Origin of the sequence: Marinobacter piscis (genome assembly GCF_007671655.1) — a bacterium.
Lineage (GTDB): Bacteria > Pseudomonadota > Gammaproteobacteria > Pseudomonadales > Oleiphilaceae > Marinobacter > Marinobacter piscensis.
Genome location: NZ_VCGX01000002.1, coordinates 1 through 230,686, shown reverse-complemented (window position 1 = coordinate 230,686; position 230,686 = coordinate 1). Strand labels below are relative to the sequence as shown.

209 protein-coding genes, 8 tRNA genes, 1 rRNA gene and 2 pseudogenes (1 of these 220 cut by a window edge) are annotated in these 230,686 nt (G+C 54.6%); 87 read left to right on the top strand and 133 right to left on the bottom strand.

Annotated elements, in window-relative coordinates:
* The 3 genes in view from sdhA to sdhC are tightly spaced (at most 3 nt apart) and all read right to left on the bottom strand, a layout consistent with a single transcriptional unit that may run on beyond the window.
* On the bottom strand, positions 1-197 hold the start of the coding sequence (gene sdhA / locus FFI95_RS06785) for a succinate dehydrogenase flavoprotein subunit (RefSeq protein ID WP_144821676.1). It extends 1,576 nt beyond the left edge of the window; only the first 197 of its 1,773 coding nucleotides appear in the window; its start codon is at positions 195-197; its stop codon lies beyond the left edge, outside the window.
* 3 nt (positions 198-200) lie between these two features.
* Positions 201-548: a succinate dehydrogenase, hydrophobic membrane anchor protein gene (sdhD, locus tag FFI95_RS06780; protein ID WP_246069445.1), complete on the bottom strand. Its 348-nt coding sequence runs from the start codon at positions 546-548 to the stop codon at positions 201-203.
* Entirely contained in the window at positions 539-916 is a 378-nt protein-coding gene (gene sdhC / locus FFI95_RS06775) for a succinate dehydrogenase, cytochrome b556 subunit (protein ID WP_144821675.1), read from the bottom strand. The genes sdhD and sdhC overlap by 10 nt, the downstream gene beginning before the upstream one ends.
* 477 nt (positions 917-1,393) lie before the next feature.
* Between sdhC and gltA the strand changes: the two genes are divergently transcribed.
* The 3 genes from gltA (at position 1,394) to FFI95_RS06760 (ending at position 4,339) form a co-directional block, all read left to right on the top strand.
* Complete coding sequence (gltA, locus tag FFI95_RS06770) at positions 1,394-2,668, top strand: citrate synthase (RefSeq protein WP_144821674.1); 1,275 nt, start codon at positions 1,394-1,396, stop codon at positions 2,666-2,668.
* 159 nt (positions 2,669-2,827) lie between these two features.
* Positions 2,828-3,448: a trimeric intracellular cation channel family protein gene (locus FFI95_RS06765; protein ID WP_144821673.1), complete on the top strand. Its 621-nt coding sequence runs from the start codon at positions 2,828-2,830 to the stop codon at positions 3,446-3,448.
* Positions 3,449-3,475: 27 nt separating this feature from the next.
* Complete coding sequence (locus FFI95_RS06760) at positions 3,476-4,339, top strand: NAD(P)-dependent oxidoreductase (RefSeq protein WP_144821672.1); 864 nt, start codon at positions 3,476-3,478, stop codon at positions 4,337-4,339.
* 87 nt (positions 4,340-4,426) lie between these two features.
* On the opposite strand, the gene topA is transcribed toward FFI95_RS06760, so the two are convergent.
* The 3 genes from topA to fadB all read right to left on the bottom strand — a co-directional run bounded on the left by topA (position 4,427) and on the right by fadB (position 10,649).
* A complete protein-coding gene (gene topA / locus FFI95_RS06755; protein ID WP_144821671.1) occupies positions 4,427-7,066 on the bottom strand; it encodes a type I DNA topoisomerase in 2,640 nt (879 codons plus the stop codon).
* Between the two features lie 226 nt (positions 7,067-7,292).
* On the bottom strand, positions 7,293-8,468 hold the full coding sequence (fadA, locus tag FFI95_RS06750; protein ID WP_144821670.1) for an acetyl-CoA C-acyltransferase FadA: 1,176 nt from the start codon (positions 8,466-8,468) through the stop codon (positions 7,293-7,295).
* 33 nt (positions 8,469-8,501) lie between these two features.
* Complete coding sequence (fadB, locus tag FFI95_RS06745) at positions 8,502-10,649, bottom strand: fatty acid oxidation complex subunit alpha FadB (protein ID WP_144821669.1); 2,148 nt, start codon at positions 10,647-10,649, stop codon at positions 8,502-8,504.
* 364 nt (positions 10,650-11,013) lie between these two features.
* Between fadB and FFI95_RS06740 the strand changes: the two genes are divergently transcribed.
* Both FFI95_RS06740 and FFI95_RS06735 read left to right on the top strand, forming a co-directional pair.
* Positions 11,014-11,829: a hypothetical protein gene (locus tag FFI95_RS06740; RefSeq protein ID WP_144821668.1), complete on the top strand. Its 816-nt coding sequence runs from the start codon at positions 11,014-11,016 to the stop codon at positions 11,827-11,829.
* A gap of 63 nt (positions 11,830-11,892) precedes the next feature.
* A complete protein-coding gene (locus FFI95_RS06735; RefSeq protein WP_144821667.1) occupies positions 11,893-12,324 on the top strand; it encodes a universal stress protein in 432 nt (143 codons plus the stop codon).
* A 70-nt stretch (positions 12,325-12,394) separates the two neighbouring features.
* On the opposite strand, the gene FFI95_RS06730 is transcribed toward FFI95_RS06735, so the two are convergent.
* From FFI95_RS06730 to FFI95_RS06715, 4 genes are all read right to left on the bottom strand, one after another.
* Positions 12,395-14,320, bottom strand: coding sequence for an ATP-binding cassette domain-containing protein (locus FFI95_RS06730; RefSeq protein WP_144821666.1), 1,926 nt, complete (start codon positions 14,318-14,320; stop codon positions 12,395-12,397).
* A gap of 8 nt (positions 14,321-14,328) precedes the next feature.
* The gene (locus tag FFI95_RS06725; protein WP_144821665.1) at positions 14,329-15,123 is read right to left on the bottom strand and encodes an MOSC domain-containing protein; all 795 of its coding nucleotides are present in this window, start codon (positions 15,121-15,123) and stop codon (positions 14,329-14,331) included.
* 93 nt (positions 15,124-15,216) lie between these two features.
* A tRNA-Gly gene (locus FFI95_RS06720) sits at positions 15,217-15,292 on the bottom strand.
* Between the two features lie 79 nt (positions 15,293-15,371).
* Positions 15,372-15,974 (bottom strand): DUF924 family protein, encoded by a 603-nt coding sequence (locus tag FFI95_RS06715; RefSeq protein WP_144821664.1) that lies wholly within the window; start codon positions 15,972-15,974, stop codon positions 15,372-15,374.
* A 67-nt stretch (positions 15,975-16,041) separates the two neighbouring features.
* Here FFI95_RS06715 and FFI95_RS06710 point away from each other — a divergent pair, with 67 nt between their 5' ends.
* From FFI95_RS06710 to FFI95_RS06700, 3 genes are all read left to right on the top strand, one after another.
* On the top strand, positions 16,042-16,419 hold the full coding sequence (locus tag FFI95_RS06710; RefSeq protein ID WP_144821663.1) for a sirohydrochlorin chelatase: 378 nt from the start codon (positions 16,042-16,044) through the stop codon (positions 16,417-16,419).
* Positions 16,420-16,430: 11 nt separating this feature from the next.
* A complete protein-coding gene (locus FFI95_RS06705) occupies positions 16,431-17,333 on the top strand; it encodes a TIGR01777 family oxidoreductase (RefSeq protein WP_144821662.1) in 903 nt (300 codons plus the stop codon).
* An 89-nt stretch (positions 17,334-17,422) separates the two neighbouring features.
* Positions 17,423-17,498, top strand: a tRNA-Glu gene (locus tag FFI95_RS06700).
* 25 nt (positions 17,499-17,523) lie between these two features.
* Here the strand turns inward: FFI95_RS06700 and ccoM are convergent.
* Positions 17,524-17,679 (bottom strand): cytochrome c oxidase subunit CcoM, encoded by a 156-nt coding sequence (ccoM, locus tag FFI95_RS15370; protein ID WP_178974808.1) that lies wholly within the window; start codon positions 17,677-17,679, stop codon positions 17,524-17,526.
* Positions 17,680-17,908: 229 nt separating this feature from the next.
* Here ccoM and FFI95_RS06695 point away from each other — a divergent pair, with 229 nt between their 5' ends.
* From FFI95_RS06695 to pta, 3 genes are read left to right on the top strand one after another with little or no spacing between them, the layout of a single operon-like run.
* Positions 17,909-20,320, top strand: coding sequence for a bifunctional diguanylate cyclase/phosphodiesterase (locus FFI95_RS06695; RefSeq protein WP_144821661.1), 2,412 nt, complete (start codon positions 17,909-17,911; stop codon positions 20,318-20,320).
* Positions 20,321-20,346: 26 nt separating this feature from the next.
* On the top strand, positions 20,347-21,534 hold the full coding sequence (locus FFI95_RS06690) for an acetate kinase (protein ID WP_144821660.1): 1,188 nt from the start codon (positions 20,347-20,349) through the stop codon (positions 21,532-21,534).
* Between the two features lie 58 nt (positions 21,535-21,592).
* The gene (gene pta, locus FFI95_RS06685) at positions 21,593-23,749 is read left to right on the top strand and encodes a phosphate acetyltransferase (RefSeq protein WP_144821659.1); all 2,157 of its coding nucleotides are present in this window, start codon (positions 21,593-21,595) and stop codon (positions 23,747-23,749) included.
* Between the two features lie 27 nt (positions 23,750-23,776).
* Here the strand turns inward: pta and der are convergent, their stop codons facing one another.
* The 13 genes from der to trmJ form a co-directional block, all read right to left on the bottom strand.
* The gene (der, locus tag FFI95_RS06680) at positions 23,777-25,198 is read right to left on the bottom strand and encodes a ribosome biogenesis GTPase Der (RefSeq protein ID WP_144821658.1); all 1,422 of its coding nucleotides are present in this window, start codon (positions 25,196-25,198) and stop codon (positions 23,777-23,779) included.
* Positions 25,199-25,258: 60 nt separating this feature from the next.
* Positions 25,259-26,434, bottom strand: coding sequence for an outer membrane protein assembly factor BamB (bamB, locus tag FFI95_RS06675; RefSeq protein WP_144821657.1), 1,176 nt, complete (start codon positions 26,432-26,434; stop codon positions 25,259-25,261).
* A complete protein-coding gene (locus FFI95_RS06670) occupies positions 26,434-27,099 on the bottom strand; it encodes a YfgM family protein (RefSeq protein ID WP_144821656.1) in 666 nt (221 codons plus the stop codon). Before FFI95_RS06670 ends, bamB begins: the two co-directional genes overlap by 1 nt.
* 40 nt (positions 27,100-27,139) lie before the next feature.
* Positions 27,140-28,420, bottom strand: coding sequence for a histidine--tRNA ligase (gene hisS / locus FFI95_RS06665; protein WP_144821655.1), 1,281 nt, complete (start codon positions 28,418-28,420; stop codon positions 27,140-27,142).
* A 50-nt stretch (positions 28,421-28,470) separates the two neighbouring features.
* Positions 28,471-29,589: a flavodoxin-dependent (E)-4-hydroxy-3-methylbut-2-enyl-diphosphate synthase gene (gene ispG / locus FFI95_RS06660; protein ID WP_144821654.1), complete on the bottom strand. Its 1,119-nt coding sequence runs from the start codon at positions 29,587-29,589 to the stop codon at positions 28,471-28,473.
* 34 nt (positions 29,590-29,623) lie between these two features.
* Entirely contained in the window at positions 29,624-30,634 is a 1,011-nt protein-coding gene (locus tag FFI95_RS06655; protein ID WP_144821653.1) for a RodZ domain-containing protein, read from the bottom strand.
* Positions 30,627-31,424: a type IV pilus biogenesis/stability protein PilW gene (gene pilW / locus FFI95_RS06650; RefSeq protein ID WP_246069488.1), complete on the bottom strand. Its 798-nt coding sequence runs from the start codon at positions 31,422-31,424 to the stop codon at positions 30,627-30,629. Before pilW ends, FFI95_RS06655 begins: the two co-directional genes overlap by 8 nt.
* A gap of 46 nt (positions 31,425-31,470) precedes the next feature.
* Complete coding sequence (gene rlmN, locus FFI95_RS06645; protein WP_144821651.1) at positions 31,471-32,583, bottom strand: dual-specificity RNA methyltransferase RlmN; 1,113 nt, start codon at positions 32,581-32,583, stop codon at positions 31,471-31,473.
* Between the two features lie 64 nt (positions 32,584-32,647).
* A complete protein-coding gene (ndk, locus tag FFI95_RS06640) occupies positions 32,648-33,076 on the bottom strand; it encodes a nucleoside-diphosphate kinase (protein ID WP_144821650.1) in 429 nt (142 codons plus the stop codon).
* An 83-nt stretch (positions 33,077-33,159) separates the two neighbouring features.
* Positions 33,160-34,308 carry an IscS subfamily cysteine desulfurase gene (locus FFI95_RS06635; RefSeq protein ID WP_144821649.1) on the bottom strand — a complete coding sequence of 383 codons (1,149 nt, stop codon included), beginning with the start codon at positions 34,306-34,308 and terminating at the stop codon, positions 33,160-33,162.
* Positions 34,309-34,325: 17 nt separating this feature from the next.
* A complete protein-coding gene (iscR, locus tag FFI95_RS06630; RefSeq protein WP_144821648.1) occupies positions 34,326-34,823 on the bottom strand; it encodes a Fe-S cluster assembly transcriptional regulator IscR in 498 nt (165 codons plus the stop codon).
* Between the two features lie 77 nt (positions 34,824-34,900).
* Positions 34,901-35,674 carry a serine O-acetyltransferase gene (cysE, locus tag FFI95_RS06625; protein ID WP_144821647.1) on the bottom strand — a complete coding sequence of 258 codons (774 nt, stop codon included), beginning with the start codon at positions 35,672-35,674 and terminating at the stop codon, positions 34,901-34,903.
* Entirely contained in the window at positions 35,667-36,539 is an 873-nt protein-coding gene (gene trmJ, locus FFI95_RS06620) for a tRNA (cytosine(32)/uridine(32)-2'-O)-methyltransferase TrmJ (RefSeq protein WP_144821646.1), read from the bottom strand. The genes cysE and trmJ overlap by 8 nt, the downstream gene beginning before the upstream one ends.
* A 181-nt stretch (positions 36,540-36,720) precedes the next feature.
* Here trmJ and FFI95_RS06615 point away from each other — a divergent pair, with 181 nt between their 5' ends.
* Positions 36,721-37,521: an inositol monophosphatase family protein gene (locus FFI95_RS06615; protein WP_144821645.1), complete on the top strand. Its 801-nt coding sequence runs from the start codon at positions 36,721-36,723 to the stop codon at positions 37,519-37,521.
* Between the two features lie 86 nt (positions 37,522-37,607).
* On the opposite strand, the gene secF is transcribed toward FFI95_RS06615, so the two are convergent.
* The 18 genes from secF to FFI95_RS06525 all read right to left on the bottom strand — a co-directional run bounded on the left by secF (position 37,608) and on the right by FFI95_RS06525 (position 55,433).
* Positions 37,608-38,561, bottom strand: a complete 954-nt coding sequence (gene secF / locus FFI95_RS06610) for a protein translocase subunit SecF (RefSeq protein WP_144821644.1) — start codon at positions 38,559-38,561, stop codon at positions 37,608-37,610.
* Positions 38,554-40,428: a protein translocase subunit SecD gene (gene secD / locus FFI95_RS06605; protein WP_144821643.1), complete on the bottom strand. Its 1,875-nt coding sequence runs from the start codon at positions 40,426-40,428 to the stop codon at positions 38,554-38,556. The genes secF and secD overlap by 8 nt, the downstream gene beginning before the upstream one ends.
* Positions 40,429-40,523: 95 nt before the next feature.
* Positions 40,524-40,889: a preprotein translocase subunit YajC gene (yajC, locus tag FFI95_RS06600; protein ID WP_144821642.1), complete on the bottom strand. Its 366-nt coding sequence runs from the start codon at positions 40,887-40,889 to the stop codon at positions 40,524-40,526.
* Positions 40,890-40,918: 29 nt separating this feature from the next.
* A complete protein-coding gene (gene tgt, locus FFI95_RS06595; RefSeq protein WP_144822417.1) occupies positions 40,919-42,040 on the bottom strand; it encodes a tRNA guanosine(34) transglycosylase Tgt in 1,122 nt (373 codons plus the stop codon).
* A 14-nt stretch (positions 42,041-42,054) separates the two neighbouring features.
* The gene (gene queA / locus FFI95_RS06590) at positions 42,055-43,119 is read right to left on the bottom strand and encodes a tRNA preQ1(34) S-adenosylmethionine ribosyltransferase-isomerase QueA (protein WP_144821641.1); all 1,065 of its coding nucleotides are present in this window, start codon (positions 43,117-43,119) and stop codon (positions 42,055-42,057) included.
* 40 nt (positions 43,120-43,159) lie between these two features.
* Positions 43,160-43,246 (bottom strand) — tRNA-Leu (locus FFI95_RS06585).
* Positions 43,247-43,326: 80 nt separating this feature from the next.
* A complete protein-coding gene (gene flgL, locus FFI95_RS06580) occupies positions 43,327-44,547 on the bottom strand; it encodes a flagellar hook-associated protein FlgL (RefSeq protein ID WP_144821640.1) in 1,221 nt (406 codons plus the stop codon).
* Between the two features lie 19 nt (positions 44,548-44,566).
* Complete coding sequence (gene flgK, locus FFI95_RS06575; protein ID WP_144821639.1) at positions 44,567-46,606, bottom strand: flagellar hook-associated protein FlgK; 2,040 nt, start codon at positions 46,604-46,606, stop codon at positions 44,567-44,569.
* 2 nt (positions 46,607-46,608) lie between these two features.
* Positions 46,609-47,595 (bottom strand): flagellar assembly peptidoglycan hydrolase FlgJ, encoded by a 987-nt coding sequence (flgJ, locus tag FFI95_RS06570; protein ID WP_144821638.1) that lies wholly within the window; start codon positions 47,593-47,595, stop codon positions 46,609-46,611.
* Positions 47,596-47,603: 8 nt separating this feature from the next.
* Complete coding sequence (locus tag FFI95_RS06565; RefSeq protein WP_144821637.1) at positions 47,604-48,701, bottom strand: flagellar basal body P-ring protein FlgI; 1,098 nt, start codon at positions 48,699-48,701, stop codon at positions 47,604-47,606.
* The gene (flgH, locus tag FFI95_RS06560) at positions 48,698-49,399 is read right to left on the bottom strand and encodes a flagellar basal body L-ring protein FlgH (protein WP_144821636.1); all 702 of its coding nucleotides are present in this window, start codon (positions 49,397-49,399) and stop codon (positions 48,698-48,700) included. Before flgH ends, FFI95_RS06565 begins: the two co-directional genes overlap by 4 nt.
* A gap of 58 nt (positions 49,400-49,457) precedes the next feature.
* On the bottom strand, positions 49,458-50,246 hold the full coding sequence (flgG, locus tag FFI95_RS06555) for a flagellar basal-body rod protein FlgG (protein WP_144821635.1): 789 nt from the start codon (positions 50,244-50,246) through the stop codon (positions 49,458-49,460).
* Between the two features lie 79 nt (positions 50,247-50,325).
* Positions 50,326-51,078, bottom strand: coding sequence for a flagellar basal body rod protein FlgF (locus FFI95_RS06550; RefSeq protein ID WP_144821634.1), 753 nt, complete (start codon positions 51,076-51,078; stop codon positions 50,326-50,328).
* Positions 51,079-51,151: 73 nt separating this feature from the next.
* Positions 51,152-53,038, bottom strand: a complete 1,887-nt coding sequence (locus tag FFI95_RS06545; protein WP_144821633.1) for a flagellar hook protein FlgE — start codon at positions 53,036-53,038, stop codon at positions 51,152-51,154.
* Positions 53,039-53,063: 25 nt separating this feature from the next.
* The gene (locus tag FFI95_RS06540) at positions 53,064-53,741 is read right to left on the bottom strand and encodes a flagellar hook assembly protein FlgD (protein WP_144821632.1); all 678 of its coding nucleotides are present in this window, start codon (positions 53,739-53,741) and stop codon (positions 53,064-53,066) included.
* Between the two features lie 18 nt (positions 53,742-53,759).
* Positions 53,760-54,209, bottom strand: a complete 450-nt coding sequence (flgC, locus tag FFI95_RS06535) for a flagellar basal body rod protein FlgC (RefSeq protein ID WP_144821631.1) — start codon at positions 54,207-54,209, stop codon at positions 53,760-53,762.
* A 34-nt stretch (positions 54,210-54,243) separates the two neighbouring features.
* Positions 54,244-54,642: a flagellar basal body rod protein FlgB gene (gene flgB, locus FFI95_RS06530; protein ID WP_144821630.1), complete on the bottom strand. Its 399-nt coding sequence runs from the start codon at positions 54,640-54,642 to the stop codon at positions 54,244-54,246.
* Between the two features lie 236 nt (positions 54,643-54,878).
* Positions 54,879-55,433, bottom strand: coding sequence for a nitroreductase family protein (locus FFI95_RS06525; RefSeq protein ID WP_144821629.1), 555 nt, complete (start codon positions 55,431-55,433; stop codon positions 54,879-54,881).
* Between the two features lie 133 nt (positions 55,434-55,566).
* Between FFI95_RS06525 and FFI95_RS06520 the strand changes: the two genes are divergently transcribed.
* On the top strand, positions 55,567-57,009 hold the full coding sequence (locus FFI95_RS06520) for an adenylate/guanylate cyclase domain-containing protein (RefSeq protein WP_144821628.1): 1,443 nt from the start codon (positions 55,567-55,569) through the stop codon (positions 57,007-57,009).
* A gap of 1 nt (position 57,010) precedes the next feature.
* Here FFI95_RS06520 and queF read toward each other — a convergent pair whose 3' ends face one another.
* The 3 genes from queF to FFI95_RS06505 are packed head-to-tail and all read right to left on the bottom strand — an operon-like array spanning position 57,011 to position 59,591.
* Positions 57,011-57,829: an NADPH-dependent 7-cyano-7-deazaguanine reductase QueF gene (gene queF / locus FFI95_RS06515; protein WP_144821627.1), complete on the bottom strand. Its 819-nt coding sequence runs from the start codon at positions 57,827-57,829 to the stop codon at positions 57,011-57,013.
* A gap of 41 nt (positions 57,830-57,870) precedes the next feature.
* Positions 57,871-58,644 (bottom strand): ABC transporter permease, encoded by a 774-nt coding sequence (locus tag FFI95_RS06510; protein WP_144821626.1) that lies wholly within the window; start codon positions 58,642-58,644, stop codon positions 57,871-57,873.
* On the bottom strand, positions 58,641-59,591 hold the full coding sequence (locus tag FFI95_RS06505; protein WP_144821625.1) for an ABC transporter ATP-binding protein: 951 nt from the start codon (positions 59,589-59,591) through the stop codon (positions 58,641-58,643). Before FFI95_RS06505 ends, FFI95_RS06510 begins: the two co-directional genes overlap by 4 nt.
* A 185-nt stretch (positions 59,592-59,776) precedes the next feature.
* Between FFI95_RS06505 and FFI95_RS06500 the strand changes: the two genes are divergently transcribed.
* The gene (locus tag FFI95_RS06500) at positions 59,777-60,925 is read left to right on the top strand and encodes an organic solvent ABC transporter permease (RefSeq protein WP_144821624.1); all 1,149 of its coding nucleotides are present in this window, start codon (positions 59,777-59,779) and stop codon (positions 60,923-60,925) included.
* Between the two features lie 52 nt (positions 60,926-60,977).
* Here FFI95_RS06500 and FFI95_RS06495 read toward each other — a convergent pair whose 3' ends face one another.
* On the bottom strand, positions 60,978-61,256 hold the full coding sequence (locus FFI95_RS06495) for a PilZ domain-containing protein (RefSeq protein ID WP_144821623.1): 279 nt from the start codon (positions 61,254-61,256) through the stop codon (positions 60,978-60,980).
* Between the two features lie 230 nt (positions 61,257-61,486).
* On the opposite strand from FFI95_RS06495, the gene FFI95_RS06490 reads away from it, so the two are divergent.
* Both FFI95_RS06490 and FFI95_RS06485 read left to right on the top strand, forming a co-directional pair.
* Positions 61,487-62,500, top strand: a complete 1,014-nt coding sequence (locus tag FFI95_RS06490) for a Fe(3+) ABC transporter substrate-binding protein (protein ID WP_144821622.1) — start codon at positions 61,487-61,489, stop codon at positions 62,498-62,500.
* 149 nt (positions 62,501-62,649) lie between these two features.
* A complete protein-coding gene (locus FFI95_RS06485) occupies positions 62,650-64,338 on the top strand; it encodes an ABC transporter permease (protein ID WP_144821621.1) in 1,689 nt (562 codons plus the stop codon).
* Positions 64,339-64,349: 11 nt separating this feature from the next.
* Here the strand turns inward: FFI95_RS06485 and FFI95_RS06480 are convergent, their stop codons facing one another.
* Both FFI95_RS06480 and FFI95_RS06475 read right to left on the bottom strand, forming a co-directional pair.
* Positions 64,350-64,841 (bottom strand): thioesterase domain-containing protein, encoded by a 492-nt coding sequence (locus FFI95_RS06480; RefSeq protein WP_144821620.1) that lies wholly within the window; start codon positions 64,839-64,841, stop codon positions 64,350-64,352.
* Positions 64,842-64,903: 62 nt separating this feature from the next.
* Entirely contained in the window at positions 64,904-66,571 is a 1,668-nt protein-coding gene (locus tag FFI95_RS06475; RefSeq protein WP_144821619.1) for an AMP-binding protein, read from the bottom strand.
* Positions 66,572-66,767: 196 nt separating this feature from the next.
* Here FFI95_RS06475 and FFI95_RS06470 point away from each other — a divergent pair, with 196 nt between their 5' ends.
* The 9 genes from FFI95_RS06470 (at position 66,768) to FFI95_RS06430 (ending at position 76,175) form a co-directional block, all read left to right on the top strand.
* Positions 66,768-67,742 (top strand): ABC transporter substrate-binding protein, encoded by a 975-nt coding sequence (locus FFI95_RS06470; RefSeq protein ID WP_144821618.1) that lies wholly within the window; start codon positions 66,768-66,770, stop codon positions 67,740-67,742.
* A gap of 68 nt (positions 67,743-67,810) precedes the next feature.
* A complete protein-coding gene (locus FFI95_RS06465; RefSeq protein ID WP_144821617.1) occupies positions 67,811-68,713 on the top strand; it encodes an ABC transporter permease in 903 nt (300 codons plus the stop codon).
* Between the two features lie 9 nt (positions 68,714-68,722).
* A complete protein-coding gene (locus FFI95_RS06460) occupies positions 68,723-69,517 on the top strand; it encodes an ABC transporter ATP-binding protein (RefSeq protein ID WP_144821616.1) in 795 nt (264 codons plus the stop codon).
* A gap of 267 nt (positions 69,518-69,784) precedes the next feature.
* Positions 69,785-71,935, top strand: coding sequence for an adenosylcobalamin-dependent ribonucleoside-diphosphate reductase (locus FFI95_RS06455; protein ID WP_178974842.1), 2,151 nt, complete (start codon positions 69,785-69,787; stop codon positions 71,933-71,935).
* A 28-nt stretch (positions 71,936-71,963) separates the two neighbouring features.
* The gene (locus tag FFI95_RS06450) at positions 71,964-72,659 is read left to right on the top strand and encodes a TSCPD domain-containing protein (protein ID WP_144821615.1); all 696 of its coding nucleotides are present in this window, start codon (positions 71,964-71,966) and stop codon (positions 72,657-72,659) included.
* A gap of 293 nt (positions 72,660-72,952) precedes the next feature.
* Positions 72,953-73,558 carry a hypothetical protein gene (locus FFI95_RS06445; RefSeq protein ID WP_144821614.1) on the top strand — a complete coding sequence of 202 codons (606 nt, stop codon included), beginning with the start codon at positions 72,953-72,955 and terminating at the stop codon, positions 73,556-73,558.
* 100 nt (positions 73,559-73,658) lie between these two features.
* Entirely contained in the window at positions 73,659-74,690 is a 1,032-nt protein-coding gene (locus FFI95_RS06440) for a ParA family protein (RefSeq protein ID WP_144821613.1), read from the top strand.
* A 103-nt stretch (positions 74,691-74,793) separates the two neighbouring features.
* Positions 74,794-75,672, top strand: a complete 879-nt coding sequence (locus tag FFI95_RS06435) for a hypothetical protein (protein WP_144821612.1) — start codon at positions 74,794-74,796, stop codon at positions 75,670-75,672.
* Positions 75,672-76,175 carry a hypothetical protein gene (locus tag FFI95_RS06430; protein WP_144821611.1) on the top strand — a complete coding sequence of 168 codons (504 nt, stop codon included), beginning with the start codon at positions 75,672-75,674 and terminating at the stop codon, positions 76,173-76,175. Before FFI95_RS06435 ends, FFI95_RS06430 begins: the two co-directional genes overlap by 1 nt.
* Before the next feature lie 434 nt (positions 76,176-76,609).
* Here FFI95_RS06430 and FFI95_RS06425 read toward each other — a convergent pair.
* Positions 76,610-77,649, bottom strand: a pseudogene (locus tag FFI95_RS06425) (IS110 family RNA-guided transposase).
* A 166-nt stretch (positions 77,650-77,815) separates the two neighbouring features.
* On the opposite strand from FFI95_RS06425, the gene FFI95_RS06420 reads away from it, so the two are divergent.
* From FFI95_RS06420 to FFI95_RS06370, 11 genes and pseudogenes are all read left to right on the top strand, one after another.
* Positions 77,816-78,160 (top strand): hypothetical protein, encoded by a 345-nt coding sequence (locus FFI95_RS06420; protein ID WP_144821610.1) that lies wholly within the window; start codon positions 77,816-77,818, stop codon positions 78,158-78,160.
* A gap of 117 nt (positions 78,161-78,277) precedes the next feature.
* Positions 78,278-78,772 (top strand): hypothetical protein, encoded by a 495-nt coding sequence (locus FFI95_RS06415; RefSeq protein ID WP_144821609.1) that lies wholly within the window; start codon positions 78,278-78,280, stop codon positions 78,770-78,772.
* A 53-nt stretch (positions 78,773-78,825) separates the two neighbouring features.
* The gene (locus FFI95_RS06410) at positions 78,826-79,503 is read left to right on the top strand and encodes a transglycosylase domain-containing protein (protein WP_186311974.1); all 678 of its coding nucleotides are present in this window, start codon (positions 78,826-78,828) and stop codon (positions 79,501-79,503) included.
* Positions 79,457-80,606, top strand: a pseudogene (locus tag FFI95_RS06405) (IS3 family transposase). Before FFI95_RS06410 ends, FFI95_RS06405 begins: the two are co-directional and overlap by 47 nt.
* Positions 80,607-80,693: 87 nt before the next feature.
* The gene (locus tag FFI95_RS06400; RefSeq protein ID WP_246069444.1) at positions 80,694-81,500 is read left to right on the top strand and encodes an HNH endonuclease; all 807 of its coding nucleotides are present in this window, start codon (positions 80,694-80,696) and stop codon (positions 81,498-81,500) included.
* A gap of 77 nt (positions 81,501-81,577) precedes the next feature.
* On the top strand, positions 81,578-81,748 hold the full coding sequence (locus tag FFI95_RS06395; RefSeq protein ID WP_144821607.1) for a rhodanese-like domain-containing protein: 171 nt from the start codon (positions 81,578-81,580) through the stop codon (positions 81,746-81,748).
* A gap of 98 nt (positions 81,749-81,846) precedes the next feature.
* The gene (locus FFI95_RS06390; RefSeq protein WP_144821606.1) at positions 81,847-82,809 is read left to right on the top strand and encodes an IS30 family transposase; all 963 of its coding nucleotides are present in this window, start codon (positions 81,847-81,849) and stop codon (positions 82,807-82,809) included.
* A gap of 23 nt (positions 82,810-82,832) precedes the next feature.
* Positions 82,833-83,027, top strand: a complete 195-nt coding sequence (locus FFI95_RS15580; RefSeq protein WP_425463055.1) for a rhodanese-like domain-containing protein — start codon at positions 82,833-82,835, stop codon at positions 83,025-83,027.
* Between the two features lie 116 nt (positions 83,028-83,143).
* The gene (locus tag FFI95_RS06380) at positions 83,144-83,431 is read left to right on the top strand and encodes a hypothetical protein (protein WP_144821605.1); all 288 of its coding nucleotides are present in this window, start codon (positions 83,144-83,146) and stop codon (positions 83,429-83,431) included.
* A gap of 14 nt (positions 83,432-83,445) precedes the next feature.
* Positions 83,446-84,606 carry an acetylornithine deacetylase gene (gene argE, locus FFI95_RS06375; protein WP_144821604.1) on the top strand — a complete coding sequence of 387 codons (1,161 nt, stop codon included), beginning with the start codon at positions 83,446-83,448 and terminating at the stop codon, positions 84,604-84,606.
* A gap of 78 nt (positions 84,607-84,684) precedes the next feature.
* Complete coding sequence (locus tag FFI95_RS06370; protein ID WP_144821603.1) at positions 84,685-86,157, top strand: MFS transporter; 1,473 nt, start codon at positions 84,685-84,687, stop codon at positions 86,155-86,157.
* On the opposite strand, the gene FFI95_RS06365 is transcribed toward FFI95_RS06370, so the two are convergent.
* The 6 genes from FFI95_RS06365 to FFI95_RS06340 form a co-directional block, all read right to left on the bottom strand.
* Entirely contained in the window at positions 86,147-87,517 is a 1,371-nt protein-coding gene (locus tag FFI95_RS06365) for a diguanylate cyclase (RefSeq protein ID WP_246069487.1), read from the bottom strand. The genes FFI95_RS06370 and FFI95_RS06365 overlap by 11 nt on opposite strands.
* 63 nt (positions 87,518-87,580) lie before the next feature.
* Positions 87,581-88,198: a TPM domain-containing protein gene (locus tag FFI95_RS06360; protein WP_144821601.1), complete on the bottom strand. Its 618-nt coding sequence runs from the start codon at positions 88,196-88,198 to the stop codon at positions 87,581-87,583.
* A 39-nt stretch (positions 88,199-88,237) separates the two neighbouring features.
* Positions 88,238-88,990 carry a TPM domain-containing protein gene (locus tag FFI95_RS06355; protein ID WP_186311973.1) on the bottom strand — a complete coding sequence of 251 codons (753 nt, stop codon included), beginning with the start codon at positions 88,988-88,990 and terminating at the stop codon, positions 88,238-88,240.
* A complete protein-coding gene (locus tag FFI95_RS06350) occupies positions 88,991-89,560 on the bottom strand; it encodes a LemA family protein (RefSeq protein WP_373880403.1) in 570 nt (189 codons plus the stop codon).
* Between the two features lie 105 nt (positions 89,561-89,665).
* Positions 89,666-90,328, bottom strand: a complete 663-nt coding sequence (locus tag FFI95_RS06345) for a class I SAM-dependent methyltransferase (protein WP_144821599.1) — start codon at positions 90,326-90,328, stop codon at positions 89,666-89,668.
* A 97-nt stretch (positions 90,329-90,425) separates the two neighbouring features.
* Positions 90,426-91,184, bottom strand: coding sequence for a DUF1499 domain-containing protein (locus FFI95_RS06340; RefSeq protein ID WP_144821598.1), 759 nt, complete (start codon positions 91,182-91,184; stop codon positions 90,426-90,428).
* 110 nt (positions 91,185-91,294) lie between these two features.
* Here FFI95_RS06340 and FFI95_RS06335 point away from each other — a divergent pair, with 110 nt between their 5' ends.
* Complete coding sequence (locus tag FFI95_RS06335; protein WP_144821597.1) at positions 91,295-91,561, top strand: DksA/TraR family C4-type zinc finger protein; 267 nt, start codon at positions 91,295-91,297, stop codon at positions 91,559-91,561.
* Here FFI95_RS06335 and FFI95_RS06330 read toward each other — a convergent pair.
* The 5 genes from FFI95_RS06330 to FFI95_RS06310 all read right to left on the bottom strand — a co-directional run bounded on the left by FFI95_RS06330 (position 91,554) and on the right by FFI95_RS06310 (position 95,638).
* Entirely contained in the window at positions 91,554-92,507 is a 954-nt protein-coding gene (locus FFI95_RS06330; protein ID WP_144821596.1) for a tRNA dihydrouridine synthase, read from the bottom strand. The genes FFI95_RS06335 and FFI95_RS06330 overlap by 8 nt on opposite strands.
* 15 nt (positions 92,508-92,522) lie before the next feature.
* On the bottom strand, positions 92,523-92,741 hold the full coding sequence (locus tag FFI95_RS06325; protein ID WP_144821595.1) for a DUF2835 domain-containing protein: 219 nt from the start codon (positions 92,739-92,741) through the stop codon (positions 92,523-92,525).
* Positions 92,742-92,746: 5 nt separating this feature from the next.
* Entirely contained in the window at positions 92,747-94,639 is a 1,893-nt protein-coding gene (gene htpG / locus FFI95_RS06320; RefSeq protein ID WP_144821594.1) for a molecular chaperone HtpG, read from the bottom strand.
* A 97-nt stretch (positions 94,640-94,736) separates the two neighbouring features.
* The gene (locus FFI95_RS06315) at positions 94,737-95,171 is read right to left on the bottom strand and encodes a PaaI family thioesterase (RefSeq protein ID WP_144821593.1); all 435 of its coding nucleotides are present in this window, start codon (positions 95,169-95,171) and stop codon (positions 94,737-94,739) included.
* The gene (locus FFI95_RS06310) at positions 95,168-95,638 is read right to left on the bottom strand and encodes a PaaI family thioesterase (protein ID WP_144821592.1); all 471 of its coding nucleotides are present in this window, start codon (positions 95,636-95,638) and stop codon (positions 95,168-95,170) included. Before FFI95_RS06310 ends, FFI95_RS06315 begins: the two co-directional genes overlap by 4 nt.
* Positions 95,639-95,789: 151 nt before the next feature.
* Between FFI95_RS06310 and FFI95_RS06305 the strand changes: the two genes are divergently transcribed.
* The 4 genes from FFI95_RS06305 to FFI95_RS06290 all read left to right on the top strand — a co-directional run bounded on the left by FFI95_RS06305 (position 95,790) and on the right by FFI95_RS06290 (position 99,843).
* Entirely contained in the window at positions 95,790-97,022 is a 1,233-nt protein-coding gene (locus FFI95_RS06305) for a M48 family metalloprotease (protein ID WP_186312009.1), read from the top strand.
* Positions 97,023-97,193: 171 nt separating this feature from the next.
* A complete protein-coding gene (locus FFI95_RS06300) occupies positions 97,194-97,739 on the top strand; it encodes a hypothetical protein (RefSeq protein WP_144821590.1) in 546 nt (181 codons plus the stop codon).
* Positions 97,739-98,926 (top strand): iron-containing alcohol dehydrogenase, encoded by a 1,188-nt coding sequence (locus tag FFI95_RS06295; RefSeq protein ID WP_144821589.1) that lies wholly within the window; start codon positions 97,739-97,741, stop codon positions 98,924-98,926. The genes FFI95_RS06300 and FFI95_RS06295 overlap by 1 nt, the downstream gene beginning before the upstream one ends.
* A gap of 137 nt (positions 98,927-99,063) precedes the next feature.
* A complete protein-coding gene (locus FFI95_RS06290) occupies positions 99,064-99,843 on the top strand; it encodes a substrate-binding periplasmic protein (RefSeq protein WP_144821588.1) in 780 nt (259 codons plus the stop codon).
* Between the two features lie 32 nt (positions 99,844-99,875).
* On the opposite strand, the gene FFI95_RS06285 is transcribed toward FFI95_RS06290, so the two are convergent.
* A complete protein-coding gene (locus tag FFI95_RS06285) occupies positions 99,876-102,362 on the bottom strand; it encodes an ABC transporter permease (RefSeq protein WP_144821587.1) in 2,487 nt (828 codons plus the stop codon).
* On the bottom strand, positions 102,362-103,081 hold the full coding sequence (locus tag FFI95_RS06280) for an ABC transporter ATP-binding protein (protein WP_144821586.1): 720 nt from the start codon (positions 103,079-103,081) through the stop codon (positions 102,362-102,364). The genes FFI95_RS06285 and FFI95_RS06280 overlap by 1 nt, the downstream gene beginning before the upstream one ends.
* Positions 103,082-103,139: 58 nt before the next feature.
* Between FFI95_RS06280 and FFI95_RS06275 the strand changes: the two genes are divergently transcribed.
* Together FFI95_RS06275 and FFI95_RS06270 are read left to right on the top strand one after the other, a co-directional pair.
* A complete protein-coding gene (locus tag FFI95_RS06275; protein ID WP_144821585.1) occupies positions 103,140-103,772 on the top strand; it encodes an arylesterase in 633 nt (210 codons plus the stop codon).
* A 63-nt stretch (positions 103,773-103,835) separates the two neighbouring features.
* A tRNA-Asn gene (locus tag FFI95_RS06270) sits at positions 103,836-103,911 on the top strand.
* 56 nt (positions 103,912-103,967) lie between these two features.
* On the opposite strand, the gene FFI95_RS06265 is transcribed toward FFI95_RS06270, so the two are convergent.
* A complete protein-coding gene (locus tag FFI95_RS06265) occupies positions 103,968-105,257 on the bottom strand; it encodes a M18 family aminopeptidase (RefSeq protein ID WP_144821584.1) in 1,290 nt (429 codons plus the stop codon).
* A 101-nt stretch (positions 105,258-105,358) separates the two neighbouring features.
* Between FFI95_RS06265 and FFI95_RS06260 the strand changes: the two genes are divergently transcribed.
* Together FFI95_RS06260 and FFI95_RS06255 are read left to right on the top strand one after the other, a co-directional pair.
* Positions 105,359-105,844, top strand: a complete 486-nt coding sequence (locus FFI95_RS06260; protein WP_144821583.1) for a hypothetical protein — start codon at positions 105,359-105,361, stop codon at positions 105,842-105,844.
* Positions 105,845-105,926: 82 nt separating this feature from the next.
* Positions 105,927-106,535, top strand: coding sequence for an outer membrane beta-barrel protein (locus FFI95_RS06255; RefSeq protein ID WP_144821582.1), 609 nt, complete (start codon positions 105,927-105,929; stop codon positions 106,533-106,535).
* Between the two features lie 17 nt (positions 106,536-106,552).
* Here FFI95_RS06255 and rlmKL read toward each other — a convergent pair whose 3' ends face one another.
* Positions 106,553-108,727: a bifunctional 23S rRNA (guanine(2069)-N(7))-methyltransferase RlmK/23S rRNA (guanine(2445)-N(2))-methyltransferase RlmL gene (gene rlmKL / locus FFI95_RS06250; protein ID WP_144821581.1), complete on the bottom strand. Its 2,175-nt coding sequence runs from the start codon at positions 108,725-108,727 to the stop codon at positions 106,553-106,555.
* Positions 108,728-109,046: 319 nt separating this feature from the next.
* Here rlmKL and rmf point away from each other — a divergent pair, with 319 nt between their 5' ends.
* Positions 109,047-109,259, top strand: coding sequence for a ribosome modulation factor (gene rmf / locus FFI95_RS06245; RefSeq protein ID WP_144821580.1), 213 nt, complete (start codon positions 109,047-109,049; stop codon positions 109,257-109,259).
* 63 nt (positions 109,260-109,322) lie between these two features.
* Here rmf and FFI95_RS06240 read toward each other — a convergent pair whose 3' ends face one another.
* A complete protein-coding gene (locus FFI95_RS06240) occupies positions 109,323-110,342 on the bottom strand; it encodes a quinone-dependent dihydroorotate dehydrogenase (RefSeq protein ID WP_144821579.1) in 1,020 nt (339 codons plus the stop codon).
* A gap of 362 nt (positions 110,343-110,704) precedes the next feature.
* Here FFI95_RS06240 and FFI95_RS06235 point away from each other — a divergent pair, with 362 nt between their 5' ends.
* Positions 110,705-111,865, top strand: coding sequence for a cation diffusion facilitator family transporter (locus FFI95_RS06235; protein WP_144821578.1), 1,161 nt, complete (start codon positions 110,705-110,707; stop codon positions 111,863-111,865).
* Between the two features lie 15 nt (positions 111,866-111,880).
* Here FFI95_RS06235 and uvrB read toward each other — a convergent pair whose 3' ends face one another.
* Positions 111,881-113,941 carry an excinuclease ABC subunit UvrB gene (gene uvrB, locus FFI95_RS06230; protein WP_144821577.1) on the bottom strand — a complete coding sequence of 687 codons (2,061 nt, stop codon included), beginning with the start codon at positions 113,939-113,941 and terminating at the stop codon, positions 111,881-111,883.
* Between the two features lie 215 nt (positions 113,942-114,156).
* Between uvrB and FFI95_RS06225 the strand changes: the two genes are divergently transcribed.
* Together FFI95_RS06225 and FFI95_RS06220 are read left to right on the top strand one after the other, a co-directional pair.
* Entirely contained in the window at positions 114,157-115,341 is a 1,185-nt protein-coding gene (locus tag FFI95_RS06225) for a pyridoxal phosphate-dependent aminotransferase (protein ID WP_144821576.1), read from the top strand.
* A gap of 69 nt (positions 115,342-115,410) precedes the next feature.
* Positions 115,411-115,486: transfer RNA gene (locus FFI95_RS06220), tRNA-Asn, on the top strand.
* 53 nt (positions 115,487-115,539) lie between these two features.
* On the opposite strand, the gene pyrF is transcribed toward FFI95_RS06220, so the two are convergent.
* The 12 genes from pyrF to purU form a co-directional block, all read right to left on the bottom strand.
* Positions 115,540-116,244 (bottom strand): orotidine-5'-phosphate decarboxylase, encoded by a 705-nt coding sequence (gene pyrF / locus FFI95_RS06215; protein WP_144822413.1) that lies wholly within the window; start codon positions 116,242-116,244, stop codon positions 115,540-115,542.
* Between the two features lie 60 nt (positions 116,245-116,304).
* Entirely contained in the window at positions 116,305-117,474 is a 1,170-nt protein-coding gene (gene lapB / locus FFI95_RS06210) for a lipopolysaccharide assembly protein LapB (protein ID WP_144821575.1), read from the bottom strand.
* Positions 117,474-117,776, bottom strand: a complete 303-nt coding sequence (locus tag FFI95_RS06205) for a LapA family protein (RefSeq protein ID WP_144821574.1) — start codon at positions 117,774-117,776, stop codon at positions 117,474-117,476. Before FFI95_RS06205 ends, lapB begins: the two co-directional genes overlap by 1 nt.
* A gap of 65 nt (positions 117,777-117,841) precedes the next feature.
* Positions 117,842-118,138 carry an integration host factor subunit beta gene (locus FFI95_RS06200; protein WP_144821573.1) on the bottom strand — a complete coding sequence of 99 codons (297 nt, stop codon included), beginning with the start codon at positions 118,136-118,138 and terminating at the stop codon, positions 117,842-117,844.
* 132 nt (positions 118,139-118,270) lie between these two features.
* Entirely contained in the window at positions 118,271-119,965 is a 1,695-nt protein-coding gene (gene rpsA, locus FFI95_RS06195; protein ID WP_144821572.1) for a 30S ribosomal protein S1, read from the bottom strand.
* A gap of 131 nt (positions 119,966-120,096) precedes the next feature.
* Entirely contained in the window at positions 120,097-120,777 is a 681-nt protein-coding gene (gene cmk / locus FFI95_RS06190; RefSeq protein WP_144821571.1) for a (d)CMP kinase, read from the bottom strand.
* A 4-nt stretch (positions 120,778-120,781) separates the two neighbouring features.
* Positions 120,782-123,079 (bottom strand): bifunctional prephenate dehydrogenase/3-phosphoshikimate 1-carboxyvinyltransferase, encoded by a 2,298-nt coding sequence (locus FFI95_RS06185; protein ID WP_425463057.1) that lies wholly within the window; start codon positions 123,077-123,079, stop codon positions 120,782-120,784.
* Positions 123,036-124,160 (bottom strand): histidinol-phosphate transaminase, encoded by a 1,125-nt coding sequence (hisC, locus tag FFI95_RS06180; RefSeq protein WP_144821570.1) that lies wholly within the window; start codon positions 124,158-124,160, stop codon positions 123,036-123,038. Before hisC ends, FFI95_RS06185 begins: the two co-directional genes overlap by 44 nt.
* A gap of 55 nt (positions 124,161-124,215) precedes the next feature.
* On the bottom strand, positions 124,216-125,313 hold the full coding sequence (gene pheA, locus FFI95_RS06175; protein ID WP_144821569.1) for a prephenate dehydratase: 1,098 nt from the start codon (positions 125,311-125,313) through the stop codon (positions 124,216-124,218).
* 2 nt (positions 125,314-125,315) lie between these two features.
* Positions 125,316-126,398 (bottom strand): 3-phosphoserine/phosphohydroxythreonine transaminase, encoded by a 1,083-nt coding sequence (gene serC / locus FFI95_RS06170; protein ID WP_144821568.1) that lies wholly within the window; start codon positions 126,396-126,398, stop codon positions 125,316-125,318.
* 54 nt (positions 126,399-126,452) lie between these two features.
* Positions 126,453-129,092 (bottom strand): DNA gyrase subunit A, encoded by a 2,640-nt coding sequence (gyrA, locus tag FFI95_RS06165; RefSeq protein ID WP_144821567.1) that lies wholly within the window; start codon positions 129,090-129,092, stop codon positions 126,453-126,455.
* Between the two features lie 127 nt (positions 129,093-129,219).
* A complete protein-coding gene (gene purU / locus FFI95_RS06160; RefSeq protein ID WP_144821566.1) occupies positions 129,220-130,074 on the bottom strand; it encodes a formyltetrahydrofolate deformylase in 855 nt (284 codons plus the stop codon).
* Positions 130,075-130,229: 155 nt separating this feature from the next.
* Between purU and ggt the strand changes: the two genes are divergently transcribed.
* From ggt to ftsH, 3 genes are read left to right on the top strand one after another with little or no spacing between them, the layout of a single operon-like run.
* Positions 130,230-131,996 carry a gamma-glutamyltransferase gene (ggt, locus tag FFI95_RS06155; RefSeq protein ID WP_144821565.1) on the top strand — a complete coding sequence of 589 codons (1,767 nt, stop codon included), beginning with the start codon at positions 130,230-130,232 and terminating at the stop codon, positions 131,994-131,996.
* A 26-nt stretch (positions 131,997-132,022) separates the two neighbouring features.
* On the top strand, positions 132,023-132,271 hold the full coding sequence (locus tag FFI95_RS06150) for a hypothetical protein (RefSeq protein WP_144821564.1): 249 nt from the start codon (positions 132,023-132,025) through the stop codon (positions 132,269-132,271).
* A complete protein-coding gene (gene ftsH / locus FFI95_RS06145) occupies positions 132,268-134,175 on the top strand; it encodes an ATP-dependent zinc metalloprotease FtsH (RefSeq protein WP_144821563.1) in 1,908 nt (635 codons plus the stop codon). Before FFI95_RS06150 ends, ftsH begins: the two co-directional genes overlap by 4 nt.
* 23 nt (positions 134,176-134,198) lie before the next feature.
* Here the strand turns inward: ftsH and yghU are convergent, their stop codons facing one another.
* Both yghU and FFI95_RS06135 read right to left on the bottom strand, forming a co-directional pair.
* A complete protein-coding gene (gene yghU, locus FFI95_RS06140) occupies positions 134,199-135,083 on the bottom strand; it encodes a glutathione-dependent disulfide-bond oxidoreductase (RefSeq protein ID WP_144821562.1) in 885 nt (294 codons plus the stop codon).
* Between the two features lie 2 nt (positions 135,084-135,085).
* Positions 135,086-135,397 carry a monooxygenase gene (locus FFI95_RS06135; protein WP_178974872.1) on the bottom strand — a complete coding sequence of 104 codons (312 nt, stop codon included), beginning with the start codon at positions 135,395-135,397 and terminating at the stop codon, positions 135,086-135,088.
* Between the two features lie 124 nt (positions 135,398-135,521).
* Between FFI95_RS06135 and FFI95_RS06130 the strand changes: the two genes are divergently transcribed.
* Entirely contained in the window at positions 135,522-135,695 is a 174-nt protein-coding gene (locus FFI95_RS06130; protein ID WP_144821560.1) for a DUF2897 family protein, read from the top strand.
* Positions 135,696-135,704: 9 nt separating this feature from the next.
* Here the strand turns inward: FFI95_RS06130 and FFI95_RS06125 are convergent, their stop codons facing one another.
* Positions 135,705-136,052, bottom strand: coding sequence for a 4a-hydroxytetrahydrobiopterin dehydratase (locus FFI95_RS06125; RefSeq protein ID WP_144821559.1), 348 nt, complete (start codon positions 136,050-136,052; stop codon positions 135,705-135,707).
* Positions 136,053-136,195: 143 nt separating this feature from the next.
* On the opposite strand from FFI95_RS06125, the gene imuA reads away from it, so the two are divergent.
* From imuA to FFI95_RS06110, 3 genes are read left to right on the top strand one after another with little or no spacing between them, the layout of a single operon-like run.
* Positions 136,196-136,885, top strand: a complete 690-nt coding sequence (gene imuA / locus FFI95_RS06120) for a translesion DNA synthesis-associated protein ImuA (protein ID WP_144821558.1) — start codon at positions 136,196-136,198, stop codon at positions 136,883-136,885.
* Positions 136,886-136,892: 7 nt separating this feature from the next.
* Positions 136,893-138,314, top strand: a complete 1,422-nt coding sequence (locus FFI95_RS06115; protein ID WP_144821557.1) for a Y-family DNA polymerase — start codon at positions 136,893-136,895, stop codon at positions 138,312-138,314.
* Positions 138,314-141,439 (top strand): error-prone DNA polymerase, encoded by a 3,126-nt coding sequence (locus tag FFI95_RS06110; RefSeq protein ID WP_144821556.1) that lies wholly within the window; start codon positions 138,314-138,316, stop codon positions 141,437-141,439. The genes FFI95_RS06115 and FFI95_RS06110 overlap by 1 nt, the downstream gene beginning before the upstream one ends.
* 316 nt (positions 141,440-141,755) lie before the next feature.
* Here the strand turns inward: FFI95_RS06110 and FFI95_RS06105 are convergent, their stop codons facing one another.
* The 4 genes from FFI95_RS06105 to dbpA all read right to left on the bottom strand — a co-directional run bounded on the left by FFI95_RS06105 (position 141,756) and on the right by dbpA (position 146,735).
* The gene (locus tag FFI95_RS06105; RefSeq protein ID WP_246069442.1) at positions 141,756-143,078 is read right to left on the bottom strand and encodes a sodium ion-translocating decarboxylase subunit beta; all 1,323 of its coding nucleotides are present in this window, start codon (positions 143,076-143,078) and stop codon (positions 141,756-141,758) included.
* A 14-nt stretch (positions 143,079-143,092) separates the two neighbouring features.
* A complete protein-coding gene (gene oadA, locus FFI95_RS06100; protein ID WP_144821554.1) occupies positions 143,093-144,880 on the bottom strand; it encodes a sodium-extruding oxaloacetate decarboxylase subunit alpha in 1,788 nt (595 codons plus the stop codon).
* Between the two features lie 45 nt (positions 144,881-144,925).
* On the bottom strand, positions 144,926-145,177 hold the full coding sequence (locus FFI95_RS06095) for an OadG family protein (RefSeq protein WP_144821553.1): 252 nt from the start codon (positions 145,175-145,177) through the stop codon (positions 144,926-144,928).
* Between the two features lie 184 nt (positions 145,178-145,361).
* Positions 145,362-146,735, bottom strand: coding sequence for an ATP-dependent RNA helicase DbpA (dbpA, locus tag FFI95_RS06090; protein ID WP_144821552.1), 1,374 nt, complete (start codon positions 146,733-146,735; stop codon positions 145,362-145,364).
* 107 nt (positions 146,736-146,842) lie between these two features.
* Here dbpA and FFI95_RS06085 point away from each other — a divergent pair, with 107 nt between their 5' ends.
* Positions 146,843-147,379 carry a DUF2058 domain-containing protein gene (locus FFI95_RS06085; RefSeq protein WP_144821551.1) on the top strand — a complete coding sequence of 179 codons (537 nt, stop codon included), beginning with the start codon at positions 146,843-146,845 and terminating at the stop codon, positions 147,377-147,379.
* A 3-nt stretch (positions 147,380-147,382) separates the two neighbouring features.
* Here FFI95_RS06085 and FFI95_RS06080 read toward each other — a convergent pair whose 3' ends face one another.
* Positions 147,383-148,654: a histidine kinase dimerization/phospho-acceptor domain-containing protein gene (locus tag FFI95_RS06080; RefSeq protein ID WP_144821550.1), complete on the bottom strand. Its 1,272-nt coding sequence runs from the start codon at positions 148,652-148,654 to the stop codon at positions 147,383-147,385.
* The gene (locus tag FFI95_RS06075; RefSeq protein WP_144821549.1) at positions 148,651-149,313 is read right to left on the bottom strand and encodes a response regulator; all 663 of its coding nucleotides are present in this window, start codon (positions 149,311-149,313) and stop codon (positions 148,651-148,653) included. The genes FFI95_RS06080 and FFI95_RS06075 overlap by 4 nt, the downstream gene beginning before the upstream one ends.
* A gap of 120 nt (positions 149,314-149,433) precedes the next feature.
* Here FFI95_RS06075 and dsbD point away from each other — a divergent pair, with 120 nt between their 5' ends.
* Genes dsbD through dsbG form a run of 3 tightly spaced genes read left to right on the top strand, consistent with a single transcriptional unit; the run spans position 149,434 to position 152,886 of the window.
* Positions 149,434-151,251 carry a protein-disulfide reductase DsbD gene (dsbD, locus tag FFI95_RS06070; RefSeq protein ID WP_246069441.1) on the top strand — a complete coding sequence of 606 codons (1,818 nt, stop codon included), beginning with the start codon at positions 149,434-149,436 and terminating at the stop codon, positions 151,249-151,251.
* Positions 151,252-151,261: 10 nt separating this feature from the next.
* Positions 151,262-152,074: a TlpA disulfide reductase family protein gene (locus tag FFI95_RS06065; protein WP_144821548.1), complete on the top strand. Its 813-nt coding sequence runs from the start codon at positions 151,262-151,264 to the stop codon at positions 152,072-152,074.
* Between the two features lie 20 nt (positions 152,075-152,094).
* Positions 152,095-152,886 (top strand): thiol:disulfide interchange protein DsbG, encoded by a 792-nt coding sequence (dsbG, locus tag FFI95_RS06060; protein WP_144821547.1) that lies wholly within the window; start codon positions 152,095-152,097, stop codon positions 152,884-152,886.
* A 15-nt stretch (positions 152,887-152,901) separates the two neighbouring features.
* Here dsbG and FFI95_RS06055 read toward each other — a convergent pair whose 3' ends face one another.
* The 9 genes from FFI95_RS06055 to alaS all read right to left on the bottom strand — a co-directional run bounded on the left by FFI95_RS06055 (position 152,902) and on the right by alaS (position 163,020).
* Positions 152,902-156,000: a molybdopterin dinucleotide binding domain-containing protein gene (locus tag FFI95_RS06055; protein ID WP_144821546.1), complete on the bottom strand. Its 3,099-nt coding sequence runs from the start codon at positions 155,998-156,000 to the stop codon at positions 152,902-152,904.
* A 22-nt stretch (positions 156,001-156,022) separates the two neighbouring features.
* Entirely contained in the window at positions 156,023-157,132 is a 1,110-nt protein-coding gene (gene nrfD / locus FFI95_RS06050) for an NrfD/PsrC family molybdoenzyme membrane anchor subunit (RefSeq protein WP_144821545.1), read from the bottom strand.
* Positions 157,113-157,892, bottom strand: a complete 780-nt coding sequence (gene dsrO, locus FFI95_RS06045) for a sulfate reduction electron transfer complex DsrMKJOP subunit DsrO (protein ID WP_144821544.1) — start codon at positions 157,890-157,892, stop codon at positions 157,113-157,115. Before dsrO ends, nrfD begins: the two co-directional genes overlap by 20 nt.
* Positions 157,893-158,284: 392 nt before the next feature.
* Positions 158,285-158,361: transfer RNA gene (locus tag FFI95_RS06040), tRNA-Arg, on the bottom strand.
* Between the two features lie 55 nt (positions 158,362-158,416).
* A tRNA-Arg gene (locus FFI95_RS06035) sits at positions 158,417-158,493 on the bottom strand.
* Between the two features lie 66 nt (positions 158,494-158,559).
* Positions 158,560-158,649 (bottom strand) — tRNA-Ser (locus FFI95_RS06030).
* A 132-nt stretch (positions 158,650-158,781) separates the two neighbouring features.
* Complete coding sequence (gene csrA / locus FFI95_RS06025; protein WP_144821543.1) at positions 158,782-158,979, bottom strand: carbon storage regulator CsrA; 198 nt, start codon at positions 158,977-158,979, stop codon at positions 158,782-158,784.
* 64 nt (positions 158,980-159,043) lie between these two features.
* Positions 159,044-160,282 carry an aspartate kinase gene (locus tag FFI95_RS06020; RefSeq protein WP_144821542.1) on the bottom strand — a complete coding sequence of 413 codons (1,239 nt, stop codon included), beginning with the start codon at positions 160,280-160,282 and terminating at the stop codon, positions 159,044-159,046.
* Positions 160,283-160,389: 107 nt separating this feature from the next.
* Positions 160,390-163,020, bottom strand: coding sequence for an alanine--tRNA ligase (alaS, locus tag FFI95_RS06015; RefSeq protein WP_144821541.1), 2,631 nt, complete (start codon positions 163,018-163,020; stop codon positions 160,390-160,392).
* Positions 163,021-163,161: 141 nt separating this feature from the next.
* Here alaS and FFI95_RS06010 point away from each other — a divergent pair, with 141 nt between their 5' ends.
* Entirely contained in the window at positions 163,162-163,701 is a 540-nt protein-coding gene (locus FFI95_RS06010) for an RDD family protein (protein WP_144821540.1), read from the top strand.
* 20 nt (positions 163,702-163,721) lie between these two features.
* On the opposite strand, the gene lptG is transcribed toward FFI95_RS06010, so the two are convergent.
* Positions 163,722-164,783 carry an LPS export ABC transporter permease LptG gene (gene lptG, locus FFI95_RS06005; protein WP_144821539.1) on the bottom strand — a complete coding sequence of 354 codons (1,062 nt, stop codon included), beginning with the start codon at positions 164,781-164,783 and terminating at the stop codon, positions 163,722-163,724.
* Positions 164,776-165,879, bottom strand: a complete 1,104-nt coding sequence (lptF, locus tag FFI95_RS06000) for an LPS export ABC transporter permease LptF (RefSeq protein WP_144821538.1) — start codon at positions 165,877-165,879, stop codon at positions 164,776-164,778. The genes lptG and lptF overlap by 8 nt, the downstream gene beginning before the upstream one ends.
* A gap of 238 nt (positions 165,880-166,117) precedes the next feature.
* Here lptF and FFI95_RS05995 point away from each other — a divergent pair, with 238 nt between their 5' ends.
* The 5 genes from FFI95_RS05995 to FFI95_RS05975 all read left to right on the top strand — a co-directional run bounded on the left by FFI95_RS05995 (position 166,118) and on the right by FFI95_RS05975 (position 172,759).
* Positions 166,118-167,611 (top strand): leucyl aminopeptidase, encoded by a 1,494-nt coding sequence (locus tag FFI95_RS05995; protein ID WP_144821537.1) that lies wholly within the window; start codon positions 166,118-166,120, stop codon positions 167,609-167,611.
* Positions 167,598-168,116 (top strand): DNA polymerase III subunit chi, encoded by a 519-nt coding sequence (locus FFI95_RS05990; RefSeq protein ID WP_144821536.1) that lies wholly within the window; start codon positions 167,598-167,600, stop codon positions 168,114-168,116. The genes FFI95_RS05995 and FFI95_RS05990 overlap by 14 nt, the downstream gene beginning before the upstream one ends.
* A gap of 95 nt (positions 168,117-168,211) precedes the next feature.
* Positions 168,212-171,064: a valine--tRNA ligase gene (locus FFI95_RS05985; protein WP_144821535.1), complete on the top strand. Its 2,853-nt coding sequence runs from the start codon at positions 168,212-168,214 to the stop codon at positions 171,062-171,064.
* A 302-nt stretch (positions 171,065-171,366) separates the two neighbouring features.
* A complete protein-coding gene (locus tag FFI95_RS05980) occupies positions 171,367-172,170 on the top strand; it encodes a ketopantoate reductase family protein (protein WP_246069440.1) in 804 nt (267 codons plus the stop codon).
* A 31-nt stretch (positions 172,171-172,201) separates the two neighbouring features.
* Complete coding sequence (locus FFI95_RS05975; RefSeq protein ID WP_144821533.1) at positions 172,202-172,759, top strand: cob(I)yrinic acid a,c-diamide adenosyltransferase; 558 nt, start codon at positions 172,202-172,204, stop codon at positions 172,757-172,759.
* A gap of 19 nt (positions 172,760-172,778) precedes the next feature.
* On the opposite strand, the gene ampE is transcribed toward FFI95_RS05975, so the two are convergent.
* The 3 genes from ampE to FFI95_RS05960 all read right to left on the bottom strand — a co-directional run bounded on the left by ampE (position 172,779) and on the right by FFI95_RS05960 (position 176,526).
* Complete coding sequence (gene ampE / locus FFI95_RS05970; RefSeq protein ID WP_144821532.1) at positions 172,779-173,666, bottom strand: regulatory signaling modulator protein AmpE; 888 nt, start codon at positions 173,664-173,666, stop codon at positions 172,779-172,781.
* The gene (gene ampD / locus FFI95_RS05965; RefSeq protein ID WP_144821531.1) at positions 173,667-174,296 is read right to left on the bottom strand and encodes a 1,6-anhydro-N-acetylmuramyl-L-alanine amidase AmpD; all 630 of its coding nucleotides are present in this window, start codon (positions 174,294-174,296) and stop codon (positions 173,667-173,669) included.
* A 73-nt stretch (positions 174,297-174,369) separates the two neighbouring features.
* Entirely contained in the window at positions 174,370-176,526 is a 2,157-nt protein-coding gene (locus tag FFI95_RS05960; protein ID WP_144821530.1) for a DUF1631 domain-containing protein, read from the bottom strand.
* A 240-nt stretch (positions 176,527-176,766) separates the two neighbouring features.
* On the opposite strand from FFI95_RS05960, the gene nadC reads away from it, so the two are divergent.
* The gene (gene nadC, locus FFI95_RS05955; RefSeq protein WP_144821529.1) at positions 176,767-177,606 is read left to right on the top strand and encodes a carboxylating nicotinate-nucleotide diphosphorylase; all 840 of its coding nucleotides are present in this window, start codon (positions 176,767-176,769) and stop codon (positions 177,604-177,606) included.
* A 19-nt stretch (positions 177,607-177,625) separates the two neighbouring features.
* Here the strand turns inward: nadC and FFI95_RS05950 are convergent, their stop codons facing one another.
* The 4 genes from FFI95_RS05950 to FFI95_RS05935 are packed head-to-tail and all read right to left on the bottom strand — an operon-like array spanning position 177,626 to position 180,434.
* Positions 177,626-177,958, bottom strand: coding sequence for a YqcC family protein (locus FFI95_RS05950; RefSeq protein WP_144821528.1), 333 nt, complete (start codon positions 177,956-177,958; stop codon positions 177,626-177,628).
* A gap of 9 nt (positions 177,959-177,967) precedes the next feature.
* Positions 177,968-178,666 carry a DnaA regulatory inactivator Hda gene (hda, locus tag FFI95_RS05945; RefSeq protein ID WP_144821527.1) on the bottom strand — a complete coding sequence of 233 codons (699 nt, stop codon included), beginning with the start codon at positions 178,664-178,666 and terminating at the stop codon, positions 177,968-177,970.
* Positions 178,663-179,223 (bottom strand): CDP-alcohol phosphatidyltransferase family protein, encoded by a 561-nt coding sequence (locus tag FFI95_RS05940; protein WP_144821526.1) that lies wholly within the window; start codon positions 179,221-179,223, stop codon positions 178,663-178,665. Before FFI95_RS05940 ends, hda begins: the two co-directional genes overlap by 4 nt.
* 20 nt (positions 179,224-179,243) lie before the next feature.
* Positions 179,244-180,434: a DUF2066 domain-containing protein gene (locus tag FFI95_RS05935; protein ID WP_246069438.1), complete on the bottom strand. Its 1,191-nt coding sequence runs from the start codon at positions 180,432-180,434 to the stop codon at positions 179,244-179,246.
* Positions 180,435-180,610: 176 nt separating this feature from the next.
* Here FFI95_RS05935 and purM point away from each other — a divergent pair, with 176 nt between their 5' ends.
* The 3 genes from purM (at position 180,611) to FFI95_RS05920 (ending at position 183,173) form a co-directional block, all read left to right on the top strand.
* Positions 180,611-181,675 carry a phosphoribosylformylglycinamidine cyclo-ligase gene (gene purM / locus FFI95_RS05930; protein ID WP_144821525.1) on the top strand — a complete coding sequence of 355 codons (1,065 nt, stop codon included), beginning with the start codon at positions 180,611-180,613 and terminating at the stop codon, positions 181,673-181,675.
* Positions 181,672-182,334: a phosphoribosylglycinamide formyltransferase gene (purN, locus tag FFI95_RS05925; RefSeq protein WP_144821524.1), complete on the top strand. Its 663-nt coding sequence runs from the start codon at positions 181,672-181,674 to the stop codon at positions 182,332-182,334. The genes purM and purN overlap by 4 nt, the downstream gene beginning before the upstream one ends.
* Before the next feature lie 83 nt (positions 182,335-182,417).
* Positions 182,418-183,173: a DUF3108 domain-containing protein gene (locus tag FFI95_RS05920; RefSeq protein WP_144821523.1), complete on the top strand. Its 756-nt coding sequence runs from the start codon at positions 182,418-182,420 to the stop codon at positions 183,171-183,173.
* Here the strand turns inward: FFI95_RS05920 and FFI95_RS05915 are convergent.
* The 4 genes from FFI95_RS05915 to apbC form a co-directional block, all read right to left on the bottom strand.
* Entirely contained in the window at positions 183,170-184,447 is a 1,278-nt protein-coding gene (locus tag FFI95_RS05915; protein WP_144821522.1) for a valine--pyruvate transaminase, read from the bottom strand. The two genes, FFI95_RS05920 and FFI95_RS05915, sit on opposite strands and share 4 nt — an antisense overlap.
* A gap of 28 nt (positions 184,448-184,475) precedes the next feature.
* Entirely contained in the window at positions 184,476-185,069 is a 594-nt protein-coding gene (locus FFI95_RS05910; protein WP_144821521.1) for a YjaG family protein, read from the bottom strand.
* Positions 185,066-185,632, bottom strand: coding sequence for a dCTP deaminase (gene dcd, locus FFI95_RS05905; RefSeq protein WP_144821520.1), 567 nt, complete (start codon positions 185,630-185,632; stop codon positions 185,066-185,068). Before dcd ends, FFI95_RS05910 begins: the two co-directional genes overlap by 4 nt.
* A 249-nt stretch (positions 185,633-185,881) precedes the next feature.
* Complete coding sequence (apbC, locus tag FFI95_RS05900) at positions 185,882-186,982, bottom strand: iron-sulfur cluster carrier protein ApbC (RefSeq protein ID WP_144821519.1); 1,101 nt, start codon at positions 186,980-186,982, stop codon at positions 185,882-185,884.
* Positions 186,983-187,121: 139 nt separating this feature from the next.
* Here apbC and metG point away from each other — a divergent pair, with 139 nt between their 5' ends.
* Genes metG through nth form a run of 8 tightly spaced genes read left to right on the top strand, consistent with a single transcriptional unit; the run spans position 187,122 to position 195,347 of the window.
* Entirely contained in the window at positions 187,122-189,167 is a 2,046-nt protein-coding gene (gene metG, locus FFI95_RS05895; RefSeq protein WP_144821518.1) for a methionine--tRNA ligase, read from the top strand.
* 24 nt (positions 189,168-189,191) lie between these two features.
* Positions 189,192-189,773, top strand: a complete 582-nt coding sequence (gene rsxA, locus FFI95_RS05890) for an electron transport complex subunit RsxA (RefSeq protein WP_144821517.1) — start codon at positions 189,192-189,194, stop codon at positions 189,771-189,773.
* A 15-nt stretch (positions 189,774-189,788) separates the two neighbouring features.
* A complete protein-coding gene (gene rsxB / locus FFI95_RS05885) occupies positions 189,789-190,367 on the top strand; it encodes an electron transport complex subunit RsxB (protein ID WP_144821516.1) in 579 nt (192 codons plus the stop codon).
* Positions 190,367-192,184 (top strand): electron transport complex subunit RsxC, encoded by a 1,818-nt coding sequence (gene rsxC, locus FFI95_RS05880; protein ID WP_144821515.1) that lies wholly within the window; start codon positions 190,367-190,369, stop codon positions 192,182-192,184. The genes rsxB and rsxC overlap by 1 nt, the downstream gene beginning before the upstream one ends.
* A 22-nt stretch (positions 192,185-192,206) precedes the next feature.
* The gene (rsxD, locus tag FFI95_RS05875) at positions 192,207-193,259 is read left to right on the top strand and encodes an electron transport complex subunit RsxD (protein WP_144821514.1); all 1,053 of its coding nucleotides are present in this window, start codon (positions 192,207-192,209) and stop codon (positions 193,257-193,259) included.
* 3 nt (positions 193,260-193,262) lie between these two features.
* The gene (gene rsxG, locus FFI95_RS05870; protein WP_144821513.1) at positions 193,263-193,964 is read left to right on the top strand and encodes an electron transport complex subunit RsxG; all 702 of its coding nucleotides are present in this window, start codon (positions 193,263-193,265) and stop codon (positions 193,962-193,964) included.
* A gap of 2 nt (positions 193,965-193,966) precedes the next feature.
* Positions 193,967-194,680, top strand: coding sequence for an electron transport complex subunit E (locus FFI95_RS05865; RefSeq protein WP_144821512.1), 714 nt, complete (start codon positions 193,967-193,969; stop codon positions 194,678-194,680).
* Between the two features lie 28 nt (positions 194,681-194,708).
* Positions 194,709-195,347: an endonuclease III gene (gene nth / locus FFI95_RS05860; RefSeq protein WP_144821511.1), complete on the top strand. Its 639-nt coding sequence runs from the start codon at positions 194,709-194,711 to the stop codon at positions 195,345-195,347.
* Between the two features lie 86 nt (positions 195,348-195,433).
* Here nth and FFI95_RS05855 read toward each other — a convergent pair whose 3' ends face one another.
* The 17 genes from FFI95_RS05855 to FFI95_RS05775 all read right to left on the bottom strand — a co-directional run bounded on the left by FFI95_RS05855 (position 195,434) and on the right by FFI95_RS05775 (position 213,997).
* A complete protein-coding gene (locus tag FFI95_RS05855; RefSeq protein WP_144821510.1) occupies positions 195,434-196,006 on the bottom strand; it encodes a chalcone isomerase family protein in 573 nt (190 codons plus the stop codon).
* A 191-nt stretch (positions 196,007-196,197) separates the two neighbouring features.
* Positions 196,198-197,190 carry an RNA polymerase sigma factor RpoS gene (rpoS, locus tag FFI95_RS05850; RefSeq protein WP_144821509.1) on the bottom strand — a complete coding sequence of 331 codons (993 nt, stop codon included), beginning with the start codon at positions 197,188-197,190 and terminating at the stop codon, positions 196,198-196,200.
* Between the two features lie 155 nt (positions 197,191-197,345).
* Entirely contained in the window at positions 197,346-198,167 is an 822-nt protein-coding gene (locus FFI95_RS05845) for a peptidoglycan DD-metalloendopeptidase family protein (protein WP_144821508.1), read from the bottom strand.
* A gap of 146 nt (positions 198,168-198,313) precedes the next feature.
* The gene (locus FFI95_RS05840) at positions 198,314-199,201 is read right to left on the bottom strand and encodes a DUF368 domain-containing protein (RefSeq protein WP_144821507.1); all 888 of its coding nucleotides are present in this window, start codon (positions 199,199-199,201) and stop codon (positions 198,314-198,316) included.
* Positions 199,202-199,281: 80 nt separating this feature from the next.
* Positions 199,282-199,911 (bottom strand): protein-L-isoaspartate(D-aspartate) O-methyltransferase, encoded by a 630-nt coding sequence (locus FFI95_RS05835; RefSeq protein ID WP_425463054.1) that lies wholly within the window; start codon positions 199,909-199,911, stop codon positions 199,282-199,284.
* Between the two features lie 23 nt (positions 199,912-199,934).
* On the bottom strand, positions 199,935-200,705 hold the full coding sequence (gene surE, locus FFI95_RS05830) for a 5'/3'-nucleotidase SurE (RefSeq protein ID WP_144821505.1): 771 nt from the start codon (positions 200,703-200,705) through the stop codon (positions 199,935-199,937).
* A gap of 47 nt (positions 200,706-200,752) precedes the next feature.
* Positions 200,753-201,838: a tRNA pseudouridine(13) synthase TruD gene (truD, locus tag FFI95_RS05825; protein WP_144821504.1), complete on the bottom strand. Its 1,086-nt coding sequence runs from the start codon at positions 201,836-201,838 to the stop codon at positions 200,753-200,755.
* Complete coding sequence (ispF, locus tag FFI95_RS05820) at positions 201,835-202,314, bottom strand: 2-C-methyl-D-erythritol 2,4-cyclodiphosphate synthase (protein WP_144821503.1); 480 nt, start codon at positions 202,312-202,314, stop codon at positions 201,835-201,837. Before ispF ends, truD begins: the two co-directional genes overlap by 4 nt.
* Before the next feature lie 16 nt (positions 202,315-202,330).
* Positions 202,331-203,032: a 2-C-methyl-D-erythritol 4-phosphate cytidylyltransferase gene (gene ispD, locus FFI95_RS05815; protein ID WP_144821502.1), complete on the bottom strand. Its 702-nt coding sequence runs from the start codon at positions 203,030-203,032 to the stop codon at positions 202,331-202,333.
* A 152-nt stretch (positions 203,033-203,184) separates the two neighbouring features.
* Entirely contained in the window at positions 203,185-203,457 is a 273-nt protein-coding gene (locus tag FFI95_RS05810) for a septum formation initiator family protein (protein WP_144821501.1), read from the bottom strand.
* Positions 203,458-203,545: 88 nt separating this feature from the next.
* A complete protein-coding gene (gene eno, locus FFI95_RS05805; protein ID WP_144821500.1) occupies positions 203,546-204,841 on the bottom strand; it encodes a phosphopyruvate hydratase in 1,296 nt (431 codons plus the stop codon).
* 200 nt (positions 204,842-205,041) lie between these two features.
* On the bottom strand, positions 205,042-205,887 hold the full coding sequence (gene kdsA, locus FFI95_RS05800) for a 3-deoxy-8-phosphooctulonate synthase (RefSeq protein WP_144821499.1): 846 nt from the start codon (positions 205,885-205,887) through the stop codon (positions 205,042-205,044).
* Positions 205,888-205,889: 2 nt separating this feature from the next.
* Positions 205,890-207,518, bottom strand: a complete 1,629-nt coding sequence (locus FFI95_RS05795; RefSeq protein WP_144821498.1) for a CTP synthase — start codon at positions 207,516-207,518, stop codon at positions 205,890-205,892.
* An 88-nt stretch (positions 207,519-207,606) separates the two neighbouring features.
* Positions 207,607-208,947: a tRNA lysidine(34) synthetase TilS gene (tilS, locus tag FFI95_RS05790; RefSeq protein ID WP_144821497.1), complete on the bottom strand. Its 1,341-nt coding sequence runs from the start codon at positions 208,945-208,947 to the stop codon at positions 207,607-207,609.
* Positions 208,931-209,884: an acetyl-CoA carboxylase carboxyl transferase subunit alpha gene (accA, locus tag FFI95_RS05785; RefSeq protein WP_144821496.1), complete on the bottom strand. Its 954-nt coding sequence runs from the start codon at positions 209,882-209,884 to the stop codon at positions 208,931-208,933. Before accA ends, tilS begins: the two co-directional genes overlap by 17 nt.
* Positions 209,885-210,041: 157 nt before the next feature.
* Positions 210,042-213,524 (bottom strand): DNA polymerase III subunit alpha, encoded by a 3,483-nt coding sequence (dnaE, locus tag FFI95_RS05780; protein ID WP_144821495.1) that lies wholly within the window; start codon positions 213,522-213,524, stop codon positions 210,042-210,044.
* Between the two features lie 74 nt (positions 213,525-213,598).
* A complete protein-coding gene (locus FFI95_RS05775; protein ID WP_246069486.1) occupies positions 213,599-213,997 on the bottom strand; it encodes a TlpA family protein disulfide reductase in 399 nt (132 codons plus the stop codon).
* 137 nt (positions 213,998-214,134) lie between these two features.
* Between FFI95_RS05775 and arsC the strand changes: the two genes are divergently transcribed.
* Genes arsC through FFI95_RS05760 form a run of 3 tightly spaced genes read left to right on the top strand, consistent with a single transcriptional unit; the run spans position 214,135 to position 215,536 of the window.
* Entirely contained in the window at positions 214,135-214,488 is a 354-nt protein-coding gene (gene arsC, locus FFI95_RS05770; protein ID WP_144821493.1) for an arsenate reductase (glutaredoxin), read from the top strand.
* A gap of 30 nt (positions 214,489-214,518) precedes the next feature.
* Positions 214,519-215,124 carry an NAD(P)H:quinone oxidoreductase gene (wrbA, locus tag FFI95_RS05765; RefSeq protein WP_144821492.1) on the top strand — a complete coding sequence of 202 codons (606 nt, stop codon included), beginning with the start codon at positions 214,519-214,521 and terminating at the stop codon, positions 215,122-215,124.
* A 52-nt stretch (positions 215,125-215,176) separates the two neighbouring features.
* Positions 215,177-215,536: a DUF2069 domain-containing protein gene (locus FFI95_RS05760; RefSeq protein ID WP_144821491.1), complete on the top strand. Its 360-nt coding sequence runs from the start codon at positions 215,177-215,179 to the stop codon at positions 215,534-215,536.
* A gap of 7 nt (positions 215,537-215,543) precedes the next feature.
* Here the strand turns inward: FFI95_RS05760 and FFI95_RS05755 are convergent, their stop codons facing one another.
* The 6 genes from FFI95_RS05755 to smrA form a co-directional block, all read right to left on the bottom strand.
* The gene (locus tag FFI95_RS05755) at positions 215,544-216,599 is read right to left on the bottom strand and encodes a DUF3080 domain-containing protein (protein ID WP_144821490.1); all 1,056 of its coding nucleotides are present in this window, start codon (positions 216,597-216,599) and stop codon (positions 215,544-215,546) included.
* A gap of 57 nt (positions 216,600-216,656) precedes the next feature.
* On the bottom strand, positions 216,657-217,661 hold the full coding sequence (locus FFI95_RS05750) for an XdhC family protein (protein WP_144821489.1): 1,005 nt from the start codon (positions 217,659-217,661) through the stop codon (positions 216,657-216,659).
* Positions 217,654-219,858 (bottom strand): xanthine dehydrogenase family protein molybdopterin-binding subunit, encoded by a 2,205-nt coding sequence (locus FFI95_RS05745; protein WP_144821488.1) that lies wholly within the window; start codon positions 219,856-219,858, stop codon positions 217,654-217,656. The genes FFI95_RS05750 and FFI95_RS05745 overlap by 8 nt, the downstream gene beginning before the upstream one ends.
* A 1-nt stretch (position 219,859) precedes the next feature.
* Positions 219,860-220,345 carry a (2Fe-2S)-binding protein gene (locus tag FFI95_RS05740; RefSeq protein ID WP_144821487.1) on the bottom strand — a complete coding sequence of 162 codons (486 nt, stop codon included), beginning with the start codon at positions 220,343-220,345 and terminating at the stop codon, positions 219,860-219,862.
* 91 nt (positions 220,346-220,436) lie between these two features.
* Positions 220,437-220,628 carry a membrane lipoprotein lipid attachment site-containing protein gene (locus tag FFI95_RS05735; RefSeq protein WP_144821486.1) on the bottom strand — a complete coding sequence of 64 codons (192 nt, stop codon included), beginning with the start codon at positions 220,626-220,628 and terminating at the stop codon, positions 220,437-220,439.
* A gap of 43 nt (positions 220,629-220,671) precedes the next feature.
* Positions 220,672-221,253, bottom strand: coding sequence for a DNA endonuclease SmrA (gene smrA / locus FFI95_RS05730; protein ID WP_144821485.1), 582 nt, complete (start codon positions 221,251-221,253; stop codon positions 220,672-220,674).
* A gap of 154 nt (positions 221,254-221,407) precedes the next feature.
* On the opposite strand from smrA, the gene FFI95_RS05725 reads away from it, so the two are divergent.
* The 6 genes from FFI95_RS05725 (at position 221,408) to FFI95_RS05700 (ending at position 230,412) form a co-directional block, all read left to right on the top strand.
* Positions 221,408-223,324, top strand: a complete 1,917-nt coding sequence (locus FFI95_RS05725) for a putative nucleotidyltransferase substrate binding domain-containing protein (protein ID WP_144821484.1) — start codon at positions 221,408-221,410, stop codon at positions 223,322-223,324.
* 17 nt (positions 223,325-223,341) lie between these two features.
* Complete coding sequence (locus FFI95_RS05720; RefSeq protein WP_144821483.1) at positions 223,342-224,049, top strand: 3'-5' exonuclease; 708 nt, start codon at positions 223,342-223,344, stop codon at positions 224,047-224,049.
* A gap of 153 nt (positions 224,050-224,202) precedes the next feature.
* Positions 224,203-224,466, top strand: a complete 264-nt coding sequence (locus FFI95_RS05715; RefSeq protein WP_144821482.1) for a DUF4212 domain-containing protein — start codon at positions 224,203-224,205, stop codon at positions 224,464-224,466.
* Positions 224,467-224,470: 4 nt separating this feature from the next.
* The gene (locus tag FFI95_RS05710; RefSeq protein ID WP_144821481.1) at positions 224,471-226,237 is read left to right on the top strand and encodes a sodium:solute symporter family protein; all 1,767 of its coding nucleotides are present in this window, start codon (positions 224,471-224,473) and stop codon (positions 226,235-226,237) included.
* Between the two features lie 96 nt (positions 226,238-226,333).
* Positions 226,334-226,840, top strand: coding sequence for a hypothetical protein (locus tag FFI95_RS05705; protein ID WP_144821480.1), 507 nt, complete (start codon positions 226,334-226,336; stop codon positions 226,838-226,840).
* 53 nt (positions 226,841-226,893) lie between these two features.
* The gene (locus tag FFI95_RS05700) at positions 226,894-230,412 is read left to right on the top strand and encodes a hybrid sensor histidine kinase/response regulator (protein WP_144821479.1); all 3,519 of its coding nucleotides are present in this window, start codon (positions 226,894-226,896) and stop codon (positions 230,410-230,412) included.
* A gap of 155 nt (positions 230,413-230,567) precedes the next feature.
* Here the strand turns inward: FFI95_RS05700 and rrf are convergent.
* Positions 230,568-230,683: ribosomal RNA gene (rrf, locus tag FFI95_RS05695) — 5S ribosomal RNA — on the bottom strand.
* Between the last annotated feature and the right edge of the window lie 3 nt (positions 230,684-230,686).

The window sequence follows — 230,686 nt, the reverse complement described above, 5'->3', positions numbered from 1 at the left end:
TCGTCGTTGGGGTCGGCACTGGCGATGGCACAGGTAATACCGCCCTGGGCAGATACCGTGTGCGAACGGGTCGGAAATACTTTGGTAATACACGCTGTGTTAACGCCGGACTCAGTGAGCTGCAGGGCAGCTCGCATACCGGAACCGCCGCCGCCGATAACAATCGCGTCGTATGACACGGTTTTGATATTAGCCATCAGTTAAAGCCCCCAAATAATCTGAACACCCCAGACCACATACACGAAAATCACGAGAATGAATGCCGCCTGAAAAAGAAAACGCTGCATGGCTGACTGCATATAGTCAGTCGATACCGTCCAGAGCCCGACCCAAGCGTGAGCTGCTATTGAAAGTAACGCCAGCAACGAAAAGATTCTGAACCACCCCTGATCAAACAGAGCAGACCAGGACTGGTAATCAACATCGTTGGTCATGAAAAAACCAAGCATGAACAACGTATAGAAGGCTAATACGTAGGCAGAAACTCGCTGGAGTATCCAGTCCTGGATACCGTTCTGACCAAGATTGGTTACACTGTTCATGCCCATACCCAGACTCCTGCCGCAATAATTAGGATGACGGAAATTGCAATTGTGAGCTTGGCGGCCAGACGCCCGCTTTCAAGCTCTTCACCAATACCCATATCCATGAGCAGGTGTTTGATACCTGCAACCAGGTGGTACAGCAGAGCAGACAGTATGCCCCAGGTAATCAGCTTGGCCAGGAAGCTGTTCAGCAGTTCACTTACCTGACTGAAGCCCTCTTCCCCCGACAGGGAAAGCTGCAATCCATAAAGCATGAACGCAACACCAACAAAAATGATGATGCCGCTGATGCGATGAATTATGGATGTAATGGCTGGCAGCGGAAAATGAAACTTGCCGAGATCGAGATTTACTGGTCGTTTGCTATTCACAGCGCTCTCACACTCTCTATTGGTACCGCAGGACCGGCAAGCCGGCAGCGGATGGTTGGTATGTAAGGACCGGTGTTCGATTTATTATCGGCAACCGATTGGTTCAGGAGGGCGGACACCAACCAGGTAGCTTGCTATTCACAAGCGCCCATGAAGATGAATCCCCGATTCCGGGCTAGGGATTATAAGGAGCCTCCCGTATAATTACAAACGTGCAACGCAAGGCAGGACCGCGCAGAAGCCTCAACCGGGCAATCCATAAGGCTTATTGACACTCACTCGAACTCTCTGCAGGGCGCTGAATGCGTGATACCCCTGATTTACACAAAGGGTGTTTTTATGTCGGTTCTGCACTCTTTCATTGACAAAAAAAGCTGACGCCCTATATTTTGCGGCCAGTTTTGCGATAATAAGCGCCATCTCGCGCATCTATTAAAGACAGCCAGCGCTGTCAAAGCTGATTAACAGGAGAGCACTATGACCGACAGGAAAGCCACGCTCTCGGTGGGGGAACAGTCCATTGAGCTACCGGTTTATTCCGGCACCGTTGGCCCTGACGTTATTGACGTAAGAGGCCTGGTCCAGCAAGGCGTTTTCACATACGACCCGGGGTTTGTCTCGACAGCCGCCTGCGAGTCTGCGATTACTTATATTGATGGCGCAAACGGCGTTCTCCTGCACCGGGGTTACCCGATTGAGCAGCTTGCAGAGCACTCAGACTATCTGGAGCTGTGCTACCTGCTGCTGAATGGCGAGCTGCCCAGCGCAGAAGAAAACAAGAAGTTTCATGAGACCATTAAAAACCACACCATGTTGCACGACCAGATGCGCAATTTCTTCCACGGCTTCCGCCGGGACGCGCACCCAATGGCAATCATGTGTGGTGTGGTGGGCGCACTGTCTGCGTTTTATCACGACCAGATGGATCTGAAGAGCGAAGAGCAGCGCGAGATCACGGCACACCGCCTTATCGCCAAGATGCCGACCATTGCCGCCTGGTGCTACAAGTACAGCATTGGACAGCCGTTCGTTTATCCGCGGAACGATCTCTCCTACTCGGAAAACTTCCTGCAGATGATGTTTGGCGTTCCTTGCGAGGAGTACAAGCCAAACCCTGTCCTGGCCAAAGCCATGGACAAGATCTTTATTCTGCACGCAGACCATGAACAGAACGCTTCAACCTCAACTGTCCGCCTGGCCGGTTCCACCGGCGCCAGCCCGTATGCCTGTATTGCATCTGGCATCGCAGCTTTGTGGGGTCCGGCTCATGGTGGTGCGAACGAAGCCGTTCTCGACATGCTGAATGAAATCGGCGACGTCGATAATATCGAGACCTACATTGCCAAGGCTAAAGATAAAGACGACCCCTTCCGGTTGATGGGCTTTGGTCACCGCGTTTACAAGAACTTTGATCCGCGCGCCAAAGTAATGGCCGAAACAGCACACGAAGTCCTGTCCGAGCTGGGCATGGAAGACGACCCTCTGCTGAAAATCGCGCAGCGTCTTGAGAAGATTGCCCTTGAAGACGATTACTTCATTGAGCGCAAACTCTACCCGAACGTGGACTTTTACTCCGGGCTGATCCTGAAAGCGATCGGCATCCCCACGTCCATGTTCACGGTCATCTTCGCCATGTCCCGTACAATCGGCTGGTATTCCCACTGGAACGAGATGGTCAGCGGTGATTACCGCATTGGCCGCCCGCGCCAGCTGTATACCGGGTCACCCAAAAGGGATTATCCGACGAAATAATACCCTGCACCACACCTGAGACAAGAAGGCCGCTGATTCAGCGGCCTTCTTCATAATCCGCTCACATCGCGCAACCCAACGAAAGAACAAGCACCCGGGTGCCGCCCGGACGCCCAGTTATCCGGAACGGGAGAGGCGCTATACCAACCGAGGTTTCGCGTGCTCATTTACATCTACCTTATTGCCATAACCGCTGAAGCCATGTCCGGCGCCCTGGCGGCCGGGCGACGCAATATGGACTTATTTGGCGTTGCACTGATTGCGTTTCTGACGGCCCTTGGCGGGGGCACGGTTCGCGATGTACTCCTGGGTAACTTTCCGGTTACCTGGACCCAACACCCTCCGTATATTTACCTCACAGTATCCGCAGGGCTGCTTACCATGCTGCTTGCACGCTTTATGAAGCACCTGCACCAGCTGTTTCTGATTCTTGACGGAATGGGACTTATCGCCTTCACCATCATCGGCTGCAACGTCGCTCTGCGGCTGGACTATGAAACCCCGGTGGTTGTAATGGCGGGTATTACCACGGGGATTTTCGGCGGCATTCTGCGGGATATCATGTGCAACCGAACACCCCAGGTGCTGCGCCACGAGCTTTATGCGAGCATATCCCTGCTGGTTGCGCTGCTCTATCTGTTCCTGATGAATCAAGGCGTGGATCAGGACATCAACATGCTTGCCTCATTCAGTGTCGGGCTTCTCATCAGGATGACCGCCATTCGCTATCAGCTGTCACTGCCTGTCTTCTCTTACGCACCAAATAAATGGACCGATTGAGCCGCAAAAGGCTCGAAGGAGAAAACCATGTCCACTGTAACCTTTATTGGTCTCGGCGTTATGGGTTACCCCATGGCCGGACATCTGGCCAATGCTGGACTGACCGTACGTGTCTGGAACCGCTCCACTGAAAAATCCCGGAAGTGGGTTGCAGACTACCCGGGACGCGCCTTTGAAACCATCGCAGAAGCCGTAGAAGGCGCAGACTTTGTGGTGACCTGCGTTGGGGCCGACAAAGATCTTGCAGCGGTGTATGAGGGGGCTGACGGCGTTCTGGCGCATGCTCAGACCGGTGCCATCCTGATTGACCACACCACTGCCTCAGCCGGATTTGCAGAAAACCTGGCCGGGAAAGCCCGCCAGTCCGGCCTGGGCTTTATCGATGCCCCTGTCTCCGGAGGCGAGCAAGGCGCTCAGAACGGCCAGCTCACTATCATGTGCGGGGGAAGTGATCAGGATTACCAGCAGGCGCAACCACTGCTTCAGCACTACGCCAGAGCACTGAATCTGATGGGGCCTGCCGGCAGTGGCCAGAAAACCAAAATGGTCAATCAGATTGCCATTGCCGGGCTGATTCAGGGCCTGTCGGAAGCCCTGCATTTTGCCGGACAGGCGAATCTTGATATCAAAAAAGTGGTGGATGTTATTTCCCAGGGAGCCGCGCAGTCCTGGCAAATGGAAAACCGCTCCGAGACCATGATTAAAGGTGAATTTGACCACGGTTTTGCCGTTGACTGGATGCGCAAAGATCTGGGGATATGCCTTGAAGAAGCGCGTCGGGTTAATGCTTCATTGCCAGTCACAGCCCTGGTGGATCAGTTCTATGGGGACATTCAGAAGATGGGCGGAAATCGCTGGGATACGTCTTCACTGATTCAGAGACTGAAGTAGCAAGGCGTGAGCTGATACACGCTGAAAACAAAAAAGGGGCCAGAGTCGATGCTCTGCCCCCTTTTCGTTACTTAACAGTCACAACGGTTACTTCTGCCGTGGCTGCCACTTTCCGTCCACATACCAGGCAGACCACCCTGTCGCCTTACCGTCTTTTTCCGACATAACATACTGCTCTTTGGTTTTGCGACTGTAGCGGATGACGGTCGGGTTGCCTTCCGGATCTCTCTCCGGCGCATCCATCAGGTAATCATGCTTCGGGTCGATCTCCTTGCGATGCGGCTTTATTTCCATCACCAGAGGCGGCCGGGTTTCCCGGTTTTTCGGAAATTTGCTGGCTGCCAGAAACAGTCCGGACGCACCGTCACGCAGTACATAGGTGTCATCAACTTTGCGGCACTTCAGCTCCGGCATAGGCACCGGGTCCATTTTGGGCGGTGCGGGCTCACCACTTTTCAATAACTTACGAGTATTTTTGCAAGTATCACTTGTACACCCGAAATACTTACCGAAACGCCCGGTTTTCAGCTGCATCTCGGAGCCACACTTGTCACACTCCAGGGTCGGGCCATCATACCCCTTAATCCGGAAGGTGCCTTTCTCGACTTCATAACCTGAACAGTCCGGGTTATTACCGCAGACATGCAGCTTGCGGTTTTCGTCCACCAGATAACTGTCCATGGCAGTGCCACACTTGGGGCAGCGGCGCTTTTTACGCAGCAGACGGGACTCGCCCTCACCTTCCACGTCATCATCAACGCTGGCCACCTCATCACCGGACACCAGGTTAATGGTGGTTTTACACCGTTCCTTGGGCGGTAACGAGTAACCCGAGCAACCCAGGAAAACACCGGTACTGGCGACCCGGATCTGCATGTTCCTGCCACAACTGGGGCATGGAATGTCTGTTTCCGTGGGGATATTCGGGCGCATGCCGCCCTCGGGGTCTGTTGCTTCCGCAGATTCCAGTTGCTGCCTGAAGCCTGCGTAAAAGTCATTGAGGACTTTTTTCCAGTCCACATCCCCGTCGGCAATGTGGTCCAGGTTGCCTTCCATTTTCGCCGTAAAGTCATAGTCCATCAGATCGGAAAATGACTCGCACAGCCGCTCGGTGACTATCTCGCCCATTTTTTCGGCGTAAAAACGACGGTTCTGCAGGCGAACATAGCCCCGGTCCTGAATGGTCGAAATAATCGACGCATACGTCGAAGGCCGGCCGATGCCCTGCTTCTCCAGCTCCTTAACCAGGCTGGCTTCCGTGTAACGTGGCGCAGGCTTGGTGAAATGCTGACTCGGGTCCAGCTTTTCAAGGCTCAGCGCGTCGCCGACTTTAATGTCCGGCAAGGACACATCCTCGTCTTTTTTGGAGGACTGGGGGGCAACCTTCAGGAACCCTTCAAACTTGATGATACGACCACGGGTGCGCAGCTCATAATCGCCGCTGGCGACCACAATGGATGTGCTGAGGAACTCGGCCTCGGCCATCTGACAGGCAACAAACTGGCGCCAGATCAGGTCGTAGAGTTTTTCCGCATCCTTCTCCAGGCCGCTTATGCCAGCAGCCTTCCGGGTTACTTCCGTTGGCCGTACAGCTTCGTGAGCCTCCTGCGCGCCCTCTTTACTGCCGTACACTTTCGGCTTTTCCGGCAGGTAGCGTCCGCCAAACTGCTCCTGGATATAATCGCGGCAGCTGCTGATAGCGTCCTGACTCAGGTTGGTGGAATCCGTACGCATGTAGGTAATGTAGCCCGCCTCATACAGGCGCTGTGCCAGCATCATGGTTTTCTTGACACTGAATCCGAGACGGTTACTGGCAGCCTGCTGCAGCGTGGAGGTAATAAACGGCGCGCCCGGGCGCGACCGGGTTGGCTTGTCCTCTCTTTTAGCAACCTTGAAACTGCCGGCCTTGAGGCGCTCGACATGCTCGGTGCTCTGCTGCTCGCTAACCGGGCGGTAGGGCTTATCGTTGTAGCGGGTTACCTCAAAGCGCACCGGCTTCGCCTTTTCCCCGGCGCTGAGGCTGGCAAACAACTGCCAGTACTCTTCAGGTATAAAAGCGCGAATCTCACGCTCGCGCTCGACAATCAGACGCACGGCGACGGACTGTACCCGACCGGCTGAAAGGCCACGGGCCAGCTTGGCCCACAAGAGCGGGGATACCATATACCCCACAACCCGGTCGAGAAAACGCCGCGCCTGCTGCGCATTAACCTGATTCGTGTCCAGGGTGCCCGGGTTTTCAAAGGCATCCTGAATGGCACGCTTGGTTATTTCGTTAAAGACAACACGACGATACTTATCCGGCTCACCACCTATCGTCTGCTTCAGATGCCAGGCAATCGCTTCCCCTTCCCGGTCAAGGTCCGTTGCCAGGTAAATATGATCGGCACTTTTGGCGAGCCGCTTCAGTTCGCTGACCACCTTTTCCTTACCCGGAAGAACCTCGTAGCGGGCACTCCAGTTCTGGTCCGGATCCACACCCATGCGCGCAACCAATTGCTCCCGGGCTTTGCGCTTTTTGTGGGCAGCCTTATCTTCCGGGCTCAGTTTGCGGGTGATTGCGGCCTGCCTGGCGCGTTCCTTGGGATCTTTTTGCGATCCGCTGCCACTAACGGGAAGATCACGAATGTGCCCGACACTGGACTTTACGATAAAGTCAGAGCCCAGGTATTTATTGATGGTCTTCGCTTTCGCTGGTGACTCGACAATTACGAGACTTTTACCCATATCGGAAATCTGTATCCTTGGCGATAAATCGGTCAATACACAAGGAGACCGTAAACGCGCTGTAAAATCAATCGGCTGGAAAAAATATAAAAGCCGTCGTTATCTTAAGGCACACTGTTTTACAGGGTCAGGAATAGCAAGACAACCCTTAGTTTGCCCCGAAAGCAGGAAGGCCCGGCGCATTGCCGGGCCTTCCATGAAAGCGTTACTGCGATCTGTTAACAGATCACAGACGCTCCCAGACCGTTGCAATGCCCTGACCCAGGCCGATACACATGGTGGAGACACCAAGCTTTCCGCCTTTGTCCTGCATTACATTCAACAGGCTTGTTGAGATACGTGCACCAGAACAGCCCAGCGGATGCCCCAGAGCAATCGCACCACCGTTCAGGTTTACCTTCTCGTCCATTACATCCAGCAACTTGAGGTCTTTCAGAACCGGCAGAGACTGGCCAGCAAAGGCTTCGTTCAGCTCCCAGAAGTCGATATCTTCAACTTTCAGGCCTGCACGCTTGAGCGCCTTCTTGGTTGCCGGCACCGGACCGTAACCCATGATTGCGGGATCACAGCCTGCTACCGCCATGCTGCGGATCCTGGCAATTGGCGTCAGACCAAGCGCTTCTGCACGCTCTGCCGACATCAGTACCATGGCAGCAGCGCCGTCGGTCAGCTGTGAAGACGTACCTGCAGTCACGGTACCGTTCTTCGGATCAAAGGCCGGCTTCAACTGGCCCAGTGACTCCACAGTGGTATCCGGACGAATGGTTTCGTCTTCTTCAATCAGCTTCACAAAGCCATTTTCATCATGACCTTCGATAGGAACAATTTCGTTCTTGAAGCGCCCTTCCAGTGTGGCCTCGTGGGCCAGGCGGTGAGAGCGGGCACCGAATTCGTCCTGCTGCTCCCGGGTGATACCGTGCATCTTGGCCAGCATTTCTGCCGTGAGGCCCATCATGTTGGACGCTTTAGCAGAGTACTTGGATGCAGCCGGGTTGTGGTCAAAGCCTTCGGTCATGGGTACATGCCCCATGTGCTCCACACCACCAACCATGAACATATCACCGTTACCGGTCATGATAGCCTGGGCCGCCGTGTGAATAGCGCTCATGGCAGAGCCACACAGACGGTTAACAGTCTGGGCTGCAGACTCATGAGGGATACGGGTCAGCAGGGAAATCTGCCGGGCCACGTTAAAGCCCTGCTCTTTGGTCTGGTTTACACAGCCCCAGATTACATCTTCAACTTCTTTCGGGTCGAGCTTCGGGTTGCGCTCGAACAATGCTTCGATCAGCGCAGCCGACAGGGTCTCCGCACGCACGTTACGGAAACAACCATTCTTGGCACGACCCATCGGAGTCCGCACGCAATCGACGACGACAACGTCTCTCGGATTAAGGCTCATAGATCTTTCTCCGTTCGGAAATCTCGTTCAGGGTTAGCCAAAAAACTTTTCGCCAGTTTTGGCCATTTCACGCAGCTTCTCGGTTGGATGATACAAAGGACCAAGATCTGCAAACTTGTCTGCCAGTTCAACGAACTTGTCTGCACCCATATCGTCGATGTAACGCAGGGCACCTCCACGGAACGGCGGGAAGCCGATACCGAAGATCAGACCCATATCAGCATCCGCCGGGTCTTCAACAATTCCGTCTTCAAGGCAGCGAACGGTTTCAAGGCACAGCGGAATCATCATGCGAGCGATGATATCTTCGTCGCTGAACTCACCTTTACCCTGAACAACCGGCTCCAGCAGCTTGTAGGTCTCTTCATCGACCACTTTCTTCTGCTTGCCTTTACGATCCAGCTCGTACTTGTAGAAGCCTTTATCGTTTTTCTGACCGTAACGGTCATTCTCGAACATGACTTCTACAGCAGATTTGAAGTCGGCCTTCATGCGATCCGGGAAGCCGTCGGCCATTACCTCGTTCGCATGCTTGGCGGTGTCCATGCCAACCACGTCGAGCAGATAGGCAGGGCCCATAGGCCAGCCAAACTTCTCCATGACCTTGTCGATTTTCTGGAAGTCGGCACCGTCACGGACCAGGCCGGAGAACCCGCCAAAGTATGGGAAAAGTACACGGTTAACCAGGAAGCCCGGGCAATCGTTTACAACGATCGGTGTTTTCCCCATTGCCTTGGCATAGGCAACCGTCGTTGCAACAGCACGGTCAGAGGTTTTTTCACCGCGGATAACCTCAACCAGCGGCATCATGTGCACCGGGTTGAAAAAGTGCATACCGCAGAAGTTTTCCGGACGCTTCAGGTTCTTGGCCAGAAGGTCGATTGAGATCGTAGAGGTGTTAGACGTCAGAATGGCGTCATCACGCACCATCTCTTCGGTCTCACGCAGAACCGCATCTTTCACTTTCGGGTTCTCAACAACAGCTTCAACAACCAGGTCTACGTTCTTGAAATCACCGTAGTTCAGGGTTGGTGTAATGCTGTTAAGGACATCCGCCATTTTGCCGGCGTCCATCTTGCCCTTGTTAACACGCTTGGTCAGCAGGTTCTTGGCTTCTTTCAGGCCCAGGTCGATACCGTCCTGGTTAATATCCTTCATGATGATGGGCGTGCCTTTCAGTGCCGACTGATAAGCGACACCGCCACCCATGATGCCCGCGCCCAGTACGGCTGCCAGATTCACGTCGGAGGCTTCTTTGCCCCAGGCACTGGCTTTCTTCTTCAGCGCCTGATCGTTCAGGAACAGGCCTACCAGACATGCCGCCACGTTGGTCTTGGCCATTTTAGCGAAGCCTTTGGCTTCTACTTCAATTGCCTTGTCACGGGTCATGCCGGCGTGCTTCTGCATCACCTTGATAGCTTCAACCGGCGCCGGGTAGTTCTTGCCAGCCTTACCGCCGACGAATGCCTTGGAAATCTCGAACGCCATCATGCTTTCCATGGCGTTCAGCTTGATCTTGCCTTTCTTTTCTTCACGACGGGCTTCGTAATCAAGCTTGCCTTCGTTGCACTGATTGATGATTGCAACGGCAGACTCTACCAGCTTGGCTGGCTCAACAACTGCGTCTACTGCGCCGGTTTTCAGAGCTGCATCGGCACGGTTTTCCGTACCACCGCAGATCCACTCAACGGCGTTGTCTACACCAATCAGGCGGGAAAGACGAACCGTGCCGCCGAAGCCCGGGAAAATACCCAGCTTGACTTCAGGCAGGCCCACTTTCGCTTTAGGTGCCATAACCCGGTAATCGGTTGCCAGGCACATTTCAAAACCACCGCCCAGTGCCATGCCATTGATAGCGGTAACGGTGGGGAAAGGCAGATCCTCTACCGCGCTGAAAATCGTATTGGCTTTCAGGTTGTTCGCGATAAGGTCTTCTTCAGAGCCGGCAAACAGATCGGTAAACTCTGTTATGTCCGCGCCCACGATGAAACTGTCTTTAGAACTGGTTACCACCAGCCCCTTGAGTTCCTTTTGTGCGTTAAGTGCGTCAGTCGCGGCGTTGAGCTCTTCAATTGTAAGGCGGTCGAACTTGTTTACTGACTCGCCTTGCAAGTCGAAGTTCAACTGAGCGATCCCGCCTTCGATCTCTTTAACCGTGATGGCTTTACCTTCGTAAATCATCAACTGATCTCCAGTCTGTTTTTGGAACTGCTTCCAGTCCTGGATGCTCAGTTCTGGCTGAGCTTCCGGGACTGTTTGTGCAGCGAGATTTCGGTCACTGCCCGATTAATCGACCCAAAATTCATACAGTCGTTTGAATCGTGAGGGCACACGATGTGAAAAAATCACTCGTTTGTCAATTTGTTTCTTTCGGGCGAGGAAGTACTACACAGGTAAAAACCGGAACCCGGTCACGCAAATTCAACGAAGTTTGCATTTATCGAGTGCTGCTCCCGCGGAACACTTGCCTGCCCGGAGAACTTACTCTACCGTCAGTATCAGACTCAGGTACACAATAATAAACGTTTTACGGAGACTCAATCCGATGATCGCCAAGCACCTGCGTATGCGCTCGCTGGTTACCGCCCTGCTTTTTTTCGCCCTCATTCCTGCAAGCGTAAAGGCTCAGGATGCTGACGACTTCCTCGCTCAGCTCCATAGCTTCCGGGTCAGCAACTATATCGCCCTGGACGCCTATTACCGCTTCATCGGAAGCGGCAGCACAGACACCCTGAACGAGATCGTCGCCGGCATCAACGCGGCCAACACTGCCATGAAAAGCCTGGAAGCAAGCACCAGCGATGTGCTGACCAATGAACAGACCGGAAAACTGAACACAGAGTTTCGCAGCTTCAAAAACCTGATGCGGGACAATATTAACGATGTTCGCACCACCGGATTTCCCGACCTGCGGCTGGTTTCAGATATGGCAAACCAGGCGGTTGTCATGAATGATATGGCAACCGGTTTTTACGAGATGGCTCTGGAAGATTCCCTCACGAACACAGACCCCCGCATTGAAGCAGCCCGGATGGGCGCCGTTAAGATCGCCCGGATGATGGCCAAATACGCGGTTCGCACAAACTCCTCTGTCTCCCAGACATTTCAGGGGTCAGCCACCGACCTGCCACTGGACGAGCAGGCCCGGGAATTCGACCGGTTGCTGGAAACAATAGACAGCGGGGAGAGCGCGAACGAACTGACAAACCTGTTAGGGGATGTCAGTTCGAAGTGGCAATTCATCCGTGGATCCTACATCAACTATAATGAAAACAACGTGGGCTTTGTTATTGACAGGTATTCCAAGCACATCCTGGAAGGCCTTACTCAGGTGATTGATATGCTGGAGCACAGTGCATGACCCTTCCCCCGGTCGCGCTCCCGTATTATGCTGTAACAAAGTCGATCGATTAAGGAGTTAGGGATGTCTGCTTACAAAAAGATGCTGGTCTCCATTGACCTTACCGAGGAAGCCCCTCAGGTTCTGGAAAAAGCCAAGGCGATGAGCGAGGCGCACGGAGCGAGCCTGTTGTTGGTGCATGTTGTAGAGCCTGTCGGTTACGCCTACGGCGGTGATATCCCGATGGACCTTACCGAGCTGCAGGACCAGCTCGATAAAGCGGCCCGGGAACAGCTTGCAGCCTATGGCGACACCTACGGGGTTGATAAAGCCCACCAGGTTGTGGCGGTAGGCCGCCCGGAATCCGAAGTTCATCGCCTGGTAAAAGAACATGAGGCCGACCTGGTGATTGTGGGCACCCACGGGCGGAAAGGCTTTCAGCTACTTCTGGGCTCCACAGCCAATGGGATCCTGCACGGAACCCAGTGTGACGTTCTGGCAATCAGGATTCACTAAGGCCCGCTTCATCCAGCCACTGCAAGCCTGGCGCAAGGATTTGTCGCCGGGCTTGCAGTAGCTGCATAATTCATTCAGAACCTGCCTGCTCTTCCAGCTCCATCCATCGTTCGATGACTTTCTCAAGGCTGGCTTCTTTCTGCTCAAGCTCTTCCAGAGTGGCTGCAACCTCATCCGGTGCTCCAGCATAAAAGTCCGGCGCAGCAATACGCTCCTGAACCTCAGCCACCTCCTGCTCCAGCACTTCTATTCTCCCGGGCAACTGTTCAAGCTCGAGTTTCAGTTTATAGCTTAGCTTGGCTGGCTTCGGCTTGGGCGCACCGGCTGACTTTGTGCTGCGTTCGGGTTTATCAGGCTTTTCCGCCTTGTCATGCTGGTCAAGACGGGCACCACTTGCTTCGGCAGGAAAACGACCACCCTGGTCGCGCCAGTCGCTATAACCGCCCACATACTCACGAACACGGCCAGAGCCATCGAGAAAGATCACATCGGTGACAACATTATCGAGAAACTCACGATCGTGACTGATAACAATCACCGTGCCTGCGAATTCGGCCAACTGCTCTTCCAGCAGTTCAAGAGTTTCCACATCCAGATCGTTCGTGGGCTCATCGAGCACCAGAATGTTTGCTGGCTTGCTGAACAGCTTCGCCAGCAAGAGCCTTGCTCGCTCGCCGCCCGAGAACACCCGTACAGGTGAGCGGGCACGCTCAGGGGTAAACAGGAACTCCTGCAGGTACCCGAGCACATGTTTGCTCTTGCCGTTAATTTCAATAAACTCACGCCCTTCTGAAAGGTTATCCAGAGCGTTTCGGTCCAGGTCCAGCTCGCCCCTGAGCTGATCAAAATAGGCAACCTCAAGGTTGGTCCCCAACCGCACGGCCCCCTCGGTCGGCTGAAGGTCGCCCAACAATAAACGCACCAACGTGGTCTTGCCCGTTCCGTTCTCACCGACAAGCCCGATTTTGTCACCCCGAAGCACCGTAAGGTTCATATCGCGGATGATCGGCGTGCCATCCGGATAGGCGAAGCCGGCATTAACCGTTTCTGCTACCAGCTTGCCGGAACGCGCGGCATCCTCTACAGCGAACGTAGCAGTGTCACCCCGGACGCGGCGCTGCCGATGTTCTTCACGCATCGCCTTAAGGGCTCTTACCCGGCCCATGTTGCGAGTACGGCGAGCCTTGACGCCCTGGCGAATCCAGGCCTCTTCCTGCTTCAGCCGCTTATCAAACAAAGCATTCTCACGCTCTTCTTCCTCAAGAGCCTTTTCCTTGAGCTTAAGATAGCGATCATAGGTCGCCGCAAAACTGATCAGCTTGCCCCGGTCCAGCTCGACCACCCGGGTGGCCATGCGCCTGATAAAGGCACGGTCGTGGCTGACAAACAGCATGGCGCCCCGAAACGCCCCAAGCGTTTCCTCAAGCCAGGCAATAGCTGGCACATCCAGATGGTTAGTAGGTTCATCCAGCAGTAAAATGTCGGGCTCAACGACCAGGGCCCGGGCCAACAGTACCCGACGCTGCCATCCGCCGGAGAGTCGGTTCAGCCTCTGATCCGGGTCTATTCCATACTGCGCCAGTATGGCTGTTACCCGTTGATCAAGCCGCCAGCCGTCAAGCGCCTCTATCCGCTCCTGAACCTTCATCATTCGGTTAAGGCTGGCTTCATCTGCCTGTTGCGCAAGTGTGTGAAACTCAGCCAGCAGCTGTCCGGTTTCCGGAAACGCGCCGGACACAATCTCGTAAGCCGTTCTGTCGTCATCCGAAGGCAGATTTTGCGGTAACACAGCCAGCACGGCGCCATCCTCAAGGCGAACCGTGCCACTATCAGGCACAACCACACCGCTGACAATTTTAAGCAAGGTTGACTTACCCTCGCCGTTCCTGCCCAGCAGGCACACTCGCTCCCCTGCATTAATGGTTAGTGACGCCTGATCAAGCAGCGGGTGCATCCCGTAGGCCAGGGAAATCGAATCCAGCGTTAACAGTGGCACGTTGCTTTCTACTCCGATTCAATAACAGTGACGGCGTCACCCACGTGGACGACACCGCATGATTCGTGAATTGCATTCTGGCCGAACACCACACCTTCTTCGGTTCTGCGATAGCCAGAGAGCGTTCTTAGTGGTTGCTGGCCAGGGTGCTTTACCCCGGTATCCGGATCAACGGTGGTCAGAATGCAGCGGAAACAGGGCTTAACAATATCAAAAGAGGTCTCACCTATCTTAAGCCTCCGCCAACTGTCCTCCTGCCACGGATCCTCGCCATCGACAACAATGTTAGGGCGGAATCTGCGCATATCGGCTGCAACCTCAAGGCGGTCATTCAGCTCTTCCAGAGACGCCTGATTGGTGATCAGGAACGGGAAGCCGTCCGCAAAGCCAACACGACGATATTCACTCACGCGACCGGCATCAACCCGTCGAAACGTTGAGTCTGGCATATAGACCAGCCGCAGATTCTGGCTACAGAAACGACTTAGCGCTTCACTTGCAGCCAACTGCGCTTCATAAGCTTTGACCCAGTCGCGCCAGACCAATACTCGCGACTCGCGCTCAGTGCTCTGTAATAGAAAGTCGCCCTCACCAGGAATATGAATACTTACAGACGTTCGAGACAGAGACGTCGTTATCCGCGCGAGTTCAGGAAGCTTTCGCTGGGTAACAAAACGACGATCTTCGTCGATAATCATCCAGCGTCGGTCGCCTTTCGGGCCGAAGTCGTCCATCTCAAAAGAGCCAACCTGGATGCCAGCGAGGGACTTGACCGGATATACATAGAGTGAACGAACTTTCAAAGCGCGACTCCGGTGCGAGAAATATATGGACGAAGCGGCCAGTATACCCAAAAACAAAAAGCCCGGCCTCTTTCGAGGCCGGGCTTTGGAATCTGGAGCGGGAAACGAGATTCGAACTCGCGACCCCAACCTTGGCAAGGTTGTGCTCTACCAACTGAGCTATTCCCGCAATGCTGATCGGTGCTTACCGACAACGGAAGCGTATTGTACCCACTTTTATTGTTTCGTCAACTACTTTCGTGAACGATTTACTGCCCATAGCGATGGGCCGTGGCCAGATAAGCCTGCTCTGCTTCCGTAGAGTGTCGGCCCAGCGCCTGATTCCGGTGCGGGAAACGACCAAACTCTTCGATGATTTTTTTATGTCCCCGGGCATACTTGAGGAACTCTTTCATAAACTCCTGAAGCTCTCCGGATGTAGAGGCGACCAACTGTTCAAAGCATTCTACGGCAAGGGCCTGATCCTCAAGACGTTCTGAGTGCTCAAGGGGCATATACATGAATGCTCTCTGTATCGGAGGGAGCTCCATATCATGCCCTTTACGCATGGCCTCTTTGCATAGCCTGTTTGCCAGTTTGTCCTGTTCAAATGCAAGCGCCCCGCCCCGGAATATATTTCTGGAAAACTGATCCAGCAATATAATCTCCGCCAGCCGGCCACCTGGCTCCTTGCGCCAGTGATCCAGCCCCTGCTCCGATGCAAACAGAACCATGGACAGAAAGCGCCGGCGGAGCTCCTGATCAAACTTCCTGCTGGAGCGAAACCAGCGATTGCTATAATAGCTGTCAGGCAACCCGTTTTCATCAAGGTCGCCAAACCAGAAATTCAGAACTTCATTCCAATCGAACATCAGAAGACACCCTGTTATTGTATTCGCAAAGACATTAGCACTATTTACAGAAACTCCGGGAGCCTTAATGAACACACACAAAATCATTTTGTTGGCGCATGGCAGTAGCGACAAGCACTGGCGTGATACGTTCGAGGCTCTTGCAGAGCCTACGCTGAATGCCATCAGCAATTCCAGCATTGCCTATATGGAGTTGGCGGAACCATCCCTGGACACAGTGATTCATGAAGGTATTGCAGAAGGAGTTCGCGACTTCAGGGTTGTCCCTCTGTTTCTGGCCGCCGGGCGGCATCTGCGCAAAGATGTCCCGGCCATGATCGAGGCCCTGGAAAAATCGACAGGGGCCAGCATTAATCTGTCCCCGCCCATCGGAGAAAGCCCGCTTCTTGGACAGGCAATCAAAGAAGTTGTAGAGCTGCATCTGGGGCACGAAACTGAAAAATAAGGAGCATACCCATGAACAGGCACGTATTAGTCACAGGCGGTACGGGGTTTATTGGCGGTGCGCTTTGTACAGAGATGCTTGCACAGGGTTATGAGCTGACCATCTTAAGTCGGCAGCCAGCAGATCAGGTTCGCAAATTATGCGGCCAGGTTAACGTTGTTCACACTCTTGAAAGCCTGCGAGGCCACGAAGGGTTCGATGGCGTTATTAACCTCGCGGGTGAAGGACTGGCGGACAAGCGGTGGACAAAGCAACGGAAGAAAGTGTTGCGCAAAAGCCGGATCAAACTGACCCACACCCTCACAGATGTCATAAGAAGCTGGGCCCGGTTGCCCAACGTGCTGGTTTCCGGGTCGGCCGTTGGGTTCTATGGCAACCAGAAGAATGCGCTGGTGACAGAAGAGACAATGCCCCATGACGAGTTCAGTCATCGGCTTTGCAAAGACTGGGAGAATGCCGCCCTTGCACTGGGCTCCGAAAACGTTCGTGTATGCCTGTCCAGAACAGGCGTGGTAGCCGGCCCGGACGGAGGGTTCCTGAAGAGTATGGTTTTACCTTTCAAACTTGGCCTGGGCGGCAGAATGGGCAGCGGCCATCAATACATGCCCTGGGTTCATCGCACGGATGTTGTCGCGGCTCTGGTCTGGATGCTGGAAACACCGGAGGCATCGGGTCCGTATAATGTTGTCAGCCCTAATCCGGCAACCAATCGCGAGTTTACGCAGTGCCTGGCCAGCACACTCGGGCGGCCGGCACTATTTCCAGTACCCGCGCCGGTGTTAAGGCTGGCGCTGGGGGAAATGTCACACCTTCTGCTCACCGGCCAGCAGGCTATACCTGCACGGCTGACAGACGCAGGATTCAGCTTCCGATACCCTGAACTCGGACCAGCTCTCGAGGAATCGATACATTAAACGGATCTTTTTGAAAAAAGTCGTTGACACACGGCGAATGCTTACCTAATATACGCGCCACCTCGACGAGGCAAGGTTTTAAACGATGCGTCCCCTTCGTCTAGTGGCCTAGGACTCCGCCCTTTCACGGCGGCAACAGGGGTTCGAACCCCCTAGGGGACGCCATTTTTAAAACATCCCTGCAGCCAACTCAGGCTGCCTCTTCTTTTGCCTCTTCCTTGATGGCTACTCGCTTCTCACCGTGAGCTTTATGATCACGCATTATAAAAAAGCCCACGCCTGCAAAAAATGCGACCATCAGCAATACAGTTGCAACGCCTGCGAATACGACAACGTCCATATACATAGTTTTACTCCTGCCACACATTGAACTTGATTAAACTCAGGTTACGCGAGCCGGCAAAACAGTTGTTGACCTGAATCAATAGTCAGAGCTCTTCACCACTGCCCATCAGTTAATTAAACTCTCTCGTGCGCGGTATTTGCGCAGTTACGCAAAGCGTTTGCATGCGCGCCCTGCTATATTCTGTTATCAATGGACTGTCTTTTTACTTATCGGACTGAGTCGCCGCACCATGCTGAAACTGCTGACACGAGTTCAACGCTTTCGCTCAGGCTTTCCTTTATCCTTCCACTTCCTTGGCTGGGTCGTTCTTTTCAGCTCAGTGCTCACACTGGTTGTATCTTCGATACTCATTTACACCGACCACCAGGCAAGACTGACCGAAATGGATCAGCGCCTGCAGGCGATTGAATCCGAGTACGCGGCCAGCCTCACAGCAAGTCTGGAAACACTGGATCAGGAGCTGCTGCAGACCCAGCTGAGGGGCATTTTGAGCCTGCCTGACATTGTTCATCTGCGACTGAACATTAAACCAGACTCAGAGCTGATAATGGGCGTAGCTCCGCGGGAAGCCCGGGTAGACTCGTACAAGCTTGGCTTGCCCCCGGCTGGCGAAGCCCCCTCTGCCCTTGGAGAGCTTACCGTTACCGCCAGCCTTGAGCGCATCTACCAGAACACAAAAAACCGAGCCTTCACCATCCTTGCCACTCAGTTTTTTATAACCCTTCTGGTTGCTGTCCTGGCGGTATGGGCTTTCCAGCATTTCGTTGCCCGCCACCTGGCTGCCATGGCCGCCTACGCCAAAGACTTTTCCCTGGAGCAGACCTGCATACCACTGACCCTTGACCGCCGGGATACAGCGCTGCGTCGTACGGATGAAATCGCACGCACAGCCGATGCGATCAATCAGCTGCGTGAACGCCTGCATAAGGATGCTGCTCGTCAAAAGCAGGATGCCGCCAAAATTCGAAAATTCTCGACAGCCATTGAACAAAGCCCGTCGTCAGTGCTTATCTGCGACCGCCAATGGCGGATTGAGTACGCCAACCGCAAGTTTACTCAGCTCACCGGCTATGCACCCGAATCAATTATTGGAAAGAAACCCGGTTCCCACAGTGAGAATGAGCAGGAAATTCGCGGTAGCCGGTACCTGTGGCAAGGTATCCGTCTGCAGGTGCAGCGGGTGGGCGTCTGGCAGGGCGAGGTTAACAGCATACGGCGTAACGGAGAGCGGTTCTGGGAGCAGCTGATTGTCACCTCAATGAAAGATGATGCCGGGCACACGACCGGCTATCTGATTCTGGGGGAAGACATCAGCATACGAAAGCGCTACGAGCAACAATTATTAAGGCAGGCAAACTACGACATTCTTACAGGGTTACCCAATCGCATGCTGGCCCTCGACAGACTCAAGCTTGCGCTGGCACAGGCACAGCGGGAAGGCTCCATGGTTGCCGTCATGTTTCTGGACCTGGACAATTTCAAACATATTAATGACACCCTGGGGCACGATGCCGGAGATAGCCTTCTGATAGAAGCCGCCCGCCGAATATCCAGCTGCCTGCGCGGGACCAGCACGGTTGCGCGTCTTGGTGGCGATGAGTTTCTGGTAATTCTTCCCGGTCTTGCTGGCCCGGAGGCGTCTGCGCAGGTGGCAGAACGAATCCTTGAGAGCTTTACACCAGCTTACTCCCTGAGCGATCAGGAAGTGTTTGTAACGACCAGCATTGGTATCGCCGTTTACCCGGCCGACTCTGATAACAGTGGCGCACTCCTTCAGCATGCAGATGCGGCCATGTATCAGGCTAAACGCCAGGGTAAAAGTTCGTATGTGCATTTCACACCGGAAATGCATGAACAATCCCATGAGCGCCTGCAAATGGAGTCCCGACTGCGCAGGGCCCTGGAGCTGGAGGAGTTTGAGCTGCACTTTCAGCCAATCCTGGAGACGGCTACAGGCCAGCTGCGAACCGTTGAAGCCCTGTTACGCTGGAACAACCCGGTTATGGGCATGACACTGCCTGACCGCTTTATTCCACTTGCCGAAGAGACCGGACTTATCATTCCGATTGGTGAGTGGGTGTTTGAGGAAGCCTGCCGTGCAGCAAACCGGTGGAAGCTGCTGACTGGCAGAGACATTGATATATCCGTCAACGTATCCCCACGACAGTTTCGGGACCCCAGGTTTACGGGCTCAGTCAAGGCTGCATTGTCGAGAAACGACCTTGCGCCGGAAAGGCTGGAGCTGGAAATCACCGAACGACTTCTGCTCGACAAGTCTATTGAAACGGCTGACATCCTCTGGCAAATGGACAGAGAAGGTATTCGCCTGGCCGTCGATGATTTTGGCACAGGTTACTCTGCCCTGAGCTACCTTAAGGGTTACCCATTTGATACCCTGAAGATCGATAAATCATTCATTCATGACGTGACTCAAGAGCAGGAAGCGGGCGCCCTTGTGCGCGCAATAATCAACATGGCGCACAGCCTGGGTCTGACAATCACTGCCGAAGGCGTTGATGATGCATTACAGGCAGAGTTCCTGAAAAAAGAAGGCTGTGACCTGGCCCAGGGTTACTTTTACAGTGTTCCCCTTCCTGACCGGGACTTTACCGAATGGCTGAAAATTCACTACCTTGATTAACCTGACACCCGGGAAGTTTCCAATACATGAAACAATCAATTCTTGTCGTTAACTGCGGCAGCTCGTCTCTCAAACTTGCGCTATTCAACGGCAAGGAAGAAAAACTCGCATCTGCGATAGCTGAGCGACTTAACGAACAAGATGCGTTTGCGCGCATTGATGGCAGCGACCGCCCTGTTCCACTGCCCGGCAGCGCGACCCACAAGCAGGCATTAGAGGCACTGGTAAAAGCTTTTCAGGAATGGGAACTGATGCCGGAAGCCCCTACAGCCGTTGGACACAGAGTGGTGCATGGCGGAGAGACTTTCCGTGAAGCCGTGTTGATAAACAACGATGTGGTTGAAGCCATCAACCAATGCGCTGACCTTGCGCCTCTTCACAACCCCGTTAACATAACCGGCATTGAAGCCACCCGTAAGCTCTTCCCCGGCACCCCTCAGACCGCAGTGTTTGATACCGCCTACCATCAGACACTGGAACCCCACGCTTACCTCTATGCCCTGCCCGAAGCCTATTACCGCGACTGGGGCGTCCGGCGGTATGGCTTCCACGGGACAAGCCACCACTTTATGGTGAATGAAGCGGCGCGCCTGCTTGGAAAAACACCGGCAACAACGTCAGTCGTTTCAGCCCACCTGGGCAATGGGTGCAGTATCACTGCAATAAAAGATGGGATCAGCGTAGATACCAGCATGGGTCTGACCCCCCTCGAAGGATTGATGATGGGCACGCGTAGTGGTGATATCGACCCGGGTGTTTTCGACTACCTCAATTCGCAGGGCATGACCTTAGCTGACATTCACAAGCTGCTGAACCACAACAGTGGCCTTCTCGGGGTATCCGGAAAAACCAACGACATGCGCACCCTGTGCGAACTGGCGGATCAGGGACATAAACCCTCCGCCATTGCCATCGATATATTCTGCTTTCGCCTTGCTAAGTATGTGGCCGCCATGATGGTCTCCCTGAGCCAGCTGGACGCTCTGGTGTTCACCGGAGGCATTGGCGAAAACAGTGTTCGGGTAAGGGAAAAAACACTGAACCATCTGAAACTCTTCGGATTCGCCGGCAATGCAGAGTTAAACAAACACAATGGCAGCCACAGCGATGGCCGCATAGATGCTGCGGATTCCCGTTACCCGGTGCTGGTTATCCCGACCAACGAAGAGCTTGTTATCGCACGTGAAGCTGGCCGACTGGCCAGTAGTCACTGAAGAACCTATGAACACATAAACACTCTGAATTTTTAAACAGAACTATCCGGAACCCTTTATGGCCAAAAGTCTTTATATTGCCCCTACATCAATGAATTCGGGGCTGACCTCCACTTGCCTGGGGCTGCTACGCGCTATGGAGCGTGTAGGCGTCCGTGTCGGATTTTATAAACCCTTTCGCCAGTCTATAAACCGGGGCGAATCTGTCCATAATAACGGCAAGGACTCATCGGTAACCTTTGTTCATTCACGCAGTCACCTGCGCCCTCCTGAGCCAATCTCTCTCAAAAAGGCCCAGCAGCAGCTTAATCAGGGTAAATCCGACCTGCTGATGGAGACCGTCATCGGCGAGTACCAGAAAGTCGCAAGAGACGTAGATGTCGTCATAATCGAAGGCCTCGTCCCCGACCGGAGCGAGGCATACATTGCCCGGCTTAACGTCGAGGTGGCACGCAACCTGGGCTCTGAAGTGGTGCTGGTGAGCACCCCTGGCAACAGCAGCCCCCAGGAACTGGATGAGGAACTGAACTTCTCCGCCCGCCTGTTCTCCGATATCGCGGCAGACAGTGTCATTGCGGTTATTCTTAACAAACTCGGCGAACCAGAAAGGTCAGGACTGCAGCCTTACAGCAATATCAGTCAGACCCGGCAGGAAACCCCGGACTACCGGACTGAGTGCCAGGTGTTCCGTAACAACCGCTTCCACCTGCTGGCTGAAATACCCTGGCAGCCTAACCTGCTGGCGCCCCGTGTCTCTGATATTGCCCGCGAACTCGACATACCCGTATTGCACGAAGGCCAGATAGACAGCCGCCGGGTGCAGAAAGTCTCCGTCTGCGCCCGCTCGATTCGCAATATGACCCAGACACTGAGTCCGGGCACGCTCATGGTCACCCCGGGCGACCGGGAAGATATTATCGTCGCTACAGCCGTTGCCGCCCTGAACGGGGTACCACTGGCAGGTCTGATGCTGACAGGCGGGCTGATACCTGACCAGCGTGTTATTGACCTGTGCTCCCGCGCACTGCAGTCCGGCCTGCCGGTTCTGAGCTCACACACAAACACCTATGAATCGGCACATATGCTCGCAAACCTGTCCACCAGCATCCCCACCGACGATGCGGACCGGATCGAGAAGGCAATGGAAGCGGTTGCAACGAAGATCGACACAGAGTGGCTTCAGGAGCATCTGCGCGTAGAGATCCAGAGCCGGCTGTCTCCTCCGGCTTTTCGCTACCAACTCTCCGAGCGTGCGCGAGCGGCCAATAAGCGGATTGTTCTGCCAGAGGGCTGCGAGCCCCGCACGGTTCAGGCCGCTATTATCTGTCACCAGCGGGAGTTTGCCCGCTGTGCCCTGGTTGGTGATGCGGCTGAAATCCGTAATGTGGCTGCCTCGCAAGGCCTTGAGCTGCCCGCCGACATTGAAATCATAGACCCGGCCGACGTGCGCAAAAACTATATCGCCCCCATGGTCGAGTTGCGCAAACACAAGGGACTGGCCCCGGACATGGCCGAAGCCATGCTTGAGGACAATGTTGTTCTGGGCACCATGATGGTTGCTCTGGATGAGGCCGACGGGCTTGTCTCCGGAGCCATTCATACTACGGCCAATACGGTCCGCCCCGCCCTGCAGCTGATAAAAACCCACGAGCAGGCCCGGGTTGTGTCTTCTGTGTTTTTCATGCTATTGCCAGAGCAGGTTCTGGTCTATGGCGACTGCGCTATCAACCCCGACCCCAACGCCCGGGAACTGGCTGACATTGCCATTCAGAGCGCTGAGTCAGCCGAAGCCTTCGGTGTTGAGCCTGTGGTTGCCATGATCAGTTACAGTACCGGCGAGTCCGGAAGTGGCGACGATGTGGAAAAAGTGCGGGAAGCCACCAGGATTGCCCGCGAACGCAGGCCGGACCTGCTCATTGACGGCCCCCTGCAATACGATGCCGCCGCAATTGAAAGCGTTGGTCGCAGCAAGGCACCCGACAGCAAAGTGGCAGGCAAAGCAACCGTCTTCATCTTCCCGGACCTGAACACCGGTAACACCACTTATAAGGCGGTGCAGCGTGCAGCGAACGTGGTCAGCATCGGGCCTATGCTTCAGGGGCTGCGAAAGCCGGTGAACGACTTGTCACGAGGTGCTCTGGTAGAGGATATTGTCTTTACGATTGCGCTGACTGCCGTTCAGGCGAAGCAGGTAGAGGATGCGGGGCTTGCCTGACGGCTGCCCCGGCGGAGGAAAAGCCTGTCAGCGTTTCAGGCTTTTCTGACGGGGCTTTTTCACCCGACGCCCGGCTTTCATGTCATTATCCTGTTTGACTCTCTGGCGGGGCGTTCTCCGGTCAACCTTACCGGCAAACGGGTTATCGCTGGAGCGGAACTCGAAGCGAATGGGAGCACCGGTTACATTCAGGACTTTACGAAAGGTGTTTTCCAGGTAGCGCTTGTATGAACCCGGGAGTGCGTCTGTCTGGTTGCCGTGGACGACGATAACCGCGGGGTTAGAACCACCCTGGTGCGCGTAGCGCAACTTGATACGGCGCCCCCGGATCATTGGCGGCTGATGCTGAGAGATTGCATCCTCAAGAATGGCTGTTAATCGATTGGTGGGCCATTTTGCCATGGCCGACTCATAACAGGCGTGTACAGAATCGTACATAACGCCAACGCCAGATCCGTGCAGTGCTGAAATATAATGTTTGTCGGCATAATCTAGGAAGTCCAGCCGACGCTTGATCTGCTCTTTAACCTTTGAGCGATCCTCAGGGTCCATCCCGTCCCACTTGTTGACGGCAATAACCAGTGACCGGCCGGCATCAAGCACAAAACCAATCAGGTGCAGATCCTGATCCACCAGACCTTCCCGGGCATCAATCACAAGGATCACCACGTGGGCATCATCGATGGCCTTGAGGGTTTTGATAATAGAAAACTTTTCCACAACCTCGTTTACATTTTTACGACGCCGCACGCCAGCGGTATCAATCAATGTATATTGCTCGTCGTGACGCTCATAAGGAATGTAAACACTGTCGCGGGTGGTACCGGGCATATCGTAGACAATAACCCGCTCTTCCCCCAGCATTCGGTTCACCAGGGTCGACTTGCCAACATTAGGACGGCCTACAACACTGATCCGGATGCCAGGATAGCGGTCAGCCCGGTCGGGCTCAACGCGGTCCTCTTCCGCCGGCAACAGGGCTTCCAGCATTGAGCGGATACCCCGGTTATGGGATGCAGCTACCATGTAGATGGACTCAAAACCGAGGCTGTAAAAATCAGCCGCGGCAACATCCGGGTCCTGGCCATCAGTCTTGTTAACCACCAGATGCGCCGACTTTCCTGAGCGGCGCAGGTGATCTGCAATTAACGAGTCTCCCGCTGTTAGGCCGGAACGGCCGTCCACCAGAAACAGAACAATGTCTGCTTCCTCTACAGCCTGCATGGACTGCCTGGCCATTTCGGCATCAAGCCCGGCCTCAGTACCGGTGAGTCCGCCGGTATCGATAACAATGAAGGATTGCCCTTCATAATTGCCCTCACCGTATTTCCGATCCCGGGTAAGGCCCGGAAAATCAGCGACCAGGGCATCGCGGGAGCGAGTCATCTGGTTAAAGAGTGTGGACTTACCTACGTTGGGGCGTCCGACAAGGGCAATTACTGGGCTCATAATAATTCGCTATACAATCGGTTCAGGCTTTGCCCATGGCAAAGCGTTGGGGTTAGCGGGTCAGTCCCGCTCCCTCAGTGTGAGAGCAGACAGTTTGCCGCCGTTGCCAAAGACCATCAGATTACCATTGGCCAGGCGTTGCAGGGAAACCCTCAAACCATCACCGTCATAGCGGGTCTGCCCTGCCAGGCTGCCGTCGTCTGCAGAGAGTACGTGCAGGTAACCTTCATAGTCTCCAACAACCAGATAGTCTTCAACCGCAGCCGGCTGAGTTGGCTGGCGCCAGGAGAGCTTATCCTGACGCCAGAGTTCCCGGCGGTCAGAGCCCCGGTACGCAATGATATCGCCGTTTGCTGCGGACAGATAAATGTTGCCACCGCCAATCATCGGGGCGTGCAGGCTCGACGCCTTGCGGCTCCATATTTCCTGGCCTGTCCGGATGTCGATCAGAGCCAGCTTGCCCTGGTATCCCGAAACCATTATTGCCGTATCCAGTACCAAAGGCTGGCCCGCAACGTCCACCAGCCTCTCAAGCTCTGTGCGTCCCTGGGGCTGCCCCACTTCATACTGCCACAGGGGCTGCCCTGCCTCCGCAGACAGTGCCATGATTTTACCATTGGAGAACGAAGCAATGACCACATCCCCGCCAACCAGAGGCGCGGCTGCCGCGCGCAGTGACAGGGCGGGTACAACGCCATCGTACTGCCAGCGCTTTTCACCGCTGTCGGCGTCAAACGCAAGAACCCGGCCGTCGGTTGTCTGTGCGACAACAATACCGCCATTAGACTGGGGCGCAGCCAATGCTTCTGTCGGCAGCGAACGGCGCCAGAGCTCTTCTCCGCCTTCGCGGGAAAGCGCAACCAGATCCGCCTCCCGGGTTACGAGATAAAGTTGCTGCCGGTCGCCACCGACGCCGGCGAAAATCCGCTCTTTCAGATCCCGCTTCCAGTGCAGTTTGCCGGACTCTGCATCGACAGAAACCAGCTCCCCATCCGCAGAGGCAGCGTAGACGGTATCGCCGGCATTCAGCGGTGCCAGATACAGGAAGTCGCCATCATGCCCGTCGCCGACGGACATTTTCCAGACCGTCTTAAAGTCAACGGAGCGATCCTTGACCTCCGGGACCGGAGCCGGCTGCTCGAATGTGTCGGTTGTACTACAGCCGGCAAGCGCCAGTACTGCGGCCAGAACCAGAAAAACTCCGTGCCGGAAAAAGCTTCCGCGTGCCAGCCGCATCAGGCCTCCTCTCCAATACCCAGATCAGACAGTTTCAGTTGCAGGATGCCACTACCACCCTGCTGACTTTGTTCACGAGCAGCCAGATAGGCTTCCCGGGCACCTTTCCTGTCGCCCTGAGCGCGCAGAATATCACCCCGCAATTCGGAAAATATCGCGGCAAAAGCCCCGGTTTGCTCTGCACTACCGGCACCGGAAATGGTTTCCAGCGCTGCTTCATAGCGTTCTGCAGAGAACTGTGCCCGTGCAAGGCGATTGCGTACAACCAGGGCCAGCGCCTGATGATCTTCAACTTTATCAAGCGCCCACTGCAGCGACCCAATGGCAGCTTCAGCATCGTTGTTTTCAACCAGCTGCTGGCGCGCAAGAATCAGATTGCCATAAACCGCGTAAGCGCTGTCGGAGTAGTCTTCACGCAATTCATTAGCAACAAAGGCGACGGTTTCTCCAGCAGTGTCGTCTTCCTGATTAGCGAAGGCGTTCAGCAGGGTCGCAAACTGATTTGCAGCCTCCGCCCGTTGCTGTTCCTGATGGCTCTGCCAGGCCTGCCAGCCAAACACAATCGCAAGCGCCGCACCGATACCAATGAGCAGTGAACTGCCATTCTGTTTCCACCAGTTCTTGATCGCCTCGACCTGTTCTTCTTCGGTGCGCATTTCCGCCATGTTGACTCCTGTAATAATTGTTACTGTTAACGTGTGCGACTCAGTTTGCCAGGGTATCGGCCAGCACGGTTGCCAGTTCACTCTGGGTTACGGTGGTCTGCTCCTCACCTGAGCGCAGGGGCTTGAGACCAACCGTTGCATTCGCAAGTTCGTTTTCGCCCAGGATCACTGCGTAGCGGGCGCCACTCTTGTCGGCTTTTTTCATCTGGCTCTTAAAGCTGCCACCGCCACAATGACTGATAATAACCCGCCCGGGCAGTTCGTTACGCAGTGTCTCTGCCAACGCCAGTGCCGGTGCGATTGTTGTAGCTCCCATGGCTGTCACATAGACATCCGCGTTGCTATTCGCCTCGTCCGGGACCAGCCCAAGTGTTTCAAGCAACAGGATAAGGCGCTCCAGCCCCATCGCAAAACCCACCGCTGTTGTGGGTCTGCCGCCGAGCTGTTCCACCAGGCCATCATAGCGACCGCCTGCACAGATCGTCCCCTGGGCACCCAGACTGTCAGTTACCCACTCAAACACTGTTTTTCCGTAGTAATCGAGGCCACGCACCAGAGAAGGGTTAACCGTGTACGCAATGCCAGCGGCATCCAGAAGTACCTTGAGCTGTTCGAAATGCGCCCGGGAGTCATCGTCAAGATTGTCTTCCAGGCGCGGTGCGTCTGCAAGCAGCCTGCGTGTTTCCGGATCTTTGGTATCCAGAATACGCAGTGGGTTGGTATCAAGCCGGCGCTGACTGTCTTCATCGAGCTGGGTTTTATACTGGGACAGATAGTCTACCAGCGCACTCCGGAACTCTTTGCGCGCTGCCGAAGAACCAATCGAATTGATTTCCAGACGCGCATGGTTACCAAGCCCCAGAGCCTCCCAGAACCGTGCTGTCAGAATCAGCAGTTCTGCATCAATGTCGGGCCCTGGCATTCCAAAGCACTCAACACCAATCTGATGGAACTGTCGATAACGTCCTTTCTGTGGCCGTTCATGCCGGAACATAGGCCCGGTGTACCAAAGCCTGCGTGTCTGGTTGAACAGTAGTCCGTGCTCCTCCGCAGCCCGTACACAACCGGCGGTTCCTTCGGGGCGCAAAGTGAGGCTGTCACCATTACGATCTTCAAAGGTGTACATCTCTTTTTCTACAATATCGGTTACTTCGCCGATAGAGCGCCTGAACAGGTCCGTTTGCTCCACGACAGGCATCCGGATTTCCTGGTAACCATACTGATGCAGCACTTTGCGCGCTGTGGACTCGACAAACTGCCAGACAGGAGTCTCCTCGGGCAGAATATCGTTCATTCCGCGTATCGCCTGAATCTTAGCCAATGTAAACCCTTAGTTCTTTCTGGATATTAGTACCTGACCGGTATGGCCGATCACTTATCAGAACGCGCTATAATCGCATCTTCCTGCTCTTTACGACGAGCAACCTCTTCACGAATCAGCCGCTCCAGATCATCGGTAAGCGTGGCATTATCAAGCTTCTGATTCGGCTTCCCTGCTCTGTAGAACAGGTTTTTAGGACTTCCGCCAGTCAGGCCCATATCCGCTACTTTGGCTTCACCAGGTCCGTTTACAATGCATCCGATAATGGCCACATCCAGAGACTCGTTCACATCTTCCAGACGTACTTCCAGATCGTTCATGGTCTGAATGACATCAAAGTTCTGACGTGAGCAACTGGGGCAGGCAACAAAGTTAATACCCCGGCTGCGCAACCGAAGGCTTTTGAGGATATCGAAACCGACCTTGATTTCTTCAACCGGATCCGCGGCAAGCGAGACCCTGAGCGTGTCGCCAATACCATCCATTAGCAACATGCCAAGACCAATGGACGATTTCACGGTACCCGAACGCAGTCCGCCTGCCTCGGTGATACCAAGATGCAGTGGCTGCTCAATCTGACTCGCAATGCTGCGGTATGCGTCGACTGTCATGAAAATTTCCGACGCTTTCAGGCTGACTTTGAAATCCTGGAAATCATGACGATCAAGAATGTCGATATGGCGCATCGCGGATTCAACCAGTGCTTCTGCAGTGGGCTCCCCATACTTGCGCTGAAGACTTTTCTCCAGAGATCCGGCATTAACCCCGATACGCATTGGAATGCCACGGTCACGGCACGCGTTGATGACTGCACTGACCCGGTCTTCACGACCGATATTACCGGGGTTGATCCGCATGCAGTCCACACCCAGTTCAGCAACCCGCAGCGCAATTTTATGGTCAAAATGGATATCGGCAACCAGCGGCAACGATACCTGTTCACGGATTTTCCCGAAGGCTTCCGCCGCTTCCATTGAGGGTACAGAGACCCTGACAATATCCGCACCCGCATCCTGCAACGCGGTAATCTGCGTCACTGTAGCGGCGACGTCACTGGTGTTTGTGTTCGTCATGCTTTGTACGGCGATCGGTGCACCGTCACCAACCGGTACATCCCCTACCATGATCTGGCGGGATTTGCGTCTTGTGATCGGAGATTCCTGTTTCATTTGCGTACGACCAAGCAGGTAAATTCAAAAATTATCAGATTGTCAGTGTGAACTCAGAGCGATTGTTCCTGACCGGGTAATCCTCTATTTCCACTGGCTCTCCCTGAAACTGAATGGTGTCGACAGCATCAACCGCACCAATCACCACTTGTAAAGGCGCGGCACCCGATACCCGGAGTGTATCACCGCCTGTTTGCAGGGAGCTCTCAAGACGGTTTCCACTTTTGTCCAGAACCTGCACCCAGCAGCTATCGTTGAATGTTATTTCGAGAACACCCGATGCCGGGCTTTGGTTATCCGTCATTGGGGCTTCTGCCAGTATCGGCTCTGCTGTTTGAGCAATATCCGGTGCCGGATCCTGTACCGTTTCAACGGCAGCTTCAGGCTCGTCCAAAAGGGCTTGCTCATCGGCTCCACCCACATCCGTCTCCGGCGCCTCCGGTGTAACGTCCGGGGTTTCTGCACTGTGTGTATCAGGCTCACCCTGGTAAACACTTGTTTCCTGAGCGGCAGTGCCCTCAACATCCGATGAAGACTCCAGCTCAGATGTATTCCTATCCTCAGCCTGCGATACAGTTTCTGATGCAGCTGCTGGCGATTCAGCATCGGGACTGCCGGAAGTAAGTTTGGGTATGGCCACGGTTACGACAGTTGCGGCCACAACCAACGCCACGATAATTGCAACAACGATTTTAGCAATTCTACGCTTCTTGCGCTTTTTGCGCTCAATATCGACCAGAGGATTGGCTTCAATCTCCCTCTCTTTCTCAATCCGCAGCGGTTCCAGCTCCTGATCCAGCTCGGAAACAATGGCATCTGCATCCAGCCCTACCTGGGTTGCATAGGTACGGACATAACCTTTTATGAAAAGCTCATTATCAACCTGGCTGTAATCACCTTTTTCCAGGTCCGAGATAATGCAGCTTCGCAGGTGCTGTTTCTCGGCAATCTGAGCAACGCTCAGACCTTGCTTTTGCCTGGCCTCTTTCAGCTTTTCGCCAACCGTCTGTTTGGCTGCGCTTGGCTGGGAATCATCACTAGTCATTGGATTTGAGCGCCTTATATTGTTGGTACTCTGCTGACTCTGGGTAGTTGTTCCTCAACTGCAGTGCCAGGCTTGCCTCCTGGTCCCTGTTGCCGGTATGCCGCGCAATACGAATACCTGTAAAAAGGCTCTCGGGAGAGTGTTGCAAGCGTGGATTGCGCTGCATAACCCCTAAAAGGCGATCGTAATAACGGGCAGCTCCGGCAACATCGCCGGACTCCACCATCACCCGGGAAAGAGAAAGCAGGGAGCGCGCATCACCACGGGTCAGTTCGGAGGCCCGGCGGTAAGATGCGATGGCTTCGTCCTGTAAACCAAGGCGTTCCTGTGTCATACCCAGATTGTAAAAAACAGATCCGCGGTCTTTATACTCTGTATCCCGGGACGCTGCGCGGAACTGATCGAGGGCATCATCCAGCCTGCCCCGGGAATAAAGAAAAGCGCCGTAATACACCCTTGCACGGGTGTAGCCGGAGTCTTCAGAAATAGCCTTGCGGAAATTCTTTTCCGCAAGCTCTGCTTCACCGTTGGTATTATACACCAGCCCCAGCGCCGCAAGTGCGCCGGGGTTATCAGAATCGAGTTCCAGGGCACGATCCAAATGCTTCCGCGCCCGCTCCATGTTTCCCTGGCCAATATACGCAGTCGCCAGCTGAACATAGTTTTCTATGGCTTTCTGACGGTCAGCCTCACGGGAGAAACGACTGTCGGTAGTTGTAACACATCCGGTAACCAGCAGTGTGACCAACAAGGCCGCAGTAGCAGCAATATACCCACTCACCCGTTTCACAGCCACAAACTGCACCCCTCGCTGATTAAACCATGCAGGCGCCTGATCAGGCGTTGACCTGCTGAACATTAATGTATCGCTGGCTGCGGCGGGTCCGATCCTCTACCTGGCCAACCAACTGACCACACGCTGCGTCGATATCATCACCGCGGGGCGTCCTGATCGTTACCACATACCCGGCTTCGCTCAAAATCGTCTGAAAGCGACGGGTCGCATTCATGCTCGGCCTGCGGAAATCGCTTTCAGGAAACGGATTAAAAGGAATCAGGTTAATCTTGCACGGCACATCCCGCAGCAGCCGGGCCAGCTCCCGGGCATGCTCCGGCTTGTCATTCATGTTTTCAATCACTGTGTATTCGATGGTCGCTTTGCGCTTTTCAGGCAAACGACTGAAGTAGCGTTTGGTCGCTGCCAACAGTTCCGCAATCGGATACTTTTTATTCAGTGGCACCAACTGATTACGCAGCTCATCATTGGGCGCATGCAGCGAAATGGCCAGTGAAACATCAGTAACTTCTGATAGCCGGTCAATGGCCGGAACAACGCCGGAGGTACTCAGAGTAACCCGGCGTTTGGATATACCATAGGCCAGATCATCCATCATCAGGCTCATGGCATCGACCACGTTATCAAAGTTCATCAGGGGCTCGCCCATCCCCATCATGACAACGTTGGTAATCGGGCGATCCGGTCCCGGCTCAAAGGGCATAAACGCTTTGCGCGCCACCCAGACCTGGCCAATAATTTCAGCCGCCGTCAGGTTGCGGTTAAAGCCTCGCTTGCCGGTTGAGCAGAAGGTACAGTCCAGCGTACACCCGATCTGTGATGACACGCACAGTGTGCCCCGTTCCCCATCCGGGATCAGAACCGTCTCAACACTGTTGCCGTTATCCATCCGCATCACCCATTTACGGGTGCCGTCTTTGGAGGTTTCATCGTAGATCACTTCCGGGCCGCGGATAACGGCGACCTGCTTGAGCTTTTCCCGCAGCGATTTGCTGACATTGGTCATTTGATCGAAGTCATCTACCCCACGCTGATGCATCCACTGCAACATCTGCGTAGCGCGAAAACGCTTTTCCCCCAGGGTTTCAAAGAAAGCCTCAAGTTTGGCTTTCGGCATCCCCAGCAGGTTGGTTTTTTCGGCAGTGGTTGTCATGTGTAATAACCTCGATCAGATAACCAATGCGGGAGCTGCCAGTGACAGCCCCCGACCAACTGAATCAGCCTCGTGGGCAGATTTCGTTGTCATTGAAAAAATAGGCGATCTCACGCTGTGCAGACTCTGCTGAATCAGAGCCGTGCGCGGCGTTTGCATCAATGGATGTAGCAAAGTCAGCGCGGATGGTTCCGGCTTCTGCCTCTTTGGGGTTTGTTGCGCCCATCAGGTCACGGTTTTTCATGATGGCGCCTTCGCCTTCCAGAACCTGAACAACAACCGGGCCTGAGGTCATGAAACCAACCAGGTCTTTGAAGAACGGACGCTCTTTGTGTTCTGCGTAAAAGCCTTCTGCCTGCTCCTGAGTCAAGTGCATCATACGTGCGGCAACAATGTTCAGGCCGGCCTTTTCAAAGCGGCTGTAGATTTCACCGATCACGTTTTTTGCAACTGCATCGGGCTTGATGATAGAGAGCGTGCGCTCTTTAGCCATGGTATTTCTCCTGTTGGGTTTGATTTACTGAAAGCACGGATAAATTTCAGGCCTGCGATTATACGCAGTCGAAGGCCTACTGCCTACCGCACTGCACGAAGACGGGTAACAACATCAACAATGTGCCCGCTGGCGAATTCAATTTCTTCAGCCGTTGTGTAGCGCCCGAAAGAAAACCGCAGCGCCCGATGAGCCAGTTCATCACTCAATCCGATACCACGGAGCACGTAGGATGGCTCAACCGTTGCCGAGGCACAGGCAGAGCCAGAAGAGACAGCGAGGTTTCTGAGACCAAGCATCAGGGACTCACCATCAACCCCTTCAAATGACAGGTTAACAATACCAGGCACGCGGGACGCTTCGGAGCCGTTCAGAGTAACCCCCGGCAGATCGTGAAGCCCTTCAAGAAACAACGTGCGCAGGCGCTCGAGTTCGTCAGCTTCATCCTCAAGACAAGACTGAGCGAGCGCAAAAGCCTTACCCATGCCAACAATCTGGTGCGTGGGCAAAGTGCCTGAGCGCATTCCCCGCTCGTGCCCGCCACCATGAATCTGAGCCTGAACACGAACATCCGGAGAACGCCGCACATACAGTGCACCTACGCCTTTGGGGCCGTATACCTTGTGACCGGACAAGGACATAAAGTCCACAGGCATGGTGGTGACATCAACCGCCATTTTGCCCGCAGCCTGAGCCGCATCAACATGGAACAGAACACCCCGGCTTCGCAACTCAGCGCCGATCGTTGTTATATCCGTGATACAGCCCAACTCGTTATTGACCAGCATCAGGCTGACCAGAGTTGTTTCCGGTTTCAGCGCTGCGAACACCTGTTGCGGCTGAACAATGCCATCACGACCCGGCTCCAGCCAGGTAACCTCCACACCTTGCTCTTCAAGCCATGCGCAGGTATCAACCACAGCCTTATGCTCAACCGTTGAGGTTATGATGTGTGGATTGTCGTGGCCGGCAACCGCGCCTTTAATCGCGAGATTGTCAGACTCGGTTGCGCCTGAGGTCCAGACAATTTCCCGGGGATCGGCGTGAATCAGGCTTGCCACCTGATTTCTGGCGGACTCTACTGCTGCTTCGGCCTGCCAGCCAAAGCCATGGGAGCGGGACGCTGGGTTACCAAAGAAACCATCCGGGGTAAGGTAGCGGAACATTTCATCAGCAACGGCGGGATCAACAGGCGTTGTTGCTGCGTAATCGAGGTATACAGGTTTTTTCATAAATACAGAGGCTTGAGTCAGGCGGGCGCCTGATCAGTCAGACGCTCGGTATTAATGGTGTCGGAGCCACCATCTGCCTGACGGCGGCTCTGCCGGTCCGCAACCTGGCGGATTTCGTGTCGCTCCATCAGGTCCTTGAGACTGATCCCACTGAGAAACTGATGAATCTGGCTACTCAGGTCAGACCAGAGGTGATGGGTCAGACACTTTTCACCGTTCTGACAATCTCCTTTATTTCCACACTTTGTGGTATCAAGGGATTCACTTACCGCGTCAATAACATCCGCAATATGAATGTCAGCGGCGCTGTGGTTCAGGCGGTAACCACCACCAGGCCCACGGGTACTGTTGACCAACTGTCGGCGACGGAGTCGGGAGAAAAGCTGCTCAAGATAGGAAAGCGATATTTCCTGACGGGCTGAAATATCCGCAAGCGTCACTGGCCCCTGCCCTCCGTTCAGAGCAAGATCCAGCATTGCCGTAACAGCGTAGCGGCCTTTGGTTGTCAATTTCATGGTATCAGCCCCAGCTTGGGAGTGAGTCTCGGTCAGATACACCGATTATGAATTGACCAAGTATTTCAGTCAAGTATTCAGCCGCGCTCCTCAGTCTCATCACGTACGCAATCAAAGTCTTCTTCGTCCAGAACCGGCAACTCGCCATTCTGGTAGTCGCTGCTAACCTTACGCAGTGCCTGGCACATGTTTTCAAGGCGGTCATCGACGACATGCATATGATCCAGCAAGGCGCGCATTGAACGCGCCATGGGGTCTGGCATTTCTTCTGTAACACCGTAGGCATCAAAGCCCATGCGCTCTTCCATGACCTTGCGGCGCGCGTCATCTTCGGACTTCTTTTTCACCACAACTCTACCAGGAATCCCAACAACCGTTGCCCCGGCAGGCACCTCTTTGGTCACTACGGAGTTGGAGCCCACTTTCGCGCCTTCTCCCACCTCGAAAGGTCCCAGTATCTTGGCTCCGGCACCAACAACCACACCATTGCCCAACGTGGGATGGCGCTTGCCTTTATGCCAGCTGGTTCCACCCAGTGTAACGCCCTGATAAAGGGTAACGTCATCGCCTATAACGGTGGTTTCACCAATCACTACACCCATTCCATGGTCAATAAAAAAGCGGTGACCAATGGTTGCACCCGGGTGTATTTCAATACCGGTAAACCACCGCGCCAGGGTGGAAAGGGTGCGCGCCAGCCATTTCAGCCCTAAATTCCAGAGCCAGTGCGAAAACCGGTGAATAAGCAGCGCGTGCAGCCCGGGATAATTCGTTAAAACTTCAAAGGTATTCCGGGCAGCAGGATCCCGGTGAAAAACGCTGTTGATATCTTCACGCAAGTGCCTAAACATGGCCACCTTCCTGTTTGGCCGACTGGGATCCGGCCTGGGTTGGTTCTGTATTGTCTGTACCTTCCGCTTTTCCGGCGGTTTTCTGAACTGCAGTCAGAATGCCCCGGAGAATATTAACCTCCAGTTTATCAAGCCTGGCCCGCTGAAACAGCCGGCGCAGGCGCGACATTAACTGGCGAGGATTCTCCCGGCGATGAAACCCTACATCGTAAAGCGCTTGCTCAAGGTGCTGGAAGAAGCCTTCCACATCTCCCGCCCGGGCAGCCGGTACATCCCAGCCCGGATCGCCGGGCGAGGTCATTGGTTTTAGATAAGGGCTACCCTCACCGCCTTCAAGGGTACGCAGGAAAAGCATACGCAATTCATAACACATTACCTGAACCGCCATTGCCAGGTTCAGCGAGCTGTAATCAGGATTCGATGGGATATGAATATGGTAGTGGCACAAGTGCAGCTCATCGTTACTCAGCCCATGATTTTCCCGGCCAAACACCAGTGCTGCCGGCGCTGCCTGACTGCTTTGGGCTGCAATTTCAGCCGCTTGCGGCGGGGGCACAACCGGCCAGGGCAGCTTGCGCCCACGGGCGCTGGTACCCAACACCATTGTGCAATCTTCCAGCGCCTCTTTCAGGGTGGGTACAACCTGCGCCCTGTCGAGAATATCGGACGCGCCCGCGGCGCGGGCATAGGAAGCTTCATCCGGAAACGAGTGAGGATTGACCAGCCACAGGTTCGCCAGCCCCATATTCTTCATCGCCCGCGCAACTGCCCCGATGTTTCCGGAGTGAGACGTTTCAACAAGCACAATCCGGATCTGATCCTGATACAGGTCCGGCCCTTCCAGAGGCGGTGATGGCTTATGCATTAGCGGCTGATCCAACGTTAAAATTTAAGGCGGCAATGATAGCAGAAAGTGGCCACTGTCTGCGCCCAGGATAACCAACGATACCACCTTATCCGTGGTTATCCTGAGTCAAAAAACATACAAAGCGGAAGAGTTTTGCTATCATGCCCGCCCTTAACACTCGCGGATAATGAATTCTCAGATGCAACCAGCTATTAAAATGGCCCTGCGCGTCGCACGCCAGGGATCGGACTACCTTAAAGCCCACTTTGAGCGCCAGGAACCTGTTGGCAAGGAAGACAGCGAACGTCGCGCCCAGTTAGGCCGCGTTGAGCAGTCAATTTACGACAACTTCGCTGAGCAGCTCGAAAAGGCGTATAAAGATCACACCATTGCAGCTCTCAATGAGGCAGATGCCGGTACCAGCGATAAAAGCTGGCACATCTTTCCGGTTATGGGACGTGAAAACTTTCTCAGGGGTATTCCCGAGTTTGCTTTGGCACTGGCCCAGAAAAAGAATAACCGCACTGAAAACCTGCTTCTGGTAAATCCGGTAACCGGCGAGGAATACTCCGCCAGCCGAGGCCGTGGCGCGGCGCTTAACAGCAGAAGAGTCCGGGTGTCTGAAGTGAAGCATGCAGAAAATGCCGCTCTGGCGACCAATCTTCTGGATCAGGCCCGGCACAGCGAAAACCCGCTTCTATGGGGAGAAATGGCCGCCACTCTGGCCCATAACTCGTCCATGTTCCGCACCTCAGGCTGCGCTGTTCTGGATATAGCGAGAGTGTCCGCAGGCCTGCTGGATGCAGCGGTTATCTTTCGCCCGGAGCCCGCAGACCTGGATCTGGGCATAACCCTGGCCATGGAGTCAGGCGCCCTCTCTGCTGATTTTTCAGGCAATCCTGCAGCGGACAAGGCCCGGCAGTTAGTCGTTGCCAACCCGAAGCTGTTCCGGGAGCTGCTAAAAATTCTGCACCCGTTTCGCGAACGCATCCCCGGTTAAACTTCAGCCGGGAATCAGACACAAAAAAACCGCCAAATTATCAATTGGCGGTTTTTTGTGTCTGGCTTTCTTAGGAAGCCACCAGGTTACATGCGGTCGAGCCACTCGGGCGGCTCTTCGTCCTCCTGCGCATCCGCTGCGCCTTCTTTTGCTGGCAGCATGAGATCCTCACGGGAGACACCCATCGCCATCAGAAGGTTCGCGGAGACATAAACCGAAGAATAGGTACCCACAACCACACCAATAATCAGCGCGAGTGCAAAATTATTTATGGCTTCACCACCCAAGAAGTACAGCGCCAGCAGAACCACCAGCGTGGTACCTGAGGTGTTGATCGTCCGGGCAATGGTCTGATGGATCGACTCATTGATAATTTCCCAGGAGTTACCGACACGCATTTTGCGGAAGTTCTCACGGATGCGGTCTGCCACTACGATCGTATCGTTCAGTGAGTAGCCTATAACCGCAAGCAGTGCTGCCAGAACAGTAAGGTCGAATGTCCACTGGAACAAGGCAAACACACCAAGAACAATGATTACGTCGTGGGCCAACGGCAGCACGGAAGCAATACCAAACTTGAACTGAAACCGCATGCCCACATAAATGAGAACCACCGCCAGGGCCAGCAAAAGCCCCAGTCCACTCTGCTCTTTCAGTTCGTCGCCCACCTGCGACCCGACAAATTCAGAGCTGATCAGTTTCAGCTCGGCTCCACCTTCTGAGAGAGTCGCAGTCACTTCCTGAGCCAACTGGTCATTGCCAGCCTCTGCCAGTCGCACCAGCACAATGGTATCCGCGCCAAAGTTCTGCACAACAAACTGCTCGTATCCTGCCTCTGTCAATGTGGTGCGCACATCGTCCAGCTCGGGCGCCTGGGCATATTCCAGCTCCACCGATGTACCGCCGGTAAAGTCCATACCGAAATTAAGGCCACGAACCCCCAGAAGCGCAACAGACGCTATCAGGAGAATAATGGAGATCGCGGAAGCAAGCTTCCGGAACCCCATAAAGTCAAACGCTTGCTTCTGATCTTCAGACATTGGCGAGCTTTCCTCCGATCGACAGTTTCTCGACCCTGCGGCCGCCATAAACCGTATTGACGATACTCCGGCTGACCATCAGCCCGGAGAACATGGACGTCAGAATCCCGATACACAGAGTGACCGCGAACCCTTTCACCGGACCGGACCCCATGGCAAAGAGAATAACCGCAACCAGCAGTGTGGTGATATTGGCATCGAATATGGAAACAAACGCACGGGAATAACCCGAGTTTATTGCCAGTTGTGGTGACACCCCTGCTCTCAGCTCTTCCTTGATACGCTCGAATATCAGTACGTTTGCATCCACTGCCATACCAACGGTCAGAACGATACCGGCAATACCCGGAAGGGTAAGTGTAGCGGACAGGATAGACATACAGGCAATGAGCAGCATCAGGTTGACCGTGAGGGCGATATTCGCCACAACCCCGAACCCTCGGTAATAAGCCAGCATATAGAGCAGAACAAGAACAAAACCGAGGCCCACAGACATCATGCCGGCGTCGATGTTTTTCTGTCCCAGGCTTGGCCCGATGGTGCGTTCCTGAACGAAATACATGGGTGCTGCCAGCGCGCCGGCCCGCAACAACAACGCAAGCTCCGATGCCTCGGGGATGGAGTCCAGCCCCGTGATCCGGAAACTGCTACCCAACGCAGACTGCACCGTCGCCAGACTGATAATGCCTTTCTCTACAACACGTTCCTCGGTTTCTACTGGCTCACCGTCAACGATGGTTGTTTCGGTTTCAGTACGGAACTCAATAAACACAACCGCCATGCGACGGCCAACGGCGTTACGGGTGGCGCGGTTCATCAGGTCGCCGCCCACCGAGTCCATGGTGATGTTTACCTGCGGCTGACCATTTTCATCAAAAGCCTGCTGCGCATTGGCCACGTTATTACCCGTAGCAATGACATCACGCTCAAGGCGCGCTGTCCGCCGGGGCTCGTCCCGGAAGCTGAACTGTTCGGTTTCTCTTGCTGCGGCATCCTGACGGGCCTCCATCCGAAACTCGAGATTCGCTGTCGCACCCAACACACGCTTTGCCTGCGCGGTATCCTGAACACCCGGCAGCTCAACAATAATCCGGTCTGACCCTTGCTGCTGCACCAAGGGTTCGGCAACACCAAGCTCGTTTACCCGGTTGCGGATCGTGGTCAGGTTTTGCTCCAGCGCGTACTTGCGGATAGCACTGACCTCACCTTCGGAAAGGGTCAGTACAATCTGAAGCTCATCATCCGTAGTCTGACGGTTCAGCAAGAACTCATTGTACTGTCTTTTGATCAGATCAAAGGCTTCTGAGCGGGCCGACTCATCCCGGAAACTGAGAACAATATCCCGGTCGCCTTCAATATCACCACCACGGTAGCGTATACGCTCCTCGCGCAGTTCCCGCTTGATTTGCCCGGAGACCGCTTCAAGCCTCTGCTCAATGGCGGTTTCCATGTCGACTTCAAGCAGGAAGTGAACCCCGCCCCGCAGGTCAAGACCAAGCTTCATCGGCCCTGCCCCCAGACTCTTCAACCAGGCGGGCGTTGACGGCGCCATGTTCAGTGCAACCAGGTAATCTTTACCCAGTGCGGCCTGAACCACAGGCCGGGCACGCAACTGGTCATCCGATGTCGTTAAACGGATAAGAGCATCCCGATCTTCAAGCGTACTGCTTTTAACCTCAATGCCATCCGATTCCAACGCCTGCACAGCTCTGTCAAGCACTGTAGCGCTCACTTCTGTGCTGCCGCGGGCACCGGTGATCTGCACGGCATAATCATCCGGAAACAGGTTGGGCAGAGCGTAGATAAACCCGATCACGATTGCGACCAGGATAATCAGGTTTTTCCAAAGCGGGTACTTGTTAAGCATGGGATCCTTTGTAGCCGGCCCGAAAGCCAGCCTTGGTTTTTCAGCCAGGAAGGTTCAGGCCGGCAGTCTCAGACACCCGGCCCGTGTGTCCTTGCTCAGATATCTTTGAGCGTACCTTTAGGCAGTGCAGCTGCAACAGCCACTTTCTGCACTTTCACCTCAACGTTATCGGCAATTTCAACAACAATGAAATCGTCGGACACTTTTGTGATTTTCCCGGCCATACCACCAGAGGTAACGACTTCATCACCTTTGTTCAAACCAGACATGAGAGCCTTGTGTTCCTTGGCACGCTTTGACTGGGGACGCCAGATCAGGAAGTAGAAAATCAGAATAAAGCCGGCAAAGAAAATCACCTGCCCCATAACACCCATACCCCCTGCTGCACCCGGGTCCTGCGCCATTGCCAGCGCGGGCACCATTGCCATAAGGGCGGCCAAAAACAACTTGACTGATTTCATCCAAACTCTCCGTTGATTAACTGAACTGTTTACCCATTACCCATTGCTGGCACTGTTTCGCCGCGCAGAGCATAGAAGTCGGCTATAAAGTCCGACAATGTACCTGCTTCAATGGCCTCGCGCAATCCACTCATAAGGTTCTGGTAAAAGCGCAAATTATGAATTGTATTCAGCTGGGCGCCAAGCATTTCTCCACACTTATCCAGATGATGCAGGTAACTCCTCGAAAAGTTCCTGCATGTATAGCAGTCACAACGCTCATCCAGCGGCAAGGTATCGTGACGGTGCCGGGCGTTACGGATCTTGACGATGCCGGTTGATGTGAACAGGTAGCCATTGCGAGCGTTCCGTGTAGGCATCACGCAATCGAACATGTCCACGCCCCGGCGCACAGCTTCAACAATGTCTTCCGGCCGCCCCACACCCATCAGATAGCGGGGTTTGTCGGCGGGCATCTTCGGCGGAAGATGGTCCAGTATGCGGATCATGTCTTCTTTCGGCTCGCCGACCGATAACCCGCCAATGGCGTAACCATCGAACCCTATGTCTGTGAGACCCTCAAGGGAACGGTCCCGTAATGATTCATACATACCACCCTGAACAATACCAAACAGGGCTGCCGGATTACCCTCATGAGCCTCTTTGCTGCGCTTTGCCCAGCGCAGTGATAGCTCCATAGAATCTCTGGCCTGTTTTTCTGTTGCCGGGTATGGAGTGCACTCGTCAAAAATCATCACAATATCAGAGCCCAGATCGCGCTGAACCTGCATCGCAATTTCCGGTGAGAGCGTCACCGGAGAGCCGTCTACCGGGGAACGGAATGTGACTTTTTCTTCGGTAATCTTGCGCATTTCGCCAAGACTGAACACCTGGAAGCCGCCGGAATCGGTCAGCATCGGCCCGCTCCACTGGGTAAAATCATGAAGATCCCCATGGGCTTTCACAACGTCGGTTCCCGGGCGCAGCATCAGGTGAAAGGTGTTGCCCAGTATGATTTCAGCCCCTGTTTCATGTATATCCCGCGGCAACATACCCTTGACAGTTCCATAGGTGCCCACCGGCATAAACGCCGGGGTTTCAACCGTACCCCGCGGGAAGGTCAGCCTGCCCCGCCGGGCCAGACCATCTTCTCCCAGCTTCTCAAAAGACATAAAACAGGACTGGCTCACAATATATCTCCGGAATTGAAGTGTGATAAACGATCCGCCTGGCGGGTTAAAAACATGGCATCACCGTAGCTGAAAAAGCGGTACTTTTCGGCAACCGCCTCATGATAGGCCCGCATCAGATTTTCATAGCCTGCAAACGCGCTTACGAGCATGATCAGGGTGGATTCGGGCAAGTGAAAATTAGTCACCAGGGCATCCACTGTCTGGAACCTGTATCCCGGGTAAATAAATATGTCGGTTTCACCCTGATAAGCTTTGAGCTCTCCGCCACGGCTTGCCGATTCGAGGGAGCGTACTGAAGTGGTGCCTACAGCTACCACTCGCCCGCCCCGGTCCCGGGCACGTTTGACCGCATGCACTGCAGACTCGGGTACATGCACGATCTCACTGTGCATCACATGCTCGTCTAACCGGTCTACGCGCACTGGCTGAAATGTTCCGGCCCCCACATGCAAGGTCACAAAGGTACTTTCTATTCCCCGGGCTTTCAGGGACTCCAGAACCGTCTGATCAAAATGCAGCCCGGCTGTCGGCGCTGCCACAGCGCCTGCTTCCCGGGCATACACAGTCTGGTAACGCTCGCGGTCAGCGGATTCGTCAGGCCGGTCAACGTAAGGCGGCAAGGGCATATGCCCGATACGCTCAAGCAGCTCCAGTACAGGCTCACCCGTCTGGCTTTCGAGGTGGAACAGCGCGCCGGACCGGCCGGTCATGCCCAAGGCACTGCCGTCCTCCAGGATAACCTTCTGCCCTTCTTTGAGTGCTTTAGAAGCGCGAACATGGGCAACCAGGTCGTGCTCGCCGGTTACGCGCTCAACCAGAATTTCCACCTGTCCACCGGTTTCTTTTTTACCGAACAAGCGGGCTGGTATTACCCGGGTATCATTAAATACAAGCAGGTCGCCTGGCTGGAGTAAATCCGGAAGCTCACTGAACACCCGGTGTTCCGTGTCACCAGTGGTGCCATCAAGGCACAAAAGACGGGAAGCACTGCGCTCTTTCAGGGGGTACCGGGCGATGAGTTCGTCCGGGAGGTCAAAATGAAAATCGGAGACGTTCATGGGCCGGCTTTTCAGCGCGCCGCATTATGCGACTTGAATATGGTAGCGGCGGGCGGACTCGAACCGCCACGGGTTTTACCCCAACGGATTTTGAATCCGTCGTGTCTACCAATTTCACCACGCCGCCAAGGAAGAGTGGGGGGATTATACTGAGCCTGATCATGAAATCAATACGTCAGGCCTCTGACTTTCCAATCAAACCCGGTTTTATATCCGATCGAATAACGACAACTGGGAAACCTGCGCAAACGACTGCTGTGCAGCCTGCAGAACGAAGCTCTGAAAGCTCAGGTTACTGATGGCTTCAGCATAATCCACATCCTGCAACTGCGAGCGTATTTCGTTGGTATAGACCGATGAGTCAGCAAGAAAGTCCCGGGTGGACTCTACCGCATTCATCCGCCCGCCCAACTCAGTCTGCTTGAGAATAATACTTTCCTGAGCGTTATCGAGATTCGTTAAAGACTGGGCGATCAGGTCATCATACCGGGCACGACTTTCGGGAGAATCCTTCCCCAGTGAGTCCAGACCGGCAATCAGGTTTTCCACAGTACCGAAAACTGACTGCTTCTGTCCGACCTTAAGAGTGAACTCGCTTTCCTCACCCTGCTTTATATCGGAGAGGGTGGCCTCAATCCCGGCGACCGTAAACGGCTCACCACTTTCATAGTCTTTGGGGCTCACGGCAAGGTTCTCACCTGTAGCAGAGGTGGCCGTTATCTCACCCTGGCTGTCTACCGTCAGGGTAATGTCGTCAGGATACGAACCGTTATAGGCCGCCTTCAGATCAGCTTCATTAACCACAGAGACTCCTGATACATAGCCGCTTGTATGGTTCTCACCAGGCTCTCCGGTCGCAGCGGCCGGTATATTGACAAAAATCTCCTTGCCGTTGTCGCTGATCGGCACCGTAACACCATCATCGATTTCCAGAACTCTCTGGCCCTCATCCCCCTGATAGGCGTATTTTCCATCCTCCTGCTGCTGAAACGCCGGAACTGAGCCCTGAAAACCGCTAAAAATATACTCCCCGGACGCATCCCGGGTATTGCCGAGATTAACCAGCTGCCCCAACCTTTCTTTCAGCTCCGAGGAGATGGACTGCCGGTCATTCGCTGAGAGAGAGCCACTGCCCGCCTGCACGGTAAGCTCACGGATACGCTGGAGCACGTCGACAGAACCTGACAGGGCACTCTCTTCCTGCTTCAGACGGTTGTCTGCAAGGTTGACGTTGCGTTCATAGGTTTTTACCCGTGACAGCTCCTGATCAAGCTTCAGTATTCGGGCTGCTGCCACCGGATCATCAGATGGCTTGTTCACTCGCTTTCCGGAAGATACCTGCTCATACGTGTTGTTCAACGTGCTGTTCAGCTTCTGCAGCTGGTTAATGCCGTTTGCGAACACCTGCTGTGATGAAATTCGGTTCATACCACACCACCTTTACCTGTTACCGGAACGTCTGCAACAGCGTATTAAACAAATCCTGGGCAACGGAAATGACCTGTGCCGAGGCGTTGTAACCTGCCTGATACTGGATAAGTTTGCCGGCTTCTTCATCGAGATTAACACCAGAGACAGATTCACGCTGCGCCGACGACTGCTTCAGTAATGTCTCGCCAGCCTCCAGACTGAACTGGCTCTGGCGGGTCTTAACGCCAACATCTTCCACCAGACCAGCATAGCCCTCTGTAAAACTCTGGCTTTTACCGTTCAGCGTATTGGCGGTTCCCAGCCCGGCCAGCAACTCCGCATTACGGTTATCGGAAACGCCATTACTGTTAAGCCCTATTTCAAATGTATCACCTGCCGCCGGCTTACCCGTCAGTTTGAACTGAAAGCCCTGATACTCGTCTCCCTCGGCAGGTTCATCGCTGAACACTGTATTTATCTGTCCTTCCTTGTACTCTTCAGGGCCTACGATAGGGGGCGCTGTATCATCCGGGCCTTTCACCTCATACATCATTTTTCCGGTATTCGGATCCTCATGGAACGAAATGGTCAACGGACCGTTAGCCATCTCTCCACTGGTCTTAAAACCGGGCAATAAAGAGCCTGTATAGGGGTTACGCACGTTCAGCATGGTCCCCTGATCAATCTGTGCCGTGCCTTTATTACCCTCACCGGACGTGGCCCGTACAGGGCTGGCAAACGCAAGATCTTCCTCCCGGTTTACTTGCATACCAATGGCTTCTGCCGCATTACGGCTCGGCTGAATCAGATATTTATCGCCAGCGTTAAAGCTGCCCCCTTCCACCCGTATATTGAACCCTGGCATGGATATTTCAGACTGGACCGGATCTGGCAGGCGCCCCTGGTTAACAATGTCCCCTGTGGCCTTATCAATCAGCTCAAAGCTACGGCCATCACCACTGAACTGCAGTGTCCAGGCGCCGGCCGGAAGCTTGCTGCTGTCTGTAATCTCAACAGCCAGCTGCCCGTCTTTGGGCAACTGGTTGTCTGCATTAGCAACAACCCGGCTGCGCTGCGTCGCCGGGTCGTTAATATCATTAAAAAACAATCCCCCAAGATCACCTTCCAGATCCATCCCTATTTCGTGCTGATGGTTCATCGTATCCGCAAGGGCAATCGCTATACGTCCCAGCTCATTGAATGCCGGCTTGAGGGCTTCATTGTCGAAACGCTTCAGCCCGCCCAGTTTGCCGCCGGTAATCTGCTCATCTATGTTCAGCGTTCTTCCGCTGCTGGTAAGCGTAAACGACAGCCGGGTCGGGTCTTCCGGGCTCTCACGGGAACCAAACTGGGCTGCCTGGTCACCCACCACAAGTGACTGGCCGTTGGCGAGGGACACATTGACCTGGCTGCCTTCCGTTTCGGTTACCCGGATATTGACCAGCTCAGACAGCTGCCGTAGCTTTTCATCGCGCTGATCCAGTAACTCGTTGGGCATCCGCCCCTGGGCCAGTCCCGGCGATTCCGATATCGCCAGATTCAGATTTGCAATGTCGGTCATGAGGGTGTTGGCGTCCTTCACCCCTTGCTGCATTTGTGTTTTTATGGATTCTCGCTGCTGAATAAACTCCTGATTCAGCGCCTGGAAACGGTTTACCACCTGCTGTGCCTCGCTCAGAACAAGCTGTCGCTGGGGTAAAGAGGCGGGGTCTTCGGCCGCGTTCTGTAAGCTGGCAAAAAAATTGTTCAGTGCGCCATTCAGCCCGGTGGTTTCTCCGCCCAGCAGGTTGTCCAGCCGGCTCAGCTCGGAATTCAGCGCCTGCTGTTCGCCGGTCAGTGTGCTGTCTTCGCGCACTTGCTGAACAAGGTATTCGTTTGCCAGCCGGCGGATATCGGATATTTTTACGCCGCTGCCGATAGAACCGGCACCTGTACGCTGGCCCGGCTGGGTTTCAAACGTTACTTCCTGACGGCTGTAACCGGGCGTATTTGCGTTGGTAATATTATTACCAGTGGTATTGAGAGCACTCTGATGGCCAAGAATACCCGATAAGCCAACACCAATCAGTCCTGCCATAATTAGGGCTCCCTGTTTGCTTTATCCATTGAAAGCGTCATCAATGAATCGCGATTCATGATCTGCCTGATCTTGTTTCCGTACTGAGGGTCGGTCGCATAGCCAGCTTCCTGGAGTTTGCGCGCAAACTCGGCTGGCTGATCAGCACTGGCCAACACATCCCGGTAGCGGGGGTTTGCCTCAAGAAAAGCCACATAATCCCGGAAACTGGCCTCATAGTCGGGGTAAGCACGGAAGTTTGCGCGCTCCTTCATTGGAACACCTTCACGAAACTCGGTGGTTGTGATGGTTACAGCTTCACCTTGCCAACGACTGTCAGCCTTGATGCCAAAAAGGTTATAACTTGCTTCATTGCCGTCACCTTCAATCATGTGACGCCCCCAACCGGTTTCCAGAGCCGCCTGGGCAACCATCAACCGGGGACTGATGCCGGTTTCATCTGCAATTGTTTCGGCCACAGGCAGTAGCCTGCGGACAAAGTGCTCCGGTGAATCAAACTGATCCGGCAACTCAAGGGATTCTGGCACAGCCTGCCCGGGCCTGGCTTGGGCAACATCAGCCACTTCCTCCAAACGACGCGGCAACTGCGGCGACAGCTTAGGCAATGTGCGCTCATAGTCTGCCAGCGAGCTTTTACCATGAACGGGCAAACGGCTCTGCTGATCCACACCGGGAATGTCTTTTCCTAACTGTCTTACCAGCGCCTCTGCCAGCCCGGTGCCCTGCCCACCTGTCATAGACAGACTCAACTGACTGTCGAACATATCCTGATACATTTGTGACTGGTCTGTATTCAGATAGTTACCCTCGGCAAACACCTCGCCAGCTTTACGCATGGATTTCAGCATTTCCGACAGAAACACGCTTTCAAACTGACGAGCCACTTCTTCAAGTGCTGCTTTCTTATCAGTCTGAGCGCCGTGTTTCAGTGCGTTCAGGCCGCTGAAGTCGGTGTAAACCCGGGCCTGCTGCAGCTGGTAGTCCTGCATAATTCCACCTAGATAACAATGAGCTCAGCGCGCAAGGCACCGGCTTGTTTGAGCGCTTCCAGAACCGCCATTACATCTCCGGGCGCCGCCCCCACCTGATTCACCGCCTGAACGATTTCATTCAGGGTAACGGCCGGACCAAACCGGAACATCCGGGCCGGGTCTTCTGTAACCGCTATCTGAGAGTCGGGCTCCACCGCGGTTTCACCACCTGCAAAAGGGTTCGGCTGTTGGACTTCAGGGTTCTCCTGAATGGTTACCGTAAGATTGCCGTGGGTGACGCCTGCCGGGCTGACCTTTACGTTCTGACCTACAACAATCGTACCTGTGCGGCTGTTGATCACGACTTTTGCCGCATCCTCTGCCGGGTCAACTTCAAGGTTTTCCAGTATGGACAGAAAGCTTACCCGCTGGGAGGGATCCCGAGGCGCACGTACCGATACCGAGGTAGCATCATGAGCGTAGGCCATGTCCGGGCCAAGATGCTCATTGACGACCTCCACAACACGCCGCGCAGTAGTGAAATCGGGACGCAACAGGTTAAAGGTGATTGTGTCACCCCGGGTAAACGGAGACGTTATTTCCCGCTCAACCGTGGCCCCATTAGGAATACGACCAACACTGGGCACGTTTACCGTAATGCGGGAGCCATCCTGCCCCTGAGCCCCAAAACCGCCAACCACGAGGCTACCCTGGGCCATGGCATAGACATTATCATCAGCGCCTTTCAGAGCTGTCATCAACAGAGTGCCGCCGCGCAGGCTGTCCGCATTTCCTATCGAGGACACCGTGATATCAACTTCCTGGCCCGCCTTCGCAAACGGGGGCAAAGTAGCACTGACCGTAACGGCCGCCACGTTGGCCAGCTTCGGGTCCACGCCATCGGGCAACGTGATTCCGAACTGGCTCATCATGTTGCGAAAGGTCTGATTGGTAAACGGTGCCTTGTCACCTGTGCCATCAAGCCCCACCACCAGCCCATAGCCTACAAGCTGGTTATTACGCACACCCTTGATTCGGGTCAGATCTTTCAGACGATCCGCCAGAACCGGAGTCGCCATAAAGGCCAGCAATACCGTGTAAACAAAGGCTCGACGCAAGGTCATAGCGGCCACCACTCACTATTGAAAAACCGGGCCAGCCAGCCCATCTGGTTTGCCTGATCAAAATCACCTGTACCGCCATAAGCAATGCGGGCATCCGCAATACGGTTGGAGGCCACCCGGTTTCCGGGATCTATGTCCTGCGGGCGCACCAGCCCTGTAAGACGCACATACTCATCGCCATTGGTGAGCGACAGCCACTTCTCGCCCCTCACCTTAAGTACACCGTTGGGCAGGACTTCCGTTACCGTTACGGTAATACTGCCTGCCAGGCTGTTACTCTGATCAGCCTCGGCCTTGCCCTCAAAATCCCGTTCGTGCTTGATAGACGTTGCGACACCAATGTTGTTTTTCCCGAGAACATTGGGCTCAGGCAATGAAATATCACTGTCTTTATTTATATTCGTTTCGGCGTTCTTACTGGCCCGGGTGGACTCGTTCAATGTAACCGTCAACACATCCCCGACATTCAGCGCCACAGTGTCCCCATAAAAATTATAGTTCCGGGAGCTTTGGTAAATCGCGCCAGACTCGGGATCACGCTGCATCATTGCCTGGGCACGAACCGGAGCATATTCAGGGGCATCCGGCTGGGCCCTCGGCCGACTCATTGCGGTACACCCCTGAACCAGTATCAGCAGCCAGACCAGCACGAGCGTGCCAGCTGGCCGGCGTAACCAGGTAGTCACTGTCAATTTCATGAGCCTGCTCCTCACTTCCTGTACTTTTTCAGGGCACAATGCAATAAAATTCAATAAGTTAGCCTATATTATTCGTAATAAACTGAAGCATTTGATCGGTTGTTGACACCACTTTGGAGTTCATCTCATAGGCTCTCTGAGTGGTAATCATATTAACCAGCTCTTCCACGACTTCTACGTTGGAAGACTCCACCATTCCCTGCTCCAGCGTACCCAGGCCTGCCAGCCCTGGTTCACCTTCAGCCGGGTCGCCGCTGGCATTTGTTTCCTTGAACAGGTTATTGCCAATGGCCTGTAACCCCTGGGGATTAATGAAGTCCACCAGGGTTACCTGGCCAAGGTCTATGGGCGCTGCCTGATCATCCGTTATGGCAGAGACAGTGCCATCCTTACCGACCGTCACGGTTGTGGCGTTATCCGGCACATTAATATTTGGCTCAAGCAGGTACCCATCCGGTGTAACCACATCACCATCAGCGTTCAGCTGGAACTGACCGTCTCGCGTATAAGCCGTTTGTCCATCCGGCATCTGGATTTGCAGAAAACCACGGCCATTCACTGCAAAATCCAACGGCTGCTCGGTAACTTCGAGATTGCCCTGACTGAACTGCTTTGCAGTACCTACCACCCGTACACCTGTACCCAGCTGCAAACCGGATGGGAGCTCCGAGTTCTGCGTATTCATGCCGCCGGGCTGGCGATTAATCTGGTATAGCAAATCCTGAAATACGGCCCGGTCCCGCTTAAACCCCGTCGTATTAACGTTTGCCAGGTTGTTTGAAATGGTGGACATGTTGGTGTCCTGGGCGCTCAGCCCGGTTTTACTGACCCAAAGTGCCGGATGCATAGTGACTACTCCTTGCCGGTGCCTGCCAGCGGCTATAATTTGCCGCTAACTCGCAGAGCTGGCTTTATTTCATTGATTATCAGAGGTTCCGCAACAATCGTGCCGCTGCTTCAGAATTCTCGTTTGCGGTTCGCATAACCTTCACCTGCATCTCGTATTGACGCGATAACTGAAGATTGGAAATCATTTCCTCAACCGCATTAACGTTGGAACTTTCCAGGAAGCCCGATGCTATCCGCAGAGCTCCGTCTGCCGGTTCACCGCCCTCAACAGCCGCACCGGGCTTGCGATGAATAAACCCATCCAACCCCTTCTCAATAGCGTCTTTTGGAGGGTTTACTAACTTCAGCCGATCGATCTCTACCAACTGATCCGGTGGGCCACCGACCGGAACAATGGATACCGTGCCGTCAGCACCTAGCTGTACATTGTCAAACGGAGGGAGAGCCACCGGCCCGCCATTCCCCAGGACCATCTCACCACTGGAAAGGCGCACCAGCCCATTCACATCAACTTGCAAGCTGCCCGAGCGCGTAAAAACCTCTTCACCCAGGTCGTTCTGAACAGCCAGCCAGCCGTCACCTTCGAGAGCAACGTCCAGCTTGCGACCTGTCTGCATCAGCGCCCCTGCAGAAAGATCCGTACCCGGGCGCTCAGCCATGGCATAAGCACGCGTGGGATGATGCTCGCCAAAAACCGGCATACTGCGGGCCTGCGCAAAGTCTTTCTTAAAACCAGTGGTATTTACGTTTGCCAGATTATTGGCATGGGCGCGCTGCGACAGCATGTTCTGCTTAGCGCCCGACATACCAATGTAAAGGGCTTTATCCATGGGAAAACTCCTGCCGGAATCTTGACTGTTACCAATATCCAAGCAGGAGTCGTGCCATGTTTATCTGAGGCGGTTAGCGGAGGTTGATAACGGTCTGGGTGACCGCATCGGAGGTTTCAATGGTTTTAGCGTTTGCCTGGTAATTTCGTTGCGCAATAATGAGGTTAACCAACTCTGCTGAAAGGTCCACGTTGGATTCCTCTACTGAGCTGGCCTCAATACTGCCCAGGGTGCCCGTATCAGGCCGCCCGATAACCGGTTGCCCTGACTCAAACGTTTCCACCCAACTGGTATCCCCAACGGGGGATAAACCGTCTGTATTGCTGAATGCTGCAAGCGCAACCTGTCCGAGAGCTTTTGATTGGCCGTTGGTATACCTGGCAAACAGCACGCCTTCGCCGGACACATCCAGACCTGACAGCCGGCCGGTGGTATAACCATTCTGACGCTGGTCATCGACACCAAATGCGGCTCCATACTGAGTGGTGCCACCCAGGTTCACAACAAACGCTGATGTCTGGGGCGGGTCAGGAATCGGTGTAACCACATCGGCGCCAGGCAAGGGCGGACCGTCAGCACCGTTGGGCAACCCGTTTTCATCTTTGGGGACCCAGTCGGAGACAACAATCTCGCCATTTGCATCACCATCAACAGACTGAAGGGCACCATCCTGATTAAACCTGGCTGTAATCGGAGTTGTGTCTGTACCCGCAACCATCTCACCATCAATCTGCAGATACACGGACCATTCACTCACCCCTACGCCATTTCCTGGCGACGGCTCCTTGACAAAAAACTGCGTCAATTCGTGGGAGTTACCCAGGCTGTCGAAAATGGAGGTGGAGGTCGCATGGTTATACGTGCGCTGATCTGCCGGATTAAACTCATTGGTGATACGGATCGGCGACTGGTTATACTGGGTCACAAATTTATCGCCAGGCGAATCATCACTCGCCGCTACACTGGCGATTGTCCTGTCACCGGTCAAATTAATGCTGCCCTTCTCAGAGATAGGATCGTCAAGACCCGCAAAGTCGATCTCAAGATTTTCACCCTGGTTATGGCGGATACGCAATCGCTTTTCACCCGCGTCATTGGTGATAACCGCCGCTGAAATTGCCGTATCGTTTGAGTCATTAATGGCTGCACTCAGCTGATCCAGCGTCTTTACATTACTGGTGTCAATTGTCAGCGGCGCATTATTAACCTTCAGGCTGAACTCAAACGGAATGTCTGCAGCCTCAATGTCCTGATTCGATAGCGGCAGCGTCGCTGAGGTTGTTGCAGAAGCGCTGAGCCCGGGCGCGGCTGTCAGCTTATCTGCCAACTGGCGAGCCGTGTCACTACCACTGAGATCGACAGAGTACCCGGGGGTACCATCAGAATAAGCAATACTGAACTTCTCACCACTGATGTCTCCGAAAGGCAGTGAGCGGACATCCCGCACCCGGGACTCGAGTACCGACTCGCGGGAATCCAGATTGAGCTCAGACCTTAGGTTCGTGGTCCGCCTTGGCGACAAATTGTCGGTGGCAATTTCAAGATCACCACGAATGCCTGAGAGGTTACCGTCGCCATCTGCCGTATAGCCCTGAACCCGCATAGACTGATTATTTACGACAAACCCGTCTTTATCGATGGTGAACTGCCCGGCCCGGGAATAACGAGTCTCACCGCCATTGTTCAGAACAAAAAAACCATCGCCGCTGATGGCCATATCCAGCCCACCGTCGGTAAAGCTGATGTTACCCTGGCCGAACGACTGCTTTACATCCTGCACATTCACGCCATCACCAATCGGGTTGGTTCCGGCGCTGAGAAAACCGCTTGCGTACAGATCACCAAACTGTACTTTACTGCCCTTGAAGCCAACCGTGCTGGCGTTGGCAATGTTGTTGCCGGTTACGTCCAGATCTACCGCTGCCGCTCTCAGACCACTTAAACCCGTATTAAAAGCCATGTTTCACCTCTGATCTGAACCGGTATCAATTGATTTGTTTTACATCGGACAGCGCAATAGAGCCCATGCCCGCCAGATTTAACGTTACAGAGCCACCCTGCCCCAGAGACACACTGTCAACATTGGCACTGACCATGGTCGGAAGCTGCACACTCCCCTGAGGGTAAGAGCCTTCAGCGACAATCTTGTAGGGGCCGTCCGGCAACTTGTTGCCGTTACCATCCTTACCGTCCCAGCTAAAGGATTTAACCCCCGCGGAACTGCTGCCCAGGTCGATTTGCCGTACCAGCTCACCGTCGGGGCTTTGGATAGACAAGCGGACGCCGCCGGTAGAGGCAGGCACCTGAATATTGCCCATCACTTCCCCCTCGGCCCCGAGCATGCCCACCTCAGACGGAGCAAGAACTGTTTTGCCAACCATGGCAGAGGCCTGCAACGCCTGCGTAGAACGGAACTGCCCGACCACGTCATCAACTCGTCCGGACAGTGCCTGCATCTCTTCCAGCGAACTGAACTGTGCCAGCTGCGAGATAAACTCGCCGTTATCCTGGGGCTCCAGCGGGTTCTGGTTCTTAAGCTGCGCAAGCATCAACTCCATAAACTCGTTTTTACCGAGTTCGCTGTTGCCGCTGGCATCCTGCTGTTGCCGGGATCTGTACTGACCCAGTACATCGGAGGCTTCTGTTGCGTTGATTGCACTCATGATTCGATCTCCGACCCTTTACTGCTGACCAAGCGTGAGAATGCGCTGCATCATGGATTTTGCCGTATTCATAATGTCCACGTTCATCTGAAAGCTCCTGGAGGAGGACATCATGTCTGCCATTTCTTCCACAACATTCACATTGGGATAAAAAACATAACCATCTTCGTTCGCCGCCGGATGTTCAGGCTCGTAACGCATCTGCAGTTCCGTGTCGCTTTCCACAACACCTTCTACCCGAACACCGGCACCGGCCTGTTCCTGTCCCAGACCCCAGTGGGCCTGCTGATCCGGATTGAGTAGCGACTGCTGAACCGCTGAAAATACCGGCTTGCGTGCACGGTAAGTACCCTCTGTGCTGGAGCTGGCCGTCTCCGCATTCGCAATATTCGACGCAGTTGTATTCAACCGTAAAGACTGCGCCGTCATGCCCGAACCGGCTATGTCAAAAATACCACCCAATGACATGATGTCTCTCCTTCGCTAATCGTGTAACGGTGGCTTACTCGCCCTTCAGGGCTTTAGTCAGGCCGGTGAATTTGCTGTTCAGGAACTGGAAGCTGGCTTGATAATCCATGGCATTACGCATGAAGCGTGTCTGCTCGGACTGGGCGTCAACCGTATTGCCATCAACCGACGGTTGCTCAGGCACCCGGTAAAGCAAATCCGCGTTTCCAGCTCCGGCCGAAGAATCCATGTGCCCTGCATGAGTCTTCTCCATACCAAAACCGCTCATGTCATTCTGGGCTTTCTGCATCATAGACTTAAAGTCCAGATCGCGGGCCTTGAACCCTGGTGTGTCGGCGTTCGCCATGTTGTTTGCCAGGACTTCTGCTCGTTTGACCCTGGTTTCCAGTGCGTGCTGGTGAATGCCAAGGGCCTTATCAAATGTAATTGCCATACAACCTCCGGAGTTCGGCACCGGCCACTCAGGCTTTGCCGGATTTTTTCCATACCCAACTGCAAGCAAAGGCAATGCCAGCTTTGTTAAATATGAAAAAATTGTTTAATTACAGAGACATGAAAGATAAAGACTAGAGTGAAGCAGAAAGATGAGCGGCTATCTTCGGTAAAGCGGCAATGTGTTTCCCCCCGGACTAATCCGGGGGATGAGCAGGATTAGAAGCCCGGGCAGCTTCACGCCGGCCAGCGTGTTACAAAATCAGCCACCTCCGGCCTGGGAACGCTGGGTTTTCTGGACGATACGGTACCTGTATACAGAAAGCCGGTTACGGACTCTCCCGGCTTTAACCCTAGCCCTTCAAGCACAGCTGGGTGATACGCAACGTCTCCAGTACGCCACATTACGCCATATCCGGCGTCCTGCAATGCCAGCCCCAGAAAACTCATACTTGCGCCAGCAGAAAGCAGCTGCTCTGATTCCGGTACCTTAGGGTGCGGCCTGGGTGAGGCTATTCCGACAATCACCATTGGTGCTCTCTGCGCCTTTTTCCGGGCTTTCTCCAGCTTCTTCTCACTACCACTGTCTGTGTGTACAGCAGCAAACAATTCGCCCAACGCTTCCAGGCCCTCACCCTCAATTACGAGATAGCGCCATGGACGCAGTAAGGCATGATCAGGTGCCCGGGAAGCGGCTGCGAACGCTCTTTCAAGTACTCCAGCGCCTGGCGCCGGCGCTTCCAGCCGTGGCTCAGATGCCCTGTTGAGCAAAAAGTCAGTGACTGAACTCATGTTAATAGTCTTCCAGTTATAGTGAATCTGACCAGGAACATTTCAAAACAGGCCAGTTAATTGTGGGTTATACGTAATACTGTTAGTCTTTAGTCGTATTTTCAGGGTCCAGCGCCATGAGTGAACAGCTTACATGATGAGTGCTTCGGCAGATCTACGCAACGCCAGCGACAGTGCAGAAAGGTCACAGATGCCCGGTCCCCGGGACAACACTGTAGCCATTCCCCCCATGCCCGACTACAACGGCCGTGTACTGTCCTACACTGCCACCGCCATAGTAATTGTTGCGGGGGTCTTACAGGGAGCATTCCAGCAATGGCATATGTGGCTGGTGGCTGGCGCTTTGCTCTGGCCGCACATTGCCTACTTTCTTACACGGCATACGTTTCTTAAAAACACCCCTCGAATTCGTCAGAAAATGCTGACCGCAGACTGTATTATTGGCGGTGGCTTTATCGGCTGCATTGGTCTCGTTGCCATACCGTCTGCGTCAGTGGTCCTCATGCTGATGTTCAGTGCCCTGATCATAGGCGGTATACGCCAATGGCTTATTGGCTGCGTACTTATGACAGCTTCCATTCTGGGCTTTCTGGCTCTTAGCGGGCCTGCACCGTCTTATCAGTCGCCCTTGCTTACCAGCATGCTGTCTATACTCACAACCGGGGTTTATATCTGTGTTACAGCCTTCTACGCGCACCAGCAGGCACGGGCCCTGATGCTGGCCAAATCGCAGATCCAGAGCCAGCGTGAGCAGTCCATCGCACTCTCCCATAAACTCTCAAAGTACCTTTCACCGCAGGTATGGCAGTCCATTTTTACCGGAGAAAGAGACGTACGCCTCGAAACCCAGCGTAAAAAACTTGCCATTTTCTTCTCCGACATAAAAGGCTTTACGGAACTTTCCGAAGAAATGGAGCCGGAAGCCCTCACAGAACTGCTGAACCACTATTTTAACGGCATGGCAGAAGTCGCGCTTCGGTATGGCGGTACAATTGACAAGTTTGTGGGCGACTCCATCATGGTTTTCTTTGGTGACCCCACCAGCCGTGGCCCACGGGAAGACGCCTTTGCTTGCGTATCCATGGCCATTGATATGCGCAATCATATGAAGATCATGCGGCAGAAGTGGCAAAGCCAGGGTATAAAAACGCCGCTGGAAATTCGTATGGGCATCAGTACCGGCTACACCACCGTGGGTAACTTTGGCGCTGAAAACCGTATGGACTACACAATCATTGGCAAGGAAGTGAACCTCGCCAGCCGCCTTGAATCTCTGGCCGACCCCGGGGCAATTCTCATATCCTACGAGACCTTCTCGCTGGTTAAAGACCGGATTATGTGCCGGGATAAAGGTGAAATCACGGTTAAGGGTTTCGGCCGCCCCATTCCCATTTACGAGGTTGTGGATTTTCGCCGTGACATGGGCCCCAACCGCAGTTTTATGGAACATGAGCATAACGGTTTTGCCATGTACCTGGACTCCGATAAAATTACCGAAAAAGAGCGCAAGAGCATTCTCGCCGCACTGGACGATGCGGCTGAGCGGCTGCGGCACGAAGGAGACCCGGGCAACTGATCTACTGCCTTACCAGCCTTGGCCCCACCTGCTCTTCGGGTTCTGTACTGCGCCAGGGGTTAATATCCAGCCCACCCCGACGCGTATAACGCGCACACACGGTAAGACTTTCCGGCTGACACAGGTTCAGCAGATCGGTAAACAACGTCTCCACACAATGTTCGTGAAAATCCTGCTTTTGCCGAAAACTGACGAGATACCGCAACAGCCCCGCGCGATCCACCGCCGGACCGGTATAGCTCACCAATACCGTCCCCCAGTCTGGCTGGCCAGTAACGGGGCAATTACTCTTCAGTAGGTGCGAGCAGAGTTTCTCAGTTACCACAGGCCCCGAGGCAGTAAGCGATTCCGGAGCATAGCTGTACACCACATCGTCTACCACCTCATTATCAATCAATTCGTAGCCGGCGGGGCGCCCGACCGCCGTATGCGAGTGATCTACACTGTTAAAGTGCACACTCACCGCTGCCCCGCAAGCGCTTGATAAATCGCGGGTTACCGTTTCCACAACCTGATCAGAAGAAGAGAAAACCGTCTGATTCAGGGAGTTCAGGTACAGCTTCAGCGACTTGGACTCAATAATGGCAGGCGCTGCAGCCGGAAACCGGATCTCTGCCCACGCCAGATCAGGAATGCCGCTGGGGCGCAACCAGGAAACCTCCCACGCCTGCCAGAGATCGCCTCCAAACCAGGGCCAACGCCCGTCCGGGAAGCCCAGGCGACGCCGGTTTTCCTCCCGCGCCACGGGGAAAAGCAAAGAAGGATCATACTGATCCGGATAGTCACTGTTTTTGCCAAGTGGCGCGTTATCGAGTGCCATAAAATTCCCAAACTAAACTATATCTGGACCAGAATCTGGTATCAGTGGCGTATGCCTTTACCGCGAGCCAGCAACTTAAGGGCAATCGCAGAAAGCACCACAATAAAGACCAGAATCATCACAAGCGAAACAAACGGGTTCACATCAGACACACCCAGAATGCCGTACCGGAAACCATTCACCATATACAGAATCGGGTTAACCATAGATACGCCCTGCCAGAAATCCGGAAGCAGATCGATACTATAGAAAACCCCGCCCAGATAGGTAAGCGGCGTCAGGACAAAGGTCGGCACAATGGACACATCATCAAACTTGGTTGCCAGCAAGGCGTTAATAAAGCCACCCACAGCGAACAACGCCGAGGTGAGAAACACCGTAACCACAACCATCGGCAGGTTATGGATCTGCAGTCGGGTAAATGCCAGTGACAGTAGGGTCACGATAACCCCGATTCCCAGTCCCCGGGCCATACCGCCGGTTACGTAACCTGCGAGAATAATCCAGTTAGGCACAGGGGAAACCAGTAGCTCCTCGACACTGCGCTGGAATTTCATGGAGAAAAAAGACGAAACCACGTTGGCGTAGGAGCTGGTAATCACCGCCATCATGATCAACCCGGGAACAATGAACGACATATAATCAAAGCCGCCCATTTCACCAACACGGGAACCTATCAGGTTACCGAAAATAATAAAGTAGAGCGTCATGGTCACTGCGGGTGGCAGCAGCGTCTGCGGCCAGATGCGGGTAAACCTGCGAACCTCTCTGACAACAATCGTACTGAATGCAACAAACAATGCCTGGGGATTCATTCTCTGCCCTCCGTGATCGATTCCGCGGCGGGCGTAGTGCTCTCTACCATGCGGATAAATAACTCCTCGAGCCGGTTTGCCTTGGTACGCATACTGACGACTTTTACGCCCTGTTGCTCCAGCTGAGAAAATACATGGTTCAGCGCCTGACCTTTCTCCACATCTACCTCAAGCACACCTTCATCGCCCAGGCGACATTCAAAGCCGTCCAGGTGTGGCGCTTTCGCCAGAGGGGTTTCAGTATCCAGCAGAAAAGTCTCAAGGCTTAGCTGTTGCAACAGCTCCCGCTTGCTGGTGTTCCGGACAATACGGCCATGATCAATAATGGCGATATTCCGACACAGGGCTTCTGCCTCTTCCAGGTAATGGGTCGTCAGAATAATGGTGGTCCCCTGTCGGTTCATCTCCTCGAGAAAAGACCACATGGAGCGCCTCAGCTCTATATCCACACCCGCGGTAGGCTCATCCAGAATCAGCAGTTTGGGCTCGTGTACCAGAGCGCGGGCAATCATAAGCCTGCGCTTCATGCCGCCGGACAGCATACGTGCCGGCGTATTGCGTTTATCCCAGAGACCCAGTTTTTTCAGATACTTCTCTGCAGAAATCGCAGCTTTTTTCAGTGGAATTCCATAATAACCGGCCTGAATGGTGACAATATCAAACACCTTTTCAAACTGGTTAAAGTTAAACTCCTGGGGAACAACGCCAAGATTGAGTTTGGCATCTGAAAGGTGGGTATCAATATCGTAGCCAAACACCTTTACCTTGCCGGCGGTTTTTGTGACAAGAGAACACACAATACCCAACGTGGTGGATTTGCCGGCACCATTGGGTCCCAACAGTGCAAAAAAATCACCTTCTTTCACACAAAGGTCGATTCCTTTCAGAGCCTCAAACCCACTGCCGTAGGTTTTCGTAAGCCCCTCAATTTCCAGCGCATTGGTCATAAAAGGTTCCGATTTAAAAAAGCGATATACAGGGATGTTCCTCTATTGAGGCGCATTCATCTTTTTCAAGGCTGGCGCCCACTACCACACCCGGGCGGCAAGATCCGTAATCTGCGACAGGTACCCCATTATACGCAAAGCAGCCTGCTTATAATGTGGTTACAACAAATTACAAAAGGTTGGTCATGACTGCAGTTACTCCCTGTCCGGTGTTAAGCCTGCCCAGAGCCGTGCTTGCTCTGGTGTTGATAAGCCTCCTTCTATCCGGATGCTTTAGCGGCGACAGCGACAGCAGCAGCAATGATACAGAAACAGGACAGATAAATGCGCTCGGCATCCGCGGCCTGACTTACAAAACAAACAGCCAGCACGGAAAAACCGACACTCAGGGCCGGTTTCAATACTACCCAGGTGAAACCCTTGAATTGAACGTGGGCAACCTCTCTCTCGCAGAAGGGGTTCCGGCTCAGGAATGGGTAACACCGCTGGAATTCTTCCCCGATATCCGGGCGCAACTTTCAACCGTCTCTGTTAACGATCAGGGATTAAGTACTCACCGACCCACAGAGAAAAAGCTCATTACGCGCACTCCCCTTCTGAACCTGACCCGTTTTCTGATTGCGCTGAACTGGAACGAGAACCTGAAGGACAATGAAGGCATTGAGATACGTGACCGCGTTATTCAACAGCTAAACGCGGCCCTGCCGAGCTTGAGCAGCCCGATAGACTTTAACGTAAGTGAGGCCGAGTTCACTAAAAATAATAAAAACGATATGTCGGCGGCAAACCAGCTCCTTGCGCAAATCTGTTTTTACCCGAAAGACCATGAAATCTGCGGCGCCCCTCCCACCGAGGCAGAAATACAAAACGCAGACGAACGCCCCAGGAATGAAAATAACTGGGACCCGGACATTGAGTACAAACAGGACCTGGAGAACAAAAGAAACCGTATTTTCGAAGCTGTCCGCTCACTGGACGACTTCGATACCGAGCAGGCCCGCAGTTATCTTCGCCGCGAGCTGAACCGCATCTCTACTATCATCGGCAATCGCTATTACCTGGATGATCATATCGCTAAGGTAAAAGCAGACGATACAGATTTGAAACAGGTGAGTATCAGTCGAATTGGCGGTAAACCTGAGCTTGCAGATCTGGAAGCCATCACAACCCGCCCTCAAGACGTGGTCGTGCATTCTTATGGCAGCCAGACAGCAGAGGTGGAGTATTTTGTGTCAGGTGATGCCGGAGGAGAGTCAGAAATTATCACCTCATTTTTGCCAGAGAACACATACAGGTGGGTGCAAAAAAGCCTGCGGGTAGTGATTACCAACTAAGCACGGGGCGTGCCAGGCAGCAGTGCTCGCATCCTGGCTTACTGAGCACTCGTCACTCAGCACTCTCCTTAAACTGCAGACCGAAGCCGTCGTTGGTTTCACGCACAACCAACATCTTCAGGATCGGTGCCGGAACGGGCAAGCCTTGCACCTGCACACTCACTTCGTCGCCGAGGGCAGGCGTAAACGGAGCATCTTCTACAACAATAAACACACCACCATCCGACACATCCCGGGTTGAGAATACAAACTCACCCTGCGCTTCATGGCTGACTTTTACAACCGCGTTCATGGCTGTACGGCTGTGCTCTCTACGGTCACCAGAGTCCATTAGAAAAAATCCACTATATTTCTGTTTTTATTTTGCAGAAGGCGACTGCGTTGTCTGTCATCAGCCACTCCAACTCACCACTAAAAGGGTACCACCTTTTTCCTGAATATACGCCCACGGTAATGTTGACTTCTCTGCCGACACAAATGAGAATGGTTGCCGTTACCAGGCGCTGGTCACTCTCACATGTCCTCGCGCACTTTTAACCAAACACAGTAAAGGATGGCTCAATGCGCACAAAACTCACTGCAGCAGCGGCAATCGCTCTCACCGCCCTTCCGCTTTCGGCATCAGCAGACGGCGAGGTCAACATTTATTCTTATCGGCAGGCTTACCTTCTGGAGCCTTTGCTGAATGCCTTTGAGAAAGAAACCGGCATCGAGAGCAACGTAGTGTTTGCCAAAAAAGGACTGGCAGAGCGCCTTGAGCGAGAGGGCCGTAACAGTCCCGCAGACGTCGTGATGACCGTTGATATTTCCAGAATCAATGAACTGGTTGAACGCGACCTGGTGCAGGGTGTGGACAGCGAAACACTGGAAGAAAATGTTCCGGAAAACCTGCGTCACCCGGATGGAAAGTGGTTTGCTCTGACAACCCGCGCCCGCCTGATTTACACCTCCAAAGAACGTGTGGATGAGGGTGAGATTACCACCTACGAAGAACTGGCCGATGACAAGTGGAACAACCGCATCTGTACCCGAAGCGGTAAGCATCCGTATAACATTGCGCTGATCTCTTCCATGATCGCCCATCACGGTGAAGCGGAAACCGAAACCTGGCTCAAGGGCCTGAAAGACAACCTGGCCCGCAAGCCTCAGGGTGGCGACCGTGACCAGATCAAAGCCATTGCCGAAGGCGTCTGCGACGTTTCCATTGGCAACAGCTACTACTATGGCAACATGCTGCGCGATGAAAACCAGCGCCCGGCTGCAGAAGCTGTTCGTCTGGTCTTCCCGAACGCCGATGGCCGTGGAACGCACATCAACATCAGCGGCATTTCCCTGACCAAAAGCGCACCCAACCGGGAGAACGCAGTAAAACTGATGGAGTTCCTGTCCTCGCCCGAGGCACAGAGCATTTACGCCAAGGCCAACACCGAATACCCGGCAAACCCGAACGTCGAGCTTACCGGCCTGGTTGCCGAGTGGGGCCCGATTCAGCCGGACAGCCTTTCGCTGCAGGAAATTGCAGAAAGGCGCAATGCCGCAGTCAAGCTGGTTGACCGTGTAGACTACGACGGCTAATCAGATCCCTGGCGAGGGCAGCCCGCCTGCCCTCGTTACTGCCTTGATACACCTGGTAAATGACGCCTGTCATTGCAGCAATCAAGTGAGCTGACTACAATCAGTGCCTTTCATCAGCACCATCCACACTTTTTAGCAACAGGAAACCTATGAGCGAGGCCGCGACCAGCGTTAATCCCGGGCTGACTCAGCCCCTGCTGGCAAAGCGAACCTCTCGCCGCTGGCTGTTCAGTGCGATACTGACCACTGCTGTTGTCGCCCTGCCGGTTCTCTCCGTTATCATTCTGGCCTTTTTCCCTGAAGAAAATATCTGGCCACACCTGATACAAACCACGCTGCCCCGCTACCTGATCACCACAGGAAAGCTGATGTTCGGGGTCGGGGTGATCACCCTGGTGATTGGCCTTGCAACAGCCTGGGCTGTCACCATGTGTGAGTTCCCGGGCCGGAAGTATTTTGAATGGGCCATGTTACTGCCGTTTGCCGTACCGGCGTATGTCATCGCCTATGTTTACACCAGCCTGCTGGACTACGCAGGCCCGGTTCAGAGTGCCCTCAGGGGCATATTTGGCTGGAGCAGCGCGGCCGATTACTGGTTCCCCGAGATCCGCAGCCTCGAAGGCGCCACACTGATGCTCGGCCTGGTCCTGTATCCCTACGTTTACCTTCTGGCCCGCGCGGCTTTCCTTGAGCAGTCGCCCTCCCTGTTTGCGGTCAGCCGCAGCCTGGGGCATTCCGCCCTGAGTACGTTTTTCAAAGTGGTTTTACCCATTGCCCGCCCCGCTATCGCGGTAGGGCTGTCACTGGTGCTCATGGAAACACTGAACGACTTCGGCACCGTGGACTTTTTTGCGGTACAAACACTGACCGCCGGCCTGTTTGATACCTGGATGAACCTGGGCAACCTTGGCGGTGCCGCGCAGATTGCCACCACCATGCTCATTTTTGTTGTGATTCTGGTTACCCTGGAGCGTTACTCCCGGCGGCGTCAGCAACAGTTTGCAGCCAGGGATAACCGGGACCCGATCCGTCGCTTTACCATGTCGTTTCCCCGCCAGATGATCTGTGTTGTTGTATGCGCTATCCCGGTAGTGCTGGGCTTTATTGTTCCCGGCGTAACCCTGAGTGTTTATGCGTGGGAATACTTTGGTGAAAGCTGGACCCCGGACTTCATCGCCAACACATTCAACAGCCTGTTTCTGTCAGGAACCGCAGCCCTGACCACCCTGCTGATTGGTATTACTCTGGCCTACAGCCGTCGGCTTCACAATACCCGGGGTATGCAGGTACTTATGCGCCTCTCAAGCCTGGGCTATGCCATGCCAGGTGCCGTTCTGGCGGTGGGCGTGATTGTTCCTCTGGCGGGTTTTGATAACTGGCTGGACAGCCTGATGCGGGATTATTTTGGCGTAAGCAGCGGTCTTCTTCTCAGCGGCTCTGCTTTTGCCCTTGTGTTTGCCTACACCGTCCGCTTTCTGGCGGTCTCTGCCGGCAGTGTGGAAAGCGCGCTGCAAAAGGTCACACCCAGCATGGATATGGCGTCCCGGTCCCTGGGTAACAGCCCGGGAAAAACCCTGGTTAAGGTGCATCTGCCGATGCTGCGGGGCACACTGGTCACGGCCGCTTTGGTGGTGTTTGTTGATTGCATGAAGGAGCTGCCAGCCACGCTGATTCTGCGGCCTTTCAACTTTGAAACACTGGCAACCTACGTTTACCAGTTTGCGTCAGACGAACGCCTGTATCACAGTGCCCTGCCCGCCCTGATTATTGTGCTGGCCGGCATTATTCCAATCATCCTGATGAGCAAATCCATTTCCAACACCCGCTCCATGGCGTGATACTGATCGCCTCAGAACTGCAGGCTGGGTTTCGAGCGGGCATTCTGAACCACAAACCTGCCCTGGAATACCGCAACCGGGTCTGCTTGTGGGGAGCTGTCAGGCGCACCACAAAAGACTTCCGCAATCAGATCCAGCCGGCCTTTTCCGTGCCTTGCCAGGCTCTTACTGAAGCGCTCGGGAATTTCTTCACCAGGCAGGCGACAGATTGCGTAAAAGTCTGAAGTAACAGGGTCAAGATAATCAATGCTGCCAGTCTGCACCACCACACTCCCTTTTAAACCAAGATCTGCCAGCGCCAGCTCAGTCAGTCCCCAGGCAGCAGTTACTGCTACTGAGTAGACGCTGCCGCCGAAGCCTGTGCCCTGGTGGTTGGTATTGGGGGCGAGCGGCGCACTGAGAACCAGCGAGCTACCGTCCCAGGAATGCAGTTCTATGCCCAGTGCGCGGGAAAGCGGAATCTCTTCATGAATGCGCTTCTGGAACGCCGCAAGCTGACTCATACATTACTCCTGAGCTAAAAAAACAGGCCCGGGCGAGACCGGGCCTGTGCATCATAACTATTTTACTGCCAGATAACTTTCTTACGCTGTGCGTACCAGTCGTTTATCTTTCCTTCGTAGGTGTCCTCCACAACGTTCCGCTTAAGCTTAAGTGTGGGCGTCAGGAAGTTATTTTCAATTGTCCACTCATCACTCATAACCACAATAAAAGCCAGCTGTTCGTGGGGATCCACTGTTTTGTTTACCCGATCCACCAGCTGGCTGAATGTGGTCTCCAGCTCTTTGCGATACGCTTCATCTGCAACCTTGTCCCGAACCCCCTCTGCGAGCTGAACCAGAGCAAACGGCTGTGTCTGATTGGCACCGGATACGCACACCTGCTCAATGCTCTGGTTTGCCATCAGCTGGTTTTCAATCGGTGCCGGGGCAATGTATTTCCCTTTGCTGGTTTTGAAAATCTCTTTCATCCGCCCCGTAATCCGGAGCCGGCCCGCCTCATCGATTTCCCCAACGTCGCCCGTTTTCAGGAAGCCGTCTTCGGTAAAGGTCTCTTTGGTTTTTTCCTCATCCTTGTAGTAGCCCAGCATGGTGGCCGGGCTTTTGATCAGGATCTCGCCCTCAGGGCTGATTTTCGTTTCAACGCCCGGCATGTTCTCACCCACATACCCGGTACGGGAGCGCCCTGGTTTGTTGATATGGGAATACGCAAAGTTCTCGGACATGCCGTACCCTTCCAACAGCTCCAGTCCCAGGTTCCGGTACCAGTCGAGCACATCCCCGGCCAGGGGAGCCGAGCCACTGCCGGCCAGCTTGACCTTATCCAGCCCGAGTCCCTTGAGAATTTTCTTCTTGATCAACTTGTTTACCACTGGAATTTTCAGCAGCGTATCAAGTTTCTTCTGCGGCAGTTTCTGCAGAACCCCCTGCTGAAACTTGACCCACAGCCGGGGCACAGAGAGGAACAGAGTTGGCTGAGCCCGCTGCATATCTTCCACAAAGGTATCCAGCGATTCGGCAAAAAACAGATGAAAGCCAGCGTACAGTGAAGCCAGTTCAACAAAAGTACGCTCGAAAACATGCGCCAGCGGCAGGTAGGACAACATGCGCTCATCGGAGCCCACCTTCAGGACCTCCATGCCGCCCTCTGCTGCATAGGCCATATTCAGGAATGTCAGCATAACACCCTTGGGCTTACCTGTACTGCCAGAGGTATAGACAATGGTTGCCAGTTCCTCCGGCTCACGCTGAACGTTCTCCTCCAGCGGCGAGCACCGGGCAATAATGTCATCCCAGGTTTCAAAATCATTGGGCGGGCTCAGCGGGAACGAAATACAACGGACCGAGTCTGGCACCCCGGGTTTCATCATCTCCCAGTCATCCAGCTTACCCACAAACAACACATCACACTCAGCATGATTCAGAATGTAGTTCACCGTCTCCGCATTCAGAGTCGGGTACAGAGGAACAGATATATGCCCGGCCATCCAGATGGCCCAGTCGGTCATTATCCAGTGTGCACAGTTCTTGGAGATCAGCCCGATGCGGCTTTTCTCCGGCAGGTTGAGCGACTTGAGATACGACGCCATGCGGCGAGCCTCATCAACCGCCCTTCCCCATGTATACTCAACGACCTGGTCATTTCCCACCGGCTGCGTGAGATATAATGAGTCCGCCTTGGTGGCCTCCCAGTGGTAGACCATATCCAGGGGAAGTGTGTTGGTTGCTTGCATGGATCTTCCTATATTTTCGTTGTTTGAGTTATATGGGTATTATCGAGACTTTAGTAGGGTATTCCAACATATTATGGTCCGTCAAAGCGTGACGTGTGCCTAAACACGTTACCCTGCGCCACTACTAAAGCAGTGCAGCTGTGATAAACTCCCGCACCCGCTTACTGCTACTACAACAAACCACGGAGATGGGCATATGGCCACAAAAACACTGCGCACCCTGCTCGGGGCCTCAATAATGGCAATGGCAAGTCTTTCACTGGCGGCAGAGCCACCCCTGGTTGCGATTACACAGATTGTTGAACACCCGGCGCTTGACGCCACCCACGAAGGCGTAAAAGACGAACTGGCCGCGCGCGGCTATAAAGATGGCGACAACCTGCAGCTGATGCACGAAAGCGCCCAGAGTAACTCAGCCATTGCGTCCCAGATTGCCCGTAAATTTGTCGGCGAAAACGCCGATGTCATCGTGGCCATAGCCACCCCCTCCGCCCAGACAGTGGCCGCTGCCGCCCGCAACATTCCGGTTGTCTTCGCCGCCGTAACCGACCCCGTGGGTGCCAAGCTGGTAAAAGGCACAGACGCACCTGGCGCAAACATCACCGGGGTAAGCGACATGAGCCCCATTGAAAAGCATCTGGATATGCTGCAGCGCATCATGCCGGATGCCAAGCGCATTGGTACCGTATACAACCCGGGTGAAGCCAACGCTGTATCCCTGGTTGAGTTGCTGGAAGAGCGTATGGAAGCCCGCGGACTTACCCTGGTTAAGGGCGCAGCCACCAAAACATCAGAAGTGCTGGGCGCAGCTCGCTCACTGGTTGGCAAGGCAGATGCTATTTATCTGACCACCGACAATACCGTAATCAGCGCTGCTGAAGCCGTCATCTCCGTGGGTGAGCGTGCCGATATTCCGGTGTTTGCGGCCGACACAGCCACGGTTGACCGGGGTGCCGTTGCCGCCATGGGCTTTGACTATTACGACCACGGCCGCCAGGCCGGCGTTATGGTGGCCCGCATACTTGAAGGCGAAAAGCCTGCGGACATGCCCTTTGAGACCATGGAAAAGGTCAAGCTGTTCATAAACCCCGAAGCTGCTGAGCGCATGGGCATTACCCTCTCCGAGGATGTGATTGCCGATGCCGATCACGTAGTAACAAGCTCCAAGTAACGCCTGACTTACACGGACGGGTCCTGTATAACGGCCCGTCCGTTTTTCTTTCACAGTGAATTATCCCCATGCTCAGTGAAATTGCATTTTATGGCGCAATCGAAACCGGCCTGATTTACGGCCTGGTTGCGTTCGGAATCTTCCTGTCCTTTCGGGTACTCAACTTCCCCGACCTGACGGTGGATGGCAGCTTCCCTCTTGGCGCTGCGGTTGCCGCGGTCCTTATCATGGAAGGCTGGGACCCCTGGATTGCCACAGGTTGCGCCGTTCTGGCCGGCATGGCAGCGGGTGCCGTAACCGCCATTCTTAACGTTAAACTGAATATACTGAACCTGCTGGCGTCCATTCTTACAATGACTGCCCTGTATTCGGTTAACCTGCGGATAATGGGCCGGCCCAACATCGCCTTGCTGGGCGAAGAAACCGTTCTTACCCCCTGGTACTCTCTGGACCTGGCCTATCATCAGGTACCGGTGCTGCTGTTTATTATTGTTATCTTTGTCTCCCTGATCCTTCTCTGGCGCTTTATGAAATCCGAAACCGGCCTGGCCATGCGCGCCACCGGTGCCAACCCGAGAATGGCCCGCGCCCAGGGTATCGCGACCGGCGCTATGATTATCCTCGGTGTGGCCATTTCCAACGGCCTGGTCGGCCTGGCCGGTGCACTTTTTGCCCAGAGCCAGGGGGCTGCGGATGTCACCATGGGTGTGGGTGTTATCGTAATTGGACTGGCCTCACTGATTGGCGGTGAAGCGGTTGTAACGCCCGCCACCGTATTGCGCGCCCTGATTGGCTGCGTCGTCGGCGCCATAATTTACCGCCTGGCCATTGGTTTCGCCCTGAACGCCGACATTCTCGGCCTGAAGGCGCAGGACCTGAACCTGATAACCGCCGTTCTGGTCACCCTCGCGATTGTATTGCCCGGCGTTCGCAACACCGTGACCCATAAACTGACCCGCAAAAAGGCCTGAGGAGACAATATGATCAGTGCAACCGACCTCCGTCTGACCTTTGGCCAGGGAACGCCGCTGGAAAACCCGGCGCTCCAGGGCATGAGCCTCACCGTTAACCAAGGTGAGTTCGTCACCGTGATTGGCAGCAACGGCGCCGGCAAATCCACCTTCCTGAACGCTCTTGCGGGGGAAGTGATCGTGGATAGCGGCACCATTATTGTCGACAACGTCAACGTGACCCGGCTACCCACCCACAGACGCGCCAAACGCGTTGCCCGGGTGTTCCAGGACCCTTTGGCGGGCACGTGTGAAGGCCTGAGCATTGAAGAGAACCTGTCTCTTGCCATCAAGCGCGGCCAGCGCCGGGGCCTGGGTTCCGCTGTTAAAAAACAGTATATGGAACAGTTCCGGGACAGCCTGTCTTCCCTGAACCTGGGGCTGGAAAACCGCCTGGGCGACAAAATGGGCCTGCTCTCTGGCGGCCAGCGCCAGGCTGTCAGTCTTTTGATGGCAAGTCTTACCCCGTCCTCCATTCTTCTGCTGGATGAGCACACAGCCGCACTGGACCCGAAAACCGCGACCTTTGTGCTCGAGCTCACCACCAAAATCATTGAAGAACAGAAACTGACCACGCTGATGGTTACCCACAGCATGAAACAGGCTCTGGAAGTGGGTTCCCGCACCGTTATGCTGCACCAGGGACAGGTAGTGTTTGATATTCATGGCAAAGACCGGGAAGGCCTGGAAGTGAAAGACCTGCTGGAGCTGTTCGAGCAACAGCGCGGGCTGTCAGTAGACGATGACAGCCTTCTTCTGGGCTGACACAAGGGCGGACATCCGCCTTTGTGTCTGAAGACCCCGGGGCTGTGCGCTTTGCCAGCTTTCAAGCTTTTTTCCATTGATTTTCTTTGCGCTAAACCTGTTATCAATAGCCCGCCTTGAGTTCACAAACCACTATATCCTGTTATACTCACCGCAAATTCACCCATATATAGGGTTGAAGGCCAGCGCAAGCTTTACAATTTCCATAAGTACAAGCACCACTAAACGGTGCTGTCGTCAATCGTTTTTTGAACACCGAGGGTAGTGATGAACGCAAACGCTAAGGCAGAGACAGAAGCAGTGGTTACAACGATTCCCATGCAGGAAACGTCGCTTGATATCTGGAACAGCAAGTATCAGCTGAAAACCAAAACCGGCGAAGCTGTAGACAAAGACATCAACGCAACTTACCAGCGTGTTGCCACTGCCCTGGCACAGGTAGAAAACAAAGCCGTGCGCAGTGAGCAGAAAAAGAACTTTGTCTGGGCACTCAAGCACGGCGCCATCCCTGCCGGTCGCATCACCTCCAACGCAGGTGCCGAAGCCCACAAACCGGCCACATCAACGATTAACTGCACGGTTTCCGGGTCTGTTGAAGACTCCATGAACGACATTCTGGAGAAAAACCACGAAGCCGGCCTAACCCTCAAGGCTGGCTGTGGTATCGGTTATGAGTTTTCTACGCTGCGCCCCAAAGGTGCCTACGTAGCCGGCGCTGGCGCAACCACCTCCGGCCCGCTGTCGTTCATGGATATCTTCGATCGCATGTGCTTTACCGTATCGTCGGCCGGTGGCCGTCGTGGTGCGCAGATGGCAACCTTTGACGTTCACCACCCGGACGTGATTGATTTTATCCAGGCAAAACGCGAAGACGGCCGCCTGCGCCAGTTCAACCTGTCACTGCTGATCACAGAAGACTTCATTGAAGCCGTTCGCAACGATGATGACTGGCATCTCTCCTTCCCGGTCACCGAGAAAGAAGCCGAAGACGAAGGCCTGGACCTTAACGACGCCAGCCAGTTTGTGTATCGCGACTTCCCGATACTCGACGGCTACGTGGTGAACGATGAAGGCAAGGTGGCGTGCCGTATTTACCGCACCCTGAAAGCCCAGTTCATCTGGGACACCATCATGACCTCCACCTACGACTACGCCGAACCGGGCTTCATCCTGATCGACAAAGTGAACCAGATGAACAACAACTGGTTCTGCGAAGACATCCGCGCCACCAACCCTTGCGGCGAGCAACCCCTGCCCCCGTACGGCAGCTGCCTGCTCGGCTCGGTGAACCTGACCATGTTTGTCGACAACCCGTTTACCGACAAGGCCAGCTTCAACTACGAAAAATACCGCAAAGTTGTGGGCATCTTTACCCGCATGCTGGATAACGTTGTAGAGATCAACGGCCTGCCTCTGCCCGAGCAGCGCCACGAAATCATGTACAAGCGCCGCCACGGCATGGGCATTCTGGGTCTGGGCTCAACCCTGGCGATGTTGCGTATGCCCTACGGCTCAGCCGACTCTGTACAGTTTACTGAAGACGTGGTTCGGGAAATGGCGGTGGAAGGCTGGCGCCAGTCACTGGCCCTGGCCGAAGAAAAAGGCGTTGCCCCCATCATGGACGACGACTTTGAAATTACCCCCAAAATGATGAGCAAATGCCCGCAACTGGCGCAGGATGGCCACAAAATTGGCGATAAGCTCAAAGGCCGCATTCTGCACGCCAAATACAGCCGCTACATGCAGGACATTGCAGCGGTGGAGCCGGAGCTGGTGGAAAAACTGGCGGAGAAAGGTGGACGCTTTACCCACCACACCTCCATCGCCCCCACAGGCACCATCAGCCTGTCGCTGGCCAACAACGCCAGTAATGGTATCGAGCCAAGCTTCTCGCACCATTACGCCCGTAACGTCATCCGCGAAGGCCGCAAGACCAAAGAGAAAGTGGATGTGTTCTCCTTTGAACTGCTGGCTTACCGCCACCTGATTAACCCGGGTGCCATGCCGTTCTCCGATGACGCCGACAAAAAGCTGCCCAGCTACTTCACAACCGCCGACGATGTTAGCCCGGCGCAGCACGTAGACATCCAGGCAGCGGCACAAAAGTGGGTAGATTCCTCGATTTCCAAAACGGCCAACGTACCGACAGACTTTGCGTACCAGGACTTCAAGGACATTTACCACTACGCCTATGACAAAGGCCTGAAAGGCTGCACCACATTCCGGTTTAACCCGGAAGCCTTCCAGGGTGTGCTGGTAAAAGAGCAAGACCTTGAGAACACCCTGTACGAATTCACTCTGGACGATGGCAGCAAGGTTAACCTGAAGGGTAACGAACAGGTAGAATACGATGGCGAGATTCACACCGCCGCCAACCTGTTTGATGCCCTCAAAGAAGGCACCTACGGAAAGTACTGAACCGGAACACCGACACAGGACGATAGAAATGACAGTTAAAATCAGCAACAAAATTGTCGGCTACCGGGTTAAAAAAGCCGACACAGACGCAGCCGCCGAACAGGCGGCTGTACCAGCAGAGAAAAAGCCCGTAGAGATGAACGAATACATCGAGCGGCCTGAATTTCTGGTGGGCACCACCTATAAAATCAAGCCGCCGGTGGCCGAGCACGCGATGTACATTACCATCAACGACATCCTGCTCAACGAAGACACAGACCACGAATGCCGGCAGCCCTACGAAGTGTTCATAAACTCCAAGTCCATGGAGCACTTCCAGTGGGTTATCGCCCTCACCCGGGTAATCTCAGCCGTATTCCGCAAAGGCGGCGACCTGACATTCCTGGTGGAAGAGCTGCGCTCTGTATACGACCCCAACGGCGGCTACTTCAAAAAAGGCGGCGTATTCATGCCCTCCCTGGTAGCAGAAATCGGCGCCGTGATTGAAAAACACCTGAAGGCCGTAGGCCTGATGGAAACCGAGGAAATGAGCGAAACCACCAAGCGCATCCTCGCTGAAAAACGCGCCGAGTTTGAGGCCAGCACCTCCCAGGCCACCAACGACGAACAGTCTGGCGACTTCCCGCCCAACTCCACCATGTGCGGCAAGTGCAACACCAAGGCCGTCGTAATCATGGATGGATGCGCCACCTGCCTGTCGTGCGGCGACAGCAAGTGCGGCTAAGAACAAAGACTGAAAGAAGTTAAGCGAGAAGGCCCGGAGTTTGCGCTTCGGGTCTTTTTTGTGGGCACTGCCCCTACCCCCGCCTGTATTCGTGTGATGGCTTCGTTATTGCGGGAAGATATTACAAAGTTTGACTGGGTTGCGATGTTAACGTGTTGTTTATTTGGTAGGTTTGTAGTTTTAGGGGCAACGTGTTGGCGTAATCATAGAGCGGGCAAAAGGAAATGTCGCGATGATTGGATCTTTGTGGCTTCAGTCTAATTGCTTTTAAAATTCAAAATTGGAGTTTCTTAATGGAGAAAGAGGTGTTTGGAGCAGCTGCAACAATAATAGCTGCTTTAGTAACGTTGTTTGGGGCAATCTACACACACAGAAAGACAGCAGAAAATGCCAAAATTTCCGAATCGTCCAGCAGAGAGCTGGTACGAATTTCAAGAGAGTCTGAGGAAAGGCATGATAAGAGCCTATCCATGCTTAATTCCCGTCTAGAGCAAGCCGTTCACAAGGCAAATAGCATTTACTCTAAAAAATTGGATGTGCTCAGTGGTGCTTTCAACATTCTAGGAGAAATTCGATTTTTAGTTGAGAGCTATTTGACCCCGTACACGGAGCATTCTGGCTCCGGGTGCACCGAAAAAATGGAAGAGGCGTGCTTCAAATTTGAAGACCTTCGGAAGTATCACATGGCGAACTCCATTTTCTTTGACTCGGATGACGTTCTCGGCGAATCCATGGGAAAGATAATGGGAGAGCTCAACCGGATCAACAACTTAAATACGAATAATGGAAAAGAGCCCGAGTATTGGGTTAAGCAAGTTAGGGCCTTTCAAACTGTCATCGAGCCAGCGGTTGAGTCGGTTAAAAAACAGTTCCAACGGACCCTTGAGCTATCAGACTGATTTTTAACAAGGCCAGGCACGGCGACGCCTTTTTCGTTGCGGCTTTGCCTCCACTACAAAGTCGCGCATGCTGACATGCGTTATAAATGGAGAATAAATCATGAAGGTAATATCACTCTTTAATCATAAGGGCGGAGTCAGCAAGACAACCACAGCATTCAATCTTGGGTGGATGCTGGGAGAGCTTGGCCACAAAACCCTTGTGGTTGACGCAGACCCACAGTGCAATCTTACCGCGTTAGTTCTGGATTATAATTCAGTCGATGATATCGAAGATTACTATTCAAATAATCCTGGGTGTGACCTTTCAACAGGACTTCAACCGGTAATGTCTGGAAGATTAACTGGTCTTGTTGCTGGAAGCCCTGCAAAAACTGAGAACCCGAATCTATACATCTATTGCGGTAACTTGGCGCTCTCGGAGATCGAAACGCAAGTTAGTGTTGCTTTAACTACCAGTACTGCAATACCCGCGATTAAGAATCTGCCCGGAAGTATTGGAGAGTTGCTCAGAATAACCGGAAAAGAGTATGAATTCGACTACATAATAGTTGATATGAGTCCAAGTGTTGGTGCTCTAAATGAATGTTTACTGATGTCCAGCGACTATTTTATTGTCCCAACATCTCCTGATTTCTTCTGTGCTCAAGCTATCAAGTCACTTTCAAGCGTGGTCCCCCGGTGGAATGCTGATGTTGCTCCGTTCAGAGACGCGACGGTTGACTATCGGTTGCCAGAAGATCCACCAAAGTTCATTGGTTTTATTTCTCAAAGGTATCGGCCCCGCAGCGGCGCACCAGCGAAATCTTTTCAACGATGGATTGATGTTATTAAGGAAACCGTTTCTAGCAAGCTGATTCCATCGCTTCATCCGATAGGCATGACAATATCTGAAGATGAGTTTAACAAATATTCGAACACTGGAGAGCCATATAATCTTGCTAATGTAGCAGATTTTAACTCGCTGATAGCACAATCTCAAAAATTCAACGTTCCAATATTTGCATTGACTGATGAACAACTTGAGCAAGGCGGTGTAATACTTGACAACATGAAAGAGAGTAGAGACAACTTTAAATTGGTATTTCGGAAAATGGCCGAGGGGATTCATGAAATGACAGAGAATTTATAACTAGGCCAAGCATAGCGACAGCTTTGTCGTTGCGGTTTCGCCTCCACTACAAAACTGCGCGTGTTAGCGGCGTTAGAATTTCACAGATCATAGGGAGTTTCTGGTGAGAAGAGGAAGATACTATCTTGGCCGAGTGGTAAAAATAAATCTTGACCAAGAAAGATTGATGGATGCTATTGCCGGCGCTCCTATAGTATCTATCGGAAAGTTTGACTGGACGATAACGGATGTCGCCGACAATAGAAACGAAGAAACCCCTTATGTCTTTGGTAAGCTGTCTAAGTATGCAAAGGAAGGCCATGCCAAGGTAATTGATGAAATCAGTCGCTCTCAGGTCGATGCAGATGTGCCAAACCTTCTTGAGGCCAGCTCTTCATTTATATATTTGCCAGAGTATTCGGGCGTTGCATTCTTGCATGTGTGGAATGGTATTCAGGAAGACGTGTTTCCAAGAAGATTTAAATCCGTAATTGAGGCTGCCTTTGACGGTTTCTTTGTGGCTTGCGATGTAGAGCCCGTGTCAGATTATCGTGCTTTCACATCACGTCTTAAAAAGCTAAGCCATTTCACAGAGTTTTCGGCAACAGTACACCCCCCAAACCCTCTCTTCGGGAGACTATGGGGTAGTCTCAACGACTACATTGAAAATAGAAACGCTTCCGAAGTAACAGTCAAAGAGCAGACTTCTAAGGCAAAAGGTTTGAAGTCTAGAATCATCGAGCTTATGGACCGAATAATGGATTTGCCGGAGTACGAACCGGGTGAGCCGCCTGCAATTGGTGATGCAGCAATTTTGATGGCCGCTGATGGGTATGGTAGGGGAAAAGTAGTTGGGATGGAAAATGACGATGAAGTCGTGATTAAAACGAGTGATACACAAAAAAGCTTTCTTCACGACAAAGAGCCAATCCCCAAAGAGCTTGCGGTGAAAACAAAAATTCAGTTTGAAAAGATCTCCAAAGAGCGGGATATGAAGCACTGATGAAGGTGCTTTATTTCTTGAGAGTGCTTATTGTCAGCTACGAGTTCGTATTCCTTGCTTTTTGTTTAGTTGTCTACATGCTCTCGCAAAAAGTTCTTTCAGGGAGCTTCCCATTGTCGTCGCTGAATGAGGATGCGATTAAATGGGCAATGATCTTTCCCGTTGGAATTGCAGGATGGACTTTGAAAGAGGGTGTGGGAGTTCTTTTTCCAAGCGCGAAAAACGAGAAGGTTTTGCATGAATGGCCTGATTACTGGAAGCTTAAGATTCATTTTGATGTCGGCATGACCAACAGCATATTGTTTACTGTTCCGTGCTTTATTGTTTGGCTTCTGAGCATATTGAATACGTTGGTTGGGGCTTGGGTTTTTTTCGGCTTCGCTGGAGCTTTATCAATAAATGCACTCAGTTTCTACACTGCAAAGATACACTTGAGAAGCGCCTTAATTCGACTAGATGACGCCAAGAATTCTCATACATATGAGTCTTCTCGGAGTCAATAGGCAATAGTGATTTTTTTGACCGCGCCAGCGGCCAACCTAATTCCAAGCGCGAGAACGCCTGCTTCGCTAGTCTCATCGAGCTGTCAGGCACTTACAGCAAACACATATAGGGGCTCGCTTAGGTGGCTTAGGCTACTGCTTGACCGGTCGTTCCATCAGTGGGTCAAGGGCACCAGACATTCATCGGTTAACCGGTCTCTGGCACTATTCAAACGACGGGCTGCAGGGCTTCAGTTAGGTTCAGGCTCAGGACCGGTGTAAGCGCACTGGCTCATGGTATTAAGGCACGTCCACGGGCTGGCTAATCAAATCGCTCTGGCTTCAACATCGGTGACAGAGAACTGCTTCGGTATCGGGTACCAGTCAGCGGACTCGCAGTCTTCACAGCCATCCTCTCTGATCCAGTTAGACCTCATGCTCAGCCCGTGGCGTGACTAACCTTTCAGGAATCGTTGTTCATCGAACACCCCCTTGTCTGTGAGCATGAAGTAGGCCGCCCCAGTTTGTGGGCCAGCGCAGACAGGGCTGTGGGTTTGTTCATGCGCTTCTGAAGTTTTTCGACGTAGCGCTTGGCTTTATCGCTGTTACGGATAAACAGCACCGCTGCTTCGGAGAAGGCCCACTTCAGGTGGGCATTGCCAATTTTGTTGCCCTGGGTGCCGTAGACCTTGCCGGCAGATTCCGCTTTGCACTTCACCAGGCGAGCGTAAGAGGCGAATTTCTGAACGGATTCGAAGCGTTGAATATCGCCGACTTCGTAAAGAATGGTCAGTGCCAGGGTTCGGCCCACACCTGGAATGGTTTCCAGTACCGTGAGTGAGGCGGGGTCGTGTTGTTTGGCTTGCTGTTCCAGGTGCCATTCGAGCTTTTTGAGCTCGTGCTGATAGCTGTCGACAATAGCAAGATCCAGATCTACGTTGCGTTGAACGTCTGGATCGCTAAAGGCCGAGGTGAGCTGTGACCGACCGCCGGGATTGTTGAGGTTGGCTTTGCTGGGCGGCAGATTATACTGGCTCACGGTATTGACGACGTGGGCTTTGAGCATGGCACCATGCCGGACAATGCGGGTGCGACGCCGCAACAAATCACGTGTGGCCCGCATCTTCTTGGGATAGACATAGGCCAAGGGGAAATTACCACCACGCATGAGCATCGCAATCTTGAAAGAGTCGATGCGGTCATTCTTGGATTTGCCGCCGTGGATGGCCTTCATGTAAAGCGCATGGCCCAGGATAAAGTGGATGCCGTGCTCTTCACACAGATCCGAGATCCAGTACCAGCAGTGCATGCATTCAACGCCGACCACCAGGTCATCGCGAAAGGGTTCGAGCAGTGCCAGTAGTGGTTCCGGTCGGGCCTTAATTTCTTTGTGCAACAGCACCTCGCCTTGCTGGTCGAGGATGCAGACGTACAGGCTGCGAGCGTGCAGGTCGATTCCACAATAATGACGGTGAGTGCTATGGTAAAAGTTCATGAGTCTTCTCCCTTGTAGTGCTTGGTCGCCTTCCAGCTTAGCGGGTAACCGCCGGGCTGAGGAGAAGGCTCAATCAGTATCAATCGGCTGCACAGCGACCGATTTTCCGCCGCTTCGCGGCTCCAAACCGGCGCGTGAGCCGGGCGTTAGCCAATGGGAGGAACATATGAGCAATGAACTAGTCGAGGCTATTAAATTGGCTATGCCCCCAGACGCTGAACTGAGGGTTGTCAATCGTTTGCCGGGCTTTGATGTTGATGTCTCATGGAAGTTGGATGACGACCCTGAACGGCCAAACAAGCCATCAAAAACAATCGCAATTTCCGTTACTGATGAAGCCGCAGAGGATTTTGCCAATGCATCAGGCCCGATGAAGCACGATGCTCTGGCGAGGCTTCAAAAGTTCTTGACGGAGAACCTCCGAAGGTTTGATCCAGCCCATAATACTCCGAAGTATGAGCCGCCCCCGGTCGAAAGGTGGCGGTTAACAAACTCGGTGCTATTTGGCTAACAAGTTGTTCCAGTTAATTTCGGACCTAAAGGCCCTCCACCGGACGCCCTTTTCGCTGCGCTACAAGGGCACCACTGAACAAAAGCGTTAGCTGCCCACCATAACGAAGGAGTATGAATGAACTTTGATAGCTTTTGGGCCGATATAATAGCTACATTGATTGGCGGTATCGGCTTAACATTCCTTTTCTTTTTTGCTAGAGAAAAGCTATTCCCTTTGCCAGATGTTACTGGCCGGTGGTACTTGGAAATGGCTACAGTAAACACTGCGTACAATCCATACGAAGGTATGATCTTACGATACGTAATAATGATCTGGCGAGAAGGGAATATTCTCAAGGGCAGTGCTGAAAAAATTTACGAGAACTCTTCGACAGGAGAGCGAGAGTATGTTGGAGAAAATAGAACTAGAGCAGTGATCGAGGGATATAACGAAAAGAACTACCTTGGCAAGGACAGAGTTTATCTTCACTCAATAGAGAATGGCCATGGCCGTGAATCCACAAGTTTTTATGAATTATTAATAAAATCTGATAAGGAAATGATCGGAGCGTTTAATTCAATGGTTGCGAATCAAGATGGTACAGCAAAATGCCAAAGAGAAGCATTTTGAGGTTCGTCTACTTTCTGATAACCATCCCTTTAAATGTATTGGGGAGCCTGTTATTGACGTTCAATTTCTTTCAGTTGAGAGAAAAATTAGAGAAGTGCGTCAAAGTAGTCGATGAAAAACGTTCAGAAATTCCTGATCTCTATATTTCTTATCTTGTTGCAGCTGAGGATTACAGATCAAGCTTTCATTATGGAATTGATCAAGTTGGAATTTTTAGAGCTCTTTATAAAAGAGTCTTAAGTTCTGAAATTCAAGGAGCGAGCACAATTGAACAGCAGTTTGCTCGAGTCGTAATTGACGACTACGCTTATTCTCTTCAAAGAAAAATTAAAGAGCAGTTATTAGCTATTCTTCTGGCCAACAAAAGAAATAAAGCTGATATAGCAAAAGCATATTTAGCTATTGCTTACTATGGTCACGATTGTGAAGGGGTTAAGGGTATTGCTAATATAGTTGGTACTAACCTTATGCTTGCGTCAGAAAACCAAATTATTTCAATAGTGGCTAGATTGAAGTACTCAAAACCTTATTCCAATGTAGCAAAATGGGAAGTGCGGTTTAATCAACGTATATCTTATATCAAGAAAAGGCATCAAAAAGCAGCTAACAAGTCAAGGCAGCGGATGCTGGGCTTCCCCCAGTTCAGTGGACACGCATCGATAACTCCGCAGGAGGAGAAAACCGATGCCGAAAATGATCACGGGGAAGAAAACCCAACAGTACGGCACTGAGTTCAAAGTCAAAGCGGTGGAGTGGAGTCACCAGGCCCACCGCAGCGTCAAAAGCGTTGCCGAAGCACTGGATATCCACCCCTTCATGCTGTCACGCTGGCGAAAGGAATACCGTGAAGGAAAGTTCGCCATGAAACGGGTCAAGAAAGCGCCAGCAAAAGCCAAAAAGAAAATACAGGAACAAGATGAGATTGCCCGCCTGAAACGCCGAGTATCGGAGCTTCAGGAGGAAAACGACATTTTAAAAAAGTTTCAACGTTTTCAGGCCGAGGAACGACGGAAGCGTTCCAGTTCGTCTGGAAACACCGACGAGAATACAGCGTGAAAGCGCTGTGTCGGCACTTGAAGGTGTCGCGGTCCGGTTATTACGCCTGGGCAAACCGGAAGCCCGGTCAGAGAGCCGTTGAGAACGCCGCACTTCTGTTAAAGATCCGTCGTGTTTACGACGGTAGCAAGGGCCGCTATGGCAGCCCTAGGGTCTATCAGGCCCTGCGCCGGGAAGGCGAACAGGTTGGCGAGAATCGTGTGGCGCGAATGATGCGAGTGTATCGCCGAATGAGCAAGCGCCGTGACGAGCTCAAAGCCCTTCCCAACCACCGCTTGAGCGTTGAAAAGCCTGTGGAGGTGAATCAGCAATGGAGCAGTGACGTTACCTACATCAGCCGGGTCGAAAGTACGTGTTCCTAGCGGTGGTTTTAGACCTGTTCTCCCGCCGGATCGTCAGCTGGCGCTTGGATGAATGCTTAAATGCAGCACTGGCCAACAGCGCTTTGAGAGACGCTTTTGCAGCAAGGCAGCCGAAAGCGGGTCTGTTGTTCCACACAGATCGTGGCACGGAATATCGTGCCCAAAAAACACAGGCATTTCTGAACCGGAACAACGTGCGCCACAGCATGAATCGACCGGGACAATGCACCGACAACGCTGAGGTCGAATCATTCTTTAAAACCCTGAAGGGAGAATTGCTGCATGCGACTAGCTTTGTGACGATGCGGCAATTACGGAAACATATAAAAGACTATATTGAGTGCTTTTATAACAGCCAACGGCTGCACAGTGGCCTTGGTTACCGGACTCCGATAGAGTTCGAGGGAATTAACTGATAGGGCGTGTCCAATTTATTGGGGGAAGTCCAGCAGCTCGGAGCCGAGTTTCCTACAGACCCGTGAGGCATTACGTTGGAGAAGTTGATGAAATTGGGTGAATTCGTAGCGAATGAGCATGAGGTCCCGCTGGAAAACGTTATGTTTCTGCGGCATTCCGATCGAACAGTGAAACAGTTGCAAGATGCTGGCGTTACTTTGGAAGAGTACACCTTCATGCAGCCTATAAACTCGCCATACGATTATCGGCATCCTGATCACCCTCCGACTCATCTTTTAGCAGTGATCGTTCATGACCGAGTTTATGGTGTTTTTAAGGTTCTGGGCGTTGATGCTGAAGGCGACACTTATTCTCTATCTAGCGCGGAGCACCAGCAGTTTGACAAGGCCAGAGAAAAACCACCACGGCCTGCACGCCGGTTCCAAATGAAGCAGGTCCATAGTGCAACCGAAGGCGTTGCCGTCTATGGTTGGGAACATCGACAACGAACCGCAGTTCAACGAGCTTCGGGTAGCTTTTTTGGCGAAATCTCCATCGCAGTTCCTGACTTGGGTGAGCTAAACCGGCGCTTGGCCGGGAAAATCCAGGATTCAATTTCTGATACTGCGGCAGCGCGGCACAGAAGACTTGAGTCAGCCCCAGTCAAGCCCTCCCCCACTCTAGTGACTACTACCGCGTTCATACGTAACGCTGATGTTATTGCAGAGGTACTGTCCCGAGCCAAAGGGAACTGCGAGCTTTGCCACCAAACTGCTCCATTCAATCGTCGCTCAGATGGTACTCCGTATCTTGAAGTTCATCATAAGGTACGGCTCGCAGATGGCGGGGAAGATACTGTAGAGAATGCCATTGCGCTGTGCCCGAACTGCCATCGCAGAGAGCACTATGCCTGACACGTCCGCAGGTTTACCTCCCACAGAGCATCACCAATTCTGATGGCTCGTTTCGATGTCTTTGAAAATGGAAGTATATGAAACTGTTCGACTGGTTACCGTTTGGCCGTGTTTCTGAAATCTCGCCCGAAGCACTTAATGAGCAATTGGAGAGTGTTCAGGTCGTCGATGTAAGAACGCTGGTAGAGTTCCAACAAAGCCATATTCAAGGCGCTATCAATCTACCGATTACCCAGTTTTCAACGTGAATTCAGATAATAACTGCAGCACTTTGGTGTAACCAGGTAGAGATGGGAGGGCCGTTGCCGGTACCCTCACGGACTTTACCGACCAAAGTGAAGCAGTGATGAAGTACCGACAACTGACCCAGACACAACGATATCAGATTTCGGCCTTGCGTGTGGCCGGCAAAAGCCAACGACAGATCGCCGGAATAATCGGTTGCCACAGCAGCACCGTTAGCCGTGAGTTAAGGCGAAACAGCACTTCGGGCTATGATCCCGAGCACGCGCAGCAACAGTCGAACGCCAGGCGCAGCCAAGCCTTCAAATGGCACAAAAGAGTGCAGTGGCTGACAGAGTGGGTCAGCACACGATTAAAGCAACACTGGAGCCCTGAACAGATCGCCGGCTTCATGAATCGCATGGAGGCGCCGGTTCGTGTCAGTCACCAGTGGATCTATGAGCTGATGCGTCGTGACCGGCTCAGCGGCGGCAATCTCTGGCGCTATTGCCGGCACAGAAACAGTCGCGACCGTAGGCGCAGTGCCAAGGATGCAGGCTTAGGCAAAATACCCAATCGTACGGGCATTGAACATCGCCCGAAAGAAGTTGAAAGTCGCGGCACGCTGGGGCACTGGGAAGGCGACACAGTTCTTCAGGGCCACAAGCAATCTGGTGTAGTAACTCTGGTTGAGCGCCGGAGCGGCTACTTGCTTGCAGGTCGTTTACCCGAGTTCACAGCCAAGCAAACGGCGCGAACAGTGATTCGTCTTCTGCGGCCAATTCGGGGCGCGGCTCAAACTTTGACTCTGGATAACGGCAGTGAGTTCTCAGAGCACGAAAGCATAACCAAAACGCTGAACTTATCCACCTATTTTTGTGATCCGTATTGTTCGGGCCAGCGAGGCACCAACGAGAACACGAATGGTCTGCTGCGCCAGTACTACCCGAAAGGGACGAACTTCGCCAAGCTGTCCCAAACACACATCAATCGAGTGGTTGAGCAACTGAATAACCGACCCAGGAAACGGCTGGGTTACCGAACACCGGCAGAGGTGTTCTGGGGTGAATATTCCGGAGCATTATAAATGAGCAGTGCTGCGGTTATTGGTTGAATCCACGAAAAAAGGCAATCAGTGAGCTGTCGCTGGATCAGAGCATTCCGGTTGTAACGATCTGTTTGTCAGCCCACCGGAGCATCCCTGCCACCCGCCGACTAAAGCAGCTAGGATATGACGCGAAGCAACTACAAGGGGGTATGAAGGCCTGGTGGAACAGACGTTTTCCAGTGGTTAGTGGGAAATAACTGAACGGAGGCCTTTCCACAGGAGACTTGCACCCCATTCGTTCATGCTCATGCTGGGCGTACACAAAGCGCTCGTTCCGATGCAAACTCCATTTCATCAACCCATCAGGTGAATAATGTCCCCCTCAAACTATCTTGCCATATGCCTTCTGGTCCTCACCACTGCCGCCTGCACCGCCCCGGATACTCAGTCGCTGGAAACTCAGGTATGCTCAGAAGAATGGTTTGAGAAAGTTGAACGCCAGATTCCAACGGGCGACGGTCAGGGGCATGGTCCGGATACCGGGTCTTTGGAGTGGCGTTCAGTTGTGGAATTCAGGCTGGGCATCAGAGGCAATGAAGCGGTGCCCGCCCGTGATTCAGACCAATGGTGCAATTATATTGATGAGCAGTTTATCGAATAACAAAGGAGTGCATCATGACCGCCACCGAGATGCTTGAGCGCCTGGTGGGCTTTGCCACTGTATCCCGCAAATCCAATCTGGAGCTGATCGCCTTCGTTGGGGAGTGGCTGCATCGCCACGGCGTCGAGTCATGGCCTATCACCAGTGATGATGGCAACAAGGCCAATCTGCTGGCGCGTATCGGCCCTGCGGTGGAGGGCGGCGTGGTGCTGTCGGGCCATACCGATGTGGTGCCGGTAGACGGACAACCCTGGTCCACGGACCCTTTCACACTGGTCGATGGCGGCGATGGCCGTTTGTATGGGCGCGGAACCTGCGACATGAAGGGCTTTATTGCCTGCGCCCTGGCCGAGGTGCCCACATGGGTCACGCTACCACTGAAGAAACCAATCTATCTCGCCCTTTCCTACGATGAAGAAGTGGGCTGCCTCGGCGCACCGCGCATGATTGAACGCCTGATGAGCGATCAGCCCCGCCCGGCGGCGGTGATCGTGGGCGAGCCCACCACAATGCAGCCGGTCGTTGCGCAAAAGGGCAGCACCAACCTGCGCACGGTTGTTACGGGTCGCGCTGCACACTCAAGCCAGGTTAATCAGGGCGTGTCTGCGATTCACGTAGCGGCTCGCCTGATCACGCGCATTGAAGACATTATAGCTGATCTGCGTGCCGAAGGCCGGGTCGATGAAGCCTTTAACGTCGCCCACTCGAGTCTGCATGTGGGCAAGATTCAGGGCGGCACAGCGATTAATATTATGGCTAGGGAATGTCAGTTCGAGTGGGAAATTCGCCATCTGCCCGATGACCGCTTCGCGGACCTGCTGGCCCAGGTGAACGAGTTTTCCGCCACTCTGGAAGCCGAAATGCAGCTGCGCTCGAGAGAATGTCGTATTCAGACTGAGCAACTCACGAAAACAGTGCCGGCGCTGGCTGACCAGAATAATCAGGAAGTGCTGGACCTGTGCCATGCATTGCTGCCCGATAAGCAACCCCCGGGCGCCGTGGCCTACGCCACTGAAGCCGGCCAATTTCAGCAAGTGGGGCTATCGACGGTTATCTGCGGGCCAGGCAGCATCGCCCAGGCCCATCAGCCTGATGAATATATTGAACGTGAGCAGCTTGAGGCCGGCAGTGAATTCATGCGTGCCCTGGGTACAAGACTGGCAACGAAAGACTGACTTGCCTTCTCGCCCGAACCCCGGTGGCCTGTATTACCCCGGATACTCAGGCGCCGGGATCTCAGGTATGCTCACGCAATGGCTGAAATAACACCCGAACAACACTCCCCTACCGATTCCACAAAAGATCCGATTCGCTGGCGCATTCTGATTGTTGTGCTCATGGCGATTGTGATGTCACTCATCAGCGTCAGCGTGGTGAATGTGGCGCTGGCGTCTATCCAGGATGCACTGGACGCCAGCCAGTCCGCCCTGCAATGGGTGCTGTCCGGTTATGCCCTTACGTTCGGGGTGGTTCTGGTCAGTGCCGGGCGCGCCGGGGATCTGATGGGGCGTGGCGGTTTTTTTATTCTGGGCGCGGCCCTCTTTACGCTCTCATCTATTGCCGCGGGGCTGGCTCCGGATACGAACTGGCTTAATGCGGCGCGTTTTGTTCAGGGGGTGGGCTCCGGCTTTCTGAACCCCCAGGGCATAGGTTTGATTCAGCAATATTTTCAGGGGTCGGAACGGGGCCGTGCTTTTGGGTATTTTGGCACCACGGTCGGCGTGGCGGTGGCCATTGGCCCGGTTATGGGCGGGTTTCTCATCGGGCTTGGAGGCGAAGAGTTTGGTTGGCGGCTCACGTTTTTGATCAACGTGCCGGTGGGCATATTAACCATTGTGCTGGCGTGGTTGTGGTTTCCGCGCCCTTTGATACACAAGCCCAAAAGCCAGGAGCATTCCGGCCTGAGCTCGCTGGATCCTGTCGGCGCCCTGTTACTGGGCCTGGGCGTGCTGGCTGTGCTCTACCCTTTTGTGGAATCCAACCCCTCCGGGCGTCTGTGGCTGTTATTCCCGGCGGGCCTGCTTTTGTTTTATCTGTGGGTGCTCTGGGAACGCTGGTATACCCGGCGTGGCTACAGCCCCATGGTGGATTTAAAGATTTTTGCCACCAATAGCTACCGCAATGGCAGCATTATTATGACCCTGTATTTTCTGGGCATGACCAGTGTCTGGGTTCTGATTCCTCTGTATGTTCAACAAGGCATTGGTTTTTCTGCGCTGGAAGCCGGCGCTGTCAGCATTCCCTCGGCGCTGCTTTCGGCCTACTCGGCTAACTGGGCGGGTAAACGGGTGAATCATTATGGCCGCAAAGTGGTGATTGGCGGCCTCATCACGGCGGTTTTCGGCGTTGTTTCCAGTATCGCCGTGGTGCTTTTGCATGAGTATGCCGGGGTGAGTGTCTGGTGGCTATTGGTGTCTCTGGCCTTTTTTGGGCTTGGCCAGGGCTCTGTGATCAGCCCCAACCAGACCCTGACATTAGCGGAGGTACCACTGGCCTATGCCGGCAGCTCCGGTGCCATCGTGCAAACCGGTCAGCGTATTGGTACCTCGGTGGGCATTGCCGTGATCACCGCGATTGTGTTCGCTGTGCTGCCCCGCAGCTCCTGGACGGTTGCGGTCAGCATAGGCTTGCTGACGATTACGGTGATCATGCTGTTGGCGTTAACCATGGCCTTCAAGGATTTACGCGACCGGAGAGAGAAATCCTACCTCTCGGTCAGGCAATGACCACACGGTTGCGTCCTGAACTTTTAGCCTGATAAAGCGCATCGTCTGCCCGTTTGAGCAGTCTCTGGTAATCAGGGTGACCGTCAAAGCAGGACGCGCCCGCGCTGATTGTCACGTTCAGTGTGTCGTCCCCCGGCAACCTGAAGGTCTCACGCTCTACGCGCTCCCGGAGTTTTTCAACCAGCCGTTTTACGTGGTGCTCTTTCACTTCTACCGCAAGCAGAAGGAACTCCTCGCCGCCCAGGCGGAACAGGTAATCACCCGAGCGGGTATTATTAACCAGTAGCAGGGCTAACTGCTGTAAAACACTGTCGCCGGCCTGGTGCCCGTAGGTGTCGTTCACCTGTTTAAAGTGATCAATATCCAGGGCGACAACAGCAAAGGAGGTTTTCTGCTTCATTGCCTGCTCGACCTGTTTGCTGAACACAACCGGCATAAACTTTCGGTTGAGCAGACGTGTCAGCACATCACGACCGGACTCCAGTTCATTATTCTGTTCAAACAGGCTGTCCAGGTTAAACAGAACCCCTCTTACTTTGTCCCGCAATTCATGCAGTAAGGTTACACGCCCGGCCGGGGGAAGTGTGTTTTCGTTCTCACTTCCGAACAAGGGCAGCAAGTCGTTGTCTATTCTGTCCATTGCCTCAAGAATTGCAGCTGCTTCTGCTGTTCCTTCAAAGGCATGCAGCCCTTTATGGCGAAACCATAACCCGAACTCAGACGTTTTGATCGGAGACAAGCCCGTCTCGGCCACGCCTATTGCCTGATCAAACATCAACTGGTTTTCCCAATGCAGGACAGCGGCACGTTGCTGTTCTTTTTCATTTGCGATGTTCTGGGTAATTGAAAACAGTCGGTAGGACTCTTCTGCCCGGGAGTTCCGGGCATGGGAAATGGAATACGATTGCCCCATGATTTCCATCGCAAGGTCGATGGTATCAGACGCCAGGCTGACAGCCTGTGCCCGCTGCTCACCGGAGAGCGCTTCGTTTTCCAGCAACACGCTGACGCTGTTTTTCAGGTTGCGAGCACCCCGCAGAACAAGATGCAGCGGTATGTCTATTCGGGCATGCACCTCGCCGACTTTTCGTTGCTGGGCGATCAGCGTGTCGATGGCTTCAAGATCAGACGATACAAACAGCCCGGACAGCCAACGCTGCATTGAAGCCCCAAGCCGTTGCTGAACGTCGTCATTCGACAGGAACTTCGAAGCACCAGGATCAGCAAGCATGACTTCATAGAAGCGTTCAGCAAGCGTCTGGGCATTGTCCTGAAAAAAGTTCAGCACGAATTGATGGGTAAGGCTTGAGTGCTTTGCGTTTAATGATTGCCATTCTTGCGAAAGGCTTTCCAATGACATGTCCGGCATAAAGTGCAGTCTGATTCAGTGATGTAGTGGACAACTATGATAACAGCCTGCCGGTTAAGACAGTATCACCAGGTGGTTGGGCAGTTCGTTTTTCTGCTGCGTTGCGGGCACTTCGGTTTTCAGGTGTCTGCCACAGGCTTCGATACAATCCATGAAACCCTGCAGGGTTTGTCCCTGTCTCACCCGCTCGGTAAAGTCCGCAATGATAGCTTCCCAGGCGCTGTTGTCTATACGGCTGGAAATGCCCTGGTCCACCAGTATCTCCACATATCGTTCGGCTTCCGACACGAAGATGAGCATGCCGGTGCCACCGGCTGTGTGGTGCAGGCTCTGCTCCAGAAACTGGCGCCGTGCCAGGTTGGAGGCGCGCCAGTAGCGTACCGCCCGGGGAATCAGCCGCCGGTTGATCGCAGGCACCCGGAATATCAGGCTGAGCACGATGAATACGCCCCACTGCCCGAGCAGCAACAAGTCTGCGTTCAGCCAGCTGGTAAAGTAGTTGATTACGCCAGGTACCAGAAGGGCCAGAAGTCCGGCCCACACCAAGGGTATGTAGGCGTAATTGTCTGCCTGGGAGGTCAGTACTGTGACCAGCTCGGCGTCGGTTTCCCGTTCAACGGCACTGATGGCCGCCGCAACCTGTTCCTGTTCCTGCTTACTCAGTAATGTCATGCTGTACCGCTTTTAAATGGGTTAAAGGCTGTTCCAGTGTTACCAGCCACCGGAGGCTCCACCGCCGCCGAAGCCGCCGCCTCCGCCGCCAAAGCCACCACCACCGAAGCCGCCGCCACGGCCGCCGAGGCTGGCACCCAGCAGCGCACCGCCTAACAGGGCGGCTGTGCCACGGCCACCACGGCCGCCGCCTACGAAGAAGATAACCGCCATAATAATGATAAAGAACAGCAGCACCAGAGCGGGATTGGGCTTTTCCTGGCCACCGGCTGTGCGCTCGGGTGTGGCCAGGGGCTCGCCTCCCAGAACCTGCACCATGGCCGCTGCACCGTTGGCAATTCCCTGTTCAAACTGACCTTGCTGGAAGGCAGGGGCCATTATCCGATTGATAATGGTTGAGGCTGCTGCATCGGTCAGGCGTCCTTCCAGGCCATACCCTACTTCAATCCGGATTTTCTGTTCCTGGCTGGCCACAATCAGCAGTGCACCATTGTCTTCACCCTGCTGCCCTATGCCCCAGTGCCTTCCCAGCTGATAACCGTAATCTTCAATGGCGTAGCCTTGCAGATCAGGCAGCGTGACCACCACCACCTGTTCAGTGGTGCTCTGTTCATGGGCCTGAAGCATCTGGGTAATCCGGGATTCGGTTGCTGAACTCAGCATGTCGGCCTGATCGACAACCCGCCCCGTCAGCTCCGGAAATTCCGGTGTCGACTGGGCCAGCACAGCCGAGGCTGGCAGTAACACCAGCGCCAGAACCATACTGACCCAGTAGCGTGCTGTTATCCGCATTTAAAACTCCACCGCAGGCGCTTCGTCGGCGTTTTCTGTGGTGGCTTTGAAGTTCTCACGCTGTTCCAGATCGCTATACAGAAGGCTGTGCCAGATTTTTCCGGGGAAGGTGCGAATTTCCGTGTTATACCGCTCCACCGCCTGGATAAAGTCTCGGCGGGCAACGGATATGCGGTTTTCTGTACCTTCCAGCTGCGACTGCAGTGCCAGGAAGTTCTGGTTGGATTTCAGATCCGGGTAACGCTCGGAAACCGCCATCAGTCGGCTCAGGGCGCTGCTGAGTTGCCCCTGCACCTGCTGAAACTGCTGAAGCTTCTCAGGGTCGTTGAGGATGCTTGCGTCTGCCTGAATTGAGGTTGCTTTGGAGCGGGCTTCGATTACCGCTGTCAGCGTCTCTTTTTCCTGGGCTGCAAAACCTTTAACCGTCTCCACCAGGTTGGGCACTAAATCCGCCCGGCGCTGGTACTGGTTTTCCACCTGCGACCAGGCAGATTTTACTTTTTCGTCGTACGTGGGGATGTTGTTGATGCCGCAACCGGCTAACAGAAAAACCAGCATCAGCAGTGCCATCAGTTGTGCCACTGAACGCTGGGGTGTGAAGCTTGGCTGTTTTTGCATAGTCTCGTTCATTCTCTCGAGTAATTGATGGCGTTTTACGCAATGGCCGGCAGGCGGTTATGCCTCATCCCGCCAGAACCTCAGAATATGGCCCTTGTAGGGCTCTTCCAGATAATCTGTCTCTTCGGGCTTGTCGTGGGACCAGCTGTATCCGTGTTCTTCCATTCGCCGGCTGAACTTGGTTTTCCGGCCCCGGCCCGGGTCTACGATGATCACTTCGCTGGTCGGGTTGGCGTGTTTATCAATAAAGTCGGCCAGAAGATGTATATGTTCATCTTCATACAGCACATCGCTGCCGATAATAAGATCAAACGCGCCAAGATCGCTGGTTTTGTCGGCCCAGTCAACCCGCTGGTAACCAATCGGCCGGCCCTGGTTCAGTTCGGTATTCCGTTCCAGAAACACGCCCACTTCAGGGTGGTAGTCGGTGGCTGTAACGTCATCGTTTCTTTGGTTGAGCAACAGGCTGGACAGGGCCATACCGCAGCCTACTTCCAGAATTCTTTTTTCTGCCGTGTCGTAGTTAGCCATGTAATGGGCCAGCACCAGGCTGGATGGCCAGATGATTCCGAACAAAGGCCAGGTGGCAGATGAGATTCCCAGCCTGAGGGCGACATTGCCCGGGTCACTGTATTGCTGGTTGTCACGTAACGTACAAACGTGGATGTCCACGTTTTCAAATTCGATGGTCTGATAGCGAAGACGCACTGGTTTATTCATTATAGGTCACACTAAGATAGTCAGGCCCGCCAACCTGTTATAAAGCAGCGGAAAAACCCACTCCCTCAGAGTATACCCTATTGCTGTTGCGGGGTTTTTATAACCGCTTCAGGTCCTCAAGAAACAGCTGGATCCTCTCTGCGTTGGTTCCGATATCACTTTTGCCGACCCGGGACGCCGAGCGCATATCAACCTGTACGCCGTCCTGTGTCTCTGTCATACGGAGAACAACGTCGTCTTTAAAGCCAAACCAGCGCGTGGTTGCGGTCGCCTCAATGGTGTTGTCGGTAGTACCGGCCAATGTCCAGCCGCGGTCCCGGATGGTGGCAAGCGCTGCATCCATTGCATCCGGCAATGGCATGTCCAGCGTCACCGGCTTCAGTTCAGGATACGCCGCCCGCTGCTGGCGCGCGGTTTCAGCCCCCGGGTATTCCACAGCATTGGGTGCTGCCTTGCGGGCCTGTGCCAGCATGTTAAAGGCAGGTGGTGCCTGGGTATCCGTTGTTATGTCGTGGATAGGCGGGACACTCTGGGCGCGCTGCTGCATCTGTACTGGTACGGCAAGCATAGCCACAACAGCAAGGCTTACCAGGGCTCCGGCCAGTGCGGGCCGCCAGCGCCGGAGTATGCCGGCCAACACCAGGGTAATCAGCCCCACGACCGCGGCTGTCACTGCCAGCTGCGCACCTTGTCGCAGCCAGGTGAACGCTGTGCCAAGGCTGACCCAGTCGGCCTTATAGGCGGGGCCTGCTGTTGCCATAAGAAGGCTGGCAATCACCAACAGGAACACAGCGACCCAGGCTACAACAACCGGCCACTTTCCGCCCCGGCGATGCGTACCTTTTCCTGTGCGCATGCAGTCCTCCTGTGCCCTGGCGCAACCGGTTCTTAGCCCGGTCATCTGTTACTTGGTATAATAGGAACTGGTTCAGAATGATGAGCTAATTTGTTCACAGGAGCAACAGTATGGCTGGTGGTTGGACCCGCGATGGGGCTGTTCAGGATCAGATTGATGCGAGTGTGGAAGATGCAGTTGCCGAGGCGCGCAGCCGGCTGGGCACAGGTGAAAGCGCCGAGTTCTGTGAAGAGTGCGACTGCCCTATTCCGGAAGCACGGCGAAAAGCCATTCCCGGTGTACGTCTGTGTGTAAATTGCCAGGCGGAACTGGAAAAACAGGAAAGGGACTACAGCGGCATTAACCGTCGCGCCAGTAAGGACAGCCAGCTCAGGTAACCAGGGGTTGTTCCAGGCAGGCCAGTATGGGCGCCACGTCGCGGATTTTCCGGGCGGTGGGCCAGAGGCGTTCTGCTTCCGGAAAACCGAGGCGGAGGAAGTTCAGCCACTGCTTGATGCGCCCGGTCACAAAACGGTCTTCCAGCCAGCCCTGCAAAACTTCCGCATATTCCCGCACCAATGCCACAGCTTCTGGCCAGGTCATGTCGTCCACTTCCGTACCCTGTTGGCTGGCCTTGATTCTGCGGGCCAGATCCGGCCTGGCAATCAGGCCACGGCCAATCATTACATCATCGCACCCGGAAACCTCGCGGCAGCGCCAGTAATCCGCCACTGTCCAGATTTCACCGTTGGCGATAACCGGTGCCGACACGGCTTCGCGAACTCTGGACACTTCTTCCCAATACGCCGGTGGTTTGTAACCATCGACCTTGCTGCGGGCATGAATCACAATTTCCGCAGAGCCTGCGGCCTCAAGTGCCTGGCCACAGGCGACTCCCATGGAACGGTCGTCATACCCCAGGCGCATTTTTGTGGTGACCGGCACCTCGGCAGGTACGGCCTGTCGCACAGCTGCGGTGATCTCATGCATCAGCTCCGGCTCACGCATTAACACACACCCGCCCTTGTGCTTGTTTACGGTTTTCGCCGGGCAGCCAAAATTAATGTCTACCTGTGTTGCGCCCAGCTCTACGGCTTTGCGGCCATTCCGGCCCATCTGTTCCGGGTTGGAGCCCAGAAGCTGAACAGCAACAGGTACTCCGGCCTGTGTCAGAGACTGGTTATAAAGCTCTGGTGCAAATTTGTAGAAGATTCTTGGCGGCTGGACACCCTGGGTTACCCGAACAAATTCAGTTACGCATCGGTCAATACCCCCTACCCGGGTGAGAGTTTCCCGTATAGGCGCGTCTACCAGGCCTTCCATAGGGGCAAGAATTATTCGCATAAAGGCTCCGGAGGCTTAAAGCCTTTCAATGCTGGCAAATTTCCCCTGATCATCGAACAGAATGCGGAAACTGCCCCGCACACCGTCTTTCAGATAAAACCGGGAGAGGATTCGGGCCGGGAAACGAACGGAGCGTCCGTCCCGGGCCGTTGTGCGAACATCGGTGGCAACGCCCTGATAGAGCTTGATCCACTCATCAGGGCTGATGCTTATGTCCACAATAATCTGCTGCACAGGCGTTAGTTCGCCAGTTCCAGCAACAGACGGTTCAGGCGGGTAACGTATGCACCCGGATCATCCAGCTGTTCACCACTGGCCAGGGTGGCCTGGTCCAGAAGCACGGCAGACAGTTCGCTGAAGCGTTCTTCGCCCGCTTCACTTTCCAGACGCTGAACCAGCGGGTGATCCACATTGATTTCAAAGATCGGCTTGCTGTCCGGCACTGGCTGGCCTGCAGCTTCCATGATCTTCTTCATCTGGGCACCCATATCAAAGTCGCCCACCACCAGGCACGCCGGGGAATCCGTCAGACGGTTGGTTACCCGCACGTCCTGAACCCGGTCTGTGAGAGCGGTTTTGATGCGCTCCAGCAGATCTTTGTGCTCTTCTGCGGCTTCTTCCTTGTGCTTCTTGTCTTCTTCGGTTTCCACTTCGCCCAGGTCCAGATCGCCACGGGCAACATCCTGGAACTGTTTGCCGTTGTACTCACTGAGATACCCCATCATCCACTCGTCAATGCGATCGGACAGGATCAGTACCTCAACACCTTTCTTGCGAAACACTTCCAGGTGCGGGCTGCTCTTGGCGGCCATGAAGTTATCGGCGGTGATGTAATAGATCTTGCTCTGACCTTCTTTCATCCGCTCGATGTACTGGTCAAGAGAAACGTTCTGAGTGCTCTCGCCAGTGTGGGTCGTGGCAAAGCGCAGCAGTCCGGCGATTTTTTCACGGTTGCTGAAGTCCTCTGCCGGGCCCTCTTTGAGCACCGTGCCAAACTCGTCCCAGAACTTCTGGTACGCATCCGCATCCTTTTTCGACAACTTGGACAGCATATCCAGAGAACGCTTGGTAAGCGCGGTGCGAATGCTGTCGACCGTGCTGTCGTTCTGCAGAATTTCCCGGGACACGTTCAGGGACAGGTCGTTGGAATCTACAACACCCTTGGTAAAGCGCAGGTACAGTGGCAGGAACTGCTCGGCGTCATCCATGATGAACACACGCTGTACGTACAACTTCAGGCCCCGGGGCGCTTCGCGGTTGTACAAGTCAAAAGGCGCACGGGCGGGGATATACAGCAGACTGGTGTAGTCCAGCTTGCCTTCCACCTTATTGTGAGACCAGGTGAGCGGGTCTTCGAAGTCGTGGGCAATATGCTTGTAGAACTCTTTGTATTCCTCGTCTTTGATTTCGTTACGGGGCAGAGTCCACAGTGCAGTTGCATCGTTAACCGTTTCGTCTTTTACCTCTTCCCCTTCTTCGGTGGGCTCGGACTTCATGATCACCGGGAAGGAGATATGGTCAGAGTACTTCTTGACCAGGTTGCGCAGACGGAAGCCATCTGCAAATTCGGTGGCATCCGGCTTCAGGTGAATAACAATTTCGGTGCCGTGCTGCTCGCGGGCCACCTGCTCGATGGTGAACTCGCCGTCGCCCGCTGACTGCCAGTGCACACCCTCTTCGACCGGGGCACCTGCGCGGCGGGTATACACATCCACCTTGTCAGCAACAATAAACGCTGAATAAAAGCCCACACCAAACTGGCCAATCAGCTTGCTGTCTTTTTGCTCATCGCCCGAAAGCTGCTTGAGGAATTCTGCGGTGCCGGAACGGGCAATGGTACCCAGGTTCTGGACGACATCCTCACGACTCATGCCAATACCATTATCACTCAGAGTGATGGTGTTGGCCTCTTTATCGAAGTCCAGGCGGATATGAAGATCGGAGTTGCCCTCGTACAGGCTGTCATCTTTCAGTGCGGCGAAGCGTAACTTGTCCGCAGCGTCAGACGCGTTGGAAATCAGTTCCCGGAGGAAGATTTCCTTGTTTGAGTACAGGGAATGGATCATCAGATGAAGTAGCTGTTTTACTTCCGTCTGAAAACCCAGAGTCTCTTTCTTGGTTTCAACTGTCATTTGTTTGTCTCTCCTGCTGCAAACATTGGGGGAGGTTTGTCCTGCTGCAAAAATGGGGTCTCTCCGGGGCATTTCAAGCCCTGACACAAGAACAGGGTTAACCTTCCAGCAGGAAATGCGCCCTTGCGGTGGCGATGGGCCGGGACCGGGACTTTTGCCAAGCGGTGATCATTACGTTCGCAACCCGATTCCCCTGCCGGGTGAGCTGGCACTCCGCATAGGTTTCCTGATTGAGGCCCGCGCGAAGGTAATCCAGTGAAAAGTTCACAATGCGGGGCATGCGGTTGGTTTCCTGGGCAAGCATCAGGTAGATGGCCGCAGACAGCTCCATAAAACCGCCAATGACCCCACCGTGAATGGCAGGCAATATGGGGTTGCCCAGGTTCTGCTCCTTTGCCGGCAGACGAAAAATAAGGTCATCGCCAAAACGGTCGCATTGCAGCCCTATGTGGTCAGCGTAGGGAATGCTGGCAATCAACTGGGAAAAGTCACCGGTTTCCCGTGTATAGCGTAGAATTTCGGGGTCAGTCACAACACGTCTCCAGTGATTTTGTCACGGTACGCTTTTGGCAGTGCTTCCGGGCCAATGCGCATAAAGGTGGCCACGCAATTCGCTACGGTTTCACCGCCTTCCTGATAGGCCTCGCAACGGGTAAAGATGATGTTGCGGGTCATTCTGTAAATTTCTGCCCGGGCGTACACCGGCTTGCCGGGTTCGGCAGGTCGCATATAGTCCACCCGCAAATCCAGCGTGGGACACAGCTCGAAAATATCCAGGGCGCAGATCATCACCGAGCCGGACGTAGTATCCATCAGCGTGGTAATGGCGCCTCCGTGAATCACTCCGGTATCCGGGTTGCCGATGATCTGGTTACTGTATGGCAGGCACAGTGTCAGACTGCTTTCTGTGGTCCCGGCAACCGTTACGCCCAGTTCCCTGGCCTGATTCAGGGATTGAATAAACCGGGTAACCCGGTCTGCTCGGATTTTATCGTTCATTCAAAACAAAACCTTGGTTCAAGTGTTGATTTTGCGCCGCCAGTGTTTAAAGCCGGCATCAGCCGTGTAATTATATCCATCAGGATCTCAATTACAGGAGTCGAGAGTGAAAATCACCGCCTTGCAACGCTGTTTTCCCATTATCGCGCTAATGCTGCTGCTTACCGGATGCTCTGTAAACCCGGTGACCGGCGAGAAACAACTTTCGCTGATTGGCGAGAGCCAGGAGCTCGCGATGGGCGCTGAGCAATATACCCCGACCCAGCAAACCCAGGGCGGCCAATTTTACATAGATCCTGAGCTGACGCTATATGTCAGTGAGGTTGGCCACAAACTGGCCGAGGTAAGCGACCGCCCGGATCTGCCTTATGAGTTCGTGGTTCTGAACAACAGTGTTCCTAATGCGTGGGCCCTGCCGGGCGGCAAGATTGCCGTTAACCGCGGGCTGCTCACAGAGCTGGATGATGAAGCCCAGCTTGCTTCTGTGCTTGGCCACGAAATTGTCCACGCAGCGGCCAGGCACAGTGTTCAGCGCATGCAACAGGGGATGCTGATCAGTGCCGGCGTTGCCGGGCTGGGCTTTGCACTGACCGATAACGAGTGGGCAGGCCTGCTTATGGGCGGCGCCGCTGTGGGTGCTCAGCTTGCACTGGCGCAATACGGTCAGGGCGATGAGCTTGAATCCGACCACTACGGCATATTGTATATGAAAGAAGCGGGTTACGATCCCCAGGCCGCGGTAGAACTGCAGGAATTATTTCTTGAGATGTCCAAAGGCCAGCAGGCGGGCTTTATAGATGGATTGTTTGCCACTCACCCACCGTCTGCCAAGCGTGTGCGCGAAAACAGTGAACTGGTCAGGAAAATAGGCGGCGGAGGCTACCGGGGCGCCGACGTTTACCGGCAGAAAACCGCGACTCTGCGCAAATTCAAGCCGGCTTATGATGCCCACGATGAAGCTATGAAGCTTGCATCTGAGGGCAACCTGGATGCCGCCCTGTCAAAAGTTAACGAGGCCATAAACATTCTGCCTCGCGAAGCCATGTTCTACTCACTGCGCGGGCGTATCTACCAGGAGCAGAACAAACCTGAAAAAGCCTCGGCAGACTTCGACAAGGCCGTCGAAAGATACCCTGAAATGTTTATGTACCGGTTGCACAATGGCCTGAATGCGCTGGCGCTCAACCACCTGACCGAAGCCCGGGAAAACCTGGTCCGCGCCAATGAGGTTGTGCCTACCTCCATTGCGTTTCTGCGCCTGGGAGACATTGCAGTTAAAAATAATAATCGCGATGAAGCCATCGCCTATTACAGTAAAGCCGCCGAAGCCAGTGGCGAAGTTGCAGAAGAAGCCCGCCAGAAGCTGGAGGCGCTTACCCGGTAGTCACGACTAAAGCGAATTGTTAAAGGCCGGAATCATCAGATGATTCCGGCCTTTTTCGTGGGTGCAGACAAGGTTTGCTGCACACACAGAGTCTTCCGTCATCAGAAGCATTGACTTTCTAGAGCAATCACTCTAAAAAATGGTTATCAATACACAAAACGGATGACGGCCATGGTTATAAAACGGTTCCAGCCCATCGCATCCCGGGCGAAACGCCAGTATGTGGCGCTGATGTTCCAGGTAATGGGGCGGGCACTTCAGGCAGTGAGCGAAGTGGATCAGGAAGTGCAACAGGAAGCACAGGCACTGCCGGAGGGATTCCTGTTTGAGATGATGGTCATGCCGGATGGCGCCAGCCTGGTGGTCGAGCACGTGGGTGACGGCCGCCTTCATTACCATGGCAGCTCAGCTCCGCGACCGGTGAATGTATCCATCCGTTTCAAGCATATTACCCATGCTTTCCTGGTGCTGTCTTTTCAGGAAAAGACCTCTGTTGCCTTTGCCAACGACCGTATGCTGGTGGATGGCGATGTGAGTTACGCCGTACGGATGACGCGGGTGCTTAACCGGCTTGAAGCCTTCATTTTGCCCAGATTTGTCGCCACACGCGCGATAAAAGAGTACCCGAAAAACCTGCACCTTCCGGAAAAGCTGATTAGTGCTGCACAGATTTACCTGAAAGTTGCTACTCACTTTATCCAGACAGCGAGAGCCTGATGACCAACACATACTATGAGTTCTTCTGCCCGGTGAAAGTTATAGCCGGAAAAGCCGCCCTTGAGCATATTCCTTACGAGCTTACCGGGCGGGCCGCCAGGCGGCCGATGATCATCACCGATAAAGGCGTTCGCGCCGCCGGACTTCTGGACCCTGTGATCATGGCGTGCGAGGAAAGCGGCCTGGATATCATCAGTATTTACGATGACGTTCCCCCGGACTCCTCAACCACGGTGGTACGCGATATTGCAGCCATTTACCGCGAAAAGAGCTGTGACTCGATTATTGCAATCGGTGGCGGCTCGGCGATTGATACCGGCAAGGCCGTGAATATTCTGGTGTCAGAAGGCGGAACTGACATTGCGGAATATACGGGTGCAGGGTTGATCAAACACCCTCTAAAGCCATTTTTTGTTGTGCCTACAACCGCAGGCACCGGGTCTGAGGTTACCTCTGTGGCCGTGATTACCGACGAGAAAAAAGGCATTAAACTGCCCTTCAGCTCATCGTTCCTGCTGCCCGATGCTGCCGTTATCGACCCCCGCATGACGCTCACCCTGCCGGCCCATATCACTGCAGCAACGGCGATGGATGCCATGACCCATGGCATTGAATCGTTTACCTGCATGGCCAAAAACCCCTTGAGTGATGCCTATGCGACATCCGCGATCAGGAAGGTCAGTGAATCACTGCTGCATGTCATGGATAACCCGAAGGATACAGACGGCCGGCTGGCGCTGGCCCAGGCGTCCACCATGGCGGGCATTGCGTTTTCCAACTCCATGGTCGGGCTGGTGCACTCTCTTGGCCACGCTACGGGTGCCCTGTGTCACCTGCCCCATGGTTTATGTATGAGCGTGTACCTGCCCTATGTGCTGGAGTACAACCTTGAGACCATTCGCGGGCCACTGGGCGAACTGCTGTTGTATCTCGAAGGCCCCGAAGTGTATGCGATAACTCCGGCAGAGCGCCGGGCCGAAGCCAGCATTGCCGCCGTGCGTAAACTCAGAGACGCCCTCTATAAGCGCTGTGAACTCCCGCGAACGCTCAGGGAAACCGGCAAGGTAAACGAGAGCCAGCTGGATCAGATAGCTGAAATGGCGCTGGACGATGGGTCCATTATGTTTAACCCGAAAGAGGTAACGCTGGCAGACGTGCGCGCTGTTCTCAATAACGCCTGGGGTTAAACGTGTAACCCACCTATGGGTCATTGAAATAAAAAGATAAAAAAGTGACAATTAAGCTCTTACTGGCAGGGATATAGCCGGATTCTGTTATACAGAGACAGCGCTGTAACCCGTAAGCCCAATAAGAGCCTTATCCGATGAAGCACCTGAAACACCGCAGTCTTTCTGCTTTACTGCCCCCCTTCATGTGGTTTCTTTGGCTTGCGTGCGCCCTGAGCGTAAATACAGCTGTTGCCGACGATGAACGCGTCTTTCGTTTCAATATTTCCCCAAGTGGTTATCCGCCCTACCTGATTGTGAATCAGGAGACCCCCTCCGGTATCATGTGGGATGTGGTTGCCTTGATTACTGAGCGTCTGGGCTACCGGCTGGTGGCAGAAAAAGTCCCCCGCAAGCGCGTGGATCACATGCTGATGGAAGGGTATATTGACGGCACCCCACGGGCCAGGGAGTGGACGCATAAGCCAGAAAAGTTTCTGTTTACAGATCCGGTCGTAGAGGTCCGGGAGGTGTTCTTTACACCCGTAATGTCCGGCAAGACCTACCAATCCCCGGACGACCTGCTATCAAAAACCCTGGTCACCCATCTGGGGTATGTTTACCCAAAACTACAACCCCATTTCGAGTCTGGCGCCATTCAGCGATTTGATGTGTCCCGGGACCGGGATATGTTTAACTTTTTACTGCACGGTGAACACTTTGACGCAGCGGTGGCTGACTTGCTTGTCGGGAAATGGATACAGAGAAAGGAAGGCCTGCGGGGGCAGTTCAACGTATCCGATAAGGGCATAAGCTCTTACGGTTTTCGCGTTATGCTGCATAAGGACAATCAGGCATTTGCCCGCCGGTTCAACGCCGAGCTTGCACATATCCGTGAAAATGGCGAACTCGATGCCATTCTTGCAAACTACCGGTAAGCACCCGCAACCGCTTACCGGCCGTTTTCCGCTTACTCAAGCCGCCGCAACAGCAGCATGGGCGACACACTCAGTACAGGCCGAAGCTGCCAGCGACCGAATAATGCCAGCACCACGGCGCTGATTGCAGGTATTGGCAATACCACCTGCCAGTGCCAGCTGAACGTTCCATCGAACATTCTGACTTGCAGGGCCCATACGGCTGCCTCAGCCGCTGCAACGCCAAGAATCCCGGCAAAGCCACCCAGTAAGGCAAACTCTAGCATCGTGCTTTTTACCAGCAGGTTCCGGCGTCCACCCAATGTTCGTAAAAGCGCGCCTTCCCTTTGCCGATCCTGAAGTGTGGCACTGACAACGGCGGCCATCACAACCAGGGCTGCCGCGAGTATCAACACCAGAATTGCTTCTATAGCCTGAGTAACCTGCCGTACGATTTCCTGTATGCGCTCAATGATGTTGTCTACCTCCAGCAAAGAGACCGTCGGGAAACGCCGGGAAAATTCATTGAGGGCACTTTTTCGGTCTCTGGGCAGGTAAAAGCTGGTTATCCAGGTGGCAGGCATGCCGGTAAGACTGCCGTCGGGCGGAAAGGCCATATAGAAGTTTGGCTTCATGCTGTCCCACTGAACGGTGCGGATGCTGGTAACCGTTTCAGTCACCCTGTCCGAACCTATGGTGAACGTTAACTCATCACCCAGGGCCAGGCCCAGTTTACCGGCCAGTTCCGCTTCGACTGAAACACCGTCGGTCTGGCCGTCCCTGAACCAGCGGCCTTGCACAATTGCATTGTCCTCAGGAAGCGAATTCATCCAGGTAAGGTTGAGCTCCCGGTTGAGCGCGCCTATGCGCTGATCCTTGCTCACAACGTCTTTTACCGGTTCACCGTTCAGCTCTGTCAGCCGGCCCCGCACCATGGGGTAAAGCTGATCCAGTGGCTGGCCACGCTCTTCCCAGTAAGCGGCCACTTCATCCACCGCATCCGGAGCAATGTTGATCAGAAAATGGTTCGGGGCATCATCGGGCAGCTGCGCCTGCCAGTCGTCCAGCAGTGAGGTGCGCACCAGTATCAGCGTTGTGGCAAGCATCAGTGTCATAGCGAACACAGCAATCTGTGACAGGCTGGCACGCCGGTGGCGATACAACCCGACCAGTGCCAGCCGCCAGGCGTGCCCGCCACCGCGGACCCGACGCAGGGTTGCCACAAGCAGCCAGCCCAGAACGCCCAGGGCTCCGAGTAGCAACCCGAGCCCGCCAAGCAAAGACGCAACCAATGAGAGATCGCCGGCGTATAACCACACAAGTCCGAACACGGCTATGATTGCAATCAGCATATCAGGCAGTGCGTCCCGGCCGGTTTCTCCAGGCTGGCTGCGCAACACCCGCATGGCCGGGACGTTTTTCAAACGCCGGATGGGCGGGTAGGCGAATGCAAACAGAGACACCAGCGCGGTAAGCAATGCCGGTGTGAGTGCAGACGAATCCAGCTGAAATCCGACCGGCCTTTCCAGTGCCTGACTGAGCAGGCGGGTAAGAAGCCAGAACAATGGAACCGCCAGCAGAAGACCACCTACCATGCCGGTGATCCCCCAGAGCGCGAGCCGCTGCAGATACAGTCGCCCTATTCCGGCACTGCCAAGGCCCAGGGTTTTCAGAAGAGCGACAGTGTCGCGCTGGGACAGCGCATATTGGCGGCTCGCCACGGCCACGGCGACAGCCGCCAGCAACACAGCCAGACTGCCCCCCAGCAACAGGAAGCTTTCAGCACGCTCAAGGGAGCGGGAAAACGTTTCCCCGTCGCGAATACCTTCCCATTGATGGCTGGGCTCAAGCTGTGGCTGCAGCCACTGATAATAACTTTCCAGCGCCCGTTCATCGCCGGCAAACAAATAAATGTATTCCGCCCGGCTGCCTTCCTGAATAACCCCGGTGGAGGCTATGTCCTCCACATGCATCATTATTCGGGGTGCAAGCGCTGAGAGACTGAAACCCCCATCCGGTTCACGCAGCAGCAAGCCTGATACGGTCAGGTTCCGGTTGCCGACTTCAAGCGTGTCACCCGTCTGAATACCCAGCAGCCGCAACAGTCTGGGGTTAACCCAGACTTCACCGGGGGCCGGGCCATGCTGCACCTGAGTGCGTGCACCGTCTGAGCCTTTCTGTATTTCAAGTTCACCGCGCAACGGATACTCATCGCTGACGGCTTTCACTGACGCCAGCTGAAAGGCCTCACTGCCGAACACCATGGTGGAAAACTCCACCATACGCCCGGTTTCCAGCCCACGCTCCCTGGCCTCTGTAAGCCAGGGCTCCGGTACCGGGCGCCCGTTCTCTGCTTCCAGCTGCCTGTCTGCGGCCAGAAAAGAACTGGCGGATGAGACCAGGGTGCTCTGTAACTGGCTGGCAAAAAGCGCAATGGTGGCCACCGTAGCCACAGCAATAACAAGCGCGGCGAGCACCACACGCACATCCCTCTGGCGCCAGTCGCGACGTACTGACATCAGTTTCTTTGCAGCCACCATCAGTCAGCGAACTCCCGCTCAGCTGCCGGCTCTGTCAACTCTCCGGCATCAATGTGAAACTGCCGTGCACAGCGTGCCGCCAGTAGCTCGTCGTGGGTAACCATCACCAATGTGGTGCCCTGCTCCTGGTTCAGTGCCATCAGCAAGTCAGATATCTCCTGCCCGGTGCGGTTATCCAGGTTGCCCGTAGGCTCATCGGCAAACAGAATGGCCGGATCTGAAGCAAACGCCCGGGCAATGGCGACCCGCTGCTGTTCACCGCCGGAAAGCTGCCGCGGTGTGTGGGTCAGGCGTTCACCCAGCCCCACCCGCTGAAGAAGCTCGCGGGCGCGCTTTTCCGGTGATTCCATGCCCGCAAGCTCCAGAGGCAGCATTACGTTCTCCAGTGCCGTCAGTGCCGGCAATAGCTGGAATGACTGAAACACAAACCCGACACGGTGAGCACGCATCCGGGCGCGCTCATCTTCGCTGAGCTGACTGATCACCGCCCCGTCAAGCTCAACCGTTCCCGTTGTGGGAGTGTCCAGGCCGGCAAGCAATCCGAGCAGCGTGGTTTTACCGGAACCGGAGCGACCAACGATGGCTACGGATTCGCCCCGATTGATTTCAAGGCTGACACTCTTCAAGATCGTCAACGTATCTGTTTCCAGTCTCACACTGTGAGTCAGGTTTTCAGCGCGCAGCATCGGGCGCTGGTTATCAGGGTTTGTAGTCTGCATCTTGCTTACGAAGCTCCCGGACAAGCACGTTTATTAATCATGGGTATACGGTATTTTTATGCATAGGGTATTACTGTACGTCAGATCCATTGCCTTTCTTTTAGTGGCCTTCATTGCTTTACCTGCCGTCGCTGGCCCGCAGCAAACGCTCCTGATTATGGGCGACAGCCTGAGTGCTGCCTATGGCGTACCGTCAGAAACTGCCTGGGTGCAACGCCTGCGAGACCGCCTGCAAAGCAACGACTTTGACAACTGGGATGTGGTAAACGCCAGCATCAGTGGTGAAACCACAGACGGAGGTGTTCGCCGGTTGCCGGAGTTGCTTGAAAAAAATACGCCCTCTGTGGTCATTATCGAACTGGGTGGTAACGACGGCCTTCGCGGGTTCCCGCCCGATGTTATCAAATCCAATCTTGCCTCCATGATACAGGCCACCCAGGACTCTGGCGCCCGCGCCATTTTAGTGGGTATGCAAATTCCGCCAAACTACGGCCAGCGTTACACCCGGATATTTGCAGATATCTTCCCGGCGCTTTCAGACAGCTACAACACCGCTCTGGTTCCTTTTTTTCTGGAAGGTATCTATAACAAGGACAGCCTGATGCAAAGTGACGGCATTCATCCAACGGCTGAAGCCCAGCCGAGGCTGCTCGAAAACGTCTGGCCGGTACTCAGGCCTTTGCTTGAGTAACTTTTTCCAGGGACTTGACCAAGTCAAAGAAAGTGCTTAGTATGCCGCTCGACTTGATGCAGTTCCCCGATAGCTCAGTTGGTAGAGCAACGGACTGTTAATCCGTTTGTCGCTGGTTCGAGCCCAGCTCGGGGAGCCACTTATTCTAAAATGCCGCTGTTTCCTATGAAGCAGCGGCATTTTTCGTTCAGGGCCTCAGAAAATCTGTTTGCGCTGCATGAACTCTCGCAGTACGCGGAACAGCGTGTGTCCGTCCTCGGCACCAATCAGTTCACGAATCGAATGCATACCAAACTGCGGCACGCCGATATCCAGCGTTGTAACGCCCAGGCTTGCGGCTGTCAGAGGTCCGATCGTGCTTCCACACGCCATATCACTGCGCACCACAAAGGTCTGGTGTGGCAAGCCCAGCTCATCACTGATATGCCGGTATACCGCGGCTGACCGGCTATTGGTCGCGTAGCGCTGGTTGTGGTTCACCTTGATGACCGGGCCCTCATTAAGAACAGGACCATGGTTTTCATCGTGTTTGTCCATGTAGTTGGGGTGCACACCGTGAGCATTGTCGGCTGATATCATCATGGAGCGGGCTATTGCTTTGGCTTTGCCGGCACCGCACCAGCGATCAAGAACAGCATTAAGGAATGGACCCTGAGCCCCTTCCGACGAAACACTGCCGACCTCTTCATGATCGTTACATACCAACAGGGCGGCTTCATCACCTGAGGCGTCCAGTAATGCCCGCAGCCCGATATAACAGCTCAGCAGGTTATCCAGCCGTGCAGAAGCAATGAACTCATTACGCAAGCCAACATATCCGGCTTTCTGGGCATCGTAAAAGCCCAGCTCATAACCCAGTACCTTACGCACCTTACCGCCGGTTTCGCTGGCAACCTGCTGGCTCAGAAGCGAGTCGAAACTGGTTGTGTCATCTTCGGGAACCTGCATCAGGACCGGTGGCAGATCGGTCTGCGGGTTTACCGTTCGATTGCTGTTGGCTTCTCTGTCCAGGTGAATCGCCAGGCTGGGAATAAATGCCACTGGCTTGCCAAAATCCACCAGCGCATCCCTGACCCTGTCACTGCCATCAACAAAGGTCACACGACCCGCCAGTGAAAGATCCCGGTCGAACCAGGGGTTCATCAGTACGCCACCGTATACTTCCACGCCCAGTTGGAAATAGCCCTTGCGGCGCAACTCCGGGTTGGGTTTTACTTTCAGGCACGGACTGTCGGTATGCGCGCCCACCATACGAATGCCCGATGTGGCGGTGTCTTCTGCCCCTGTGCGGAACGCTACGATGGAGGAGCCATTGCGAACAACGTAGTAGCCACGGTTCTGGCCCAGTGTCCAGTCTTCCTTTTCATCTAGCTCTTCAAAACCAGCGGCATCAAGCCGGGCTTTCATTGTCGCCACGGCGTGCCAGGGTGTCGGTGATGCATTCAGAAACTTCAGTAAATCTTTGTTGAATTCAGCGTGTTCCATGATGTCCCTGATAGAATGTTAATGATTGCAACAGTATGGCATGAAGCATGAATGCCTCATACCTGAAGCCCCCAGGATTATACGTTTAAGCGGAGCCTGATATGTCAGCACCAAGATTTCTTGATATTGAATACTGTCAGACAGATGATGCCCTGTTTCCGGTTGCTATGGCCTGGTCACTGGAAAACGGGCAGATGAAAACTGTGGTGATCGCGCCAGCCGACGAATGGCTGCCGGAAGACGGCGATCTGGGCGATTTTGACCTGCACTACCTCGAAGAGCAAGGCGTTCCCCTGCTGGAGCTTATTCACGAACTGCATCAGGACCTGCCGGATCAGACCGTATACGTAGACGGGCTGGACCCGGATGAGGTTCTGGTGGACCTGATTTTCAGTGCCATGAACCAGGAAGTCCCGTTTGAAATTGCAGCCATTACCGAGCTCATCACCAGCCTTAGCGCTGATGCTCTGGAAGACTATCGACATCAGATTCTGTTCGAAGAAAGCCTGGAGCCGCAATTACCGGAAAACGGCGTTTATGCCCTGTTGCTGATGGCGCAGACATACGGGCTGCTCGATGAAGACTAAAGTGTGACACGGATCGACGTAACCACGGATTGCACAAGGCAAACTCAGCGCGTAACCGCTCACGTCAGGATATCCGATAAACATGAACAAGGTTGTGCGCTCCGCTTTCACACTGTTACTGGTAACTGCCGGTTTTACGTCAGCCCAGACCGCCCTGGCACAGCAAACCTCCAGGGAAGGCAAGCATTACACGGGTCTGCTGGTTACTGCCTTCAACCACCGCTCCATCGGCTCGGTCTCCAACGAGGCCGCTACAGGCACCGGGGGAACGCTGGTGCTGGGCACCCATATCAATAACCGGTTTCACGCTGAGTTACGTGCAGGAACCGGGATTCGCGACGCCGACGTCCCCAAAGGCGATCTGGCCCTGTCCATGGATTACTTCGCCAGCTGGTACATAGGCCTGCACTACCCTGTTACCGACTACGCCAACGTGTACGGCCAGGCAGGGTTCTCTTTTATGAAAGGCACCGGCAAGCTCAGCCACGCGGATGAGCCGCGCAACGCCCAGTTTCGGGAACTGGAAGGCGAGTTTCCCGACAGTAGCTTCGGCGTCGGCTGGATACTCGGTCTGGATATCGAAGTACTGAGCAATACATACCTTGTTCTTGAGGGTGGAAAACTGCTCAAGGATACTGGCACAGACGCCAATATCTTTCAGTTTTCCACCGGCCTCAAATACGAGTTCTAATGTAGCCCTTCCGTGGGTTACGCACTGTGCCGGATGTGCCAGCACCGGTGGATTCGCGTGTTCCTCTGAAAATCCTTATCGAGCGTACGGCTGCTGACTTCTTCCACTTCAAACTCCGAAAGCAGCGCCTCGTCCAGCCTGAAGCGCCGGAAGTTATTGGAGAAGATCAGCAAACCATCCGAGCTTAATCTTGCCATAGCCTGCCGGATCAGAGTTCCATGATCCTTCTGAATATCCAGTACCCCGGCCATACGCGCGGAGTTAGAGAAGGTTGGCGGATCCATGAATATCAAATCATACACCTGATCAGGGGCGGGTTTTGCCGCCAGCCAGGCCAGGCAGTCTTCCTGTTCAACGCTGTGTCGGCGTGGATCTGCGTGATTCAGTGCCAGGTTGTCCCGGGCCCAGCTTACATAGGTATTCGACAAGTCCAGACTCAGGGAGCGGCTGGCACCACCTGCCACTGCATGCACTGTCGCAGCGCCTGTATAACAGAACAGGTTCAGAAACCGTTTGCCATGGGCATTCTGCTGGATCCAGCGACGGACCGGCCGGTGGTCCAGAAACAATCCGGTATCCAGGTAATCTTTCAGATTAACTTTCAGTGTGCAGCCATGTTCTTGCACCTGGAAAAATTCACCGCTGACATCCTGCTTCTCGTATTGGCTGGTGCCTGCCTGACGTTGGCGCTGTTTGCAGACCATCTGATCCCGTTCAATCCCCAGCGCGTCCGGAATAACCGCCAGCGCCTCAGCCAGGCGTTCCCTGGCTGAGCGTTCATCTACCGACTTGGGTGCAGCGTATTCCTGTACGTGCACCCTGCCCTCGTAGATATCAATGGCCAGAGCATATTCGGGCATATCTGCATCGTAAATCCGGTAGCAGCTGATTTGCTGCCTGCGGGCCCACTGACCGATGGCTTTACGATTCTTCTTCAGCCGATTACGCAGCATTGCAGCACGTTCTTCGTTTGCAATCCGGGGCAGAACCTCACCCGGAGCGGTCGGTTCCCGGGGGGTGCGCACACTGGCTTCGTCTATGGTAAATAACAGCAGTTTTGCGGGAAGCTTGCCGTTAAACAGTTTGTATTGCTTGAAGCTGCGCAGGCCAATGGACTTGCCGAATTCCGGGGCGCCGGTGAACACGCCCAGGCGCCAGCCTGAGGCCGCTTTTTTAACAGCCTCACCCAAGGATTCGTACAAACCTGCCAGGGCCTGCCGCTCACTCAAACGCTCCCCGTACGGAGGGTTAACCAGAATCAGGCCGGTCGCGGCCCGGTCGTCTGCCAATGCGAACGCCTGAACCGGGCGGGCTTCAAATTCAATCAGATCCTCGAGGCCGGCCCGCCGGGCGTTGTTGCGGGCGGTGGAAATCACTCTGGCGTCCTGATCGAAACCCTGAAAGCCTGGCACCTTGCCCTGCTTACCTTCATAGGCGCGCTTTTCCGCCTCCTGCCGCAAGGCGAGCCAGGTTTCCGGCTGATGCCCCAACCATTTTTCAAAGCCGAACCGCTCCTGGCGGCGGCCGGGAGCGATATCCAGTGCCATCATGGCCGCTTCAATTACCAGAGTCCCCGAACCGCACATAGGGTCGGCAAAGTCACCGCCTTCGGCGGCGATCTCCGGCCAGCCAGCACGCATCAGCAATGCAGCAGCAAGGTTTTCCTTCAAAGGCGCAAGCCCCTGCTCAGTACGATAACCACGCTGATGCAGGCTGTGGCCACTGATATCAATACCCAGAGCAAGCCGGCCCCGGTGCAGGCGGGCCGATATGGTCACATCCGGCGCTTTTGCCTCAACAGCCGGCCGCTTGCCACCACTTCTGGTGAAGCGGTCCACAATGCCGTCTTTGACACGCTGAGCGCCGAACTGAGTGTTTCGTATCGCTTCGTTCTCACCAATGAAGTTGACGCGAAAACTCCCGCCCACGGGAATGTGTTGCTGCCAGTCCAGGTGAACAACACCATCATAAAGTTCATCGGCACTGGTGGCAGCCACCTCTGCAATGTGAAGCACAACCCGGTTGGCAAGGCGTGACCAGAGGCAGGCCCGATAGCCTGCCTCCAGATCCCCTTCGACCCAGGCGCCTGCGGGTGCGTTTCTGACCAGCCCTAAACCAAACGTGCTGAGCTCGTCCGCTAAAAGGTATTCAACCCCCTTCGGGCAGGTTACAAAAAAGACATGCTTGGACAAGTTCAACTCCAGATTCTTTGGCATTTCCAGGTAAGTACCGGAAATAGCAGCGTTCATTAGAAACAGGCCATTACTTTCTATTTCTTTTTGATCTATAAAAACTGTTTTATAGATCAAAACAATAGTGTACTTATACTCGCGGTTGAGCCACCTTGTAGGTGACGCGTCGTTCGAGAAGGGTAATGCCCTTTCGTTAACAGGATCCTGACTGCTCAGGTTCGAGCTGGCAATAGTGGGTTATTCAGAAATTAAATCCACATGCCGCGACCTTTGCAGAAGTGTACACCTTTGTTCTGTTAATCCATTAGTGAGGAACGGCATGAAAAGACAGAAAAGAGACATGTACGCTCGTGCATTCAAACGGGGTTATCTCGCTGGCGTGTCCGGTAAATCCAAAGACAGTTGCCCTCTCGAGCAGCCAGAGATTCGCCAGGAATGGATAAGCGGGTGGCGTGAAGGCCGCACGGATCAATGGGAAGGCATGACCGGGGTGTCCGGCATCCACAAAATGGCAAATATTACAACGGCGTGATGGCCCTGCTCTCCGAAAAGGGTCCGCCACGCGGGCCCTTTTCTTGTTAGCACCGGGCATTTATCACCTGAGCTGCCTTATTGCCTCAACCGCTTCCGCAATTAATTCCGGCCCCCGGTACACAAACCCTGTATACAACTGCACCAGCTTTGCACCCGCACGGATCTTTTCAGCTGCGCTTTCTCCATCGGTAATTCCGCCCACACCAATGACCGGCAAGTCATCGCCCAGTTCTGCATACAGCCCCTGAATAACCCGAAGCGAAGACTCTCGGACCGGAGCACCACTGAGCCCCCCCATCTCGTTCGCATGGGGGTGGCCGGCCACCGCCTCCCGGCTTATAGTGGTATTAGTTGCTATAACTCCGTCCAGTTCAGCTTCCCTGAGAGCGGACGCCACAAAGCGAACACCCTCATCGTCCATATCCGGAGCAATCTTTACGGCAACCGGCACATAACGGCCCGACGCCTCCTGACACTGGCGCTGCTCATCCTTTATGGCATGCAGCAGGCTTTTCAGGGAATCACCGAACTGAAGATCCCGCAAGCCTGGTGTGTTGGGGGATGATACGTTTACGGTGATATAATCAGCGCGGCTGTATACAGCCGCAATCCCCTTACGGTAATCCAGCTCCGACTCCTCAGCCGGAGTATCTTTATTTTTACCTACGTTAATACCAAGAATGCCGGGGTAGCTGCGTCTGTCTACCTGTGCCAGCAAGTGCTCCAGGCCTTCATTATTGAACCCCATGCGATTAATAATGGCCTGGTGCTCCGGCAACCTGAACAGTCGCGGCTTGGGGTTACCCGGTTGAGCACGCGGCGTAACCGTGCCAACTTCTATAAACCCAAACCCAAGTGCGCCCAAAGCATTCAGGTGGTCTGCATTTTTATCCAGACCTGCCGCAAGCCCGACCGGGTTTGGAAACTCCAGCCCCATTACCTTCACTGGCAGTGGCTCTGTTTTCGATGCAAACATTCCTGGCAGATGCATTTTGTGTGCCAGATCAAGACTCCTCAGCGTAATAGAATGAGCAGTCTCCGGGGGTAACCGGAAAAGCAGATTGCGGATAACGCTGTACATCTGAAAACTCCTGAAAAAAACGTGCCGAGAGTATACCCGAAGTTCTCCACAGCGACCCGGGTCTGTAAAAATTCGAGCCAGACACAGGTATCATGAGGCTCTGCCGGGTTTTCCACGGAATCTGTGGATAACCCTGTTGAAAATCTCGGGGCAACGCTGCCTAACCCTTGTGATCTGCGCCAATCTGCGAATTGATCATTTTTTGATCAACTTATTTTTCGTTTAATTTCAACATCTTATTTGACTTCTTTGAAAAATCAACGAGAATGTAGCCAGCCTGCTATGCAATGGCAATACTGATATGGTGTGCATAAATCAAGCAGAATTAGTGCTCTAGTGACCCGGATATGGAGCTTTTTCCCATGCAGCAACCCGACTCACCCGCCCAACGCCACCGCCAGAACCTTTCGAAAGAAATGAAGGCAGCGTCACGGGTTACAATTATAGGAATGCTTCTCGACGCCTTCCTTGGCATTATCAAGGTGATTGGCGGTGCCCTGTTTCATTCCCATGCTCTTTTTGTGGACGGCGTACACTCGTTTACAGACGTAGCGTCTGATCTTCTGGTTCTCGGCGTCATGAGACTCTCGCGCCAGGAACCGGATGAAAACCACCCCTATGGCCACCAGCGCATTGAGACCTTTGGCACCCTTGTGCTTGGCAGTGTTCTGATTGCCGTTGGTGCTGCCCTTGCCTGGCAAAACACTCTACGGCTGGTGGAAGGCGACATTAATACTATTCCCGGGTGGCCAGTGCTGGTGGCAGCTGTAATCTCGGTGGCAAGTAAAGAGTGGATTTTCCGGTACACCAAGCGGGTTGGTCTGGAAATACGCTCGGACCTGATTATTGCCAATGCCTGGCACAGTCGCACAGATGCGCTGTCGTCCCTGGTGGTTCTGGTTGCTACCGTGGGCGCCATGCTCGGCGTGCTCTGGCTTGATGTGCTGGCAGCTGTGGCCATCTCCATTATTATCATCCACATTGGCTGGAAGTTCACCTGGGACAGCGTTCAGGAACTGGTTGATACCGGACTGTCCACTGACGACACAGCCCTTCTGAAGGATATTGCCCGCAATACCGACGGTGTTCTCGATGTTCACGAACTTCGCAGCCGTCGCATGGGTCAGGATATTCTGCTGGACGTGCACCTGGTGGTGCGCCCGGAGATCAGCGTTTCCGAAGGACACCAGATTGGGATGCAGGTGGTCTCCGGTATGCGGGGCGCCCTGAATAACATCCTCGACATCCACTTCCATATCGATGCCGAAGATGATGAAGACGAGCTACCGGCCGCTGAGCAGCTGCCCTCCCGGGCTGAAGTAAGCCGTATTATTGCGGAGCGCCTTGAGGAGATTCCCCAGCGCAGCCGCTTGCGACTGCACTACCTGCGTAACAAGCTTCATCTGGAGATCTTTCTCGACGAACCGGATGCCACGGGGATATTTACCCCCGAGAATGCTCGCAAGCAACTCGAGGGATACCCCTGGTTTGGCAGTGTGCGGATCTGGATTGCGGTCCTCTGAGGCCTCGCGCTCGACCTAGCCTGTACGCAAGGCGGCTTCCCTGAGACTGGATATTTCATCCCTCAGACGGGCAGCCGCCTCAAAGTCCAGGTCAGAAGCCGCCTTGTACATTTCGTCTTCCAGACGGGACACCTCTTTGAGCATTTCCTGAGGCGATTGGCTGCCAAACCTGGCACGGTACTGCTCCGCTTCTTCCGCCGCTTTTTCACCAGGCCGGTCGGCTTTATGCTGGCTGCGGCCGCCCCCACTGGCACCTTCCATGATGTCAGCAACCTTCTTGTTTAGTCCCTGCGGGGTAATGCCATGCACCTCGTTATGCTCGGCCTGCTTCGCCCGCCGGCGTTCGGTTTCATCAATGGCACGCTGCATGGAACCGGTAATACGATCGCCGTACAGAATTGCCTTGCCATGAAGGTTCCGGGCCGCCCGGCCGATGGTCTGAATCATGGCGCGCTCGGAACGCAGGAAACCTTCCTTATCAGCGTCCAGAATGGCAACCAGGGACACTTCCGGCATATCAAGACCTTCACGCAGCAGGTTAATTCCCACCAGTACGTCGAACTCACCCCGGCGCAGATCCCGGATAATCTCAACCCGTTCGACCGTATCAATGTCCGAGTGCAGGTAGCGCACGCGAACGTCGTGCTCCATCAGAAAATCTGTCAGGTCCTCCGCCATCCGCTTGGTCAGAGTGGTGACAAGAACCCGCTCGCCAGCCTCGGTGCGGAGGCGGATTTCGGAGAGTAGATCATCCACCTGTGTAGAGGCCGGCCGGACCTCGATAAGCGGGTCCAGCAGACCAGTGGGCCTGACCACCTGCTCAACGACCTGCCCGGCATGTTCTGCCTCGTAGTTGGCCGGAGTTGCTGATACAAAAATCATCTGTGGGGCAATACGCTCCCACTCATCAAACCGCATGGGCCGGTTATCAAGGGCTGACGGCAAACGAAAACCGTACTCCACCAGCGTTTCCTTACGGGAGCGGTCGCCTTTGTACATGGCACCTATCTGCGGAATGGTCACGTGGGATTCATCCACAACCAGCAGAGCATTGGGCGGAAGGTAGTCAAACAGTGTGGGCGGTGCTTCACCGGGTGCCCGGCCGGAAAGATAGCGTGAGTAGTTCTCGATACCATTGCAGTAGCCCAGTTCGATCATCATTTCCATATCGTAACGGGTGCGTTCTTCCAATCGCTGAGCCTCGACCAGGCGGTTGTTATCACGCAGTCGCTGCAATCGTTCTTCCAGCTCAACCTTGATGCGCTCAACGGCATCCAGAACCGTCTGGCGTGGTGTTACATAGTGCGATTTGGGGTAGATGGTAACTCGGGGCACACGCCGCAGGACTTCTCCGGTTAGCGGGTCAAAATAACTGAGGTTTTCCACTTCGTCATCAAACAGCTCGATCCGGATGGCTTCTTTTTCCGATTCCGCCGGAAACACATCAATCACATCGCCGCGAACCCGGTAATTGGCACGGTGAAACTCAACGTCGTTACGAGTGTACTGCAACTCAGCCAGGCGACGCAGAATATGGCGCTGGTCGATCTGATCTCCCCGGTCCAGATGCAGCATCATTTTCAGGTAGGACTGGGGATCGCCCAGGCCGTAGATTGCCGAAACGGTCGCAACAATTATGGCGTCTGGCCGCTCCAGCAGAGCTTTGGTGGCAGACAGCCGCATTTGTTCAATGTGTTCGTTTATTGAGGCGTCTTTCTCAATGAAGGTGTCCGACGATGGAACATAGGCTTCCGGCTGGTAGTAGTCGTAGTAGGAGACGAAGTACTCGACCGCGTTTTCCGGGAAAAACTCGCGGAATTCGCCGTATAACTGAGCGGCCAGGGTTTTGTTATGGGCCAGAACAATGGTCGGACGCTGTACCTCTTCAATGACTTTGGCGACGGTAAAGGTCTTGCCGGAGCCAGTCACCCCCAGCAACGTCTGGTGTGCCAGCCCGGATTGAATACCATCCACCAGGCCTGCAATAGCTTTAGGCTGGTCCCCTGCTGGCTGGAACGGAGAGTCAACCGTAAAGGTGCCTTCTTTCGCTGAATAACTGGAGCCGTTAATGGTCATACCGGGCAGACAACCTCCACACACTTATGAACCTGTGATTTTAAACGGACTTTATCGCTGTAAAATCCGGTCTTCATGAGAAATTTATTGTTACACCGGCTTCATGGTACCATCATTGCGATCGACGGCTGGGCGAAAATCGGCCGCCATAAGGCAAGGATTCAGACACCCCGCCGGTCATGGACCTATAATAAGCAGCTTTAAGGAGCTCAAGTTTGGACCTTCAACTTTCCAGCCGAGTACAGGCTATCAAGCCCTCTCCCACCCTCGCAGTCACCAACAAAGCTGCCGAATTGCGTGCAGCAGGCCAGGATATCATTGGCCTGGGTGCCGGCGAGCCGGACTTCGATACCCCGGAGCACATCAAGCAGGCGGCCATTGAGGCGATCAAAGGTGGCCAGACAAAATACACCGCTGTGGATGGAACCCCGGCCCTGAAACAGGCAATTATTGCGAAGTTCAAGCGGGACAACGACCTGGAATACGAAGCCAACCAGATACTGGTATCAGGTGGTGGCAAACAGAGTTTTTTCAACCTTGCGCTGGCGACACTGAACCCCGGGGATGAGGCGATTATTCCTGCCCCCTACTGGGTCTCGTATCCGGATATGGTTCTGGTTGCCGAAGGCAAACCCGTTATTATCGAAACCGGTGCAGAAACCCGCTTCAAGATCACGCCCGAACAACTCGAAAATGCGATTACAGAGCGCACCCGTCTGTTCGTGATCAACAGCCCGTCTAACCCCAGCGGCATGGCTTATACAGAGGAAGAGCTGAAAGCGATTGGCGACGTTCTGAAAAAGCATCCGGATATCATGATCGCGACAGACGACATGTACGAGCCCATCCTCTGGACCGGCAAGCCTTTTTGCAACATTGTCAACGCCAATCCGGAACTGTATGACCGTACCTTCGTACTCAATGGCGTGTCCAAGGCCTACGCCATGACCGGCTGGCGCATCGGCTACGCTGCTGGCCCTGCTCGCATTATTGGCGCCATGAAAAAGATCCAGTCGCAGAGTACCTCCAACCCAGCTTCTGTGTCCCAGGCGGCTGCGAGAGCGGCACTGGAAGGACCACAGGAGTGTGTCAGTGATATGGTCAAGGCATTCAAGGAGCGCCATGACTGGCTGGCAGGTGCTTTGAATGAGTTGCCGGGCGTCGAATGCCTCAAAGGTGATGGCACGTTTTACGTGTTCCCGAGCTTCCACGCTGCCATTGAAGCTGACCCGAATGCCAGTAACGATGTCGAGTTTGCAGAAAACCTGCTCACAGAAGCCGGCGTTGCACTGGTCCCCGGCTCTGCCTTTGGCTGCCCTGGCCATATGCGGCTGAGTTTTGCGACGAGCATGGAAAACCTTGAGAAAGCCATCGAGCGCTTACGTAAGGTTTTGAGTTAAAAGTTTTAATAAGGGGTTGACGGGGCGGCGGTGTAACCTTAATATACGCGCCTCGTCACATGACGACGTTCCCCGATAGCTCAGTTGGTAGAGCAACGGACTGTTAATCCGTTTGTCGCTGGTTCGAGCCCAGCTCGGGGAGCCACTATTCTGAAAGCCCGCTAATTCTCTGAGTTAGCGGGCTTTTTCGTTTTATGGCTAAAGACCAACCAACTCCTCATGAACCGCCTCAAGGGCCGCCAGAGGGTCATCAGCCCGGGTAATCGGACGACCTATAACAAGGTAGTCAGAACCGGCCATCAGGGCATCCCTGGGGGTCATAATGCGTTGCTGGTCACCTTTGTCGGCACTCAGGGGCCGGATACCCGGAGTGATCAGCCTGAAATCACTGCCCAGCTCCGTTTTGAGCTCTGGCGCCTCCTGTGCTGAACAGACCACACCATCCAGACCACAGTTCCGGGTTAACGTTGCCAGCCTGGAAACCTGAGCCTCCGGGGAATCCTGAACACCAATACCTGCAAGATCTTCAGCCCCCATACTGGTCAGAACCGTTACCGCAATGAGCAACGGCCTGTCTGCGCCAAAGCTTTCCAGGCGCTCCCGGCAAGCCAGCATCATTTTCTCACCACCGGAGGCATGAACGTTCACCATCCACACCCCAAGGTCTGCTGCAGCGGCAACGGCGGCTGAGGTGGTATTGGGGATATCGTGGAATTTCAGGTCCAGAAACACGTCAAACCCACGCTTTTGCAAAGCCTCCACTAACTGGGGGCCGGCGCGGGTAAACAGTTCTTTGCCAACCTTCAGGCGGCACTTTTCCGGATCAAGCGTTTCAGCCAGGTCCAGTGCAGCCGTGGCTGAGGGGAAGTCGAGAGCAACAATGATTTTAGGGTTGGGTGACATTCGCACGTTGATTGTCCTGCGGGTGATGGAAAGTGTCAGTGGATACTATGATTTGGTACGTTATTCAGCTTCAACGCCCTGAATGGGGCGAACGGTTTCCCACTGCTTGCAGCTTGGGCACAACCAATGAAGCTGCTGCCCTGAGAAGCCGCAGCTTACACAGCGATACACCGGCCTGTTGGCCAGTATTAAGTGGCCGATACGACTGACAAGGCGGCCCTCATCCGTCGTCATTCCCTTTTCGTAGCCTGCCATTTCGACCAGTCTTAATAATGCACGCATACTGGGACGGTCTTCCAGTTCCCGCCGTAACAGCTCAATTGCTGCCGGACGGCCTGAACCGCGCTCAACAGACTCCACCAGAGCCAGAAGCAGACTGGTGCTCGGGTAGGTTTCATAGAGCTTGCGCAGCTTTTTTACCATCCGCCCGATATCGCCATGCTCGTGCTCAAGCTTCATCAGCCGGTCAATGGCCTCTGGCCCGAAATCCGGGTTCTGGTCAAACACCTTCAAGCCCTGATTACCCGCCTCACGGTAGCTGCCCTGGCGGCTCAGAAGAGCCATCTGTATCAAGGTAGCGCGAACACAGGAAGGGTCGTACGCCAAGGCTTCTTTGGCAAGCTTGCGGGCCGCCCAGCGGTCTTCCCGCTTCAGGGCCTCATCGGCCAATTCACAGGTCAGGTAGGCCAGCTCTTTGAACATCGCCGGATCGGCATCGTTTCTGGTTAATGCTCGCGCTACTTCAGATGCCTTCTCCCACTCTTTTTCCTGCTGATAAAGTTCGATCAGCTGCCCGGCGGCCTTGCGGCCATAGTCCGGATCTCCCATCAGTTCCTGCAAAAGCGCCTCGGCACGGTCCAGCAGGCCTGCTGAGAGGAAGTCCATGGCAAGCTCAAATGTTACCTGGGGAGAAAATCGTGGCGGCAATTCCGGGCGCGCCAGAAGGTTCTGATGCACCAGTGTTGCCCTTTCTGTTTCACCTTTATCCCGAAAATGCCGGCCAATGGAAAGGTGAAGACTTACGGTCTCTTTGTTAACCGCCAATGACTGCACAAAGTTATCAACGGCCTGATCAGAGTAGTTGGTAAACAGAAATTGCAGCCGATCTTTAACGGATTCTTCGTCTGCGATGCGGGTCCGGGATTTCTTGCGCTCACGACTTAACCGCCCCACAACCCAGCCAACGGCTACTGCCACCGTTAACAGGAGCCATTGAAGCACTGTATCCATTAAATCGCCTGGTCGTTTTGCGCCCTGGATTTCTCCAGCGCCTGCTCGGTGCGGTCAAGTCGCTTTTGAAGGGTGCGCCGGGAAACGGATGTACGAAACGTGGCGAGCATGGTCATTAAAACGCCCACAAGTGCGCCAATGATAAAAGACATGATAATCCAGACCGCAACTCCGTGGGGTTTGGTTTCAAACACCAGGAAATTGAGAGAAACGGCCATCTGATTATTAAGGGAAAACACCAGCGCCAGCAATACCAGGAAAAGCACCAACAGAATTAAAAGGATCTTCTGTAATCCTGCCATATGCCTAGCTCTCCCTGTTGCGGATGGTTACCTGATTATAGGAGTTTCTTCCTGTGGATGATAACTTAAAAGCCCTGCTTCATACTATCATTCACCTGCTCCCGCAGTTCTTTACCCGGCTTGAAGTGCGGAACGTACTTAGCGGGCAACTGCACAGCCTCACCGGTTTTAGGATTGCGCCCGGTACGGGCCGCACGGTGATGCAATGAAAAACTTCCAAAACCCCGTATCTCAATACGCTGTCCGTTCGCAAGCGACTGAGACATATGCTCAATGATTGTTTTTACAGAGAGCTCAACATCTTTAACCGATAGCTGCGTTTGTTTCGAAGCTATAAGTTCAACCAATTCGGACTTTGTCATGAGGCACTTCCCTCTTTTCTTGTTGGTTCGGCTCTTGATTGCCGACTCACCATCCTCCTAGTTTAGCCAAATCCAAAAAAAACACAAAAAAAACGGGCTCTTAGAGCCCGTTTTTTTCATACCAACCCGAAATTAATCGTTGTTGGCGTTTTGCTGCTTCATCTGCTCCTTGATGAGATCACCGATGGTGGTCGCACCAGAAGAAGTTTCTGCGGCCTTGCTACGCACGCTATCCAGTGCCTGCTTGTCGTCTTCAACGTCTTTGGACTTGACAGACAGGTTGATAACGCGGTTTTTGCGGTCGATGCTGATAATCTTGGCTTCGACTTCTTCGCCTTCTTTCAGTGCATTACGTGCATCTTCAACACGGTCACGGCTGATTTCAGACGCTTTCAGTACCGCTTCAACTTCATCGTTCAGAGAGATTGTTGCCGCTTTGGCATCAACAGCACTGACAATGCCCTTAACAATTGAGCCTTTGTCGTTCAGCTGCACAAACTCGGCAAACGGATCGCTTTCCAGCTGCTTGATACCCAGGGAAATACGCTCACGCTCCGGATCTACAGACAGGATGACGGTGTCAACATCGTCGCCCTTCTTGTATTCACGAACAGCCTCTTCGCCGGCTTCGTTCCAGCTGATATCAGACAGGTGAACCAGGCCGTCGATACCACCTTCCAGGCCAATGAAGATACCAAAGTCTGTGATTGACTTGATCTTACCGGAGATCCGGTCGCCCTTGTTGTAGTTGCTGGAGAAGTCTTCCCATGGGTTGGAAACACACTGCTTGATACCCAGAGAAATACGACGACGCTCTTCGTCGATATCCAGAATCATCACGTCTACTTCATCGCCAACCTGCACGACTTTTGACGGATGGATGTTCTTGTTGGTCCAGTCCATTTCAGATACGTGAACCAGACCCTCAACACCTTCTTCCAACTCGGCAAAGCAACCGTAGTCGGTCAGGTTGGTTACACGGGCTGTAACCTTGGTTCCTTCAGGGTAACGACCCTTGATATCTACCCAGGGATCTTCGCCCAGCTGCTTCAGACCCAGGGATACACGGTTACGCTCACGATCGAACTTCAGAACCTTAACGTTGATCTCGTCACCAACGTTAACGATTTCGCTCGGGTGCTTGATGCGCTTCCAGGCCATATCGGTAATGTGCAGCAGGCCGTCAACACCGCCCAGGTCTACGAACGCACCATAGTCGGTCAGGTTCTTGACGATACCCTTGATTTCCAGACCCTCTGTCAGGGTCTCGAGCAGAGCTTCACGCTCAGCACTGTTCTCAGCTTCCAGAACGGCGCGGCGGGAAACAACCACGTTATTACGCTTCTGGTCCAGCTTGATAACCTTGAATTCGAGCTCTTTGTTTTCCAGGTGCGCAGTATCACGAACCGGGCGCACGTCTACCAGAGAGCCTGGCAGGAAAGCACGAATACCGGAAAGATCAACGGTGAAACCACCTTTGACCTTGCCATTAATAATTCCTTTGACCACTTCTTCAGCTTCGAAGGACTTCTCGAGTACCTTCCACGCTTCAGCACGCTTGGCCTTCTCACGGGACAGACGGGTTTCACCAAAGCCGTCTTCCACAGCATCCAGTGCTACGTCGACAACGTCGCCGATAGCTACTTCCAACTCGCCTTTTTCGTTCAGGAACTGGGAGGCGGGGATAACACCTTCGGACTTCAGTCCGGCGTTAACTGTGACCCAGTCGCTATCAACATCCACCACAGTCCCCTGGACAATGGAACCTGGTTGCATGTCAATTTCTTTCAGGCTTTCTTCAAAAAGATCCGCAAAGCTCTCGCTCATTATGAGTCCTATAGGTTCAACGCAAGTACGCTCCGTGCCGCCAGCAACACGGTCTGTTAGTAAATTCCGGAATCAGCCTGCGGCTGGCAATATGTACCGACTCCGGCATTCTCAACAACAAAAAGGCGCCGTCAGGTCTGACCTGCTGCGGCCACACACCTGCCCAACACCTCTTCTATACTTAACCCCGTAGAATCAATGACTTGCGCATCATCCGCGGGCTTAAGAGGAGCTGCAGAACGGTTAGTATCCCGCTCATCACGAGCCCTTATTTCCTCTAAAAGGGTGTCAATACTAACATCGACACCGGCCGCCATCAACTGGCTGAAACGCCGGCGGGCCCGCTCCTCTGCACTGGCGGTCAGAAAGATTTTCACCGGAGCTTCGGGGAACACAACCGTACCCATATCACGGCCATCGGCAACCAGCCCGGGGGCCTTGCGGAAGTCCCGCTGACGCTGCAGAAGTGCATCCCGGACCGGCTGCATTACAGCGATACGCGAGGCATTATTGCCGCAGGCTTCCGTGCGGATTTCAGAGGTTACATCCTCGCCTGCCAGGAGCACTTTTGCAGGCTCGCCTGCCGGCGTTGGTTCAAAGGCGACATCAAGCGCTGCTGCCATACGCACCAGCCCGGCCTCATCGTCCAGTGCAACCCCCTGACGCACGGCTGCAAGTGCGGTCAGCCGGTATATCGCGCCGCTGTCGAGCAGGTGCCAGCCCAGTTTCCTGGCCAGCATCTGGGTCACCGTGCCTTTACCCGACCCACCGGGTCCGTCGACTGTGATGACCGGTATATCATTTTCCGGCATTACCTCACTCCTGCCCGTTGCCTGCAGCCGAGTCTTCAGCAGCTATACGAATACCTGTCTGGCGTGCAAGCTCGACAAACCCGGGGAATGAGGTGGCCACATTGGCGCAATCCTGAATCTCAATCTCGCCGGTTGCCCGAAGTGCAGCCATGGTGAAAGACATGGCGATACGGTGGTCGCTATGGCTGTTTACGGTGCCGCCGCCGATTGTCTGTCCACCCTCAATCACAATACCGTCTTCAGTCACCGTGGTTGTAACACCCAACGTAGCCAGGCCGTCGGCCATCACCTGGATCCGGTCGCTTTCTTTTACCCGCAGCTCACCGGCTCCGGTTAAAACCGTGCGTCCGGTGGCACATACAGCCGCAATGAACAGCGCCGGAAACTCATCAATCGCCAATGGCACCTGCTCTTCCGGGATTTCAATGCCTCTGAGTTCAGCATGGCGAACGCGCAGGTCAGCAACGGGTTCACCGCCGACTTCGCGCTCCTCGAGGATCTGGATATCCGCCCCCATTTGCTGGAGTATATTGATCACACCGACCCGCGTGGGGTTCATGCCGACATGACGCAACAACAGATCCGACCCGGGCGCAATGCTGGCCGCGACAATGAAAAACGCAGCGGATGAAATATCGGCCGGCACGTCAATGGCGTTGGCGGTGAGTCTGGCTCCTCCGGTAAGGCTCGCAGTCGGGCCCTCGCGATCAACTTTGTAGCCAAAGCCGGCAAGCATACGCTCGGTATGATCACGGGTTGGCGCCGGCTCGGTTACCGATGTAGTGCCATCTGCGTAGAGGCCTGCAAGCAGGAGGCAGGATTTCACCTGAGCACTGGCAACAGGCATGTCGTAATGAATCCCGGTCAGTTTTGTACTCTGGGAGCCGCGGATTTTCAGAGGCGGGCGACCGCCCTCTGCCGTTTCAATGACCGCCCCCATTGAACGCAGCGGATCCGCCACCCGGTTCATGGGTCGCACAGACAGGCTGGCATCCCCTGAAAGCTCGGAGTCAAACGGTTGCGCGGCCAGCAGACCGGCAAACAAACGCATGCCTGTACCCGAGTTCCCCAGGTAGATTGGGCCCCGCGGGGCCTGCAACCCTTGCACCCCAACACCATGGATGCGTACAAAACCATTATCCGGGCCCTCGATCACGACACCCATGTCGCGAAACGCCTGCAGTGTCGCGAGACTGTCTTCACCTTCAAGAAACCCTTTAACTTCAGTAACGCCATCCGCCAGAGCCCCGAGCATGATTGAGCGATGGGATATGGATTTGTCACCGGGTACCCGGATATCACCGACGACTTCGCCGCCGGGCCGGAGCCGGAACGTCACTTGCCTTTCACTGTTATTTGTCACGTAAGCCTGTCCTGAAAGCATTTTTGAAAAGTGTTCCCGCGCTGCTTTTGCGCGAGTAAATACCCGCAACAATGTAGCGCTGTCCTGATCTGCTATCGCAGTGCGCAACTGGTCCAGGTCCCGGGTAAAGTGATCAATGACCCGAAGAACTGCATCGCGATTGGAAAGAAAAATATCGTGCCACATAACCGGGTCACTGGCCGCGATTCTGGTAAAGTCGCGAAACCCGCCAGCGGCGTACCGGAAAATGTCCATGTTCTCATCCTCCCCCGCCAATGTATCCACCAGCGAAAAAGCAATGAGATGAGGCAGGTGACTGGTCGCCGCCAACACCTCATCATGGTATTCGACCGACATGGTAAGAACGGAAGCCCCGCAGGCCTCCCATAAGAGTTTCAGCCTGGCAAGGTGCGAGTCGTCGACAATATCCGGTGGCGTCAGTATGACTTTGTGGTTACGAAACAGGTCGGGGTTAGTGGCGCGTATACCACTTTTTTCAGAACCTGCAATCGGATGGCCAGGAATAATATTTGGCAAAAAACCGCCAAACACCGCATGAATGTCTTTAACGAACCCCGCTTTAGTGCTTCCTACATCGGTAAGGGTCGCATCTGCTGCAAGGCAGGGATGCACCTCTTCCAGAACCTGGCGGGTGGCCTGCACGGGTACAGCCAGTACAACAAGATCCGCACCCTGCACAGCCTCGGCGGTGCTTTTGGCAACGGTATCAATGATTCCCAGAGACTGAGCCAGTATCAGGTCTTCCTGATTCCGGTCGGCGCCAACGACTTCAGACGCCAGGCCGTTTAAGCGAACAGCACTTGCCAGCGAGCCGCCTATCAGACCAAGGCCGATGATGGCGATTCGCCGGAAGAGCGGTTCACCGGATGCCACCTCAGCCCCCATGCCCTGCTGCTGCAAGTGCCTTTGCAAGCGCATCAATAAACAGCTCATTCTGCTCAGGCAGGCCGACTGAAACCCTGAGATGGTTGGGCATGCCATAACCTTCAACGGGGCGCACAATCACACCCCGTGCCAGCAGGGCCTGATAAACACCCAGGGCCTGAGGCCCTACCTCGACAGCTACAAAGTTACCGGCTGAGGGGATATAGCGAAGCCCCATTTGCTCAAACGCTCCCTCAAGCTGTTTCAGGCCAGCCGTATTGATTTCACGAGAGCGCTGAAGGTATTCGTCATCGTCCAGCACGGCTGTAGCAGCCGCAAGTGCAACCAGGCTCACATTAAAAGGCTGTCGTACACGGTTGAGGATATCAGCAATGGCCGGTGAACTGATGCTGTAGCCGACTCGCAGACCTGCAAGCCCCCAGGCCTTGGAAAAGGTGCGACAGACAATCAGGTTAGGAAAACGGCTTAATAAAGCCACGCCGTCCGGGTCTTTCTCGCCTGTCATGTACTCACAGTAAGCTTCATCCAGAACCACCAGTACATTCTCAGGGATCTTGCCCAGAAAGGTTTCAAGGGCATCTGCATCATGCACAGTGCCTGTCGGGTTATTCGGGTTGGCGACAAAGACAAGCCGGGTATGCTCTGTGACAGCCGCTGCCATGGCATCCAGATCGTGTCCCCAGTCTTTTGCAGGCACGGCAACCGGCGTGGCGCCCACGGCCTGGGTCGCCAACGGGTAAACGGCAAATGCATACTGGGAAAACACAACTTCAGAACCTGGCCCGGCGAAGCAGCGTGCAATCACTTCCAGCACATCGTTTGATCCGTTGCCCAGGGTAAGCTGATCGGCTGTAACGTTAAAGCGCGCGGACAACTTCTGCTTGAGATCATAACCATTGCCGTCCGGGTACAGGCACGCGTCTGATAACGCCGCCTTTGCAGCGGCCATGGCTTTTGAGCTGGGGCCCAGCGGGTTTTCATTACTGGCCAGCTTGATAATCTCATCCGGATTCAGGCCAAGCTCACGGGCCAGTTCGCTGATCGGTTTTCCCGGCTGGTAAGGTGACAATGCCTGAACACCTTCTACCGCAAGGCTTTGATAATCAATGGCCATATACCTTCCTTAAAACTGACTGATTGTGAGTGCGCCCCGGTTACTGTCCGGGCTTTTAAAGTACGCCAATGGGGTAAGAACCCAGCCGCTTGAGCTCAACAGCATCATGCTCCACCTCGGCAAGCACTTTACCCGCTATCTCATCGTCCATATGCCCTTCAAAATCAATATAGAACACATAGGCCCAGGTACCACTGGGCGACGGCCGGGTCTCGACTCTCGTAAGGTCGACGCCTTGACGGTGAAACGGCTCCAGCAACTGATACAGCGCCCCTGGCTCATTTTTCATGGAAACCAGAATCGATGTTTTATCCTGACCACTTGCGGGGATATCTTCACGGCCGATAATCAGAAAACGGGTGGTATTATCCGGCCAGTCCTCAATGTTGCCCGCCAGGGTGTCCAGACCGTAAAGTCCGGCGGCCATGTCACCGGCGACCGCCGCAGTGCCTGGCTCCACGGATGCGCGCCGGGCGGCCTCGGCGTTGCTGGATACGGTTACCCTCTCGACGCCATAGTGATGGGCATCCAGCCATTGCCGGCACTGGGCAAACGATTGCTGATGCGAATAAATACGGGTTATTTCCTGACCCTGAAACTCCGGTGAAACCAGAAGGTGGTGGTGAATTCTCAGCTGTACTTCACCACAGATTTTCAGTGGTGAAGTAATGAACATATCCAGCGTATGGTTGATTATACCTTCTGTGGAGTTCTCCACCGGCACCACGCCATAGTTCGCAGCGCCTGACTCCACTTCACGAAATACAGCATCAATAGCCGGCAGCGGGACGCTGACAACCGAGTGCCCGAAATGTTTGAGGGCTGCGGCCTGTGTAAAGGTACCGACAGGTCCGAGAAAGGCAATATGCATGGGCTTTTCCAGCGCCAGGCAGGCTGACATAATTTCACGAAACAGCCGGGCCATTTCCTCATCAGGCAAAGGCCCCGGGTTAACCTCCTTGATACGCCGCAGTACCTGAGCCTCCCGCTCCGGGCGGTAAAAGAAGACGTCCTCTTCAGGATGTGCATCCGTTTTCACGTGAGCCACTTCCTGTGCACATCTGGCACGGGCGCTGATCAGCTCCATGATTCGCTGATCAAGGCTGTCTATCTCTTCCCGCAGCTCTCCAAGGCGGGTCTGCTCATCACTCATTATCAGCCTCGCTCCTGCGCAAATTCGGCCATGTACTGGATCAGGGCATCCACACCCGCTTCGGGCATGGCGTTGTAAATACTCGCGCGCATGCCCCCTACAGAACGGTGCCCGGCCAGATTCAGTAATCCCCGGGCGTTCGCACCTTCCAGGAACGCACTGTTCAGGGCATCGTCCTGCAAGGTGAAGGGTACGTTCATCCATGAGCGGAAACGTGGATCGATCGGGTTGGCATAAAACTCATGATTATCAATGAACCCATACAGTTTTTCTGCCTTTCGGCGGTTAATCTCGCCCATGGCTTTCACCCCACCCTGGGCCTTCAGCCATTTGAACACCAGACCGGCAAGGTACCAGGAGTAAGTGGCCGGAGTGTTATACATAGAGCCATGATCCGCGATGACCTGATAGTTCATCATGGTTGGCGTTTCCTGGCGAGCCTTCCCCAGAAGGTCTTTCCGAATGACCACGACAACCAGGCCGGAAGGGCCGATGTTTTTCTGGGCACCCGCATAGATGAGCCCGAATTTCGACACATCAACCGGGCGCGACAGAATGGTTGAGGACATGTCCGCCACCAAAGGCGCGCTGCCGCTGTCGGGGATAAAGTCGAACTCCACACCACCAATGGTCTCGTTCGGGGTGTAATGCAGGTAGGCCGCATCAGCGCTTACCTGCCAGGAAGACGGGTCCGGAATGCTGGTGAAACCGCTGCTTTCCGAACTGGCAACGATGTTCACGCTGGCATAGCGCTCCGCTTCTGCAATCGCCTTTTTCGACCATATGCCTGTATTGACGTAATCCGCAGATGTTTTACTCCCCAGCAGGTTCAGTGGAATGGTTGAAAACTGACTGGAAGCACCACCTTGCATGAAGAGTACGGCATAATCGTCTGATATTCCGGCTAATTCACGAAAATCGCGCTCCGCAGTTTCGGCTATTTCAACAAATGCATCGCTGCGGTGGCTCATCTCCATTACGGACATGCCGGTGCCGCGCCAGTCCAGCATTTCATCCCGTGCCTGTTTCAGCACACTTTCCGGCAAGGTTGCCGGACCTGCACAAAAGTTATACGCCCTGCTCATGATCCTGTGGTCTCTCACATCTTGCGGATTGTGTCGGTGCCCGGGGATGCTGACTCAGTCCTCGTCAGCTCCCGATTCCGGGCTGTTATCTGTGTCTTCTCCTTCGGACGCGCTTTCGCTGCCAGCCTCAACGTCGTCAACATCAACGTCATCTTCGTCTTCGTCAGCTTCGGCTATCCGTTCTACGCCTACCAGACGTTCATCTTCCTGGCTCAGGCGGATCAAGCGCACACCCTGGGTATTCCGGCTAAGAACCGAGACTTCATCTGTGCGCGTGCGCACCAGCGTACCCTTATCGGAAATCAGCATCATTTCATCACCGTCGAACAGCTGTAGCGCTGTTACCAGGTCGCCGTTACGCTCGGAGCACTGCATGGCAATAACGCCCTGAGTGCCACGACCATAGGTGGGGAACTCTTCAAGCTCGGTACGCTTGCCGTAACCGTTCTCACTGGCGGTCAGTATGATGCCACCTTCCTGGGGAATGATCAGGGAAACCACCTGATGCCCCTCAGGCATCCTGATACCACGTACCCCGCGGGCGGTTCTGCTTAGCGGCCTGACAGCCTCTTCATTGAAGCGGACAGCCTTACCTGCTGAAGAGAACAGCATGATTTCAGCGTCGCCTTCCGTGATCGCTGCACCAATCAGAGTATCGCCCTCGTCCAGTGACAGGGCAATCAGGCCGCTGCTGCGAGGACGGGAAAAGTTAGGCAACGGTGTTTTCTTGACAACGCCACCAGAAGTAGCCATCAACACAAACTGATCTTCCGGATAATCCCGGACCGGCAGGAAGGTGGTGATCCGCTCACCTTCATCTAACGGCAGTATGTTTACCATCGGTCGGCCCCTGGAGGCACGGCTGGCACGGGGAATCTCGAACACGCGCAGCCAGTAAACCTTGCCGTGGTTGGAGAAGCACAGGATGGTGTCGTGGGAGTTTGCCACCAGCAGCTTCTCAACAAAATCCTCATCTTTCATAGACGTCGCAGCTCTGCCACGTCCGCCCCGGCGCTGTGCCTGGTAGTCCTCTACTGCCTGGGTTTTGGCATACCCGCTGTGGGAAATGGTAACCACCAGGTCTTCTTCATCAATCAGGTCGGCAACGGTCAGGTCACGCTGAGAACTGGTGATTTCCGTGAGGCGCTCGTCACCAAACTCTGCAACCACAGCCTCCAGCTCTTCGCGAATAACCTGCATCAGGCGCTCGGGATCGCCCAGAATTTCCAGCAGGCTGGCGATTTTGTCCAGAATTTCCTTGTATTCATTCTGGAGCTTTTCGGTTTCCAGTCCGGTCAGGCGATGCAGGCGCATATCCAGAATCGCCTGGGTCTGCTCCGGCGACATGAAATACAGCCCGTCACGCAGTCCGTAAATTTCCGGCAGGTCGTCCGGACGGCAGGCATCCTCGCCTGCCCGCTCAAGCATGGCCAGAACATCGCCAGGGGCCCAGCCTTGTGCCATCAGCTTTTCTTTGGCTTCGACAGAGGTCGGTGAGGCTTTGATCAGCTCGATCATCTCGTCGATATTGGCCAGTGCAACGGTCAGGCCTTCGAGAATATGGCCCCTCTCGCGCGCTTTACGCAGCTCAAAGATGGTACGACGGGTTACAACTTCCCGGCGATGGCGCACAAAGGCATCGAGCATGTCTTTGAGGTTCAGGATTTTCGGCTCGCCATTGATCAACGCAACCATGTTGATGCCGAACACCGTCTGAAGCTGCGTGTGCTTGAACAGGTTGTTCACCACCACGTCCGGATTTTCGCCACGACGCAGCTCAATAACAATGCGGATCCCTTCCTTGTTGGACTCGTCCCGCAGTTCGGTAATGCCTTCGATGCGCTTCTCTTTAACCAGCTCGGCAATTTTTTCAATCAACCGGGCCTTATTCAGCTGGTAAGGCAGTTCGGTAATAATGACGGCATCACGGTTGGTTTTCTTGTCGGTTTCTATCTCATGACGGGCGCGGATATAGATACGGCCGCGGCCGGTACGGTAAGCCTCAACAATACCGGCACGGCCGTTGATAATACCTTCAGTGGGAAAGTCCGGCCCCGGGATAAACTCCATCAGCTCATCACAGGTAAGATCCGGGTTATCAATCAGCGCCAGGCAACCGTTGACCACTTCGGTCAGGTTGTGGGGCGGAATATTGGTTGCCATACCCACGGCGATACCGGAGGAGCCGTTCACCAGCAGGTTGGGAACCCGGGTAGGCATAACCTCGGGAATACGCTCTGTGCCGTCGTAGTTATCAACAAAGTCGACGGTTTCTTTTTCAAGGTCGGCCTGCAGCGAGTGGGCAATCTTGCGCATGCGGATTTCGGTGTAACGCATGGCGGCCGCATTATCGCCGTCAATAGAGCCAAAGTTACCCTGACCATCTACCAGGGGATAACGCAGGGAAAACGGCTGTGCCATACGAACAATGGTGTCGTAAACTGCGGAGTCACCATGGGGATGGTATTTACCAATAACATCACCCACTACACGAGCCGATTTCTTGTAGGCCTTGTTCCAGTCGTTATTCAGTTCGGACATGGCGAACAGAACACGACGGTGAACAGGCTTCAGGCCATCCCGCACATCCGGAAGCGCCCGCCCGATAATCACGCTCATGGCGTAATCCAGGTAAGACTGCCTCAGTTCATCTTCAATATTGACCGGCAGGATCTCTTTGGCTAATTCACCCATCGAGAAAGGTTCCTTTGCGTTAGCTGGAAGTCGTTTGGGGGCCGCTTCCCGGCCCCATAGATATTCTTTACCAAACCGCTGATTCTACCACAGTCGCGCCTTTTCAGGGGCTCCCTGTGAAGCAGCCTTAATCAAACACCACTGTCTTGTTTTCGCAGATGATCACGCGATCCTCAATATGGGAACGCAGTCCCCGGGCAAGCACGTTTTTTTCAACATCTTTACCAAGGCGCACCATGTCGGCGATGGTATCGCTGTGGTTGATGCGGATAACGTCCTGCTCGATGATCGGTCCCTCATCAAGATCCTGGGTTACATAATGGCAGGTGGCACCTATGAGCTTTACCCCGCGGCTGTAAGCCTGGTGATAGGGGCGCGCCCCGGCAAAAGACGGCAGGAAGCTGTGATGAATATTAATGACCTTGCCCGAATATTTTGCACAAAGGTCTGCCGGAAGGATTTGCATGTAGCGGGCAAGCACAACAACATCGGCTTCATAACGTTCAAAAAGCTCATCGATATGAGCAAACGCCTCTTCCCGGTTTTCTTTGCTGGCCGGTACATGGTGATACGGGATGTCATGCCACTCCACCATACGGCGCAAGTCATCATGATTGGAGATAACAGCCACAATCTCGGCATTCATCTCATTGCTATGCCAGCGATGCAGAAGGTCAGCCACACAGTGGGATTCCTTGCTGCACATAAGAATCACTTTTTTGGGCTGGGCAGAATCCGCAATGCGCCATTGCATATCAAATTCCCGGGCAATCGGCGCAAACGCAGTGCGAAACTGCTCAAGACCAAACGGAATTGATTCCGCCTTGATCTCATGACGCATGAAAAACCAGTTATTCTGGGTATCCGAATGGTGGCTTGCTTCGGTAATCCAGCCATTGTAAGTCGACAAAAAATTACTCACCTTGGCGACAATTCCAACCCGGTCGGGGCAGGAAATCACAAGACGATAGGTGTGCTCCATGAAAGCCTTTCCTTAACTGACAAACGGGAAAGCAGGTGCGCCGGGAACCATTGCCGGAGACAGCAACCGGAAAAGAACCAGATGTGATGGCACGCACCAGATTGAATAACACGCTATCATAGCTTATCTGAACATCAGAAACGAGGAATGGAGACATGGACAGAGCCCCGCACCCGCAAACACCTGAAACCCGACTCCCAGGACGCTCAGGCGCTCTGCACGTCCTGGTGCTGGCCCTGTGCCTTTCAGTTCCTGTAACACCGGCTTTTGGTCAGGCAATTCTTGAGGGTGAACGGTTTCACCCGGTCAGTGCGCAACAAGGCATGGTCGCAACCAGTCACACCCTGGCGACGGAAGTTGCACTGAAGGTACTAGAGGAAGGCGGCAATGCCACAGATGCCGCTGTTACTGCCGGGTTTGCCCTGGCTGTCACTCAGCCAAGATCCGGCAACATCGGTGGCGGCGGTTTTATGCTTATCTCAAAGGGCGACGGCTCCGCCCCTGAAGCCATCGACTACCGGGAAAAAGCCCCTTCAGGGGCCACTGAAACCATGTATCAGGATGAAGCCGGGAATGTGGTGCGCAACCGCAGCCGGTTTACTCATCTGGCGGCCGGCGTTCCCGGCACAGTCGCCGGGTTTGCTCTGGCCCTGGACCGGCACGGCACTCTCTCCCTGGAACAGGCACTGGAACCTGCCATTAAACTGGCCCGGGACGGCTTTATTGTCCCGCAGCGTTTCACTGAAGGCCTTGAGCAGGCACGGGAAAGGCTTCAGCGCTGGCCCGCCACCCTGAAGACCTTCTACAGGGACGACGGTTCTGCCTGGGAGGCCGGTGAGCGTTTCCGGCAGCCGGAGCTGGCAGATACGCTGCAGCGCATAGCAGATAAAGGCGTTAAAGGTTTTTATGAAGGTGAAACTGCACAGCTGATTGTTGAAGAGATGCAGAGGCACGGCGGTCTGATCACACACCAGGACCTTGCGGAGTATCAACCGGTCGTACGCACGCCTGTGCACGGGAACTACCGGGGCTACGACATTTACTCCATGTCACCGCCCTCCTCCGGCGGCACGCACATCGTCCAGATACTGAACATTCTTGAAGGCTTTCCAATCGCTGAACTGGGCCATAACTCGGCTGACACCATTCACTACATGGCCGAAGCCATGAAGCTGGCCTACGCTGATCGTTCGCAGTACCTGGGTGATACAGATTATGTAAACGTGCCGCTGCAGGGCCTGACCAGCAAACCCTATGCTGAAGAGTTGCGAAAAAGCATCAAAGCGGACGAAGCCCGCCCGGCAGATGAAATCAGCCCTGGTCAGCCCCCGGGTTACGAAAGCCCGGAAACCACACACTTTTCAGTGGTTGATAAGTGGGGCAATGCCGTATCAAACACTTATACCATTAACTTCAGTTACGGCTCGGGAATTACTGTGCAGGGTGCGGGCTTCCTGCTCAATAACGAAATGGATGACTTCAGCGCCAAGCCCGGCGTACCCAATGCCTATGGCCTGACTGGAGGCGAAGCAAACAAGGTGGAACCGGGCAAACGCATGCTCAGTTCCATGTCGCCCACGATTGTGCGTAAAGACGACCGCAACTTTCTGGTAACCGGCAGCCCGGGCGGTTCGCGCATTATCACCACAACCTTGCAGGTACTGATGAATGTGATTGATCATGACATGAACATCCAGACAGCGGTCAACGCACCCCGCATCCACCACCAGTGGCTTCCGGATGAAATCCGGACCGAACAGGGCATCAGCAGAGATACAGTGCGCCTGCTGGAAAGCCGTGGCCATAAGGTGGTGACTCATTCGGCTATGGGAGCCATTCAGAGTATCATGGTGGGAGAGGACGGCACTTTATACGGTGGCGCAGACCCAAGGCGCAGCACGTCTTCCGCCATGGGTTACTGATTCGTGATTAAGAACCGGAGGTATTTATGTTTTTGTCTGTACAGCTGAGCTGCTATCCCCTCAAAGATGATTACAAACAGCCTATCCGGGATTTGATTGCCCGGCTGGAAAAAACAGATCTGGAGGTTATCGCCGGCCGCATGAGCACGGAAATCTTTGGTGAGTACGATGCTGTAATGAACGTGCTTTCAGATACCCTGAAATGGTCTTTTGAAACCTACGGAAAGTCTGTTTTTGTTGCAAAAATCATGGAGGGTGACCGGAGACCGAAATGACCACACCCAACAACCCTGAAAAACAGACTCCGCCAGCAAATCAAAAGCCGGAGATACCCAAACAATATTCATTTCTCTGGCTCAGTGCTGCTATTTTCCTGGCATTTTTATGGCTTCAGGACAGCAGCACACCAAAGCTTCAGGAGCTGGCATACTCTGAATTCAAAACAGCTGTTACCAGCGATCAGATTTCCGAGGTAACGCTCAAAGAAGACACGATTACCGGTCTGTTCAGCGATCAGGGACGGGCGTCTTTCAGCTCTGAGGACACATCGCAGAACTCCAGCCCCGGGTTCAGCACTACCCGGCCGCCGATGGATGATCCGGAACTTCTGCCCCTGCTGGATACGCACAACGTGACTATCCGGGCCAAGTCTTCAGCGCTCCCCTGGTGGCAGGAGCTGATCCGCGGCTTTTTACCCTGGATTTTATTGCTGGCTCTGATGTACTGGTTCTGGGGGTCTGCACAAAAACGCATGACCCAGCGCGGCGGCATGTTTGATTACGGTCGCTCAAAGGCCCGGCGCGCGGTCAAAGAAACGTCTACAACGACACTGGACGATGTGGCCGGCATAGAGTCGGCCAAACGTGAGATTGCAGAGATCATCGACTTCCTGCAGTCTCCGGACAAGTATCGGGCCCTGGGTGCCTCCATGCCTAAAGGGGTTCTTCTGGTGGGCCCTCCGGGGACAGGGAAAACACTGCTTGCCCGCGCTATTGCCGGAGAAGCAGAAGTCCCCTTCTTCAGCGTAAGCGCCTCAGAGTTTATTGAAATGTTTGTGGGTGTAGGCGCTTCAAGGGTACGAGACATGTTTGCAAATGCCCGCAAAGAGGCACCGGCACTGGTGTTTATTGATGAGCTGGATGCTATCGGCCGTTCCCGGGGAGCGGGTTTTGGTGGCGGGCATGACGAAAGAGAGCAGACTCTGAACCAGATCCTTACAGAAATGGACGGCTTTGAATCCCACGAGAACATTCTTGTGCTGGCAGCCACCAACCGCCCGGATGTTCTGGACAGCGCACTGCTCCGGCCCGGCCGTTTCGATCGCAAGATCACTCTGGACCTGCCACACAAAGATGCCCGTGATGCAATTCTTGCGGTGCACGTTCGTAAAGTTCCCCTGGCAGCAGATGTTGACCTGGAACAACTGGCCGCCCGTACCATTGGTTTTTCCGGTGCCGACCTGAAAAACCTGGTAAATGAGGCAGCGCTGACCGCCGCCCGGAAGAACCTTACTGAAGTCACGAGCCAGTGCTTTGAAATTGCCCGGGACCGCATTGTTCTGGGTGAGAAGCGCGACGCCAGGTTATCGCCAGAAGAAAGAGAAGTGGTGGCTTATCACGAGAGTGGGCACGCTATTATGGCTTACTATATGCCCAAAGCCGACCCTCTCACCCGGGTTACAATTATCCCCCACGGCATGGCTATGGGGGTTACTGAACAGACACCGAAAGAGGACCGCTACAACTATTCTGAAAGCTACCTGAGAGACCGCATCAAAGTGATGCTTGGGGGGCGCTCAGCGGAAAAGATTGTCTACGGAGAGGTGACGACCGGCGCGCAGAATGATCTCAAAGAAGCTACCAAACTGATTCGCCGGATGATTGGTCAGTGGGGCATGAATGAAAACATCGGCCCTGTAGGGCTCGGCATAGGTGAGGAGCACGTATTTCTGGGCCGTGAAATGGGAGCAAACCGGGAATACAGTGAAAAAATGGCAGAGCTGATTGACGCTGAAATCCAATCAGAACTCCTGGCAATGGAGAAAGAAACCATTGAGTTTCTGACAGACCATCGGGACCAGCTTGAAGCCCTGGCCAAAGCTGTTCTCAAGAAGGAAAACCTCTCGGCAGAAGAAATTGAAAGAGTCCTGCACGAAGAGGCTGCCCGAAAAATTGCCTGAGGCTTCCCTCCTCAGGCGTTCACTTATACAGAGCCTTCAGAATTTCCACCAAGCTTATCCTGGGTTTTGTGCTCAAAGTCGCTCGCGTCGTGGCGCTCATGAAGCTGACTTTCGGGCTCACCCCAGGCGCGATTCACCATCCGGCCACGCTGAACCGCTGGCCGGTCTTTGAGCTCCAGAGCCCACCGCACGACGTTGGTGTAGGTGTGAGCTTCAAGAAACTCGGCCGCATCGTAAACCTTGTTGGTCACCAATGCGCCATACCAGGGCCAGATGGCCATATCGGCAATGGTGTACTCATTACCCGCAACATACGGGTTATCAGCTAGCTGTCGGTCCAGCACATCCAGCTGCCGCTTGACCTCCATGGTATAGCGGTTAATCGGGTACTCATACTTCTCGGGTGCGTAAGCAAAGAAATGCCCGAAGCCGCCACCCAAAAAGGCGGCACTGCTCATTTGCCAGAACAGCCAGTTAAGTGTCTCGGTACGGCCCGCTATATCCGTAGGCAGAAATTTACCAAACTTTTCTGCCAGATAGAGCAGAATGGAGCCAGATTCGAACACCCGGACAGCCGGGGCCTGAGTGCGATCCAGCAGCGCCGGTATCTTGGAATTAGGGTTAACATCCACAAACCCGCTGCCGAACTGCTCGCCTTCCTGAATACGGACAAGCCAGGCGTCGTATTCAGCCTCTTTGATCCCCAGTTCCAGCAACTCCTCCAGCATAACCGTAGCTTTCACTCCGTTGGGGGTAGCCAATGAATAAAGCTGAAAAGGATGGTCGCCAACGGGCAGTTCTTTCTCGTGAGTGGGACCTGCGACAGGCCGGTTGATATTTGAAAAAGCACCGCCGCTTGCAGACTCCCATTTCCAGACTTTGGGCGGGGTATAAGTGGGATCGCTCATATTTACGTGTTCCTTGATTGCTGTTTGGTGATCCTCGATAAATCTTCATTCACATCAAAAATTTTGGCATTGACCTTTTCAACGCCAAGCTCTTTCAGCCTTGCCGTGTGCTTCTCAAGGTAGGCCTGGGCAGTTTCTTCCGTTTCAAAAAGATAAATACCACCGGCTTCTTTTTCTGCCGCGTTTTCCGTCCAGATTTTCCATATAAAGCCCGGTTCTTCCGTAATGGAAACTGCGAGTCCTTTCAGGGCTTCTGCCATTTCTGAACCAAACGGCCCCGTGAACGGAAAATCAATCTGTAATAATTTTGCCACCTGATAGCGCTCCTGTTTTGACAGACAATGCCATACTACGTGCCAGGGAGTGGAATATTCCGCCAACCTGACGGTCATACTCCACTATAAACAAAACCACTCCGACAACAAGGGAGCCTGAGATATGCCAATGATTGGATGGATTTTTCTGATCGGCGCAATAGGCCTGGTCCTGGGCAGCCTGTTCATGCTTCAGAGATCTGCCAACAAGATGTTCATCCCGAAAGACAAACTGGAAAAGGTGCGCAAGCGCAAGGCAGAGCTTGAAGCACAGGAGCGCAAAGACGATGATCAGTAATAAAGTGGTTTACTGTATTTCACGGTAAACCGTATCGGTTCTTGCTGCCATTATAAAATCGTTTTTGTGCAGCCCTCCAATCTTATGGGTCCACCAGCTGACAGTCGCCTTCCCGTATTCCAGAAGGATAACCGGGTGATGGCCTTCGGTCTCAGCCAGATCACCAACCCTGTATGTAAATATCAGAGCCTGAGCAAAATTACGGAACTTGAACTCCCGGCGCAACCGCTCTTCACCATCAACTGTCGTGATGCTCCAGTCCTGCACCTCGTTGTGCAGAGTGCGCTTTTCTTCATCAGTCACTGTGGGGGCATCTGAGGTACATACTTCACAGCGCTGCTCGGTCAGTCCACTCATATACAACCTCCGGGCTGATATAGAATTTTCCGTCATTGTTCACTATACAAGATGGCCCTGATTACACATTTTATCAACCAGCACCTTGAAATCAGCCTCTCACCGGAATACTGTATATTTAAACAGTATTCCGGGATTAAACCATGAGTGAGCTTCTTGAAACATTATTACAGGATGCCCGTGTCTGGCAGGGACACACGCATAAAAGAACCACCCAGGTGGCGGAGCCAACCAGTTATCAGGCTCTGGATAATCAGCTCGGAGGCCTGGGCTGGCCCCGCGGAGCTTTGAGTGAATGTTTGCTGGACACCCCTGGCATTGGTGAGCTGCAACTGCTGATCCCCTTGATACAAAGGTTTTCACAAGCCGGTAAGACTGTATTCTGGCTGAACCCGCCACATATCCCATACGCACCAGCACTGGCCCGGGAAAACGTCAGCCTGGACCAGATGGTCCTGATTCACACTGAAGACAAGAACGACTTTCTGTGGACTCTGGAAAACTGCCTGCGTTCTCCGGTCACCGGTCTGGTTATGGCCTGGCCTGAAGAGCTGGCAGCCCGTGAAGTCCGGCGCTTACAGTTAGCGGCAGAGGCCGGCAGCAATGTCTGTGTGCTGTTCCGTGAACGCCGTCATATCAGACAGAACTCTCCGGCCGCCCTGCGCCTCGAGCTGGAACCTGACGATCAGCAGGGCCTGAAGGTAAAAGTGGTGAAGCGCCGTGGCAGCTGGCCTGGTCAGCACTGCTCTCTTGCCATGGCACACCGGGCGGGGCTGCTTCAGCAAACGCCCGCCTGCGTGCTCCAGGGCCCCTGGTCCGGATCGGCCAGGTAAGTATTTCATGCTCTGGTTGTATCTGCACTTCCCGCACCTACTGCTGGACCACATTCACCGTTCCAATGGGAACAGCTCGGCACTGGTGATTGTAGAAGGCTCCGGACAGAAAGTTATGCAGGCCTGCCCCGCTGCCAGAAGCCTGGGAGTGGCTGTTGGCATGCGTCTGAAAACAGCCATCAGCCTGGCGCCTGATCTGGGTATCATCAGAGCAGACCAACAGTATGAATCCCGGGTTCTGGAAGACCAGGCCCGCTGGCTGTACCGCTATGCAGCCTACATTGTTCTGGTTCCGCCAGATGGGTTACTGGCCGAAGTCGGTAGCTTACAGCGACTGTACGGAGGCCTTCAGGCAGTGTGGCAAACACTCGAAGACGTTCTGCATGAGCGGCAGCTGACCGCCTGGCCAGGCCTTGGCCATACACCCCAGGCCGCCCGCCTGATTGCGCGCAACGGCAAGGGAGAATGCACCTCCGACAAAGACACGATACTCCGGGTTCTTGCCGCTATGCCCCTGCTCGCAGCGGAGTTTGATCAGCGCACCCGCACTCGATTGCAACGCATAGGCCTGACCCGTCTGGGCGAGGTTTTCAGTTTGCCACCAGCGGAACTGGCACGACGATTCTCTCCCGACGCCCTGAAATATATCCAGAAAATACAGGGCACCCGACCTGACCCCCAGTCCCCCTGGCAACCACCGCAGCATTTCCGACAGCAGGCAGATTTTGTGCAGGATATTGAACATTCACAGGGGCTTCTGTTTCCGTTACAGCGCATCCTTTGCGAACTGGAAAATGAACTGTGCTGGCGCCAACAGGATACTGACTGCCTGCTCCTGGTACTGCAGCACCGACAGACTGAGCCAACGCGTCTGCGCATCCGAACGTCCGGGCCGGAGCACCGGGCAAGCACATTTCTCAACCTCATCGGTCTGCGGTTTGAACAAGAGCCTCTGCAAGCCCCGGTAGTGTCTCTGTATCTGACCGTTAAGCGGTTTCTTGACCGGGAAGCACCCGGAGGGCAAGACCTGTTAGGTGAAAGCCAGGATACGAACGAGGCCTGGCACACACTCATGAGCCGCTTGCAGGCAAGGCTTGGAGATACCGCCCTGGTGCAGCTTACCACCAGGGCAGATCATCGGCCCGAACGGGCCTGGAGTACCACAGGGGTGCGGCGAACACACTCTGGTAACGCCCGGGTAACAACAAGTCAGGTCCCTCCTCGTCCCTTATGGCTCCTGCAAGGTCCGCACCCCCTGTCGGAGCCTCCTGCCGCCTGGTTCAGCGGCCCGGAACGAATCAGCGGTGGCTGGTGGGATGATCAGCGAGTGCACAGGGACTATTACATTGCTCAACTGAACAGCGGCCAGTTGGCCTGGGTATTCCGTGATGCACAGGGCGGCTGGTTTATACATGGATGGTTTGGCTGATGCACACGCCCACTTACGCAGAACTGTTCTGCTTCAGTAACTTCACCTTTCTGACCGGAGCATCCCACCCCCATGAGCTTGCAGAACGTGCGGCAGAACTTGGGTATACGGCCCTGGCGATAACCGATGTCTGCTCAGTAGCGGCCATTCCCCGTGCCTGGGCAGCGCTGAAAGAAAGCCCGGTAAAGCTGATCACCGGGAGCTGGTTTCAACTGGCTGACCACCCACCCGGCGCCAGCCTTCCCAGGTTTATTCTTCTGGCTCGCACCCGCAAGGGCTATGGTCAGCTTTGCCGACTTATTACCACCGCCCGGCGTCGTGCAGAAAAAGGTCAGTACCAGCTTTTTTCTGATGATATGGAACAACACGCTCTGGATGACTGTCTGTGCCTGTGGTTACCGCCCTCAACTGCCGAGGCTGAAGCAGAACAGGCTCTGGCCTGCGGTGAATGGTTACTCAGACTGTTCGAACACCGCCTCTGGATTGCTGCAGCCCGCACTCTGGAATCTTCCGAAGAGCAACAACTGGCCCGGATTCACTGGCTCTCTGATCACCTGAACTGCCCGGTTACGGCCACAGGTGAAGTGCACATGCACAGCCGACAGCGTCAGCCTCTGCAGGATGTACTCACCGCCTTGCGCAACCACACCACCCTCGAAAATGCCGGCCACTGCCTGTTTCAGAACGGTGAACGCTACCTGCGTCCGCTAAAGGTGTTACAACGGCTGTTTCCCGAAGCCTGGCTGAAAGAGTCTGTACAGATTGCCCGGCAGTGTACTTTTGAACCCGGCAGCCTGCGCTACGAATACCCTCCGGACCTTGTTCCGCAAGAGGAAAGCCCCGCGGGTTATCTGGAGCGGATAACCCGGAAAGGCGAACGAAAGCGTTACCCTAAAGGCACGCCCCTGCCTGTTCAGGCCCTGATCCGCAAAGAGCTTGGGCTGATTTCAGAGATGCAGTACGAACACTACTTTCTCACCATCCACGACATCGTCGACTTTGCCCGCAGCCGCGGCATTCTGTGCCAGGGCCGGGGCTCTGCCGCCAACTCAGCGGTGTGCTATTGCCTGGGTATTACCGAAGTAAACCCGGCCCAGACAGACCTGCTGTTTGAGCGTTTTATCTCCAAAGACCGGAACGAGCCACCGGATATTGACGTGGACTTTGAACACGAGCGTCGGGAAGAAGTGATTCAGTACATATACCAGCGATACACCCGGGAGCGGGCAGCATTGGCGGCAACCGTTATCCGTTACCGCCCGCGCAGTGCCATCCGCGACGTTGGCAAAGCCATCGGGTTTGACCCGGCTCTGGTAGAGCAACTTCTGGAAGGCATCGACTGGCGCGACAAATCCACAAACTGGCGCCAGCAGATACTCGACAAAGGCCTGACCCGCAACCCGAAAGTGGCCGACCAGTTCTTTACTCTGGTGAACACCCTGCTTGGCTTCCCCCGCCATCTGTCCCAGCATGTGGGCGGCTTTGTTATCAGCTCTGGCCCCCTGTCTGAACTGGTACCCGTGGAAAACGCCGCCATGGCCGACCGCACTGTTATCCAGTGGGACAAGGACGACCTGGAAAGCCTGGGCCTGATGAAAGTCGACGTGCTCGCCCTGGGCATGCTCACCGCAATCCGCAAGGCCCTGACACTGATCAGCCAACAGAAAGGCCGGCCTTTTCATATCCAGGACATTCCCCAGGAAGACCGGGCCACCTACAACATGCTGCAAACAGGCGACAGCATCGGCGTATTCCAGATAGAGTCCCGCGCCCAGATGAACATGCTGCCCAGACTGAAACCGGAAACTTTTTACGACCTGGTGATTGAAGTTGCCATCGTCCGCCCCGGCCCGATTCAAGGCGACATGGTGCACCCTTACCTGCGCCGGAAGCACGGCCTGGAAGCTGTGAACTACCCGAACGATGCCGTCCGGAGTGTGCTGGAACGCACCCTTGGCGTCCCGATCTTTCAGGAACAGGTTATTAAACTGGCAATGGTGGCCGCCGGCTTCACCGCGGGTGAGGCAGACCAGCTCCGCCGGGCCATGGCCGCCTGGAAAGTTCATGGCGACATGTCCCCCTTCCGGGAAAAGCTGATCAGCGGCATGCTTGCGCGTGGCCACAGCACCGATTTTGCTGAACGCCTCTATCAGCAAATCTGCGGGTTTGGCGGTTATGGCTTCCCTGAATCCCACGCCGCCAGCTTTGCTCTGCTTGTTTATGTATCGGCCTGGATCAAACGCCATTACCCAGCAACCTTCTACTGCGCCCTGCTCAACAGCCAGCCCATGGGGTTTTATTCCCCTTCACAACTGATACAAGACGCCAGACGCCATAACGTTGCCATACTACCGCCGGATATAAACCACAGCCTGTGGGAACACACACTGGAAGGCCCCGACCACAAACTGCGCCTGGGCCTGAGAATCATCCGCGGCTTCCCCGAAAGCGCCGCCAATCGCCTGTGCCAGCAACGCCCGGAATCCGGCTACAGATCAGCCGCTGAAACGCGCAATCTGGCAGCCCTCAACCAGCGTGAGATGGAATTACTGGCGGGCGCCAACGCCATGACCGGCTTTGCCCAAAACCGACACCAGGCCTACTGGCAGTTACTGGAACAGGAAAAACCCACCCGGCTTTTTGCGGCTGCCGAAAACGACAACGAAAGCTACCAGCCAGATACCTGCAGCCAGCTACCAGAGCCCACCGAAGGCCAGAACCTGTTTGCTGACTACAACAGCCAGGGACTGAGCCTTGAACGCCACCCACTGGCCTTGCTTAAAGCACAGGGGCACTTACAACTCTGCCTCAGCGCAGAACAACTCAAAACCACCAAAACCGGCCTCCCGGTCCAGGTAGCCGGCCTGGTCACCGGCCGCCAACGCCCCGGCTCCGCCTCCGGCGTTACCTTCGTAACCCTGGAAGACGAAACCGGCAACGTAAACGTCGTCGTCTGGCTGGAAACCGCCCGACGCCAACGCAAACCGTTACTCACCGCACGGCTGTTGCACGTAAAAGGCATTCTGGAAAGAGAGGGAGAGATTGTTCACGTCATGGCCGGAAAACTGTCAGACCTGAGTCACCTGATACAGTCGCTGCCAATCAGCTCTCGAGACTTTCATTAGAGTCACTATTGCCAGACCGGGTCCCAGGCGTTAACACCCAAGCTGATAGAGCTGGCGAGGGGGTTTCTTTTCAGGAATGTCTGTGGCCAAGGATGGCCACAGCCAAGCGCAGATGGGTGAGACAAGCGTTTATGAAGCGAAGCTTCATGCGCAGGCGAACGACAGCAATCTATGATTGCTGGCCGGACCCGCTTGCGGGTGCTCGTAGCGGTTCCTGACAGAAGATCCCTCTCCGGCTCAAACACTAAAGCTTGCAGGCCCAGAAAGCAGAAAACCCCGCACAAAGGCAGGGTTTTCAACACTACAAGAGCAACAATCAGCCAAGCAGCTTGATCATTACCCCCGCAGCAACAGCCGAGCCAATAACCCCGGCAACGTTTGGCCCCATAGCATGCATCAGCAGGAAGTTCTGCGGATTCGCCTCAAGGCCAACCTTATTGGAAACCCGTGCAGCCATTGGTACCGCCGACACACCGGCAGAACCAATCAATGGGTTGATCGGATCTTTACTGAGCTTGTTCATCAGCTTGGCCATAAGTACGCCACACGCCGTACCCACACCAAATGCAACAATACCCAGACCCAGGATACCCAGCGTCTGAGCATCCAGGAACTTGTCTGCCATCAGCTTGGAGCCTACAGACAGACCCAGGAAAATTGTCACAATATTAATCAGCGCGTTCTGGGCAGTATCGTTCAAACGCTCAACCACACCACATTCACGCATCAGGTTACCGAAGCAGAACATACCCAGCAGAGGTGCAGCGTCCGGCAGGAACAGAACAACCGCAATCAGCACCACCAGCGGGAAGATAATCTTCTCCTTCCTGCTGACCGGGCGAAGCTGAGACATCTTGATCTTCCGCTCTTCTGCCGAAGTCAGCGCCTTCATAATAGGCGGCTGAATCATCGGAACCATCGCCATATAAGCGTAGGCTGATACCGCGATTGCACCCAGAAGATGAGGCGCCAGAACACTGGAAACGTAGATAGACGTGGGTCCGTCTGCACCACCGATAATGCCGACTGCAGCAGCCTCAAGAATGGTGAAATCCAGAATCCCCAGCCAGTCCAGCAAAGCGGCACCCAGCACAGTACCAAAAATACCAAACTGCGCCGCCGCACCCAGAAGCATCGTCTTGGGGTTAGCCAGTAACGGACCGAAGTCAGTCATGGCGCCAACACCCATAAAGATAATCAGAGGGCCAACTGTACTGCCGATAACCACACTGTAGAAGTTATACAGCATGCCATTACCGTAGCCGAAGTCCTGCGCCAGGCCATTCGCCATGGCCAGCTCTGCCGAACTGGCTTCTTTAACGCTGGTCTTAAAGGCTGTGACAACCTCTGGAGTAACCGCCTGGCCTGCCTGATAAGACACATCCAGAGCGCTCGCAAGTGCTGCCAGAACTTCTGGCTTGGCAACGTGGATTGCATTCTCTACCGCCGGCAGAGCAAGCCCCGCCTCGGGAATATTTGCCAGAATGCCACCGAACCCAATCGGTACCAGCAGCAAAGGCTCAAAGCCCTTACGAATTGCAAGGTAAAGTAGTAGCAGGCCAACCGCGATCATGATCGCCTGACCAGGTGCTATATTATACAGGCCACTGCCTGTCCATAACGTCATTAATTTATCCATGGAATGCTGGCCCTTTATGCGATTGTCAGCATTTCATCATCAGGAGAGACGGCATCACCGACCTTGATGAAGACTTCGCCGACAGTGCCGGCCTTAGGTGCGCGAATCTCGGTTTCCATTTTCATGGCCTCGAGAATAATCAGCACATCGCCTTCTTCAACGGCTTCACCTGGTGACACCAGTACCTTGAAGATATTCCCGCCCAGAGGTGCGATAACAGGTTCGCCCCCGGTAGCTGCAGGCGCTGGCGCAGATGTTTCTGCGGGCGCAGAGGATGCACCACCCTCACCCTGAATCTGGGAGATTTCGCCCCCCTCAGATACAGCAACCACATACTTCTTACCGTTAACATCAACGGTATAGGTTTCGGGGCCACTGGCTTTTTTCGCCGGTGCAGTATCTTCGGCTGAAGGGACCGGCTCAAAGGCGTCCGGATTATCGCGGTTTTCCAGGTATTTCAGGCCGATCTGCGGGAACAGCGCATAAGTCAGGACATCATCAACGGTGTTATCCGCCAGCTTAATGCCCTTCTCATCTGCCAGCTCTTTCAGCTCATCCGTCAGCTTGTCCATTTCCGGCTCGAGGTTATCGGCCGGGCGACACGTGATCGCTTCTGCTCCGTCCAGAACACGCTCCTGCAGTTCCTTGTTGAAAGGTGCCGGCGCAGAGCCGTATTCACCCTTCAGCACCGCAGACGTTTCCTTGGAGATAGACTTATAACGTTCTCCGGTCAGCACGTTCAGTACGGCCTGTGTACCTACAATCTGCGATGTCGGGGTTACCAGCGGAATATACCCGAGGTCTTCACGGACTTTGGGGATTTCGGCCAGTACCTGATCAAATTTGTCAGCCGCGTTCTGCTCTTTCAGCTGATTTTCCATATTCGTCAGCATGCCGCCTGGCACCTGGGCAATCAGGATCCGGGAATCGGTACCACGCAGGCTACCTTCAAACTTTCCATACTTCTTGCGGACTTCACGGAAATAACTGGCAATTTCTTCCAGCAGGGTCAGATCCAGGCCGGTATCACGATCTGTACCTTCAAGCGCGGCAACCACGGCTTCTGTGGGCGAGTGCCCGTAGGTCATACTCATGGAGGAGATGGCGGTATCCACGTTATCAATACCGGCTTCCGCTGCCTTGATCGCCGTGGCAGTAGACAGACCTGTGGTTGCGTGGCACTGCATATGCACAGGAACATCCAGCTCTTTTTTCAGGCGACTGACCAGATCAAAGGCAACATAGGGCTTAAGAATGCCTGCCATGTCTTTGATTGCAATGGAGTCTGCGCCCATGTCTGCAATTTCTTTCGCCAGTTCCACCCACATTTCGACGGTGTGCACCGGGCTGGTTGTATAAGAAATTGTACCCTGTGCGTGCTTGCCAGTGGCGCGCACGGCCTTGATTGCCGTTGCCAGGTTCCGGGGATCGTTCATCGCGTCAAAAATACGGAACACATCCACGCCATTCTCGGCCGCGCGATCAACAAACCGCTCTACAACATCGTCTGCGTAATGACGGTAACCCAACAGGTTCTGACCACGCAGCAGCATTTGCTGAGGGGTATTGGGCATGGCTTTTTTCAATTCACGAATGCGCTCCCAGGGGTCTTCGCCCAGGTAACGAATGCAGGAGTCGAAGGTGGCTCCGCCCCAGGACTCCAGAGACCAGAAACCAACTTTGTCGAGCTTCTCGGCAATGGGCAGCATGTCATCAAGCCGCATACGGGTGGCCAGCAGGGATTGATGGGCGTCGCGAAGTATAACGTCCGTAATCCCCAGCGGTTTCTTAGTGTCAGTCATCGTGTCAGCCTTCTGTTTAAAGGTTCTCTCTAATCGGTTATCAGATCACTTCTTATGGCGTGACCGGAATTGTGCAATTGCCTTTTTGATCGCCTCTGCCGTATCAGGGTCAACTGATGCAGGCGCCTCAGGCTTGGCACGAGGTGTTTTGGCCGGGGTTGCCGGCTCTGGCGGAGTAAACCGGGTCAGCAGTTTGGACATAAGCAGGGTCGCGAATACCAGAACAACCAGAAACGCGAACACAAAACCCATACCCGCAACCATCAGATCGATGGCTTGTGACATCAGCTCATTCATATTGAATAGCTACCTGTATTGGTTCATGGATTTTCCCCGGGATCACCGACACGCGTAAGACCATGGTCGCCTATCGTATCTGAACAAACCGGGAGGCAAAATCCTGCGTAATTTACCGGTTTCGGGGCCCGTGAGCAACCAAAACACAAATGACTATACGGAGTTTCCGAGCATAATCCGGGCGTCAGATCATCCTGACTCTGAGCTTGCGCCCCTTGATTTTGCCGTCTTCGAGGCGCTTCAGTGCGCGTCTGGCCTGCGTCGCCTCAATAGCAACAAAACATTGAAAATCAAACAGATCAATCTTGCCAACGACTTTCCCATCCAGCCCGGCTGCGCCAGTCAAAGCACCGAGCACATCGCCGGGCCGGAGTTTTTCCTTACGCCCCGCCCCTATACAAAGCGTTTTCATCGCGGGCGTTATCGGCTTGGAGGGTACGCTGAGCAGAGCTTTTGTATCGCCCCACCTGGCCTGGCTCCCCCGCTCTGCCTCAAGGCGATTGATTTTGTGGCCCTGGGCCGGGCTGCATAATGTAACAGCCAGTCCGGCCTCGCCTGCTCGTCCCGTACGCCCTACTCTGTGGGTGTGTACTTCCGGATCCCGGGCAGGTTCTGCATTAATAACCAAGGGTAACGCCTTGATATCAAGGCCACGGGCGGCAACATCTGTAGCAACCAGAACCTGGCAGCTTTGATTGGCGAAACGTACCAGAACACTGTCACGCTCGCGCTGATCCAGATCACCGTGCAGAGCCAGAGCTGAAAACCCCTGCCCTGCCAGTTCGGCTACCAGCTCATCGCAATGCTGCTTCATGGAACAAAAAATCAGGCAGGAGGCTGGCTGATGTTCAGACAGCAAACTGACAATGGCGCGGGTGCGCTCCTGCGGTGAGATTTCATAAAACAGTTCCTGAATATCCGTATTCCCGCTCTCCACCTGTGCGCGCACATCTACTGGGTTGTCCTGAAAGCCGGCACTGAGTTTGCGAATGGATCCGGGCCATGTGGCTGAGAACATCAGAGTTTGCCGCTGCGCAGGTGTGTAACCCAGAATTTCTTCCATGGCTTCCTGAAAGCCCATATCGAGCATCCGGTCGGCTTCATCAAGAACCAGGGTACTCAGGCGTTTCAGATCGAGCGTTCCCTTGCGCAAGTGGTCAGCAACCCGCCCCGGCGTACCGACAACAATGTGCGCGCCATGGGCCAGAGAACCGATTTGCGGCCCGATAGGAACGCCTCCACAGAGCGTCAGAACTTTAATATTCTTCTGGGCACGAGCCAGCTCCCGCAACGCTTTTGCTACCTGATCCGCCAGCTCACGGGTCGGACACAGCACCAGTCCCTGTACTGCAAAGAGCTTTGGCTTCAGGCTTTCAATCAGCCCGATACCGAAGGCGGCGGTTTTACCGCTGCCAGTCTGTGCCATGGCAATCACATCACGCCCGGCCAGACAGTGTGGTAAGGCCCGGGCCTGAATGTCGGTAGGCACGGAAAAGCCCAGCTGGGCAAGGTTGGCCTGCATGGAAGCAGACAAATCCAGGTTGTTAAAGGATGACATACAAGAAAATCCCGGGTTCAGCGATTGCTGGTTATGAAGATAAGCGTGAGGACGTATACTATTGCGATAGAATACCAGAATTGATGACCAATTGATGGAGTTAACCCATGGCATCCCTGCAGGATCAGCTATTAAAAGCCGGCCTGGCTGATGAAAAAAAGGCCAAAGCGATTCGTAATGAGAAGCGCAAACAGCGCAAGCAGCAGCCAAAAGGCGCTGTACAGGTTAATGAAACAGAACTACGGGCCCGCCAGGCCCGTGAAGAGAAGGCAGAGCGTGACCGCCAGCTGAACCTCAAGCGTCAGCAGGAAGCCGAGCAGAAGGCCATTCAGGCCCAGATCCGGCAACTGGTGGAAACCAACCGCCTGGACCGCAGCCGGGGTGAAACCTCTTACCAGTTTGTCCATGACAAGAAAATCAAGAAGTTGTATGTGGATGACACCATGGCCGATCAGCTGGCGCGTGGCCGCCTTGCCATTATCTTCGTTGATGACCGGTATGAGATTGTTGCCGAAGGTGTGGCACGTAAAATTGCCGAGCGCGACGACACAGCGGTCGTTGTACTTCATGACCGCAAGCAGGACGATGTCGGTGATGACGATCCGTACGCAGGTTACGAAATTCCGGATGACCTTATGTGGTAAAGGTCATCCGTCCAGAGGCAGCCTGAGGGTCCAGTCCATTCCGCCGGTTTCATTATGAGCCGACCGTAAGCTGCCGCCATAGCGTGAAGTGACAGCCTCCACAATGGACAACCCCAGGCCATGACTGGCCGCAGGCTCAGACCCGCCCGAGTCCCGGACCAGAAAGCTCACCTCTGGAGCCTCTTCTGTGCCGGCTCCACCGGCTTTCTCCACCACGATAGCGCACTGGCCTGCTGAATACTTGAGGGCATTCTCCACCAGATTTCGCAGAGCAACAACGGCCAGTGTTAAAGGCACCCTGACATACTCTTCGGCTGCCTGGTTCTCAACACGCAAACGACTGCGATCAGGGAAGTCGGCCAGCACCGTCTGCAGAATATCACTGATACAACTGCGCTTTTCTTCCTGCCAGACTCCTCCCTGCTCCAGTCTCGCCAGCATCAGAAGCTGCTCCGTGACCTGCTGCAGTCTCACCACACCTTTTTCTGCATTGGCCAGTGCCCGCTGTTGCTTTACATCCGTTACCTGCCGGGCCACTTGCAGATGAGTTTTAATGCCTGTCAAAGGGGTTCGGAACTCATGAGCGGCATCGTTCGCAAAGCGTTGCTCCCGGGCCACTGTCCTTTCCACCCGGGCAAACAAACCATTCAGGGTTGTAACCACAGGTGTCAGTTCGGACGGTGCCTCGGTTATACACACAGGCTCCAGGTTAAGCGGGTCGCGCTGACGCAGCTCATCGTGCAAACGCTGCAGTGGACGAAGCCCGCTTTGTATTCCCCACCAAAGCACCGCAAGACCGCCGAGAAGTGCGAGTGTAAAAGGTACGACCATGACCAGGATAATGCCGTTTTCAAGCCGGGTTCGCTCCGACATCCGGTCTGCAGTGGTAATAAACACCCCATCCTGCTCCAGGGTATACAGACGCCACGCTTCACCATCAATCTGGCGACTGGAAAACCCTGGCCGGGAATCGCTCAGCGAGGCTCCGCGGGCGCCGGTGGTCTGAAGCAACACTTCTCCGCTTGTGGCTCGAATCTGGCACGCCACTCCCTGACTGTCCGGCTCCAGAATCAGGGGGCTCGTGTTGGTTGTAACCAGCATTTCCGGCTGTCGGGAAATCAGGCCAGCAACCATGTTAGCGGAGGAGGCAAGACGCTGATCCAGTGTTTTTGCCACTTGCTCATTCAGGTGCAAATACATTAACAGGCCAACCGACAGCCACAGGAGCCCAAAGGCCAGCCCTAACGACCAGAGTAACCGGCGGCGCAGGCTCACTCAGGGTCTCCAAGGCGATAGCCCAGGCCACGCTCGGTCAGTATCAGGTTCTTCCCGAGCTTGCGTCGTAAATGATAGATATGCACGTTCAGCGCATTACTCGCAACCTCGGTGTCCATGCCATAGAGACTGTCCTTGAGCTGTTCTTCAGACATAACCGCTCCCCGGGCATTGAGCAGTTTTTCCAACAGCGCCAGCTCGCGCCGCGAAAGCGTGACCGGTTCGCCCGCCCGGTATACCTCACCGGTTGAAGGTCGCATCCGTATATCACCGTGGTGTATCTCCGGCACTGACCGGCCGGCCGCACGACGAACCAGTGCATGCAGACGGGCCGCCAGCTCGTCCAGTTCGAAGGGTTTCAGCACATAATCATCGGCCCCGGCCTCCAGCCCCAGCACGCGGTCCTGCACGGCATCCCGGGCAGTCAGAATAAGAACGGGAATATCCATTCCCTGCCGCCGCCACTGGGACAGCAGTTCCAGACCGTCTCCGTCCGGCAGCCCAAGATCCAGAACCACCACATCACTGGCGAGTTGCTCAAGGGCTGCGACGGCTTCCCGCCGACTCCGTACACGATCGACAACACAATGATGCAGCTCCAGCCCCGCTTCCAGGCCAGATGCTACAAGGTCGTCATCTTCTACTAATAAAACATGCACGGCTGAACGTACCCTTAAAACAATTTCAGGTTGCTATTAATACTGCCTTAATCACCCACCTGCACACTGCTCTCTTCAAATTCACAGCGTCAGAGACGCTCAACGGAGCAGGAGCAATCAGTGAACCCCATCCGGTTATGGCTGTTGATGTTATCCACTCTCATGGCTTTGGCAACAGGCATTCCTGCTTACGGCCAATCCCTGCTGGGAAACAATAGCGATTTTCTGCCAGTAGATCAGGCTTTTGAATACAGCCTCGAAGAAAATGATGATGGCACTCTGAGCCTGTTTTGGGACATTGCACCGGATTACTATCTGTATCGCGAGCGCATGGAGATTGAAGGCGCTGACGCCGGGCTGGAGCAGGTAAGTTACCCGCCTGGCCGCACCATTACCGATGAGTTTTTCGGTGAGTCCGAGGTGTATTTCAACCGGGCTGAAATGCTCATTGAACCGGGCGATGCAACTGCCCTGAACCTGACCTGGCAAGGCTGCGCTGAAGCCGGGCTGTGTTATCCGCCGCAATCTGTAACCGTAAACTTTGCCGGACAGGAGGTGGCAGCAGCTGACCTTTCGGGTGCCGAAAACAAAGGGACGACAGTGCCAGCCCCGGCTGGCGATGCAATGGCCGAGGACCAGTCGCTGGCCAGTCAACTGGCGACCAGCGGACTGATATGGAACCTGGTGATCTTTTTCGGACTCGGACTTTTACTGGTGTTCACACCTTGCGTGCTGCCCATGATTCCCATCCTCTCTGCGGTGATTGTAGGCAGTAACGCCCGGCGAGGCCGTGCATTTGTACTTTCGCTGGTATTTGTTGTCGCCATGGCAATCACTTACGCCCTGCTGGGCGTTGCAGCTGCCGTGGCCGGAGCCAATTTGCAGGCGATTTTGCAGGCTCCCGTGTTCATTGTGCCTCTGGCCATCATTTTTGTTCTGCTTGCTCTGTCGATGTTCGGGCTTTATGAGCTGCAGTTACCGGCATTTGTCCGTGATCGCCTGGATAAGGTCAATCGCAGGCAAAAAGGTGGCAGCCTGGGCGGGGCCGCCGTTATGGGCTTCATCTCCGCCTTGCTTGCCAGTCCTTGTATGACAGCACCGCTGGCAGGGGCGCTGATCTATATTGCAGATAGCGGCAACGCCAGCCTGGGTGGTTTTGCGTTACTGGCACTGGGTCTGGGCATGGGCGCTCCTCTCATCGCGCTCGCTACGATCGGGTCCGGCTTACTCCCCAGGCCCGGTGCCTGGATGAACGCTGTGAAGGCGGTTTTCGGATTCATTTTACTGGGCACCGCCGTCTGGTTCCTCGAGCGTATTCTGGATGACTCACTGACGCTGGCGCTGTGGGGGGCATTGATACTTCTTCTTGGCATGTCCGTGCGGCAAATAGCCCGATCCCGACATTCAGAGGCGCCTCTGAAGGCACTGCTTAACGGTGCCGGCGCCGTCGTTATTCTCTGGGGTGCGCTGATGATGATCGGGGCTGCAGCAGGCGGCACCCAGCTCTGGCAACCCCTGACATCTCTTGCGGGCTCTGTTGCTGCCCCCCGGCAGATGACTGATACGGATTACGCCCGCTTTGAAAGCTTCAAATCCATCAATGATCTTGATCAGGCTGTCGAAAACGCCGGAGCCAGGGGCCAGTGGACACTGGTGGATTTTTATGCAGACTGGTGCATCTCCTGCAAGGTGATTGAAGAAGAAGTGTTTGGTGACCCGGACGTTATCGAAACGCTCTCCGACATGCAGTTACTGCGCGCCGATGTGACCGTTAACGATAAGCTGGACCAGGAACTCATGAGTGAGTTGCAGGTCATAGGCCCGCCAACGATTCTGATCATTGGCCCTGACGGCCAGGAATATCGCGCCCAGCGCACAACCGGTGAAGTATCCGCCAGTCAGTTCCTCGAGCGCCTGGCTGCTGCCCGCCAATCATAAAGGAGTAATGATGTTATCGGTTAACATAGGCCCGCTGAGCCTGCCCATGTCTCAGCTGTTATTAATCAGTGCATTTGTGATTGCCCTGATTGTTGGCGCTGTAAGCGGACGCAAAGAAGGTGTCCCGATCGCTGGGACGCTGTCTGATATTTTCCTGGCTTCCATGGTGGCTGCACGTATCGGGTTTGTTATCCAGTACTTCGAGCACTATCAGGAAAACCTGTGGGGCATCATCGATATCCGCGATGGTGGTTTTCACATTATCGCCGGCCTTGCGGGCGCACTGGCACTGACAGCCTGGAAGCTCTGGCGCCATGCCAGAATCCGCAGACCCTTATCGATTGCTGTTGCCTCCGGCCTGCTGACCTGGGGGTCGGTTTCACTGTTGGTCACTCTGGCAGAGACCAGCTCCAGGGGCATGCCCCAGGCCAGTTTCAAGCTGCTCGACGGTACTCCGGTGACACTGGCTGAGGTAGCCGAAGGCAAGCCTGCGGTTGTCAACCTTTGGGCCAGCTGGTGTCCGCCCTGTATCCGGGAAATGCCGGTCCTGGAAAAGGCCCAGGAAAATCACCCGGATATCACCTTTGTATTTGTAAACCAGGGTGAACACCCTGAGACCATTAATGAGTTCATGGGAGAACAAAAACTCTCGATACAGAACGTTCTGACCGACACCGGTGCCAGCCTGGGCCGGACAACGGGCAGCCAGGCGCTGCCAACAACGCTTTTCTACGATGCCAACGGCCAGCAGGTGAATGCTCATATGGGCGAATTGTCCTCCGCTTCACTGGCCCATAACCTCAAAAGCTTTACGACCGACTGAAGCCGACCCGGAGACCTGATATGCAACGATTTAAACCTGTACTCAAACCTTCTCTGCTGGCCATAGCCATGGCTGCAACCACGCTGAGCATGCCCGCACTGGCACAGAGCCAGCAGCACCCTGAGGCGGTTCAGCAACTGACCGACCGGGGCGTCACGATTGTCGAAAATTTTGAGGCGCCGGGTGGCATGACCGGCTATGTAGGTACCATGCAAGGACGCCCTGTAGCTTTCTACCTGACTCAGGACAAAGAGCATGTTGTGGTGGGCACCATGCTGAATAACACAGGCGAAAACCTGACCGAATCCAAAATACAGGAACTGGTTCTGGGGCCACAGAATGAAAAAGCCTGGGGCCAGCTTGAAAAAGCCGACTGGGTACGTGATGGAAATGCCGATGCGCCGGTGATTGTTTACACGTTCACCGATCCCAACTGCCCCTTCTGTCATCGCTTCCGCCAGGCTGCAGAGCCCTGGATTGATGCCGGCAAAGTGCAGTTACGACATGTCATGGTGGGTATACTGAAACAGGACAGCCTGCCGAAGGCGGCCACCATTGTCGGTGCCGACAATCCGCGTGCCGCCCTTAAAGAAAACCAGAAGAATCATGGTGAGGGCGGGATTTCAGTTGATCGCCGCATTGTCAGTGCCAACGCAAAAAGAATCCGGGAAAACAACAAGCTGATGTCCAGCCTGGGGCTTACAGCAACCCCCAGCACCTATTACAAGGACGATAATGGCGCCATCCAGATGAAACAGGGCGCGCCGCGCCCTGGTGAAATGGAAGCTATTATGGGCAGCCCGGAACCCTGATCCGGGCTGCTGCTTCTAGATCGCTTCAACGACACTCACTCGCACCGGCAGCCCCTGCCGGACGGATGCACCACTGACGTTTTCCAGCCAGGTTGCGGCACCGTCGTTGCGGGTGGGGTCGGAGAAGCCCAGATCGTTGATATTGATACCGGCTCCCAGGTAAGGGTTACCCGCGCGCTCTTCACCATCAATGATGTGAGAGGCTGCTCCGAGCTCCCGGTGTCCATACCCATGCTCGATCCCTATTGCCCCCTCATGCACGTTGTCCCCCACCAAAGCCAGGGCCAGCACCTTGCCCCCCGGGCTCTCGATACTGATGGTGTCACCATGACTGACTCCGAACTTCCTGGCATCGTTATGGTGCAAAAGCACGGGGTTATAAGGCTTGATCATACGCAGCCGCTCAAGACCTATGGCATAGGAGTTCATCAGGTTTGACTTGAACGAGAATGCCAGTAGTGGCCATTCGCTTTCCGGGTAGTGCTCCCGCAAAAGCGACCCATCCCAGAACCGCGGCGCATGGTGTGTGGGGGTACCCACAAGACGCTGACCACTGTAGCTGTCGATTGCCGTACCAACCGTCTCGTTATAGACACACAGAGGACGGGCCCAGGCATGTCCGAGCTTCTCACCATCGTAAGCTTTTTCCATGGTTTCGAAGCGGCCACCACGTGTATACACGTGAGCCACCGGACCTGCCTCATCTTCCGTTACCGTGCTCCTGATCCGTCCCAGCAACCGCGCAATGCCACTTGCGGCAATATCTTCTTCACTGGCGGCCGGCAGAGGTGTTCCTGACATCGCAATGTTGGCCGCTGCACGCAGATAAAAATCCTCAGCACGGTGCAGACCATGCATCTTGCCATCAGCACCCTTGATTACATTGTCCCCAAAGCCAGGCAACTCCAGACGCTTACCCAGCTCAATGAAGAAGTTATCCATGCAGACGGGCTCACCGGCCGCGGTTTTTGCCTGTCGCGGTTCAACGACGGGCCAGCAGGCGGTTGTCATTTTGGTCAGAGTACCGCTCCAGGCGCCAGTAAAGCCCCATACTTCATACATAACCGAGTCTGGCACAATATAGTCTGCAAAACGGTTGGTTTCATTAATGAAGCCATCCACTGCTACATACAAACCAATGTTTTTCGGGTCCTTCAGCCTTTCTGCGAGCAGTGAGGTCAGTCCGGCCTGGCCATACATCGGGTTTGCCATAACACCAATCATTGCCTTGATCTTGTACGGATAGCCTTCAAGGCCTGAAAGCAGATGCTCGGTCAGTATTGGTGGTGCCACCGAGCGCCAGGGTGCTTTTGCCGGATAAGGTGACTCTCCGGCCTCGACGCGGCGCTTATACTCACTGGTTTTTTCATAGGGAAAGCGTGTGCGGGAAAGAAACACACCTTTGGGGCCCACCTTGCCGGGAAAATCTGCAAGATTGTAGCGTGGGCCTGTACCTACACCGTTAAACGAGCCCCCGCCTTTGGCCACCCCACCCTTCTGGTTAAAGCTGCCGGCCAGCAGGTTGAGCATATTGATAGCGTAGGACGCATAAAAGCCCACACCGGACATCATGCCCCCGTGGGTGTCAGCCGCGGCTTTACGTCCAAAGCTGGCAAAGCGCCTGGCCAGATTGCGAATAACATCTGCTTCAATTCCGCAAATGTCTGCATAGTCTTCAATGCTATGGCGCATCGCTTCCTGGCGCAGCTTAAACAATGAACTGCGAACGGTAACGGGGCCGTCAATCGTTTCCACAGTGCGTTCAACAAACAGTTCGCCACGTTCAGCCTGTTCAGAGCTCTCAAGTTCACCGACACCATTAACCACCACAGGGTGATCATTATCGGTATCGGCATCAGCCTGGCCTATATCACTCAGGCGCAGGAAGTAGCCGGCCCTGGGGTGATTATCGTCTTCGATCACCAAGTGGGTGGCGTTTGAGTGTCCCGGCTCACCGGCCCTTTCGGCCGCCCGGTTGCCCGGAATTCGCAGATAATCTTTAGCGTAGCCTTCATTCACCAGCATCCACCGAATCAGCGCCATGGCCAGTGCGGTATCCGTACCCGGAAGAATCGAGATCCAGCGGTTACGCTCGCCCGCTGAGTGGGAAGCTGCGGCGGTTAATGCCGGATCAACCAGAACGTATTCCATATTACCGGTGGTGCGGGCCTGTGCCAGCAATCGCCCCTGGCGCTTGAACGGGTTACCGGCCTGGCTGGGCGCAGTTCCGATAAACAGCGCAAACTCCACATTCGCATAATCCGGCTTTACGTGGGCGTTTTTGGCCAGGTCATTCATCACCGCACCCGACCCCATGCGGAACGCCAGACCACAGTACGCACCATGGTGCCCATAGTTCCGGGTTCCGAAAGCATTGAATGCAAAGCGCTTAAGCAATGCTCCCCGGCCGTAATCCGTTGCCTCCATCATCAGAAGCTGGTTTGATTTGGGGCCATACTCCGGGTTATCCGGGTCCAGGGGTGTCTCAATGTCACGAATGGAGCGCAGGCCTTCAACCTCCCCCTCACCAAACAGGTCGCCACCCGCAACAATTTCGTCCAGTAATTGCTCGAAAGGGATACTCTCCCACTGATTGCTACCACGCGGGCCGGTACGCTTCAGACAGTTAAGCACGCGCTGGTCGCTGGTTAGCTGAGACATGGCGGCGTTGCCACGGGCGCACGCCGTGGACCGGTTCAGCTGGCCCTGGTCCTGAAAGCTGCTCATGCGCCGGAATGCATCCATGACCGGAGTGCTTTCATCCAGGTGCTCATCTGAAGACAGCGGGTGGTATGGGTTACCGGACACCCGCAGTACTTTTTCCTCATTGTTATCAATGCGTACCCGCACGCCACACTTGGTGGTGCAGCCATAGCAAACCGTAAAGGCAATACGCTGGTCCGGGTTCAGTGACACCTCGCCTGTTACCGGATCAACCGAGTATTCTGGCGCCAGGCTGTTACCGTGCAGGCGATCAGATGTGGCAACGCCGGATGTACCGTTTACCAGGCCTTTGCCCATTTTTTCAAGCGGGCCGGAATAGCCTGCTGCAAAAGTTGCAGCACCGCCGGCGGCAGCTGCACCCTTCAGGAAGTTACGACGATTCTTGTCCATACTATTGCTCCGAAGACGTGAATCAGTGGGCGCCTGCCTGGAAGCTCTTCTTCCAGGGCACCAGAATGTCAATAATTAAAAGCGCGGCCAGCCATAACCCGAAGGTACCGATAATGCCCAGCAGTCCACTGGACCCGGCTTCAATGGCGTATTGATAATAGCCAGCGGTATTCTTCGCGACGGTCTGCACTTCCATCAATACCATCCAGCGGAACGTCCAGCCGATGTGTACTGCTAACAGGCCTGCAATCCAGGACCTGGCAAGCCAGCCGGCGCGTCGCAACATGGCAATGGTGATCAACGTAAGCGCGACCCCGACGAGCAGGCCGTACAGTGCCACAGCGCGCCACTCCGGGTTTCTCTGCAGAGACGCAAACGCCTGTTCAACCGAGGGGCTAAAGCCGGTAATTCCTTCGGATACCCAGAGCGCCGCAACCAGGGCGGACAGGATCATGCTGACAAAGATGACCTTGAGGCTTTGCCGGTTAACATCTTCGTTGTTTCCGGTCATCAGCCGGTTAATCAGCAGAACCAGGCCGGCAGCCGCCACCAGGCCGGTCAGCACGAACATGACCGGTAACCAGTGGGTGTCCCACAGGGGCCGGGCTTTTACAATTGCAACTTCAGCCCCTGTGTAAACCATAATGCCAACCGACATTGCCAAAGCACCCAGGCCTGAAAGCACCTGCATCCAGCGCGGCGAATGCCATTGCCCCAGCGTTATCCAGCCAGAGATTCTGGCAATCCAGCCATCACCCCGGGCCTGCTCCTGCATTGCCGGCCGCCAGGCCAGCCAGGCGTAGACAACAACCAGCAAAAGGTAGACAGGCAACAACAGACTGCCGATAGACATCCAGGACCAGGGAGTCAGGTTGGCGTAAAAGTGCCAGAAGCGCAGCGGTTGATGCAGGTCCGCCAGCAAGGCCACAGGGCCAACAAGTGTGCAGCTTACCGTGACCAGTAACGCAACCCTTGCCAGCGGCTGAAAATCCTTTTTGCCAAGCAGCAGCCCCGGGACTGTGAGCAACAGTGCCGAGTAAGACACGGCAATCAGAAAGAAGTACTGTACGGCCCAGGGGTACCAGGCAATACCGTAGCGAGGCGCCAGAACCTCAATGACCGCTGAACTCATAGCCAACCTCCTCACCTTGTTGGTCGCGCACATCCCAGATAGCGGGTTTGGCATCGGGCCGTGATACAAATCGTTCGTCCATCCCCAGGTAGAACACGTGGGGTGAGGTTCCCATCTCAGGCTTGAGCACCATCAGTTCGTTGTAGTGCTCTTTGATCATGCGACTGATCTGGCTCTCCGGATCCCGAAGATCGCCAATAATACGCGCTCCCCCCACACAAGACTCCACACAGGCCGGAAGCAGACCGACATCCAGGCGGTGAGCACAGAATGTGCACTTATCGGCGGTCTGGGTATGTTCGTTGATAAACCGGGCGTCGTAAGGGCACGCCTGCACACAATAGGCGCAGCCGACACAGGCATCGTTATCCACGACCACAATGCCATCCTGACGCTGGAACGTTGCCTGTACCGGGCACACAGGCACACAAGGCGGGTTCTCACAGTGGTTGCACAGTCGTGGCAGCATGAAGGTTGCGACATCGCCGGTTTCCTCATGCTCAACTTCGTACTGCGAGACAATTGTGCGGAAGTTGCCCAGGGGCGCCTCATTTTCAATATGACAGGAGACAGTGCAGGCCTGGCAGCCAATACAGGCTCTCAGGTCGATCAGCATCGCATAGCGTTTGTCGGGATCACCTTCTCTGCGCGGCGGCTGATCATTTATGCCTGCTGAGGCAACACTGCTCAACGGAACCAATGCGGCACCGGCAGTCAGTTTGGCAATTTGCCCAAGCAGAGCGCGACGGATTTTGTCCATGGTTTCTCCATCCAATGGCACTGGAGTTAGTTAGTGAAGCAACTAACTGAAGTCTACCAAGGAGGCACTTGCCAAACTTGATGGAGGTCAATTGAAGATGGGGGAGTTACAAGAGCGGAGCTTTACCCGGGTATATGGAGGCTATACAAAGCAAAACGCCCCAGAATGTGAGATGCACAAACTGGGGCGTTCTGACTTCAATTTGGCGCGGCTGGGAGGATTAGGCGGGCCTTCGGCCCTTCCCTCACGGGCCGCCGTCGCTGCGCTCCCGCGTTCCTCAACCTGCGATGCAGGTTTCGGTCGAACCTCTTTCGGTTCAAATTCTCCCAGCTGTAGATAGCAAAACGCCTCAGGTTGCGAGATATACAAACTGAGGCGTTCTGACTTTAATTTGGCGCGGCTGGGAGGATTCGAACCTCCGACCGCTCGGTTCGTAGCCGAGTACTCTATCCAGCTGAGCTACAGCCGCCTGAAACTTGTTTCTCGCTATCGGACTGAGTCTGATCGAGAAGGGTAATTAAAAGTGGCGCGGCTGGGAGGATTCGAACCTCCGACCGCTCGGTTCGTAGCCGAGTACTCTATCCAGCTGAGCTACAGCCGCGCATTGATCACTTTTTTCTGACTGAGAACACTCAGTCTGTTCCGCTTCCTTCTACCAAAAAGGAAATGGCGGAGAGGGAGGGATTCGAACCCTCGGTACGCTAACGCGTACGGTTCCTTAGCAGGGAACTGGTTTCAGCCACTCACCCACCTCTCCTTCAGAACGGGGCGTATACTACCATAATTTTTCTGTTTTCATAGGGTTGACAGCAACTTTTTAACCCTTGTTTTGCCTGAAAAACAAAAAAACCGCTCAGGCTACGCCTGAATCACCCCTTTTCTTTGCCTCTCAGCTGTTGCCAGGCTCTGATTCGTCTTCGCCTTTCTCAGACTGAATACGCTGATAAATTTCTTCCCGATGCACCGCGACTTCTTTTGGTGCGTTCACACCAATACGCACCTGGTTTCCTTTTACACCCAGCACCGTAACAGTAATATCATCACCAACCATCAGAGTTTCACCAACCCGACGCGTCAAAATCAACATATCCTTTACTCCCTATCCTGAGCTACCTGTTCCGACAAGTAATTTTAAATTTGGTTCTACAAGATTACATGGTTTCTTCAACTGCAGGCTTCTCAAGCTCAAAAGCACTGTGAAGTGCCCGCACTGCGAGCTCAAGATATTTTTCATTGATCACTACGGAAATTTTTATTTCCGAGGTAGAGATCATCTGAATATTAATACCTTCCGCTGACAAGGCCTCAAACATAGTGGTTGCCACCCCCACATGGGAACGCATACCAACCCCTACAATGCTGACCTTGGCAATTTTGGTATCTCCGCTGACCTCACGGGCGCCCAGCTCATCAGATACCCGCTGCAGAACATCCTTGGCGCGATTGAAGTCGTTACGATGAACGGTAAAAGTGAACGCTGTTCTGTTGTCCTCACCCACGTTCTGGACGATCATGTCCACGTCTATGTTGGCATCACTTACCGGCTTCAGAATCCGCAGCGCACTACCCGGAGTGTCAGGGACACCCGAGATCGTCACTTTGGCTTCATCACGGTTAAACGCGATGCCGGATACAACCGGTTGTTCCATGGCGATATTTTCCTCAAGTGTAATCAGGGTGCCCTCACCTTCCTGGAAACTGGAAAGCACCCTTAAAGGAACGTTGTATTTACCCGCAAATTCCACGGCACGAATCTGAAGCACCTTGGAGCCCAGACTCGCCATCTCCATCATTTCTTCAAATGTGATCCGGTCAAGACGGCGGGCGCTGTCCACTACTCTGGGGTCCGTTGTATAAACACCGTCTACGTCGGTATAAATCTGGCATTCATCTGCTTTCAGGGCTGCTGCCAGTGCGACTGCTGTGGTATCAGAGCCACCCCGGCCAAGGGTGGTAATATTACCGTTTTCATCAACGCCCTGAAATCCGGCAACCACGATCACCCGACCTGCATCAAGATCGTTGCGCATGCTTTGTTCATCAATCTTCCGAATGCGCGCTTTTGTATGCATACTGTCCGTCAGTATGGAGACCTGCCCCCCTGTATAGGAGCGAGCGTCACAGCCCCTCTTCTGCAGGGCCATAGCAAGAAGAGCAATAGTTACCTGCTCACCGGTTGAAACTAGAACATCCATTTCCCGGGGGACTGGCTCTTCGGTAATACTGTTCGCCAGGCTGATCAGCCGGTTGGTTTCGCCACTCATGGCAGAAACCACCACGACAACATCATGACCCTTGTTACGGAAGCTGCACACTTTTTCAGCCACCGCTTCTATGCACTCAGTGGTACCCACCGAGGTGCCACCGTATTTCTGAACTAGCAGAGCCATTGTTTTTCCAGTATCTGTATCAAAGACCTGACAGGGCGGCAGGCCCTGTCCATTTATCTCTAAGCGCTGGCAATTATACCCTCACGACACCCTGTAACGGCAGAGGTTCATGCACTGTTTTTTTCAACCCAGTCCGGAACACCCGCCAGTGCATCGGCCAGCCTGGAAGGGTCGTTGCCTCCGCCCTGTGCCATATCGGGCCGACCGCCCCCTTTGCCATCAACCAGTCCCGCCAGGTGCTTCATCAAGTCACCCGCCTTCACCCGATTGGTGGCAGATTTCGTAACACCTGCGACCAGGGTTACTTTGCCGCCGGCAACGCTGGCCAGAACAACCACACCTTCACCCAGCTTGTTTTTCAGCTGATCCGTTGTCTCCATCAGGGCTTTCCGGTCTGCCCCTTCAAGCTCGGAAGCCACCACTTTAAGGCCCGCCACGTCGACCGCAGAGTCAGCCAGGTCACTACCGGCAGAACTGGCAAGCTTTGCCTTCAGGGCTTCAATATCTTTTTCCAGAGACCGGTTACGCTCAACCGTTTGCCGTACCTTGTCGACAACAGTATCGCGACTGCCTTTTACCAAGCGCGCCACTTCATGCAGCGTTCGCTCGGTACTGTCTATCCACTCAAGTGCGCCCAGACCAGTCACTGCCTCAACACGACGCACACCCGAAGATGTACCGCTTTCAGAGGTAATACGGAGCAATCCGATATCGCCGGTGCGATCAACGTGGGTGCCCCCGCATAACTCAACTGAGTAGCGGTCTGTCCCCATACTCAGGACCCGGACAACATCCCCATACTTCTCACCGAACAGGGCCACAGCACCTTTTTCCTGTGCCTGCTCCATGTCGGTAATTTCGGTCTGCACTGCCGTATTTGCCAGTATCTGTTCGTTTACCTCACGCTCGATCTCATGCAGCTGCTCCGGGGTCAGAGCTTCAAAGTGCGCAAAATCAAAACGCAGTTTGTCAGGGTCAACCAGTGACCCCTTCTGGGTTACGTGTTCCCCCAGAACCTTACGCAAGGCTGCATGCAACAAGTGTGTGGCCGAGTGGTTACGCCGGGTTTTTTCGCGACGCCCGTGATCGATACGGGCATCAACCTCAAGGCCCGGAAGCAACTCACCTTCAATCAGTGTACCTATGTGCAGGTGATGATCGCCGTCTTTACGGGTATCCGTTACCTTGAAGCGGCCGCCGCTCCAGGTCAGCAGCCCTGTATCACCCACCTGGCCACCCGACTCGGCATAAAAAGGCGTACGCTCCAGCACCACAATCGCTTCGTCACCGGCCTCGGCTGCTTTCTGCTCCCCGTTCACAATGACCGTACGGATGCGCTCATGGCCATCAATCTGTTCGTACCCGGTGAATTCGGTTTTGCCTTCAATCTCAAGCCCGGCGGCATTATAGTCCACGCCAAACTTGCTGGCCGCCCGCGCACGCTCACGCTGGCTTTCCATAGCTTTTTCATAGCCTTCATAGTCCAGTGTCAGACCACGCTCACGGGCTATGTCGTTCGTGAGGTCTACAGGGAAACCGTAGGTGTCATAAAGTGTAAAGATGGTTTCACCGGGAATGATCTCACCCTGCAGCCCGGCAATGTCCTGTTCCAGAAGGCGCAGTCCCTTATCTAGGGTTTTTACAAACTGCTCTTCTTCTTGCAGCAGCACTTTCTCAATCTGTTTCCTGCTGCTCACCAATTGCGGGAAAGCGTCCCCCATCAGCTCGACCAGAGCACCGGTGAGCTTGTGGAAGAACGGGCCCTCGGCTCCCAGCTTGTTACCATGGCGAACGGCACGGCGGATAATGCGTCGAAGCACAAAACCCCGCCCTTCATTGGAAGGCATGACACCATCAGATATAAGGAAGGCACAGGCCCGGATATGGTCAGCCACCACGCGCAGGCTGGCTTCTGTAGTGGCTGCGCCACCCAGTACCGCCGAGGCTGCATTCAGAAGATCCTGGAAAAGGTCAATTTCGTAGTTGCTGTGCACACCCTGCAAAACGGCGGTGATTCGCTCCAGTCCCATTCCTGTGTCTACAGAGGGCTTGGGCAGATCAAGCATCTCACCGTCAGCCGTGCGGTTGTACTGCATGAAGACCACGTTCCAGATCTCAATGTAGCGATCGCCGTCTTCGTCCGGGCTTCCGGGAGGCCCACCGGCCACGTCAGGGCCATGGTCATAGAAAATCTCGGTGCAGGGGCCGCAGGGCCCTGTGTCACCCATTTGCCAGAAGTTGTCAGAGGCATAAGGCGCGCCACCATTATCGCCTATACGTACAATACGCTCGGCGGGCACGCCGACTTCTTTATTCCAGATCTCGTAAGCTTCGTTATCATCGGCGTATACGGTTACCCAGAGCTTTTCCTCAGGCAGATTCAACCACTGTTCAGCCGTCAGGAATGTCCACGCATAGTTGATGGCTTCACGCTTGAAGTAATCCCCGAAGCTGAAGTTGCCCAGCATTTCAAAGAACGTATGGTGGCGGGCTGTATAGCCCACGTTTTCCAGGTCATTGTGCTTACCGCCCGCCCGCACACACTTCTGGGAGGTGGTGGCACGACTGTAGTCCCGCTCCTCACGACCGAGGAACACATCTTTGAACTGGTTCATTCCCGCGTTGGTAAACAGCAACGTCGGATCGTCTGCCGGCACCAGCGAACTGCTTGAAACAATGGAGTGGCCTTGCTGTTTGAAATAATCGAGGAATGCCTGTCGCAACTCTGCGGTTTTCATAGCCCTTTGATACCTTTCCAGAAGCCCTGCCGTGAAACGGCCGGACCCGCGATTGAATACGAATACTTACATGCGTGTGCAAATCCGCTACTCTAGCACACGCTGAGTACATGAAAAACGTGAAACACCACAGGAGACCCCATGCCCCGCCGCTTCCATGCCGCTGACGCCCTGCTTCCTCCGGCGACATTCCTCAAACGGTCACTGGCTATTATTTACGATGGCCTGATCAGTATTGCCGTACTTCTGGTTACCACCTGGGTGTATACCATGATAACCGGCTGGATAACCGGCTGGGATCGCCTCGAGCAAAAGGCGGAAGCGGGTCAGCTGTCTGGTGATCCCGGGCTGACCTTTGTCCTGTTTCTGGTGATGTATCTGTTCTTTGCGTACTTCTGGACACGCATAGGACAAACACTGGGCATGCAGGTATGGCGGATTCGGATTGAAAACCTGGATGGCACATCGGTGAGCTGGAGCCAGGCGCTTCGCCGGTATGTAACCGCTGCTGCCGTATTTTTTCTCGCCTTGCTGGCCGACTACTACCTTGGCTCAGTAACCCTGCTCTTGACGGTGCCCGCTATCATAGCACTGTTCTACCCGATCAACGGCTTGTCGGTGACCGACAGACTGTCAGACAGTGTTGTCGTAAGCCTTCCCCGGAAAGCTAAAACGAACTGAGCGGATTTACTGCTGTGCTGTTACGCCGCCCGGCGCATCAGCACAGCCCCCACCAGCGCGTTGACGGCGATGGGCGCGATAACCGCAAGCAACGGGCTAAACCCGTATACCAGGCTCATGGGCCCCAGCAGATCCTGCATGTACTTGAAAAGCAGCCCCACAAGCAGGCCGGTAAAAACCCGGAAGCCCATGGTGACCGAACGCAGCGGGCCAAATATAAACGAGATCGCTACCAGCACCATCACGCCGGTACCCAGTGGCATCAGCGTTTTCTTCCAGAACGCCAGCCAGTATGGAGCGCCGTTGAGCTCTTGCTCCCCAAGATACCTGGCATAGGTAAACAGACCTGACATCGACAGGTTTTCCGGCTTGACGATCAGCACACTCAACACATCCGGGGACAGGCCGGTATCCCAGCGCTGGCTCTGCTGCTCTTCGCGACGTGTGGAATCGCCTTCCAGGTGGGTTGTCGTGGTATTTTTCAATAACCAGTGATCTCCCTGGTAGACAGCCCGCTCAGAAAAACCTGCTTTGGTGAGCTGCCGCTGGTCGTTGAAATAAAACAGTGAAACTCCGTGCAACACCCCGTTTGCCTGTACGGCGTTCAGGTGCATAAACACATTGCCTTCGCGATGCCACACGCCATGAGCAGCAGCCACGTTTTGCCCTGCCCCCAGCGCAACAGCCTTATAGCTCTGGGCGGCTCTTTCAGCCGGAGGCGCAAGGTATTCCCCCACAAGAACCCCTGTCAGCACAATGACCAGCGCCGGCTTCATGGCCGACCACACAATACGCTTGATCGAAACCCCGGCCGCACGGATAACGGTAAGCTCTGAGGAGCTGGCCATCGCTCCCAGCCCCACCAGACACCCCATGAAGGCGCCAAGCGGTAAATAATCGTATACACGCCGCGGCAGTGTCAGGGCTATGTACCAGAGCGCATCCAGTATCTGATAGTTATTACGGGTGTCATCCAGCTCTGCAACAAACGCAAACACCAGGTCCAGAGACAGTACAACCACCATGACCAGAAGCATGGCACCGCCGACATTGCGCACCACATAGTGATCAATTTTACGCATTCGCGGCCCCTTCTTTCTGCGCCTTCCTTTTATTGAGCCAGGGCGGACCAAAGTGCAGCCACAGCCCCAGAGCCAGGAAAATAGCATGCACCCAGAGCATACCCAGCCACTCCGGAACCTTACCTTCTGCCATGGCATCACGGGCCGCTATGAGTAACCCGAGATAGGCAACATAAACCAGCATGGCCGGCAAGAGATGGAAAAACCGCCCTTGCCGGGGGTTTACCCGGCTCAGCCGGACCGCCAGCAGAGCCACGATGGGAACAATCAGTGGTAACGAAAAGCGCCAATGCAGTAACGCCCTGTCCCGGGGATTGTCTGAGCGCATAAGCTGGGCAGTGGTCACCCCTTCATCCAGGTCAAACTCACCATTACTGCCACTGCGTATCTTCAGCCCATAGGCCTCAAAACCGGTAATCTGGTAATCCAGCTGTCCGGGCACGCCATCGAAGCGCGCTCCGTCTTCCAGGATAAGGAAACGGCTGCCTGTCTCCTCATCAATCAACTGGGATCCCGAGTCGGCCGTAATGACACTCACACCGTTTCCACCTGGTCCATACTCAGCAATAAATACGCCTTCAAGCCGGCGTTTGTCGTCACTGAGGGCTTCGGTATAGGTAACACGCCCCCCGGAGGAGAGCTCCTGAAAACGCCCGGGCGCCAGCAGATCAAATTCTGTTGCCTGTGCCTGTTCCGCAAAAATCTTTTCAACTTTCTGCATTCCCCAGGGGGATACCACCAGACTCATACTTCCCACCACCAGCATAACCAGCAGACTGCCCACCAGGGTTTTCGCCAGTAGTTGACGATCGCTGACGCCACAGGCGTACAACACCGTCATTTCGCTCTCCAGGTACATCCGGCCATAGGCGAGCAAAATGCCGATAAACAATCCTAACGGAAGAATGAGTTCCAGGAACCCCGGAAACCGGTAGGCCATAATTTCAAACAGCACGCCGGGTGCGTATTTGCCTTCTGCGGCACTGGCCAGGTACTTGATAAAACGCCCGCTCATGAACACCAGCAAGAGAATGCCTGAAACGGCAATCATGCTGACCATAACCTGACGTATAAGGTAGCGGAAAATAATGCTCAAAACGGTTTCTCTGTCCGTGTAAGCGGAACTTGGAGGAAATAGGTAAACTGCGCGTATTCTATGTAACCTTGGGGGCGAATGACAGTGCGCAGACGTTAAGACCAGGACAGATTATACAATGCAAGCCGCCGCTCCTGCTTGATAATCGTGCTCCAGGCCCCAATATCTGAATAAACTGCATTACATCAAGCCCGCCGCGAACAAAAGCGGCTTTCAGTAACAGACAACAGGAGTTTTCATGAACTTCAGCCTCAACAGTCAACCTCTAGCCGACATCAGCGCCGATTGTCTCGTTCTTGCACTGCCAGAAGAAGGCGACTGGCCCGCTGCGACCACAGAAGCCGATGGCGCGCTGGGCGGGCTGATCAGCAAACTCCGGGACGCCGGTGATCTCAGCGGAAAAAATGAAGAGACCCGCGTTGTTCCTCTGAATGACCAACCCTGGAGCCGGCTGCTGGTGATTGGCACCGGCAAGGACGCAGACCGGGATGCAGCCAGCTTCAGAAAAGCGCTGACTGCCATGACCGCCAACCTTAAAAGCGGACCCTCCAAAAGTGCGCTGATTGCAGTCACTGACACAACTGTGTCCGGTGACGAAAGCGTGAGCTCAGAAACGGCAAAACTCAACCTGATTGGCCGCACGTTGGAAGAGCAGCTTTACACATTCAGTGCCTACAAAAGCGAACAGCCTGAAGAACGCAAACTTGGTGAAGTTCAGGTTGCAGCCTCCAACACAGAGACTGCTCTTGAAGATGCATTTAACCTGGGGCTTGCCACCGGTCGTGGTATGAACTACACCCGTGACCTGGGTAATACACCACCCAACGTTTGCCACCCTGTCTGGCTCGCAGAACAGGCGACCAGACTGGCCGCCGACCACGAAAGCATCAAGACTGAAATTCTGGACGAAAAACAGATGCAGGCCCTGGGCATGAATTCCCTGCTGGCTGTTGGTAAAGGCAGTGCGCAACCGCCACGGCTGATTGTGATGGAGTACCGCGGTGGCAACCCGGACGACAAACCCCAGGTGCTGGTTGGCAAAGGTATCACTTTCGACACAGGTGGCATCAGCCTCAAACCCGGCGCGGGCATGGATGAAATGAAGTACGACATGGGCGGGGCCGCAGCGGTTTTTGGCACCATGCAGGTGTTGGCAGAAACCCGGCCTGAGATCAATGTCGTTGCAGTGATTGCCGCAGCGGAAAACATGCCGGATGGCAGCGCGACACGCCCCGGCGACATTGTTACCACCATGTCCGGCCAGACTGTGGAAATTCTCAACACAGACGCCGAAGGCCGCCTGGTACTGTGCGACGCCCTCACTTATGCAAAGAAATTTGATCCGGAAGCCGTGATTGACCTGGCCACCCTGACCGGTGCCTGTCTCATTGCCCTTGGCCACGAAACAACAGGCCTGATGGCGAACAATGACGAACTGGCGAATGCGCTGCTGGCAGCAGGTGAGCGCGCCAGCGACAAGGCCTGGCGCCTGCCTCTCTGGGATGAGTACCAGAGCCTGCTCGACAGCAACTTTGCCGATATGGCGAACATCGGCGGTCGCACCGCCGGCACGATTACGGCCGGGTGCTTCCTGTCACGTTTCACCAAGGACTACCGCTGGGCACACCTGGACATTGCAGGTACCGCCTGGCATACCGGTAAAGCAAAAGGCTCTTCCGGTCGCCCGGTTCCTCTGTTGGTTAATTACCTGATGTCCCATGCCGGAAAATAATCCGGCTCCGGCCACTGGCAGCCCTGCTGCCGGTGGCACCGGACAGAACAGCCTGCAAGAGGATAAAAACCAGCGCTACTGGTTTCATATCCTCCTGCAGAACACTCCGTCCGCCCGTCATCTGCATGCCAGCAGGCTTGCCAACAAGGCCTGGCAGCAAGGCGACCGGGCCTGCATTGTCTGCGATACTGCGCAGCAGGCGGAGGAAGTGGATGAGCTACTCTGGAACCTGACTCCAGATGCATTCATCCCCCACAGCATTGTGACTGCGCCGGACACTCCCTGCACCGATCCTGTGGGTGTTTTGCTATGCCCACCGGCCATGGAGGACTGGGACACGGTTATCATTCTCTCAGAGAACCTCCCGGAGCATGCGAACAGGTTTCGACGCCTTGCCCTGATTGCTCACAATGACCCTGCCGCCCTTAACCAGGCCCGCTCCCATTACCGACAACTGAGAGCTCTGGGCATAGAAGCCAGGGTATACGATCAGCGAAAACGCTAATCCAGTACGTGGGTTCGCCGCAATCCCACTGACCATGTATAATCGGGCGTTTTAAATTCCCCTTCAGAATCAATCAAACGGTCGCCAGCAACCCCATGGAAAAAACCTACCAGCCAGAAAATATCGAGCGCCAGTGGTACGAAAACTGGGAATCCAAAGGTTACTTCCGCCCCAGCGGTGAAGGCCAGTCCTACAGTATTGCGATACCACCACCCAATGTGACCGGCAGCCTGCATATGGGCCATGCCTTTCAGCACACAATCATGGATATACTCACCCGCTATAAACGCATGCAGGGCCGTAATACCCTGTGGCAGGTCGGAAGTGACCACGCGGGCATTGCTACCCAGATGGTGGTTGAGCGCAAGCTCGCAGCTGAAGAAGACAAGTCACGCCATGACCTGGGGCGCGAAGAATTCATCAAGCGCATCTGGGAATGGAAAGAAGAATCCGGCGGTACTATTACAGGTCAGATGCGTCGGCTAGGCAACTCGGTAGACTGGCACAACGAACGCTTCACCATGGACGATGGCTTCTACAAGGCTGTTCAGGAAGTTTTCGTGCGCCTGTACGAAGACGGTCTGGTCTACCGTGGCAAGCGTCTGGTGAACTGGGATCCGAAACTGCACACCGCCATTTCCGACCTGGAAGTGGAAAACAAGGAAGAGAAAGGGTTTTTCTGGCACCTGCGCTACCCGCTGGCTGACGGCGAAACCACGCAGGATGGCAAAGACTATCTCGTGGTAGCCACCACCCGCCCGGAAACCATGCTGGGTGACACCGCCGTTGCCGTGCATCCGGATGACGAACGTTACCAGCATCTGATTGGTAAGTATGTGATGCTGCCATTGGTGAACCGACGTATCCCGGTGATTGCTGATAACCATGCCGACCCGGAGAAAGGGTCGGGCTGCGTGAAGATTACTCCGGCTCACGACTTTAATGACTACGCCGTAGGCAAGCGCAACAATCTGCCGATGATGAATATCCTGACCCAGGACGCCAATATCCGCGAGCAGGCCGAAGTGTTCAACAGCGACGGCACCGAAAACACCGAACTCGACGCCAGCCTGCCCGCCGCGTACGCCGGCCTCACCCGCGAAGAGGCTCGCAAACAGATTGTTGCTGACATGGAAACCGCAGGCCTGGTTCAGCAAGTAGAGGACCACGTACTGAGCGTACCTCGTGGCGACCGCTCCGGCCTGATCATTGAGCCTATGCTGACGGACCAGTGGTTTGCTGATGCAAAAACACTGGCTAAACCGGCGATCAAAGCGGTAGAAGACGGCCGTATCCAGTTTGTGCCCAAGCAATACGAGAACATGTACTTCTCCTGGATGCGGGACATTCAGGACTGGTGTATTTCCCGTCAGCTCTGGTGGGGCCACCGCATTCCCGCCTGGTACGATGCGGAAGGTAATATTTACGTAGGCCGCAACGAAGAGGAAGTGCGCGAGAAGCACAACCTCGCCGCCGAGGTAAAACTGGAGCAGGATGCAGACGTTCTCGACACCTGGTTCAGCTCCGCCCTGTGGACATTCGGCACTCTGGGCTGGCCGGAAATCACTGAGCGCCTGAAAACCTTCCACCCGACCGATGTGCTGGTGACCGGTTTTGACATCATTTTCTTCTGGGTGGCCCGGATGATCATGATGACCATGCACTTCATGAAGAATGAAGACGGCACGCCCCAGGTTCCGTTCAAGACGGTGTACGTCACCGGCCTGATCCGCGATGAGCATGGCGATAAAATGTCCAAGTCCAAGGGCAACGTCATTGACCCGCTGGATATGATTGACGGTATCGATCTTGCCCCTTTACTGGAGAAGCGCACCGGCAACCTGATGCAGCCCAAACTGGCTCAGAAAATTGCCAGGCGCACCGAGAAAGAATTCCCGGAAGGTATCTCTGCCCATGGCACAGATGCTCTGCGCTTCACCCTGGCGGCCATGGCTACCACAGGCCGTGATATCAACTGGGACATGAAGCGCCTGGAAGGTTACCGTAATTTCTGCAACAAGCTCTGGAACGCTGCCCGTTATGTGCTGATGAACACCCAGGGCGAAGATTGTGGTGTTCACGATGAGCCGGTGGAACTTTCACTGGCCGACCGCTGGATTATCAGCGCCTTGCAACAATGCGAGGAAGATGTCACGCGTCATCTGGAGCAGTACCGCTTTGACCTGGCTTCCCACGCCTTGTATGAGTTTGTCTGGGATGAATATTGCGACTGGTACCTGGAACTGTCCAAACCGTCCCTGAGTGACGACAACGCAAGCGCTGAAGCCAAGCGCGGCACCCGTCGCACCCTGGTTCGTGTACTGGAAACCGTTCTGCGTCTGGCGCACCCGTTCATGCCGTTTATTACCGAAGAAATCTGGCAGCGTGTTGCGCCGCTGGCCGGCGAAACCGGTGATAGCATTATGCTGCAGCCATTCCCGCAGCTGGACCCGGCCAAGCACGACCCGAAGGCGACGGAAGACATTGAGTGGCTCAAGGGTGTTATTGTTGCCGTGCGGAACATCCGCGGTGAAATGAACATTTCCCCGGCCAAGAAAATTCCGGTGCTTTTCCGTGGCAACAGTGCTGAAGGCCAGCGCCGGATGAATGAGAACCGTCAGTTTCTGATGTCTCTGGCCAAGCTGGAAAGCCTGGAATGGTTCGAAGGGGATAATGCTCCCATGAGCGCAACCCAGCTGGTGGGCGATATGGAAGTGCTGGTCCCCATGGCCGGGCTCATCGATAAGGCGGCGGAACTGAGCCGGCTCGATAAGGAGCTGGAGCGTCTGCACAAGGAAATCGGGCGCTTTGAGGGCAAGCTGGGCAATGAAAAATTTACCGCCAAAGCACCGGCAGAAGTGGTCGCCAAAGAGCGCGAGAAACTTAAGGAAGCTCAGAGCAATCTGGCCCGTCTTAAGCAGCAGCGCGCAGATATTGAGGCCATGTAGTTATGGTGTCTGCGGGTAACCAGTCCGGGAGTGGCGAGTTAATCGCCATTCTTGGGGCGGGTTCGTTGGGGCGGCTTTGGGCCGCCCTTTTGCCTTCCGGGCATTGTGGTTTCTTGCCTCGGCGTGAGAACGTTTCCCGACTTGGGAGAAGCGTCAGCCGTCAGGATGTCCCTCCCGAAACACGCTGTGAATACGTCCTTGTACGCTCTGTTCCGCCCTTTGGCGCTAATGCTCCTGCGTCGCGCCAAAGGTCCAGGGCAAGCCGTCCATGGCTTGCCCGTGAAGTGCTTCGCACTCCACCCATGGCTCCACAAGGTTTCGGGAGGGGGCTCCTGACGGCTTCGCCGGTCTCTGGTGATGCCCGCACTCACGTAACCCTGCCTTGGCTTCAATCAGCTGAGAATGTAGCGCTTCTGCTCGTAACAACGAAAGCCGGAGACACGCTCGCGGCTTTGGAAGCCTGGTTACCTCATATTCCGAACAGCACGCCTGTTGTTTTGTTTCAGAACGGTCTGGGCAGTCAGCAGGTAGTTGCAAAACGTTGGGCTGGACGACCTGTTCTGGCAGCCAGCACTACCGAAGGCGCTAACCGTCCCTCCCCGGATGTATTGGTTCATGCCGGGGCCGGCGATACCTGGGTAGGTGCACTCACCGCTTCTGCTGCTGACCATACAGCAAGTGTCGTGAAGCAGCTGGCGGAGACCGGGTTGCGGGTTCATTCTGTAGACAACATTTTGGAGCGGCTTTGGCAGAAGCTGGTGGTGAACGCGGGGATCAATCCGTTTACGGCTCTTCTCGACTGCCCTAACGGTGACATTCTGGCCTCAGCTCTTTACCAGCAGAATATCGATGGGCTGTGCTCGGAGATATCTGCCTTGTTGGAAGCTGAAACCTCAGAGGCTGTCGCGTCAGAGGCTCTTCGGGAGCGAATTGAAGCCGTCGCAAGGAACACCGCCAGCAATACGTCTTCCATGCGTGCAGATGTAATGACTGGGCGTAAAACCGAGATCGGTTTCATCAATGGCTATCTTGTTCAATGCGGGAAGCGCCATGGTATTGCCACGCCGGTAAACCAAATGCTGACCGAACGAGTACAAGGTCTGTAACGTTTTAGTTTCAACAATCAGGAGCACTCTCATGGGCAATCGCCTTTCAAAGATCTATACCCGCACCGGTGATGATGGCACGACCGGTCTGGCCGATGGCAATCGAATTGCCAAAAATGCTCAGCGTGTTGAGGCAATGGGCACAGCAGATGAGCTGAACTGTCATATTGGCTTACTGATTGAGACCCTCGACAGCAACGATGAGATGCTGGACACCTTGCGTCGCATTCAGCACCACCTGTTTGATCTGGGCGGTGAGTTTGCAATTCCAGGCAGTAAAGCGATCAGCGAAAAACACATAAGCTGGCTGGAGAACCTGCTTGACGGTATGAACGAGTCCTTGCCGCCCCTGAAGAACTTCATCCTGCCCGGTGGCAGCCCTGCTGCAGCCCAGTGCCACCTTGCCCGTGCCGTTTGCCGGCGCGCCGAGCGCATTGTGGTTGCGCTCAGCCATGAGGACTCCATTAACCCGCTGGCTCGCCAGTACCTGAACCGCTTGTCTGACCTTTTATTTGTTGCATCCCGTGTCTTCGCCCGCAGGGAAGATGCGGAAGAGATTTTGTGGGAACAGGACAAATCGGGGTTATAACCCCGATTTAAACAGCCCTTCAGACAATGCCGGCAATAACCAGTAGCGCCAACCCGCAGATCCAGACCAGCATACTCCGACTCAGAAGGTCCCTTACGGCACGCAGGCTGCGCCCGCCAAAGCGGGTCCACTCATCCGGGTGAACCGCTGAAAACTTTCCCGGATCAAGTGCATAGCCCGATAACGCTGCATTCGCAGACTCGATCAGAATGTCTTCGGTTGTTTTTCCCGGACTCATAATCGTCGGTCTGACTTCTCTGAGCCACCCGGACAAATCACCGGCAATTCCGAAGGTTATGGAGAGCACTCTGACAGGTATCCAGCTTACCCATTCAGCGAGGGTCGCGTACTTCGCTCTTACATCCAGGTTGGGCCATTGCTCTGTAAGAGCAACCAGGCCGCGGACAAAAACGGCCAGGCCGACACCGCCAACCACATACCCGAACGCCACAAGAAAGTAACGCCTGAACACTGTCAGCAACATCGCTTTGGACAAAGCCAGGTGCATTAACTCTGGCGTTGAGGCAGTGTCACGCTCCCTGGCCGGTAAGCATTCCCTTATATGATGCCAGGCCGCCTGCATATCTCCCCTTTGCCAGGCTTGCGCATAAGATTCCAGCGAATGCCGCCAGCCGGGAACCCCCATTAACAAAACAAGAACAAACGTCTCCAGAACATACGCAATAACCTGCCACTGAAAAGTTTTCAGAGTATAGATGGCCAGAGCCGACAACAAAGCCGGTACGAGAACCAGTAATACTCCCGTCAGGGCAGGCAGTTCCCCGCCGGATTTCATTTTGCTGAACACCTGAAACCAACGTTGCCACAAGTCGTCACTGAACACCGCATTACGATTATCAAGGCGCCGCCGGACCACGCAGGCAATCAAGAACACCACCAGAGCCACTTAAACCTCCTCTTTCCCGGAAGCCTGCACCTTCTGAATGCACGCTCGAAAGTGCGTCCAGTCAAAGGCCGGCCCGGGATCTGTTTTGCGACCGGGAGCAATATCGCAATGGCCAGTAATGCGATCACAGGTGATCTCCGGCCACGCCGACGTAATCACGGTTGCGACTTCGGCCAGCGCATAATACTGTTCCGGCGTATAAGGAATGTCATCGGCGCCCTCAAGCTCAATGCCAATCGAAAAGTCATTGCACTCTTCTCTGCCATCAAAACATGACCGCCCTGCATGCCAGGCCCTGTCCAGTAAACTGACAAACTGAACCAGGCTCCCATCCCTACGGATAAGTGCATGGGCCGAAACCTGTAAGTCGGCGATGGTAGCAAAATAAGGGTGTTCGTCCGGGTTCAGGCGGTTGCTGAAAAAGTCTTCAATGTAGGGCCCACCAAACTGCCGCGGTGGCAAACTGATGCTGTGGATCACCAGAAGGTTTATGAGTACGCCCTGGGGGCGCGGCCCATAATTGGGTGATGGCACCCAGCGGGCAGTGGTTAAACGCCCGGTTTCCTGAAGGGCAGCAATGTCTTCGCGGTGGATAACTGATCTGGTGTTTTTGCAGGTTAAATAAGACAAGATACACCCATGGTAATCAAAGCATTACAGTGTGACGCCGATTGAAGCACAAAGCTGGCTCTGTTACCACGAATCAGTCTTTACGGGTACTGCGGAGATGATCGATAATCGATTCCAGTGCCCTGTCAAAAATAAGCCCATCGTCCAATAGCGTAATATTGCCTTCCGCCATTGCTGAAGCAAGCCCGGCGCGACAATACTCGGCAACTTTGGCACCGTTGCGATTAACAAATATGTACTTTTCAGTCACTCTGATAATGGCAGCCAGTTTGCAGCGGAGCCAGACATCGTTACGACGTACCTCAACCCACGCACCCACTCGAAGACTGTCTGCCTGCTCCTGCCAGCGGGCATCAATCTGCACCTCCGGCCTGTCAGCTAAAGGCTCGTCAGCCTCAGGCTCTTCTGCAACGGGGGCCTCTGTTAAAACCTTCGGATCTGGTCGGTACGCCGGCGATGTTGCCAGCTGTGTAAACGCCTCGGTCTGTGCTTTTTCCAGATCCTGTACGGCTTTGTCGGCAGCAAACGGATCCCAGGAAATCTCCTGAAGGGCCGCACGAAAATCATCCACAATCGCGGGAGCAGCACGGAGCAAGTCGCCCCGGGTAGAGCCCTCCACCGACTGCGGATCGACACTCCATATGAGATGGCCGGTCAGTTCTTTTGCGCCTGCCCAGCGCTCACTGTCTTCACCTTCGCGTAACAGTACCCACTGCAGGTATTTTATCCAGACCTCATGCAACACAGCTAAAACGGAGTCCGGGACAGCCTTGCCGGCAGATAACGTCTGAATAACAGACTCAGCCATTGTGCTTGCCCGTTCCTGACGTGCCCGGCCTTCCTCGGCATCACGTACCCGCTGCTCTATCAGTTCGCGGCGACGGCGATCCTGGTCGGTAAAACGGCGGAAGTCCGCAAGCAGCTCGTCAAAAAGCGACACGTTATCAGTAAAGTCATTCAAAACCCGGCCTACAACTGTCTGAATTTTCTCGTGCAGCGGGTCTCTCTGGCCGGGACGCTTCTCACTCCAGCCAATCGCTGACAGCGCCAGCTCATTCAGTAATTTGCGCGCAGGATGACCACCCCGGGCAAAGAAATCCCGGTCACGCAGGGCAACCTTCAGGACTGGTATCTGCAGGCGCCCGATGAGCGCTTTCATTACCGGATGCAGGTGCCGGTCCTCGAGGATAAAATCAAACAACATCGACACCAGGTGGATAACATCGTTATCTATCTGACCTACTCGCGCCTCCCCCTGACTGACCGCAGCAAGAGCACGCGGAAGCTGTTGATCAAGCGAGGCTGATTCACTCGCTTTATTCTGGCCAAATGAGGCCTGAATTTCACTGAGCAAAGCGGTCAACTGTTCCGTATCCAGATTACTCTCACCTGTTCCAGGCGGTTCAGCCACCTGCCGGTGACCTTCCCTGTGTTGCAGAAGTGCACTAAGCTCGGCAAAGGTTGCATAGGCAACGCCCCCCTGGTCTGGTAGAACCGGAGCGGAGGTTGTCTTGGCCGGTCGCGCCTGTGTTTTTGCTGTCGGGGTCAGACCTGCATCCGGCAACACACCTGCATCAACCAGTGTGTCATTTGCCTCCTGATAGAAATCTCCGAGAGTGTTTCCCAGCAGACGGTCAAACAGTTTCAAGACCACCAGCTTTGCCCGAATGTCCATATCCAGATTATTACAGGCCTTCTCAAGGCCGCCACAGATTATCTCCGGGCTCAGTGGCACCTGACTATCGGCCAGCTCAACCCCGGGGACCAAATGGTTTACCCGCAATGACAAACGCTGAAGAGGGTCTTTATAGCGGTTGCGCAGTTTTGCAATCAGAGAGTCAATGGCAACCTGCTGCTCCAGGTCTGCATGCGCAATGAGCGACAGGGAGTTCTGATCGACATTGTCCAGTGAGCCTTCGGATTGCCGCGGACGGAACTTGCCAACCTCATTAAAAGCCTGACTTACATATTGCATTACAGAAGCAGCGATGGTTTTACGCTGTAGTCGGAGCTCGCGCATCGCGTCAAAATAAAGCGTCTGGTCCTTATTGGTTCCCGCACGATCGGCCAACTCAAAAAGTGCGTCATCAGCACGCTCAAAAAGACGTCCCAGCAACTTTTTCAGGGCACGTCCGGATGTATCCCGCAAGCGCACAAAGGCCGGCGGCAAATCAAATCGTGAAACCGCCCCCTGACCGGTAATGCTGACCACCGTATTGTTTTTTTTCATGGAATCACTCCGGGTCAAAGCACGCTCCGTATCTGTTTTTGCTGTCGACACTCCTCTGCACTACACAGCATACGGGCTACATGCGTCACCTTGTGTCAGAAATTGTCAGCGTTTGTGTCTGCCTGACTCAGGTCACGGCATCCTTTTGTCAGAGTTTGGCGAAACAGGCCCCGGCCTATAGAATTGCCACCCTGAAACACTTTACAACTTATCAGCCCCTGACCAAGCGGATACATGCCCATGACTTTTACCGAACGCCTACGCCAGTCACGCATCGAAATGGTCGCAGCAAGCCTGCGCGAGGATATCGGTGATGGCGATATAACCGCCCGGCTCATACCGGCTGGCAAACACGCCACCGGACACGTCATTACCCGGGAACATGCGAGGATTGCAGGACGCGAATGGGTGGAGGAAGTGTTCCGTCAGGTTGATGACTCTGTGTCGCTGGAATGGCTGGTTCCGGATGGGGAGTCTGCTCAGCCTGACCAGGTATTGTTCCGGATGGAGGGAACTGCCAGAAGCCTGCTGACGGCTGAAAGAACCGCTCTGAACTGGCTACAGACACTGTCCGGCGTGGCAACAACCTGTGCTGGCTATGCGGCCCGGGTGGCTCACACTGGCGTTCGACTGCTGGATACCCGAAAAACCCTGCCGGGATTACGGCTTGCACAAAAATATGCAGTCACCTGCGGCGACTGCGACAATCACCGGGCCGGCCTGTGGGATGCCTTCCTGATAAAGGAGAACCACATCTCGGCATGCGGTTCAATTGCGGAAGCGGTTACTGAAGCCCACAGAATTGCACCAGGCAAGCCGGTAGAAGTAGAGACTGAAAATCTGGAGGAGCTGGAACAGGCACTGAGCGCCGGAGCTGACATCATCATGCTTGATGAGTTCTCCATGACGGACCTGTACGCAGCGGTCAGGCTGAATGGCGGACGGGCCAGACTGGAAGCCTCGGGCGGCATCAACACGGATACGCTGGTTCCTATTGCCGAAACCGGTGTTGATTATATTTCCATTGGCGCCCTGACCAAGGATGTGAAAGCTGTGGACCTTTCTATGCGCCTGGACTGAACCAGTGTGCCAGTCGTGATCAGTTGTCTGACAGCAACTGATCAACGGCCTCAAGTTCCTGAATCAGGTTCTGCCCCGACTCGGACCGGCCGCGAAAATGCTCTTCAGCCATGGGCGCAATCCCGGCAACCTTTGGCAAAGGCTGCGCACTTTCTATAATGAACTTCATCCGTTCCAGAAACACAAACTGAACCCACTGGGTAAACTCCAGCGTATCAATACAAAACGGTTGTGTGCTTTGGAAGGCTTCTGCAGGTGGCTGCTCATGCTCCCATAACCGCAGCCTGCGAAGCTCTATCTCGATACCCAGCAACCGGTCTGCCACCTGCTTTTTTGTGCCAGTGTCTGTCATAAGCCTGCCTCACCAGTGCATAACTGTTTTCACGAAGGGAATGGTAAGGCGCCGCTGCGCCTGTAGCGAGTTCTCATCAAGCGTATCCAGAATCCCCAGTAACTCGCCCAGTCGCCTGGGGGCCCGACGCATAATAAAACCTGCAACATCATCAGTCATCGTGAGCCCGCGCTGTTCGGCGCGGGCCATAAGAATTTTCAGCCGGTCATCATCACGGTAAATACCAAGCTGCACTGTAAAACCATGGTGCAACCGGGAGATAAGGTCAGGCAGTGCAAATGGCAAATCTCCGGGTACTTCCGAGAGACTGACAATCAGCATATGACCGCCATCATGCAAGCGATTATAAAGATGAAAAACGGCCTCTTCCCAGTCTGCCTTTCCTGCTACCCGGTCCAGATCATCCAGTGCCACTATATCCATTGCATCCAGTCCGGCCAGAGCCTCTGGCCCAAAGGGCTCCAGCTCCGCAATGCTGATACATACAGCTGTTTTTCCCTCAGCCTCCGCCCGGTTGCAGGCAGCCTGCAACAGGTGGCTTTTGCCGGTATCGGAATCACCACACACAACCACAACAGGCAAGCCGGCGGGCTCGTCCAGCACAGACGAAAGGCGCAATGCAGCTTCCTGGTTGCGAGCGCCATGGAAGTTATCGAAACGTGCATCGTCCCGGAGCCTGACCCCGAGCACCAGCTGAGAAGTACTCATGACTGCCTGGACCTCCATGCCCTTGAACCCCAAATGGCAACATAGTGACAGCCGCTGTAAATCGTGGAGGTGGCCACCAGCCACAGACCGGCTTCAAGCCATATTGGTTGCACTGGAGCACCTGCTAAAACAACCATGACACCCAGAATAAACAGCATCTGAAGCACTGTGTTCAGCTTACCGGGAAGACTGGGCGCCATTTCAAAGCGACCGATGCGGTAATGGTAAACCAATGCACCTCCGACTATCAGTACGTCCCGGCCCAGAACCAATAGGCACAGCCAGACAGGCAGCACGGCGGTATAGGTTAGCAACAGATAGGCGACAACCATCAGGGCCTTGTCTGCCAGGGGATCTGCCACCGCCCCGAAACGCGACCGCCAGTTAAAGTGCCGTGCCAGAAACCCGTCCAGCCCATCCGTTAGTGCAGCGATGACAAAAATCGCCAACGCAAACCAGTATTCCTGTACCAGCAGAGCTTTGGCAAACGGCGCTATCAACACAATACGCACAAGCGTCAGAGCATTGGGAATCCAGCGCCAGGCATTAGATGTCACAAGGCTGCCTCCGATAGCGGCTACTCTCCTGCGTTATTACCGATAACCGGTTCGGGCCGCCAGTGATAATAGAGAACCTGATAGAGGGACTCAAAAGCCTGCTCAGACGAAGCAGCTGCCTCTTCTTCCTCACCGGTTGTCGATGATTTCTGGCTGGGCTCTTCCGCAGGAACAAAGCGGGCATCCAGTGCCATATACTCTTTTAGCTGATCCAGCTCGCCCGAGAAAGCAACCCTGAGCGTTAACTGGTCGCCGGTCACACTGGATGCTCCAGCCGTAACAACCGGGGTAAACTCTTCAAGCGCCTGGGTGGCGTTACCATAGTCCGCCACCGAGCCGACTCCACGCAGAACAATGTCTACCTGCGGCAGCTCACCGACCTCTCCTGCGGCGACTGCGTACCGGTCGGCATACATCTCTGCCCAACGGTTAATCACAGCGTCTGCCACCCCTTCTCGTGTGCCTGCGCTGACTGAACTCTCACTGCCGCTGAACGCGTCCCCCTCAAATATCCAGCCTGCACGCCACTGCCCCCCGGAACGGCTTACCCGGACCAGAGCGAGAGCATCACGCTCGATGCCGTCCGATGCATTTCGCACGCTGCCGGCGAACTGTCCCCAGATGTCGGATAACAGTTCCCGGTTGCCAGCCACATCCGAAGGCGGGAGGGCAACAGGAAGCCCGCGTTCACGGGCAGCCCGTGAAAAAGCCTCTGACCAGGCAGCTGCCTGCCCCTGACTGTCTTCCGTCACAAGCCGACGCACGCCATTCTCTTCAACCGCTATCCAGGCCAGGGTCAGGGGGCGGTTAGCCCCCCACACGGGCGCATCAACCGATGCCAGCGCCTGGTTTACGCCGACAGCACCAAAGGCCATACTCATTCGGTTATCGCCGTTGCTTCCACGAAGTACCTGGTAAGACAGCAGCAGCGACTCTGCATCTGCTAACAGCGCCTGTACGCCGTCCAGATCAAGCACATCACGGGTGCCGGAAACACGTACAAACACCCTGGCCAGCCCCTCTGAATAACCCTGAGCCAACGCAGACGAGTTGGTGCCAGACACAGGCACTTCAACAGAATACAGGTCTGATACGGTGACCGCAGTGGCCGGCGCAGGCAAAACAGCCAGCACCAGCATAAGGGTGCAACAGACGGCAAGCCAGAAGGCCTGCAATGGCTTGGATACCGGGTTTATGTCTGATACTGGCATAATAGTCCCTGCTGTTTGCATGAATGGCGCCTAGGATACACCATGCCCAGAAGCGTGAGTAGCCGACGATTGTTTCCAATCAGCAATCATGACCAGAGCAGAAATGCACTTGGAGCCCATCACTGCACCTGCTAAAATCCGCCGCCTGACCCACTGGCCTACGGTTTTATAACACCATGAGCGAACAGAAGCCCTCCCTGACCTACCGCGACGCCGGCGTTGACATTGACGCAGGCAATGAACTTGTCAGCCGCATCAAGGAGACCGCCGCACGTACCCGGCGCCCTGAAGTTCTGGGAGGGCTTGGCGGGTTTGGTGCCATGGTTGCAATCCCGGCCGGCTATGAAGAACCGGTTCTGGTCTCTGGTACAGACGGTGTAGGCACCAAACTCAGGCTGGCGATGCAGCTTGATAAGCACGACAGCATCGGCATTGATCTGGTTGCCATGTGTGTTAACGACCTTATCGTCGGAGGTGCCGAACCTTTATTCTTTCTCGACTATTACGCCACTGGCAAGCTCAATGTTGACATAGCGGCCAACGTGGTTGCGGGTATCGGGCAAGGTTGCGAGCAGGCCGGCTGTTCACTGGTTGGCGGTGAGACAGCAGAAATGCCCGGCATGTATGAAGGCGACGACTACGACCTCGCCGGTTTTTGCGTAGGCATCGCTGAACGCAGCCGGATCATCGATGGCAGCAACGCGCAGGCAGGGGACGTGATCCTGGCTCTGGAGTCTTCTGGCCCTCACTCCAATGGCTACTCGCTGATCCGGAAAATCCTCGAAGTCAGTAACGCCGACCTGAATCAGGCGTGCGGCGACACGACACTGGCAGATGCCCTGATGGCACCCACCCGCATCTACGTAAAAAACCTGCTGCAACTGATGCGTGAGGTTGACGTGAGTGCCCTGTCCCACATTACCGGCGGCGGTCTCCCGGAGAATATCCCCAGAGTCCTGCCCCAGGGGCTGATAGCGACCATTGACACCCAAAGCTGGGAGCTACCGCCGGTGTTCCAGTGGCTCCAGGAAGCAGGTGGCGTAGCCAGCGAAGAAATGTACCGCACATTCAACTGCGGTATTGGCATGGTTGTGTGTGTTCCGGAAAACCAGAAAGACCTGGCCCTGGACACACTCAGGGCTTTGGGTGAGAAAGCCTGGCAAGTCGGGGAGATTGAGCGCGCCGAGGATGCAGACGCAGACGCTGTAGTGCGTTATGCGCCGGGGTATCTGGCTCAATGATGGCCGATCAGCCTACCCTGCCCCGGATTCTGGTCCTGGCTTCAGGCAGCGGCACCAATTTTCAGGCCATTGTAGATGCCAGCCGTGAGCGTGACTTCCCGGGCCAGGTTGTCGCGGTGGGCTGCAACCAGCCCCAGGCATTTGTCCTTGAACGGGCGGCTCAGGCCAACGTGGAAACCTTTGTGGTCAATCACAAGGACTTTGGCTCCCGGGAGGAGTTTGACGCAGCCCTCATGGCGCATATTCTTCGTTATAATCCGGATCTGATTATACTTGCCGGCTTTATGCGTATTCTGACCACGGACTTTGTGCGGGCATTTCGCGGTAAGCTTCTGAACATTCACCCGTCGCTGCTGCCTCGATACACTGGCCTGAACACCCATCAGAGAGCCCTGGATGCAGGCGATTCTACCCATGGCACCTCTGTGCACTTTGTAACGGAAGAGCTGGACGGGGGACCTGTTATAGCCCAGGCCGAAGTCTCTGTCGCGCCGGATGATAGTCGCGACACTCTTGCAGAGAAAGTGCAACAGAAAGAACACCTGTTATACCCGATTGTTGTACGCTGGTTCTGTGAAGGCAGAATCCAGCTGGGGCGCGAACAGGTGTTGTTTGATGGTCATACTCTTGACTCGCCCATGCGCCTCCCGGATAGCTGAGGCCCGCCTTAACAGACGGTCACCCCATTACACACGCTGACCCGCTATGCTTTCACAACTCATGAAGGATGGAGGTCAAACAGATGTTTTTCAAAAGTTACACCAAACGAGAGCTGTGCCACCCTTTACGACTGGCTCTGCTGCCTGCGCTGGCTTTTCTCATAGCCTTTTCCAGTGCTGCGCAGGCGGAGGATACGCGCCCTGGCCTTTTCCCGTTCGAGGTAAGTTATGGCGCCTCCATGGAAAAGGGGTTAACACTTAATGGCAGCGCCAAGCGCAGCCTGACGTCTCAGGGCAACAATATCTGGCTATACCGCACCGATGTAAACTCATTCATCGCGGATCTGGATGAATCACTGATTCTTAAGTGGGAAAACGGCCAGGTTATCCCTCTCCGCTATCGCTATCGTCTCTCAGGCTTTCTGATAAAGGACCGGAAACAGTCCATCGATTTCGACTGGAAAGCAGGGGTCGCCACCGGTGAGTACCGGGGCAAACCCTTTCAGACAGAGCTACAGGAAGGCCTTCTGGACCCGCTCGGCTTCCAGATTCAGCTGCATCAGGATATCCGTAACGGCAAACGGGAAATGGAATACCAGGTTCTGGATCGCGGGAGCATCGACGATGAACGCTTTGCGGTGGTCAGCGACGCCAGCCGGAGCTCTGGCAAGGATAATACACCCTACCTGAAAGCCGAAAAGGTTCGCGAGAACTCGAAAAGAGAAACCCTGATGTGGTTTGACCCGGACAATCAGTACGTGCTGGTGCGTTTGTTGCAGATTGAGCCAGACGGCAGCCGCTACCAGCTCACACTGAAAGACATAGACCTGGGAGGCTAAGCCCCCCGCTCGGCCTCTGCCCAGACAGTCTTGACCTCATCTGCAATAATGCGCAGCCCACGGGCTACTTGCTCGTCATCCTGAGAGTAGGTCACACGCAGGCACTCGTGGCGATGCTGCCAGTCATCATCAAGCAGACCCGGGAAGAAGTAATGTCCGGAGACGACCAGCACGCCACGGGCTTTCAGGCGCTGATAGAGCTCAAGGCTGGTAATAGGCAGATCCGGGAACCACAACCACAGAAACATGGCTCCTTCCGGCTTATGCACATACCACCGGCAATTACTTTCTCCCATAGCATCGTGAAAGGCTGCTACAGCACGTTGCATCTTGCGCTTATAAAACGGGCAGACCACGTTACGGCTCAGGGACAGAATCTCTCCCGAGCGCACCAGCGGTTCTGCAAGCATGGCGCCGAAACTGCCGGTTGCCAGGTTCATGATGGCATTAATCCCCGACAGAGCTTTAATCACCGGTTCTGCAGCAATCACAATACCCGTGCGCGCAGCTGGCAGTCCCAGCTTTGACAGGCTCAGGCACAGGATAATCTGGTCATTCCAGGTAGGTGTGGCGTCTGTGAACAGCAGGCTGGGGAAAGGTGTTCCATAGGCACCGTCAACAATCAGAGGCACGTTCTGCCCGCGAGCCATCTGCTCCAGCCGCGCCAGCTCCTCATCGGTCACTACGTTGCCGGTGGGGTTGGTGGGGCGGGACACACAAATAGCACCCGTCTCACCGGTGACCTCAACGGCGTCAAAATCCACCCGGTACTTGAACTCGTGCGCGTCGGTGAATGAGATATCCGGCCGTACAGCACGAAAAAGGCCGGGTTCAATACCCGCATCGGCATAGCCAATGTACTCAGGGGCAAGCGGCAGCAATATGTGCTTATGCTGGCCGTTACCGTAGTCGCCACCAAACATGTTGAACAGCATGAAGAAAGCGGCCTGGCTACCATTGGTCAGTGCAATATTTTCCGGCTTCAGCCCCCAGTCGTACTCCTGGTTGAGCAGCTCCACAAGCGAGGCAATAAACTGTTTTTCGCCCTGGGGCGGATCGTAAATCCCCACCAGTCGACGCATGTCGGTTTCGCTCTGACTCATTCCGGACAGTATTTCCTGGATTCGGGCCTCAATCTCCGGAATGTGCCCCGGATTTCCACCCCCCATCATGATCATGTCATCGCCGGAGGCCATGGCATTACCCAGGTCATCCATGAGTGATGTTATACCGGCATCTGCGGTAAACTTACGACCAAAAGCGGAGAGTTTCATCGGGTTGTATCCATCCTGATCTGAATGTTTAGAGCGAGACACCGAGGTTGCTGACGCCTTCGTTAGCGGCATCCTCCCGGATTTCGGAAACAAATTGCTCGACAGGTGTCCGTTGCCGTTTGAGTGCCAGCACAAGGTCTCGCTGGAAAGCTTTGTCTTCTTTCATCAGCGGGTGCGAATCCAGTAAACGCACCAGCTCACCTTCATCAAGATCCTCACCTTCCGACAGCTCAATAAAGGTCATAACGGTGCCGGTTGCCAGCTGGGATGCCTCGGTTGCACGATGCTTCGAGGGGTTCAGGCGATTGAGTAAAGCCTGCTCCAGAAGCTGACAGAAATCAAAGGCCGGGTAAACGCCGTAGGCGTCGTAGGCTTCAACGTCCGGGGACAGGGATTCCAGCCGGGTCAGCAGTTTCGGAATAGTGGTTTCCGCTGCACTTTCCTGGAGCATGCCCCAGGCCTGATCCAGAAGCTGTCGCATTTTAGCCCCGGTTTTCAGGCCGACCGCGTCGGCAAACAGAGCATAGTTGGGAAATGAACGCTCGGCCAATGCCAGCAGGAAGGCACATTCGCGCCATCCCTGCAGCTGGGCTACGGCTTTGAGAAACTGGTTGGCGTTCATGTCCGGGGGAGTGTTACGCCGGTCTGGCCGAAGTATTTTCCGCCCCGGTCTTTGTAGCTGGTTTCACACATTTCGTCAGACTCGAAAAAGAGCATCTGAGCCACACCTTCGTTGGCGTAGATTTTTGCCGGAAGGTTGGTTGTGTTGGAAAACTCGAGGGTTACGTGGCCTTCCCACTCGGGTTCCAGTGGTGTCACGTTTACAATGATGCCGCAGCGTGCATAGGTAGACTTGCCCAGGCAGATGGTGAGTACGCTGCGGGGGATGCGAAAGTACTCTACAGTGCGTGCCAGTGCAAAGGAGTTGGGCGGTATGATGCATACGTCGCCGGTATAGTCCACAAAGCTGTTTTCGTCGAAATGCTTGGGGTCGACCGTGGCGGAATGTACGTTGGTGAAGATTTTGAATTCGTTGCTGCAACGTACGTCGTAGCCGTAGCTGGAGGTGCCGTAGGAGATGACCCGGCCGCTTTCGTTTTCACGAACCTGCCCGCTCTCGAACGGTTCGATCATGCCGTGCTGTTCTGACATCCGGCGAATCCATTTATCGGCTTTGATGCTCATGGGTGAGGTCTCGTATCCACTGGGAAAGAAAAATTGGGGCGTAGTTTACCTGTTTGGTCAAGGTCTGTCGAAGCTCTTGGTTGTTGGTTATGTGGTGGCTGCAGCCGCAGGCAAGGCGGTTCAAAAACCGCTACAAGCACATCCCTGTGCGCTTGTCTCCGGCCATCCCTGGCCTCCGACATTTTTGAACCGCCTTGCCTACGCCTGCGATCAGGCCTGATCAGTCTACTGCCCTAGCTATACTACACATCAGTGCGACTTTACGGACATGCTTGAAATGGCACCACTGAGGTTTCGCTCCCGGGTTGAAAGCTGTGCGCCGACTCTGCGTGCGATATCACAGTAGCGGCGGGCGACTTCGGAATCAGGCTCGGCGATTACAGTGGGTTCGCCGCCGTCGGTTTGTTCGCGGATTGTCATGTGCAGTGGCAGTTGACCCAGCAAGGTTGTGTCGTATTCATCGGAGATGCGCTCGCCGCCGCCTTCGCCAAACAGGTGCTCTTCGTGGCCGCAGTTGCTGCAGATGTGCACGCTCATGTTTTCGACAACCCCAAGCACCGGGATATCAACTTTGCGGAACATTTCTATACCCCGCTTGCCGTCCAGCAAGGCGATATCCTGAGGGGTCGTGACGATTACGGCACCGGTAACCGGAACTTTCTGGGCCAGGGTGAGCTGGATATCTCCGGTGCCTGGTGGCATGTCAACGATCATATAGTCGAGCTCGTCCCACAGGGTTTGCTGCAGTAACTGCATGACGGCGCCGCTGACCATAGGGCCACGCCAGACCATGGGTGTTTTGTCTGTGGTTACGTAGGCCATGGACATGGTCTGAAGGCCGTGTGCTTCCATGGGTACAAAGTATTTTTCTTCCCGGACTCCCGGGCGTTTGCCGTCGGGTACACCCAGCATCATGCCGATGCTGGGGCCGTATATGTCGGCATCAAGCATTCCGACACGGGCACCTTCCGCCTGTAAAGCCAGAGCCAGGTTAATGGCGGTGGTGGATTTGCCCACCCCGCCTTTGCCGGAAGCCACGGCAATGATGTTTTTAACCCCGGGCACAGATGGCAGGTCTTTCTGAACTTTGTAGGAATGTATTTTCTGGCCAACGTGGACGTCTGCCGATACAACACCGGCAACATTTTCCAGTGCGTTGGTTACCAGTTGTTTAAGCGCTCCGGCGATGCCTTTTGAAGGGTATGGCAACTCGACCATCAGCGTGACTTTGCCTGCCCCATCAGCCTCCAGTGATTTTACTGCCCTCAGCTCGTAAAGGTCTTTTTCCAGGTACGGGTCTCGGTATTCACGCACTGCTGCCTGCAGGGCTTGTTCAGAAATCTGTGTCATCTGGCTCTCCGGGATAAGCTTATGCTGGTTATCAGCATGAAAACAGGTGTTTCGGATGAAAATTATCTGTTCAAACGGTATCATCTGGGCCCGTTTCTGACCATACAACCCTTATCCCTTAGAAAGGTTCGGACACACCATGACGCAAGCGAGTTCAAAGCAACAGCGCGATATTCTGGTTACCAGCGCCCTGCCCTACGCCAACGGCCCCATCCATCTGGGCCACATGCTGGAATACATTCAGACAGACATCTGGGTGCGTTACCAGAACATGCGAGGGCAAAATTGCTACTACGTTTGCGCTGACGATGCCCACGGTACAGCCATCATGCTGCGTGCCGAGCGGGAGGGCATTACGCCTGAGCAACTGATTGACAGAATTCGCGAAGAGCATCAGCAGGACTTTCGTGACTTCCAGATTCGTTTCGACAATTACTACACCACGCATTCGGAAGAGAACCGGGAGTTTTCGGAATATATCTACCGCCAGTTGCAGAATAATGGCCATATAGCCACCCGCAAGATTACGCAGTCTTTTGATCCTGAAAAGAACATGTTTCTTGCGGACCGCTTTATCAAAGGCACCTGCCCAAGCTGTAAAGCCGAAGACCAGTATGGGGATAACTGCGAAGCCTGCGGTGCGACCTACACGCCCGCCGAGCTGATTAATCCGCAGTCCGCCGTGTCCGGTGCTACGCCAATAGAAAAAGAGTCCGAACATTACTTCTTCCGGCTGCCGGAGTTCAGCGATTTCCTGACCCGCTGGACCCGCAGCGGCACGTTGCAGCCGCAAGTGGCCAACAAGCTGGCTGAGTGGCTGGATGCGGGGCTTCAGGAGTGGGACATCAGCCGTGATGCGCCTTACTTTGGCTTTGAAATCCCGGACGCGCCGGGTAAGTTTTTCTATGTCTGGCTGGACGCCCCGATTGGCTATCTCGCAAGCTTCAAAAACCTGTGTAACCGCGAGGGCATTGATTTCGAGCACTTCTGGAAGGCGGACTCAACGGCTGAGGTTTATCACTTTATCGGCAAGGACATTATCAATTTCCATGCCCTGTTCTGGCCGGCCATTCTTCACGATGCGGGCTTCCGTACACCAACCGCTGTCTGGGCTCACGGCTTTGTAACCGTCAATGGCAAGAAGATGTCCAAGTCACGGGGCACCTTTATCATGGCCCGGACCTATCTGGAGCACCTGCATCCGGAGTATCTGCGTTATTACTTCGCAGCCAAGCTCACCAGTACCGTAGATGACATGGATCTGAACCTGGAAGATTTTGCCACGCGGGTAAACTCCGACCTGGTGGGTAAGGTGGTCAATATTGCCAGCCGAAGCGCTGGTTTTATCACCAAACGTTTTGACGGCAAGCTGGGCAACATCACCGAGCACGCCAAGCTCAAGCAGTTCATTGATGCCGGTGAGGAACTGGAAACCCTCTATGAAGGCCGGGAGTTTGGCCAGGCGATGCGCCGCATCATGGCACTTGCGGACATTGCCAATCAGTACGTCAATGACGAACAGCCCTGGGTGCTTGCAAAGCAGGAAGGCCAGGATGAGCAACTGCAGGCCATCTGCACCAATGCCCTGAATATGTTCCACCTGCTGATCACGTATCTGGCTCCGGTACTTCCGGAAACAGCGAAAGCCTCGGAACACTTCCTGAACGCCGCGCTTGACTGGAACAATCGCAGCGAGCGTCTGGAAAACCACAGTATCAATAAGTTCAAGCCCCTGATGAAGCGGGTCGAGATGAAGCAGATTGAGAAAATGCTGGAGGCTTCAAAAGAGCAACTCCCGGCGGGTAAGGGCACCCCCGAACAGGCGGATAATTCCGGAGCGGCGCCAGAGCCGATTGCCGATGAAATCGAGTTTGATGATTTTGCCAAAGTGGACCTGCGAGTCGTAAAAATCGTTAAAGCCGAGCATGTGGAGGGTGCGGACAAGTTGCTTCGCCTGACCCTTGACTTGGGACAAGGCGAACGCAACGTGTTTGCTGGTATCAAGTCTGCTTATAACCCTGAAGATCTTGAGGGCCGTCTTACAGTCATGGTCGCCAACCTTAAACCCCGGAAAATGAAGTTTGGCGTATCTGAGGGCATGGTTCTGGCAGCGGGCCCGGGTGGCAAGGATATTTTTATTCTTTCACCGGATTCCGGCGCAACGCCTGGTATGCGGGTTATGTAATCGAAGCTTGAGCAGAGTACCCCGATGACAGAATATTTACTGATTTTGGTCAGCACCATTCTGGTGAACAACTTTGTGCTGGTGCAGTTTCTTGGCCTGTGCCCCTTCATGGGGGTTTCAGGCAAACTGGAAACGGCCATGGGCATGTCCCTGGCAACGACGTTTGTACTGACCCTGTCTTCGGTGTGCAGTTACCTGGCCTATACTTACCTGCTCGCACCGCTGGACCTGGTATTTCTGAAAACCATCACGTTTATACTGGTGATAGCCGTGGTTGTGCAGTTCACGGAAATGGTGGTGCGCAAGACCAGCCCCTTGCTTTACCGTGTGCTGGGTATTTTTCTGCCACTGATCACAACCAACTGCGCCGTGCTGGGCGTAGCTCTTCTTAACCTGAATAAAAACAACAACTTCGTTGAATCGGTACTTTACGGTTTTGGCGCTGCCTCCGGTTTTTCCCTGGTGCTTGTGTTATTTGCCGCTATGCGTGAGCGTATTGCTGTGGCTGATGTCCCGGTCTCTTTCCAGGGCGCAGCCATTGGCATGGTTACCGCAGGGCTGATGTCGCTGGCGTTTCTGGGATTTACCGGTCTGGTCAGCGTTTAACGAGGACGCGTTTTTATGTGGACAGGCATCATTATTGCCGTTGTGGTTCTGCTCGGCCTCGCCCTGGTATTTGGCGCTTTACTGGGGTTTGCATCTGAACGATTCCGTGTTGAGGGTAATCCGCTGGTCGAGCAGGTAGATGCCTTACTGCCACAAACTCAGTGCGGCCAGTGCGGGTACCCCGGCTGTCGCCCTTATGCCGAGTCCATTGCCGATGGTGGCCCGATCAATAAATGCCCTCCCGGTGGTGAAACCACCATCAAGGCTCTGGCTGACCTTCTGGATATAGAGCCCCAGCCTCTGGACGCCGAACATGGCGTAGAACAGGCTAAACGGGTAGCCGTCATCAGGGAAGACGAGTGTATCGGATGCACGAAGTGTATCCAGGCCTGCCCGGTAGACGCCATTCTGGGTGCCGCAAAACACATGCATACCGTAATAGAGAGTGAATGCACGGGTTGTGACCTGTGTGTAGAGCCCTGCCCTGTTGACTGCATCGATATGGTTATCGTGGAGCCTGACATTCGTGACTGGACCTGGCCTCAGCCTGAACCCGTTTTGATCGCTACAGACCGCCAGGAGGTGCACCCCTGATGACTCAGCTTTGGGACTTTAAAGGTGGCATCCATCCTGTTGAACACAAACAGATTTCCACCAGCCGCCCCATAACAGCCGCCGGGATTCCGGAACAACTGGTACTGCCTTTGCAGCAGCATATAGGTGATCCGGCAGAGGCTGTGGTTGCGGTGGGCGACACGGTTCTCAAAGGCCAGTTGATTGCCGACAGCCGCCATGGTATGGGCGTACCTGTGCACGCCCCGACATCAGGCACGATTGAGCACATTGGCGATCACCCCGTGCCCCATCCTTCAGGCATGACCGATACCTGCATCACCCTCACGCCCGATGGCGCTGATCAGTGGGTGGAGCGCCAGCCTGTCAGCGACTATCGCAAGCTGGGGCGCGATGAGGTACTGAATATTATTCATCGGGCAGGCATATCCGGTATGGGAGGCGCCGGCTTCCCGACCGACATCAAACTGAAGCCTTCCCGGGACCGGAAGGTGGATACGCTGATTCTCAATGGCGCTGAGTGTGAGCCTTACATTACTGCCGATGACATGACCATGCGCGAGCGGGCGGATCACGTCATTGCCGGCCTGAAAGTAATGGCCTGGGTTCTGCGCCCGGAGCGCTGTGTCATTGGCATTGAGGACAACAAGCCAGAGGCTGCATCAGCTCTGAATAAAGCCATAGAGGGCACCCGGATTGAAATCGCTGTTATCCCGACCAAGTACCCTTCTGGCGGCGAAAAACAGCTGATCCAGATCCTTACCGGCAAGGAGGTTCCCAGCGGCGGCATTCCGGCAGATATCGGGGTGATGTGTCAGAATATAGGAACCGCTGTTGCTGTCTCGCGGGCGATCTTTGAAGGCACCCCGCTGATCGAACGCACAGTGACACTCACCGGCGAAGCCTTGACCACACCAGGCAACTTTGATGTCTTGCTGGGCACCCCGGTGGATTATCTTCTGGAACAGGCGGGGTTGCAGACAGACCGTCTCAGCCGCCTCGTGCTCGGTGGCCCTATGATGGGGCATACACTGACAACCACAACAGTCCCTGTCATCAAGACCAGTAATTGCATTATCGCCGCAACTGCCACCGAGTTACCCGAGCCGCCTCCCGAACAGCCCTGTATCCGTTGCGCACGATGCGCTGACGTCTGCCCCATGGGACTGTTGCCACAACAGTTGTTCTGGCACGCCAAAGCGGCTGAGTTTGAAAAAGCTGAGCACCTCAACCTGTTTGACTGCATTGAGTGCGGTGCATGCTCGTATGTATGCCCCAGCTCCATCCCGCTTGTACAGTATTACCGTTACGCCAAAGGCGAGATTCGCGTGCAGCAGGCAGAGCAGCTCAAGTCAGACCATGCTCGCGAGCGGTTTGAGGCCCGCCAGCAAAGACTTGAGCGTGAGCAAAAAGAAAAAGAACAGCGTCGCAAAGAGCGTGCACAAGCGGCCGCTGAAGCTCAGAAAAAGAAGACGACAGAAGCTGAAAAAGCCACAGCCAAGGGTGAAGCTAAAAATACCCGGGCCGCAAAAGCTGCCCTGGTAGAGCAGGCACTGGCGCGCAAGAAGAGCAACTCGGATAGTACCCGGACCGGGGCCGCTTCTGAACCGGAAAAAACCGACACTAAAGCCTTAGAGCAACAACTTGCCCAGGCACAGTCCAAACTGGAAAACATGCAGTCAATGCTTGATGACGCAAAAGCCCAGCAAGCAGACAACGTTAGCAAGCTGGAGCGAGCGGTTGCCAAGAACCGCGATCGAGTGAAGCGGGCGGAAAATGCTCTGGAAGAGGCTCGCAGCCCCAGGGCAGCTCAATCCGAATTCCAGTCCACCGAATAACTTCCGCACAGGCACGATTCTCATGGCGTTAGTTCAACAGTCTTCACCCCACACCCATAGTCCCCGGCCCACCTCCAGGGTGATGTTATGGGTCATATTGGCGGCCCTGCCCGGCTTACTGGCGCAGACTGTGTTTTTTGGCTGGGGAAATCTGATTAATGTGGTCTGGTGCGTTCTGATAGCACTGGTGTCCGAAGCAGCCCTGCTTGCACTGCGCAAAAAAACCGTGGCCTTTTTTCTCAGGGACAATACTGCCGCCGTGACCGGGCTGCTGCTGGGGCTGTCATTGCCGCAGTTTGCGCCCTGGTGGGTGTCAGCAATCGCCGTTATTTCTGCCATCGTTGTTGCCAAGCAACTCTATGGTGGTCTGGGGTCCAACCCCTTCAACCCGGCCATGGTCGGTTATGCCCTGGTGCTTATCTCTTTCCCGGTTGCCATGACTACCAATTGGGCAGAGCCAGCTCTGCTCTGGGCCGAAGCGCCCGGTTTTGGGGATACACTGAGTGCTATTGCCTCGGGTCAGCAAACAGTCATGGACGGGTGGACCATGGCAACTCCGCTGGACGAATACAAACATAAAATAGGCAGCCACACCTCTGTGGAAGTTCTTGCACACCCTGCCTTTGGTGAACGCATCGCAAAGGGTTGGGAATGGGTGAACGCGGCTTTCCTTGCAGGCGGTCTCGTATTGATTGCCCTGAAAATCATCACCTGGCACATCCCCACCGCGTTTTTGGCGGCACTGGTGATTATGAGTCTGGCATTTGGCAGTAATGCGGATCAGTACGCGCCACTGTCGCTCCACCTTCTGGCCGGAGGCACCATGCTCGGGGCCTTCTTTATAGCGACTGATCCGGTTTCAGCCGCCACCAGCCATCAGGGCAAGCTGATCTACGGTGCCGGTATCGGCGTGCTTATCTATCTGATCCGGAGTTGGGGTAACTATCCGGACGCCATTGCCTTCAGCGTTCTGCTGATGAACTTTGCCGTGCCTTTTATTGACCACTACACTCCACCACGCACCTATGGCCACCCCAAAGCCCGGCGTGGACACCCGGGCCGGAGCAGGAGCTGAATCATGTCAACGATGTTTCAATCTATCCGGCGCAGTGCCATCGGGTTGGGAATTTTTGCAGTTATTACCGGCGGCACTATCGCAGTAACCCAGGCCCTGACCAGCGACCGCATTAGCGAGCAGGCAGCCAGAGCTGAGGCCAAAGCGCTGTATGAAATCATCCCGGAAAGCGCTCACAATAACGACCTGCTGAAAGACACACTGGAACTTCCTGCCAGCGACCGACTGGCGACAGACGGCCCGGTGACAGTCTGGGTTGCGCGCCAGGACGGGCGGCCTGTCGGGATCATCATGCCAGCCATTGCCCCGGACGGCTATTCAGGAGACATTAAATTGCTCGTGGGCATCGCCCCTGAAGGAACGGTTCTCGGTGTACGGGTTATCGCCCATAAAGAAACACCGGGGCTTGGCGACCGGGTAGAAATACGCAAATCCGACTGGGTGAAGACCTTTGAAGGGCGCTCATTGGGCAACCCCAGGCCCAAGAGGTGGAATGTAAAGAAAAACGGGGGTGTTTTTGACCAGTTTACCGGCGCGACAATCACCCCTCGCGCCGTGATAAAAGCCGTACAGAAATCCTTGATCTATTTTCGAAAAAACCAAAGGATTATCCAGGCTCGAATGAACAAGACACCGTCCAGACAAGGCCCTGACGTTACCCCCGCAGATCTGACGGACGACCCTCTGAACGTGGAGCAATCCTGATTATGGCCACAAAAACATCCCGCGAAATCATTCGTGACGGACTCTGGGACAACAACCCCGCACTGGTTCAGGTGCTGGGGTTGTGTCCTCTTCTGGCAGTTACCAGCACGGTCGTAAATGCCGTGGGCCTGGGGCTGGCAACATTACTGGTGTTGATGGGCTCTAACCTGGCGGTTTCCCTGATCCGTAACTTTGTCGGTGAATCTGTACGCCTGCCCGCTTTTGTTATGATTATTGCCTCCTTTGTCACCTGCGCAGAGTTGCTGATGCAGGCGTACACCTACGAGCTGTACCAGATTCTTGGTATTTTTATCCCTCTTATTGTTACCAACTGCGCCATTCTCGGCCGGGCAGATGCCTTCGCATCCCGCAATGCTCCCGGCCCCGCCCTGCTCGATGGCGCCATGATGGGAGCAGGCTTTTTGATCGTGCTCGTTATTCTGGGTGGTATGCGCGAACTGATTGGTCAGGGCACGCTGTTTGCAGATATGCACCTGCTTCTGGGGCCCATGGCCGAGAACTGGGTTATCCGGCCTTTTGCCAACTACCCCGAGATGCTGTTTATGGTATTACCCCCCGGAGCCTTTGTGGGCCTTGGGTTGCTGATTGCCCTTAAAAACAGCATCGACAATCAACTCAAAAAACGTCAGGAGGCAGCCCAGCCAGCTGTAACGCCCGGCAGCAAGCGTGTCCGTGTAACCGGGAATGTCTCATAACCTGCAACCACCGTCGCTATGAAATATTATGAACAAAGCCAAACGTACTGAAATTTTCTCTCGCCTGAGAGAAGCCAACCCGAACCCGACAACAGAGCTGAATTACAGCAACCCGTTTGAACTACTGATCGCCGTTATCCTGTCAGCTCAGGCAACGGACGTGGGGGTGAACAAAGCAACCGCAAAACTCTTCCCCGTTGCCAATACTCCAGAATCGATACTGGCGCTGGGGGTGGAAGGACTGAAGAACTACATCAAGACCATTGGCCTGTTCAACAGCAAAGCGGAAAATGTGATTAAAACCTGTCGCATGCTGATTGAGAAACACAATGGTGAGGTTCCGGATAACCGGAAGGATCTTGAGGCCCTGCCCGGGGTCGGCCGTAAAACAGCGAACGTAGTACTTAACACCGCGTTTGGCAAACCGGCAATGGCCGTGGACACCCACATCTTCCGGGTCTCCAATCGCACCGGTATTGCCCCGGGGAAAAATGTTCTGGAAGTAGAGCAACGCCTGATGCGACTGGTGCCCAGAGAATTTCTTCAGGACGCCCACCACTGGCTTATCTTGCACGGACGCTATACTTGTGTGGCGCGCAAACCCAGATGCGGTGCCTGTATTATTGAGGACCTGTGTGAATTCAAAGAGAAAAACGATTATCAGTAATCAGTCAGGCCTGCGCTAAGGCCCCGGTTATCACGCAGACTGCCCCGGGCGTGATAACCGGTTGTGTTGACCGCGGGACAGAGCTGTTACTGTCCCAGCATGTCCTTTTTCAGGCTTTTCTGTGCGGGGTCATCAGAAAGCCAGATACCAAAAAGTGCTTTTTTGAATTCAAGGTCACCGACCGTGTCCTTCTCTTCACCGTTTTTCAGAACTTTTACGCCTTCACCGGGCAAATAGACAAGATCAAACACATCGCCTTCCTTGATCTCCTCTTTAAACACGGACATAAACTGATCAATGTCTGCCTGGACGGCAGACATATCGCCATCTGTGGAGGCTTCAAAGCCTTCCATGGTCGCGTCCGTCATACGCTCACTGGTGATCATCCCGGAGGTCACATGCAGAGTTATAGCCTGGGGCTCATCAGCGTCTACTACAGCATTACCGTTCTGCTGAGCTTCCGGTACGTAAAGACTGCCAATGTACAAATCCATAAAAAACTTGGAGCGGGTGCCTGCACCGTTTAACTGCAGATCTGTGTTACCGGCAGAGTAGCTTTCCGGAATATCGACCCCGCTGACAGTAAGTGCTGAGGCCGGAGATGCGAGTGTGGCCGCGAGTATCACGGATGCGACACTGGTCAGAAACGCCTTTTTCATAATCCCTTCCTTTTACGTCTTTATTGTGAGAGTTCAGTGGTCACCAGGTGCGTACGTCCGGGCCCGGCCTCCCCATTCTATCAACGATCTGAAGAACTCGGGCACCGCCTGGTTCTCATTTGCAGGGATACTAAAACACAAAACGCCGGTCATTCGATATGACCGGCGTTTTCGATGTTGCGTCAGAAAAGCTACTCGAAGAGCAGTTCTCCGGTGAGACCTTCCTTTTCAAGGATTTCGCGCAAACGCCGCAAAGCCTCTACCTGAATCTGGCGGACGCGCTCCCGGGTGAGGCCAATCTCTTTACCCACTTCTTCCAGAGTGCAGACAGGATAACCCCGTAATCCAAACCGGCGTGACAATACTTCTTGCTGCTTGGCGCTGAGCTGATCTATCCATTCCCCCAGACAGGCGCTCATATTACTTTCCTGCAGTACAGAAGCCGGATCTGCCGCTCCTTCATCAGCCACCGTATCCTGCAGGGATTTTTCACCATTATTTCCAATGGGCGTGTCCATGGAGGCAACGCGCTCATTGAGACCAAGAATCCGCTTCACATCACGAACCGGCCGGTCCACCATTTGCGCGATTTCTTCGGCCGTGGGCTCATGGTCCAGTTGCTGCGTCAGAACCCGGGCGGCCCGCAAATAAAGGTTCAGTTCTTTTACTACGTGGATGGGCAACCGGATGGTGCGGGTCTGATTCATGATTGCCCGCTCTATGGTCTGGCGTATCCACCAGGTGGCGTAAGTGGAGAAACGAAAGCCCCGCTCAGGGTCAAACTTTTCTACCGCACGGATAAGCCCCAGGTTTCCCTCTTCAATCAGATCCAGAAGTGTCAGGCCACGGTTAACATAACGCCGGGCTATTTTTACAACCAGTCTCAGGTTGCTTTCAATCATTCGCTTCCGCCCTGATTCCTCACCTTTCCGTGCGAGGCGCGCAAAATAGACCTCCTCCTCCGGGGTCAGAAGTGGCGAAAAGCCTATTTCATTGAGGTAAAGCTGGGTAGCATCCAATTGCCTGGAACTGGTGTAGTAACGTTTCTGGCCCGAAAATTTCCTGTCGTCAACAACAGTCTCCGGAGCTGTTGTATCGGTTTTTTTCTCTGCGAGTAACTGATCCTCAGAGCCATCAACATCCTTTATACGATCGACAATCATATCTTCTTGTTCTGCTGACATATCTTTGCCCTGCCTTTCATTCATCCTGGATATGTGCCCGACTCTCTTATTATTACGGGCCCGGGTTCTCTTTTTTGTTTTTCAGGACATCTTTACGCACCTGCTAAAACACTTGCCTCACGTTTTTATTCTTTTGAAAGACACTCTGTCAATTATTAGCGTGCTGGCAAGTAATGAGCCGGATCAACCGGTTTGCCATTTTTCCGGATCTCGAAATGCAGCATGGGTCTTTGAGCGCCACTGCTGCCAAGCTCAGCCACAACCTGCCCGGCTTTCACCGTTTCGCCTTCACTGACCAGAATCTTTCGATTATGGGCATAGGCGCTCAGGTAATGCTCATTATGGTTAATAATGATCAGGTTGCCGTAACCCAGCAAGCCGTTACCTGCATAGACTACGTTACCGTCTGCGGCTGCTCTTACAGAGTCTCCTGCTTTTCCGGAAATATCAACACCTTTGTTGACTTTACCCGACGCAGAATACCCTGCAATTACAGTGCCAGAGTGCGGCCAGCGCCAGGGGATACTGGCAACTGTCTGGGTGCGGGATGCCAGGGGAGCGGACGTATCCGGTTTGCTGGTAACCCTCGGCTTTTTGGGGCTCGCAGTTTGTCTTGTAGAAGCCCGGGCGGGTTGCGTTCGTGATGAAGAGCGGGAGGATGTGCTTGCATGTTGTGTCGTTGTTCCACGACTACTTCCGGAGCCTGTTTTACCCCGAAGATCCAGACGCAGGACCTGCCCCACCTGGATATTCCAGGGTGGACTTATACCGTTAGCCCTGCCCAGTTCCCGGTAATCCCGACCGTAGGACCAGGCGATGCCATACAGAGTCTCACCCTGACGAACAACATGCCGGCCCCAGTAGACCGGAGGGTTATAGATATCATCGCGATGAAGCGCCTGAGTATTACAGCCACTCAGGGTGCCTGTAAGCGCTACAATAAGAAGCAGAGAGAGGCAGGCTTTACATTTGCTCAAAGAAAACCCTGAAGTTTAAGAAGTAACTCGCTAATGTATCGCACATTTCCAAACCAAATCCAAGTTACCAGGCTGTTGTTTCTGTTACGCGCTATGGTTTCTGTTACAACCGGAAACAGCTGTATGCCTGCGAAAGTAACACCGGTTTACCGCCTGAATCCCCGGGCACCCAGCCACTCAATGCCAATAACCAGAGCCACACCCACAACTGACATGACCAAAGCCATGGCGACTTGCGGGTCCGAGCCGGTGATGCTGGCAAATGTCTCCGGAGTGACACTTACCTCATTCAAAGGTACCTGTTTTCCGGAACTGTTTATTCGCCAGCTCAGTGTTTCTTTCCATGGCCAGACTTTATTCAGTGCGCCAATCATGAAGCCGGTAAGCAATGCCAGTACAGAGTCATGGTAGTTATGGAATGCCCATGTAATCAGCCGTGCCACAGAAAGCAACCCCACCAGGCACCCAACCATAAACAAGAACAGGACTCCAAGGTCAAAAGACCGGATGGCCGCCAGAACCGGTGCATACATACCCAGGATAACCAGGATAAAACTTCCGGAAATGCCTGGCAGTATCATCGCGCAGATTGCAACGGCCCCAGCCGCGAAAAATGTCAGGCCCGAAGGGTTCACCTGCCCTGCTGACAGAGTCGTAATCCACCAGGCGATGGCAACACCAACAGCGAGAGGTATAAACAGTCCCGGTCGGTAATGAATGGCCTGGCGCCCCACATGCCAGACTGATGCAAGAATAAGTCCGAAGAAAAAACTCCAGACGAGAATCGGGTATTCAGTCAGTAAAAAACTGATTCCCGAGGCCAGGGCTGCAATACTTGAAAGGATTCCCGCTAACAAAGTAGCGAGGAAAGTCGCATCACAGGCGTGCCAGAAAGCTCTCAGGTTGCCCCTGAACAAGTCCTTGCGCAACGCGCCGGGAACCGCGTTGATCGCTTCCAGAAGGCGAAAGTAAATACCGGTTATAAGCGCAATAGTACCGCCGGATACACCAGGAACAATATCCGCGGCGCCCATCGCAACGCCCCTGAAAAAAATGGTAACGGGATGCTGTTGACGAGTGTGTGCGCCTGCCGGTGATTCCGGCTGTCGCCCACTCAACGGACAACTCCGCCCAGTAAGGGCACGAAATGAACAGGCTCAAGCTCGCGGCGCTCAAACTCGTTACCATGTCGCATCACTTCCACGAGGACCTGACGCTCTTCACCTACTGGCGCTACCAGCACACCACCATCGGCAAGCTGGTCCAGGAGTTCACCGGGCACATCCATCGGTGCTGCGGTCACGATAATGCCATCAAACGGACCGCGTTCCGGCCACCCCATGCCTCCATCTGCATGTTTGAGAAGCACATTCCGGATGTTGAGCTGACGCAACCGTTCCCGGGCCCGGTCCTGTAGAGGCTTGATCCGCTCCACGCTGTATATCTGCTCAAATAATTGCGACAGCACCGCTGTCTGATACCCCGAGCCTGTCCCTAACTCCAGCACACTGGCGGGCTCATGCCTGAGCAATAACTCCGTCATCCGGGCCACAATATACGGCTGAGACAGCGTCTGGCCGTGACCGATAGGCAATGAGGTGTCCTCATAAGCCCGGTGGGACAAAGCCTCATCCAGAAATATATGACGCGGCACCTGCCCCATAACCTCGAGCACGGCGTCTGACTCAATACCAGACTCCCTGAGGCGCTGCACCAGGCGCATACGCGTACGTCTGGATGTCATCCCGATACCTTGCAGAGGACTGCTCACACACCGCCTCCGTGAACATCCGGAAGTGAGTCTGCCCAGGTTCTGAGGGACACCAGGGCTTCATGACGAGTCATATCAATGTGAACCGGCGTCAGCGAAACATACCCTTGTGCGACAGCGTGAAAGTCAGTTCCCGGGCCCGCATCACCACCCTTACCCGCAGCACCAATCCAATAACGCTCTTTTCCTCTGGGACAGGTCATGGGTACCGCGCTTTCCGCCCGTTCGCGGTTACCGAGGCGGGTCACGCGAAAGCCCGCCAGCTCTTCCCAGGGCACATCCGGCACATTCACATTCAATATTGACCGTGGCCCCAGGCTCAGGGGGCGCTCACTTTCCAGGAGCATACGGACAACTCTGGCGGCTGTATCAAAATGATTCTGCCCTTCACTGACCAGAGAGACGGCAATCGCCGGCAGCCCCAGATGGCGACCTTCCGTTGCGGCCGCGACAGTGCCGGAGTAGATGATATCGTCTCCCAGGTTAGCGTGAGTGTTGATACCGGAAACTACCCGGTCAAACGATTCAGGAAACAGGCCATTAACAGCCAGGTGCACACAGTCGGTGGGCGTACCATCAATAGAGCGGAAACCACCCGGATGATCTTCTACCGTAAGGGGGCGGTTAAGCGTCAGTGCATTACTCGCTCCGCTGTGATCCCTGTCCGGGGCGACGACTTCAAGATCACCCAGGGTTTTGAGACCTTCATACAGGGCGATAAGCCCCGGCGAATGAACACCGTCATCATTTGACAACAAAATGCGCACAATAATCTCCCGACATTATCTGGCCACGCGATGGCTAAGCCGACTGTTCAGCCATGCGTCTGTGTATGGTGGCCGAGGCTCATGTCCTCAAGCTCAAAAATATCGCTCAAAACGGTGGTTGCGTACTGCCCCGGCTCGAGAAAAAAGTCCAGTTCAAGTACATTGTCCTCCAGCCAGAGCCAGTTCAGACTCTTCGGCGTGGCGACCAAAGGGCGGCGCTCCGGCTTCATGCGGGTTGTCTGAAACAATGCTGCCAGTTCCGGAGTGCGTGCCACAATATTGCGTTCCTGCTGCCCGACGTCACCACTGGCTGTGGTGCCTCCGTCGCCCCACAGGGGGCCGGTCGCAAACGTCTCTGGCTCTCCGGGAAGTGGTGTTTGCCAACTGCCCTGCATAACCCTGTCCGCCAGCACTTCATTAAATAGCCACGAGCGGGCTGCCGAAAAGTACAATACGTTTTTCCGGCTGCCTCTGCCACCACTTGCTCGTCCCCGGCCCTTTCCATGCCTCCTGCGACGATTCAGAGTTGAAGGGTCAATATGCACGGCCCGATCCAGATTGGCTCCTCCGAAACCAAAGCGTTGAGGCCCGAAGTAATTTGGAGCTCCATGGCTTTTCAGGCGCTCAAGTGCACCGTCAACGGCTTCCCGGCTGGCGCTCACCTGCCGCAGTCTGATGATGAAGTGATTTCCCTGATGCTCGCCACGACGGAGCTTTCGTGTGCTTCGGCAAAAGGCCGTCACCCGCCAGCGCTCCGAAACCTGTGCCATTAGCGCCGCATCATCCTCGAACATACCGGGCCGGTACAGACTGAACCACTGAGTGGTTACCGCATGCCGGTCCTTAAGACCACAGAAACCTACATCAAAAGACCGACAGCCCGCCAAAGCCGCAAGCTCACCCGCCACATACTCGGTATTATCTCCGGTCTTCTCCAGCCGCAAACACAAGTGCTCTCCATCACCATCAACAACGGCCTCACCCGACAAACCTGAAAGCGACTCCGGAAACCCTTCCAATGTTTCACTTACCCGAAAGTCTTCCGGCATGGTTTTTAAACAGGCCCTGGCTACCCGTGTGCCACCTGAAACCGGCCAATCCAGCCGCCACTTGTGCACGCTGGTATCAGTCACGAGTTGACTGACTCCAGCAGGCACACTGCCTGACACGCAATGCCCTCACCCCGGCCGGTAAACCCGAGTTTTTCACTGGTGGTTGCCTTAACACTCACACAGCCCGCCGGGATTCCCAGATCCTGCGCAATGTTCAGCCGCATGGCTTCAATGTGAGGGGCCATTTTAGGTACTTGTGCAATCAGGGTTGTGTCCACGTTAACAACACCAAAGCCCTCATCCGCCACTCGCGCCATAACCTGACGTAACAGCGCCCGGCTATCGGCCCCTGCCCACTCGGCACTGGTGTCCGGAAACAACTTACCGATATCCCCCAGAGCTACGGCACCCAAAAGTGCATCGGCTAATGCATGCAGGAGGACATCACCATCAGAGTGGGCTACCAGGCCCTGGTTATGAGGTATGGAGACACCGCCAAGAATCACCGCATCCCCTTCACCAAAGGCGTGGACATCAAAGCCCTGACCTATTCGCATAAAAACTCCAGTCAACTCAGAGCCGGCCAAGAATAAAGCCGGCAAGATCCAGGTCAGCGGGTACGGTAATCTTTATATTATCCGGCCGGCCTTCCACAAGAACCGGCATGTTACCGGAAAACTCCATAGCCGAGGACTCATCCGTAACCGGCAACCCCTCTTTCAGGACCACTTCCAGGGCTTTAACCAACAGGGAATACCGAAACATCTGAGGTGTGAGTGCCCGCCATAACTGACTGCGATCCACAGTTTCCGACACCTTCGCCTCAGGCCCGGGAAGCGCCTTTTTAAGCGTATCCGCAACCGGGGCTGCCAGCAGCCCGCCCACGGAGTGATCAGACAGCGTTGAAACGAGGTTGGCCAGATCTTCGGAATGAACACAAGGACGAGCGGCATCATGAACCAGCACCCAATCATCGGCTGCCACCTGCCCGTTCAGTGCATAGAGCGCCGAAAGCACAGAGTCCACCCGCTCCGTACCGCCGCTGCAGGTCTGAATACGATCATCATTGCTGGCGTCAGACTCCGGCCACCACTGATCGGCAGCATTCAACGGAACCATGCAACCGGCAAAAAGACCGGAACCCATCAGGCGCGACAGCGTGATGTCCAGAATAAAGCGATTGTTAATACGGAGGTATTGCTTGGGATATTCTGCTTTCATGCGCTGACCAATGCCTGCGGCGGGGACAATAAGCCAGTACTTGGGAGAGGTCATAGGGCATCTGCATATGGTCTGGGGAGCGGTGGCCAAGGCTTTAACGGGAATGTCGGTGGCCAGGGATGGCCACCGTCAAGCGCACATGGATGTGCTCGTAGCGTTTCCCGTTAAAGCCTTGGCCACCGCGTCGTACTCCAGATCAAAAAACATTACTGCTCAACAACAAGAAAAAAGGTTTCATCATCACGAATCAACCCCAGATTCATCCGGGCCCGCTCCTCGACGGCACCCTGCTCATTACGAAGGTTGCGCACCTCCGCGTACAGACGCTCATTACGAGCAGAAAGCCCGGCATTTTCCTCGCGCTGTTCAGCGATTGCCTCCTCCAGAGTCCACACTTGCGCAAAGCTGCCCTCCCCGACCCACAGGCGCACCTGGAGCAGGAGAATAAGAATGACCATGATAGCCCAGAGCAGCTTCATCAGTAATGTGTCCGTTCAGGAGTCAGCCAATTCATACGTTAACTTCAGCTTGGAGTATAGATACTGACACAGGTTAACGACAGTTTTTTTAGCCCTGCCCCTTAATTTCACTGAGGCCGCGATACAATGCCTTGCTGCCCAGCGCCTCTTCTATACGCAACAACTGGTTATACTTGGCAACACGGTCAGAGCGGCACAGGGAGCCGGTCTTGATCTGGCCTGCACAGGTAGCCACCGCAAGGTCTGCAATCGTCGTGTCCTCAGTCTCCCCGGAACGGTGCGAAATAACCGCGGTAAAACCAGCGTCCTGCGCCATCCTGATAGCATCCAGAGTTTCACTGAGACTGCCAATCTGATTAAACTTGATCAGAATGGAATTGCCAACACCGGTATCAATACCGCGCTTGAGAATCCGGGTATTGGTGACGAACAGATCATCCCCGACCAACTGAACCTTGTTACCGACCTTATCAGTCAGAACTTTCCAGCCATCCCAGTCACTCTCATCCATTCCATCTTCAATAGAAACAATCGGATAGCGCTCAGCCAGGCCAGCCAGATAATCCGCAAAGCCTGCAGAATCAAAGCTCTTGTCTTCCCCGGCCAATACATACTGGCCCTCTTTATAAAACTCTGAGGCTGCGCAGTCCAACGCCAGCGTAATGTCTGTACCCAGACTGTAACCCGCTTTTTCAACCGCCTCTTTGATCACCGCCAGTGCGGCTTCGTTAGATGGCAGATCGGGTGCAAAGCCACCTTCATCGCCGACCGCTGTGTTCAGTCCCTGTGCCTGAAGCACTTTTTTCAGACTGTGGAAAATCTCGGCACCAATGCGCAGAGCTTCCGCAAAGCTCTTAGCGGCGACTGGCTGCACCATGAACTCCTGAATATCCACGTTGTTATCCGCGTGTTCGCCACCGTTCAGGATGTTCATCATCGGTACGGGCATACTGAACTTGCCGGACGTCTCGTTAAGGTCAGCGATATGCTCGTAAAGCGGCTTGCCCAGAGACTCTGCGGCCGCTTTTGCCGCTGCCAGCGACACCGCCAGAATGGCGTTTGCACCAAGATTGGCTTTGTTATCAGTGCCGTCCAGCTCAATCATGATGTTGTCCAGACCACGCTGGTCAGCAGCATCTTTTCCTTTCAGCGCATCACTGATTTTGCCGTTAATGGCCTCAACTGCCTTAAGCACGCCCTTGCCCAAATACCGGGAGGCATCGCCATCCCTCAGCTCCAGGGCTTCACGGGAACCCGTAGACGCACCAGACGGCGCACAGGCGCGGCCCAACGTACCGTCCTTCAGGATCACATCCGCTTCTACCGTGGGGTTACCACGAGAATCCAGAACTTCACGGGCTTTAATGGTGGCAATCTTGGTCATTCGAGTGATTCTCCAAATTTTCGATGTCTAAACGGTTGCAGTTTTAAAGTCAGATATAGAGCAGGTGGGGGATGGCTTTCCGAAACTGTGCGGAGCCAGGGATGGCGGAGCCCAAGCGTCACATGGATGTGCCGAAGGAGCGTGTTTCGGAAAGCCATCCCCCACCTGTTCGTACTCCCAAATAAAATAAATACCGCCAATCAGGCGGTATCGATAGGTTTAAAACTTTTCACGAGGTCATCAACTGCTTTCACCCGGTGCAAGAACGGCTCTAACTGGCTCAGGCGCAACGCACAAGGGCCATCACATTTGGCCTCATCCGGATTCGGGTGAGCCTCAAGGAACAGGCCGGCCAACCCCTGGGACATGCCAGCCAACGCAAGATCGGTTACCTGAGCACGGCGACCGCCAGCAGAGTCTGAACGACCACCGGGCATCTGCAGAGAGTGGGTTACATCAAACATCACAGGCACATTCATGGCCTTCATGATGCCAAAACCAAGCATATCGACCACAAGGTTGTTATAACCGAAACTGCTGCCCCGCTCGCACAATATCACCCGGTCATTCCCGGCTTCGGCACACTTGGTGACGATGTGCTTCATTTCCTGGGGTGCAAGAAACTGCGCTTTCTTGATATTAATGGCAGCACCGGTTCTGGCCATGGCAACGACCAGGTCAGTTTGCCGGCTTAAAAAGGCTGGTAATTGGATAATGTCACAAACCTCCGCCGCAGGCGCCGCTTGTTCAGGTTCGTGAATATCTGAAATGATCGGAACACCGTACTTGCTTTTGATATCGGCAAGTATCTGCAAGCCCTGATCGAGCCCCGGCCCCCGGAAGGAGTGAACCGAGGAACGATTAGCCTTGTCAAAGGACGCTTTGAATACGTAAGGAATGCCCAGCTTCTGGCACACCTCAACATAGCTCTCAGCAACCTCGAATGCCAGATCGCGGGACTCCAGCACATTCATGCCTCCGAACAGCACGAATGGCTTGTGATTGGCGATATCAATATCAGCAACTGTTACGGTGTTCTGAGCCATAATCAGGATTCCTTACGGTTCGCCAGTGCTGCTTCCACAAAGCCTTTGAACAATGGGTGGCCGTCCCGGGGAGTGGAGGTAAACTCCGGGTGGAACTGGCAGGCTACAAACCAGGGGTGGTCGGGAACTTCAATAACTTCGACCAGCTTGCCGTCGGTTGAACGTCCGGAAACCTTCAGGCCGGCGTCTTCAAGCTGCGGCAGGAAATGGTTGTTGACTTCGTACCGATGCCGGTGGCGCTCGCGAATGGTCTTTCTGCCATAGCAACTGGCAATGTTTGAACCTTCGGCAAGCACACAGTCCTGAGCCCCAAGGCGCATGGTACCGCCAAGATCCGATTCGTCTGTGCGCTCTTCACGCTCACCCGTAGCATCCAGCCATTCAGTAATCAGACCGACAACCGGCTCGGGTGTATGCTCACGGAATTCAGTACTGTGAGCATCCAGCAGGCCGGCTTTATTGCGCGCATATTCAATTACGGCCACCTGCATTCCCAGACAAATACCCAGGTACGGTACTTTATTCTCTCGGGCGTATTGTACGGTACGGATTTTACCTTCTACACCACGCTCACCAAAGCCACCGGGCACCAGGATTGCATCCGCGCCTTCAAGCACGTGGGTACCATCGCGTTCGATGTCTTCAGAATCAATATAGTTGATTTTCACCTTGGTGCGGGTTTTGATGCCCGCATGTAACAGGGACTCAATCAGGGACTTATAAGCTTCCAGCAGATCCATGTACTTGCCAACCATGGCAACCGTTACTTCCTGCTCAGGGTTCATCAATGCTTCGACAACCCCATCCCATTCGCTCAGGTCGGCGTCGCGGGCATCAAGGCTGAAGCGCTCAATAACCAGTTGGTCAAGACCATGTTCATGGAGCATGCGCGGAATAGCATAGATGGATTTGGCATCGCGCATCGGGATGACTGCACGCTCTTCCACATTTGTGAACAGCGCGATTTTCCGACGGGAGCTGACATCCACCTCATGTTCCGACCGGCACAGCAGTATATCCGGCTGCAGGCCGATGGAGCGCATTTCTTTTACGGAATGCTGTGTGGGTTTGGTTTTTACTTCACCGGCGGTGGCAATGTAAGGAACCAGTGTCAGGTGCATGAATAATGCGCGGGAGGCGCCTACTTCAACCTTCAGCTGGCGACAGGCTTCCATAAAGGGAAGAGATTCTATGTCACCAACCGTTCCACCTACTTCAACCAGAGCCACATCAACGCCAGCAGCCCCTTCGACAACACGACGTTTGATTTCGTCAGTAATATGGGGAATAACCTGAACGGTGCCACCAAGATAGTCACCCCGGCGCTCTTTGCGTATAACTTCTTCGTACACACGGCCGGCTGTAAAGTTATTACGCCGGGTCATTGGGGTACGGATAAAGCGCTCATAATGGCCAAGATCGAGGTCAGTTTCAGCACCATCATCGGTGACATAAACTTCACCGTGCTGAAACGGGCTCATGGTGCCCGGGTCAACATTAATATAAGGGTCCAGCTTGAGGATGGTGACCTTTAGGCCGCGTGCTTCAAGAATGGCAGCCAGAGAGGCTGATGCGATCCCTTTGCCCAGTGAGGACACAACACCGCCGGTGACGAAAATATAACGCGTCATGCAGATTCCATGATTATCAGGTTCTGTTGAAGGAGGGAGATTGTCATCTCAAGATGGGACGCCAGACTACCAGAAAGGCCTGAGTGACTCAATCAAATTCCCGTTCCACAACTAGCCTCCAACCTGCGGCAGGGGCGTCTCCACAGTATTGCCCAGAGCACCATAAACTACCGATGCCGACGAGGTCTTCACTACCTTCCGGCCCGCTGAAAATCAAGGGCAGGCGCGCCCTTTCCCAGGGTGGAACGGCCTGCTCCTGAAGCCATTTTTTCAAGAGTTTAGAGGGCCCATCAGCAGTGAAACGAACACGCTCTCCCCCCTGCCTCGTACAAACCCTTATCCGCGGCTCAGGACGTGCTTCTGACGAGGCGGGGATCAGCTGAATCTTCCACTCACCCCACCTCAGTGGCTGGCCAGACTGAAGCACCACGGGCGCTTTCGGCAACTCTGTATATTCTCCGACCAGGTATACATCACCCTGGTAACGCCGCAACACATAATTGCTGCCCCGCAATTCCGGCGATCGGTCTGTGTCGGCCTGCAACAAATCATGCAGCACCTGTGACCAGTTACTGACGGCGGGTGGATGGAACCCGGCGCGACGGACCCACCAACGCAACAGGTTTTTCTTTTCTGCCAGAGACAGTGCACGCATGCCCTCAACCGAAAGGCGACGCGCCTGCCCGCCCATTGCCTGCCACTGCAGCTGTGCCAATCGCTGATTCAGAAAGTCACTTTCGGAGCAGGCGCCGGCACTGTGCTGCAGACGTTTGATCAGGCCTGGCCAACGCTTTTTCAGGGCGGGCAGTATAGTGAGTCGCAGAAAATTACGGTCGTACTTCGGATTCGAGTTGCTGGGGTCGTCCACCCAGGACAGGCCCGCCTGACGGGCGTAGCGCTCAAGTTCAGAGCGTTCAATACCTAGCAGTGGCCGCGCAAGCCGGCCCGCACCCAGCGGCCGGCTCTCCGGCATGCCGGCAAGCCCGGCCACACCCGTTCCGCGGCACATGCGGAACAACACTGTCTCTGCCTGGTCATCGCCGTGGTGAGCCATCAGCAGCACATCACCCGGCTCCAGCAACTCTTTAAATGCCTGGTAGCGAACGTTACGGGCCGCCTCTTCAAGCCCCTCTCCGGGGCCGGAACCCAGCTTAACGGACACAGGCCGCACGGTAAGAGGCACACCAAGCCGGCTGCACAGCTCCTCACAAAAAGCCTGCGTGTCACCGGCATTGACCTGAAGCTGATGATTGATATGCACCGCCTGCACTTCAGGATGGCTAAGCGCTGCCAGATGCAAAAGGAGTGTGGAGTCCAGGCCGCCACTGAGCGCAACCCAAAGTCTTTGGTAACCCCGTACCGCAGCAACGGGGGCGCTCAGTTGTTCCGGGAAAACCTGTTCCGGGGCCGGGTCAGCGTCCTGTGTCATACCGGGTTAACCGCTCGTACCGTCGGGATACCAGCTCATCCAGCGGCAAACGACCAAGTTCTGCCAAACCATTCGCAAGAGTTTCCCGCAGGGACTCTGCCATCTCTTCCGGGTTACGGTGGGCGCCACCAAGGGGTTCGGAAATAACATTGTCCGCAAGCCCCAGGCTTTGCAGCCGGTCCGCTGTTACACCCATGGATTCTGCAGCCTGAGAGGCGTGCTCTGCACTCTTCCACAGAATAGACGCGCACCCTTCCGGCGAGATCACTGCATAGGTTGAGTACTGCAGCATATTCAGCTGATCACACACACCAATAGCCAATGCGCCGCCGGAGCCGCCCTCGCCAATCACTGTGGAAATCACCGGGGTTTTCAATCTGGATATCACTGCCAGGTTATAGGCAATTGCCTCGCTTTGCCCGCGTTCTTCAGCTCCAATACCCGGGTAGGCGCCCGGCGTATCTATAAACGTCAGAACCGGCATCCTGAAGCGTTCTGCCATTTCCATCAATCGCAGCGCTTTACGGTACCCTTCCGGGCGCGGCATGCCGAAATTACGCTTCACTTTATCCCGGACTTCACGCCCTTTCTGGTGCCCTATAACCATGACTGGCTGGCCATTCAGCCGTGCCGTACCACCGACAATGGCCAGGTCATCCGCAAAGGTACGGTCACCATGAAGTTCATCGAAGTCCTCAAAGATCATCTCGATGTAATCCAGGGTATATGGCCGGCGCGGATGCCGTGCAAGACGGGCTACATCCCAAGGGTGAAGGTCCGAGAAAATACTTTCAGTAAGGCTGACACTTTTCTTTTTCAGCCGTGCAATTTCATCGGTTATGTTTATATCAGTGTCATTGCCAACCATGCGAAGCTCTTCAATCTTGGCTTCCAGGTCGGCAATAGGCTGTTCAAAATCGAGATAGTTAGGGTTCATGATGTTCCATCATTTTATCGCCAGGCGGGACCGCAACGCCGCCCATACAGAATTTGAGACAAAGATATCAGTGGCCGGGCCACGACAAAAGCGGACATTGGTATGAGTCCGCATCCCGGTAACACTCCTGATGCCGGCCTATTCTTTGCCCTGCCACTCAATCATAGACCAGTTCTACACACTGGTCGCCTACCAGATACTTCAGTTCCAGCAACAGGGTGTCGTCCGGCCGGACACGCCAGGTATCCCCCAGTTCAATCCGCGTGCGGGCCTCCGGGCTGACATAGTCTATCCAGACCGGACTGCCTTCGCCGCGGAAGGGCCGCAGAGTACTGTCAATTTTATCCAGGAGGCCATTCTGGAGTTCACCGGCGGAAAGATTCAGCTTCAGTCCTTTGCCAAACTGCTTGCGTGCGCCGGGTACATCCATCACGGAGTTTACTCGCATTTTCATCTGGCCGGAGTAATCGTCATGGCTTACCTGACCTTCAACCACGATCACCTGATCCGTTTGCAGCAACTCCCGGTTCTCAAAAAAGGCCTCAGAAAACAAGGTGGCCTCAATCCTCGCACTCCGATCATCCAGAGTGATAAAACACATAGTCGAGCCGGTGCGGGTTTTCATGGTTCTTTGTGCAATCACCAACCCGGCTACCCGCTGCGGTGCCTTATTGGGCTTGAGTTCGGAAATGGAGGAACGCACAAACTGCCGCACTTCCCGCTCATACTCATCAAACGGATGCCCGGTAAGATAAAGACCCAGGGTATCCTTTTCACCTTTGAGTCTTTGCTTTTCGGGCCATTCCCGCACGCCGGCAACATCGGCATAAGGGTCGCCCCCTTCTCCTGCCTCAAGCATCTCGCCGAACATGTCCATCATGCCAACGGATTCGTTGCGTGATTGCTGGTCAGCCTGTTGCACAGCTTTGGGGATGCTTTCCATCAATTGCGCCCGGCTGGCCCCGAGCTTGTCCATCGCGCCCGACCGAATCAGCGCTTCCATGGCCCGCTTATTGATTTTCTTCAGATCTACGCGACGGCAGAAATCAAACAGATCCTGATAAGGCTCGCCACTGGCACGCCCCTCAACAACAGCCTGAATGGGCCCCTCCCCCAGACCTTTAATGGCGCCCAGGCCATACACCACCTGCCCGTCATCATTAACCGTGAAGGTGTATTCGGAGCGGCTTACATCTGGGAGCACCAGATCCAGCCCGAGGGTGCGGCACTCTTCTACGAGGGTGACTACTTTATCTGTGTTCTGCATATCTGCGGTTAGTACCGCAGCCATGAACTCGGCAGTGTAGTGTGCCTTCAGCCAGAGGGTCTGGTACGACACCAATGCGTAAGCTGCAGAGTGGGATTTGTTGAAGCCGTACCCGGCAAACTTTTCAACCAGATCGAAAATGTTCTCAGCCAGGGTTTTGTCGATGCCGTTGTCTTTACACCCCTCCAGGAAGAACTGCTTCTGCCTGGCCATTTCCTCAGGTTTTTTCTTACCCATGGCCCGGCGCAGCATGTCTGCGTTACCCAGAGAGTAACCCGCCATGACCTGGGCAATCTGCATGACCTGTTCCTGATAGAGGATAACCCCGTAAGTTGGTTCAAGAACCGGTTTCAGGCCTTCATACTGATAGTCCGGGTGTGGAAACGATACTGGCTGAACGCCATGCTTACGATCAATAAAGTCATCAACCATGCCTGACTGCAAAGGCCCGGGGCGGAAAAGCGCTACCAGGGCAATCATATCTTCCAGCGAGTCTGGCTGCAGACGACGGATCAGATCCTTCATTCCACGGGATTCAAGCTGGAATACCGCTGTGGTCTCGGCCTTTTTCAGCATGGTGAATGAGGCAGGGTCATCCAGAGGAATGGTGTTGATATCCAGCGGCGCCAGCCCACGGCTTTCGCGCCGTGGATTAATCATTTTAAGCGCCCAGTCAATGATGGTCAGTGTTCGCAGGCCAAGAAAGTCAAACTTGACCAGCCCGGCATCTTCCACATCATTTTTATCAAACTGCGTGACCAGGCTTCCGCCTTCATCATCGCAGTACAATGGTGAGAAATCGGTGATTTTAGTGGGGGCTATAACTACGCCACCCGCGTGCTTACCGGCGTTCCGGCACACACCTTCCAGTTTAAGGGCCATCTCCCAGATTTCCTGGGCTTCTTCATCCTGCTCCAGAAACTCCTGAAGGGTGGGTTCCTGCTCAACCGCCTTAGCCAGAGTCATCCCCACTTCGAAGGGAATCATTTTCGAGAGCTTATCCGCCAGCCCGTAGGATTTGCCCTGCACCCGTGCCACATCCCTCACCACCGCTTTAGCGGCCATGGTTCCGAAGGTAATGATCTGGGAAACGGCTTCCCGCCCGTATTTTTCGGCCACGTAAGCGATAACGCGATCCCGCCCTTCCATACAGAAGTCGACGTCAAAGTCCGGCATGGAGACCCTTTCGGGGTTCAGGAAGCGCTCAAACAGCAAATCGTATTGCAGCGGATCAATATCGGTAATCAACTGGGCATAAGCAACCAGTGATCCGGCGCCGGAACCCCGTCCCGGCCCCACTGGTACACCGTTCTCCTTCGCCCACTTGATGAAGTCCATTACAATCAGGAAGTAACCGGGGAACCCCATCTGGATAATAATATCCAGCTCAAAGTTCAGGCGCTTATAGTAGGCAGCGCGCTTGCTTTCATATTCCGGGTCGTCCTTGCTCAGGATTTTCACCAGACGATCTTCCAGCCCTTCCTCCGACACCTTGCGGAAGTACTCGTCCATCGTCATGCCTTCAGGGATCGGATAGTTCGGCAGGAAGTACTCGCCCATTCGAACAGTAACCGAACATCTCCGGGCAATCTCCACAGTATTCTGGATGGCCTCGGGGATATCACTGAACAGTTCGGCCATTTCATCAGGAGTGCGCAGGTACTGCTGATCACTGAAGCGACGCTCACGCCGGGGGTCGTCCAGGGTACGGCTTTCCCCTATGCAAACCCGGGCTTCATGAGCCTCGAAATCATCCGCCTCAAGAAAATGCACATCATTCGTGGCGACCACTGGCAACTCCAGGCTCTGGGCCAGCTCCACATTCATATGCAGGCAGTCTTCATCACCCGGGCGGCCGGTGCGCTGCAACTCCAGATAAAAGGAATCCGGGTACAGATTCATCCAATACTCAGCCCGGGACTTTGCAAGTTCAGGCTTACCGGACAACAATGCCTTACCCACATCGCCTACCTTAGCGCCGGATAAGGCGATCAGGCCCTCTGCGCGGCTTTCGAGCCAGTGCCGTTGTATGATCGGCTTGCCGAACCGCTGACCCTCGGTATACCCCAATGAAATGATTTCTGTAAGGTTAAGGTACCCGGCGTTGTCCTTTGCCAGCAAAGTCAGACGAAACGGGTTATCAGGTTCATCGGGGTTATCCAGCCAAAGGTCGGCGCCAATAACGGGTTTGACCCCGGCATTGGTGGTTTCCTTGTAAAACCGCACAAGTGAACACATGTTGGACTGTTCGGTAAGGCCCACGGCCGGCATACCAAGCTCTGCAACCCGCTCTACGAGAGGCTCAACGCGAACAAGGCCGTCCACCATGGAATACTCGGAGTGGACGCGTAGATGTACAAATGTCTGCGACATATCGTCTGCTGGTTCCTGCATGTCTATTCGTTAGATGGTCTGAAGCACGTGGCTGAACGGTTTTATCGTACCTTTCAGTCACTGATCAATGCACGTATCTCTTCTTTCGTCTGCGGGCCAAAGCGGGCTTCGAGGAGGTTACCATCGGGACCCACAACAAACGTTGCGGGTAACGCCACCGGGACTTTCCAGTCAAACTCCGGGGCCGGGTCTTCGGTCAGCATATTGTACTCAATGCCCATTCGTTTCCCGAGATCCACCAGCGCCTCACCCTTTATTTCATCAAAGTTCACGCCCAGGACAGTGATGTCCGTTGCTTTATCCAGCTCGTTCAGCTCCGGTATTTCCTCCAGACAGGGCTTGCACCACTCTGCCCAGTAGTTTACCAGTACCCACTGTCCCCGCAGGTCTTCCCACACCAGAGCCGGGCCCTCTGCCCGCTCGAACTCTGCTTGCTGGCACCCTGCAAGCATCGGCACAATAATCAGCGCAAGCCAGGTGGCCGCATTTCGCAGCAACCGGACTCTGGCAGGGTTCAGCACCGGTAAGCCTCCTGTTAGACTACGCATAACAATCACTTGCAGCTCCACTTGAATTGACAGGCCTGAAGATGACAGAACCTATCCAGATTTTCCACAATCCGCGTTGTTCGAAATCCCGCCAGACTCTTGAACTGCTCAAAGAACAGGGTGTGGAACCAGAGGTTGTACGCTACCTGGAAACGCCCCCGACTGAGCAGGAACTTTCTGACATTCTTGATGCCCTGGACCGCCAGCCCCGGGAGCTGATGCGAACAAAAGAGGCTGAGTACAAGGAACTGGAGCTGGACAACCCGGCTCTGAGCCGCGCCCACCTGATTGCAGCCATGGTAGCAAATCCGAAACTCATTGAGCGGCCAATTGTGCGTGCCAATGGTAAGGCAGCTGTCGGCCGCCCGCCCGAAAGTGTACTCGACATTCTCTGATACCCTGATCGCCAACGAAAGGAACCTGACATGCCCGAACAACGGCCCTATGTTCTGATTCTGTACTACAGCCGCAACGGGCAAACTGCAGAAATGGCCAGCCAGATTGGCCGGGGTGTTGCCAAAGCCCCCGGTATAGAAGCCAGGCTACGCTCTGTGCCTGTTGTCTCACCCGATACAGAGGCCTCACTGCCCGCAGTTCCCGATACAGGCGCACCTTATGTCAGCAAAGCCGACCTTGCGGGCTGCGCCGGTCTGGCCATAGGCAGCCCGACCCGCTTCGGGAATATGGCAGCGCCCCTGAAGTATTTCCTGGATACAACCGGAGACCTCTGGCTCGGTGGTGCTCTGGCAGGTAAACCAGCCGGAGCGTTTACCTCGACTGGCAGCCTGCATGGCGGTCAGGAAGCCACCCTCCTGTCCATGATGGTGCCACTGCTGCATCATGGCATGGTGTTGTGCGGTCTGCCCTATACAGACCAGAACCTCAGCGAAACAACCTCCGGAGGTACGCCCTATGGCCCGTCACACTGGGCCGGTACCGGCGAACAACTGCCTTTGAGCACACATGAGAAAGCGCTTTGCCAGCATTTTGGTGAGCGTCTTGCCAGGCTTGCGCTGAAGCTGGCCGACTGACAGGTATGCCGTTTTTCGGCTGATAATCTCTCTGATTTACCGGACTCTGACAATGCTGCATAACCCCAAAGCCCGCACGACCGCCCGGGCAACGCAATTCCTCTATCTGGCCGTGCTGGCCACTCTGCTGATAACAACGTTTTACCCCGAACCGATTGCGGGGGTATCCATAACCCTAATGCTATCGGTCAAGCTGTTACCACTGCTGGCACTGGGACTGCCGGTATTCCGCGGCAATAATCGCGGCTATATCTGGCTGGGTTTTGCGGTGATCTTCTATTTCACCCAGGCGGTGGTTTCAGCCTGGCTGACTCAGGGCGCGCCTGGCCCGGTCATTCTGATGATACTGACATTTTTGTTGTTTTCAGTCGCAATGGTGCACCTGAAAGTGAATCGACCGGTAACAGGCTGACAGATACTTAAACGCCCGGCCTCAGCCCACACTGTTCAAGAAGTGTTTGCCAGCTTCTGGTGTGGTCGCTGATGGCCTTGTCCAGTTTTACCCACACGCTTTCCTCGCCTTCGAGGGCGAGCGCCCACTGGTACCACTGCCTGAACGACTCAGGCATAACGGACGCCTGCATGGCCGCCAACTCTGACAATGGCTCAATCAGGTCGGTACGCGCACGCCGGAGGCTGGCCAGGTATGGCTGTACCCTGCCTATGTAGACACTGTAAAACATGCTCTGAACAATATCTGACTGATTATTTGGCTTACCATTCAGGCAAAGCGGACGCCCCGCCAGCCGCTTTTGAATGACCTGCGTCGCATCGTCAAGCCGTGTTGCCACAAGGCTGGCACTGGTGAGTAACTGTCCGCCCCGATGCTCCGCCTGCCAACGCTGATGTACTTTCCCCCAGAAGCCCAGATCCACCTCAAGATTGTCTTCCTTCAGGGCCGCTACGGCTTTATTTAATTGCCGGGCTTCCCGGGCAAGGTCTGACAGTGAGGCTTCCGGCTCTACCGGAAATGCCCCTTTTGCCAGGGTAAACAGTGATTCGGCCTCTTCAACACCCCAGGTGGCATTCCAGATCGCGACAGGCAGAGTTGCACGTTTGCTTGCTATTGCCTGTTCTAACGTCTCCTTGAGCTCATCGTTGTTGATGGTTTCAATACAGTCCCCGGCGGTCCGGATAAAATTGACTTCGTATCGAAGGCGATTAAGAGGCTGCATCACCCGCCCCATGATCGAGTTTTTCTCACCGACAACGTATTGCAACTCGCAGCCATAAAGTGAGAGAAAGTCCAGCATGCCAAGTTCCAGATCCGGCAATGGCAACACCCGGTCTCGGCGCCTGGGTATTTGCTGTACCGGGGCTGTTCCGGACAGCTCGGGCTCGATATCCAATACCTGGCCAACCCGCTCGACATACTCATCCATCATGGTGCGCGGCTCCGAGAACGGATCGCAGCCGGCAAGCAAGAGCAGGAATGCACTGCCTATTAGCAGTCGGGTCAAACGGAAGCCAGACATAGTACTTCCTCCCGGGAATTCCGAAGTCGCAGAGATCAGAAAGCCTGAAGCCAGGGCTCAGGCGCTATTCATATGTCGCACGCGGTGTCGCGCTGCAATCAGGTCGGCCACTACTGAAACGGCAATTTCCGCTGGCGTCTTGCTCGGAATGTCCACACCGATCGGGGCCCGCAAGTGAGCCAGAGCCGCCTCATCAAGCCCCAGGGACCTCAGCCGCTCGCGCCGGGACTCAGAGGTTCTCACGGAACCCATTGCCCCCACATAAAACCCCGGGGACTGCAGTGCCGCCAGCAGGGCCATATCGTCTATTCTGGGATCATGAGCCAGCGCTAATACGCCACACCAGGGGTCATTGAAGGACTGGTTTATCAAGTCGTCAGGCAAACAACGATCGAGCGGCAGGTGCGGGTGCCCCCAGCCGGCAGCAAATGCTTCCCGCGGCTCGCACAGGGTAACGGAAAAATCTGCAGCCCTGGCAAACTCCGCGACATACCGAGCGACTTCGCCGGCCCCAATCAGCAGTAGCCGGCACTCAGGCTGTAACGTGTGAGCCAGCTCTTCGTTATCAAATACAATAGCAGGGCCAGTACCCGCCGCCACAGATTCCAGGGCAACCCCCCTGTTCAGACTGACCCTGCGGGTTACCGGCTGGCGCTTGCGCAACGCCTGTGCCAGCTGCTGTATATGTTCAATCGAAGAGCCGCCCTTGTCTGAGGGGTGACCGATTGGCTCTACCAACAAGCGGATACGGCCGCCACAGGGTAGGCGGAAATCGTCACGGTCGTCATCGGTAATGCCGTAATCGAGGACTACCGGGTAGTCTGCACCATCCTCCGCAGTGCGGCGTAACAAGTCTTCTTCCAGACAGCCGCCCGACACTGAACCGCTCCATTGCCCGGAATCGCTCACCGCCAGCCAGGACCCTGCAGGCCGGGGCGATGATCCCCAGGTTTCGACAATCGTGCACAGCCACACCTGCCAGCCCTGCTCAAGCCATGACAGTACATCCCGGATTACCGATTCATGGCTCCCCGTCAGCGCCGTGGCTTTGAGATCAGACATCGGCTGTCAGAGGTAAACGGCGTTGGCGTTTGCCCGTCAAAGCATAAAGCGCATTGCCCAAAGCGGGAATCACCGGAGGCACGCCAGGCTCACCCACGCCCGTCGGGGCTTCCGTACTTTCAACAATATCCACCGTTACCTCGGGCAACTCGAACTGTCGCATCAGCTGGTAGTCATGGAAGTTACTCTGGCGAACCTTACCTTTATCAAAGTTTATTTCACCGTAAATCGCTGCCGTCAGACCGAAAACAATTCCGCCTTCAATCTGGTCCTCAACAATGCGGGGATTGACCACCTGGCCGCAATCCAGGACACAGGCCACTTTATAAACCTTGATCTTGCCATTTTCCACGCCCGCTTCCACCACTTGCGCGACGAACGTACCAAAGCTTTTGAACAGGGCAATGCCCCGGCCGCGGCCTTCCGGCACAGGGCTGTCCCAGTCCGCGATGCTTACCGCCCGGTCAAGCACTTCCAGATGTCGGGGTTGCCCTGCCAGCAGCTTGCGGCGAAACTGGTAAGGGTCTTCTCCCGCCTCGTACGCCAGTTCATCCATAAAGGTTTCAACCGCAAAACCATTGTGCGAGTACCCTACGGAACGCCAGAACGTCACCGGGATACCTGGATCAGTATGGGTATGGCGGATATCGATATTGTCGACGTTGTAAGGGTATTCTATTGCCCCTTCAATGGCCGACATGTCCTTGGGTGTGGCAACACCTTCAGCAAGCAGTCCAATCTTGCCCAAGGTGCCATACATGAATTTTGGCGCCCAGGGGTATTGCGCAGGTGCCGCATTGCGCACATACCAGGTCAGCAACTGCGGGCCCACAATCTGGTGGTGCCATCCGGTCAGCCTGTTTCCGTCGAGGCCAGCCTGCATCCGGTGCAGCATTGCCGGACGGTACAAGTCGTGCTGAGTATCCTCTTCCCGTGACCAGATCACCTTCACTGGCTTCTTGACCCGGTATGCCACCGCGGCGGCTTCTTCGACGTAATCCTGGGTCAGCCGACGGCCAAAGCCGCCACCAAGGAAAGTGGTATTAATCGTGACATCGCCCGGAGACAGATCTGTTACCCGCGCCGCCGCAATCCGGCCAAGGTCCGGTGCCTGGGTGGGCGCCCAGACCTCAATGCGGTTTTCCCGGTACCATGCGGTGGCGTTCATCGGCTCCAGAGTGGCGTGGGCAAGGTACGGCTGGCTGTATTCGGCTTCAAAAACTTTTTCGGCATTGCCGGCTGCTGCTTCGTAATCCCCTTCGCTACGCTCAGAGTCTCCGGGATCATCATCAGCAGCGCGCCGGTAGGATGCGAACACCTCATCGGTAGAAACAGACAAAGCGTCCTCATTATCCCACTCGGCTTTCAGGGCTTCCTGAGCTTTGCGGGCGCGCCAGTATTTATCGGCAACAATTGCAACTCCCCGCTCGATTGCAAACACATCGAGAACACCCGGCATGGTACGGACTTCCTCCTCATTGAACGTCCGGACCCGGGCTCCATAACGCGGCGGCCGGCTGACTACGCCGTATACCATTCCCGGAAGTTCAACATCTATGCCATAAACAGCGTTGCCCGTGGACTTTGCGCGGGCATCCAGCCGTCCGTGCTGCTTGCCGATGTATTTCCACTCCGCGGCTGGCTTCAGCGGAACCTCATCACGAATGCTTTGCTTCGAGGCAAGCTCCGCCAACTGCCCGTAACGCATGGAGTCCTGACCATTGGGGTGATAGACATGTCCCTGACGTGCTACACACTCTGCTGCCTCTACCTGCCACACGCTCGCTGCTGCGAGAATGAGCATCTGCCGGGCCGAGGCACCGGCTCTGCGTAGCGGCTCCCAGCTACTGGAAATACTGGTACTGCCCCCGGTAAGCTGCAGTTTGTAAAACGGGTTCCGGTATTCAGGTGCCACTGGTGCAAACCTGGGCGTGATTGCTTCCGGGTCCACCTCCAGCTCTTCTGCAATCAGGGTTGTAAGGCCGGTATACGTACCCTGCCCCATCTCAACCCTGGCCAGCGTAAAGTGAATCTTGTCGTTATCGGTTATTTCCAGCCAGGCATCCGGCTTCCACTTGCCGGTTTCCGGGGTATAGCCGGTGGGCATACCCGAGCACCCTGGCAATGACAGTGCCAACATCAAAGAACCTGAGGTACCAGCGCCTACCTTAAGGAAATCGCGTCGATTCATGGTCATCTCAGGACTCCTCTGCTGCGTCGTAAGCCAGAGACTCGCCGGCCACTGACTCCACCGCTGCAATAATGCGGGAGTAGGTTCCACACCGACAGAGATTGCCAGTCATAGCGGCCACGATATCATCCCGGACAGGCGCTGGATTAGTGGCAAGAAGGTGGGCCGCACTCATGATCTGGCCAGACTGACAGTAGCCACACTGGGGCACACCATGGGCAATCCAGGCTTCCTGCAGAGGGTGAAGCTGACCATCCTCTGCCAACCCCTCAATTGTGGTTATTTCTCCACCCACTGCGGCTTCCACAGAGGTTGAGCACGAACGCACTGGCTCACCGTTCAAATGAACTGTACAAGCACCACAAAGCCCTGCACCACAACCAAACTTGGTGCCCTTGAGCCCAAGTTCATCACGCAACACCCATAACAACGGGGTATCACCCTCAATATCCAGCGATTGCTGTTCACCGTTCACTGTAAGGCTCAATGCCATGCCTGCTCTCTCCGCTTCAGCCCGGTTCTCAAAGCCAGGCTTTTATTTTTTTATGAACTTTGTCTGCTTTCTGCCTGACCGGTACCGCAAGTCATTTCACAACTTTTTCGCCATTTTTGTTGACCCAGACTTCCCGTTCGCCGGATTTCATCTTGCCGTTGGAATCCCAGACTTCGCGATTCTCGGTCGATTGATCAATCTTGCCTTTATCATCCCAGATGACCCGGTCCTGGCATCCGGACAGACCAAGCGCAATAAACATCAAAACTGCGATTTTTTTCATACATGTCTCCTCAGTGGATTCCGGGTAAAAATCGGCTTATTCGTTAACGTCGCCCATGCAACTCACGGTTGTTTTGCTTATCCCGCTCACCTTTTCGAACCATGACATAAACTGCCCCGGTACCACCATGGTGTTTCTGGGCCGAATTGAATGCCAGCACATCCGGGAGCTCCGGCAACCATTTGGCAAGGTAACTTTTAAGCTGGGCTATGCCATCAGGGTTTCGCTCGCCCTTACCGTGAAGAATGATGACCGATCGTAAGCCGTAGCGAACGCAGTCGCCTATAAACCTGAAAACTTCCCGGCGGGCCTGCTCAACGGTCATCTGATGAAGGTCCAGCCTTGCTTCAATGGGGTATTGTCCGAGCCGGAGCTTCCGAAAGACACCATGCTGTACCCCGGGGCGCTGCCAGCAAAGCACATCACGTGCAGTGAGAGGGTCAACCATGTCAGATGTCAGCGGGTTGGAATCCCGGAGAGGGGCGGCCACGGCAGCGCGCTGACGTTCCAGATGGCCTGGTGTCAGCTCGCGGGGCGTGGTGATCTCAGCGCGATTGGGTTTCCGGATACGCCGGACATCTTTCATTTCCTCAAGAAAGCTGAGGCGATCATTTTTACTAGTCATGGCCGTGCTATCAATAATCAGTTGAGTACTGGAACCTTACCACCGCGGCTGTTCCCCATAAAGCAAGCAAGTGAGCCCGTCAACAAAAGTGACCCGCTTGCACGGGTATCCTACACTGTACGGTAACCACGAAGGCGAACCAGCGGAACCAGCAATGCCAGAGACGAGCCAGCTAAGTACACGCCCGCAGAATACCCGTGCCATTATGGTATTTCTCCAGGCTCACGCCCCTTTTTCCAGTATGGATGACGACCACCTGGCCCACTTTGCAGAGCACGCAACACTGCAGTTCTTTGCAGACGGGGAAGAAGTTCTGTCGCCTTCCAGCGGAGTTATTAATACGTTTTATGTTGTCAAGCAGGGGCGTATTCGTGGTGAGCGTGTCAATGACAAAACGGACAGTCCTGAAACCACCTTCGAGATCAGTCAGGGCGAATGCTTTCCAGTGGCCGCAATTATCGGCGAGCGCCCGACCCGAACACTCCATCGCGCTGTAGGCGACACCTTCTGTCTGAGCATTGACCAGGATGCCTTTATTACGCTGATTTCAGAAAGTGAGCCTTTCCGCGACTTTTGCCTGCGCGGTGTCAGCAGTTTATTGGATCAGGTAAACCAGAGAATCCAGACCGGCGCCCTGGCCTCTATGGGTGCCAGTACCTCTCTGAGCACTCCCCTTGAGCGCTATACACTCCGCGCCCCAGTGAGCTGTGCACCAGAGCTTTCCGTTCGTGAAGCAGTTGGCCGCATGCATGCAAGCAATATTGGCAGCATTGTGATCACAGATGACAACCAGACTCCAAAAGGTATTTTTACGCTTCGCGACCTGCGCACCCTGATTGCTCAAGACAGCTGCTCTCTGGATGATCCGGTTCAAGAGGTAATGACAAAGGCCCCTTACAGCCTGCCTGCCCAGGAAGATGCCTTCGCTGCTGCCATGCTAATGGCAGAACACCACTTTGGACATCTTTGTGTAACAGATGATGAAAACCGACTTGTCGGGGTAGTTTCGGAGCGAGACCTGTTTTCCCTGCAGCGAGTCGACCTGGTGGGCCTTGCCCGCACCATTGGTACGGCAACGGATTTGCAGACTCTGGTCAGTCTGCGCACCGACGTCTCCCGCTTAGTGGATGCTATGCAGGCCCACGGTGCGGATTCCGGTCAGGTTGTAAAAATAATCACCACCCTGAACGATGTGACGGTACGGCGGGTGCTCGAGCTGAACATCATGAAACGCGACCCGGGCATTCCCTTCACCTGGCTGGCTTTTGGTAGTGAGGGCCGTCAGGAGCAAACACTGCTGACCGACCAGGATAACGGGATACTGTTCGAGACTCCCGACGGCATGACGGAGGATGAGGTGCGGGAAGTTCTGCTGCCGTTCGCCCGTACCGTCAACGATGAGCTCGCCGAATGTGGCTTTACTCTGTGCCGGGGCAATATCATGGCCGGCAACCCGAAACTCTGTCTGAGCAAACGGGAGTGGGATGACTGGTTTATCCGTTTCATTGACACATCCACACCCCAGAACCTTGTGTATTCGTCGATCTTTCTTGATATGCGGCCGGTGTTTGGCAGTACCGGGCCAGTGCACGACCTTCTGCAAAAGGTTCTTGACAGAATCAGCAACAATGCGCTGTTTCAGAAAATGCTTGCGGGCAACGCGTTCCAGCGCAAACCACCATTAACCATGTTCCGGACGTTCCGTTATGTGTGTGATGGCGACAAACGCAGCCTGGACCTGAAGCGTCAGGGGCTGGCACCCTTCGTGGAATCCGTCCGGGTGTTTGCACTTGCGCATGGAATAGAAAACGCCAACACACTTGAAAGAATAGATGCGCTTACCAAAAAGAATGTTTTTGATACTCAGGATGCTCATGCATGGAAAGATGCGTACAGCCTTATCCAGGCGATTCGTATGCGCGCGCATCAGGAAATGCTGAAACGGGGCGAAGAGCTTACAAATTATATAGATCCGGACGATCTGAACCCGCTGGACCGGCGCATACTCCGCGAATCGTTCCGCCAGGCCCAGCGTTTGCAGCAAAAACTTGAAGTCACGTACCAACTCTGAACTCAGGCTGCCACCGAATGCTGAAAAAAATCAGACAATGGGTTAAGCGCCATCGCGCAACTTCGACCAGTACAACGGCACTGGACAATATGCCAAACCCGAAGTCACCCGGTGAGCAACTGCTTTCTGACTGCCGGCTGGTTGTGCTGGACCTCGAAACCACAGGCCTCAATGCAAGCAAGGATGAAGTTATTGCCATTGGTGCAGTGGCTATCACAGGCAGCGGTATACGCCTCAGCGACCAGTTTGATCTCATTCTGAAACGGCCTGAGCTGGACATTTCTGAAACCGTACTGATCCACGGAATCGGACCAGAAGCCCTGACCCATGGCCATGAAACCGAAGAAGCGCTGCGCTTTCTTCTGGAGTGGATGAACGGGGACCCGATACTGGCCTATAACTCAGCGTTTGATCAGAAATTTCTTGAAAAAACCCTGAAAGCAGAATTGGGCTATACACGACACCACACCTGGATAGATGTGGCCGAGTTATTACCTACCCTCTTTCCCGACAGCCCCACCGGTGGCAGGAGTCTTGACCACTGGGCGGACTTCTTCGGGCTCGAAATCAGCGCCAGACACCATGCTGCTTCTGACGCTATGGTCACCGCTGAACTTACACTGATTGCGTTAAAAAAAGCACAGAGCGCTAAGGTTAAAACCCTCGCACAACTGCACGACAAGCTTCGTTACCGCCGCAGGCTAACCCGCATACACAGCGTATAACCCAAAAAGGGTTCTTGCTGCCATTACGTCCTGTTACAAAAACTCCCGTCGAATTTAGACTTATTGCCAATACCGGCTAGTCACTTTGCGTCTAAAGTCAAAATGGTGGAACGGCCACATACGGATAAAAAACAACAATACAGGAGTCACCCTATGCCCGGTCATAACTACGATGCAGAAAAATACTGGAAGGCGAACCTTCGCCTTATTCTCGGGAGTCTGGTTGTATGGGCTCTGTGCTCATACGGCTTCGCCATTCTACTGCGCCCTCTTCTCTCCGGCATTCCCATCGGAGGCACAGATCTGGGCTTCTGGTTTGCGCAGCAAGGCTCCATCCTCACGTTCATCGCTCTGATTTTTCACTATGCGTGGCGCATGAACAGGCTCGATAAAAAATTCGGCGTAGACGAGGAGTAATCCAATGAGTCAGTTCGGAATCAACATTACCTTTGTAGCAGGCTCATTCCTTCTCTACATACTGATTGCCATCTGGGCAAAGGCGGGAAGTACGAAAGACTTCTACGTAGCCGGAGGGGGCGTTCACCCGATCACTAACGGTATGGCAATTGGCGCCGACTGGATGTCCGCAGCCTCCTTTATTTCCATGGCCGGTATAATCGCCACCACCGGCTATGCCAGCTCCGCCTACCTCATGGGGTGGACCGGCGGCTATGTTCTGCTAGCCATGCTGCTGGCGCCTTATTTACGTAAATTTGGAAAATTTACTGTTCCACAATTTATTGGTGATCGCTTTTACAGTAAAAAAGCCCGTATGGTTGCGGTTATCTGCCTGATCGTTGCATCACTGACGTATGTTATCGGTCAGATGGCCGGGGCCGGGGTTGCCTTCTCGCGTTTCCTCGAAGTTGACTCCACCATGGGTCTGATAATCGCTGCGGTAGTTATCTTTATTTACTCTGTACTCGGCGGCATGAAAGGCATTACCTATACACAGGTGGCACAGTACTGCGTACTGATTCTTGCCTACACCATTCCCGCTGTTTTCATCTCTTTACAGCTCACCGGCAACCCGATTCCGGCTCTGGGGATGTTTTCTACCCATGTTGACTCGGGAATGCCTATTCTCGACAAACTGAACCAGGTCATAACCGACGTAGGCTTCAATGAATACACTGCAGACGTTGATAGCCACCTTAATATGGTGCTGTTCACTCTCACACTGATGATCGGTACCGCCGGTCTGCCCCACGTTATTATCCGCTTCTTTACCGTTCCTAAAGTTGCAGACGCGCGCTGGTCCGCTGGCTGGGCCCTGATCTTTATTGCATTGCTGTATCTGACGGCTCCGGCTGTTGCCTCTATGGCCCGGCTTAACCTGATGACAACTATTTACCCGGAGGGCACTTCTGAAGAACCTATCCAGTACGAAAACCGCCCGAACTGGGTGAAAGAATGGGAAGTCACGGGCCTGATCGAGTTTGATGACAAAAACGAGGACGGTCGCATCCAACTATACAATGATGTCCCATCGTTTCAGGATGAGGCTGAATCCCGTGGGTGGGAAGGTAGTGAACTGGAAGTTAACCGGGACATTCTGGTGCTGGCCAATCCCGAAATTGCCAATCTTCCTGGCTGGGTTATCGGGCTGATCGCTGCAGGCGGTCTGGCCGCCGCGCTATCGACAGCGGCCGGCCTATTGCTGGCTATATCTTCAGCAATCAGTCACGACCTGATTAAAGGCGCAATAAACCCGAATATAACCGAACGGGGTGAGCTGATAGCGGCTCGTATTGCAATGGCGACGACCATTGTTGTGGCAACCTACCTTGGCGCAAACCCGCCCGGGTTCGCAGCCCAGGTTGTGGCACTGGCTTTTGGTATAGCGGCGGCCTCTTTGTTCCCAACCCTGATGATGGGTATTTTCTCGAAGCGCATAAACAACACGGGGGCAATTGCCGGCATGCTGTGCGGCCTTGCGCTGACTCTGTGCTACATCTTCGTCTATAAAGGATGGTTGTTTATCCCGGGTACTGCCAACCTCGCTGATACCCCGGAAAACTGGGTATTTGGCATATCGCCATTATCCATCGGTGCCGTTGGTGCCATGGTCAATTTTGCGGTAGCCTTTGCGGTGTCCAATGCCACCGAAGAGCCACCGGTGGAGATTCAGGAACTGGTTGAAAGTGTTCGTTACCCCCGGGGTGCAGGACAAGCCCAGGATCACTAAGCAACAACCTCGCTACGTTAACTTACCCAGTTAACAGGTGTTACCGAACGGGTTTCCTCTCTGAGGGAGCCCGTTCTTTCTTAAGGAAACACGATTATGTTCTGGACTCTTGTCGCCACAGTCTTCTGCGGCCTGGGCGCTGCCGGTATCGGCCTGGTTATTCGGGCTGCCACCCGCAACGCCGCCCCCCGATGGATAATTCCGGTCTTTGCCGGCCTGGGCATGCTGGCATACCTAATCTACGGAGAGTACGCCTGGTATGAACACAAACAATCACTCCTGCCGGAAGAAGCGGTCGTAGTAAGCACTGAAAGCAACGGAATTTTCTGGCGCCCCTGGTCTTTGTTTTTCCCGTATATTACCGCCTTCTCCGCAGTTGATACGGACAGCATCGGGCAGGACACTGAAAACCCTGATATCGTCAGATTTACTCTCTACCGGTTTGAGCAACAGATAACAGATACTGTTTCACACCGAGTGCATATTATAAATTGCACAACCCGGGAACTCGTCCCCATAGGATCCGATGGAACACCCCGGCTTGATAACCTCAAAACTCTTGAGCGGGGCGACCCACTGTACTCAACAGTCTGCCGCCGCTGACACTCTGGTAACACAGCCAGGTAATCCGCTCTACCTGACGGAAGTACAGTAATATGATTAGTGTCTGGTTGTTGGTGTTAATTTCAATCACCTACATCTCAATCCTTTTTATCATCGCCTGGGCGGGTGACAAACACCCCGGGCTCTATAAAAAACGCCTCGCCAGAACCCACGTCTATTCGCTGTCTCTGGCTGTTTACTTCACTTCCTGGACCTTTTATGGGGCGGTAGGCCGCGCCACCCAGGAAGGACTGGGGTTTCTGCCAATCTACCTCGGGCCTTTACTCGTGTTTGTCTTCGGTGCGCCTTTGTTGCGCCGGATTATCTATATCAGCAAGCGCAACAACAGCACCTCTATTGCCGACTTTATTGCCTCCCGCTACGGCAAATCGCAACTACTGGCCGCTATGATTGCGGCTGTCGCCCTGATTGGCAGCGTGCCCTATATCGCCTTACAGCTGAAAGCCATTGCTATGGGATTTGACGTGCTGTCTGATACAGGTAACGGTACACAGGCGCTCAGTACCGCTGCGTGGAACGACGCTGCCTGGTACATCACTCTGGCTCTGACAGTGTTTACCGTGCTGTTTGGTACACGCCACCTGGAGTCCACAGAACATCACCGCGGTATGATTCAGGCTGTTGCTTTTGAATCACTGATCAAACTCATTGCGTTTGTCGCGGTCGGGCTTTTTGTGGGATATGGACTTTATAACGGTTTTGGTGACCTGTTGAACAATGTCACGCAGGCAAACCTGACCGGTACTCTGACAACCGATGGTATAGAGTTACCCGCTTTCATTACCCAGACGCTGGTAGCCATGCTGGCCATTGTCTGCCTACCCCGACAGTTCCATGTGATGGTGGTGGAAAATGCTGACCACCGGGACCTCAAGGTTGCCCGCTGGGCAATGCCCGTTTACCTTATTATAGCCAGTGCTTTCGTGCTTCCGATTGCGGCTGCCGGCCTTCTGGCCCCCGATACAGCGGCTATTAATCCCGACATTCTTATCCTTCAGCTGCCAATCATCGCGGATAAACCCTGGCTTGCTGTTTTTGCCTTTCTCGGCGGCGGCTCCGCTGCAGCAGCCATGGTGATCGTCTGCTCTGTTGCAATCGCAACGATGGTCAGCAACGAGATCATCATGCCCGCTCTGCTTAAGTTCTTCCGCCCTCGAATGAACCGCCAGGCAGATCTGAGTTCGCTGCTGCTAGGGATTCGCAGACTGGCAATATTCGTCGTACTGCTTACGGCTTATGGCTTCTATCGAATGGCGGGGGAGGATTATAGCCTGACATCCTTTGGCCTTCTGTCGTTTGCTGCAGCTGCACAATTCGGGCCTGCTTTAGTAGGCGGTATCCTCTGGCGCCGGGGAAACGCTGCAGGGGCTACATGGGGGCTTGCTCTGGGGTTCATTATCTGGTGTTACACATTACTTCTTCCTGCACTTACGTCAACAGGCTGGGTTACTGATTCGCTTATCAATGAAGGCATCTGGGGGCTAAACTGGACACGACCAACAGCGCTGTTCGGTCTCGAGCTGGACCAGACCAGTCATGGCATTATCTGGAGCCTGGGCATTAACACCCTGACCTATATTCTGCTATCCCTGGCCACACGGCAACGAGTCCGGGAAAAAATCCAGATCGCCTCATTCTTTCAGGAACCTCACCCCAACGCTGACACTGTTCAGGACCAAAGCTGGCAGGGTGAAATTCTGATATCCGACCTGCAGGCTCTGACCGACAGGTTCATGGGCGAGGAACGCTCTGAAGCCATCTTCCTCAATTACGGTCGCCGCAATGCCATACGACTCTACCCGCACCGGCCAGCCTCCTCTCATTTAATGAAATACATTGAGCGTCAACTGGCCTCAGTCATCGGTGCCTCCACCGCACGGGTGGTGCTGGAGTCGACCCTGACAGGTCGGGACATGCAGATTGAGGATGTGGTAAGCATTGTCGATGAAGCTTCAAAGGCAATGACATTCAGTCGGGAACTACTGCAATCAGCGATTGAGAATATCAGCCTAGGAGTCTCCGTCGTTAACCAGCAACAACAGCTGGTGGTATGGAATCAGCGGTACCTCGAGCTTTTCTCATACCCTAAAGGTTTTGTGAAGGTTGGCCGCTCTGCGGAAGAGCTCATGCGCTATAACCTCACCAACGCCAACCTGTCTGCAAGACGCATCGATGATATTGTGGCTAAACACTACAAGCGTATGCGCGAAGGGGAGCTTATCTCCTACGAACGCCAGCGGCCGGATGGCACTATTATCCGGGTAGATGGCAGCCCGATTCCAGGGGGTGGGTACGTTACTACATTCCAGGATATTACGCCTATACGCCGTACCGAACAGGCGCTTAAAGAAACCAATATTTATCTGGAACAAAGGGTGAAAGAGCGAACCCAGGAGCTTCAGATTATTAACGAGCAAATGCTTAAAGCAAAATCCGTGGCGGAGCAGGCAAATCAAAGTAAAACCCGCTTCCTGGCATCAGCCAGCCACGACCTGCTGCAACCGCTCAACGCGGCACGCCTGTTTACTTCAGCTCTTTCCGGAAAAACCGACAATTCAGAGACCCGGGATCTGGTTGAGCATATTGACAGCTCATTAGGAGCCGCGGAAGAAATCATCAGTACTCTGCTGGACATATCCAAGCTCGATGCTGGCGCCCTGGAACCTGACCTCGGTGTCTTCCCGGTTAATGACATCATGCGTCACCTGGCTACCGACTTTACAGCGATTGCTGAAGATCAGGGGCTCAGCCTGCATGTGGTACCTAGCAGCGCCTGGGTTAACTCAGACTCAAAGCTGTTAAGGCGTGTGGTTCAAAACTTCCTGTCTAACGCCATACGCTATACGCCCGAAGGTAGAATTCTTCTTGGGTGTCGCCGCCTGAAAGGCTATTTACGCATTGAAGTATGGGATACGGGCCCGGGCATTCCTGAGGACCAGCTGAATTTTATATTCGAAGAGTTCCAGCGCTTCCAGCATGGCCGGGACAAGAAAGGCCTTGGCCTTGGTCTCGCAATCGTCGACAGGATCAGCGGCATGCTGAACCACCCTATAAGCGTGCACTCTGTGCAAGGGAAAGGCAGTGTGTTTGGAGTTACAGTACCCCTGGCGCCTGCAGATCAGGCCCATCGGGCCACCGAAACCCAGACGGCGAGCAGCTCCCGCCGGGTATCCAGTCTTGGTGGGCTGAATGTACTCTGTATAGATAACGATCCGGCAATTCTACAGGGAATGGTCGCTTTGCTTAGCAACTGGCAGTGCAATGTGACTGCCGCCGAAAGTCTCGACGATGCCAGGAACAAGTTGGGCGAACAGCCAGATATCATACTGGCCGATTATCAGCTTGATGATGACAAGAATGGACTGGATGCGATGGATGCATTACGAGCATCTGCCGGTGAGGATATTCCCGGCATTCTGATCACCGGGTACATGGCACCCGAGGTTCGTGATGATGCTACTGACCGAGGCTACCAGGTTCTGTACAAACCCGTTAAACCAGCTGCTCTCCGGGCTGTTGTTAATAAGCTGCTGAAACAGAAGCGCTCGTAACATTTGCTGCCCCTGTCCACACCAACCTGCACAAGCCTGGTGTCGCGCTCCGCCTACCAGGCGCTGCTGCGTGCCGCGCTGGCTTGCCAGCAATGCAGTATACCAGACAAAAAAAAGCCCCGGCAGCGGTGCTGTCGGGGCTTTCTTAATTAAGAGTCTGACGATGACCTACTCTCACATGGGCAGATGCCACACTACCATCGGCGCAGGCCTGTTTCACTTCTGAGTTCGGGATGGGATCAGGTGGTACCAGGCCGCTATGGTCGTCAGACAA

Coding starts and splice junctions, on each gene's coding strand:
- sdhD (WP_246069445.1), bottom strand. CDS start 548: ATGGGCATGAACAGTGTAACCAATCTTGGTCAGAACGGTATCCAGGAC.
- gltA (WP_144821674.1), top strand. CDS start 1,394: ATGACCGACAGGAAAGCCACGCTCTCGGTGGGGGAACAGTCCATTGAG.
- FFI95_RS06760 (WP_144821672.1), top strand. CDS start 3,476: ATGTCCACTGTAACCTTTATTGGTCTCGGCGTTATGGGTTACCCCATG.
- topA (WP_144821671.1), bottom strand. CDS start 7,066: ATGGGTAAAAGTCTCGTAATTGTCGAGTCACCAGCGAAAGCGAAGACC.
- fadA (WP_144821670.1), bottom strand. CDS start 8,468: ATGAGCCTTAATCCGAGAGACGTTGTCGTCGTCGATTGCGTGCGGACT.
- fadB (WP_144821669.1), bottom strand. CDS start 10,649: ATGATTTACGAAGGTAAAGCCATCACGGTTAAAGAGATCGAAGGCGGG.
- FFI95_RS06740 (WP_144821668.1), top strand. CDS start 11,014: ATGATCGCCAAGCACCTGCGTATGCGCTCGCTGGTTACCGCCCTGCTT.
- FFI95_RS06735 (WP_144821667.1), top strand. CDS start 11,893: ATGTCTGCTTACAAAAAGATGCTGGTCTCCATTGACCTTACCGAGGAA.
- FFI95_RS06715 (WP_144821664.1), bottom strand. CDS start 15,974: ATGTTCGATTGGAATGAAGTTCTGAATTTCTGGTTTGGCGACCTTGAT.
- FFI95_RS06710 (WP_144821663.1), top strand. CDS start 16,042: ATGAACACACACAAAATCATTTTGTTGGCGCATGGCAGTAGCGACAAG.
- FFI95_RS06705 (WP_144821662.1), top strand. CDS start 16,431: ATGAACAGGCACGTATTAGTCACAGGCGGTACGGGGTTTATTGGCGGT.
- ccoM (WP_178974808.1), bottom strand. CDS start 17,679: ATGTATATGGACGTTGTCGTATTCGCAGGCGTTGCAACTGTATTGCTG.
- FFI95_RS06695 (WP_144821661.1), top strand. CDS start 17,909: ATGCTGAAACTGCTGACACGAGTTCAACGCTTTCGCTCAGGCTTTCCT.
- FFI95_RS06690 (WP_144821660.1), top strand. CDS start 20,347: ATGAAACAATCAATTCTTGTCGTTAACTGCGGCAGCTCGTCTCTCAAA.
- pta (WP_144821659.1), top strand. CDS start 21,593: ATGGCCAAAAGTCTTTATATTGCCCCTACATCAATGAATTCGGGGCTG.
- der (WP_144821658.1), bottom strand. CDS start 25,198: ATGAGCCCAGTAATTGCCCTTGTCGGACGCCCCAACGTAGGTAAGTCC.
- bamB (WP_144821657.1), bottom strand. CDS start 26,434: ATGCGGCTGGCACGCGGAAGCTTTTTCCGGCACGGAGTTTTTCTGGTT.
- FFI95_RS06670 (WP_144821656.1), bottom strand. CDS start 27,099: ATGGCGGAAATGCGCACCGAAGAAGAACAGGTCGAGGCGATCAAGAAC.
- ispG (WP_144821654.1), bottom strand. CDS start 29,589: ATGAAACAGGAATCTCCGATCACAAGACGCAAATCCCGCCAGATCATG.
- FFI95_RS06655 (WP_144821653.1), bottom strand. CDS start 30,634: ATGACTAGTGATGATTCCCAGCCAAGCGCAGCCAAACAGACGGTTGGC.
- rlmN (WP_144821651.1), bottom strand. CDS start 32,583: ATGACAACCACTGCCGAAAAAACCAACCTGCTGGGGATGCCGAAAGCC.
- ndk (WP_144821650.1), bottom strand. CDS start 33,076: ATGGCTAAAGAGCGCACGCTCTCTATCATCAAGCCCGATGCAGTTGCA.
- FFI95_RS06635 (WP_144821649.1), bottom strand. CDS start 34,308: ATGAAAAAACCTGTATACCTCGATTACGCAGCAACAACGCCTGTTGAT.
- iscR (WP_144821648.1), bottom strand. CDS start 34,823: ATGAAATTGACAACCAAAGGCCGCTACGCTGTTACGGCAATGCTGGAT.
- cysE (WP_144821647.1), bottom strand. CDS start 35,674: ATGTTTAGGCACTTGCGTGAAGATATCAACAGCGTTTTTCACCGGGAT.
- trmJ (WP_144821646.1), bottom strand. CDS start 36,539: ATGCATAAGCCATCACCGCCTCTGGAAGGGCCGGACCTGTATCAGGAT.
- FFI95_RS06615 (WP_144821645.1), top strand. CDS start 36,721: ATGCAACCAGCTATTAAAATGGCCCTGCGCGTCGCACGCCAGGGATCG.
- secF (WP_144821644.1), bottom strand. CDS start 38,561: ATGTCTGAAGATCAGAAGCAAGCGTTTGACTTTATGGGGTTCCGGAAG.
- secD (WP_144821643.1), bottom strand. CDS start 40,428: ATGCTTAACAAGTACCCGCTTTGGAAAAACCTGATTATCCTGGTCGCA.
- yajC (WP_144821642.1), bottom strand. CDS start 40,889: ATGAAATCAGTCAAGTTGTTTTTGGCCGCCCTTATGGCAATGGTGCCC.
- tgt (WP_144822417.1), bottom strand. CDS start 42,040: ATGTCTTTTGAGAAGCTGGGAGAAGATGGTCTGGCCCGGCGGGGCAGG.
- queA (WP_144821641.1), bottom strand. CDS start 43,119: ATGAACGTCTCCGATTTTCATTTTGACCTCCCGGACGAACTCATCGCC.
- flgL (WP_144821640.1), bottom strand. CDS start 44,547: ATGAACCGAATTTCATCACAGCAGGTGTTCGCAAACGGCATTAACCAG.
- flgK (WP_144821639.1), bottom strand. CDS start 46,606: ATGGCAGGACTGATTGGTGTTGGCTTATCGGGTATTCTTGGCCATCAG.
- flgJ (WP_144821638.1), bottom strand. CDS start 47,595: ATGCAGGACTACCAGCTGCAGCAGGCCCGGGTTTACACCGACTTCAGC.
- FFI95_RS06565 (WP_144821637.1), bottom strand. CDS start 48,701: ATGACCTTGCGTCGAGCCTTTGTTTACACGGTATTGCTGGCCTTTATG.
- flgH (WP_144821636.1), bottom strand. CDS start 49,399: ATGAAATTGACAGTGACTACCTGGTTACGCCGGCCAGCTGGCACGCTC.
- flgG (WP_144821635.1), bottom strand. CDS start 50,246: ATGCATCCGGCACTTTGGGTCAGTAAAACCGGGCTGAGCGCCCAGGAC.
- FFI95_RS06550 (WP_144821634.1), bottom strand. CDS start 51,078: ATGGATAAAGCCCTTTACATTGGTATGTCGGGCGCTAAGCAGAACATG.
- FFI95_RS06545 (WP_144821633.1), bottom strand. CDS start 53,038: ATGGCTTTTAATACGGGTTTAAGTGGTCTGAGAGCGGCAGCGGTAGAT.
- FFI95_RS06540 (WP_144821632.1), bottom strand. CDS start 53,741: ATGAGTGCAATCAACGCAACAGAAGCCTCCGATGTACTGGGTCAGTAC.
- flgC (WP_144821631.1), bottom strand. CDS start 54,209: ATGTCATTGGGTGGTATTTTTGACATAGCCGGTTCGGGCATGACGGCG.
- flgB (WP_144821630.1), bottom strand. CDS start 54,642: ATGGCAATTACATTTGATAAGGCCCTTGGCATTCACCAGCACGCACTG.
- FFI95_RS06525 (WP_144821629.1), bottom strand. CDS start 55,433: ATGAGTTCAGTCACTGACTTTTTGCTCAACAGGGCATCTGAGCCACGG.
- FFI95_RS06520 (WP_144821628.1), top strand. CDS start 55,567: ATGATGAGTGCTTCGGCAGATCTACGCAACGCCAGCGACAGTGCAGAA.
- queF (WP_144821627.1), bottom strand. CDS start 57,829: ATGGCACTCGATAACGCGCCACTTGGCAAAAACAGTGACTATCCGGAT.
- FFI95_RS06510 (WP_144821626.1), bottom strand. CDS start 58,644: ATGAATCCCCAGGCATTGTTTGTTGCATTCAGTACGATTGTTGTCAGA.
- FFI95_RS06505 (WP_144821625.1), bottom strand. CDS start 59,591: ATGACCAATGCGCTGGAAATTGAGGGGCTTACGAAAACCTACGGCAGT.
- FFI95_RS06500 (WP_144821624.1), top strand. CDS start 59,777: ATGACTGCAGTTACTCCCTGTCCGGTGTTAAGCCTGCCCAGAGCCGTG.
- FFI95_RS06495 (WP_144821623.1), bottom strand. CDS start 61,256: ATGGACTCTGGTGACCGTAGAGAGCACAGCCGTACAGCCATGAACGCG.
- FFI95_RS06490 (WP_144821622.1), top strand. CDS start 61,487: ATGCGCACAAAACTCACTGCAGCAGCGGCAATCGCTCTCACCGCCCTT.
- FFI95_RS06485 (WP_144821621.1), top strand. CDS start 62,650: ATGAGCGAGGCCGCGACCAGCGTTAATCCCGGGCTGACTCAGCCCCTG.
- FFI95_RS06480 (WP_144821620.1), bottom strand. CDS start 64,841: ATGAGTCAGCTTGCGGCGTTCCAGAAGCGCATTCATGAAGAGATTCCG.
- FFI95_RS06475 (WP_144821619.1), bottom strand. CDS start 66,571: ATGCAAGCAACCAACACACTTCCCCTGGATATGGTCTACCACTGGGAG.
- FFI95_RS06470 (WP_144821618.1), top strand. CDS start 66,768: ATGGCCACAAAAACACTGCGCACCCTGCTCGGGGCCTCAATAATGGCA.
- FFI95_RS06465 (WP_144821617.1), top strand. CDS start 67,811: ATGCTCAGTGAAATTGCATTTTATGGCGCAATCGAAACCGGCCTGATT.
- FFI95_RS06460 (WP_144821616.1), top strand. CDS start 68,723: ATGATCAGTGCAACCGACCTCCGTCTGACCTTTGGCCAGGGAACGCCG.
- FFI95_RS06455 (WP_178974842.1), top strand. CDS start 69,785: ATGAACGCAAACGCTAAGGCAGAGACAGAAGCAGTGGTTACAACGATT.
- FFI95_RS06450 (WP_144821615.1), top strand. CDS start 71,964: ATGACAGTTAAAATCAGCAACAAAATTGTCGGCTACCGGGTTAAAAAA.
- FFI95_RS06445 (WP_144821614.1), top strand. CDS start 72,953: ATGGAGAAAGAGGTGTTTGGAGCAGCTGCAACAATAATAGCTGCTTTA.
- FFI95_RS06440 (WP_144821613.1), top strand. CDS start 73,659: ATGAAGGTAATATCACTCTTTAATCATAAGGGCGGAGTCAGCAAGACA.
- FFI95_RS06430 (WP_144821611.1), top strand. CDS start 75,672: ATGAAGGTGCTTTATTTCTTGAGAGTGCTTATTGTCAGCTACGAGTTC.
- FFI95_RS06420 (WP_144821610.1), top strand. CDS start 77,816: ATGAGCAATGAACTAGTCGAGGCTATTAAATTGGCTATGCCCCCAGAC.
- FFI95_RS06415 (WP_144821609.1), top strand. CDS start 78,278: ATGAACTTTGATAGCTTTTGGGCCGATATAATAGCTACATTGATTGGC.
- FFI95_RS06400 (WP_246069444.1), top strand. CDS start 80,694: ATGAAATTGGGTGAATTCGTAGCGAATGAGCATGAGGTCCCGCTGGAA.
- FFI95_RS06395 (WP_144821607.1), top strand. CDS start 81,578: ATGAAACTGTTCGACTGGTTACCGTTTGGCCGTGTTTCTGAAATCTCG.
- FFI95_RS06390 (WP_144821606.1), top strand. CDS start 81,847: ATGAAGTACCGACAACTGACCCAGACACAACGATATCAGATTTCGGCC.
- FFI95_RS06380 (WP_144821605.1), top strand. CDS start 83,144: ATGTCCCCCTCAAACTATCTTGCCATATGCCTTCTGGTCCTCACCACT.
- argE (WP_144821604.1), top strand. CDS start 83,446: ATGACCGCCACCGAGATGCTTGAGCGCCTGGTGGGCTTTGCCACTGTA.
- FFI95_RS06370 (WP_144821603.1), top strand. CDS start 84,685: ATGGCTGAAATAACACCCGAACAACACTCCCCTACCGATTCCACAAAA.
- FFI95_RS06365 (WP_246069487.1), bottom strand. CDS start 87,517: ATGTCATTGGAAAGCCTTTCGCAAGAATGGCAATCATTAAACGCAAAG.
- FFI95_RS06360 (WP_144821601.1), bottom strand. CDS start 88,198: ATGACATTACTGAGTAAGCAGGAACAGGAACAGGTTGCGGCGGCCATC.
- FFI95_RS06355 (WP_186311973.1), bottom strand. CDS start 88,990: ATGCGGATAACAGCACGCTACTGGGTCAGTATGGTTCTGGCGCTGGTG.
- FFI95_RS06350 (WP_373880403.1), bottom strand. CDS start 89,560: ATGGCACTGCTGATGCTGGTTTTTCTGTTAGCCGGTTGCGGCATCAAC.
- FFI95_RS06345 (WP_144821599.1), bottom strand. CDS start 90,328: ATGAATAAACCAGTGCGTCTTCGCTATCAGACCATCGAATTTGAAAAC.
- FFI95_RS06340 (WP_144821598.1), bottom strand. CDS start 91,184: ATGCGCACAGGAAAAGGTACGCATCGCCGGGGCGGAAAGTGGCCGGTT.
- FFI95_RS06335 (WP_144821597.1), top strand. CDS start 91,295: ATGGCTGGTGGTTGGACCCGCGATGGGGCTGTTCAGGATCAGATTGAT.
- FFI95_RS06330 (WP_144821596.1), bottom strand. CDS start 92,507: ATGCGAATAATTCTTGCCCCTATGGAAGGCCTGGTAGACGCGCCTATA.
- htpG (WP_144821594.1), bottom strand. CDS start 94,639: ATGACAGTTGAAACCAAGAAAGAGACTCTGGGTTTTCAGACGGAAGTA.
- FFI95_RS06310 (WP_144821592.1), bottom strand. CDS start 95,638: ATGAACGATAAAATCCGAGCAGACCGGGTTACCCGGTTTATTCAATCC.
- FFI95_RS06305 (WP_186312009.1), top strand. CDS start 95,790: ATGCTGCTGCTTACCGGATGCTCTGTAAACCCGGTGACCGGCGAGAAA.
- FFI95_RS06300 (WP_144821590.1), top strand. CDS start 97,194: ATGGTTATAAAACGGTTCCAGCCCATCGCATCCCGGGCGAAACGCCAG.
- FFI95_RS06295 (WP_144821589.1), top strand. CDS start 97,739: ATGACCAACACATACTATGAGTTCTTCTGCCCGGTGAAAGTTATAGCC.
- FFI95_RS06290 (WP_144821588.1), top strand. CDS start 99,064: ATGAAGCACCTGAAACACCGCAGTCTTTCTGCTTTACTGCCCCCCTTC.
- FFI95_RS06285 (WP_144821587.1), bottom strand. CDS start 102,362: ATGGTGGCTGCAAAGAAACTGATGTCAGTACGTCGCGACTGGCGCCAG.
- FFI95_RS06280 (WP_144821586.1), bottom strand. CDS start 103,081: ATGCAGACTACAAACCCTGATAACCAGCGCCCGATGCTGCGCGCTGAA.
- FFI95_RS06275 (WP_144821585.1), top strand. CDS start 103,140: ATGCATAGGGTATTACTGTACGTCAGATCCATTGCCTTTCTTTTAGTG.
- FFI95_RS06265 (WP_144821584.1), bottom strand. CDS start 105,257: ATGGAACACGCTGAATTCAACAAAGATTTACTGAAGTTTCTGAATGCA.
- FFI95_RS06260 (WP_144821583.1), top strand. CDS start 105,359: ATGTCAGCACCAAGATTTCTTGATATTGAATACTGTCAGACAGATGAT.
- FFI95_RS06255 (WP_144821582.1), top strand. CDS start 105,927: ATGAACAAGGTTGTGCGCTCCGCTTTCACACTGTTACTGGTAACTGCC.
- rmf (WP_144821580.1), top strand. CDS start 109,047: ATGAAAAGACAGAAAAGAGACATGTACGCTCGTGCATTCAAACGGGGT.
- FFI95_RS06240 (WP_144821579.1), bottom strand. CDS start 110,342: ATGTACAGCGTTATCCGCAATCTGCTTTTCCGGTTACCCCCGGAGACT.
- FFI95_RS06235 (WP_144821578.1), top strand. CDS start 110,705: ATGCAGCAACCCGACTCACCCGCCCAACGCCACCGCCAGAACCTTTCG.
- uvrB (WP_144821577.1), bottom strand. CDS start 113,941: ATGACCATTAACGGCTCCAGTTATTCAGCGAAAGAAGGCACCTTTACG.
- pyrF (WP_144822413.1), bottom strand. CDS start 116,244: ATGTCACCCAACCCTAAAATCATTGTTGCTCTCGACTTCCCCTCAGCC.
- lapB (WP_144821575.1), bottom strand. CDS start 117,474: ATGGATACAGTGCTTCAATGGCTCCTGTTAACGGTGGCAGTAGCCGTT.
- FFI95_RS06205 (WP_144821574.1), bottom strand. CDS start 117,776: ATGGCAGGATTACAGAAGATCCTTTTAATTCTGTTGGTGCTTTTCCTG.
- FFI95_RS06200 (WP_144821573.1), bottom strand. CDS start 118,138: ATGACAAAGTCCGAATTGGTTGAACTTATAGCTTCGAAACAAACGCAG.
- rpsA (WP_144821572.1), bottom strand. CDS start 119,965: ATGAGCGAGAGCTTTGCGGATCTTTTTGAAGAAAGCCTGAAAGAAATT.
- cmk (WP_144821571.1), bottom strand. CDS start 120,777: ATGCCGGAAAATGATATACCGGTCATCACAGTCGACGGACCCGGTGGG.
- FFI95_RS06185 (WP_425463057.1), bottom strand. CDS start 123,079: ATGCGCTTGCAAAGGCACTTGCAGCAGCAGGGCATGGGGGCTGAGGTG.
- hisC (WP_144821570.1), bottom strand. CDS start 124,160: ATGGCCATTGATTATCAAAGCCTTGCGGTAGAAGGTGTTCAGGCATTG.
- pheA (WP_144821569.1), bottom strand. CDS start 125,313: ATGAGTGATGAGCAGACCCGCCTTGGAGAGCTGCGGGAAGAGATAGAC.
- serC (WP_144821568.1), bottom strand. CDS start 126,398: ATGAGCAGGGCGTATAACTTTTGTGCAGGTCCGGCAACCTTGCCGGAA.
- gyrA (WP_144821567.1), bottom strand. CDS start 129,092: ATGGGTGAATTAGCCAAAGAGATCCTGCCGGTCAATATTGAAGATGAA.
- purU (WP_144821566.1), bottom strand. CDS start 130,074: ATGGAGCACACCTATCGTCTTGTGATTTCCTGCCCCGACCGGGTTGGA.
- ggt (WP_144821565.1), top strand. CDS start 130,230: ATGGACAGAGCCCCGCACCCGCAAACACCTGAAACCCGACTCCCAGGA.
- FFI95_RS06150 (WP_144821564.1), top strand. CDS start 132,023: ATGTTTTTGTCTGTACAGCTGAGCTGCTATCCCCTCAAAGATGATTAC.
- ftsH (WP_144821563.1), top strand. CDS start 132,268: ATGACCACACCCAACAACCCTGAAAAACAGACTCCGCCAGCAAATCAA.
- yghU (WP_144821562.1), bottom strand. CDS start 135,083: ATGAGCGATCCCACTTATACCCCGCCCAAAGTCTGGAAATGGGAGTCT.
- FFI95_RS06130 (WP_144821560.1), top strand. CDS start 135,522: ATGCCAATGATTGGATGGATTTTTCTGATCGGCGCAATAGGCCTGGTC.
- FFI95_RS06125 (WP_144821559.1), bottom strand. CDS start 136,052: ATGAGTGGACTGACCGAGCAGCGCTGTGAAGTATGTACCTCAGATGCC.
- imuA (WP_144821558.1), top strand. CDS start 136,196: ATGAGTGAGCTTCTTGAAACATTATTACAGGATGCCCGTGTCTGGCAG.
- FFI95_RS06115 (WP_144821557.1), top strand. CDS start 136,893: ATGCTCTGGTTGTATCTGCACTTCCCGCACCTACTGCTGGACCACATT.
- FFI95_RS06110 (WP_144821556.1), top strand. CDS start 138,314: ATGCACACGCCCACTTACGCAGAACTGTTCTGCTTCAGTAACTTCACC.
- FFI95_RS06105 (WP_246069442.1), bottom strand. CDS start 143,078: ATGGATAAATTAATGACGTTATGGACAGGCAGTGGCCTGTATAATATA.
- oadA (WP_144821554.1), bottom strand. CDS start 144,880: ATGACTGACACTAAGAAACCGCTGGGGATTACGGACGTTATACTTCGC.
- FFI95_RS06095 (WP_144821553.1), bottom strand. CDS start 145,177: ATGAATGAGCTGATGTCACAAGCCATCGATCTGATGGTTGCGGGTATG.
- dbpA (WP_144821552.1), bottom strand. CDS start 146,735: ATGTCATCCTTTAACAACCTGGATTTGTCTGCTTCCATGCAGGCCAAC.
- FFI95_RS06085 (WP_144821551.1), top strand. CDS start 146,843: ATGGCATCCCTGCAGGATCAGCTATTAAAAGCCGGCCTGGCTGATGAA.
- FFI95_RS06065 (WP_144821548.1), top strand. CDS start 151,262: ATGTTATCGGTTAACATAGGCCCGCTGAGCCTGCCCATGTCTCAGCTG.
- dsbG (WP_144821547.1), top strand. CDS start 152,095: ATGCAACGATTTAAACCTGTACTCAAACCTTCTCTGCTGGCCATAGCC.
- FFI95_RS06055 (WP_144821546.1), bottom strand. CDS start 156,000: ATGGACAAGAATCGTCGTAACTTCCTGAAGGGTGCAGCTGCCGCCGGC.
- nrfD (WP_144821545.1), bottom strand. CDS start 157,132: ATGAGTTCAGCGGTCATTGAGGTTCTGGCGCCTCGCTACGGTATTGCC.
- dsrO (WP_144821544.1), bottom strand. CDS start 157,892: ATGGACAAAATCCGTCGCGCTCTGCTTGGGCAAATTGCCAAACTGACT.
- csrA (WP_144821543.1), bottom strand. CDS start 158,979: ATGTTGATTTTGACGCGTCGGGTTGGTGAAACTCTGATGGTTGGTGAT.
- FFI95_RS06020 (WP_144821542.1), bottom strand. CDS start 160,282: ATGGCTCTGCTAGTTCAGAAATACGGTGGCACCTCGGTGGGTACCACT.
- alaS (WP_144821541.1), bottom strand. CDS start 163,020: ATGAAAACCGCAGAGTTGCGACAGGCATTCCTCGATTATTTCAAACAG.
- FFI95_RS06010 (WP_144821540.1), top strand. CDS start 163,162: ATGCCCCGCCGCTTCCATGCCGCTGACGCCCTGCTTCCTCCGGCGACA.
- lptG (WP_144821539.1), bottom strand. CDS start 164,783: ATGCGTAAAATTGATCACTATGTGGTGCGCAATGTCGGCGGTGCCATG.
- FFI95_RS05995 (WP_144821537.1), top strand. CDS start 166,118: ATGAACTTCAGCCTCAACAGTCAACCTCTAGCCGACATCAGCGCCGAT.
- FFI95_RS05990 (WP_144821536.1), top strand. CDS start 167,598: ATGCCGGAAAATAATCCGGCTCCGGCCACTGGCAGCCCTGCTGCCGGT.
- FFI95_RS05985 (WP_144821535.1), top strand. CDS start 168,212: ATGGAAAAAACCTACCAGCCAGAAAATATCGAGCGCCAGTGGTACGAA.
- FFI95_RS05980 (WP_246069440.1), top strand. CDS start 171,367: ATGGCTCCACAAGGTTTCGGGAGGGGGCTCCTGACGGCTTCGCCGGTC.
- FFI95_RS05975 (WP_144821533.1), top strand. CDS start 172,202: ATGGGCAATCGCCTTTCAAAGATCTATACCCGCACCGGTGATGATGGC.
- FFI95_RS05960 (WP_144821530.1), bottom strand. CDS start 176,526: ATGAAAAAAAACAATACGGTGGTCAGCATTACCGGTCAGGGGGCGGTT.
- nadC (WP_144821529.1), top strand. CDS start 176,767: ATGACTTTTACCGAACGCCTACGCCAGTCACGCATCGAAATGGTCGCA.
- FFI95_RS05950 (WP_144821528.1), bottom strand. CDS start 177,958: ATGACAGACACTGGCACAAAAAAGCAGGTGGCAGACCGGTTGCTGGGT.
- hda (WP_144821527.1), bottom strand. CDS start 178,666: ATGAGTACTTCTCAGCTGGTGCTCGGGGTCAGGCTCCGGGACGATGCA.
- FFI95_RS05935 (WP_246069438.1), bottom strand. CDS start 180,434: ATGCCAGTATCAGACATAAACCCGGTATCCAAGCCATTGCAGGCCTTC.
- purM (WP_144821525.1), top strand. CDS start 180,611: ATGAGCGAACAGAAGCCCTCCCTGACCTACCGCGACGCCGGCGTTGAC.
- purN (WP_144821524.1), top strand. CDS start 181,672: ATGATGGCCGATCAGCCTACCCTGCCCCGGATTCTGGTCCTGGCTTCA.
- FFI95_RS05920 (WP_144821523.1), top strand. CDS start 182,418: ATGTTTTTCAAAAGTTACACCAAACGAGAGCTGTGCCACCCTTTACGA.
- FFI95_RS05915 (WP_144821522.1), bottom strand. CDS start 184,447: ATGAAACTCTCCGCTTTTGGTCGTAAGTTTACCGCAGATGCCGGTATA.
- FFI95_RS05910 (WP_144821521.1), bottom strand. CDS start 185,069: ATGAACGCCAACCAGTTTCTCAAAGCCGTAGCCCAGCTGCAGGGATGG.
- dcd (WP_144821520.1), bottom strand. CDS start 185,632: ATGAGCATCAAAGCCGATAAATGGATTCGCCGGATGTCAGAACAGCAC.
- apbC (WP_144821519.1), bottom strand. CDS start 186,982: ATGACACAGATTTCTGAACAAGCCCTGCAGGCAGCAGTGCGTGAATAC.
- metG (WP_144821518.1), top strand. CDS start 187,122: ATGACGCAAGCGAGTTCAAAGCAACAGCGCGATATTCTGGTTACCAGC.
- rsxA (WP_144821517.1), top strand. CDS start 189,192: ATGACAGAATATTTACTGATTTTGGTCAGCACCATTCTGGTGAACAAC.
- rsxB (WP_144821516.1), top strand. CDS start 189,789: ATGTGGACAGGCATCATTATTGCCGTTGTGGTTCTGCTCGGCCTCGCC.
- rsxC (WP_144821515.1), top strand. CDS start 190,367: ATGACTCAGCTTTGGGACTTTAAAGGTGGCATCCATCCTGTTGAACAC.
- rsxD (WP_144821514.1), top strand. CDS start 192,207: ATGGCGTTAGTTCAACAGTCTTCACCCCACACCCATAGTCCCCGGCCC.
- rsxG (WP_144821513.1), top strand. CDS start 193,263: ATGTCAACGATGTTTCAATCTATCCGGCGCAGTGCCATCGGGTTGGGA.
- FFI95_RS05865 (WP_144821512.1), top strand. CDS start 193,967: ATGGCCACAAAAACATCCCGCGAAATCATTCGTGACGGACTCTGGGAC.
- nth (WP_144821511.1), top strand. CDS start 194,709: ATGAACAAAGCCAAACGTACTGAAATTTTCTCTCGCCTGAGAGAAGCC.
- FFI95_RS05855 (WP_144821510.1), bottom strand. CDS start 196,006: ATGAAAAAGGCGTTTCTGACCAGTGTCGCATCCGTGATACTCGCGGCC.
- rpoS (WP_144821509.1), bottom strand. CDS start 197,190: ATGTCAGCAGAACAAGAAGATATGATTGTCGATCGTATAAAGGATGTT.
- FFI95_RS05840 (WP_144821507.1), bottom strand. CDS start 199,201: ATGGGCGCCGCGGATATTGTTCCTGGTGTATCCGGCGGTACTATTGCG.
- FFI95_RS05835 (WP_425463054.1), bottom strand. CDS start 199,911: ATGACATCCAGACGTACGCGTATGCGCCTGGTGCAGCGCCTCAGGGAG.
- ispF (WP_144821503.1), bottom strand. CDS start 202,314: ATGCGAATAGGTCAGGGCTTTGATGTCCACGCCTTTGGTGAAGGGGAT.
- ispD (WP_144821502.1), bottom strand. CDS start 203,032: ATGACCTCTCCCAAGTACTGGCTTATTGTCCCCGCCGCAGGCATTGGT.
- FFI95_RS05810 (WP_144821501.1), bottom strand. CDS start 203,457: ATGAAGCTGCTCTGGGCTATCATGGTCATTCTTATTCTCCTGCTCCAG.
- eno (WP_144821500.1), bottom strand. CDS start 204,841: ATGACCAAGATTGCCACCATTAAAGCCCGTGAAGTTCTGGATTCTCGT.
- kdsA (WP_144821499.1), bottom strand. CDS start 205,887: ATGGCTCAGAACACCGTAACAGTTGCTGATATTGATATCGCCAATCAC.
- FFI95_RS05795 (WP_144821498.1), bottom strand. CDS start 207,518: ATGACGCGTTATATTTTCGTCACCGGCGGTGTTGTGTCCTCACTGGGC.
- tilS (WP_144821497.1), bottom strand. CDS start 208,947: ATGACACAGGACGCTGACCCGGCCCCGGAACAGGTTTTCCCGGAACAA.
- accA (WP_144821496.1), bottom strand. CDS start 209,884: ATGAACCCTAACTATCTCGATTTTGAACAGCCTATTGCCGACCTGGAA.
- dnaE (WP_144821495.1), bottom strand. CDS start 213,524: ATGTCGCAGACATTTGTACATCTACGCGTCCACTCCGAGTATTCCATG.
- FFI95_RS05775 (WP_246069486.1), bottom strand. CDS start 213,997: ATGCTTGCAGGGTGCCAGCAAGCAGAGTTCGAGCGGGCAGAGGGCCCG.
- arsC (WP_144821493.1), top strand. CDS start 214,135: ATGACAGAACCTATCCAGATTTTCCACAATCCGCGTTGTTCGAAATCC.
- wrbA (WP_144821492.1), top strand. CDS start 214,519: ATGCCCGAACAACGGCCCTATGTTCTGATTCTGTACTACAGCCGCAAC.
- FFI95_RS05760 (WP_144821491.1), top strand. CDS start 215,177: ATGCTGCATAACCCCAAAGCCCGCACGACCGCCCGGGCAACGCAATTC.
- FFI95_RS05755 (WP_144821490.1), bottom strand. CDS start 216,599: ATGTCTGGCTTCCGTTTGACCCGACTGCTAATAGGCAGTGCATTCCTG.
- FFI95_RS05750 (WP_144821489.1), bottom strand. CDS start 217,661: ATGTCTGATCTCAAAGCCACGGCGCTGACGGGGAGCCATGAATCGGTA.
- FFI95_RS05745 (WP_144821488.1), bottom strand. CDS start 219,858: ATGACCATGAATCGACGCGATTTCCTTAAGGTAGGCGCTGGTACCTCA.
- FFI95_RS05740 (WP_144821487.1), bottom strand. CDS start 220,345: ATGGCATTGAGCCTTACAGTGAACGGTGAACAGCAATCGCTGGATATT.
- FFI95_RS05735 (WP_144821486.1), bottom strand. CDS start 220,628: ATGAAAAAAATCGCAGTTTTGATGTTTATTGCGCTTGGTCTGTCCGGA.
- smrA (WP_144821485.1), bottom strand. CDS start 221,253: ATGACTAGTAAAAATGATCGCCTCAGCTTTCTTGAGGAAATGAAAGAT.
- FFI95_RS05725 (WP_144821484.1), top strand. CDS start 221,408: ATGCCAGAGACGAGCCAGCTAAGTACACGCCCGCAGAATACCCGTGCC.
- FFI95_RS05720 (WP_144821483.1), top strand. CDS start 223,342: ATGCTGAAAAAAATCAGACAATGGGTTAAGCGCCATCGCGCAACTTCG.
- FFI95_RS05715 (WP_144821482.1), top strand. CDS start 224,203: ATGCCCGGTCATAACTACGATGCAGAAAAATACTGGAAGGCGAACCTT.
- FFI95_RS05710 (WP_144821481.1), top strand. CDS start 224,471: ATGAGTCAGTTCGGAATCAACATTACCTTTGTAGCAGGCTCATTCCTT.
- FFI95_RS05705 (WP_144821480.1), top strand. CDS start 226,334: ATGTTCTGGACTCTTGTCGCCACAGTCTTCTGCGGCCTGGGCGCTGCC.
- FFI95_RS05700 (WP_144821479.1), top strand. CDS start 226,894: ATGATTAGTGTCTGGTTGTTGGTGTTAATTTCAATCACCTACATCTCA.